This window comes from Streptomyces sp. NPDC088097, from assembly GCF_044741845.1.
Lineage (GTDB): Bacteria > Actinomycetota > Actinomycetes > Streptomycetales > Streptomycetaceae > Streptomyces.
In genome coordinates, this window is record NZ_JBIUTJ010000009.1 from 1 (window position 1) to 230,082 (window position 230,082).

Sequence of the window (230,082 nt, forward strand, 5' to 3'; positions counted from 1 at the left end):
CAGCGCCCGCGTGGTCACCGCCGTCGCCGCCCGACTCGGGCACACCCTCGACGCCGGGCAGGCGCGGGCCGCGATGGCCTGGGTGAAGCCCCGGGGCCGGGGCCCGGTCAGGCGATCGAGAAGGTCACGACCGACTGGTAGGTGTCGGCGAACATGAACGGCGGCAGCTGGAGCATCGCCGCGCCGCCCACGGCGAACTCGCCGCCGGTCAGCTCGTCACCGCCGGCCGCCTGCGAGGCGATCTTGAGCGGGGTGTCCGTGATCGCGCCCGGGGTGCCCGCGGAGCAGGTGCTCGGGCTGTCCGGGTTGGTGACGGTGCAGGTCGGCTGGATGCCGATCTGCGCCTTCGCCATCGAGTGGCCGGTCGTCTGGTTCAGGAACGGCGTACGGGTCGCCGTCACGTCCCAGCCGAGGCTGCCGCCGCGGAAGTCCTGGACGGTGGCCGCGTTGAAGGCGCCGAACACCGACTGGGACTTGCCGTTGATGGTCACCGCGCCGAAGCTGACGGCCGGCTGGCCGTCCTTCGGGCCGAGGGCCAGCGGGCCGGGCAGCACCTCGATGTCGACCGGGTTCTGGACGCCCGCCTGCTCCTCGACGAAGACGAAGGGCTTGGGCGGGAGCACCGAACCGTCGATCTTGATCGCGTCGGCCTTCTTGGTGACCGTGATGGCGCAGGTGGCGGCGCCCGACGCGTCCGCCGTGCCGGCACCGGTGTCACCGGTGGCGCCGCCCGCGAGGAGGGCGGAGCAGGTGACCGGGCCCGCCGGGAAGTTGGCGCCGGTGACGGTGACGGCGGTGCCCGCCTTGCCGCTGTTGGGCGTCAGCCTGGTGGTCGCCGGGTCCTTCGGCAGGGCCTCCACGGCGATCGAGCCGACGGAGGCGCTGGGGCGCGGCTCCGGCGTGCAGGTGGTCGTGTAGATCGTGCCGCCGAGGTCGGCGTCGGTGATCACCTGGTCGATGGTGATCTGGAGGGTGGTGCCCTCGGTGCCGTCGGGGATGGTGATGTTCCCGCTGAACGCCGGGGGGTTGGCCTTGACGTTGGCTTCCTGGTGGCTGGGGACGGCCGGGCTCGTGACCGTCTGGGCGACCCCGCCGACGAGCAGTTTCGCCTTGATCGTGTTCACCGTGTCGATGGTGAACATCGGGATGACCGGGGTCTCGCCCGGGTCGATGGTGATCGGCACGCTCTGGCCGGCCTTGGCGGTGTCCGGCACCGTGATCGTGAAGTCCTGGCTGCCGTTGGCGCCCGGCTGGGGCGCGGGGGCGACGCACTTCTCGAAGACCGCCGTGGTCTTGGTCGCGGCCTGAGCCGTCCCCGTCAGGGCCACCACGCCGCCCGTGAGGGCCAGGGAAAGGGCGCCCGCCCCGGCCAGAACTCTTCGTCGGAACGTTGTACTCACTGGGTCGCGACTCCTTCGTCAGACGAACCCCTCCCCCCACCCGCTGTGGGGAGGAGGTCGAGCCGGTGCGGATGGCCGTCATTGACGCGTCGCGGTCTTGAGATGTCAATGGATTGCTTTGGCGCGAAGCACACAGACATTGATGTCCCATCAGACCCGGTCTGATGGGACATCGGATACCGACCGGTCGGTGACTCGCGCGCGGGGTGACGGGTGGAGCCGGTGGGGTGTGAGGGGGGGTAGGCGACCTGCGGGCTTGCGGGCAGTGGGCCCGCAGGCCTGCGGCTCAGCGAGTCAGCGGTCGGTCGGGAGGTGCAGGAGCAGGTTCGGGGTTCCGGCCGGCAGTCCGGTGATCCGGTCCGACACGGCGGCGCGCACCAGGGCCTGGCCCACCTGGGCAGGGGTGCGGGCGGTCCCGGCCGCCAGGACCAGCGCGGCGGCGCCCGCCACGTGCGGGGCGGCCATGGAGGTGCCCGAGGCGCGGGCGAGTGCCGTCGGGGAGCCCTTCCAGGCCGAGGTGACGGCCACGCCGGGCGCCGAGATGTCCACGCAAGAGCCGTAGTTGGAGAACGAGGGGCGGCGGTCGGAGGCGTCGGTGGCGCCGACCGTGAGGGCCTGGGGGACGGCCGCGGGGGAGCCCGCGCAGGCGTTCCGGCCGTCGTTGCCGGCGGCCGCGGTGAAGGTGATCCCCGAGGCCACGGCGCGGATGACGGCGGCGTCCATGGCGTGGCTGCGGGTGCCGCCCATGCTCATGTTGGCCACGTACGGGCCCTTCGGGGTGATCGACGCCATGCCCTTGGTGGCGTCCTTCACCATCCAGTCCAGGCCCTTGAGGATGGCCGACAGGCTGCCGTCGCCCCGGCAGTCGGCCACCTTCACGGCCACCAGGGAGACCCCCTTCGCGACCCCGTACGTGGCGCCGCCGATGGTCGCGGCGACGTGCGTGCCGTGGCCGTTGCAGTCGTTCGCGCCCCCCATGAACACCGTGTTGACGCCGGAGCGGGCGCGTCCGCCGAACTCCTCGTGGGCGGTGTTGATGCCGGTGTCGACCACGTAGACGGTGACGCCTTCGGCCTTCGTGGCGTACGTGTAGGCGCCGTCGAGGGGGAGTTCGCGCTGGTCGATGCGGTCGAGGGGCCAGGGTGCGGTCGATTGGGTGGTCGTGACGGGAGTGGTGGGAGCGGTGGGCGCGGTGGGCGCGGTGACGGGGGCGGTCGGGGCGGCGGGTGTGGTGGGTGTGGCCGGGGCGGTCGTTCCGACCGGGGGCACGGGCGTCGGCGGGGTGTCGTCGGAGATCCGGAACCGCGTGTCCGCTTCCACCGAGGCCACCCGGGGATCGGCGGCGAGCGCGGCGGCGCGGGCCGACGTCGTGCGCACGGCGAAGCCGTTGAGGGCGGTGTCGTAGACCGGTCCGACCTGGTCGCCCGCTTCGGCGGCCTCGGCGGCGAGGGCGCGGGTCGGGGCGCGGCCGGTGGTGTCCTTGAGGACGACGACGTAGGGGGCGACGGAGGGGTCGCGCCCCTCGGCGGAGGCGGTCGCCGGGTGCGGGGGGAGGACGGTGGCGGCCGCCAGGAGGGCGGCAGCCGGGAGGAGTGCGGTCAGTGCGGTCATGCGGCCGATGCTCTGCCCGCCCGGGCGGCGGCGCGCGGAGGGTGCGCCGATCGGCCGCACGACACGCCGTCGCGGGAGTGTCAGGCCGGGTCGGCGCCGAGGTCCCAGCCGTGCATGGTGAAGACCCCTTCGTCCTCCGAGCCGGCCGCGCCGTAGGTGGCGAGCGCGGGTTCGTTGTCGGTGTCGACGCCCACCCACATGCCGTAGCAGCCGCGCGCCTTGGCCTCCTCCGCGAGGGCCCGGGTCAGGTCCCGTCCGATGCCGCGCCGCCGGTACCCCTCGTCGACGGACAGCTCGTACAGGCACATCTCGGTGCCCTTGTCGGGGTGGGTCATCTCGACGCCCGAGACCATGCCGGCGGGCACGCCGTCCACGTAGGCGATGAGCATCAGGTGGCCGGACGAGGCGAGGAAGCGCTCCGACCAATCGGGGCGGACCGGACCGTCGAAGAGCCCTTCGGCGGCGACGAGTTCGGCGGCGGTGCGAGCACGGCGGATCTCCATGCGGGCAGCGTAGGGGTGATCGTGTGACCATGCCGGGATGACGACACGTGAGGGTGGGTTCGAGGAGGCCTGGGAGGGCGCGCCGGAAGCCGTACGGCGAACCCTCGGGCTCGCCTACGAGTCCCTGACCGCCGGGGGCCTGGCGGTGGGGGCGGTGCTGACGGACCCGGCGGGAAGGGTGCTCGCCCAGGGTCGCAACGAGGCGTACGCCTCGTACGGGGCGTATGAGGCGTACGGGGCGCAGGGGGTGTCTGGGGCGTCTGGCGGCGGTCCGGGTACCGGCCCGCTCCGGGGCACCCCACTGGCGCACGCCGAGATGAACGCGCTCGGGGCCGCGCGCACGGGCTGGGTCCTCGGCTCCGCCACGCTGTGGAGCACGCAGGAGCCCTGCCCGATGTGCGCGGCGGCGGCCGCCTTCACGGGGGTGGGCGGGGTGCGGTACCTGGCGCCCGACCCGTGGGCGCTGAGCGAGGGCTCCGCCGGGACCTCGGGGGCGACCGCCGTGGAGGGCGGGGGCGGGGTCTGGCCGCTCGTGGCGAACCTGATGTTCCTGCGGAGCGTCGCGGTGGCGCACCGGGGGCCCGCCGAGCCCGCAGTACTGGCCCACCACCGCACCGTGGAACCGGAGACGGTCGCCCTGCACGAGGCGGTCCCGGCGGGCCTGCCGGATGCGGCGTCGGTGGCGGAGTGGCTGGCGGGAGTCTGGTCGCCGGTCACCGGGGCGGCGGCCACCCGGGCGGACCGGCTGGAGCGGCAAGCCCCGTATCCCGCCCGACCCGAGGCCCGACCCCGGCCCTGACTCTGACCTCGGCCCCGACTATGACCCCGACCCCGGCGCGGACCGAGACCGGGTCCGGCCGCCGCTCAGGTCGTGCGCAGGGCCAGCGCGGCGGCGTACCCGTCCGGGGCCGACAGGTCGGACAGGGACCAACCCGTGACCGGCGCGGGGGTGGCCGCCGAACCGACGTACGGCTCGGCCACGCCGAGCGCGAGGCCCGTACCGGTGGCCTTGAGGTAGGCCTCCTTGCGGCACCAGACCCGGGCCAGGGCAGCCTGACGCTCCTCCACCGCGAGCGCGGTGAGCTCCGCCGTCTCGGCGGGGTGCAGGGTGTGCAGGACGTCCGCCACCGCCTGGGGGCCGGGCAGGCCCTCCACGTCGACGCCGACGGGAACCCCGGCGAAGGCGAGGTACGCCACGTCCTCGCTGTGCGACAGCGAGAAGTGCACCGCGCCGCCGGCCACGGCGGGCCGACCGTGCGGCCCTCCGCAGCACGGACACTCCTCGCGGACGAGCGACACCTTCTCCGGGGGCAGCCCGAGGTATCCGCCGAGCAGGATCCGCAGCCCGAGGTGCGAGGCGAGGTAGCTGCGCCGGTCGTCTGCCCGCAACAGCCGCGCGGCCCGGTCCTGTTCGGTCGCGTCCAACAGCGCCCGCGCGCCGCCGACCTCGCGGCCGCCGATCACCTCGCGCGTGGTGTCCAACGACCACACCGCCACGGCCGCGCCCACGGGAAGCGGGCCGATCCGGGGCTCCTCACCGCCGAGGTGGTTCACGTACTCGATCACCTGATGAGAGTAGTCGAGCCCGTGACCGGAGCGGCTACCCTCGGCCGCTCCACACCCGGTTCGCATTCAGGGGGAACACACCGTGCACAGTGCTGTCGTGACATCGCGGGGCGATCGGATCCGCTGGGTCGAACTCCCCGGGGAGGCTCCGGCCCGCGTCTACCTCCACGGACTCGGCTCGACCTCGCCCGCCTACTTCACGGCGAGCGCGGTGCACCCGCTGCTGGCCGGCCGACGCTCCCTGTTGGTCGACCTGCTGGGCCACGGGCACAGCGACCGGCCCGAGGGGTTCGCCTACACGTTGGAGGCACACGCGGACGCCCTCGCGCAGGCCCTCGTGCAGGCCGGGATCGGCGGCGACGCCGACGGAGCCGACGCCGACGCCGACGCCGATGGAGCCGACGCCGCCGGCGGCGCCGAGGTGATCGCGCACAGCATGGGCGGCGCGGTGGCCATCGTGCTGGCCGCCCGCCACCCGCGGCTGGTCTCCCGCCTCGTCCTGGTCGACGCCAACCTGGACCCGCAGGTCTCCGTTCGCGGGGTGGCGGGCTCCTCCGGCATCGCCTCGTACACGGAGGAGGAGTTCCTCGCCGGCGGCTGGGCCGAGGTGCGCGACCGGGTCACCCCCCACTGGTGGTCGACGATGCGGCTGGCCGGCCGTACTGCCCTGCACCGCAGCGCCGTTCACCTCGCGGCGGGCACTACCCCCACGATGCGGGAACTGCTGCTGGAGCTGAAGATCCCGCGCGGGTTCCTCCACCCGGAGGCGGACGGAACGCTCTCCGGAGCCGAAGCCCTGGAAGCCGCCGGCGTTGCCGTCGTCGCCCTTCCGGACTGCGGGCACAACATCATGCTGGACAACCCGGAGGCCTTCGCCCGAGCCACAGCCGAGCTCCTCGCCTAGGCCGTCTCTTTCGGATCCTGCCGGGCCCGGCAGGATCCGAAAGTCAGCCGCGTACCGCCGTCGTCACCGAGGCGGGGGCGAGGGGCGCACCGCTGCCGCGCCGGCTCGCTCCCGGGGAGGGCGTGCCGTCGGTCCAGGCATAGACCTGCTTGCCGCGCACCGCGACCTGGTACTGGTAGGCGTCCCGGCACTCGGTCCGCTCGCCGGCGCGCAGGTCCCCCGGCCACCAACGGGCCCCCAACCGCGGCTCCCCGACCTTCTTCGGAGTGCCGGCCGTGCACTTCGGCCCGTCCAGGGGGGTCGTGCCGAGGGTGAACCGGATCAGCCGGGTGTGGCCGTCGGTGCGCGCCTTTATTCGGACGTTGGTGGCGTCCTTGGGTATCCAGCCGGGCAGGACGAACGCTCCGTCGCCGCGCGTGGGCGCGTCGGCGGCGGTGGCGAAACGTCGGCCCTTCTCGCCGAACATCTGGTTGTTGAGGCTGTCGGTGACCGGGTTGGGCGGCAGGTTGGGCAGGGCGAAGGCGGCCGTGGCGAGTGCTCCCACGATGGCGGCGGCGATGACGAGAGAACGGCGGCTCATACCCACAAGTGTTCGTGGGGCGAGCCTTTCGCGCGTCCCTCCCCGGTACGAACTTCTCCTCTGCCGGAAGTCGCACACGGCGTCATACCTGAGAGGGGCGCAAGCCCTTGGGACCGGGACCGTGGTACGGCCCGGTCCCACCCTCGCGCCCCGGACCGGGTCACCGGCGTAACCCCTCGCGCCCAAGGGAGTTGGCCGGGCGGCACACCCACCGCCGCCACCCCCGCCACCAGCCCCACCCACCCCCGCCACCAGCACCACCCCACCCCCGCCACCAGCACCACCCCACCCCCGCCACCAGCCCCGTCCCGCTCCAGCTCCGTCCCGGAGGACTGCCGTGCGCCCTCGTCGGCCCGCCCGCCTGCTCGCCCTCGCCGTGGTCACCGCCACCCTCGCCCTGGCCCCACCCGCGTCGGCGACGTCGGCGGCCGCGCTGGTCCCCGCCGACAAACCGCAGGTGCTGAGCCGCTGGACGCGCATCGACGCGGCCGGCTACGCGGAGTGGGCCGACGCCCGCGCGCACCGGGCCGACTGGGCCGCGTACGCGTTCGACTGGTCCACGGACTACTGCACGTCCTCCCCGGACAATCCGCTCGGATTCCCCTTCCGCATGGCCTGCGCGCGCCACGACTTCGGCTACCGCAACCACCGGGCCGCCGGGGCCTTCGCCGAGGCCAAGCCCAGGCTGGACGAGGCCTTCCACGCGGACCTACGGCGAGTCTGCGCCACTTACGCGGGCCTCCAGCGGACCTCGTGCGAGGCCACGGCCTGGACCTACTACCAGGCCGTCAGGACCCTCGGGGTGGCCCCGACCCCCGTTTCGAGCCCCACCACGTGAACGGAAACGGCCCGGCGTGCGCGTGCGCGCCCGGCGCCGACGCACCCGGGAGCGGCCGTGCTGCTCCGCCGCGGTGATCACCGCCGGCGTCCTCGGTCCGCCGGACCGCTGCCACCCCCGCGAGGGGTTTCCCAGGTGCTTACGCCGGCGCTACGGCGCCCTCGTTAATGTGCCGCTGACCTGCACAAAAGCCCTCCGCGAGGGAGGGCTTGAGGGTAGGACGGGAAAGTGCCCCCGGCAGGACTCGAACCTGCGGCCAAGTGCTTAGAAGGCACCTGCTCTATCCACTGAGCTACGGGGGCCGGAAGGTGGCCGTGGTGGGCCTGGAGCCCCGTGGTGCGGGTGGGACTGGGGTCCGTGCCGGGTCAAGGATAGGGCTCCGGTCGCCTTGTCCCGGTTGCTTCACCCGCGTGCCACGATGTGGAGGTTCGGTGAAGCGGTCCCGATAATCGCAGGCAGGTGCGATTCTCGCATCGCTTTTGCGCCGCGTCGCCCCGGGTGTTGTGCACTCGTTATGCCTGCGTCCCACTCGTCCGCGGTGTCCAGGATGTCCCTCCGAGGTCGCGCTCGGCGCGCAGGGGGCGTATAAGCTTCAAAAATGGTCCCAAATTGGGCATTCTTCACATGTGGTGACCTTGGATGTTCGGCCTCAGCTGCTCGATGCCCTGTCCGCCCTGCGCGACAGGGTCGCGTCCGTGCGTCTGCCGCTGCCCCTGCCCGGCGCCCCACGCGCCCGCCAAACCAGAGCCGAGCTGCTCGCGCAGCTCGACGACTACCTCGTACCCCGGCTGAAGGCGCCCGAGGCGCCGCTGCTCGCCGTCGTCGGCGGGTCCACCGGGGCCGGTAAGTCCACCCTCGTCAACTCCCTCGTCGGCCGCCAAGTGAGTGAAGCCGGGGTGCTCAGGCCGACGACACGGACCCCCGTGCTCGTCTGCCATCCGGATGATCATCACTGGTTCGCCGGGATGCGGATCCTGCCCGACCTGATGCGCCTCTGGGATCCCCAGGGGGAGGACGGCCTCCTCCCCGCCCCCAAGAAGACCCCCCTGCGCGGCCCAGGCCGCCACGACTCCTCCCGCGAGCTCCGCATCGAGACCGTCTCGACGATGCCGCGCGGCCTCGCCATCCTCGACGCCCCCGACATCGACTCCCTGGTGGTCGAGAACCGCACGCTCGCCGCCGAACTGATCTGCGCCGCGGACGTCTGGGTCATGGTCACCACCGCCTCGCGGTACGCCGACGCCGTCCCCTGGCACCTCCTGCGCACCGCCAAGCAGTACAAGGCCACCCTCGTCACCGTCCTCGACCGGGTCCCCCACCAAGTGCTCACCGAGGTCTCCCGGCAGTACGGGGCGCTCCTGACCCGGGCCGGGCTCGGCGACGTACCGCGCTTCACCGTGCCGGAGCTGCCCGAATCGGCCGGCGGGGGCGGGCTGCTGCCCGCCAGTGCCGTCGCGCCGCTCCTCGCGTGGCTCAGCCACCACGCCCACGACCCCGCCGCCCGTCAGTACGCCGTCGGACGGACCGCGCTGGGCGCGCTCGACTCCCTCGGGCGGCGGATGCCGGAGCTGGCCTCCGCCGTCGCCGCCCAGCACGCCGCCGCCGTACGGCTGACCTCGGCCGTCGAGGACGCGTACAAGCGGGAGGGCAAGCGGGTCCGTCACCGTCTGGACAAGGGGGCCGTACTCGCCGGCGACGCGTTGACGCGCTGGCGCGGCTACCCCCTCGACACCAGCGCCGACGAACTCCTCGACTCCCTCGCGGAATCCCTCGCCGCCCTCCTCCAGTGCGCCGTCGCAGCCGCCGACGAGCGGATCGCCGACGCCTGGCGGCGCGAACCCGCCGCCGGGGCGCTGGCCCTGCCCACGCCCGACCGAGAGGCGGCGGAACGTATCGGCATGGCCGTACGCCGCTGGCGGCGCGTTCTGGAGGAACTCGCCGAGGAGGAGGTCGCCCGGCTCGACAAGCAGCCCGCGCCCGACCCCGACAGCATCGCCGCCCTCCTCGTCGCCGCCCTCCTCGGAGGCAGGCGGGCCCGTCCGGCGGGCGAGAAGCTCGCCGAACGGATCGGCGTACAGGCGGCCGTGCGCCTGCGCGACCGGGGCGGGGAACTGGTCGGAGAACACCTCGATCAGGTGCTCCGCGCCGAACGGGACCGCCGGCTCGCCCCCCTGGAGGCGCTCGAAGTGACCCCGGAACCACAGGCCGAGCTGATCGCCGCGCTGTCCGTACTGCAGAAGGAGAGGTGACGCGGTGACCGCCCTGACCGACCGCGACCGCACCGACGACCGCTGGGACGACGGACTGATCGCGCGCTCGCGCCACCGGGCCACCCGAAAGGGGGTCCGGCGGGTCTTCGGAAGGGCCTCCGCCGAGGGAACCCCGAACGCGGAGGGAGCGGCGGAGGAGTTCGGCCCCGGCGACGGCGACGGCGACGGCCGGCGCGACGCCGGCGACGGGCCGACCGACGTCCTCGACGGCTCCGATGACCTCGGCGACCTCGACGACGAACTGAGCGAGGGCGACGAGGCCCTCGTACGGGCCGTCTCGGGCGCCGGCAACGACAGTGGCAAGCCCCCTCCGCCCCCGCTCAGCCCCGAGGCCCAGGCCCTGCGGACCCGACTCGACGCCCTGCGCCAACTCGTCGGACTGTCCCGCACCCGCCTCGACGGCAAGACCCTCGCCGAAGCGGGCCGGGTCCTCGACGAAGCCGCGGCGCGCCGGGGGCTGTCCACGCAGCACACCGTCGTGGCCATCGCCGGAGCCACCGGAAGCGGCAAGTCCACGCTCTTCAACTCACTCGCCGGAGTGCAGATCTCCGACACCGGACTGCGCCGCCCGACCACCGCCGCCCCCATCGCGTGCAGCTGGTCGGACGGGGCCGCGGGGCTGCTGGACCGACTGGAGATCCCGGGGAGGCTGCGCCGCCGTCCCCGCGAGACCTCCGAGGCCGAGGCGCTGCGCGGGATGGTCCTCGTCGACCTGCCCGACCTGGACTCGGCGCTGGTCGCGCACCGCGACCACGTGGACCGGGTGCTGGCGCTGGTCGATGCCGTGGTGTGGGTGGTGGACCCGGAGAAGTACGCCGACGCCGTCCTCCACGAGCGGTACCTGCGCCCCCTGGCCGGGCACGCGGAGGTGACGTTCGTCGTCCTGAACCAGGTGGACCGGCTGCCCGGAGAGGCCGCCGACCTGGTCATGGACGATCTGCGCCGACTGCTGGACGACGACGGGATCGCGCTCGGCGAGCACGGCGAGCCGGGCGCCACCGTCCTCGGCATCTCCGCCCTGACGGGTGAGGGCGTCGGGGAACTTCGCGAACTCCTCGGACAGTTCACCCAGGAACGGGGCGCGGCCACCCGACGGATCTCCGCCGATCTCGACCGGGCCGCCGCACGCCTGCGGCCCCTGTACGTCGCCGACGGGCACGCCGGGCCCGAGATCGGGGAGGCGGCCCGCGCCGAGTTCGAGGACCGGCTCGCCGAGGCCGTCGGGGCCTACGCGGCCGGACTCGCCGCCGAACGGGCCTGGCGCCGCAACGCCGGCAAGGCCTGCGGCACGCCCTGGCTGCGGCTGTGGCGCTGGTACGAGGGGCGGCGCGCCCCGCGCACCCTGGCCGGTCTCGCCGCCCTCGCGGCGATCGGCCGGAACTCCGCCGTGTCCGCCGAGGCCCCCGTCGAGCAGGAGGTGACGGCCCGCCAGCGCGTGGAACAGGCGGTGCGGACCGTCGCGGACGAGGCGGTCATCGGGCTGCCCGACCCGTGGGCCCAGGCCGTACGGGAGACGGCGGTGCGCGGCGCCGAACAGCTCCCGGAGGCGCTGGACGAACTGGCGGTCACCCTGGGGCCCGTCGTCGCCGCGCCGGGAGCGAAGCCCCCGAGACCCACGTGGTGGCCGGCGGCGGTGCTGGCGCAGGCCGCCATGACGCTGGTGCAGATCTTCGGCGGCCTGTGGTTGGTCGGGCAGATCGTCGGAGTCATGGAGCCGAAGCTGCTGCCGCCGGTGCTGTTCATGGTGGCGGGGATCATCGGCGGGCCGCTGGTCGAGTGGGCCTGCTCGATCGCGGCGCGCGGCCCCGCCCGCAGGTGCGGGCAGGACGCGGAGCGCAGGCTCCGGCAGGCCGCGGCCGGTTGCGGCCGGGCGAGGGTGCTGGAGCCGGTGGCCGCGGAGCTGCTGCGCTACCGGGAGGTGCGCGAGCAGTACGCCACGGTCGCCGCAGGGGGGACGAAGTTGTCCACAACCCGCCAGTAGTCCACAGGCCCGAGCGGGAAGCGCGGGACCACCCCAGCATGGTCGTACCTCGTGCGGACCGTCCGTGCGGGCGACGGACATGGGGGAGGGCGACCGGGATGAACGACACCCTGGTGACGCTGGTGGGGCACGTGGCCACGCAGATCGACTTCAAGGAGACGACCGCCGGGCCGTCGGCGAGGTTCCGCTTCGCCGTGACACCGAGGTACTTCGACCGGCGGAGCGACTCCTGGACGGACGGTGCCACCAGCTTCTACACCGTGTGGGCGCGGCGGGTGCTGGCGGTGAACCTGGCGAGTTCCGTCGCCGTGGGGGAGCCGCTGGTGGTCCACGGGCGGTTGCGGGTCCGGGAGGAGCCACCGGACGGCGACGGAGTGCGGTGGTTCTCGGCGGACATCGACGCGATCTCCATCGGGCACGACCTGAACCGCGGAACGGCGGCCTTCCGGCGGGTGGTCAAGACGGACACGCCACTGATGGGGCCTCAGAAGGCGGCGGTGGTCTGAGTGTTCGAGCCGGTTAGGATTCCCCGATACTCACGGGCACCTGGGCCTTCGGCCCGAAGGGGAAGACTGTGTCGATCGCTGTTCCCGCATCCTCCGCGTCCTCTCATCCCGCCGCGCCCGGAACGGGCGGTGGGCCGTCGGCCGACGCCGGTCCGGCCGCGCCGGCCGTTCCGCTTCCAGCCGCTGCCGCTCCTGCGGGGGTGGGCGCGGTCTCGGTGGTGGGCCGCCGTGCCCTCGCCGACGCGGCCACCCCGTCCACGACGGTGGTGGGGGCCGGGGACTTCGACACGGAGCCCGTCCTCCACCCCGGTCGGCTGCTTCCCGAGCCCCGTTCCGCTTCCGTCCCCGTCGTGGGGGCCGCCCCCGTCGCGGCCGCCGGCCTGGCCGGTGCGGAAGCCGCGACCGCCGCGCCGGGGCGGGGTTCCGTGCGCCGGCCCCTCGCCGTGGCCCTGCTGGCCGCGGCCCTCGCCGGGGCGCCCGGAGCGGCGGCCGCCGCCGACTCCGACCAGTCCTTCGGCCGGGCGGCCGAGGGCGCGAGCGCCGTGCTCGACGGGCTGAAGACGTACGGCCAGGCGGTCCTGCGCACCGGGGACGGCTCGGTCCGGCAGATCCCGGCCGGGCTGTACGAGATGCGGGTCGACGGCGGCGGCATGCTCCAGACGTACGGGGTCGGCAGCACGGGCTCCGCGCAACCCCAGGCCCGGTACACGGAAGGCGGCTGGGGCGGCAGCCCGCTCGCAGGGAACGCCGAGGCCGGACGGATCCGCTGGGTGCTGGAGCACTCCTATCCGCAGCGCAACGACCTGGCCGGGCTGGCGAAGGAGGCCGGCGCCGGAGCGCTGACCGCGGAGAGCGCCGCCGCCGGAACCCAGGTCGCGATCTGGCGGATCGCCGACGGAGCGACGGTGGAGGCCGCCGACCCGGCCGCGGAACTGCTGGCCGACTACCTCCAGAAGGCGGCCGCCCCGATGCCGGAGCCGCCGGCCTCGCTGGGGCTGGACCCCGGCCGGGTGTCCGGTCCGGTCGCCGGCCCCGTCGGCACCAGGATCGGTCCGGTCACCGTGCGGTCGGGCGCGCAGAGCGTGACCGTCACCCCCGACGCGGCCGCCCTGGCCATGGGGGTGCGGGTGGTGGACGAGGAGGGACGGCCGGTCGAAGCCGCGGGCAACGGCAGCCGCCTCTACTTCGAGGTCCCCGTCGGGACGCCGGACGGTTCCGCTTCCGTCACCGTGCAGGGTTCGACCAAGGTGCCGGTCGGGCGGGTCTTCACCAGCGGGATCCCCGCCGAGACGCAGATCGTGGCCGGCTCCAGCGAGTCCGCGACGGGCTCCTCCGCCACGGCCGTCTGGCCGGGGCGCGGCGACGACACCTCGGGGACCGTCGGCACCCTGGCCCGGACCGCCGAGGTGCCGACCGGCGGGGAGGATGCGGCGCGGGAGCCGACGGCCTCGCCGGAGGGGGAGCTGCTGGCCACCAGCGGCAGCTCCGCCGCCACCCCGGTGATCGCGGGGCTCGCGGTGGGCCTGGTGGTGCTGGGCGGGATGGTGGTCCTGCTGCTGCGCAAGCGGCCGCTGGACGAGGAGGACGGCGCCTGAGACCCGCGAGGGCGGCGCGAACGGGCGGGGGAGGAGTGAGGACCGGTTCCGGATCCGCGCCGCGGGGTAGGCGCTGGAAATGGCTGATCAGGAGTTGACCTGGCGGGGCGCGGTCGCACGGGCGGACCGGCGACTGTTCGACGAGGTGGCCCGGAGGCACTGGCCCGGGGCCGACCGGGTCCTGCCCCGGCTGGGCCGGGCCGCCAACCACGGGGTGCTGTGGGGCGGCACGGCGGCCGCGATCGCCGTCCTGGGCTCGACCCGTGCCCGCAAGGCGGCCCTGCGCGGCGCCGCCTCGCTGGCACTGGCCTCGGCGACGATCAACACCGTCGGGAAGTGGTCGGTCCGCAGGCCCCGGCCGCTGCTGGACGGGGTGCCGATGACGCGGCGGCCCACCGTGCCGCCGTGGACCACCTCGTTCCCGTCCGGGCACGCCGCCTCGGCCTTCGCCTTCACCGCCGGCGTGGCCCTCGAATCCCCCGGGTGGGGGCTCGCGGTGGCGCCCGTGGCGGCGTCGGTCGCCTTCTCCCGCGTGTACACCGGGGTGCACTACCCCTCCGACGTACTTACGGGCGCGGCGCTCGGGGTGGCCGCGGGGTTCGTCGTACGCCGCCTCGCGCGCGGCGCCGAGGTAGCGCGGGCCGTGGCGGGCGACGAGCGCCCGGCGGCCGGGGTGCCGGCGCTGCCCGAAGGAGAGGGCCTGACGGTGGTGGTGAACACCGGATCGGGCACGGTCGCCACGGTGGGGCTCGACCGGCTGCTGCGGCAGCTGCCGAAGGCGGAGGTCGTCGAGTGCACGGGCGAGGAGCTGGAGGAGGCCCTGGCGTCCGCCGCCTCCCGGTCCGCCGTGCTCGGCGTCTGCGGAGGCGACGGTACGGTCAACGCCGCCGCCACCGCCGCCCTGCGCGCCGGGGTACCCCTCGCGGTGTTCCCCGGGGGCACCCTGAACCACTTCGCGCTGGACCTCGGCCTCGCCGGGCCCGAGGACACCTGCCGCGCGGTCGCCGCGGGCGAGGCCGTCCGGGTCTCGGTGGGCCGCTTCACCCCGACCGACGGGACCGACGACGGGGCGGCCCGGTACTTCCTGAACAACTTCAGCATCGGCGCCTACCCCGAGCTGCTGCGCCACCGCCTGCACTGGTCCCCGCGAATCGGGAGCGGCCCCGCCGCGGTGCTCGCCGCCTTCCGGGTGCTGCGCGCGGAGCGGCCCGTACGGCTGACCCTGGCCGGGCGGCCCCGCAGCGTCTGGCTGCTCTTCGCGGGCAACGGCACCTACCACGGCACCGGCCCCACCCCCCGGCGCCGTGACAGCGTCGGCGAGGGCCTGCTCGACCTGCGCCTCGTCCACGGCGGGGGCCGGCCGGGCTCCCGCCTGCTGGCCGCCGCCTTCACCGGCCCCCTGAGCCGGTCCCCCGTCCACGCCGCGACCCGCCTGCGGAGCCTGCGCGTCGCGGACGTCCCCGCGGGCACCCCGCTCGCCTACGACGGTGAGTACGCCAAGGCCCCGGGCTCCCTCGTCCTCGAAGCCCTCCCCGACGCCCTCACCGTCTACCGCCCCCGCTGACCCGACCCCGACCCCGGCCGCCCGCCCCCGTCGCCGCCCCGCCTGCCCGACGGGGCGCAGGTCAGGGCGCCGGGGTCTTACGCGTTTCCCCCGACGTATGGACGCCTGGCAAGATGGGGTGTATCTGCCCACCATCGATCTGCCGGACGGTTTCTCTTGGCTGAGTTCATCTACACCATGCGCAAGACGCGCAAGGCGCACGGCGACAAGGTGATCCTTGATGACGTCACCTTGAACTTCCTGCCCGGCGCGAAGATCGGTGTGGTCGGCCCGAACGGCGCCGGTAAGTCCACCGTTCTGAAGATCATGGCGGGCCTGGAGCAGCCGTCCAACGGCGAGGCGTACCTGTCGCCCGGCTTCACCGTCGGCATCCTCATGCAGGAGCCCAAGCTCGACGAGTCGAAGACCGTCCTGGAGAACGTCCAGGACGGCGCCGCCGAGATCATGGGCAAGCTGAGGCGCTTCAACGAGGTCGCCGAGGAAATGGCGACCGACTACACCGACGCGCTCATGGACGAGATGGGCAAGCTCCAGGAGATCCTGGACCACGCCAACGCCTGGGACCTCGACGCCCAGCTGGAGCAGGCCATGGACGCCCTGGGCTGCCCGCCCGGCGACTGGCCGGTCACCAACCTCTCCGGTGGCGAGAAGCGCCGCGTCGCGCTCTGCAAGCTGCTGATCGAGGCCCCGGACCTGCTCCTCCTCGACGAGCCCACCAACCACCTCGACGCCGAGTCGGTGAACTGGCTGGAGCAGCACCTCTCGCAGTACGCGGGCGCCGTCGTGGCCGTCACCCACGACCGGTACTTCCTGAACAACGTCGCCGAGTGGATCCTCGAACTCGACCGCGGTCGCGCCCACCCGTACGAGGGCAACTACTCCACCTACCTGGAGAAGAAGGCCACGCGTCTCAAGGTCGAGGGCCGCAAGGACGAGAAGCGCCAGAAGCGCCTCAAGGAAGAACTCGAATGGGTGCGGTCCAACGCCAAGGGGCGTCAGACCAAGTCCAAGGCCCGCCTCGCCCGTTACGAGGAGATGGCCGCCGAAGCCGACAAGATGCGCAAGCTCGACTTCGAAGAGATCCAGATCCCGCCGGGCCCGCGCCTGGGCTCGATCGTGGTCGAGGTCAACAACCTCAACAAGGCGTTCGGCGACAAGGTCCTGGTCGACGACCTGTCCTTCACCCTGCCGCGCAACGGCATCGTCGGCATCATCGGCCCGAACGGCGCCGGCAAGACCACGCTCTTCAAAATGCTCCTGGGCCTGGAGGAGCCGGACTCCGGCTCCGTCAAGGTCGGCGACACCGTCAAGATCAGTTACGTCGACCAGAGTCGCGCCAACATCGACCCCAAGAAGTCCCTCTGGGCCGTCGTGTCGGACGAGCTGGACTACATCAACGTCGGCCAGGTCGAGATGCCGTCCCGCGCCTACGTCAGCGCCTTCGGCTTCAAGGGTCCGGACCAGCAGAAGGCCGCCGGCATCCTGTCCGGTGGTGAGCGCAACCGCCTGAACCTGGCGCTGACGCTCAAGGAGGGCGGCAACCTGCTGCTCCTCGACGAGCCCACCAACGACCTCGACGTCGAGACCCTCTCCTCGCTGGAGAACGCGCTCCTCGAATTCCCGGGTGCGGCCGTGGTCATCTCCCACGACCGTTGGTTCCTGGACCGGGTCGCCACGCACATCCTGGCGTACGAGGGCGACTCCAAGTGGTACTGGTTCGAGGGCAACTTCGAGTCGTACGAGAAGAACAAGATCGAGCGCCTCGGTGCGGACGCCACCCGCCCGCACCGCGCCACCTACAAGAAGCTCACCCGAGGCTAGGCCGAGACCATGGCCAGACATCACTACCGCTGCCCCCTGCGTTGGGCGGACATGGATGCCTTCGGGCACGTCAACAATGTCGTCTTCCTCCGTTACCTGGAGGAGGCGCGCATCGACTTCATGTTCCGCTTGGCGCCGGGGGAGGGCAGCGAGTCCTTCACGGGCGGATCCGTCGTGGCCCGTCACGAGATCGACTACAAGTTGCCGCTCGTGCACCGGCACGAGCCGGTGCTCATCGAGTCCTGGGTGACCCGGATAGGCGCCGCGTCCCTGACCATCCGCTACGAGGTCAAGGACGAGGCGACCGAGGACGCGCCCGAGACGGTCTACGTCCGGGCCGAGACGGTGGTCGTGCCCTACAACCTCGCCGAGGGGCGGCCCCGCCGCATCACGGCCGAGGAGCGGCAGTTCCTGAAGGAATACCTCGACGAGCCCGCGAAGACGTCCGAAGGGCGCCTCGCGGCATGAACGAGCAGCTGCGCTTCGCCGATTCCGGGGAGGCGGCGGACCTCGCCGCCTTCCTGGGCCGGCTGGTGCACTACGACCGCGCCGCCGCCGTCCGCCTGCAGGCGCGGGCGGGCGGCGGGGCGCTGGCCGTCTTCGGTCGGCCCCCGTCCTTCGACGTGCTCGCGGTGCGTGCCGTACGCCTGGCCGAGCCGCCCGCGACCCCGCTGGACGTGACCGTGTCCGCCGGGGAGCTGCTGGAGGCCGTCGACGAGAGCGGCGCCGGCGTCGTCGTACCCGGGCCGGTCACCGGCCCCCCGTGGGCCGGAGTGCTCCCGCCGCGCGGCGGCTGGCAGCCCGTCCCCGGACTTCCCGAGCCCCGGGCGATGGCCGCGGCCGTGGCCGGTGCCATCGCCGAGTTCCGGGCCCGTGACGAGGCCCTGCCCCCGCAGCACCGGACCCGTTCCGAGCGGGACCGCATCGGCCGCGAGATCTGGTCGCGCACCCTCGGCGACACCGAGCTGCCGCTGCGGGTCGTGCACGCCGCCCAGTCCCTGGGCTTCCTGCGGCCCGTACGGTCCACCGTGCCGCCCGCCCCGACCGACCCGGGCGCCCGCGCCGGGACCCCCGTCGCGCTGTTCGCCTCCGGCGGCTGGCTGCGGCTCAGCACCCCCTACGGGTCCGTGGCCACCCGGCGCCCCGGCCGCGTCGGCGGGCTCGGCGCCCTCCAGGTCCGACCGGTCTGAACGGCGGGCCCGACCGGTCCGAACCGGCCGGGCCCCGGCGCGTTCCCCGGGGTCAGGCCGTATTGATCATCGAGGCGGCCGCGTAGGTTAGGTACCGCCACAGCTGAGCCTCGTGCTCCGGCGCCAGACCCATCTCGTCCACCGCGACGCGCATGTGCCTCAGCCACGCGTCGTGCGCGGCCGCGTCCACCTGGAACGGCGCGTGCCGCATCCGCAGGCGCGGGTGGCCGCGGTTCTCGCTGTAGGTGGTCGGGCCGCCCCAGTACTGCATCAGGAACAGCGCGAAGCGCTCCTCGGCGGGCCCGAGGTCCTCCTCCGGGTACATCGGACGCAGCAGAGGGTCCCCCGCGACCCCTTGGTAGAAGCGGTGGACCAGACGGCGGAAGAAGTCCTCGCCGCCCACCAGCTCGTAGAAGGTCGTCTCCTGGACGGTGCTCTGCGGATCGTCATTCACCGGACCATCGTCTCAGACGCCCGGACGGGGGACGCCGGTCCCGGGTCGTCCCCCGGGGCGAGCGGGACGGGCGGGGCGAGCGGTCGCACGCCGGGGCCGTGCGCAGCACAGTGGAGACATGACGACGGGCGGTACGGAGAGGGACCTGCGCGCGATCGCGCACGCCGCCCAGGTACGGGAGCTGGAAACCGCCGGAGCACTCGACGACCCGGCCTGGCGCGCGGCCTTCACCGCGGTGCCCCGGCACGTGTTCGTGCCCTGGTTCTGGACCGGGCGCGGGGCCGGGCACGAGCGGCTGTGGGCCGAGGACCCCGACCCCGAACGGCGGGCCCGCTGGCTGCGCGGGGTGTACGCGGACGCCCCGCTCGCCACCCGGCTGCGCGACGGCGAGCTGGTCTCCTCCAGCAGCCAGCCCTCCCTGATGGCGAGGATGCTGGACGCCCTGGACGTGCGCGACGGGGACAACGTGCTGGAGATCGGCGCGGGGACCGGCTACAACGCGGCCCTGCTGTGCCACCGGCTCGGCGAGGACCTCGTCACGACCGTGGACCTCGACGAGGAGATCACCGAGTCGGCGCGGGCCCACCTGGCGCTGCTCGGCTACCGGCCGACCGTGGTCACCGGGGACGGGGCGCGCGGCTGCCCCGCCCGCGCCCCCTTCGACCGGATCCTGGTCACCTGCACCCTGCCGCTGATCCCGCCCCCCTGGCTCGGCCAGTGCCGGCCGGGGGCGCGGATCCTGGCCCCCCTGTCCACCGGGCTGATCGCCCTCACGGTCGAGGACGCCGAGCTGGCGGAGGGCCGCTTCCTGCACACCCCCGCCTACTTCGTCCCCCTGCGCGGGGCCACGGCCTCGCCGTACCCGGCGGGCAGGACCGGTCCGCTGCACGGGGTTCCGTACGACCTGGCGGAGAACGAGCGCTTCCAGTTCCTGCTGGTCCTGACCGCGGGCGTACTGCACCCCCGGGAGGCGCTGGACCTGTGGCGGCGCGAGGACCGGCCGCCGCGCGAGCGCTTCGGCGTCACCGTGACCCCGCGGGGCCAGTGGTCCTGGCTGGACGACCCCCAGGGACCCTACGTATGGCCCCTGGGGGAGCCGGACACGGCCTAGGACCGGCCCCGGCGGATGGTGATGGTGGTCCAGGCGCCCACGTGGACGCGGTCGCCGTCGCCGAGCGGGATGGGGACGTAGGGCTGGATCGGCTCCTCGCCCCCGTTGATCGTGGTGCCGTTGGTGGAGTTCTGGTCGACCACGGCCCAGCTCAGGTCGGGCTGCTGGACGAGCACCGCGTGCTGGTGGGAAACGCCCGGGTCCTCCGGGGGCACCGACAGGTCGACGTCGGGGGACTCGCCCGTGGAGGCACGGCGGCGGCCGATCGTGATCTGGCCGCCGGTGAGCGGAAGGTGTTGCTCCGGGGAGTACGCGGGCAGGTTGAGCGCCGCGGCCTCGGGGCCGCTGCGGTGCATCATCGCCATGAAGTACGAGCGGTCGGGGCCGATCGTCGCCGTCCAGGAGACCGGACCGTGCTGCTGCTGGTGAGGCTGCTGGGGCTGGTGCTGCTGGGGCTGTTCTTGGTGCTGAAGGTTCTGCGGCGCGTAGGACTGCTGCTGTTGCTGCTGCGGGTACTCCTGCTGGTAGTACTCCTGCTGGTGAGGCTGCTGGTACTCCTGCTGCACGGGCTGGGCCGGCTGCGCGTGCGACGGCGGGGGCAGCAGCCAGTCGTCCTCGCGCTGGAGCGGCTCGGCCGGGCGGTTGACGCGGGACGGCCGGGAGCCCTGGTAGTCGAAGTGGTCCTGTGAGTAGACGGGTTGCGCCGACGGCGGCGGCGGCGGAGTCCCCCCGGAACCGGTACCCGCGCCCGTGCCCGGGCCGTTCCCCGGGCCGCTGCCGGCGCCGCCACCGGGCGCCGGGTCCGGGGCGAGCGGCATGTACGAGGTCGCCGAGCGCGTCAGGAAGTTGTACCGGCACTCCTCGCAGAACGGCGCCATGGCCTCGCGCGGCGTCCGGCACTGCGGGCACAGTTCGGCCTGGGCCGTGGGCTCGCCGGCCGTGGGGGGATAGCCGTATCCGTAGGAGGGCGCCGCGGGGGCGCCCGTGGGGGCGGCCATGCGGTGACCGCAGACCTCGCACCAGTCGTCGGAGGCGGACTGGTGCCCGTTCGGGCAGGTCGGCATCGCGGCGCTTCCCCCTTCTCCCCGCCCCACTCGGCAGGAATCTCGTCTAGCTCTTCTTCACTCGCACGGTCTGCGTGGAACGCGTTTCAAGGGTCATCTCGTCGGCATCGGCGACCTTCGCTTTCAGCCGCACAGTACCCGCCGCCACATCGACGACGTCCACCACCTTCGCCAGCAGTTTGGCAGTGTCCTCGTTCCCGGAAGCCCCGGCCAGCTGTACTGCCCGCCCCAATTTGGCCGTGGCGCCATCGACATCGCCCATTTTGCGGGCTTCCAACCCCTGTTGGATAGCCTGCGCCAGCTCCGCCTGCCCCGTGTAGTGCGCCACCTGCGGACTGATCGCGGTCGAGGCGGCCAGATCGTCGGTCCACACCGCCCGCACCAGACCCTGGGCGAGCGCGGGCCGCGGCTCGCCCGCCGGCCCGGGCAGGACCAGCGAGACGCGGGCGGCCAGCATCTCCTGGCCGATGGACGCGCCCGGCACCCGTACGCAGACGTGGTACTCGCGGGACTCGTCGCCCCAGGAGCCGGTCGGGTAGTCGCCCGCGCGGGGGCCCGCCTCGGTGCGCCGGGCGGTGAGGTCGTGAACGGTCGGCGAGACCTGCTTGACGTACTGGATCTCCGCGCCGACCGGGGTCCACAGGCGCAGCGCGACGTCCGCGACCTCCTTGCCCATGACGTTCTCCATCATGCGCGTGAAGTCCCCGGCCAGGTGGGCCGGATCGGCGACGATGTCGGCGGAGCCGAGCAGCGCGCTCGCGATCCCCGTCACCTCCTTCACCTCCCAGTCGGTGCCCACCCCGCGGGCGTCGCAGGTGAATCGGCCCGCGCAGGCGTCGAGGGTGGCCCGCAGCACGGCCGGCTCCTCGTGCTCGTTGCGCCCGTCGGTGAGCAGGATGCCGTGCCGGATGCCCGCCGACGAGCGGCGCAGCAGGCCGTCCGCGAGCCGGAGCCAGGTGCCGATGGCGGTGCCGCCGCCGGAGCGCAGGCCCCGCAGGGCCTCCTTGGCCTGGGCGCGGGTGGTGGGGTCGGCGGTGGCGAGGACTCCCTGGCCGGGGTAGACCTCGCGGGCCTCGTGGGTGCCGGCGACCACGGCGAACGCGGTCCCGTCGCGCAGGGTGTCGATCGCGGCGGCGGTCGCCTCGCGGGCGCCGCGCATCTTCTCCGGCGGATATTCCATGGAGCCCGAGCAGTCGACCATGATCACGACGGCCGCGTCCCGGCCGAGGGTCCGGGTGGCGGTCGCGCCGCCGGTGGAGGTGACCGTCACGATGGCGTGCACGTCCCGGCCGCCCTCGGGCAGGAACTCGTTCTGGTACACCTCCGCGCTGAAGCGCGGGGCGCTCGGCTTGGCGAAGTTCGCCATCGACTGGACTCCTCGGGGCTGCCGGCGGTGGGCCTTCGGCGGTGGACAGGGAGAGGGACGGAGGGGGAGCGGGGCGGAGGGGCACCGGGCGGACCGGGAGGCGACCGGGTGTCTCAGGCCCCCGGGTGTGGTTCCGCTTCCGGTTCCGCCCCGGGGTGGGCCGCGGGTTCCGTTTCCACGGTCTCCGGTTCCTCCCGCAGTTCGGTGAAGGGGACCAGGGCCACGGTGATGTTGTCGTGGCCGCCCCCGTCGAGGGCGTGCCCCACCAGCACCTGCGCGCTGTGCAGGGGACGGACCGCGGCGTCCGGGGGCAGGATCCGGGCCATCTCCTGGGCGGATTCGGCGTAGTTCCAGAGCCCGTCGGTGCAGACGACGACCACCCCGGGGTGGTCCGGCCGGAAGCTGGCGGTGTGCGGTTCGAGGTCGTAAGCGTCGGCTCCGAGCCAGCCGGTGATGGCGTGCGCGCGGACGTCGGCATAGGCCTCGGCCTCGCCCATCAGGCCCGCCGCGACCATCTGCGCCGCCCAGGAGTCGTCCTCGGTCAGCCGGCGGGAGAGTGCGCCGCGGTCGTCCGGGACCCAGTAGGCCCGGCTGTCGCCGACCCAGCCGATGGTCAGGACCCCGCCGCTGACGACGGCGCCGACCAGGGTGCAGGCCGGGGCGTTCTGCGCGCCCGAGGTCTCCGGCGCGAGGGCGTTCACCGCGGAGGCCGCGGCGAGGATCGCCTCGTGCATGGCCTCCGAGGGGTGGGCGCCGCGCGGGAGGGCTTCGAGCAGGGCCTCGTTGGCGGCGGCGGCAGCGGCGGCCGAAGCCTCGTCGGGACGGCTCGCGGAGGAGACCCCGTCGCAGACGATGGCCACGGTGGCGGCGGAACCGTCGGGCAGGGCGGTGGCCGCCACCGCGAACGAATCCTCGTTGCGGTGGTGGCGCAGGCCCCGGTCGCTGACGGCGGCGACGCTGCCGAGCTCCTCCTCCAGGTGGTCCCGCTCGCGCGGCTGGGCGTGACCGCAGTGCTCGCAGTACCCGTCGGTGTCCACGTGCCCGGCGCGGCAGGCGACACAGGTCCTGCCACCGTCCCCCTGCGGGGCGGCGTACGGGTCCTCCTGCTCGGGCGTGCCCGGCGCGCTCCGGGCCGGCTCCTCGGGCGCGGCGCCGGGGTCGGGCTCACCGCCGCCGGGGAGGTCGTAGCGGGCGCCGGCCGGGCTCGGCGTCGGGCCCCGGCCGTACGGCTCCTCGTGCCGGGCGGGCTCCGGGGACCAGGGCGCGTCCGGGCCCGGCAGGTCGAAGTCCCCCCCGACCAGGGTCGGAGCGGGCTCGTCCGCACTGCCCCAGCCCGGAGCGGGCACCCCGGAGGCGTACCCGCCGTCCGGGGCCGGGCGCTCCTCCAGCGTCGGGGCGTACCCCCGCGCGGCCGGAGCCGGGGCGCCCGGGGCGTACCCGGGGGGCGGGGGCGGCGGGGTCAGCGGGAGGGTCGGGACGGGATCCGGCGGCGGGGGCGGGGCGGACAGGGAGTAGCCGCACACACCGCAGAAAAGGTCACCCTCTTCCAGGGGTTCCGCACAGCTGGGGCAGCCCGACGGCCGATGCATCGACATCAATCACACCCACGTCCGGGGACGGAAACGGTTTGCCCGCTCCACCAGTTCGATCCTCTCCTCGCCCCGCTGCGCCAGCCGCGCGAGGACGCGGTACGAGCGCTCCAGGCCGAAGCGCAGCCCCCGCTCGTCCAGTTGGCTGCCGAGCAGCGAGGTCCGACCGGGGTCCGCGCCCCGGCTACCCGACAGTACCCAGTCGAGGGCCGCGCCCAGAACCTCCGTCGACAACCGCTCCTGCCGTTCCGGGTCCAGCCCGAACCGCCGCAGTGCCTCCACCTGGTCGGAAGCCGCCGCGAGATCGGCCGGCAGGTCCTCGTGCGGGGCCCGGTCGCGCAGGCGTGCCCGTACCGCCGCCACCCGTGCGGCCGTGTAGTGGATCGAGGACTCCGGTACGGATTCCAGGGTGTCCACCGCACCGGAGCGGTCCCCGGCGGCCAACTGGACGCGGGCCAGGCCGAAGGCCGCGCTCACGAAGCCCGGGTCGGTGGCCCAGACGAGGCGGTAGTAGTCGGCGGCGTTGTCCAACTGCCCGAGGACCTCCGCGCACAGCCCGAGGGCCAGCTTCGGCGCGGGCTCGCCGGGGAAGGCGTCGTAGATGGCGTCGAAGGACAGGGCCGCTATCTCGTCGTCCCCGGTGGCCAGGGAGGCGATCCCGCGGGCCCACACCACCCGCCAGTCGTCCGGGTAGCGCGCCTCCAGCACCGCCAGGGCCTCGCCCGCCACGGATAGTTCGCCCAGTTCGAGCCGGGCGCGCAGTTCGCGCAGTCGCAGCTCGGCGGAGTCGGCGGGCGCCGCGGACAGGGCGGCCGCCAGGTCGGCCGGGGCCGAGGAGAGGAGCCCGGCCAGGAACCCGGCGTTGGGGTCGGTGGAGTCCACCAGCGGCACGGGGAGCGCCAGCGCGGTGTGCCGCGCGTCCAGCGGGGCCAGCCCCGCGGCCGCCGGGGTCACGGCCGGCGGGACGGCGGGCAGCGCGACGGCCGGCAGCGAGAGCGCCGGCGCGGCGGGGGCCACGGGCGGCCGGGGTCCGGGCACCGGAGCGCTCGTCACGTGCGTGGCGGTGGCGCCCAGCGCGGGGACGGCGCCGCCCGACGGCGTGCCCGGCTGCGCCGCGATCGGCGGGGTCCCGCCCCCGGAAGCACGCGGGGCCTCGAAGCCCGTGCCGGCGGGGAGGGCGCTCGGGACGGCGCGCTCCGAAGCCGCCGAGCGGCGTCGTCCCGGCCGCGGCCCCCGACGCGGTGCGGCCCGCGCCCCCAGTCGGGACACCTCCGAGCCGGGGTCGTCGGCGTAGAGCCGGGTGTCCGGGACCGTCGTCTCGGGCCCGAACAGGGTGGAGAGCTGCGGCCGGGGGCGCCCCGTCTGGAGGGCGACCACCTCGCGCAGCACGCCCGTCAGCTGGTCGGCCATCTCCTGGGCGGAGGCGAAGCGGCGCCCGGGATCCGGGTCGGTCGCCCGGACGAGGAGGCGGTAGAAGGACTCGTACCGGTGGAAGACCTCGATGTGCTCCGGGTCGGGCAGCGAGTCCACGAACACGTTCGTGTAGCCCTGGAAGTCGAAGGTCAGCACGGCCAGGGTGCGCGCGACCGTGTACAGGTCGGAGGCCACCGAGGGCCCCACCTCCGCCACCTCGGGCGCCTGGTAGCCCACCGTGCCGTAGATGGCCGACTCCTCGTCGTCCATCCGGCGGACCGCGCCCATGTCGATCAGCTTGAGCTGGTCCTGCTGCTGGATGGCGTTGTCGACCTTGAAGTCGCAGTACAGCAGGTTCCTGCTGTGCAGGTGACCGAGGGCCTCAAGCGCCTCGATCCCGTACGCGCACGCCTGCTCCACCGGCAGCGGGTCGCGCCGCCCGTCCGGCCGGCGCCGGTCGTTCGCGATCTCCTTGAGGGACTTGCCGCCCACGTACTCCATGACGATGTACCCGTCCAGCGAACCGGTCCGCTGGTCCAGGTGCTCCACGAAGTTGTAGATCCGCACGATGTTGGAGTGCTCGATCTCGGCGAGGAAGCGCCGCTCGGAGATCGCCGCCTCCATCGCGTCCTGGTCCCCGGTGTCGAGGAGGCCCTTGAGCACCACCCACCGGTCCGAGACCGCCCGGTCCACCGCCAGGTAGACCCAGCCCAGCCCGCCGTGCGCGAGGCAGCCCGCCACCTCGTACTGGCCGTGCACCACGTCCCCGGCGCGCAGCTTCGGCACGAAGGAGTACGGATGGCCGCACTTGGTGCAGAACCCCTCGGTACGGCCCGGCCGTTCGCCGCGCGCGCGGCCCACCGGGGCGCCGCAGTCCGAGCGCGAGCAGAACCGCTTGCGCTCGGGCACCTCCGGGTTCTCCAGCACCGCCGCCGAAGGATCCGGACGGGGTACTTCCGGGACGTTGACCAGCCCGGCGCCCAGCCTGCCGCGCCCCGAGGAACCGGTCGAGTTGCCCGAACTGCGCACGGAGACCAGCCGGGTGGAGGCCCGGCCCGACAGGGAGCGCGAGAGCCGTCCCGACACCGAACGGCGCGAGGAGGAGGAGCGCGAGGACCGCGAGGAGCGGGCCGAGGCGGAGGAACGGCCCGAACCGCGCGAGCCCGCCGAACCGGCGGAGCCCGCCGAGCCCCGCGCATCGCCGTGGCGGGCGGCGCTGGTCATCCCCGTCGGCGGGGAGACCAACTCCTCGGCGCCCGCGGCGATCGTGCCGACCGGAGCGAGCCCGCAGGTGTCGCAGTACAGCTCGCCGCCGCCCATGTCCTCGTACGTCCCCGGGCATCCGGGACGCACGCAGGGCGTTCCGTTCAGGCTCATGCGTCCTCCTTCCCCGGCACAGCGGGCCGGTGGTCTCGCGTCGGGGGCGGGTCCGCCGCCGGTGTCCGCTGCGCGGCCAGTGCCTCGGCCGTCGTGTGCTGGTAGCGCAGGACGGCCCCTTCGGCCGCCCTCAGATCGCAGGGCGCGCTCCACAGCATCCGCCGGGCGGTGTCGTACCGCTCGATCAGCAGCGGATCCTCCGCCAGGCCGTGCCGGGCCACCTTCGCCTTGTACGCGTCGAGCCGCCCCCGCAGTTCGGCCCGCACCGCGAGGGGCGCCGTCACCGCGGTCAACGATTCGCGGGCCCTGCGCAGTTCCTCGTCCGCCCGGTCCTCCAGGGCGTCCAACAGCGGGGAGAGCCGGTGCCACCGGGACTGGCGCCGGTATTCGGCCGCCGCCGCCACCTGCTCCTGGAGGGCCGTCGGTGGGCCGCTGACCGCCGGCACCTCCGAAGCGGCGATCTTCGCCAGCACCTCGACGCGCGCGGTCCGCGCCTCCGCCAGGGTCCGGTCGGCCCGTGAGAGCACGTCCCGCAGGGCGATCAGCCGCTGTTCGGCGTCCTGCCGCACGGTGAGCACCGCCTCGACCTCACGGCGTACGTCGTCCAGCGCGCGGGCGGCCCGGTCGTAGCGGCCGGTGTCCGGCCGGCCCCCGCCCGGGGCGGAGCTGCCCGTCACCGCCTCCCAGAAGGCCAGCGGGTCCGCGATGACCTCCTCCCGCAGCCGCGCCAGCTCGGCGGTGATCGCGGCCAGCTCGTCCCCCGAGGGGTGTTCGCCCGGCCGGACCCCCACCGAATGCGCCAGCGAGCGGGTCCGGTGCAGTTCCGCGGCGAGGAGGTCTATCCGCGCGGGCAGCGCCGACCACACCGAGTCGGCGGCGACCACCACGTCCAGCGAGCGCGCGTACAGCTGGTTCATCCGGGACACCAGCTCGGCCAGGGAGAACCGCTCGGTGAGCGCGACGCCCTCCACCGCCGCCCCGGCGATCATCACCCCGGGTCCGCGCAGCCGCTCGGTCAGCTCGGACAGCTCCTCGCGGCTCGGCCAGCGGCGCCGCTCACGGATCTCCCGGGCGGCCTTCAGCGCCCCGCTGTAGGCGTCGAAGTAGGTCCACAGGCGGGTGATCGCCGCGTCGGCGCCGACCCACCGCTCCCTGGTGACGCCGGTCAGCGCGGCGCCCTCCAGCAGCCGGCGCCCGGCATGGTCCTGGAGGGCGAGCAGGGAGGTCTCGACGGCCTCGTGCTCCGCGGCGAGGCGGGTCAGGGCGCGGTCGACGTCGTCCCGGTCCATCGGCGCCGGTCCCGCTCCGGGAAGGCTCACATAGGGCTCCGAATCCACCACCGGCCTCAGCCGTCCCGGTATTTGGGCGCGGGAGGCACGACGGCCTCGGGCAGCACGTGCTCGAAGTGCTTCTTGTACGAGGTCGACCACGGGCTCTGGTCACCGCCCGCGCGGTAGTTCTCCAGCACCTTGTTGACCCGGCGCACCAGGTCGGTGGCGTCCTTGTTCATCGCCACCCCGTAGAACTCGCGGGTGAAGGGCGCTCCGACCAGCCTCAGCGACTGGTCCTGCGCGGCCTGCCCGGCGGCGAGGGCGTTGTCGGTGATGATCCCGTCCACCTCGCCCAGTTGCAGCCGCACCAGGCAGTCCAACTGGTTCGGCACGGACACCGGGACCGCGCCGTACGACGTGGTCTTCAGGGCCGCCTCCGCCGTGGACCCGGCGGCGGTGCAGATCCGGCGGCCCTTCAGGGAGGAGTCGTACCCCTTGATCTCCGAACCGGTGGGGACGAGCACCTGCTGACCGGCCTCGAAGTAGGCGGTGGAGAAGGCCACGTCCTCCAGCCGCTTGCAGTTGATCGTCATGGTGCGCACGACGATGTCGACCCGACCCTCCTGGAGGGCCGGGATGCGCTGGTTGGTGGGGATCGCCCGGTAGATGACCTTGTCCTCGCTGCCCAGGATGTCCTTGGCGATGGCCCGGACCAGGTCGATGTCGAAGCCCGCGAGGGAGCCGTCCGCCTTGCGGTAGCCCCATTTGAAGCTGTTCTGGTCCACGCCCGCGACGAGTTTGCCCGCCTCGCGGATCCGCGCGATCGTCGGGCCGTCCAGACCGGACGGGCGCAGGCTCGCCTCCGGGTCCTGACAGGTGTCGGCGGGGGCCAGCGGGGCCGCTCCGACCGCGGCGGGCTCGTGGACCGCCCCGGTGCCGCGGTCGGCCGGCGAGCCTTGGGTCAGCGGGAGCAGGACGGCCGCGGCCGTCACCGCGCAGGCGGCGGCCATCGCGGTGACCCCGCCCCAACCGCGCAGCCGGTGCGCGGAACGCCGGATGCGACCGCCCGCTCCGCCCGTCGCGCCCTCGACGTCGGCCCCGTCCGGCGCCCCGGCGCTCGCGCCGCCCGGGCCCGTCGTCGGCTCCGTGGGTGTCCGTCGTATCCGCATCGAACTCACCTGTACTCCGAAAGCCTGCGGCCGATGCCGAGGAGGGCCGCCACCGCGCCGAGGACCGCCAGGGCCGCCGCGCCCGTCGTCAGACCGTCCAGCGCGCCGAGTCCGCCGCGGGCGGCCCGGGTGAACTCCTGCTGCTCATGGGCGACGGCCCGCTCCAGCGAGGCGTCCACCGTGTCGAAGGAGGCCCCGCTGCTGTCCTTGTGGTTCGCGTCCCCGATCACCTGGGGCAGCGCCTGCTCGTAGTCGCCGCGCATGTCGCTCTCCCGGGCGGCGGCGTGCCGCTGCTTCCACTGGGCCACGCCGTCCACGGCCCGGGTGACGGGATCCCGGCCGGCGTCGTCGTCGGCCAGCCGCAGGGCACGGGCCAGTCCCGCGTCGAGCTGCTTCATGTTGGTCGCGTAGTCCACGTCGTACTTGTCGGACTTCTTGTCCTCCGCCAGTACGGCGCCCCGCGAGATCAACGTCAGATTCTCCCCGGCCCGGGCCTGGAGCGAGGCGATGCGCGCGTCGTTGAGCACCTTCAGCGACTCCTGACCGTCGGTACGGGCCTCGCTCAGCTCCGACCGGGCGAGCGCGTGCCCCACCGTCAGCCACATCAGCACCACGAGCGCGGCGGCCGCGGCCGCCAGCAGGCCCTGGTTGAGGACGCGGTGGGTCCGCAGGTAGTCGCGCCGCTGGGCCCAGGCCAGCGCGGCGAGGGCCAACAGCCCGGCGCCCGTGGAGGCCAGCGGCCAGGACCGGGCCTCGTCGTAGTCGGCGTAGAGCCGGCCGGTCTCCGCCTCGTACAGCCGCTGGGCGGCGGGCAGCAGCACCGTGCTCATCTGCTCGTTGGCGTGCCGCAGGTAGGCGCCGCCGAGCGGCAGCCCCTGACGGTTGTTGGCGCGCGCCTGCTCGATCAGCCCGGTGTAGCGGGGCAGTTCCCGGCCGAGGAGGGTTATCTCCTTGCGGGACTCCCCGTCCGCCCCGGTGTTGGCCGCCGCGTTCACCAGCAGTTCGGAGGCGTTGGCGATGTCCTTCTCGTAGCGTTGGCGCACCTCGCGCGGCTCCTGGGCCCCGGCGAGGAACCCGCTGGAGGAAGCCGTGTCGGCGTCCGCGAGGGAGCGGTAGATGCTCGCCGCGTCCGCGCTCAGCGGCTGGCTGCGGCCCACCACGTCCTCGGCGGCCGTGACCCGGCCGGAGATCTCCCAGAGCGCCACCGCGCCGAACAGCAGGACCACGGCGGCCAGTACGGCGCCGATGATCCGCAGCCGGCCCGGCTCGGTGGTGGCGCCGGCGCGCAGCAGGTCCACGCCCTCCGCCCAGGCGGTACGCCCCGGTGGGGCGACCGGTCTCGCGTCCGGCCCGCCGGGCGGCGGCCCGGAGGCAGCACCGTCCCCGGGCGCGGACGCGCGTGTCGTGATGGCCACCGTGACCTCCCCCTCGGTCCTCTGTTCCGCAGAAGTATGGCCGTAGCGGCGGCCGGCCACATCACCGGTGCTCGATCTTGGGCAAACCCGCGCCCCGGCCGGCTCCCGCGCCGTCCCCCGGCCCCGCTGCCGTGCCTCCCGCTCGCGCCCGCCCCCCCCGTGTCGACCCTTCACCGTCAATACGCCCGGGCCGCCCCCACGGTTCCAGACGCGGGCGCCGGCCGCGCGGGTTCACCCGAAATGGGCACGGAGTTTCTCGTGGGCCTCAGGGGTCGCACCGAGCGCGTCCAGTCCCAGCAGTGCGGCGCCGAGCACCGGCGGGGCCGTCACCACCGAGACCCGGGCCCGCGGGGCCCGCTCCGCGAGCAACTCCTCGACACGGCCGTTGAGCTGCGGATGCCCGGCGGCGAGCACGCTGCCCCCCAGCACGACCGGAGCCTCCTCCTCCAACAGTCCGAGCCGGCTCAGCGCCACCGAGGCCATCGCCACCACCTCCGTGGCCTGCCGTTCCACGATCGCCGAGGCCACCGGATCGCCCGCGGCGGCCACCGCGAACAGCACCGGCACCAGTTCGTGGACGCGCCGCCGGTCCAGGGTGCCCAGGTGCAGGGCCTCGATCAGCTCGGCCATCGAAGCGAGGGCGAAGTGCCCCGGCAGGGCCGAGGCCAGCTCCGTCGGGCCGCCGCGCCCGTCCCAGGCGCGCGCCGCCCACCACAGGGCCTCCTCCGCGAGGCCGCCCCCGCCGCCCCAGTCGCCGGAGATCGACCCGAGCGCCGGGAAGCGGGCGGTGCGCCCGTCGGGGAGCATGCCCACGCAGTTGATGCCGGCCCCGCAGACCACCGCGACCCCGCGCGGCAGGCCCGTGCCGGCCAGGCCGGCCCGCAGGATCGCGAAGGTGTCGTTGCGCACCTCGGTGGCCGCGCCCCAGCCGCGCGCGCTGAGCGCGCCCGCGAGCCGGCGCTCCTCCACGGGCAGGTCGGCGTTGGCCAGGCAGGCCGAGACCCGGGCGGCGTACGGGGCCCCGGGCCGCAGCCCGGGCAGCCCGGCGGCCTCGGCGGCCTCCGCGACGGCCTGCCCGAGCACGTCCACGGCCGCCTCGACCCCGACCCGGGGAGGCTGGAAGCCCCCCGAGCGGCCGGTTCCGAGCACGGTTCCGTCCGCGCCGATCAGGGCCGCGTCCGTCTTGCTGTTCCCCGCGTCGACCGCGAGCACGGCGGCCCCGGCTACGCCCATGGCAGGTGCTCCTTGTTGTGCGCGAGCAGCCGGTCGGTCAGCCCCTCGGCGAGGTCGTACTGCCCGATCAGGGGGTGGGCGAGGAGGGCCTTGGAGACCCGCTCCCGCCCCCCGCGCAGGGCGGCGTCCAGCGCGAGGTCCTCGTACGCGCTCACGTGGGCGACCAACCCGGCGTACAGGGGGTCCAGCCGGGGCACGGCCAGCGGCACCGCTCCGGAGCGGTCGACCCGCGCCTGGACCTCGACGACCGCGTCGTCCGCGAGGAACGGCAGGGTCCCGTTGTTGAGGGTGTTGACCACCTGCACGGACGGCCCACCGTCGCCGAGCAGGGCCGCGGCCAGGTCCACGGCGGCTTCGGAGTAGAAGGCGCCGCCCCGCTTGGCCAGCAGCGCGGGCTTCTCGTCGAGCGCGGGATCTCCGTACAGCGCGAGGAGTTCCTTCTCCATCGCGGCGACCTCCGCGGCCCGGGAGGGCTTCGAGCCCAGCTCGCGGACCACCTCGTCGTGGGCGTAGAAGTAGCGCAGGTAGTACGAGGGCACGACCCCGAGCCGGTCCAGGACCGGGCGCGGCAGGCGCAGGTCGGCGGCGATGGCCTCGCCGTGTTCGGCCAGCAGCCCGGGGAGCACGTCGGTGCCGTCGGGGCCGCCGAGGCGTACGCCGGTCTCCCAGGTCAGGTGGTTGAGGCCGACGTGGTCGAGGTGGATCTCGGCCGGGGTCACGTCCAGCAGCGCCGCGAACTTCCGCTGGAGGCCGATGGCGACGTTGCACAGCCCGACCGCCTTGTGGCCGGCCGCGAGGAGGGCCCGGGTGACGATCCCGACGGGGTTGGTGAAGTCGATGATCCAGGCGTCGGGGGCGGACCGGCGCACCCGCTCGGCGATGTCCAGGACGACGGGCACGGTGCGCAGGGCCTTCGCCAGCCCGCCCGCGCCGGTGGTCTCCTGGCCGACGCAGCCGCACTCCAGCGGCCAGGTCTCGTCCTGGAGCCGGGCGGCCTGCCCGCCGATGCGCAGCTGGAGCAGCACCGCGTCGGCTCCGGCGACGCCCGCGTCCAGGTCGGAGGTGGTGGTGATCTTCCCGGGGTGTCCCTGGCGGGCGAAGATCCGCCGGGCCAGGCCGCCGATCAGCTCCAGCCGCTCGGCGGCCGGGTCGATCAGCGCCAGCTCGGAGACGGGAAGGGTGTCGCGCAGCCGCGCGAATCCGTCGATCAGCTCGGGGGTGTAGGTGGAACCGCCGCCCACCACTGCGAGTTTCATCAGGTCTAGCCTTTCACTCCGGTCAGGGTGACTCCCTCGACGAACGCCTTCTGGGCGAAGAAGAAGAGGACGATCACCGGGGCCATGACGAGCACGGTCGCCGCCATGGTCAGGTTCCAGTTGGTGTGGTGCGCGCCCTTGAAGGACTCCAGTCCGTAACTGAGGGTCCAGGCGGCGGGGTTGTCGGACGCGTAGATCTGCGGGCCGAAGTAGTCGTTCCAGGCGCAGAAGAACTGGAACAGGGCCACGGCGGCGATGCCGGGCTTGGCCATCGGCAGGACCACCCGCAGCAGGGTGCGCAGTTCGCCGCAGCCGTCGACCTTGGCCGCGTCGAGGTACTCGTCGGGGATGGTCAGCAGGAACTGGCGGAGCAGGAAGATGGAGAAGGCGTCCCCGAAGGCCATCGGGATGATCAGCGGCCACAGGGTGCCGGACAGATCGAGCTGCTTCGCCCAGAACAGGTACATGGGGATGACCACCACCTGCGGCGGCAGCATCATCATGGCGATCACGAGCAGCAGCGACAGCCGCCGGCCGCGGAAGCGGAACTTGGCGAGGGCGTAGGCGACGGGTACGGACGAGACCACGGTCAGCAGGGTGCCCAGGCCCGCGTACAGCAGGGTGTTGCGCCACCAGGTCAGGAAGCCGGGGGTGTTCCACACCTTCGCGTAGTTGCCCCACTCGAAGGTGCGGGGCCACAGGTCGCGGGTCAGCGCCTGCTGGTCGCTCATCACGGAGGTGAGGAAGAGGAACACGAACGGCAGGACGAAGAAGAGGGCCGCGGCCACGGCCAGGGAGTGCACGGCGACCCAGTGCAGCACCGCCCTGCGCCGGTGTTCCCGGGCCGGATCCGGTCCGGGCGTACGGCGGGGCGCGGTGGGGCGGGTACGAGGGGTGGTGCGGGTGTCGGCGCTCATTCACCGGCTCCGATCAGTCCGCCACGGCGGCGCATCAGGAGCGCGGTGAAGGCCATGGAGAGGGCGAACAGCACCAGGGCGACGACACAGGCGGTGCCGTAGTCGAAGCGCTGGAATCCGACGTTGTAGACGAGCTGGGGCAGGGTCAGCGTGGACTTGTCGGGGTAACCCGGCTCGAACTGCTGCCCGGAGCCGCCGATGATCCCGGCGGCGACCTTCCCGGCGACCAGGGGCTGCGTGTAGTACTGCATGGCCTGGATGACCCCGGTGACCACGGCGAACAGGATGATCGGGGAGATGTTCGGCAGGGTGATGTGCCGGAAGCGCGCCCAGGACCCGGCCCCGTCCAGCTCGGCGGCCTCGTACTGCTCCCTCGGCACGTCGAGCAGCGCGGCCATGAAGATGACCATCAGGTCCCCGACCCCCCACAGCGCGAGCGCGGTGAGCGCCGGCTTGGACCAGTCGGCGTCGGTGAACCAGCCGGGCGTGGGCAGCCCGACCGCGTCGAGGAGGGTGTTGACGGGTCCGGTGCCGGGGTTCAGGAGGAAGACGAACGCCAGGGTGGCGGCCACCGGCGGGGCCAGGTAGGGCAGGTAGAACAGGGTCCGGAAGAAGCCGGCCCCGGTCTTGACCTTCGTGATGAGCAGGCCGACGCCCAGGCCGAAGACGACCCGGCAGCTGACCATGACCACGACGAGCCACAGGGTGTTGCGCATCGCCGGCCAGAACAGCGGATAGTCCGTGAGGACGTAGTTCCAGTTGTCCAGGCCGTTGAAGACGGGGGGCCGGAAGCCGTCGTACTTGGTGAAGGAGAAGTAGACGGTGGACAGCAGCGGATAGGCGAAGAAGACGGCGAAGCCGATCAACCAGGGCGACATGAAGGCCGCGGTCCGCAGGGCGGACCGCCGGCGCTTCGCCCGCAGGGTGTGCGTGCTCATCGGGATCTACTGGGCCTTCGCGATGTCCGTGTCGATCTGCCGGTCGGTCTCGGCGAGACCGGTCGGCAGGTCCGCCACGTCGCCCTTCTCCGTCTTGTACGCGAAGTCCTGGAGGGTCAACTGGTAGGTGCCGCCGTCGGCCTGGGCCGGGGTGGTGTTCGACTTCGGGTGGCGGGCGATGTCGAGGAAGGTCTTGAACTCCGGGGTGACCTGGAGCGCGGGGGAGTCCAGCGCGGCCAGCGTGGACGGCACGTTGTGGATGGCGTTGGCGAAGGCCACCAGCGCCTCGGTGTCGGTGGTCATGTACTTCACCAGTTCCCAGGCGGCGTTCTGTCGGTGGCTCGCCGAGGCGATGCCCATGACGGTGCCGGAGACGTAGCCCTTGCCGTAGTCGTCGACCTGGTCGTCCGGGACGGGCAGCGGGGCGGTGCCGATCTCGAAGCCCACGCCGGCCTCCTTGGCCATCGCGGCCCGCCACTCGCCGTCCACCTGCATGGCGACCAGGCCCTTGTGGAAGGGGTGCTCGGCGCTCCACTCGTCACCGAAACCGGCGCGGAACCTCTCCAGCTTCTCGTAGCCGCCGAGCTTGGCGACCAGGTCCTTCTGCGCGGTCAGCATCTTCGCGAAGGCCGGGTCCTTCGCCAGGTTCGACTTGCCGTCGGCGCCGAAGTAGGTGGGGCTCCACTGTGCGGCGAGGCGCATCGGGGTGGTCTCGTAGCCGTGGAAGGTGGGCATCACCCCGAGCTGTTCGTAGGTGTCCCCGCTGGTCTTGGTCAGCGTCTGGGCGTCCGCGACGAACTGGCTCCAGGTCTTGGGGGGCTCGGTGATCCCGGCGGCGGCGAAGGCGGTCTTGTTGTAGACGAGGCCGTAGGCGTCGTTCAGCAGCGGGAGCGTGCACTGGTTGCCCTTGAACTGGGTGTACTCCAGCAGGGTCTTGGGGAAGACCTTCGTCTTGTCCACCCCGGACTTGGCCAGGAAGGGGTTCAGGTCGGCGAAGGCCCCGGAGTTGCAGAACTTGCCGACGCTGTCGGTGGTGAAGGAGGAGACCACGTCGGGGGCCTTGTCCCCGCCCGCGCGCAGCGCCTGGTTGATCTTGTCGTCGGTCATGTTGCCGGTGACCTTGACCTTGATGTTCGGGTGCGCCTTCTCGAACCGGGCGATGTTCTCCTCGATGGCCTTGACCTCGCCGGGCGCGGACCAGCCGTGCCAGAAGGTGAGGGTGACGTCCGCTTTCGGGTCGTCGTCGGCGGCCGCGCCCGCGCCGCCCGTGCAGGCGGTCGCGAGCAGGGATATGGCGGCCAGGGTGGTGGCGGCGGTGGTCAGGCGTCCGGTTCTGGGCATGGCGGTGCTCGCTCTCTGCGGGGGAGGAACTTCCGGTGAGGGGTGCCGTGGGTGGTGCGGGCCGGGGGCCGGGCGGTACAGCGGGTGGGGCGGCGGGGGCGGGGGCTAGCGGGAGGTGTCGAAGACTTCCTCGCGGGTGGCGGCCAGGGCGCTTTCGAGGGCGCCGCGCAGGACGGGCCGCTCCAGGACCTGACCGGTGACCAGCCGGGGCCGGGAGGGCGCCAGCTCGGCGAGTTCGGTCTCCAGGAGCGCGCGCAGCGGCTCGCCCCCCGCGGTGATCACCGCTCCGGACAGCACCACGATCTCCGGATCCAGTACGGAGACCAGTGAGGCCAGGCCGGTCGCCAGGAGGGTGGCGTACGACCGGAGGAAGCCGGGGTAGGGCCCGTCGGGCGCGGCGGCGGCCCGCTCCAGCAGGGCGACGGCCACGGCCACTTCCCCGCCGTCCGGACCGTCGGCCCCGCCCCCGGGGGTCTCGATGCCGTGCCCGGCGGCCAGGGCGGGCAGCACCTGCGCGCCGGCCAGCTCCTGGTAGCCCCCGCTGTTGGCCCGGGTGACCTGGCGGACCAGGGGGTGGCCGGGTACGGGCAGGAAGCCGACCTCGCCGGCGCCGCCGGTCCAGCCGCGGTGCAGTCGCCCGCCGAGCACGAGGGCGGCGCCGAGGCCGTCCTCGTTCCACAGCAGGACGAAGTCCTCGTGGCCGCGGGCCGCGCCGAGGCGCTGCTCGGCGACGGCGGCGAGGTTCACGTCGTTCTCGTACTCGACCGGCATGGGCAGGGCCGCCGCCAACTCGTCGAGCAGGGTCGGGGAGTGCCAGCCGGGCAGGTGGCTGGCGTAGCGCAGCCGGCCGGAGCGGGGGTCGAAGGCGCCGGGGGTGGCGATGACCAGCCGGTGCAGGTCGGCGGTGGTGAGCCCGGCGGCCTCGACGGCCCCGCCGAGGGCGGTGGTGACCTGTCCGACGGCGTCGGCGCCCTCGGTGTAGGGGAGCGCGAAGCTGCCGATGACGGTGCCCGTGAGGTCGGCGACGGCGGCCAGCACCCGTTCGGGGGTGACGTCGAGGCCGCCGACGTGGGCCGCGCGGGAGTTGAGCGTGTACAACTGGGCGCTGGGACCGGGGCGTCCGCCGTCCGTACCGGTGGCCACGACCAGCCCGGCCGCCTCCAGACGGGCCAGCAGTTGTGAGGCGGTGGGCTTCGACAGCCCGGTGAGGTGCCCGATCCTGGTCCGGGACAGGGGACCGTGCGTCAGCAGCAGCTCCAGGGCGGCGCGGTCGTTCATGGCGCGCAGCAGGCTGGGCGTTCCGGGCGTGGCGGCGGGCATGGTGCGCTCTTTCCCTCACCGAGATGAACTGTTAGGTAAGTTTCCTATCGCGCTCTGAGCTGTGTCAATGGCACTGCCCCGCCGGAAAGTACCGGCGGGGCAGCGACAGGGGACAGGGTGGGGCCAAGGGGACTACTTGGTGATCCTGGGGCTGCCGGACGAGGGCGCCGGGATCGGCGTGGTGGCCATGGACTGCGGGGACGTGGGGTTGTTCAGGGCCGAGGGCGCGGCCACCGAGGCCGACGGGTCCGGGGCCTCCTCTTCCGCCTCGGCGGGTGGCAGGCCACCGATGATCCGGATGCCCGCCGCGTCGAAGGCCTCCTTGAGCCGCCAGCGCAGCTCCCGCTCCACCGAGAACTGCTGGCCGGGCATGGTCTTCGCCGACACCCTCACCGTCATGGAGGCCAGCAGCACCTCGTCCAGACCCAGCACCTCCACCGGGCCCCACAGGCGCTCGTCCCACGGGGACTCCTTGGCGAGGGAGTTCGCGACCTCCTGGACCACCTCGCGGATGTGCGTCAGGTTCTCCGTCGGCCGGACCTGCACGTCCACCCCGGCGGTGGCCCAGCCCTGACTGAGGTTGCCGATGCGCTTGATCTCGCCGTTGCGGACGTACCAGATCTCGCCGTTGTCCCCGCGCAGTTTCGTCACGCGCAGACCGACCTCGATCACCTCACCGGAGGCCACGCCCGCGTCGATCTTGTCCCCGACGCCGTACTGGTCCTCCATGATCATGAACACGCCGGACAGGAAGTCCGTGACCAGGTTCCGGGCACCGAAACCGATCGCCACGCCCGCCACACCGGCACTCGCCAGCAGCGGGGCCAGATCGATCTTCAGCGCGCCCAGCACCATCAGCGCGGCCGTGCCGAGGATCACGAACGAGGCCACCGAACGCAGCACCGAACCGATCGCCTCGGAGCGCTGCCTGCGCCGCTCGGCATTGACCAGCAGCCCGCCGAGGGCGGTCCCCTCGACCGCCTCGGCGCTGCTGTTCATCCGGCCTATGAGCTTGGTCAGCGCCTTGCGGACCACCGAACGCAGCGCCGCCGCGATCACGATGATCAGCAGGATTCTCAGCCCGATCCCGAGCCAGGCGGCCCAGTTCTCCTCGATGAAGCTCGCGGCGTTGGTCACGCTTTCGGTGGCGTCTTCGGAGTTGGTCGCTGCCAGCGGGAGCAGGATGGCGGGCGAGGGCACGGCGGGATACCTCCAGGGCATTGCGTCCTGCCCGCGGGACGAGGGTGTGCGGGCAGACCAACCACACTAACGGGGTACGCCGCCGCACCCGTGGTCGTGTTCGAGGGAGAGACCGGACTCACCAGGGGATGAAGGGGGGTGTGGTTCAAAACACCCCGGACCCGTTACGAGCGCGTGGTGGCGCATCGACCAGCCGTAAGGGGAGACTGGAAAGCAGATCGTCCCGGCGCGAGCCACGCGCCGCCGGCGTACAAGGAGGCAGTCCGTGCCGCACGTCCTGGTCCTCAACGCGTCGTACGAGCCCCTCGGCGTCGTACCGCTCCGACGCGCGCTCGTCCTCGTCCTGGAGAACAAAGCGGTCTCCCTGGAAGAATCGGGCGCTTTCCTGCACAGCGCGACCAGAGCGGTCCCCGCGCCCAGCGTGGTCCGGCTCAAGCGCTTCGTGCGGGTCCCCTACCGGGGGCCCGTTCCACTCACCCGCCGCGCGCTCTTCGCCCGCGACGGCGGTCGCTGCATGTACTGCGGGGCCGTGGCCACCAGCGTGGACCACGTCATCCCGCGCAGCCGGGGCGGTCAGCACGCCTGGGACAACGTGGTCGCCGCCTGCCGGCGGTGCAACCACACCAAGGCCGACCGCCACCTGTTGGAACTGGGCTGGCGGCTGCGCCACCAGCCGGCGCCGCCGTCCGGCCTGGCCTGGCGGATCATCGGGACGGGCCACCGGGACCCCCGGTGGATGCCCTACCTCCAGCCGTACGGAGCCGAGGACGCGCTGGACCGCATCGGGGTCGCCGCGTCGTAGCGGTACGGGGAGGCCGCGTGGTCAGGGGGTGACGGCGAAGGCCGAGGCCGACCACAGGCTGCAGCCGAAGCGGGTGGCACGCCGCTCGCAGGTCACGCGCAGGAAACGGGTGTCGGGCGCGTCCAGGCGGACGGCGTCCGTCGTGGGCCCCGTGCCCCGCGAGACCACCTCCGCACCCGGGCGCCAGTTCACCCCGTCCGCGGAGGTCTCCACCCGGTAGCGCGAGGGGTACGCGTCCTGCCAGCGCAGGGTCACCAGACCCACCCGCGCCGGGGCCGCCAGCTCCGCCCGCCACCACGCGCCGTCCCGGGCCGGGGAGGACCACCGGGTCGCGGCGGAACCGTCCACCGCCGCCGAGGCGGGGAACTGCGGGGCCTCGTCGCCCGAGGAGTCGGCCCGCGCGGCCAGGAGCAGGTCCGGGCCGCCGGTACGCGGGACCACCCGGACGGTGAGCGTGCGGGAGAGGCCGTCGAAGCCGAGCGGGACCCGGTGTTCGCCGACCGGGGTGCCCGGCGCGACGGTCACCTCCACCGGGACGGACACCCGCGCGCCCCGGGCGACGAGCACCTCCCCGGGCAGCCGCACCGTGATCCCGGCCGGAGCCGACGCCGTCGGCGCGCCCCGCACCTCGCCCGCCCGCAGCGCCGACAGCTCGGCCGTCACCGTGACCGGGGCCCCGCCCGCCTCCACGTCCGCCCGCCCTCCGCCGCCCAGCTCGAAGCCGGTGCGGGGGCCGTCCGCGAACCACGGCACCACCGCGTGCACCGCCGGGGCGGGCCCCGCCCACGACAGCCGGACCGCGTCCGCGGACACCCCGGCGGCCTCGACCTGGGTCCAGCCGGACGCCGCCGCCTCGCCGATCCGGCGCCAGCCCCCGCCCGGCACGCGCACCTCCACCACGGCGCCCCGCGAATCGGAGCCCAGCGGGTCCGTCATGACCGCGACCGCCTCCAGCGGCCTGGCGGAGTCCAGCCGGACCGTCCAGGAGCCGGGCCCGTGCTCCACGGTCCCGGCCGGCCGGTCCGCGCCCGTCCACGCGTCCGCCTCCGCCGCCGCCTTCGTCAGGAACGGGTCGAGCACGGCGCCGTCCACCCGCACCCCGCCGCCCCGCTCCAGCCCGTCGCGCACCGAGGCCAGCTCCCGCGAGGCCCGCCAGGCCGCCGCCCCGTCGCCCCGCGCCTGGGCCCGCATCAGGTCCACCGCCAGCTCGCCCGCGGCCCCGTACCGCGAGAGCCGCTCCAACCACGGCCCGGCCTCCTGCACCACGTCCGCCGGGAGCCGCCCGGGGGCCTCCCGGAGCACCGTGAAGGCGGCCCGCAGCCCCCCGCCGGCCGCCTTGTCCCCGGCGGCGCGGCCGCGCCAGAACTCCTCCACCAGCGGCCTCAGGTAGGAGGACTCCTCCTGCCCCAGCCCGGAGGCGGCGGTGTTCCCGGCCAGGGCGGCCAGCGCCGCCCGGGTCCCCGGGTCGGCGCCCGCCAGGTCACGCACGGCCGCCGCCCAGGACTCCCCGGGCTGGTAGCCGCGCGGGTTCCAGGCGTAGTCCGCCGCCGTGAACACCGGGATCCGCGACAGGGTGCCCCGCGCCATCGCGTTCGTCAGCATCCCGGCCGAACCGCTCGCCACCGCCGGCTCGCGCCCGGCGTAGGGGCCGAGGAAGACGCGGCCCGGGTCCCAGTCGTTGACCGGGTAGTTGTCCATCGTGACCAGCGGGTGGTCGAGCACCGAGCGCGCCCCCGCCAACTCCTTGCCGGTGATGGTGCGCGGCACCACCCCCACGCCCGTCCAGGCCACCTCCACCCTCGGGTCCAGAGCGGCCGCGAGCGCCGTCCGGTAGGTGGTGGCGCCCTCCTGGAAGTACTCCGTCGGCATCAGCGACAAGGGCGCCGAACCGCCGTACCGGGCGGCCAGGTGCGCCGCCAGCTCGCCCGCGACCTCGGCGTGCGCCTTGGCGGCGGCGGCCGGCCCCGTCCCGTAGCGCACCCGGTCGGCCCGGCAGCCCCACTCCGTGTAGCTGACGTCCTGGAACTGGAGCTGGAACGCCCGCAGGCCCAGCGCCCACATCGCGTCCACCTTGCGCAGGAGCGCCGCCCGCTCCTCGGCCGAGGCCAGGCACATCGACTGGCCGGGAGCCACCGCCCAGCCCAGCACCACGTGGCCCGCGCGGGCCCGTTCGGCCAGCGCCCGGAACTCCTCGCGCCGCTCGACCGGGTACTCCTCGCGCCAGGCCGTCGTGCGGTACGGATCGTCGCCCGGGGCCAGCAGCAGCCGGTTCTGCTTGGTGCGGGCCATGAAGTCCAACTGCGCGAGGCGCTGCTCCCGGGTCCAGGGCTGCCCGTAGAACCCCTCGGTCACCCCGCGCACGGGCGCCGTCGGCCAGTCCCGCACCAGCATCCCGGGCACCTTCCCGGCCCCGGCGGCGAGGAGTTGGCGCAGCGTCTGGGCCGCGTGGAACAGGCCGTCGTCGCCCACCCCGGCCAGCGCCACGGTGTCCCGCCCGCCGGCGCGGCCCACCGCCAACCGGTAGCCGCCGCCGGGGAGGTCGCCCGGGGCGGCCGCGCCCAGCGCCGTCAGGGCGCTCTCGGCGTCCGCGCCCTGGAGCCTCACCACGAGGGCCCGTTCGGGCAGCTCCGCCCCCGGGGCCCGCTCGTGCAGGGTCCGTACGCCCGCGGCGCGCAGGGCCGCGCGCACGACCTCGACGGCGTACGGGTCCACCCCGCGCGGCGCCACCAGCACGGCCTCCGCCCCCACCGACAGCTCCCGCCCGGGATCCGCGACGGCCGACTGTGGCCGGGGCCACACGGCGGGTCCCTCGGAGGCGGGTCGAGGGGCCTCGGATCCCGGGTCGAGGACCGGTGGCGCGGAGGCGACCGATGCGGCGGCGGCCCCGGACGCCGCCGGGGTCCCGGGACGCGGGGCCGCCGAGGGGTCCGGCGCGGAGGACCCCGTCACGGAGACCGGAGCGTCCGCGGCGACGGCCCCGCCCAGCAGCGACCCGATGACGGCGATCGCCGCCGCGGTCGCCCGCTTCCTGCCCCTGAGCTGCACCAAGTCTCCTCGAACGGGCTGTCGGAGGCGGGGTTCCCCGCTCGTACGCGCGCGCCAGAGCCCACCACCCGTGCGACAGACGTGTCAATGCTCACGGGTGGTCTGACCGATATCGGGCAGGAATGCGGTGCCCCCGACTGGGTATGGCTGCGGTATTGCCCGGGGGTGTTGCATGGCCAGATCCGACGAACGCGTACGAAGGAGTGCTCCGATGAACGACCAGACCCCCGCCGCCCTTGTCCCCACCGTCCGCACCCCCGCCGCCCGTACTCCCACCGCCCGCGGCGCGAGCGCCCACCGGCGCCCGCGCGCCCCGCTCGCCCACCTGCCCACCCAGGCCGGTCCGGGCGAGGACGGCCCCCTGACCAGCGAGCCCCCGCTGGTCGGTTCCGCGTACGCACCGCTGACCAGTGAGCCCCCGCTCGTGGACGAGGCCCCTCTCACGAGCGAGCCGACCACCACTCCCGCCGCACCCGCAGCGGACCACTAGACAGGGAACCCCATGGACGACCTCGCCCGGATCGCGGCCCTGCACGGCGTCGCCTCGACCTACCGGCCGGCCGAGGACGTCACCGTCGAAGTCCCCGAGGAGACGGTCCGTGCCGTCCTGCGGCTGACCGGGGCCCTGCCGGCCGAGGACCCCGACGACCTCCGGAGCCTGGCCGACTCCGGCGAACGGCGACGGGCCGAGCGGCTGCTGCCGCCGACCCTGGTGCACTGGAGCGGGGAGCCCGCCCCGCCGGCCCTGGCCGCGCTGCCGCCCGGGACACGGCTGCGGGTGACCCCGGAGGGCGGCGCCGGCGAGGTGGACTGGGGGCCCGAGCCGGCCCACGGCGTGCACCGGCTCACCGCCACCGCCCCCGACGGACGCACCGCCGGGGCCACCCTGATCGTGGCCCCGGGCCGGGCCCCGGCGGCGCCCGAGCGCGCCCACGGTCTGCTCGTCCAGCTGTACTCGCTGCTCTCGGAGCGCTCCTGGGGCATGGGAGACCTGGCCGACCTGGCGGAGCTGGCCCGCTGGGCGGCCCGCACCCACGGCGCCGGTTTCGTCCAGGTCAACCCGCTGCACGCGGCCGTCCCCGGAGCCCCGACGGACCCCTCTCCGTACCGCCCCGCCTCCCGGCGCTTCCCGGACCCCGTGTACCTGCGCGTCGAGGACGTCCCCGAGCACGCCCACCACCCCGACCGGGAAGCCCTCGACGCCCTCGCCGCCCGGGGGGCGGAGCTGCGCCACGAGGTGCTGGAGAAGGGGGCCCTGATCGACCGGGACGCCGTTTGGGCGCTCAAGCGGGAGGCCTTGGAGCTGCTGTACGCCGTCCCGCGTGCCGCCGTACGGGACGCCGCCTACCGGGAGTTCCTCGCGGAGCAGGGTCCCGCGCTGGAGCTGCACGCCCTCTGGTGCGCGGGCGCGGCCGGGGAGGAGCCGGAGCGCGCCGACTTCCACGCCTGGCTGGTGTGGCTGACGGACGGCCAGCTGAGGTCCGCCCAGGAGGCCGCGCGGGAGGCCGGGATGTCGGTCGGCATCGTGCACGACCTCGCGGTCGGGGTGCACCCGGAGGGATCGGACGCCCGCCTGCCCGGCCTGTACGCCCGGAACATCTCGGTGGGCGCGCCGCCGGACGCCTTCAACGCGCGCGGTCAGGACTGGGGGCTGCCGCCCTGGCGGCCGGACGTCCTGGAGGGCCTGGCGTACGAACCCTTCCGGGCCCTGCTGCGCGGGGTGTTCCGGTATGCCGGCGCCCTGCGCATCGACCACGTCATGGGCCTGTTCCGGCTCTGGTGGATCCCGGAGGGGACCCCGCCCGCCGAGGGCGCGTACGTCTCCTACGACGGCGAGGCCATGCTGGCCGTCCTGGTGCTGGAGGCCCACCGGGCCGGGTCCGTGGTCGTCGGCGAGGACCTCGGCACGGTGGAGCCGGGGGTGCGCGACGCGCTGGCCCGGCGCGGGATCCTCGGCACCTCGGTGCTCTGGTTCGAGCGGGACTGGGCGGGCGACGGCGAGCCGTTGGCGTCCGGGGCCTGGCGGGAGGACTGCCTGGCCACCGCCACCACCCACGACCTGCCGCCCACCGCCGCCAAACTGGCCGGGTCCCACGTCGAACTGCGCGACCGGCTCGGCCTGCTGACCCGCCCGCTGGAGACGGAACGGGCCGAGGACGCCGCCGACACGGCACGTTGGCTGGAGGAGCTGGACCGCCTCGGCCTGGACACCAAGGGGGAGGAGGCCGCCGTGACGGCCCTGTACGCCTTCCTGCTGCGCACCCCCGCCCGGCTTGTCGGGGTGTGGCTGCCCGACGCGGTCGGCGACCGGCGTCCGCAGAACCTCCCGGGGACCTGGGACCAGTACCCCAACTGGCGGCTCCCGATCGCGGACGCGAGCGGTCGCCCGCTCACCCTGGAGGCCCTGACGGCCTCGCCCCGAGCGAACGCCCTGCTGAGCGCGGTGCGGGAGGGGGTGCAGACCCATACGGCACCCCCGAGCGCGCGGGCGCTTTAGGTGTTCGCTACTTTTGCACCGTGGACAAGAACAACGCTCTGCGCGCCGGCGCCGTCACGGCCGGAACCGCGCTGATGATGCTGCTGATGACGTCTCCCGCCCTCGCGGTGACCCGCGACGACGGTGACGACCCGGGTCCGGGCCTGAGCATCGGCGAGACGCTGGGCCTGTACGTGGCCGCGCCGATCGTCCTGTTCCTGGTCATCGCGGGCCTCGTGATGGTCCTCGACAAGTCGACGGACCGGAAGCCGAAGCCGCAGCGCGGCTGACCGGCCCGATCCTTCGGGGCCCCCGGGTCCCGATCCGGTCCGACGCGGCCCTTCGGGGCCGGTCCGACCGTGCTCTTCGACGTGTGCGACGTCCCTGACGTCATGGCGTTCCCGAACGTTCCGGGCGCCGGAGGTCCGCGGAACCGACACCGGTCGGTCCCGCCGCGACCTCCGGCGCTCCGTCGTGTCCGGACCCCGTACGCCGGCCCCGCGGCCCCGGTCCGCCGGCTCCGCGCCCGCTAGGACACGTGCGCCAGCAGCTTGCGGAGCAGGGAGGTCAGGACCTCCGCCTCCTCGGGCGACAGCCCGGCCAGGGCCTCGTGCTGCACCTCCAGGCCCGCCGTGACCGCCTCGTCGACGAGGGCGAGTCCCCGCTCGGTGATGGTCACCTGGAGCCCCCGCCGGTCGTGCGGATCGGGGCTGCGACCCAGCAGGCCGGCCTTCTCCAGCTTGTCCAGGCGCCCGGTCATCCCGCCCGTGGTGAGCATGAGCGTCGCCGAGAGCTGGCGCGGCGAGAGGGTGTAGGGGGCCCCGGAGCGGCGCAGCGTGGCGACGACGTCGAACTCCCCGAGGGAGATCCCGTAGCGGCCGTAGGTCCGCGCCATGACGTCGGCCATGGCGCGGGCGATCCGGTTGAGCCGGCCGAACACGGCCATGGGCCCGGTCTCCAGATCCGGTCGGACGGCGTACCACTGGGCGGTGATCGCGTCGACGGCGTCCCTGGGGGCCTTGATGTCCTCGGTCATGGACGCAGTATCCAAGTTCCGCTTCCTCGACCGCAAGAAAGTTGCTTGACGAAAAGTAGCTTAGCGATAAGCTACTTTCTAGCGATCGACTTTCCGCTCTTCCTCATCTGCCCGAGGAGCCACCGTGAACCGCCTCGTCACCATCGGCCTCACCGCCCTCGCCCCCCTCTCGTGGGGCTCCACGTACGCGGTCGCCACGGAACTCCTGCCGCCGGACCGGCCGCTGTTCACCTCGGCCATGCGGGCCCTGCCCGCCGGTCTGCTGCTCGTGGCGCTCTCCCGGACCCTGCCCAAGGGGGCCTGGTGGTGGAAGTCGGCGGTCCTCGGCACCCTCAACATCGGCGCGTTCTTCCCGCTGCTCTTCCTCGCCGCCTACCGGCTGCCGGGCGGGGTCGCCGCCGTGTTGGGCTCCGCCGGACCGCTGTTCGTGGTCGGACTCGCCGCCCTGCTGCTGGGCGAGCGGGCCAGGGCGCGCAACGTCCTCGCCGCCGTGGTCGCGGCGCTCGGGGTGAGCATGGTCGTACTGACCGGGGACGCCGGGCTCGATCCGGTCGGCGTCGTCGCGGGCGTGGTCTCCGCCGCCTCCATGGGGGCGGGCACCGTGCTGACCAAGCGCTGGGGTCGGCCCGAGGGGGTCGGCCTGTTGGCCGTGACGGGCTGGCAGCTCACCGCCGGCGGGCTGTTCATCGTCCCGATCGCCGCCCTGGTCGAAGGCGCGCCGCCCGCGCTCGACGGCAGGGCCTTCCTCGGCTACGGCTACATGATGCTGATCAACACGGGGGCCGCGTACTGGCTCTGGTTCCGCGGCATCGGCCGGTTGAGCGCCACCTCCGTCACCCTGCTCGGCCCGCTGTCCCCGCTCACCGCCGCCGTCATCGGCTGGGCCGCCCTCGGCCAGTCGCTCTCGCCCGTGCAGCTCGCCGGCATGGTCCTCGCCTTCGGGGCCACCGTCTTCGGTCAGGTGTCGGGTCGCCCCGAGGTGTCGGGCCGCCCCGGTCGCGCGACCCAAGAACCTTTCAGTTCTTCTGAAGAAACTGATCGAAATGTTTCGATGGACCTGGCGGATGGTCCGGTGCGACGGTAGTACCACGCCGAGGTTCCACACCTCGGCCCCGCACCGAAATCCGCATCCGATCCCGAGGGGGAAACACCCAGTGGCCGTCATGGACCCCGTCCGCACCGCTTCGCAGGACCGACAGCAGGGACGGAAGGGCTCCGTCGGAGTCGGCGTGCTCCTCGCGCTGCTCGCGACGGTCGTCTGGTCCGGCAGCTTCGTCGCCACCCGGGACATGGCCGAGACCGTGCCGCCCGTGCAGGCCGTCTTCTGGCGCTGGATCATCGCCACCGTCGCGGTCGCCCCCTTCGCGGCCCGCCAGGCCTGGCAACAGCGGGCCCTGCTGCGCCGGCACCTCGGCTACACGGCCCTGGCCACCCTCTTCGGCGTCACCCTCTACAACACCCTCGTCCACCAGGCGGGCCTCACCACCTCCGCCTCCAACATGGGCATGATCATGGCCGCCTCGCCGGTCATCATGGCCCTGTACGCCCGCCTCGGCGGAGAACGGCTCGGCGTCCGACGCACCCTCGGCATGCTGATCGCCGCCCTCGGCGTGCTGCTGCTCGTCGGCGACGGCTCGATCGGCTTCGACTTCAGCGCCGGCGACCTGTGGATGTTCGGGGCCGCCCTGTCCTTCGCCACCTACAGCGCGCTGCTCAAGCGCAAGCCCGCCGAGATCGGCGGACTGGCCTTCCTGATCACCACCTTCGTCCTCGGCACGCTGATGCTCGCCCCCGCCTACGCCGTGTCCCTCACGGTGCAGGGCGGCTTCGAGGTCACCCCCGGCACGGTCGGACCCCTCCTCTACGTCGGCGTCTTCTCCTCCGCCGTCGCCTTCTTCGCCTGGAACAAGGCCGTCTCCGTCATCGGCGCGGCCCGCGCGGGAGTCGTCTACTACCTCCAGCCGGTCTGCGTGGCCGGACTCGGCTACCTGCTGCTGGCCGAGGAGACCGGGCCGGCGCAACTCCTGTGCATGGCGCTGATCCTGGGCGGGGTGGGACTGGCGAGTGTCACCCGGCGGTAGGTTCAAGGCCGTGATCGAGTGGGACATCAAGAAACTGCGGATCCTGCGGACCCTGGCGGACCGGGGCACCGTGACCGCGACGGCCGAGGCGCTGCACATGACGCCCTCGGCCGTCTCGCAGCAGCTGACCAACCTCGCGAAGCAGTTGGGGGTCCCGCTCCTGGAGGCCCAGGGGCGGCGGGTCCGCCTGACCGACGCCGCCCACCTCGTACTGCGGCACACCGAGGCCGTCTTCGCGCAACTGGAGCGGGCCGACGCCGAACTCACCGGGTACCTGGCCGGGGAGGCCGGCGAGGTGCGGGTCGGGGCCTTCTCCACGGCGGTGCCCGTCCTGGTCGTCCCGGCCGTGGCCGCCTTGAGGCGCAGCCACCCGGGGGTGGAGGTACGGGTCCGCGAGACCGAGGCGGCCGAGTCCTACGAGCTGCTGTCCGCCGGGGCCGTCGACCTCGCGGTGTCGCTGGCCGCGCACGCCCCGGGCGCCCGTGACCCCCGCTTCACCCGGGTCACCCTGCTGGAAGACCCCCTGGACGTGGCCCTGCCGCCCGGGCACCCGCTCGCGGCGGCCCCGGCGCTGAGGCTCGCGGACCTGTCCGGGGAACGGTGGATCTACGGCGGCAGCGGGCCCTGGTCGGAGATCACCCGCACCGCGTGCGAGGCGGCCGGGTTCGTCCCGGAACAGGCGCACTCCGCCGCCGGGTGGACCGCGATCCTGGCCATGGTCGAGGCCGGGATGGGGGTCGCGCTGGTGCCCCGCATGGTCACCGGACGCGCGGCGGGCGTCGAGGTCAGGGTCCTGTCCCACGACCGCCCGGCCCGGCACGTCATCGCCGCCCTGCGCCGGGGCTCCGAATCGGCCCCGGCGGTCTCCCGCGTCCTGGAGGCCCTCACCGAAGCGGCGACCGCCCTGCGCTAGCGGGGCGGTCGGGTACGGGGCGGCCCCCGGGTGCCCCGGCGGTCCCGGGCCGTCCCCCCGGAGGGAGCGGCGGTGGGACCACCGGGGCGGGTGGGTCAGGCTCCGGCGGCGGCGTCCGCGGCCTGGGCCTTCAACGCGCGCTCGACGCCCGCGCGGGACTCCGAGACCAGGCGGCGCAGGCCCGCGTTCGGCTCGGCCGAGGCCAGCCACGCGTCCGTCGCGTCCAGGGTCTCCCGCGAGACCTGGAGCGAGGGGTACAGACCGACGGCCACCTGCTGCGCCAGCTCGTGGCTGCGGGTCTCCCAGACCTGCTTGACCGCCGCGAAGTACTTCGCGGCGTACGGCGCCAGCAGCTCGCGCTGGTCGATCTGCACGAAGCCGCCGATCACGGCCTCCTGCACCGCGTTCGGCAGGTCCCCGGACTCCACCACGGCCGCCCAGGTCTCCGCCTTGGCGGCGGCCGTCGGCCGCGCGGCCCGGGCCGTCGCCGCGTGGCGCTCGCCCGCGGCGGTCGCGTCCCGCTCCAGCTCGGCGGCGATCGCCGGCTCGTCCGCGACCCCGGTCGCCACCAGGCGCTCCAGGAACGCCCACCGCAGCTCGGTGTCCACGACCAGGCCCTCGACGGATTCGGAGCCGTCCAGGAGCGCCGCCAGGTGGGCGAGCTGCTCCTCGGTGCGGGCCGTCGCCGCGAAGGCGCGGGCCCACGCCAGCTGGTGGTCGCTGCCGGGCGCGGCCGCCCGCAGGTGCTCCAGCGTGGCCGCGCTCCAGACGGACAGGCCCTGCTCCCGCCACGCCGGGTCGGCGTACAGGTCCACGGCCAGCTTCACCTGGCGGTGCAGGGACTGCACGACGCCGATGTCGGACTCCTTGCCGATGCCCGACAGGACCAGCGCGAGGTAGTCGCGGGCGGCCAGCTCGCCGTCCCGCGTCATGTCCCAGGCCGAGGCCCAGCACAGCGCGCGCGGCAGGGACTCGGTGAAGTCGCCCAGGTGCGCGGTGACGTTGGCGAGGGACACCTCGTCGAGGCGGACCTTCGCGTACGACAGGTCGTCGTCGTTGAGCAGCACCACGGTCGGCTGGGTGCGGCCGACGAGCTCCGGCACCGCCGTCAGCGCGCCGTCGATGTCCAGCTCGATCCGCTCCGTGCGGACCAGCTTGCCCTCCCGCAGGTCGTACAGGCCGACCGCGATGCGGTGCGGGCGCAGCACGGGCTCGCCCTTGGCGCCGACCGGGAGCGCGGGGGCCTCCTGGCGGATCGCGAAGGAGGAGATGGTGCCGTCGGCGCCCTTGGTGATCTCCGGGCGCAGCACGTTGATGCCGGCCGTCTCCAGCCACGCCGTCGACCAGGCGGTCAGGTCGCGGCCGGAGGTCTCCTCCAGCGCGCCCAGCAGGTCCGACAGGCGGGTGTTCCCGAACGCGTGGGCCTTGAAGTAGGCCTGCACGCCCTTGAAGAAGGCGTCCTGGCCCACGTACGCGACGAGCTGCTTGAGCACCGACGCGCCCTTGGCGTAGGTGATCCCGTCGAAGTTGACGAGGACGTCGTCCAGGTCACGGATGTCCGCCATGATCGGGTGCGTGGACGGCAGCTGGTCCTGCCGGTACGCCCAGGTCTTCATCGAGTTGGCGAAGGTGGTCCACGCGTGCGGCCACTTCGAGCCCTCGGCGTAGGCCTGGCAGGCGATCGAGGTGTAGGTGGCGAAGGACTCGTTCAGCCAGAGGTCGTTCCACCACTCCATGGTGACGAGGTCGCCGAACCACATGTGGGCGAGCTCGTGCAGGATCGTCTCGGCGCGCACCTCGTACGCCGCGTCCGTCACCTTCGAGCGGAAGACGTACTGGTCGCGGATGGTGACCGCGCCCGCGTTCTCCATGGCGCCCGCGTTGAACTCCGGGACGAAGAGCTGGTCGTACTTGGCGAAGGGGTAGTCGTAGGCGAACTTCTCCTGGAACCAGTCGAAGCCCTGCCGGGTCACGTCGAAGATCGCGTCCGCGTCCAGGAACTCGGCGAGCGAGGGGCGGCAGTAGATGCCGAGCGGCACGGACTGCCCGTCCTTGCCCTCGTACGTGCTGTGCACCGCGTGATACGGACCCACGATCAGCGCGGTGATGTACGAGGAGATCCGCGGGGTCGGCTCGAAGGCCCAGACGTTGTCCTTGACGTCCGCGGGTTCGGGCGTCGGCGAGTTCGAGACGACCGTCCAACCCGCGGGGGCCGTCACGGTGAACCGGAACGTCGCCTTCAGGTCGGGCTGCTCGAAGCTGGCGAAGACCCGCCGGGCGTCCGGCACCTCGAACTGGGTGTACAGGTAGGCCTGCTGGTCGACGGGGTCGACGAAGCGGTGCAGGCCCTCGCCGGTGTTGGTGTAGGCGCAGTCCGCGACGACGCGCAGCTCGTTGGCACCGGCGACGAGGTGGTCCAGCGCGATCCGCGAGTCGCGGAAGACGGAGGCCACGTCGAGGGCCTTGCCGTTCAGGACGACCTCGTGGACGGCCGGCGCGACCAAGTCGATGAAGGTGCCGGCGCCGGCCTCGGCCGACTCGAAGCGCACGGTGGTCACGGACGGGAAGGTGCCGCCCTCCTGCGCGCCGCCGAGATCGAGTTCGACCTCGTACGAGTCGACGGTGAGCAGCTTCGCCCGCTGCTGAGCCTCTTCACGGGTGAGATTCGTGCCAGGCACGCGGTCATCTCCTTTGATGGTGACGTTGCCCGGCCATCCTTCCACGTGGCGCCGTGTCACCGCGTCGGAGTAATCCACGGGCGAACACGCGGCCCGATGTGCGCCCGATCCTCCCCCCGCCGCCCGCCTCGCCCGCGAGGTGCGCGGGTCCCGACATGCCGGTGGGCGGGCGCCCGTCAGGGGCGCCCGCCCACCGTGCGGGGTCCGGGGGTCAGCCCTGGTTCAGCTCGTCGGCGACCAGCTCGGCGATCTGCACGGCGTTCAGCGCCGCGCCCTTGCGCAGGTTGTCGTTCGACAGGAACAGCGCGAGGCCGTTGTCGACCGTCTCGTCCACGCGGATGCGGCCCACGTACGAGGCGTCCTGACCGGCGGCCTGGAGCGGGGTCGGGATCTCGGACAGCTCCACGCCCGGGGCGGCCTTCAGCAGCTCGTACGCGCGCTCGACGCTGATCGGACGCTCGAAGCGGACGTTGACCTGGAGCGAGTGGCCCGAGAAGACGGGGACGCGCACGCAGGTGCCCGAGACCTTGAGGGCCGGGATCTCCAGGATCTTGCGGGACTCGTTGCGGAGCTTCTGCTCCTCGTCGGTCTCGAAGGACCCGTCGTCGACCAGGTTGCCCGCGAGCGGGACCACGTTGTAGGCGATGGGGCGCTTGTAGACCTGGGGCTCCGGGAACTCCACGGCGCCACCGTCGAAGGTCAGCTGGTCGGCGTGCTCGGAGACGGCGCAGGCCTGACCCTTGAGCTCGGCCACGCCGGCCAGGCCCGAGCCGGACACGGCCTGGTAGGTGGTGGCGATCAGCGCGGTCAGACCGGCCTCGTCGTGCAGCGGACGCAGCACGGGCATCGCGGCCATGGTGGTGCAGTTCGGGTTCGCGATGATGCCCTTGGGGCGGTTCTTGATCGCGTGCGGGTTGACCTCGGAGACGACCAGCGGCACCTCGGGGTCGCCGCGCCACGCGGAGGAGTTGTCGATCACGACGGCGCCCTGGGAGGCGACCTTCTCGGCGAGGGCCCGGGAGGTGGCGCCGCCCGCGGAGAAGAGCACGATGTCCAGGCCGGAGTAGTCGGCGGTGGAGGCGTCCTCGACGGTGATCTCGCGACCCTCCCACTCCAGGACGGAGCCGGCCGAGCGGGCCGAGGCGAACAGCCGCAGCTCGGCCGCGGGGAACTTGCGCTCGGCGAGGATGCCGCGCATGACTGCGCCTACCTGTCCGGTGGCTCCGACGATTCCGACCCTCACGGTGACTCCTCTTGATCGCGTGTGCGCGGGCGCGCGTGAGGCCATCATGCGTTCGACCCCACGAGGCTTGTCCAATCCATTGTCCGAGGTGCGGACGGTGTCCCGGACGTGAACCCCCGTGGCAAGTCCGTGACGGGCATGTTGCGGGAGCCCCGAATGGGCGTTTCGGCTGGTCACGGCCGATTAGCGTCCGATCTGTCGTGACCGCTATCCGGACACGGCGTCCCAGTGACCGAACCGCCTACCTCGGGGAGCACCACGTGCGGGAGATCCGCCACCGCCGCCGGTCCATACCGGCCCTCGCCGCCCTCGCGGCCGCAGCCGTCGCCGCGCCCGTCCTGATCGCCGCCGGCCCGGCCGCCGCCCACGGCGTCGACCACCGCGAGCGGCGCGGGGCCGCGCTCGCCAAGGAGCTGGTCGAGGAGGTCACCGCGCGCGGGGCCTACCGCCACCTGGCGAAGTTCCAGCAGATAGCCGACGCCAACGGTGGCAACCGCGCCGCGGGCACCCCGGGCCACGCGGCCTCGGCGGCGTACGTCCACGACACCCTGAAGAAGGCCGGGTACGAGGTCTCGTACCAGGACTTCGACATCTACGAGGCGCACACGAAGACGGAGAAGACCACCGTCCTCGGCGAGGGCGGGCGCGAGCTCGCCACGGCCGCCTTCACCTTCACCCCGTCCACCCCGGCCGGCGGTCTCGTCGCCCCGCTCGCCCTCGCCCGGGTCGACGAGACCCCCGGCTGCACGGCCGACGACTACGCGAGCGGCACCTTCACCGGGAAGATCGCCCTGGTCAAGCGCGGCTCCTGCACCTTCGTCGAGAAGCAGCGGGCCGCCGCGGCGGCCGGCGCGCTCGGCGTCATCGTCTACAACCACAGCGGCGCCACCCCCGTCCGCGGCGGCTTCTCCTCACCGGCCGAGGGGATCATCCCCAGCGCCGGCATCACCCTGGCCGACGGCGAGGCGCTGACCGCCGCCGCGGCGAAGGGGGAGGTGAAGGTGCGCCTGGACCTGGACCAGGAGCACGTGAAGAAGACCACCCGCAACGTGATCGCCGAGACGAAGGGCGGCCGCGCCGACCGCGTGGTGGCCCTCGGCTCCCATCTGGACTCCGTCCCCGAGGGCCCCGGGATCAACGACAACGGTTCCGGCTCGGCCGGCCTGTTGGAGGTGGCCCTCAAGCTGGCCGACGAGGGGGCCAACAAGAAGGGCAAGGGAACCGCCAACAAGGTCCGCTTCGCCTGGTGGTCGGCGGAGGAGCTGGGCCTGCTGGGCTCGGAGCACTACGTGGCGCGGCTGTCGGAGAAGCAGAAGAAGGACATCGCGCTCTACCTGAACTTCGACATGATCGCCTCGCCGAACCCGGTGCAGTTCGTCTACGACGGCGACGACTCGGACAAGGCCGGCGAGGGCGCGGGCCCGGCCGGCTCGGACCGGATCGAGGCGCTGATCAACGGCTTCCTCGACAAGCGGCGCGCGCCGCACGAGGGCAGTGACTTCGACGGCCGCTCCGACTACGGCCCCTTCATCGCCAACGGCATCCCGGCGGGCGGCACCTTCACCGGCGCCGAGGGCATCAAGACCCCCGAGCAGGCGAAGCGCTACGGCGGCACGGCGGGCGCCCCGTACGACCCGAACTACCACGGGGCCGGGGACACCCTGAAGAACCTCGACCTCAAGGCCTTCGACACCAACCTGGACGTCATCGCGCACGCGGTGGGCACCTACGCGCAGGACCTGAGCTCGCTCGGCAAGTGACGTAGGGGAGCGGGGGCGAGGGAGGGGACGGGGGGACGACGAAGGGGCGGGCGCCGGGGAGAACCCCGGGCACCCGCCCCTCCGTCATGCGATCACACCGTCACCGGATTACCGGAGTACCGGAGTTACGGCAGGACCTTCTCGATCTGCACGCTGCCGGTGCCGGCGGCGCTGCCGCGGGCGTTGAGCAGCTGGACCTGGCCGAAGAACTGACGGCCCTCGGGGGCCGCGCTGGTGACCAGGACGTTCGCCGAGACCTGCGCCGAGGCGCCGGTGGCGAGGTTGACCGCGGCGGCCTCGTCGACCTGGACGGAGCCCAGGGCGGCGGAGAAGAACACGTCGCGGTAGTCGTACGTGGTGGTGCCGGCCGGGATGGCGTAGCCGATCACCTTGATCGTGTAGGTGCCGGCGGCCGGGTTGACCAGGCTGACGGCCTCCTCGGAGTCGCCGTCGGCGGAGGAGCCGACCTTGACCCCGTCCTTGTAGACCTCCAGGTCGAGGTCGGCGGCGGTGTCGGAGACCTTGCCGATCGCGATGTCGAGGCGGGAGACGCCCTCGCCGATCGTGACCTCGCTGGTCTGGGTCTCACCGGCGGCGATGGTCGGCTTGGCGACCTTCGCGGAGCCGAGCGGGCCGCCCTTGAGCTTGCCGGCGCTGATGGCCGCGGCGTCGTTCTTGATGGTCCACTGGACCGGCGCCGGGGTGCCCTGCTTGACCTCGGGGAGGACCTTCACGGCCGGGTCGAAGTTCGCGCCGAGGAGCGAGACGTCCAGCTTGAAGGGGTTGTCGAGGAGCGGCGACGTACGGCGCGACTCGACCTCGATCTCCCAGACGCCCGGCTGCGGGTCCGCGTAGGAACGCAGGTCGGGGCGGCAGGTGTTGGCCGGGTTGTCGTAGTTCGGGTAGCACTGGGTCGTCGCGCTGTCCTCGACGCCCACACCGTACGGGTGGATCGAGATGAAGCGCGTCTGGCTGCCCGCCGCGAGACCGCCGAGGGCGACCTCCAGGTTCTTCGCGCCCGCCGGGACGGTCACGAAGTACGACTTGTGGCTGTTGCGCTGCACGGACGACTTGTCCGAGAAGGTGAACGACGGCTTGGCCAGCGGGGCCGAGGCGACGACCGTGGCGAGGATCTGCTTGTCGACGCCCTCGGTGTTCGGGTCGTCGAGCTGCAGGATGCCGCTGTGGACGCCGGCCGACTTGATGGTGGCCTCGACCTTGATGGTGACGGGCTTGTTCAGCGGCAGGGTGACGTAGTCGTAGCCGCCGACCACCTTGAAGGTGCCGTCGTTGTTGCGCCAGCTCAGGTCGTGCCGGGTGCCGTACTTGACGCCCGTGGTGCGGGTGACGACGACGTCGTAGACCTTCTTCTGGCCGACCTTGAGGCCGCCCTCGCGGTCGTAGAGGCCGGTGCCGAAGCCGGGGGTCTTCAGGAACTGGTCGATCGCGGTGTCGACCGGCGCCTTGACGGTGAACTCCTCGGCCTTCGCGCCGCGCTGGATGGAGTCCCAGGCCTTGACGATGTCGATGAGGCCGGCGCCCTGGGCGTGGGCCGGGACGTCGTCGATCTTCTTGGCGGTGCTGGTGAGCGCGATGCGCAGGGCCTGCGGGGTCAGCGCGACCTTCTGCTGCTTCGCCGCCGAGATCAGCAGGGCACTGGCGCCCGCCGCCTGCGGCGAGGACATCGAGGTGCCCTGGAGCATCGAGTAGCCGGCCGGCAGGTTGTAGCCCGCCTCCTTGACCGGAGCGCCGGGCAGCCAGGTCTGGGTGGTGTTGATCGCCGCGCCGGGCGCGGTGATGGTCGGCGTGAAGCCGCCGTCCTCACGCGGACCGCGCGAGGAGAAGGGGAACATGTTGTACTTCTTGGTCACGCCGGAGCCGTAGTTGGCGGCCCAGGTGTCCTTGGAGACCGCCGCGCCCACCGAGAGCACCTTGTCCGCGAGACCCGGGTCACCGATGGTGTTGAGCCCGGGACCCTCGTTGCCCGCCGAGATGACGAGCTGGACGCCGTAGGTGTCGATGAGGTTCTTGTAGAGCTCGGAGCGCGCGTTGTTGCCGTCGTTCAGCGCGGGCAGGCCGCCGATCGACATGTTGACGATGTCGACCCCGCGGTTGACGACGAGGTCGATCATGCCCTCGGTCAGCGCGATGTTCGTGCAGCCGCCGGACCAGGAGCAGGCGCGCGAGGAGACGATCTTCGCGCCGGGCGCCTCGCCGTTCATCTTGCCGCCGAAGAGGCTGTTGGCGGCGGTGATGCCGGCGACGTGCGTGCCGTGCTCGGACTCGATGATGCCGATGTTGACGAAGTCGGCCTTCTTGCCGACCCAGTCCCCGCCGAACGGGTCCATCGGGACGTCCTTGCGGATCTGGATCACGAAGGGGATCCGCTCGGCGACCTCGGTCGCCGGGTTGTCCGTGCCGAAGTAGCCGACCTGGTAGCCGTCCTTGTACGGCTTCATCGGCTCGTTGTTGGTGAAGTCGCCGTCCTGGTCGGTGTCGACGCGGACGGTGCCGGCCACCGGGTCGTACAGCATGCCGAACCGGTCGGTGGTGTCGCCGTCGCGGTTGACGTCGCCCTTCATGTCCCCGGTCGCGGTGATCGACTCGCTGAACCGGCTCCACTGGAAGGTGCCTTCGGGGGCCTTCCAGCTCTGGCCGCCCGCGGTGAAGGCGCCGCCGCTCGCGGTGACCGGGGTGACCTGGGGGCGCCAGGTGGCGTCGTTGTCCAGGATCGGGTCGGTCGCGGTGACCCAGTCGACGATCTTGCGCTCGCCGGTGGTGGTCTTCTGGAGCGCCGGGTGACCGAGGTCGACGCCGGAGTCCAGGATGCCGATGGTGACCCCGCGGCCGTCGGCCTGCGGGTTCTGCTTGACGAAGTCCACCGCGCCGGTCTCGAAGGACGGGTTGTACGGGTTCTTCGCCGGGGTGTTCTTGTCCGGGCCGGGGTAGGTCTCGGTGGCGGTCTTCTTCGCCGAACCGTTGTCCTTGCCCGAGTCCGGACGGGGGTCCGGGAGCTGGATCTCCTGGCGCAGGTCGATCCCGTGCACCGAGTCGAGCTTGCCGGCCGCCTTCAGCGCGGCCTCGGCCTTGCCGGTGGGCAGGGTGGCGCGCACGTAGCCGAGCTTGTCGTAGGTCTGGCCGACCGAGGCGCCCTGTACGGCGTCGAGCTGGTCGGCGACCTGCTTGGTCTGACCGGGCGCGGTCGCGACCATCACCGTGACGGTGGCGTCGCCCTTGGCCTTGGCCTGCTGGAGGAGCTCGGCGTCTGCCGAACCGAGCTTCTGGTCGGCCGACTTGACCGTCGGGGTGGTGCCGGGCGTGTCGGCGCCGGCCGCCGCGAAGGCGGGTACGGCTCCGGTGGCGCAGAGTGCGGCCACCAGGCCCGCGGCCGCCGCGACGCGGGCCGCGCGCCGCGTGCCGGGTATGGCCCCGGTGGAGCTGGGGGATTCGAGGGTCATCAGCATCCCTGGCTAAGTGAAAGATACGGTCCGGATTTCGGTGCCGGATGACCGGTCAGCTTTGCGCAAGTGACAGCTGTTTGGGGAGTGTTGTCATTGACCGAGACCTGTCATGGCGGACTCCCGCCACTGCGGACCGACCGCCGGCGCGGACACGGCGGGGCAAGCCGGGGCAACTCGCGGCGGTCCACGAGTTGATTTGTCGATGGTTCGACCTCAAGCCCCCGGGCGGGCGGGGCTCCGTCTCACATCGGGTGTGACGGATTCGGAGCGTTCAGCGCTCGCGCGTGCGCGCGTAGTGCCGCGAGGCCTTGGCGCGGTTGCCGCACGCGGCCATCGAGCACCAACGCCGGGTGCCGTTGCGCGAGATGTCGTGGAAGTGCAGGACGCAGGTCTCGGAGGCGCACTTGCGGATCCGGTCGGGGTCCGCGCGCAGCAGGTCGAGGTAGTCCCGGGCGGCGGTCCAGGCCGGCCCCCAGGAGGGGTCGGCGAATTCGGTGCGCTCGCCCGGGCCCTCGGCGGTGAGCGTGGCCCGGATGCGGCCGTGTTCCAGGACGGCGTCGATCAGTGCGCGGGCGCTGTCGTCGGTCGGGTCCGCCACGGCGCGGGCCAGCGCCTCGCGGGCGGTCATCAGGTGGACGAGGGTCGCGGCGTCGGCGCGGAAGCGGTCGGCGAGGCCGACGCTCTCCAGCCAGACGGCGAGCCCTTCCACCCGGGTCAGCCCGAATGCCCCCGCGAACAGGTCGGCGGGCGCCCCGTCCTGGACCCAGCGCGTGTTCAGCAGGTCCAGGGCGACGGGCTCCCCGGTCAGGGGGCGCCGGTCCGTCGTGGGTGCCGTGTGCTCCGTCATGGTTCCGCTCCCCTCGCGCCTGCTAACCCCTCAAGAGTACGTGACCGGTTGACGAGCGTCGGGCTAACCCTTAATCTCAACTTAGAAGGTTAGAACTGTCGAGTCTCCCGGGGGTAGACCTCCCGGGGAAGGGATCCCGCCATGACCACCGTCATCAGCAAGCTCCGCACCGGACACGTGGGTCTGAACGTCACCGACCTGGACCGGTCGCTCGCCTTCTACCGCGGCGCCCTCGGCTTCGAGACGCTCGGCGAGGGCGCGGCGGAGGGCCGCCGCCACGCCTTCCTCGGACGGGACGGCGAGCTCGTGCTGACCCTCTGGGAGCAGGCCGCGGACCGGTATTCGCCGGCTGCGGCCGGACTGCACCACCTCGCGCTCACGGCGGGAGGGATCGAGGAGGTCAGGGCGTACGAGGAGCGGCTGCGGGACCTGGGCGTCGACTTCGCCCACGAGGGGATCGTCGCCCACGGCGAGGGCGCCACTTCCGGCGGGATCTTCTTCCACGACCCCGACGGCATCCGCCTGGAGATCTCCGTACCCACCGGGGCGCAGGGCGCGCCCGTCCCGACGGAATCCGCCCCGACCTGCGGGTTCTTCTAAACGATCAGAGAGCGGGTGCGGTCATGGAGCGTTACCACCGGGGATCGATCGCCGTGCAGCGACGGGTGGGGGTACGAGAGGAGGCCGAGCACGTGGGCCGCGCCATCGGCGCCGACATCCGCGAGGTCGCGGCCGCCTTCCTCGCGCAGCAGCCGCACCTGGTCGTCGGCGCGGCCGACGGCGCCGGACGGCTGTGGGCCTCGCTGCTCACCGGCCCGCCCGGTTTCGTACGGGCCGACGGGCGCGAGCGGATCACGGTCACGGGCGGACTCGCGGACGGGGACCCGCTGGCCGGCGCGCTCTCCACGGAGGGCACCCGGGTCGGCACCATCGCCCTCGATCCGCGCACCCGCCGCCGGATGCGTCTGAACGGGACCCTGTCCGTGAGGCCGGGCGGTTTCGCGGTGCGGGCCGAGGAGGTCTTCGCCAACTGCCCGAAGTACCTCCAGAAGCGGCAGCCACTGGAGGTGGTGGCCGCGGGGACCGGAGTGGTGTGCCGGGGGGAGGTGCTCACCCCCGGGCAACAGCGGGCCGTCCGCGCCGCCGACACCTTCTTCGTGGCGACCGTGGCGACCGTGCCCGAGGAGGGCGGGGTCGAGGGCGGCGGGGTCGAGGGAGGTGGGGCCGGGGGCGGCGGGGTCTCCGGCGCCGTCGACGCCAGCCACCGGGGCGGGATGCCCGGCTTCGTGGAGACGCCCTCGCCGACCGAGCTGCTGTGGCCGGACTACGCGGGCAACGCGATGTTCCTGACCCTGGGCAACCTCGCCACCGACGGGCGGGCCGGGCTGTTGTTCCCCGTCTGGGAGAGCGGGGCCGTGCTCCAGCTGAGCGGGCGGGCCCGGACCGAGTTCGGGGACGGCGGGGAGCGGTGGGTGCGCTTCCGGGTGGAAGAGGTGGTGGAGAGCCTGCATCCGGGGCGGCTGCGGTGGAGCGCCCCGGAGTACTCCCCGGCCAACCCCCCTCACGCGGGGAGCACGACCAGGTAGGCGGCGGGCTCGCGGTCGTCGGACGCCGTCAGCGCGGTCCGGACCACCGCGGCCTGCTGCTCGGGCCAGTCACGCAGCTTGCGCGGCGTCAGGTACAGGACGGTCACCCCGAGGCGCTCCAGGGTCTCCCGCTTGCGGACGGCCTCCGCCCAGTCCTCGTCCTCGCCCTGGCGGGGCGCGCGGGTGTCGATCTCGATGGCGACGGCCTGCTCGGGCCAGTACGCGTCGACCCCGCCGAGGTGCGGGCCGCCGGGCAGGCGCAGGTCCACGTTCCAGAGGGGCTCGGGGAGTTCGTAGCCGCGCACCAGTTGATACAGCCGGTCCTCGGCGATGGCCCGGCCCTCGGCGAGGAGGGACTCGACGGCGTCCACCACGTGCGGCCGGTTCAGCAACCGGGCCACCGTCAGCTCCCGCACGATGGCGGCCGGTTCGCAGTGTCCGCCCCGGACGGCCTCGCTGAGCAGGCGGCGCACGGTGCCCGCGTCGGAGAGCTGGGCGACGGCGTCGGCGACGGCCCGCGCCACCGGGGCCACGGGCAGCCCGGTGACCTCCACGGGGCGGGGCGGGGTGTGGGTGCGCACGACCCGGACGTCGCCGGTGGAGCGCAGTCGGCGGGTGTTCGGCACGAGCACGTCGATGTGCGGGAGCGCGAGCAGGGCGGGGGCGGCGGAGAACCGGTGGAGGGCGAGGGCGGCCAACCCCGTGATCATGGCCTCGCCGTTGCCGCGTCGCCCGGCGTACAGCAGGGCCGCGTGCAGCCGCTCCTCGCTGGTCGCCACCCCGGCGTGCAGCAGGAACACCCCGGGCAGCACCTGCTGCCAGGGCCGGCCCGCGGCCTCGGCCGCGCTGATGCCGTGCTCGCGGAGCTGGGCGAGGCTCAGCACACGGGGCCGGCTGGCGGCGAGGTGGGCGAGGGGGAGGGGTGCGTTCTGGTTCATGACGCGGTGATTCCCTCAGGCCATGGCCTCGCTAACGCCTGTTACACGTTCGTCGACAAACCGGGACAACACGGAGCTAAAGTACGGGCGTTCGACTGCCGATGAGGGCGTTCCCATTGCGCGCGAAACCCCAGGCCAGAGCCCTGCGCACCGTATGCCGACGGCCGGGCGCGGGCCCGGCCGTCATTATCATGCTCCGCTGACTGATTTCACCCCCGGCCGACGGTCCGGGAGGCGCCGTACGCACCCCCCGAACCCGGCCGGCGACAGGCCCTAGGCCCGGCCCGCGTCGCAGGCCTGGGCGCGCAGGGCGCGGGCCAGGTCGTCGCGGGACTCCAGCACCAGGCGGCGCAGTGCGGGCGCGGCGTCCGCGTGGGCGGTCAGCCAGGCGTCGGTGGCCTCCAGCGTGGCGGGGGAGTCCTGGAGCGTCGGGTACAGCCCGCGGACCACGTCGATGCCGATCTGGATCGAGCGCTCGGCCCAGATCCGCTCGATCACCTCGAAGTAGCGCCCGGCGTACCCGGCCAACAGGGCCCGCTGCGAGGGCTGCTGCATCCCGGAGATGGTCGCCTCGACCAGCGCGTTCGACAGGGCGTCCGACTCGACGACCGCCGCCCACGCCTGGTCCTTGACCGCCGCGGAGGGCCGGGCCGCCAGGCACCGCACCTGGTGCCGCTTGCCCGAAGCCGTGTCGTCGCGGGCCAGTTCGGCCTCGATGACGGCCTCGCCGACCGCGCCGTGCGCCGCCAGCGGCAGCAGGAAGTCCCAGCGCAGCTCCTGGTCGACGTCCAGCCCGTCGATCCTGGCCGAGCCGTCGAGCAGCCCGAGCAGCAACTGGAAGTCGCCCTCCGTCGCCGAGCCCGCCGCGAAGAAGCGGGCCCAGGTCAGTTGGTGCTCCGAGCCCGGCTCGGCGAGCCGCAGTTCGTGCAGGGCGCCGGCCGCCAGCTCCCGGCCGCCCTGCTCGCGCCAGGACGGGGCCGCGTAGTGGGCGACCGCGCTCAGCGCCTGGGCGTGGAGCTGCTGGAGCACGCCGACCTCGCTCTCGCGGCCGGCGTGCGCCAGGACCAGCGAGGCGAAGTCGCGGGCCGGCATCAACCCGTCGCGCGTGAGGTTCCACAGCGCCGACCAGCACAGGGCGCGGGCGAGGGGGTCGCCGATGGAGCCCAGGTGGCCGCGCAGCACCGCGAGCGAGCCCTCGTCGAAACGGATCTTGCAGTAGGTGAGGTCCTCGTCGTTGACCAGGACCAGGTCGGGCCGCTCCAGCCCGGCGGCCTCGGCGATCACCGTGCGCGCCCCGGCGACGTCCGTCTCGGACCGGGCGTAGCGGACCAGGGCCCCGTCGGCCTCCAGCCGGTACAGGCCCACCGCGACCCGGTGCGGGCGGAGTTCGTCGCCCTCCTGGAGCACCGCCAGCTCCGTCATCCGGCCGTCCGCGCCGCAGGTCACCACGGGCGTGAGTGCGTTCACCCCGGCGGTCTGGAGCCAGGCCCGCGACCAGCCGGCCATGTCCCGCCCGGAGACCTCCCCGAGCACCGACAGCAGGTCGTCCAGGGTGGTGTTCCCGTAGGCGTGGGCCTTGAAGTAGCGCCGCGCGCCCTCCAGGAAGGCCTCCCGCCCGACGTAGGCGACGAGCTGCTTGAGGACGGACGCGCCCTTGGCGTAGGTGATCCCGTCGAAGTTGAGCTTGGCCGCCTCCAGGTCCGGGATGTCGGCCGTGATCGGGTGGGTGGAGGGCAGCTGGTCGGCCCGGTACGCCCACGCCTTGCGGTTGTTGGCGAAGGTCACCCATGCCTGGTCGAAGCGGGTGGCCTCGACGAGTCCGAAGGAGCCCATGAAGTCCGCGAAGGACTCCTTGAGCCACAGGTCGTCCCACCACTTCATGGTCACGAGGTCGCCGAACCACATGTGCGCCATCTCGTGCAGGATGACGTTCGCGCGCCGCTCGTAGGAGGCCTGCGTGACCTTCCCGCGGTAGATGTACTCCTCGCGGAAGGTCACCATCCCCGGGTTCTCCATCGCGCCCAGGTTGTACTCGGGGACGAAGGCCTGGTCGTACTTCCCGAAGGGGTAGGGGTAGTCAAAGATCTCGTGGAAGAGGTCGAAGCCCTGCTTGGTGACCAGGAAGACGTCGTCCGCGTCGAAGTGCTTCGCCAGCCCCTTGCGGCACATGGCGCCCAGCGGGATGGTCAGGTCGCCGCGGGTGTAGGTGTCCGTGACGTAGTGGTAGGGCCCCGCCACCACACAGGTGATGTACGTGGAAATGGGCGCGGTCTCGGCGAAGCGCCGGGTCGGGCCCTCGCGGGACTCCTCGACGCCGTTGCTCCAGACCTGCCAGCCCTCCGGCGCGGAGACCTCGAAGCGGTAGGGGGCCTTCAGGTCGGGCTGCTCGAAGTTCGCGTACACCCGCCGGGCGTCGGCCGGCTCGTACTGGGTGTAGAGGTAGACCTCGCCGTCCTCGGGGTCCACGAAGCGGTGCATGCCCTCGCCGGTGCGGCTGTACGCGCAGTTCGCGTCCACGACGAGCACGTTCTCGGAGGCCAGCCCGGCCAGCGCGATCCGCGACCCGTCGAAGACCTCGGCCGGGTCCAGGGCGGCGCCGTTGAGGGTGACGGAGTTCACGGACGGCGCGATCAGGTCGGCGAAGGTCGCGGAGCCGGGGGAGGCGGCCCGGAAGCGGACGGTGGTCACCGAGCGGAAGGTCCGGGGGCCCGCGGCCGGCTCGGCCTCGTCCACCGCGGACCTCAGGTCGAGGACCACCTCGTACCCGTCGACGGACAGCAGCTCGGCCCGCTCGCGGGCCTCGTCACGGGACAGATTCTCTCCGGGCACGTGCACTCCTTCGTGCGTGATCGTGTTCTTCGGTTCGAATCCTCCCACGGGGGAATGCGGCCGCCCCCCGACCGGTTGGCGAGGGGGATGTCGTAGAACACCCCATGGCCCGAGGAGAGACATGCCCGACGCACAGGTGCGCGAGAAGACCCCCGTCGACTTCTGGTTCGACCCGCTCTGCCCGTGGGCCTGGATGACCTCGCGCTGGATCCTGGAGGTGGAGAAGGTGCGCGACATCGAGGTCCGCTGGCACGTGATGAGCCTGGGCGTCCTCAACGAGGACAAGCTCGACGAGCTGCCCGAGGCCTACCGCGAGCTGCTGGGCCCCGCGGCCTGGATCCCCGTCCGCGTGGTGACCGCCGCCGAGCAGAAGTACGGCAAGGAGATCACCGGCCGGCTCTACACCGCGCTCGGCACCCGCATCCACAACGAGGGTCGGGGCAACGTCCCCGAGGTGATCACCGAGGCGCTGGCCGAGGTGGGCCTGCCGGTGGAGCTGGCCAAGTACGGGATCTCCGACACCTTCGACGCCGAGCTGCGCGCCTCGCACAACGACGGCATCGAGCGGGTCGGCCAAGAGGTCGGCACCCCCGTGATCTCGGTGCCGGGCGCCGACGGCGAGGACGTCGCCTTCTTCGGCCCCGTCGTCACCCCGGCCCCGCGCGGCGAGGCCGCCGCCCGGCTGTGGGACGGCACCCTGCTCGTCGCCTCCACCCCGGGCTTCTTCGAGCTGAAGCGGACCCGCGACAAGGGCCCGAGCTTCGAGTAGTCCGCCGGTCCGGGGGGCGTCGGGGAGGCGGCGAATCGTTTCCTCCCTTGGCGTCCCGACGGACACGGCCGGCGTCCCGGACGCAGGAGGCCCCCGCGAGTCATGTCCTCGCGGGGGCCTTCTGGTGGACACGCCCGCGAGTGAAGGTTGAGAAGACGATCACGAGGCGGACGGGCTGATGGTGCCGATCAGCCCTTGGCGGGGATCAGCAGCGGGGTGTTGGCCTTGGCGTCGGCGTAACGCTTGGAGACGTCCTGCCAGTTGACGACGTTCCACATCGCCTCGATGAAGTCCACCTTCTGGTTCTTGTACTGAAGGTAGAAGGCGTGCTCCCAGGCGTCGAAGACCAGGACCGGGGTGCTGGCGATGCCGACGTTGCCCTGGTGGTCGTAGACCTGCTCGACGACCAGACGGCCGCTGACGGGCTCGTACGCGAGCACGCCCCAGCCGGAGCCCTGGGTCGCGGAGGCCGCGAAGGTCAGCTGCTTCTTGAACTTCGCGAAGGAGCCGAAGGACTCGGTGATCGCGTCGGTCAGGTCGCCCAGGCCGTCCGCGGCGGTGGGCTCGCCGCCGCCCTCGCCGGTCTTCGGGCTGGCCATGTTGTGCCAGTAGATGCTGTGCAGGATGTGGCCGGAGAGGTGGAAGGCCAGGTTCTTCTCCAGGCCGTTGAGAACGCCCCAGTTCTCCTTGTCGCGGGCCTCCGCCAGCTGCTCCAGCGTGTTGTTCGCGCCGGTGACGTAGGCCGCGTGGTGCTTGTCGTGGTGAAGCTCGATGATCTGCGGATTGATCACCGGCTCCAGCGCCGCGTAGTCGTACGGAAGCTCAGGAAGCGTGTAGATGGCCATGCGTGTTATCCGGTCCCCTCAGCGTGCCAATCCCTTACTGCAATCAATGCGCAACTGCACGCTAGCAGTATCTAATCCGCCTTTCGAGTAAGGGTGACCTCTCTTGAACGGACCTCCGGAACGCCGAAGGCCGGGCTCATGCGATCGCATGAGCCCGGCCTCTGACGTGCCGTTCGGTGCGGGGTGTTACACCGGACGGAAGTCTCGCTCCGCTTCCCGGGCCGCGCTCGCGGCCCGACGCTGGAGGACGTACCCGGTCACCGCGAGGGCCGCCGTCAGCCCGCCGGTGAAGGTCACCTGCACCCGCGTGTCCGCGTCCAGGGCCATCAGCACCAGGACCCCGGCGACGCCCGCCAGCGCCACCCAGGTCAGGTACGGGAAGCACCACATCCTCACGACCAGCTTCTCGGGGGCCTCCCGCTCCGTCCGCCGGCGCAGCACGAACTGGGAGACGGCGATGAAGCCCCAGACGACGAGGATGACCCCGCCGACCATGTTCAGCAGCCAGGCGAACAGGGTGTCCGGGTACCAGTACGAGAGCAGGACGGTGACGAAGCCGAAGCCCGAGGAGGCGAGCACCGCGCGGCGGGGGACCCGACCGGAGACCTTGCCCAGCGCCTTGGGGCCCTGTCCCCGGGAGACCAGGGAGTAGGCCATGCGCGAGGAGCCGTAGATGTTGGCGTTCATCGCGGACAGCAGGGCGATCAGGATGACCACGTTCATGATCTGGCCGGCGCCCGGGATGCCCAGGTGGTCGAGGGTGGCCGCGTACGGCCCGGTCCCGGTGACGGCCGGGTCGTTCCAGGGCAGCAGGGTGACGATGACCAGCATCGAGCCGACGTAGACGATCGCGATCCGCCACATGGTGGTCCGCACGGCCTTGGCCACGCCCCTGACCGGATCCCGCGATTCGGCGGCGGCGATGGTGACCGTCTCCAGACCGCCGTACGCGACCACCGAGGCGAGCAGACCGACCAGCAGGCCGTCCACCCCGTTGGGCAGGAACCCGCCGTCGTGCAGCAGGTTCGCGGAGCCGGGGGAGGAGGTGCCGGGCAGCAGGCCGAGGACCGCGAGGACGCCCAGGCCCAGGAAGAGGGCGATGGCGCCGATCTTGAGGGCGGCGAACCAGAACTCGAACTCGCCGAAGTGGGAGACGGCGCCCAGGTTGCTGCCGCAGAACAGCGCCATGAAGACCAGCACCCACATCCACGAGGGGGTGCCGGGGAACCAGCCGGTCATGATGTGCGCCGCGCCGATCGCCTCGATGGCCACGCCCACGCACAGCAGCGTCCAGAACATCCAGCCCGCCGTGAATCCGGCCCAGGGGCCGATGGCCCGGTCGGCGTGGACGGAGAAGGAGCCGGAGGCCGGGTTGGCGGCGGACATCTCGCCGAGCATCCGCATCACGAACATCACCAGCAGCCCGGAGGCGGCGTACGCGAGCACGATGGACGGACCGGCGGCCGCGATGCCCGCGCCCGAGCCGACGAAGAGCCCCGCGCCGATGACCCCGCCGAGGGCGATCATCGAAAGGTGGCGCGGCTTGAGGCCGTTGCCGAGGGGGGATCCGGCGGCCGTCGCCTGTGGCTGTTCGGGGGGCGCGAGGGTGCTGTGCTGGCTCATGGGGGTGTGCCTGTCCGGTGTGCGGGGGAGGGTGGTGCGAGGCCCCAGTCTGCCGAGCGTCCGCTCAGCGGACGTTTGGTGTCCGATATTCGGACAGTGGTTTCACGGATCGTGATCACCTCCGTACGCTCGCCGCGTCGGCGCGGGCGTGGAGACGGCGCGGACAACCGACCGAGAGGGGCCACCGCGATGGACCGGACCACGACCACACCGACCACGACCACACCGACCACGGCAACCGTGACGCCGATGCGCGCCACCGGCCGGGGCGTGCTCGTCACCGGCGCCTCCCGGGGCATCGGCCGAGCCGTCGCCACCGCCTTCGCCGCCCGGGGCGACCGCGTCGTCGTGCACTGCTCCGCCCGCCGGGCCGACGCCGAGGAGACCCTCGCCGCGCTGGCGGGGGACGGGCACGCGCTGATCGCCGCCGACCTCGCCGACCCGGACGGGGTCGAAGACCTGGCGGCAGCGGCGGAGGCGGCGGTCGGCGGGGTGGACGTCCTGGTCAACAACGCCGCCCTGATGGTCGCCCACCCGCTCGCCGAGACCTCGTACGCGGACTGGCGGGAGGCCTGGCGGCGGACCGTCGACGTCAACCTCCTCGGCCCCGCCCACCTGAGCCACCGCGTCGCCCGCCGCATGATCGAGGCGGGCCGGGAGGGCCGCATCGTCAACGTCGGCTCGCGCGGGGCCTTCCGGGGCGAACCCGACCACCCCGCCTACGGCGCCACCAAGGCCGCGCTGCACGCGCTCGGCCAGTCCCTCGCGGTCTCCCTCGCCCCCCACGGCATCGCGGTCGCCTCCGTGGCCCCCGGATTCGTCGCCACCGAACGGGTCGCGGGCCGGCTGGAGGGGCCCGAAGGGGAGGCCATCAGGGCCCAGAGCCCCTTCGGGCGCGTCGCGGACCCGGCGGAGATCGCCGCCGCCGTCCTCTACCTGGCCTCACCCGAGGCCGTCTGGAGCTCCGGCACCGTCCTCGACGTCAACGGCGCCTCCTACTTGCGGACCTGACCGGTGCGGACCCGACCCGCCGCCGCCCGCCGGGCGCGCAGCTCCCGCGCCCACGCCACCAGCAGGACGAGCGCCGCCGCGCCCGAGGACCACAGCAACTGCGGCCGGGCGGCGTCGTCGAACAGCATCAGCACCAGCACCGCCGCCATCCCGAACAGCGCCGCCCACGTCAGGTACGGGAACAGCCACATCCGCAGCGTCAGGCGCTCCGGCATCTCCCGCTCCAGCTTCCCGCGCAGCCTCAACTGCGAGACCGCGATCAGCGCCCACACGAACAGCAGCACCGCGCCGACCGCGTTGAGCATGTAGAGGAACACCGTGTCCGGCCACAGCAGGTTCAGCACCACCGACACGAACCCGAAGGTCACCGAGGCGAACACGGCCCGCCGGGGCACCCCGCCACCCGAGACCCGCAGCAGGCCCTTCGGCGCCTCGCCCCGCTCGGCCAGCGAGAACACCATGCGCGAGGAGCCGTACAGGTTGGCGTTCAGCGCGGACAGCAGCGCCACGAACACCACGATGTTCATGACCTGCCCCGCCGCCGGAATGCCGATCGAGTCGAGGACGGCCACGTACGGGCTCTGCCCCGGGGTGAGCGAGTCCCACGGCAGCAGGGTCACGATGACCACGATCGAGCCCACGTAGAAGAAGAGGATGCGCCACACCGCGCTGCGCACCGCGCGGGCCACCGAGCGGGCCGGGTCGTCCGACTCGGCGGCGGCGATGGTGACGACCTCCAGGCCGCCGAAGGCGAAGACCACCGCCAGCAGACCCGCGATCACCCCGCCGATCCCGGCCGGGAAGAAGCCGCCGTGGCCGGTCAGGTTGGCCATGCCCACCGGATCGGTGTCCGGGAGCAGGCCGAAGATCGCCAGGGTGCCCAGGATCAGGAACAGCACGATCGCGCCGACCTTGAGCGCGGCGAACCAGAACTCGAACTCGCCGAAGTTCCGCACCGCGGCCAGGTTGCTGACGGTGAACACCACCATGAAGATCAGAACCCACACCCACTGGGCGACCGAGGGCACCCAGCCGTTCGCGATGGTCGCGGCGCCCGTCGCCTCCACGGCCAGCACCACGACCAGCAGGAACCAGTACAGCCACCCCGCCGAGAAGCCGGCCCAACGACCCAGGGCCTTCTCCGCGTACACCGAGAACGAGCCCGAGGCGGGCATCGCGGCCGACATCTCGCCGAGCATCCGCATCACCAGCATCGCGAGCAGGCCCGCGAGCACGTACGAGCAGATGATCGCGGGGCCGGCGATGCCGATGCCGGCGCCGGAGCCGACGAAGAGCCCCGCGCCGATCACCCCGCCGAGGCCCAGCATGGTCAGGTGGCGCTGCTTGAGTCCGTGGCTCAGTGGCTCGGAGGGCAGGTCGCCCAGGGAGGGAGACGGTTCGGGCAGGTCGTCGCGCATGAGGGGGTGCTCGTACTCTCGGTCGGCCAAGCGGCGTTGGGGGGCCGTACAAGGGATTGGCGGGAACCTACAGTCTGGCCGGAGGGCACCCGATGGAGCAAAAAGGGCGTGCGGTCAGATGTCGGCCGTGACGCGGATCACTGCGCCGCGCCCGCGGGTCGGGACCTTTGTCCGATCCCCACCAAACGGGGGAGCCGGCCTTTGTCCCGGCCGACGGTGGGGCGCGCGCCCGCTCCGCACTAGCCTCACGGTGTCCTGTCGATCACCACCTCGCGGAGCCCCCCGATGAGCACTGCTTCCGTCTCCTTCCGACCCGGCGCCGTCCTCGCCGACCTGCTGCCCGCGAGCCGGGTCCGCGACATCGCCCTCGTCGTCGGCGGGGCCGCGCTCACCGGCGTGGCCGCGCAGCTGTCCGTACCCGTCCCCGGCTCGCCCGTCCCGGTCACCGGCCAGACCTTCGCGGCGCTCCTCGTCGGCACCGCCCTCGGCACCCGGCGCGGCTTCCTCGCCCTCGGCCTGTACGCCCTCGTCGGCATGGCCGGCGTCCCGTGGTTCGCGGGCGGCACCTCCGGCGCGGGCGGCGCCTCCTTCGGCTACGTGCTCGGCATGCTGCTCGCCGCCACCCTCGTCGGCGCCCTCGCGCGGCGCGGCGCCGACCGGTCGGTGGCGCGTACGGCGGGCACGATGGTGCTCGGCTCCGCGGTGATCTACGCGGTGGGCGTGCCGTACCTGATGGGCGCCACCGGGATGTCCCTGAGCGCGGCCGTCGCGGCGGGCCTGACCCCGTTCCTGCTGGGCGACGCCCTCAAGGCGGCCCTGGCCATGGGCGTCCTGCCGACGGCCTGGAAGCTGGCGGGCCGCCGGGGCTGACGCCCCGCCGAACGAGAACAGCGGCCCCGGACCACGACGGAGTGGTCCGGGGCCGCTGTCGTACCGGGAGGGCGTTACGCCTCGACGGCCTTGCGCCGGACGGCGTTGCGGACCACGCCGATCACGATCACCACGGCGGCGACCAGCAGCGAGAGCAGCACGACCTGACGGTTGTCCTCGTCGTAGACCATGTAGCCCAGGACGAAGGTGATCATCGCGGCGGTGGCCCAGGTCAGGTACGGGAAGAACCACATCTTCACGGTGACCTTCTCCGGCGCCTCGCGCATCAGGATCCCGCGCATCCGCAGCTGGGTCAGGCAGATGACCAGCCAGACGAACAGCGCGATGGCGCCCGAGGAGTTCAGGAGGAAGTCGAAGATGGTGTCGGGGTAGGCGTAGTTGAAGTAGACGGCGGCGAAACCGAAGACCACGGAGCCGAGGATCGCCATCGTGGGCACGCCGCGCTTGCTCACCTTCGCGAACGCCTTCGGGGCGTCCCCGCGCTCACCGAGCGAGAAGGCCATGCGCGAGGCCGTGTACAGGCCCGAGTTGAGGCAGGACAGCACGGCGGTCAGGACGATGACCTCCATGATCGTGCCCGCGTGCGGGATGCCGATCGAGTCCAGGGCGGCGACGTACGAGCCCTTCTCGGTGATCGACGGGTCGTTCCACGGCAGCAGCGTCAGGACGATGAAGATCGAACCCAGGTAGAAGATGCCGATGCGCCAGATCACCGAGTTGGTGGCCTTGGTGACGGCGCGGCGCGGGTCCTCGGACTCGCCCGCCGCCAGGGTGACGATCTCGCTGCCCATGAAGGAGAAGACGACCATCAGCACGCCGGTGAGGATCGAGCCCGCGCCGTTGGGCATGAAGCCGCCGGCGTCCGTCAGGTGGGCGAGGCCGGCGCCCGGGTTGTCCGAGCCGGGCAGCAGACCGAAGACGGCCAGCATGCCGACGATCACGAAGGCGCCGATCGCGACGACCTTGATGCCCGCGAACCAGAACTCGAACTCGCCGTACGAGGCGACGGAGCCGAGGTTGGTGACGGTCAGCACCGCCATCACGATGAGGGCCCAGCCCCACTGCGGGACGGCCGGGATCCAGCCCTCCAGGATGGAAGCGCCGGCGGTGGCCTCCACGGCCAGCACGACGACCCAGAAGAACCAGTACAGCCAGCCGATGGAGAAGCCGGCCCAGCGGCCCAGGGCCCGGTCGGCGTAGGCCGAGAAGGAGCCCGAGTTCGGGCTGGCGGCGGCCATCTCGCCGAGCATCCGCATCACGAAGACGACCATGGCGCCGACGAGTGCGTACGAGATCAGGATGGCCGGACCGGTCTTGGCGATGCCGCCGCCGGAGCCTACGAAGAGGCCGGCGCCGATGACGCCGCCGATGGCGATCATGGACAGGTGGCGGTTCTTGAGGCCGGCCTTCAGACCGTCGGAGGGGGCGGAACCGGGTTCTCCGGTCGGGTCGCCTGCCTTCTGGAGAGTCGTCGTGGAGCTCATGGACGGTGTCCTTAGGGTTCTCGGGTTGCGAGCCCCGGCATTCAAACCTGAGACACGGGCAGGACGGAAGACCCTGTTCCGGAAGTTGCCCAAGGCTCTGATTTCGGGACCAAGGTCCCGAGCCCACCCCGTATGGGTCCTTTGGGTTTACTTGAGGTTGGGACGTGATTTACACGACACCCTCTGCGGGGCGCCGGGCGGCCGCGTGCCACACTCGACCCATGCGCGTGTATCTCGGATCCGACCATGCCGGCTTTGAGCTCAAGAACCACCTGGTGGACTGGCTCAAGAACAACGGCCACGAGCCCGTCGACTGCGGGCCCCACATCTACGACGCGGTGGACGACTACCCGCCGTTCTGCCTGCGGGCCGCGGTGAAGACCGCCGCCGACCCCGACAGCCTCGGCATCGTGATCGGCGGCTCCGGCAACGGCGAGCAGATCGCCGCCAACAAGGTCGAGGGCATCCGCGCCATCCTCGCCTGGAGCGTCCAGACCGCGGAGCTCGGCCGCGAGCACAACAACGCCAACGTCATCTCCGTCGGCGGTCGGATGCACACCGAGGACGAGGTCGTCTCCTTCGTCGACGCCTTCCTCAAGACGCCGTACTCCGGCGAGGAGCGCCACACGCGCCGCATCGACATGCTGACCGCGTACGAGCGGACCGGCGAACTGCCCCCGATCCCGGCCCACCACCCGCAGGACCAGTAGGACCCCGCCCGGCCCGCGGCAGGACCGGCCGGGCCGGTAGGACCCCGCGTGCCGCCGGACCCCGTGTCCGGCGGCACGCGCACGTCCCGCCGGAGCAGGAGAAGAACCAGAGCAGGAGAACAAGCAGTGCCCGAAGGGCATACGATCCACCGCCTCGCCCAGGACCACACCGAGCGCTTCGCCGGCCGGACCGTCCGGGTGAGCAGCCCTCAGGGCCGCTTCGCCGAGAGCGCCGTTCTCCTCGACGGTCGCGTCCTGGAGAGCGCCGAGGCCCACGGGAAGCACCTCTTCCTCGAACTCGGCGACGCCTGGATCCACATCCACCTCGGCCTCTTCGGCAAGCTCGGCTTCGGCCCCGCCCCGGCCCCGCCCGCCGCGGACACGGTCCGGCTGCGCCTGCTCAACGAGCAACACCACGCCGACCTGCGCGGCCCCACCGCCTGCGCCCTGCTCGGCGAGGGCGAGAAGAAGGCGATACACGACCGGCTCGGGCCCGACCCGTTGCGCCCGGACGACGACCCCGACCGCGCCTGGGCCCGGATCTCCCGCTCCCGGACCACCGTCGCCGCCCTGCTCATGAACCAGAAGATCGTCGCGGGCGTCGGCAACGTCTACCGCGCCGAGGTCCTCTTCCGACACGGCATCGACCCCTACCGGCTCGGCAGGGACCTCACCCGCGCCGAATGGGACGCCATGTGGGCCGACCTCGTCGTGCTGATGCGCGAGGGCGTCCGGAACAACCGCATCGACACCGTCCGCGACGAGCACCTCCCCGAGGCCATGGGGCGCCCGCCCCGGGTGGACGACCACGGCGGCGAGGTGTACGTCTACCGCCGGGCCAACATGCCCTGCCACATCTGCGGGGACGGCATCCGCACCGCCGACCTCGCCGCCCGCAACCTCTTCTGGTGCCCCGGCTGCCAACGCCGCTGAACGGCCCCCGGGGCCGGCGGCTCCGACCGGAGCCGCTGCGCCTGGAGCCCCGCACCCGGGAGCCCTCGCCCGGGAGCCCTGCGCCCGGAGCCCCGCACCAGGGGCCCCTGCGCCGGGAGCCCCGTGCCCGGGGCCGCCGTGCCTAGAACCCGTGCGACAGCCAGGGCGCCACGTCCCCGGCGAAGGCCCGCGAGGCCTCCCGCAGCGCGCCCGGGCGCAGCTCACGGACCCGGCCCGCCGCCGCCAGCGAGGTCAGACCGATCCCGCCCAGGTACGCCGAGGCCAGTTCCCGCACCGACAGCTCCAGCTCCGCCGGGTCCTCCGTCCGTACGCACCGGGCCGCCCCGTCCGCGCCGACGGTCAACCGCCACCGGCCCGCGTTCCACGGGCAGAACGCGTCCTCGACCTCCAGGGTCACGTCCAGCGCGGCCCCGTACGTCCGCGCCCGAAGCGCCGCCGGGAGGTCCACCAGCCGCAGGTGCAGCGCGTCCCGCTGCCGCGCCCCGATCCGCCGGACGTCGCTGACCAGGTGCAGCAGCGGATCGTCCGCCGGGCGCCCGGACGCCCGTACGCGCCAGGTCAGGTCGATCTCGCAGAGGTAGCGCCACAGCGCCGCGTACACCGCCGGATCCGGCGCGTCCACGTCGTCCACCCGCACCGTGCCGTCCGAGCCGCTCTGCTCCCAGTCCGGCGAGACCCGGTAGCGGGCGTAGCCCACGACCTGCCCGTCCGGCGTCTCGGCCACCACGCACTTCAGCGGCGAGGCGCCCGCCCGGCGGGCCTCCGGATCGAGCAGCGCCTGTCGCTCCCAGCCCGGCTGTCGGGCCGGCATCCCCGGCCGGGTCGCCACCAGGGCCGCGTAGACCCGCTCGCAGTCCGCGAGCGCCTCCCGCGGGTCGACCAGGCGCAGCCGCACCGCGTCCGTCCCCGGGGGCACGTTCAGCCGGACGCGCGTGGTGTCGACGTCCACGGCCAGGGAGTACGTGGCGGTGCCGTAGCCGAAGCGGCCGTAGATCTGTGGCTCGGAGGCCGTCAGCACGGCGATCGGCTCGCCACCGGCGCGGACGTCGTCCAACTGGCGGCGCATCATCGAGGTCAGCACCCCGCGCCTGCGGTGGGTCGGCGCGACCCCCACCATCGTGACGCCGGCGGCCGGGACCAGGGCGCCGCCCGGCACCGACAGGCGGAAGCTGAACGCCCCGGCCGTGCCCACGCAGGCCTCTCCGTCCCAGACGCCCAGGGAACGCTCCGGCTCCGTCAGGGAGCGGTAGAGTTCCCGCTCTTCGGTGGGCTCGGGCACTCCACCGAACGCCAGTTCCAGCAGTTCGTACCAGACATTCCACTCATCGGACCGCAGCACGCGCATTTCAAGGGCCATAGGGCCATCCCTACCAGGACATTCCGCCCCGGTCGAAACCTTTTCGAGCGTCAACGGGCCACCCGTCGAACCCCAGGTCCGGGGGTACCCCTGCGCGCACACAGCGAGGATGGATAGGGTCCCGAATCAATGGCCGGAGCACGTGTCGAGACGCTCAGGGCCCGCATGCGCATGATGTCGCACCGGGCCCGCACCGCCCTGCGCAAATCCGCCGTCGACTACTTCCGCGGCGACGGCTCCGACTGGCTCGCCTTCGCCGGGCTCTTCCTGACCGTACCCGCCATAGCCTGCGGCACCCTGATGATGCCCGTCTGGTTCTCCCCGTCGGCGCTGGTCCTGCCCATCGTCGCGGGCGGCCTCCTGCTGCGGCCCGCCAGCCTCCTCGGCCTCTACGCCGCCTCCGCGGCCGCCCTGATCGTCGAGGCCCTCGTCCTGGGCCCGTACACCGAAGGGCCGGCCAGAGTCACCCCCGGCACGGTGCTCACCGTGGCCGCCTGCGGGTTCTTCGGCCTGGTCATCGCCCAGTTCCGCAGCCGCGTCGGCGTGCCCTGGAGACGCGGCGGCACCATGCTCTTCGACCTGCGCGAACGCATCCGCGTCCAGAGCAAGCTGCCCGCCCTGCCGCGCGGATGGCACCAGGAGATGGCCCTGCGCCCGGCCGGGGGCCAGTCCTTCTCCGGGGACTTCGTCGTCGCAGCCCGCACCCACGGCGGTCGCACCCTGGAGATCGTCCTGACCGACGTCTCCGGCAAGGGCATGGAAGCCGGCTCCCGCGCCCTGCTGCTCTCCGGCGCCTTCGGCGGCCTGCTGGGCGCCCTGCCCCCGCACGGGTTCCTGCCCGCCGCCAACGGCTACCTGCTCCGCCAGGACTGGGACGAGGGGTTCGCCACCTCCATCCACCTCGTCCTGGACTTGGAGAGCGGGGACTACGAGCTGCTCTCCGCCGGCCACCTCCCCGCCCTCCAGCTCTCCGCCGGCACCGGCCGCTGGCAGGAGGTCACCGGAGAGGGCCCGCTCCTCGGCGTCTACGACGGCGCCGAGTTCCTCCCCGCCCGCGGCAACCTGCGTCGAGGCGACGTCCTCATGCTCTTCACCGACGGCCTCGTCGAGACCGCCGAACGCGAGATCAGCGAGGGCATCGACCGCCTCACCGGCGAGGCCGACCGCTACGTCGCCGCCGGCTGGGAGGGCGCGGCCTGGCACCTCATCGAGAAGGTCGCCAAGGACGTCAACGACGACCGCGCCCTCCTCCTCATCCGCCGCTCCCCGTAAGCCGCTCCCTGTAGGCCGTTCCGCCGCTGGTCCGATTCATCCAGGCCGCTACCGACCGTCCACGGACCTCCACGGGTCGAGCCCCATCCGGCCCGTGTTGCCGAGGTCCACCGGGTGCTCCAGCTCCAGCGTCAGCCGGGGCGCCCCCGGCTTCGGGACGACCTCCAGGACCCGGCCCTCGACGACCGGTCCGGCCCCGTCCGTCACCAGGTTGCGCCAGAGCAGCCCCGTCGAGGCCGCCTGTCCCGGGCGCAGCACCACCTTCCGCGCGGGCGCGCCGTCGCCGCCGTCGCCCGCCGGCATGACGCCGTTCCTCCCCGGCGCCACCGACACCTCCACCGGCTTCCGCGCCCCGTCCAGCAGCCGGACCTCCGGATAGCCCTCCAGCTCGTACGCCCCCGTACCGCAGTTGAGGAGCTGGACGTCCGCCACCCGCAGCCCCATCGCCGCGTTCCCCGCACCCTCCAGCAGCCGCACCCCGCCCGCGGGGCACGGCACCGGCTCCGCCGACGGAGGCGTCTCCCCGAGTTCCTCGAAGAGGGCGCCGCACCCCGTCAGCACCCCCAGCAGGGCCAAAGCCCCCACCACCGCGCCGACTTGCCTTCCCCACCCGTGTTGACCCATCCGGCGACCCTACGTCGCCCCGCCGGGCCACTCCCGGCCGATTGGCCGGCCCGCCCCGCGCCCCGGAGCCCTACGGTGCCGCCATGGACCGCACCCTCGCCGCCGACCTGGCCCGCCTCCCCGAGCTCCTCGACACCACCCGCCGCGCCGCCGTCGAGGCCCTCGCGGCCCTGGACGCGCGCCCCGTCGTACCGGCCCCGCAGCCGCCGCCCGCACCCGGGCCGCTCCCCGAGGACGGTTCGGGCGCCGCCGAGGCCCTCGCCGAGTTCCGGGCCCGCTGGGAGCCCCGCCTTTCCGCCTCCGCGGGCCCCCGCTACCTGGGCTTCGTCACCGGCGGGGCCACCCCCGCCGCCCTCGCCGGGGACTGGCTCACCGCCGTCCACGACCAGAACTCCAACTCCGCCTTCGACGGGGCGGGCCAGCACCTCGAACGCGAGACCGTCTCCTGGCTCCGCGAGCTGTTCCACCTGAGCCCCGCCCACACCGGCACGTTCGTCAGCGGCGCCACCGTCTCCAACACCGTCGGACTGGCGATCGCCCGCGAGTGGCTCGGCGAACGCCTCGGGGTGTCGGTGTCCGAGGACGGCGCCGCCGCCCTCGGTCGGGTCCGCGTCCTGTCCGGGGCCCCGCACTCCTCCATCGCCAAGGCCCTCTCCGTCCTGGGCCTCGGCCGTTCCTCCCTCGTCACCGTCCCCACCCTCCCCGGTCGGGAGGCCGTCGACCCCGCCGCCCTGGAGCGGGCCCTGGCCGACGGGAGCGGCCCCGCCGTGGTCGTGGCCAACGCGGGCACCGTCAACACCGTCGACTTCGACGACCTGGGCGCCCTCGCCGCCCTCAGGGAACGCCACGACTTCTGGCTGCACACCGACGCCGCCTTCGGGGCCTTCGCCACCCTCTCCCCGTCGCACGCCCACCTGACCGCCGGCCTCGACGCCTCCGACTCCGTCTGCGTCGACCTGCACAAGTGGCTCAACGTCCCCTATGACAGCGCCGTCCAGTTCACCCGCCGCCGCGACCTCCAGGTTCGGGTCTTCCAGAACGCCGCCGCCTACCTCGGCCCCCTCGGCGCGGACCCCGACCTGGTCCACCTCACCCCCGAGAACTCCCACCGGCTGCGCGCCCTGGCCGCCTGGTTCACCCTGCGCGCCTATGGCCGCGCCGGCCACAGGGAGATCGTCGAGCGGGACATCGACTGCGCGCGCGCCCTCGGAGCGGAGATCGACCGGGACCCGGCCCTGCGCCTGCTGGCCCCGGTCCGCCTCAACGTCGTCTGCTTCACCCTCGCCGCCGACCCCACCCCCGAGCGCCTGGCCGCCCTGCGCGAAGCCGCCGGCCCCGAGGTCTTCGTCACCCCCACCGTCTACGGTGGGACCCCCGCCCTGCGCGCCGCCTTCTCCAACTGGCGCACCACGCGGGCGGACGCGCACCGGGCCGCCGAGGCGCTCCGTACGGCAGCGAAGGAGCTCGCATGACCCGGCCGCCCGTCACCCTCACCCTCACCGAGGTCGAGGCCCTCGCCCGCGCGGCGCACGAGGGCCAGACCGACAAGGCGGGCCGCCCCTACGCCGAGCACCTGGCGGCGGTCGCCGAGGGGGTCCGCCTGCGCGGCGGCACCGTGGAACAGCAGGCCGCGGCCTGGCTCCACGACTCCGTGGAGGACGAAGCCCTCAGCCCCGCCCGGTTCGCCGCACTCGCCCTCCCCGACACGGTCAGGGCGATGGTCCTGGCCCTCACCAAACGCCCCGGCGAACCCCTGGAGGCGTACGCCGACCGCGTCCTGACCACCCCCGGCGCCCTCCTGGTGAAGGAGGCGGACATCGCCCACAACGCCGACCCCGTCCGCCTCTCCGTCCTGGACACCCCCACCCGGGACCGTTTGTCCGCGAAGTACGCCTATGTCCGTTCCCTCCTCGGTATCACCACCTGAAACATGCCCGGCGCATGACCGTGCGACGGGAAAGAACCCATGGCGATTCGTCACGAGGCGGATAGCCGGGGCCGGTTGGTGGGAGGATGGAAGGCAAGGGGGTGTGCGCGGCCGTGCGCCCCGGGCCGACCAGGGGACGACCGAAGGTGTGATCAGAAGTGGCCATTTCGCTGTCAGTGGTGGTTCTGTTGGCGATCATTTTGGTGATCCTGATCCGCGGCAAGCACATGAAGGGCGGCCCGGCGATCATCGCCGTCCTCTTCGGTTTCTTCCTGGCGTCGAGCTCCATCGCCCCGGACGTGAACCGGTTCCTGAACTCCCTCGCGGACACCATCGCCGGCATCAAGCTCTGAGCGAGGACCCCGACAACGACGAAGGGCCAGGTCGAGGGAACATCCTCTGACCTGGCCCTTCGTACTTCTGAGCGGGTGACGGGAATCGAACCCGCGTAGCTAGTTTGGAAGACTAGTGCTCTACCATTGAGCTACACCCGCAACGCACGCGCCGCAGGTCCGGGGACCGCGGCTACGGACAGCATCCTAGCGGGTCGTCACGGGGGAGCGCACACCCCTTTGCTCTTGCGTCGGCGACCACTCGTCGCGGGCGTACGTGCGATCCGGGAAGGCCGTGCGTCCTCGGAGACTCCGGAGCGGCTCCGGGCATGTACCCTACGTGTCGCACCGACGGGGTGTGGCGCAGCTTGGTAGCGCGTCCGCTTTGGGAGCGGAAGGTCGTCGGTTCGAATCCGGCCACCCCGACCATCCAGTACGGCCACACGGAGATCGCGCGGAGAGTCGCGCGGGAAGATCGCGTTGTGGGCTGATTGCCGCTTGCGGTTACTATGCAAGCTGCGTGCCCGTGTGTCTGATGTACCGGGCCGAATCCGCCGAGATCACTGAGTCCCAGTGTTCCGGCAGAACCCCCAGCAGTCAGCCACAAGGAGACCGAACCGTGAAGAGCGCCGTGGAGACCCTGAACCCGACTCGGGTTCGGTTCACTGTTGAGGTGCCCTTCGAGGAGCTCAAGGACAGCCTCGACGCGGCCTACAAGAAGATCAACCAGCAGGTCACGGTGAAGGGCTTCCGCAAGGGCAAGGTCCCGGCCCGTGTCATCGACCAGAAGTTCGGTCGTGGTGCTGTGCTCGAAGAGGCCGTCAACGACGCCCTTCCGAAGTTCTACACCGAGGCGGTCAACGAGGCCGACCTCAACCCGCTGGGCCAGCCCGAGGTCGACATCACGGAGCTGAAGGACGGCGAGGTGCTCACCTTCACCGCCGAGGTCGACATCCGCCCCGAGATCGAGATCCCGGACTACTCCGGCATCGAGGTCGAGGTCGACGCCATCGAGGTCTCGGACGAGGACGTCGAGAAGGCGGTCGAGCAGCTGCGCGGCCGCTTCGCGTCCACGAACGACGTCGAGCGCGCCGCCCAGGACGGCGACGTCGTCACGATCGACCTGGAGGCCAAGGTCGACGGAGAGGTGCTGGAGGACGGTGTCGCGAGCGACGTCTCCTACACCATCGGTTCGGGCGAGCTGCTCGAAGGCATCGACGAGGCCGTCAAGGGCCTGGAGGCCGGTGGCGAGGCCACCTTCACCTCCCAGCTGAAGGGCGGCTCCGCCGAGGGCCAGGACGCCGAGGTCACCGTCAAGGTCACCAAGGTCTCCGCCCGTGAGCTGCCGGAGCTGGACGACGAGTTCGCGCAGATGGCGAGCGAGTTCGACACGCTGGAGGAGCTGAAGGCGGACAGCCGCAAGCGCCTGGAGAGCACCAAGCAGTTCGACCAGGCCACCCAGGCCCAGGAGCGCGTGCTGGAGAAGTTCCTGGAGCTCGCGGAGATCCCGGTCCCCGAGAAGCTGCTCGCGGACGAGGTCCAGACCCGCAAGCACAACCTGGAGCACCACCAGCTCGGCCAGATGGGCATGGACCTCCAGAAGTTCCTGGAGATCCAGGGCAAGACGGTCGAGGAGTTCGACGCCGAGACCTCCGAGCAGGCCGTCAAGGGCATCAAGACCCAGTTCCTGCTGGACGCCCTGGTCAACAAGGAGAAGCTGGGCGTCAACCAGGAGGAGCTCACCGAGCACCTCATGCGCCGCGCGCAGTCCTCGGGCATGTCCCCGGACCAGTTCGCCCAGGCGGTCGTCGAGGGTGGCCAGGTCCCGATGCTCGTCGGTGAGGTCGCCCGCGGCAAGGCCCTCGCGGTCGTCGTCGAGGCCGCCAAGGTCGTCGACACCAACGGCGAGGTCGTCGACCTCTCCGACGACGAGGACGAGACCGAGGCCGTCGAGGCCGCGGCCGACGCCGATGTCGAGGCCGACACCGAGGTCGAGGCCGACGAAGCCAAGTAACACCCCGGGCGCAGCCCGTTGAGCAGCGCCCCGAAGGGCCCGGACGCGGTCGTGTCCGGGCCCTTCGACGTGCCGGTCCGGAAGCCGCGGGAGGCCCTCGCAGGCCTTCCCTAGCTTGCGCTCCGAGCGAACAGTTCGGGAAGCGGGATGGCGTTGTCCTACCTGCGCGTTAGGGTCCATGAATACGAGGGCACGGGAGTACCCGAAGCCGGAGGGCATCGCCCCGCCGGTAGGTCCGCGCCCCAGAACGAGACGCTGAGACGGCATGTGGCCGTCGGAGACGAGCAGGTGGATACGTGACGAATCTGAAGCCTTACGCCGCGGGTGAGCCGTCCATCGGTGGCGGCCTCGGCGACCATGTCTACAACCGGCTGCTCGGCGAGCGCATCATCTTCCTCGGCCAGCAGGTCGACGACGACATCGCGAACAAGATCACCGCACAGCTCCTCCTCCTGGCTGCCGAGCCGGAGAAGGACATCTTCCTGTACATCAACAGCCCCGGCGGCTCGGTGACGGCAGGCATGGCGGTCTACGACACCATGCAGTACATCCCGAACGACGTCGTCACCATCGGCATGGGAATGGCGGCCTCCATGGGCCAGTTCCTGCTCACCGGTGGCGCCAAGGGCAAGCGCTTCGCCCTGCCGAACACCGACATCCTGATGCACCAGGGTTCCGCCGGCATCGGTGGCACCGCGTCCGACATCAAGATCCAGGCCCAGTACCTGCTCCGGACGAAGCAGCGCATGGCCGAGATCACGGCGCACCACTCGGGCCAGACTGTCGAGGCGATCATCCGCGACGGTGACCGCGACCGCTGGTTCACCTCCGAGGAGGCCAAGGAGTACGGCCTCATCGACGAGATCATCTCGGCCGCGTCCAACGTTCCGGGCGGCGGCGGCACCGGGGCGTGATCCCCGGCACCACCCGTCAGTACCCGGCAACCGACAGCCCGCAGAACGCCACCAGGACGGTGAACACCTCGATGTACATGAACAACCTCTCTCCCGCGAGCGGCCTCCACACCGGCCCGCAGGTGGACAACCGCTACGTCATCCCGCGCTTCGTCGAGCGCACCTCGCAGGGCGTGCGCGAGTACGACCCGTACGCGAAGCTCTTCGAGGAGCGCATCATCTTCCTCGGCGTGCAGATCGACGACGCCTCCGCCAACGACGTTATGGCGCAGCTGCTGTGCCTGGAGTCGATGGACCCGGACCGCGACATCTCGATCTACATCAACAGCCCCGGTGGCTCGTTCACCGCGCTGACGGCGATCTACGACACGATGCAGTTCGTGAAGCCGGACGTCTCGACGGTCTGCATGGGCCAGGCGGCCTCCGCCGCCGCGGTCCTGCTCGCCGCCGGTACCCCCGGCAAGCGTCTGGCCCTGCCGAACGCCCGCGTGCTGATCCACCAGCCGTCCGGCGGCACCGGCCGCGAGCAGCTCTCCGACCTGGAGATCGCGGCCAACGAGATCCTGCGCATGCGTGACCAGCTGGAGAACATGCTGGCCAAGCACTCGACGACGCCGATCGAGAAGATCCGCGACGACATCGAGCGCGACAAGATCCTCACTGCCGAGGACGCGCTCGCGTACGGCCTGATCGACCAGGTCGTCTCCACCCGAAAGATGAACGCGGTCTGATCCTTGCCGCCAGTTGACGTGGGGCCGTCGCCGCAATGGGCGATGTGAACCACGTCAGGGGGCCCCGCACGGGGCCCCCGGCAAGGTACCGTCGGATATGAGGCACCAGGAGTCGCTGAACCAGGCGTCTCCCAGGCGAAGGGGAAGCACCTCGTGGCACGCATCGGTGACGGCGGCGACCTGCTCAAGTGCTCGTTCTGCGGAAAGAGCCAGAAGCAGGTGAAGAAGCTCATCGCAGGACCCGGTGTGTACATCTGCGACGAGTGCATCGACCTCTGCAACGAGATCATCGAAGAGGAACTCGCGGAGACCTCCGAGGTCCGGTGGGAGGAACTCCCCAAGCCCCGTGAGATCTACGAGTTCCTGGAGAGCTACGTCGTCGGCCAGGAGCCGGCCAAGAAGGCGCTCTCCGTGGCGGTCTACAACCACTACAAGCGGGTCCAGGCCGGTGAGAACGGCGGCGCGCAGGGCCGCGACGACGCGATCGAACTCGCGAAGTCCAACATCCTGCTGCTCGGTCCGACCGGCTCCGGCAAGACCCTGCTCGCGCAGACCCTCGCCCGCATGCTGAACGTCCCGTTCGCCATCGCCGACGCGACGGCGCTGACGGAGGCCGGGTACGTCGGCGAGGACGTCGAGAACATCCTGCTGAAGCTGATCCAGGCGGCGGACTACGACGTCAAGAAGGCCGAGACCGGGATCATCTACATCGACGAGATCGACAAGGTCGCCCGCAAGAGCGAGAACCCGTCGATCACGCGCGACGTCAGCGGCGAGGGCGTGCAGCAGGCCCTGCTGAAGATCCTGGAAGGCACGACGGCCTCGGTGCCGCCGCAGGGTGGACGCAAGCACCCGCACCAGGAGTTCATCCAGATCGACACGACGAACGTGCTCTTCATCGTGGGCGGTGCCTTCTCCGGCCTGGAGAAGATCATCGAGGCGCGCGCGGGTGCCAAGGGCATCGGCTTCGCCGCCACGATCCGCTCGAAGCGGGAGATCGAGGAGAGCAACCAGTTCCAGGAGGTCATGCCGGAGGACCTGGTGAAGTTCGGGATGATCCCCGAGTTCATCGGTCGCCTCCCCGTCCTGACCTCCGTGCACAACCTGGACCGCGAGGCCCTGCTCCAGATCCTGATCGAGCCGCGCAACGCTCTGGTGAAGCAGTACCAGCGCCTCTTCGAACTCGACGGTGTGGAGCTGGACTTCGAGCGCGAGGCCCTCGAAGCCATCGCCGACCAGGCGATCCTCCGCCAGACCGGCGCGCGCGGGCTGCGCGCCATCATGGAAGAGGTCCTGATGTCGGTGATGTACGAGGTCCCGTCCCGCAAGGACGTGGCGCGCGTGGTCATCACCTCGGACGTGGTCCGCTCCAACGTCAACCCGACGCTGGTTCCCCGGATCGTCCCGAAGGACCAGGGCCCGCACGAGAAGTCGGCGTAGCCGCAGGGAAGTACACGCGAAGGGGGCGCCCCGGCCGACCGGCCGGGGCGCCCCCTTCGCGTGTGCGCGGACCGCGCGGCTACTTCTTGACGCGGGCGGTCTTGTAGAGCTTCGCGGCCAGATCGGCGGTCTGCTCCAGGGTGTAGCCGGGCTTCCCGGAGAGCAGGGAGGCCACGTCCGTGGCGGAGACCAAGCTCACGGTGCTGTAGTCGCCCCAGACGCAGATCGGGACGGTCGCCTCCTTGGGGCCCTTGGCGCTCGGGTCCTTCGCGACGGCCTTGATCTCCTGGCACTTGAGCACGGCGCCCTCGAAGCCGGCCGGGCTCATCTCCTTGGGACTGCCGACGAGGTCGACCTGCGTCTTGGGGTCCTTGGCGATGTTGGCCTTGGCGGCGGCGAATTGGGCGTCCACCGACTTCTCCGGGTCCGCGACCTCGCCGTACAGCCCGTCGAACTTGAGGCCCTTGGTCGACAGCGGGTTGCTCGGGTCGCCGGCGAGGTAGTCCATCCCGACCTCGGTGGCGTTCTTGACGCCGCCGGCCGTCGCCTTCGCGCGGGCCTCGGCGGTCATCTCCGTCACCTTGTACTTCGGGTCCTTCTTGAACTCGCCGACCGTCTCCGGGGCGACCAGCTTGTAGCCCTTGGTGGCGTCGGCGATCGAGCCGGAGGAGCCGCCGAGGAAGTACCAGCCGGCGCCGCCGAGTACGGCCACCGCGACGATCGCGCCGATGATCGGGACGGCCTTGGACTTCTTCGGGGGCTGCTGAGGAGGCATGCCGCCGGAGTACGCGGGCTGCGGCTGCTGCTGCGGGTAGCCGTACGCGGGCTGCTGCTGCGTGGGCTGGGCGTAGCCCGGCTGCGGCTGCTGCGGGTACCCGGGCTGCTGCGGGGGCTGCGCGGGGTACCCGGGCTGCTGCTGCGGGTAGCCCGGCTGCGGGGGCTGCTGCTGCGGGTAGCCGTAGCCCGGCTGAGGCGCGGGCTGTCCGTAGGGCCCCGGCTGCGGCGGCTGCTGCCCGTAGGGTCCCGGCTGCTGCGGCTGCTGCCCGTACGGGCCTGGCTGGTTGTGACTCATCCCGCGTCCCCCTGTGAGGTGTGCTTATCTGCTCCTCACATCCTGGCGGAAGGCGAGCCCGGTCGGGGCATCGGGGTCCCAGGCGTTACCGAACCACGACGCCGTCGCGACCGGGGGCGGCGGGACGGAGCCCGTGCGGGAACGGATTCGTGGCGGGGGCGGCGCCCCCCGTATCCTGTGCCCCGTGACCGAGAACACGCAGACACCCAGCGTCCCCACCTCCGAACTGCCGACCCAGTACGCGCCGGCCGAGGTAGAGGGGAAGCTCTACGAGCGCTGGGTAGAGCGCGGTTACTTCGAGGCCGACGCGAAGAGCGACAAGCCCGCGTACACCGTCGTCATTCCGCCGCCGAACGTCACGGGCAGCCTGCACCTGGGCCACGCCTTCGAGCACACGCTGATCGACGCCCTCACGCGCCGCAAGCGCATGCAGGGCCACGAGACCCTCTGGCAGCCGGGCATGGACCACGCCGGCATCGCGACGCAGAACGTCGTCGAGCGCGAGCTGGCCAAGGAGGGCAAGTCCCGTCACGACCTGGGCCGTGAGGCGTTCGTCGAGCGCGTCTGGCAGTGGAAGGACGAGTCAGGCGGCCAGATCTCCGGCCAGATGCGCCGCCTCGGCGACGGCGTCGACTGGTCGCGCGAGCGGTTCACCATGGACGAGGGCCTGTCCGAGGCCGTCCAGACCATCTTCAAGAAGCTCTTCGACGACGAGCTGATCTACCGCGCCGAGCGCATCATCAACTGGTGCCCGCGCTGTCTGACCGCGATCTCCGACATCGAGGTCGAGTACCAGGACGACGACGGCGAACTGGTCTCCATCCGTTACGGCGAGGGTGACGCCTCCATCGTCGTCGCGACGACCCGCGCCGAGACGATGCTCGGCGACACGGCCGTCGCCGTCCACCCCGAGGACGAGCGCTACAAGCACCTCGTCGGCACCGAGATCGAGCTGCCGCTGACCGGCCGCCGCATCCCGGTCGTCGCCGACGAGCACGTCGACCCCGCCTTCGGCACCGGCGCCGTCAAGGTGACGCCGGCGCACGACCCGAACGACTTCGAGATCGGCCGCCGCCACGGCCTGGCCAACCTCGCGGTCATGGACGAGCACGCCGTCATCACCGTCCACGGCCCCTTCCAGGGTCTGGACCGGCTGGAGGCCCGCTCGGCGATCGTCGGCGCGCTGCGCGCCGAGGGACGCATCGTCGCCGAGAAGCGTCCGTACTCCCACTCCGTGGGCCACTGCTCGCGCTGCAAGACCACCGTCGAGCCGCGTCTGTCGATGCAGTGGTGGGTCAAGGTCGGTCCGCTCGCGCAGGCCGCCGGTGACGCGGTCCGCGACGGCCGGGTCAAGATCCACCCGCAGGAGATGGAGAAGCGCTACTTCGACTGGGTCGACAACCTCCACGACTGGTGCATCTCGCGCCAGCTGTGGTGGGGCCACCGCATCCCGGTCTGGTACGGCCCCGAGGGCGAGATCGTCTGCGTCGGTCCGGACGAGCAGCCGCCGACGGGCGAGGGCTGGACCCAGGACACGGACGTCCTGGACACCTGGTTCTCCTCGGGCCTGTGGCCCTTCTCCACCCTCGGCTGGCCGCGGCAGACCGAGAGCCTGGCGAAGTTCTACCCGAACTCCGTCCTCGTCACGGGCTACGACATCCTGTTCTTCTGGGTCGCCCGGATGATGATGTTCGGCCTGTACGCGATGGACGGCACCCCGCCGTTCGGCACCATCGCCCTGCACGGCATGGTCCGCGACGAGCGCGGCAAGAAGATGTCGAAGTCCTTCGGCAACGCGGTCAACCCGCTGGACTGGATGGACAAGTACGGCTCCGACGCCGTCCGTTTCACCCTGGCCCGCGGCGCCAACCCGGGCATCGACGTCCCCATCGGCGAGGACTGGGTCCAGGCCTCCAGCAAGTTCGCCAACAAGATCTGGAACGCCACGCGCTTCGCGCTGATGAACGGCGCCACGATCGAGGGCGACCTGCCGCCGGTCGAGGAGCTGTCGGCGACCGACCGCTGGATCCTCTCGCGCCTCAACAAGACCGTGGCCGAGGTCGACGCGTACTACGAGGACTACCAGTTCTCGAAGCTGTCGGACTCCCTCTACCACTTCGCGTGGGACGAGGTCTTCGACTGGTACGTCGAGCTGTCGAAGACGACCTTCTTCGCGGGCGGCGCGCCGGCCAAGGCCTCCGCCCGGGTCCTGGGCGAGGTCCTCGACGTGATGCTGCGGCTGCTGCACCCGGTGGTTCCCTTCGTCACCGAGACCCTGTGGACCACGCTCACCGGTGGCGAGTCCCTCGTGATCGCCGACTGGCCGAAGGACAGCGGCTTCCGCGACGCGGCCGCCGAGGCCGAGATCGAGGGCGTCCAGACCCTGGTCCGGGAGGTCCGCCGGTTCCGCAAGGAGCAGGGCCTCGACGACAAGCAGAAGGTTCCGGCCCGCCTGGACCTGTCCGCGACCACGCTGGCCGCGCACGAGGCCGCCATCCGACAGGTGCTGCGGCTCCAGCCGGAGGCGGAGGACTTCAGCGCCACCGCGACCCTCCCGGTCGGCGGAGGCACCGTCGCGCTCGACCTGTCGGGCACCATCGACATCCCGGCGGAGCGCAAGCGGCTGAGCAAGGACCTGGCGGCCGCCGAGAAGGAGAAGCAGCAGGCCGAGGCGAAGCTCGGGAACGAGGCCTTCCTGGCCAAGGCGCCCGACAACGTCGTGGACAAGATCAAGGCGCGGCTGAGCAAGGCCGAGGCCGACATCACCCGGATCCAGGCCCAGCTGGACGAGCTGCCCGCCGCGTAGCCCCCACGCGGGTCCGTTCGCGCAAAGGCCCCCCACCGCCGTCGGGCGGTGGGGGGCCTTTGCGCGTGCTCAGAACAGCCGGGCGCCGAACCGCTGCAGGACCAGTACGGCCACCGTCGCGTACAGGGTCACCGGCACCAGCCAGTGCGGCAGGTCCCGCAGCGGGGAACCCGGGCGCGACAGGTGGCGGGTGACGTACCAGAACAGCGGGATCATCACCGCCCAGACGGCCGTGCACCACGGGCACAGGGCGCCGATCACGTACAGGCACTGGATGATCAGCCACACCGTGAAGGCGAAGCCCGCCGCGAGCCCCGCCCACAGCGCCTGCCACAGCCGGCGCGGGAACACCGCTCCGCAGACCAGCGCGAGGCCGAGGGCGGTGAGGGCGCCGAAGCCGGCGAGGCCGAGCAGCATGTTGGGGAAGCCCAGGAGGTTGCCCTGCCAGGTGGTCATGACGTCGCCGCAGCTCAGTACCGCGTTGATGTCGCAGCCCGGTGTGAAGAGGGGGTCCTCCAGGGTCCGGAGGCGGTCGTAGGTGAGGACACCGGAGGCGAGGGTGCCGATCGCCCCGCCGACGAGGAGGAGCAGCCCGGTGCGGTACCCGGCGGGCCGGCCTTGCCCCGTGCGGTGGTTCTCGGTGGTCATTTCCCCGACGCTACGGGGGGCAGCGCGGGCGCCGGCAGGGTGGAAGGTCGCGGTCACACAGGGCCGTTCGGCCCTTTCGGGAGTATCCGTAGTGCCGTATATCACTTCATATGTCCTGTCGGCTGAACCGATCCCGAGTGCCGACGACGGATGATGGAGGGCATGCACGTCAAGCCCGCCCTCTCGGCGTACCACCGGGCCGTGGCCGCCTGTCGGCGCCTCACCGAGAGTTGGGCCGCCTCGCCCCGGGCACTGGACGTCCTCACGGCGTTGAGCTGCCTGGCCCTGATGGCCCTGGACCTGCCGGGCCTGGCCGCCGAGGACAACTCCCTGAACGGGCTGTCGGCCGCCGCCGTGCTCACCGCCGGCTGCTCCACCCTGCTGGTCCGGCGCCGGATGCCCTGGGTCGCTTACCTGACGGCCCTGCTGTTCATCGGGTGGCTGCACGAGCTGACGCTGATCCAGTTCGCCCTGTACTCCGTCGGCCGCTACCGGGGGCGGCGGGCCGGGATCCTGGCCACCCTCGGCTACGTCGCCTTCGCGCTCGGCGTGTTCAGCGTCCCCGGCTGGCCCGAGCCGAGGGTCGAGACGCTCAGCTCGTTCCTGAGCCTGGTGGTTCCCATCGGGGTGTTGGCCTCGGGGGTCGGGATCGCCGCCTACCGGCACGACCTGGTGCGCGAGCTGGAGGCCCGACGGGCGGAGTCGGCGGTCCAGGGCGCCGTCCAGGAGGAGCGCACCTCCGTCGCCCGTGACGTCCACGACTTCGTCGGGCGGGAGCTGACCCTGCTCACGGTGCGCTCCGAGGTGCTGTCGATGCGGGCGCGCGAGACGGCGTACGCGAAGGACTTCGAGGAACTGGCCGACACCGCGCGCCGGGCCCACCTGGTGCTCAACGAGATCATCGTGCAGCGCGGGGAGCGGACCCCGACCCCGGGGGTGGAGGGCCTCTCGACGCTGGCCGAGGAGAGCGGTCGGGCCGGTTCGCCCGTCCGGTTGGTCATGGACCCCGAGGCGCGGGACCTGTCGCCGCTGCGGCAGGCAGCCGTCTACCGGGTGGTCCAGGAGTGCCTGACGAACGCCGCCAAGCACGCGCCCGGTACGGCCATCGACGTGTCCGTCGCCGCCGTGGGGCCCCAGCTGCGGATCGCCGTCAGCAACTGCCTCCCCGACCGGGTCCTGGACCGGGCCCCCGTCTCGGCGGGCTCGGGCACGGCGAGCATGGCGGAACGGGTCCGCAGCCTGGGGGGCACGCTGAGGGCCACCCGGACCGAGGACGCGTACGTGGTCATCGCGAAGCTGCCGCGTTCGTAGGGACCCGGTGGGCCGCCCGGCCCCGGGGGTCAGGCCTTGGCGGCGGCCAAGAGGCTGTTGAGGGTGTCGAGGTCCTCGACGCAGCGGCCCGAGCCGAGGGCCACGCAGTCCAGGGGGGCGTCCGCGACGAACACCGGGATGCCGGTGGCCGAGGCCATGCGCAGGTCCAGGCCGGGCAGGAGGGCGCCGCCGCCGGTCAGGACGATGCCGTGTTCCATGACGTCGCCGGACAGCTCGGGCGGGCACTCCTCCAGGGTGGTGCGGACGGCGGCGATGATCGCCTCGATCGGCTCGTCGAGGGCGGCCCGGACGTCCAGGGCCGTCAGCTCCAGGGTCTTGGGCATGCCGCCGACCTTCTCGCGCCCGCGCACGGTGAAGGTGCGGGTCTCCAGCTCCGGCCGCTCCGGGACGGGCCAGGCCGAGCCGATGCCGACCTTGACGTCCTCGGCGGTGCGTTCGCCGATGAGCAGGGCGTGCTCCTTGCGCACGTAGTCCGTGATCGCGCCGTCGAGCCGGTCGCCGCCGACCCGCAGGGACTGCGAGGTGACGATCCCGCCGAGGGAGATGACGGCGACCTCCGAGGTGCCGCCGCCGATGTCGACGACCATCGAGCCGCGCGCCTCGGCCACCGGGAGGCCGGCGCCGATCGCGGCCGCCATCGGCTCCTCGATCAGGTGCACGCTCTTGGCGCCGGCCCGGGTGGAGGCCTGGACGATGGCCCGCCGCTCGACCGGAGTCACCCCGGAGGGAACGCAGATGACCATGCGGGCGCGGGGTCGGCGCCCCGGTACGGCCTTGCGGACGAAGTGCCGGATCATCTCCTCGGCGGCCTCGTAGTCGCAGATCACCCCGCCCTTGAGGGGACGGATCGCGGTGATGGAGCCGGGGGTGCGGCCGATGGTCTCCTTCGCCTCGGTGCCGACGGCGAGGGCGGTGGTGGTGCCGGCCTTGACGGCGACCACGGACGGCTCATTGAGGACGATTCCGTGGCCCCGGGCGTACACGAGGGTGTTGGCGGTCCCCAGGTCCATTGCTATGTCGCGGCTGGAAGCTGTCTTGTTGGCGCTGGCCTGCGGCATTTGTTCCCCAATCTCTGTCCGCAAGGCTTGCATAACGATCCGGTCGCTTTCGTCGCCGAAGGTCCCGAAACGGCCGGGCCGAAAGTCCTCCGGGTCCTCGTCCGTAGACTGGGGGCGTGAGTGAGCAGCAGCCCGAGGGCCCCGACCGCGACCGCGACGCCACCGTCGACGAGTTCGACCAGATCGTGGCGGAACAAACCGACCGCGACCCCGACCTGGCGGTGATCGAGGCCGGCAGTCGGACCCTGCGCGCGCAGGCCGGAGCGCCCGCCGGTGACCCGGTGCCCACCCGCCCCGAGGATCCGGAGGTGGCCAAGGCCCTGCTGGAGGTGGAGCAGGAGCTCGCCGGCCGTTGGGGCGAGACCAAGCTGGAGCCGTCCGTCAGCCGGATCGCCGCGCTGATGGACGTACTGGGCGAGCCGCAGCGCGCCTACCCGACGATCCACATCACCGGCACCAACGGCAAGACCAGCACGGCCCGGATGATCGAGGCCCTGCTGAACGCCTTCGACCTGCGCACCGGCCGCTACACGAGCCCGCACGTGCAGTCGGTGACCGAGCGGATCAGCCTGGACGGGGCGCCGATCAGCGCCGAGCGCTTCGTCGAGGCGTACCACGACATCAAGCCGTACGTGGAGATGGTCGACGCCTCCGAGGAGTACCGGCTGTCCTTCTTCGAGGTGCTGACGGGCATGGCGTACGCGGCCTTCGCGGACGCGCCCGTCGACGCGGCGGTGATCGAGGTCGGCATGGGCGGCACCTGGGACGCCACCAACGTGATCGACGCCTCCGTCGCGGTGATCACCCCCATCAGCCTGGACCACACCGACCGGCTCGGCTCCACGCCCGGTGAGATCGCCCAGGAGAAGGGCGGCATCGTCAAGCAGGGCGCCACCGTCATCCTGGCGCAGCAGCCGGTGGACGCGGCGCAGGTGCTGCTGAAGAAGGCCGTCGAGGTCGACGCGACCGTGGCCCGCGAGGGCATGGAGTTCGGCGTCGTCTCCCGCGAAGTGGCGGTCGGCGGCCAGATGCTGACCCTGCGCGGGGTGGGCGGCGAGTACGACGGCATCTTCCTGCCGCTGTACGGGGCCCACATGGCGAACAACGCGGCCGTGGCGCTGGCCGCGGTCGAGGCCTTCTTCGGCGTGGGCGCGGAGCACGCGCGGGAGCTGGACTCGGAGACGGTGCGCCGGGCCTTCGCCTCGGTGACCTCGCCGGGCCGCATGGAGGTCGTGCGCCGCAGCCCGACGGTGGTCCTGGACGCCGCGCACAATCCCGCCGGGGCCCGGGTCACGGCGGAGGCGGTCACCGAGGCCTTCGGCTTCAGTCGGCTGATCGGCGTGGTGGCGGCGAGCGAGGGCAAGGACGTCAGGGGGGTGCTGGAGGCCTTCGAGCCGATCTTCGCGGAGGTCGTCGTCACGGAGAACACCAGCCACCGGGCGCTCGGCGCCGACGACCTGGCGGCCGTGGCGGTCGAGGTCTTCGGCAGCGAGCGGGTTCAAGTTGAGCCGCGGCTGGACGACGCCCTGGAGGCGGCGATCACCCTGGCGGAGGAAGAGGCCGAATACGGAGGGGCCGGGGTCCTGGTGACCGGTTCCGTGATCACGGTGGGCGAGGCCCGCCTGCTGTTCAAGAGGGGCTGAGGGATCGATGCGCACGCTCTGCGCGAGCACGCTGATCGGTGAATTCTTCATCGTCGGCTTCGCGGGCCTGGTGGCCATGAAGGACCCGGACCTGACCCAGGCCCAGGTGTGGACCGTCTGCGGCGTCACCATGCTGCTGTCGGTGCTGTTGTGCGGGATGTTGTCGCGCCCCGGCGCGGTGCAGCTCGGCTGGGCGCTCCAGGTCGGTCTGATCGCGAGCGGTTTCGTGGTTCCGACGATGTTCTTCCTGGGCGCGGTCTTCGCCGGCCTGTGGTGGTGCTCGGTGCACTACGGCCGCAGGATCGACACCATCAAGGCGCGCTGGGCCGAGCAGAACGAGGCGCCCGCTCCTGACGCTGCGTGACGGGTCACCGTAACGGCCCTGTAGATTCGCCCTACCGCACCCGTATGCCGCAAGGAGTTTTCACATGACCCAGCGCACGCTCGTCCTGCTGAAGCCGGACGCCGTCAGGCGGGGCCTGATCGGTGAGATCATCGGCCGCATCGAGCGGAAGGCCGGCTGGACCGTTTCCGCGCTGGAACTGCGCACGCTGGACCAGGAAACCCTGGAGGCGCACTACGGCGAGCACAAGGGCAAGCCCTTCTACGAGCCCCTCGTGGGCTTCATGTCGAGCGGTCCGATCGTCGCCCTGGTCGTCGAAGGGGAACGCGTGATCGAGGGTGTCCGCCAGTTGGCCGGACCCACCGACCCGATCGCCGCGGCGCCCGGTTCCATCCGCGGGGACTTCGGGACGATCACCCGGGAGAACCTGATCCACGCCTCGGATTCCGAGGAGTCGGCGGAGCGCGAACTGAAGCTGTTCTTCCCCGCGCTCTGACCTCGTCCGGCTCACGCCGATCACTCCTTACTGACGAGACATCAGCCAAATAGCGCTCATGACCTGGGGCGACCGAAGTAATTTCGGTCGCCCTTCGGTATTTCCGGCGCCGGCCGGGAACGCATGGCCAGGACTCGACGTCACCACTCAAGGGGGCGGGTATCCGTTCCGGCGGATTGCCGGAGTCCCGTCGCGCGGTGTTCGTACTTGCGGCACTACGATGGGGCCTCCACCCACACACCCACCTCGCCGACCTGACAGCAGCCGCTATCAACTGGAAGGCCAGACGCTCCTCATGGGGAACAAGGGGAACAACATGTCGTTCATCGGCCGTGACATGGCGATCGACCTCGGGACCGCCAACACGCTGGTGTACGTGAGGGGCCGGGGAATCGTCCTGAACGAGCCGTCCGTGGTCGCCATCAACACGAACACCGGTGGCATCCTGGCGGTCGGCTCCGAGGCGAAGAAGATGATCGGCCGGACGCCGGGCAACATCGTCGCCGTCAGGCCCCTCAAGGACGGCGTGATCGCCGACTTCGAGATCACCGAGCGTATGCTCCGGTACTTCATCCTCAAGATCCACAAGCGCCGGTACCTGGCCCGTCCGCGCGTCGTCGTCTGCGTGCCCTCCGGCATCACCGGGGTCGAGCGACGCGCCGTCATCGAGGCGTCCACGCAGGCCGGCGCCCGCCAGGTGCACATCATCGAGGAGCCCATGGCCGCCGCCATCGGCGCGGGCCTGCCCGTCCACGAGGCCACCGGCAACATGGTCGTGGACATCGGCGGCGGCACCACCGAGGTTGCCGTCATCTCGCTCGGCGGAATCGTCACGGCACAGTCCATCAGGGTCGCCGGCGACGAGTTGGACAACGCGATCATCCAGCACATCAAGAAGGAGTACTCGCTCCTCCTCGGTGAGCGGACCGCCGAACAGATCAAGATCACCATCGGGTCGGCGTACGACCTCGACAAGGACGAGCACACCGAGATCCGCGGTCGCGACCTGGTCTCGGGCCTGCCCAAGACCGTGGTCATCTCCGCCGCCGAGGTGCGCAAGGCCATCGAGGAGCCGGTCAACGCCATCGTCGACGCCGTCAAGACCACCCTCGACAAGTGCCCGCCGGAGCTCTCCGGCGACATCATGGACCGCGGGATCGTCCTCACCGGCGGCGGCGCCCTGCTGCGCGGCCTGGACGAGCGGCTGCGCCGGGAGACCGGCATGCCGATCCACATCGCCGAGGACCCCCTCGACTCCGTGGCCCTCGGTTCCGGCAAGTGCGTCGAGGAGTTCGAGGCCCTCCAGCAGGTGCTGGACGCGCAGCCCCGGCGGTGAGCGGAACCCGGTGACGGGCCAAGCGGAACACAAGGATCCGCCGTACGGGTGCTACCGCGCCGGTGCGGCGGATCGTTGATATACAGGCACAGTCCGGTTCGGAACCCCGGCTCCTTCGGAGCGGCTCCGACCGCACGAGCTTCTACGAGGAAGGCACGCCGCCGCACGTGAGGGACACACGAGAGAGCCGGCTGCTCCTGGTGCTGCTGATCGCCATCGCGTTCGCATTGATCACGGTGGACATCAGAGCCGGCGAGGAGTCACCGGTCGACGGCGCTCGACAGGCCGCCGCAGCGGTCTTCGGCCCGGTCGAGGAGGGCATGGCGACCGCGGTGGACCCGGTCGCCAACGCCATAGGGGCCGTACGCGACTCCGGTGAGCGCCACAACCGGATCGCGACGCTGGAGCGCGAGAACACCGCGCTCAAGGCCAAGCTGGGCAGCGACGACCAGACCCGCAGCCGGATCCGCGAGCTGGACGACATGCTCAAGCGCGCCGGAGCCGGCCAGTACGGGATCAAGGGCGCCGAGGTCATCGCCATAGGAGCGGCCCAGGGCTTCTCCTGGACCGTCACCATCGACGCGGGCAGCAAGGACGGCATCCAGCGGGACATGACCGTCCTCAACGGGGACGGACTCGTCGGCCGGGTCGCCACCGTCGGCCCCGACACCGCCACCGTGGTCCTCGCCAACGACCCCGACTTCACGGTCGGCACCCGCCTGGAGAAGACCGGCGAACTGGGCTTCGCCACCGGCCAGGGCGACCGCGCCCTCTCCGTCCAGATGCTCAACGGCAAGGCCAAGATCAACCCGGGCGACCGGCTCGTGACCTTCGGCTCCCGCGGCAACAAGCCCTTCGTGCCGGGCGTCCCCATCGGCGAGGTGGTCAAGGTCGACCCCTCGCGCGGCGACCTGACCCGCACCGTGTGGGTCCGCCCGTTCGTCGGCTTCTCCCGCCTGGACATCGTCGGCGTCGTGGTCATGCCCCCGCGCGAGGACCCCCGCGACGCCGTACTGCCGCCCAAGCCCGAGGGCCCCAAGCCCATCCCGACGGTCACGGTCACGGTCACCCCGTCCGCGTCCGCCGGTGTTCCGGTCAAGCCGGCCGACGAGTAGGAGCCGACCACCATGCGCTTCAACCGGATCCTGCTCGCGGGCACCCTCGTCGTGGTCGCCCTCGTCGTCCAGGTCACCGTCCTCGGCCGGCTCCAGCTGCCGGGGGCCGTCCCCGACCTGGTGCTGCTGACCGTCGTCGCCCTGGCCCTGGTCTACGGGCACGTCAGCGGAGCCCTCATCGGCTTCGCCGCCGGACTGCTCACCGACCTGGCCCCGCCCGCCGACCACGCCGCCGGGCGCTACGCGCTCGTGCTGTGCCTGATCGGCTATCTGGTGGGCCTCGTCCGCCCCGACAACGGCCGCTTCCGCTCCGCCTGGGGCCCGATGCTCACCGTCGTCGCCGCCGCGATCGGCTCCACCCTGCTCTACGCCGGCGTGGGCGCCCTGGTCGGGGACACCGCCGCACGGCACGTCGGACTGGTCGGGCTGGTGTTCACCGCCACCCTCTACGACCTGCTGTTGGCCCCCTTCACGGTGCCGTTCATCATGGCCCTGGCCCGGCGCGCCGAGAACGACCCGATGGCCGTCGAAGCCGGCGGCGGTCCGCCCCAGGGCACCGACGTGTCCTCCGGCTGGCTGGCCGGCGGCACGGGACTGCGCATCGGCAGCCAGCGCGGGGGTCTGCGGCTGAAGACGGCGCGCGGCCGCGCCAACCGGGCCGGGCGCATAAAGGGCGTCAAGGGCGTGAAGAGCGTCAAGAAGCTGTGACGGGGGAGCGGTAGTGACCAACATTCCGGAGACCGGCCGCACCCCTCGGGTGCAGATCCGGCTCGTCATCCTCCAGGTACTGGTGTTCTCCCTGCTGCTCACCCTGGGCGGCAGGCTCTGGTACCTGCAGATCCGCAACGGCCAGGAGTACGCGGACGAGGCCAAGAACAACCACGTCCAACAGGTCGTCCAACCCGCCGTGCGCGGCTCCGTCCTGGACGCGCGCGGGGTGCCGCTCGCCGACAACGAGACCCGTCTGGTCGTCTCCGCCAGCCGCACCGAGCTGATGAAGATAAAGGACAAGGGCAAAGGCGTACTGACCCGGCTCGCCGAGGTCCTCGACCTGAAGCCGCAGGACGTCATGGACAAGGTCCGTCTCTGCGACTCCAAGACCCCGCAGCCCTGCTGGAACGGTTCCCCCTACCAGCCGATCCCGGTGACCCTGGAGGCCACCACCCAGCAGGCCCTCCAGATCCGCGAACGCCCCGAGGACTTCCCCGGCATCACCGCCGAACCCACCGCCGTACGCCGCTACCCGGCCCCCGGCGGCGCCAACACCGGCCAGGTCCTCGGCTACCTCTCGCCCGTCACCGACGACGAGATCGTCAAGGCCAAGAACACCAACTCGCCGTTCCTGCGCTCCGACCAGGTCGGCCGCTTCGGCCTGGAGCGCACCTACGACAAGGAACTGCGCGGCAAGTCCGGTGTCACCCGCTACGAGGTGGACAACCTCGGCCGGGTCATCGGCGAGGCCGCCAACGACCCCGCGATCCCCGGCGCCAACCTCGTCACCAGCATCGACGCCCGCGTCCAGGCCGTCACCGAGTACGAGCTGAACGCCGCCATGGTCGAGGCGCGCAAGCAGAACGACCGCAACACCGGCGTCAACTACAAGGCCGACGCCGGCGCCGTGGTCGTCCTGGAGTCCAAGACCGGCCGCGTCGTCGCCATGGCCTCCAACCCGAGCTACGACCCCAACGTGTGGGTCGGCGGGATCTCCGGCAAGGACTACGCCAAGCTCACCGCCAAGGATTCCAACGTCCCGCTGATGAACCGGGCCATCCAGGGCCAGGCCGCCCCGGGCTCCATCTTCAAGGTCATCCCGACCACCGCCGCCGTCAACGCCGGGTACAAGTTCGACGGGGACTACGCCTGCCCCAGCTCGTACTCCATCGGCGGCCAGGTCTTCAAGAACTTCGAGTCCCAGGGCCACGGCAACATCACCCTCGGCCAGGCGCTGGAGGTCTCCTGCGACACCGTCTTCTACGCCCTGGCCCACCAGCAGTGGCAGAAGGACGGCGCCCTCAAGCCCATCACGCACCCCGCGGACATCTTCTACAAGACCGCCCACGAGTTCGGCCTCGGCGCCGAGACCCAGGTGGACCTCCCGGGCGAGGAGAAGGGCCGCGTCCCCGACCGCCAGTGGAAGCAGCGGTTCTGGGCGGCCAACAAGGACCAGTGGTGCAAGACCGGCAAGAAGGGCGGCACCTACATCGAGCTGCTGTCCTACGAGAACTGCCTCGAAGGCAACCTCATGCGCGCCGGTGACTCCGTCAACTACTCCATCGGCCAGGGCGACACGCTCGTCACCCCCATCCAGATGGCCACCATCTACGCCGCCATCGCCAACGGCGGCACGATGTGGAACCCGACCATCGGCAAGGCGATCATCAGCGCCGACGGCAAGAAGGTCGAGGAGATCAAGCCGCAGGCCCACGGCAAGCTGCCCATGACCTCCAAGACCCGCGATCAGATCGACGGGGCGCTGGAGGGCGTCGCCACCCGGGGCACCGCCGCCTGGCGCTTCGGCGGATGGCCGCAGAAGGAGATCCCGATGCACGCCAAGACCGGCACCGCCGAGGTCTACGGCAAGCAGACGACCTCCTGGTTCGCCACGTACACCGAGGACTACACGATCGTGATGACGATCTCCCAGGGCGGCACCGGCTCCGGGGCCTCCGGTCCCGCCGTCCGCAACATCTACAACGCCATCTACGGGCTCGACATGGCCGGCAAGCAGGACCCCAAGAAGGCACTCCTGCTCAAGCCCGAGGCCAAGCTGCCGACCGTCCAGCCCGACGGCTCCATCGACTCCCCGGAGATCCGGCCCTACGTGCCGCCGTCCCCCGAGGACTCGACCCCGCCCGCCCTCGCCGGACCCCCGGCCCCGCCCGCCACCCGGCAGGACTGAGGCCCCGATGCAGACCGCGAACAAGTTCTCCGTCCCCCGCTACGCGCCCGAGCAGCGCGGCGCCGTCGCCAGGCTCACCGCGCGGGACTCCGTCCTGCGCCGGCTCGACTGGCCGATACTGCTGTCCGCCCTGGCGCTGTCCTTCATCGGCTCGCTCCTGGTGTGGTCGGCCACCCGCAACCGCACCACCCTGAACAACGGGGACCCGTACTACTTCCTCTTCCGGCACGCCATGAACACCGGCATCGGCCTCGTGCTGATGATCGGCACGATCTGGCTCGGCCACCGCACCCTGCGCGGAGCCGTACCGGTCCTCTACGGGCTCTCGCTCGTCCTGATCCTCGCCGTCCTCACCCCGCTCGGCGCCACCATCAACGGCGCCCACGCGTGGATCGTGATCGGCGGCGGGTTCTCCCTCCAGCCCTCCGAGTTCGTGAAGATCACGATCATCCTGGGCATGGCCATGCTGCTCTCCGCCCGGGTGGACGCGGGCGACCTCGCCCACCCCGACCACCGCACCGTCGTCAAGGCCCTGTGCCTGGCCGCCGCCCCCATGGGCATCGTCATGCTGATGCCCGACCTCGGCTCCGTCATGGTCATGGTCATCATCGTGCTCGGCATCCTGCTGGCGTCCGGCGCCTCCAACCGCTGGGTCGTCGGCCTGCTCGGCTCCGGAGCCGCCGGCGCCATCCTGATCTGGCAGCTCGGCGTCCTCGACGAGTACCAGATCAACCGCTTCGCGGCCTTCGCCAACCCGGAACTCGACCCCGCCGGCGTCGGCTACAACACCAACCAGGCACGCATTGCCATCGGCTCCGGCGGACTCACCGGCGAGGGCCTCTTCAAGGGCTCCCAGACCACCGGCCAGTTCGTCCCCGAACAGCAGACCGACTTCGTCTTCACCGTCGCGGGCGAGGAGCTCGGCTTCCTGGGCGCCGGACTGATCCTCGTCCTCCTCGGCATCATCCTCTGGCGGGCCTGCGTCATCGCCCGCGAGACCACCGAGCTGTACGGCACCGTCGTGTGCGCCGGGATCATCGCCTGGTTCGCCTTCCAGGCCTTCGAGAACATCGGCATGACCCTCGGCATCATGCCCGTGGCCGGACTGCCCCTGCCCTTCGTCTCCTACGGAGGGTCCTCGATGTTCGCCGTCTGGGTGGCCGTCGGGCTGCTCCAGTCCATCCGCGTGCAACGACCCCTGTCGGCCTGACCGGGGCGGGGGCGGCTTCGCGCCGGTCACCGGCGGGTGACCTCCCACCGCCCGGACTTCGGGGCTAGATTCGGTTCATGGCGGACACCAAGCGCGAGATCGAGCGGAAATTCGAGTTCACGCCGTCCCGGGGGAAGCGCGCGCTTCCCGAGGGCGAGGGTGGGAGCGAGAGCAGCCGGAGCGAGGGCAAGGGCAAGGGCAAGGCCGGGGGCAAGGCCGCCCGGCGGCGCCCACGACTGCCCGACCTGACCGGGACGGCGGAGATCGCCGCCGTCCGCGACGAGGGCACCATCCTGCTCGACGCCGTCTACTACGACACGCCCGACCGGCGACTCGCCGCCGACGGGCTCACCCTGCGCCGCCGCACCGGCGGCGAGGACGCCGGCTGGCACCTCAAACTGCCCGTCTCACCCGGCGTCCGGGACGAGGTCCACGCCCCCCTCTCCGACACCGTGCCCGAGGAACTGGCCGCCCTGCTGCGCTCCCGCGTCCGGGACGAGCCGCTCCGGCCCCAGGTCCGGCTGCTCTCCTCCCGCGAGCTGGTCCACCTGCTCGACGCCGACGGCTCGCTCCTCGCCGAGCTGTCCACCGACACCGTCCTCGCCGAGCGTGGAGCCGAGAGCGCCGACTGGACCGAAGTGGAGGTCGAACTGGCGGACGGGACGGACCCCGCCCTGTTGGACGCCGTCGAGGACACGTTCGGCAAGGCCGGACTCCGGGTCTCCGACGCCCCGTCGAAGCTGGCGCGGGCCCTCGCCGAGACCGGCGCCGCGCCTCCCGCTCCGGCCGACCCGGAGCCGGCCGACGGGTCGGCGGGCGCGCACGTCCTCGCGTACCTGCGCGCCCAGTACGACGCCCTCGTCGCCCACGACCCGGCCGTCCGCCGCGACCTGCCGGACGCCGTCCACCAGATGCGGGTGGCCACCCGGCGGTTGCGGAGCGCCTTCAAGAGCCACCGCAAGGTCTTGGACCGCGAGGTCACCGACCCGCTCGGCGACGGGTTGCGCCGACTGGCGGCCGAACTCGGCGTCGACCGCGATCAGGAGGTGCTCGCCGAACGGCTGCGCGCGAGCCTCGGCGAGGTCCCCGCCACCCTGCGGCTCGGCCCGGTCGCCGACCGGCTGCTGATCTGGGACACCGAGCGCCGCCACGCCAGCCGGCTCCAGGCCCTGGCCGCGCTCGACAGCGACTGGTACGCGGGACTCCTGGACGGCATCGCGGCCGTGCTGGCTGACCCGCCGCTGCGCAAGGCCGCCGCCCGGCCCGCCGAGAGCGTCCTGCCCCACACGGTCCTGCACGACTTCGAGCGGCTCGCGGGCCGCGTCGAGACGGCCCTGGCCATGGACCCCGGCCCGGAACGGGACCGCGCCCTGCACGGCGCCCGCAAGGCCGCCAAGCGCGCCCGCTACACGGCCGAGGCCGCCCGGCCGGCCCTCGGCAGGGCGGCGAAGCGACTGTCCAAGGCCGCCAAGTCCGTACAGAGCCCGCTCGGCGACCACCAGGACAGCGTGGTCGCCCGCGAGGCACTGTTCGGCCTCGCCGTCCAGGCCGGCGGCGCGGGCGAGGCGACCTTCACCTGGGGCCTCCTGTACGCCCGGGAGGAGGCCTTCGCCGAGCGCGTCGAACGAGACCTCCCGGCCGTGTGGGCCAAGGCCTGCGACCCGCGATGGCGAGACGCCCTCAAGTGATCGTGTGGGCAGGGGCGAGCGGGCCCGGGGGTACGCTTGAGAGTCGTCCCCTGCCCGCTTCACGAAAGTCGCGTGATGTCCGAGTCGGTCTTCCCACAGCTCGAAGCTCTGCTCCCGCATGTGCAGAAGCCCATCCAGTACGTCGGTGGTGAGCTCAACTCCACCGTGAAGCCGTGGGAGAGCGCGGACGTCCGTTGGGCGCTCATGTACCCGGACGCCTACGAGGTCGGACTGCCCAACCAGGGCGTCATGATCCTCTACGAGGTGCTGAACGAGCGCGAGGGAGTCCTCGCCGAGCGCACCTACTCGGTCTGGCCCGACCTCGAAGAACTGATGCGCGAGCACAAGGTGCCGCAGTTCACGGTCGACAGCCACCGCCCCGTGGGCGACTTCGACGTGTTCGGCCTGTCCTTCTCCACGGAGCTGGGCTACACCAACATGCTCACGGCGCTGGATCTCGCGGGCATCCCGCTGGAGGCCCGCAACCGTACGGTCGACCACCCCATCGTCCTCGCGGGCGGCCACGCGGCCTTCAACCCCGAGCCGATCGCCGAGTTCATCGACTGCGCCGTCATCGGCGACGGCGAGCAGGCCGTCCTCGACATGACCGAGATCATCCGCGCCTGGAAGGCCGAAGGCCGACCGGGCGGACGCGAAGAGGTCCTGCTGCGCCTGGCCAAGACCGGCGGGGTCTACGTACCGGGCTTCTACGACGTCGAGTACCTGGAGGACGGCCGCATCGGCCGCGTCGTCCCCAACCGTTCGGGCGTGCCGTGGCGGGTGTCCAAGCACACCGTCATGGACCTCGACGAGTGGCCCTACCCGAAGCAGCCCCTGGTCCCGCTCGCCGAGACGGTCCACGAGCGCATGTCCGTGGAGATCTTCCGCGGCTGTACCCGCGGCTGCCGCTTCTGCCAGGCCGGCATGATCACGCGCCCCGTACGGGAGCGAAGCATCACCGGCATCGGCGAGATGGTGGAGAAGGGCCTCAAGGCGACGGGCTTCGAGGAGGTCGGCCTCCTCTCGCTGTCCTCCGCCGACCACTCCGAGATCGCGGACATCGCCAAGGGCCTCGCGGACCGCTACGCGGACGACAAGGTGGGCCTGTCCCTGCCCTCGACCCGCGTGGACGCCTTCAACGTGGACCTGGCCAACGAGCTGACCCGCAACGGTCGCCGCTCCGGCCTGACCTTCGCCCCCGAGGGCGGCTCCGAGCGCATGCGCAAGGTCATCAACAAGATGGTCTCGGAAGAGGACCTGATCCGCACGGTCTCCACGGCGTACGGCAACGGCTGGCGCCAGGTGAAGCTGTACTTCATGGTCGGCCTGCCGACCGAGACCGACGAGGACGTCCTCCAGATCGGCGACATGGCGGTCAACGTCATCGCCAAGGGCCGCGAGGTCTCCGGCCAGAACGACATCCGCTGCACGGTGTCGATCGGCGGGTTCGTACCCAAGCCCCACACCCCCTTCCAGTGGGCGCCGCAGCTGTCGGCCGAGGAGACGGACGCCCGCCTCGGCAAGCTCCGCGACAAGCTCCGCGGGGACAAGAAGTACGGCCGCTCCATCGGCTTCCGCTACCACGACGGCAAGCCGGGCGTCGTGGAGGGCCTGCTCTCGCGCGGCGACCGCCGCGTCGGCGACGTCATCCGCGCCGTCTACGAGTCGGGCGGTCGCTTCGACGGCTGGCGCGAGCACTTCTCGTACGACCGCTGGATGCGGGCGGCGGAGAAGGCCCTGCCCGCGCACGGCGTGGACGTGGCCTGGTACACCACCCGCGAGCGCACCTACGAGGAGGTCCTGCCCTGGGACCACCTCGACTCGGGCCTCGACAAGGACTGGCTGTGGGAGGACTGGCAGGACGCCCTCGACGAGACCGAGGTCGAGGACTGCCGCTGGACCCCCTGCTTCGACTGCGGCGTGTGCCCCCAGATGGACACGAGCATCCAGATCGGACCGACGGGCCAGAAGCTGCTGCCGCTGTCCGTCGTGAAGTGACCCGCGGAGCGACCCGTGGAGGGACGCGCGCGGTGAGCGTCGGCCCGACGAGGTAACACCTGGGCATCGAAGGGGCCCCCGCCGCAACGGCGGGGGCCCCTTCGCGTGTCCTCGGGGGCATGGAACTGGAGAAGACGCCCCCGCCCCGGGGCGAAGGATGCCTGGTCGGGTTCGTCCGGATCCCCGTCAAGATCGTCGCGGTGCTCGTGGTGCTGCCCGTACGGGTGCTCTGGGACCTGCTCGTCGCCTTCGGCAGGACGCTGCACCGGCGGATCCTCGGGCCGGTCGGGCAGGGCCTGCGGTGGTTCCACGCGCGCGCCGTCCGGCCGGTGTCGCGCGGGCTCGGCCTCGTGGTGGTGGTCCTGCTGAAGCTGGTCTTCGTCTGGCCCTGGATCGGCTTGTGGCGCTGCGCCCTCGCCCCGATCGGGCAGGGCCTGGCGTGGCTGGGTCGCGCCACGCTCTCCCACGTGCTCGCCCCGCTCGGCCGGGGGCTCGCCCGGCTGGGGCGCGCCGGCGTCACGCACCTCTGGGACCCGCTGGTCAGGAGCCTCCTCCTGGTCGGCCGGCCGCTGGTCACGGCTCTGGTCGTGTGGCCGTCGGTCGCGCTGTGGCGGTACGTGCTGGTGCCCGTCGCGCACGGGCTCGCCCTGGCCGGACGGGGTCTCGCGGTCGCGATCGGGTGGCTGTGCAAGGCCCTGTTCGTGTGGCCCTGGGTCGCGCTGTGGCGGTACGTCCTCGTGCCGCTCGCGACGGCCGGCCACCGGTACCTCCTGAGGCCCCTCGGTCGGGCCGTCGTCAAGGCCGCTCGCGGGCTCCACGCCCACCTGCTCACCCCGCTCGGCCACCTCCTCGTCGGCGCCTGGCACCTGGCGGGCCGCGTCAGCCGGGCCCTCGGGCGCGGCGTGCGGTGGTGGTGGCGCGGATGCGTCGCCCGGCCCGCCGCCTGGGCGTACCGCAGGGTGGCCACTCCGGTCGGACACGCCGTGCGCGAGGTGTGGCGTACGGCCCGGGCCACGGCCCGCGAGGTGGGGGCCGCCACCCGCACCGCCGTCCGCGAGGCGCGGGTCGAGGTGTGGCGGGCGCTGTTCGGGGAACCTGAAGGGGAACCGGCGAGGTCACGGGCGCGTACTCTGGGTAGTACGACAGCCGCAGGCAACACGCCCGCCCCCGCCGTGCCGACGAGCCCCCCGCGCGAGACGCGGGGGTGAGCCGGAGGGCAGGCGTGGCCCGCCGGCCCACAGACCTCAGGGCGACGCGCGAGCGCGGAGCCCCGCACAAGGAGAAGAACCACTGGGCAAGCGACAGCCCGAAGGCCCGCCTCCCGCACCGGTGGTGCAGCGCATTCGATTGCGCTACACCAAGCGCGGCCGCCTCCGGTTCACCAGTCACCGGGACTTCCAGCGCGCCTTCGAGCGCGCCCTGCGCCGCGCCGAGGTGCCCATGGCGTACTCGGCCGGCTTCACCCCGCACCCCCGGGTCTCGTACGCGAACGCCGCGCCCACCGGCACCGGCAGCGAGGCCGAGTACCTGGAGATCGCCCTCGCGGCCTCCCGTGATCCGGAGAAGCTGCGCCTGCTGCTCGACGAGTCGATGCCGACCGGCCTCGACATCATCGACGCGGTGGAGGCCCGCACCTCCGGCCTCGCCGAGCGCCTGACCGCCTCCGTCTGGGAGCTGCGCCTGGAGGGCGTGGAGCCCGCCGACGCCGCGCGCGCCGTGGAGACCTTCCTCGCCGCCGAGACCGTCGAGGTGCAGCGCCGTACCAAGAACGGCGTGCGGACCTTCGACACCCGGGGCGCCGTGGTCAGTCTCGAGTCGGTTTCCGTCCAGGCTGATAGGCCCCTGGACAATGCTTGTGCGATACTGCGGCTGGTTGTTCGGCATCTGACACCTGCCGTGCGACCCGACGACGTCCTGTCCGGTCTCCACGCTGTGGCCGACCTCGCGCCGCCGGTCCCCGCAGCGGTGACCAGGCTGGCGCAGGGGCTCTTCGACGAGGAGTCCGGCACGGTGACCGACCCGCTCGCGCCCGACCGCGAGGCTGTCACGGCCGCCCCACCCACGGCCGCCGTAGCAGCCGACGCGAAGGCGCCGGAAGGTCCCGCCGCGTAAGGAACGTCGTTGTCGCGCCGCCCTGGCACTCGGGAGCCACCTGGGTCGGGCAGCGCACTGACCTGAAGACTTCCGCCAGGCCGTACGGACAACACGTACGGAACCGGCGGCCACGAACCAGAGCTCCCGTGTGGCGAACGCGCCCCGGAGGCCGGTTCCGCGCTCATTACGCGGGGCCGAGCCGGACCGGACGTCAGCCGCGGCGCCCGGGAGCGTGACGGGAGAACCCCGCATGCTCAACACCGAAAACGAAAACACCTCCGCCGCCGAGAACGGCAGCCCCAGCGACAACCTGCCTCCACGCAGGCGTCGCCGGGCCGCATCCCGGCCGGCCGGCCCGCCTGGTGGCGTCGCCGCAGCTCAGGAGGCTCCCGCAGCCGCCGCTGAGCCCGTCGCGCCCGTCGTGGAAGAGGCTCCGGCCGCTCCCGCTCCGCGTGCCCGTCGTCGCGCCACCCGCGCCGTCGCCGCTCCGACCGCTCCGGTCGAGGCCGCCGCCGAGGCGCCCGCCGTCGTGGAGGCCGCTCCCGCACCCGTGGCGGAAGAGGCTCCGGCCGCTCCGGCCCCGCGTGCCCGTCGTCGTGCCACCCGCGCCGTCGCCGCCCCGGTCGAGGCCGTGGAATCCCCGGCCGCTCCGGTCGAGGCCGCCGCCGAGCCCGTCGCGCCCGCCGTGGAGGAGGAGGCTCCGGCCGCTCCCGCTCCGCGTGCCCGTCGTCGTGCCACCCGCGCCGTCGCCGCCCCGGCCGCTCCGGTCGAGGCCGTCGCCGAGGCGCCCGCCGTCGTGGAGGCCGCCCCCGCGCCCGCCGTGGAGGAGGAGGCTCCGGCCGCTCCCGCTCCGCGTGCCCGTCGCCGTGCCACCCGCGCCGTCGCCGCCCCGGCCGCTCCGGTCGAGGCCGTCGCCGAGGCGCCCGTGGCCGCCGAGCCCGTCGCGCCCGTCGAGGACGAGGCCCCGGCCGCCCGTACCCCGCGCGTCGCCACCCGCTCCGTGACCGTCGCCGACGCCGTCGACTCCCCGAAGCGCGGCGGTCGCCGCCGCGCCACCCGTTCCACCTCCGCCGCGGCCCCCGCCGCTCCCGCGCAGAGCGCCGCGTCGGCCCCCGCCGAGGCGCCCGCCGCCCCGGGCCGCGCAGGCCGCCGCGCCGCGCGTCCCTCCGTGGCCGTCTTCCAGGCCCCGGTCTTCGCCGAGCCGATGTTCCAGACGCCGGAGACCGCGGCCATGGCCGCCGCCGCTGCCGCCGTCCGCGAAGAGCCCTCCGAGGAGGAGGACGAGGAGTTCGAGGTCGTCGCCGAGGCGCAGGCCCCGGCCCCCGTCGCCCAGCCGGCCGGCCGTCGCCGTCGCCGCCGCGGCGCCCCCGAGCCCACCGCCTCCGCCGCCCCCGTCGTGGAGTCCGGCCCCGTCTCGCTGGCCGACGTGGAGCTGGCCGGTGAGGAAGCCGAGGCCGACTCCGCCGACCTCGACGAGGACGAGAACGACGAGTCGGGCGAGCGCCCCTCGCGCCGTCGCCGTCGTGGTGGTCGTCGCCGTCGCCGCGGTGAGTCCTCCGACCTGGACGAGTCCGCCGACGAGTCCTCCGAGGAGGACGAGCCGACCGACGCCGTGGAGGAAGCCGACGAGGAAGAGGACGAGGACGCCGAAGAGGCGCTCGGTTCCACCTCCAGCCGTCGTCGCCGGCGCCGTCGTCGCCGCAGCGGTGACGGTGGCACGGACGCCGACGCGGCCGACGAGGACGGCGTGCGCACCGTCGTCAAGGTCCGCGAGCCGCGCCCGGCGCGCGAGCGCGCCGAGGCCACGTCCACCTCCTCCGACGAGGTGCAGTCCATCAAGGGCTCCACCCGCCTGGAGGCCAAGAAGCAGCGCCGCCGCGAAGGCCGCGAGCAGGGCCGCCGCCGCGTCCCGATCATCACCGAGGCCGAGTTCCTGGCCCGCCGCGAGGCGGTCGAGCGCGTGATGGTCGTCCGCCAGGCAGGCGAGCGCACCCAGATCGGCGTCCTTGAGGACAACGTGCTCGTCGAGCACTACGTCAACAAGGAAGAGGCCACCTCATACGTCGGCAACGTCTACCTGGGCAAGGTCCAGAACGTGCTGCCGTCGATGGAGGCCGCCTTCATCGACATCGGCAAGGGCCGCAACGCGGTCCTCTACGCCGGTGAGGTCAACTTCGAGGCGCTCGGCATGGCCAACGGGCCGCGCCGCATCGAGTCCGCCCTCAAGTCCGGCCAGTCGGTCCTGGTGCAGGTCACCAAGGACCCGATCGGCCACAAGGGCGCCCGCCTGACCAGCCAGGTCTCGCTGCCCGGCCGCTACCTGGTCTACGTGCCCGAGGGCTCGATGACCGGCATCAGCCGCAAGCTGCCCGACACCGAGCGCGCGCGTCTGAAGACCATCCTCAAGAAGATCGTCCCCGAGGACGCGGGCGTCATCGTGCGCACCGCCGCCGAGGGTGCGAGCGAGGACGAGCTGCGCCGCGACGTCGAGCGCCTCCAGGAGCAGTGGGAGGACATCCAGAAGAAGTCGAAGCAGATCTCGACCTCTTCGCCGAGCCTCCTGTACGGCGAGCCGGACATGACCGTCCGCGTCGTGCGCGACATCTTCAACGAGGACTTCTCGAAGGTCATCGTCAGCGGTGACACCGCCTGGGAGACCATCCACGGCTACGTGAACCACGTGGCCCCGGACCTGGCCGACCGGCTGTCGCGCTGGACCTCCGAGGTCGATGTCTTCGCGACGTACCGGATCGACGAGCAGCTCGCCAAGGCGCTCGACCGCAAGGTGTGGCTGCCCTCGGGCGGCTCCCTCGTGATCGACAAGACCGAGGCGATGATCGTCATCGACGTCAACACCGGCAAGTTCACCGGTCAGGGCGGCAACCTCGAAGAGACCGTCACCAGGAACAACCTGGAGGCGGCCGAGGAGATCGTGCGCCAGCTGCGGCTGCGCGACCTGGGCGGCATCGTCGTCATCGACTTCATCGACATGGTCCTGGAGTCCAACCGCGACCTGGTCCTGCGGCGCATGCTGGAGTGCCTGGGCCGTGACCGCACCAAGCACCAGGTGGCCGAGGTCACCTCGCTGGGTCTGGTCCAGATGACCCGCAAGCGGGTCGGCCAGGGCCTGCTGGAGTCCTTCTCCGAGACCTGCGTCCACTGCAACGGTCGCGGCGTCATCGTGCACATGGAGACCCCGACCGTGGTCGGCGGCGGTGGCAACGGCAAGCGCTCCAAGCGCCGCGCCGGTCGCGCCTCCGAGCACGAGCACGACCACGAGAACGACGCGCTCGACACGGTCGAGGGTGACGAGTACGAGGTCGAGACCGAGGCCGAGGTGGCCGCCGAGGCCGCCGCGCCGCGCGCGCTCCCGGAGCCGGAGTTCGTGGTCGACGAGGAGCTGTACGGCAGCCCGGCCGAGGCCGAGGCCGCCGCGGGTCTGAGCGGTCGCCGCAACCGTCGCCGCGCCACCCGCAAGGCGACCGCCCCGGCGGGCGCCCCGCGCGGTGCCGAGCGGTCCGCCGCCCCGGCGGACGTGGCCCCGCAGGCCCCGGTCGTCGAGCCGGAGCCGGTCGTCGTCGCGGAGGTGGAGGCGCCCGTGGAGGTCGTCGTCGCCGAAGCGGTGGAGGCCCCCGTCGAGGAGACCGCGCCCAAGGGCCGTACGCGTCGTCGTGCGACCCGCAAGGCCACGGCCCCGGAGCCGGTCGCCGAGACCGTCGTGGAGCCCGTGGTCGAGCCCGAGCCGGTCGTGGAGGCCGAGGTCGAGCCCGTCGTGGCCGAGCCCGTCGCCGAGCCGGTGGCGGACGCCGCTCCGGCCCGTCCGCGCCGCCGTGCCACCCGCAAGGCCACCTCGCCCGCCGGTTCCCCGGCCGGGTCGGCCGAGGCGGCCGTGGTGGTCGTCGAGGCGCCGGCCGTCGAGCCGGAGCCGGTCGCGCCGGCCGAACCGGCCGAGGAGCCCGCGGCTCCGGTCAAGAAGGCCCGGAAGGCTCCGGCCAAGAAGGCGGCCACGACGGCCACCGCCGCGAAGAAGGCCCCGGCCAAGAAGGCGGCGGTCGCCAAGAAGACGGCGGCCAAGAAGACCACGGCCACGGCCACGGCCAAGAAGACCGTGGCGAAGCGGGCGACGAAGAAGACCGCGGCGGCCGAGCAGCAGACGCTGCCGTCCGTCTCGGCTCCGACCGAAGCCTGATCCGCTCCCTGACGGTGGGCCCCGCCTGACGGCGGGGCCCACCGCCGTGCGGGGGCCGGTTTGACCCTCCGGAACCAGGCCCGTAACCTAGACCGTCGGCGTGTCTCGAACGATTACCCGTTCAGATTGCGTCGCGCTCCTGAGCACCTTCCTCCCGTACCGACCGCGCAAGCGGACGGCGCACGGGAGAGGCCGCTCGTCCAATTCCGGATCACCGTGGGCCCCGGCCCGCGTGAGTGGCTGGCTTCAGGAGCATCCGTCCCGAGTGAGAGAGAGATCCGCGTGTACGCCATCGTGCGCAGCGGTGGTCGCCAGCACAAGGTTGCTGTCGGCGACATCGTTGAAGTTGACAAGATTTCCACTGCCAAGGTTGGCGACACGGTCGAGCTCTCGACCCTGCTCGTTGTCGACGGCGAAGCCGTGACCAGCGACCCGTGGGTTCTGGCCGGAATCAAGGTCACGGCCGAGATTGTGGACCACCACAAGGGCGCCAAGATCGACATCCTGCGCTACAAGAACAAGACCGGATACCGCCGTCGCCAGGGTCACCGCCAGCAGTACACGGCGATCAAGGTCACCGGTATTCCCGCGGCTGCGAAGTAAGAGGGACTGAGACATGGCACACAAGAAGGGCGCATCGTCCACTCGGAACGGGCGCGACTCCAATGCCCAGCGGCTCGGCGTGAAGCGCTTCGGCGGTCAGGTCGTCTCCGCTGGTGAGATCCTCGTTCGCCAGCGCGGCACCCACTTCCACCCGGGTGCGGGTGTCGGTCGTGGTGGCGACGACACGCTGTTCGCGCTGCAGGCCGGTGCCGTCGAGTTCGGCACCCACCGTGGCCGCAAGGTCGTCAACATCGTTCCGGCCGCCTGATCCAGCTCCGGCTGATCACGGCGTACTGAACTTCCCGAGGGCGGATCTCAACTCTTCCCGGCTCACGCCGGGAAGAGAGGTCCGCCCTCGGCGCGTTGTCACATAGACACGTTTAATGGGCAGCAAGGCCTGCCCGGGACATTCCCGCATGTATCTGGAGGAACACCCATGACCACCTTCGTAGACCGCGTCGAGCTGCATGTCGCCGCGGGTAACGGGGGCCACGGCTGCGCCTCCGTTCACCGGGAGAAGTTCAAGCCGCTCGGCGGCCCCGACGGCGGCAACGGCGGCCGTGGCGGCGACGTCATCCTCGTGGTGGAGCAGGCGATCACCACCCTGCTCGACTACCACCACAGCCCCCACCGCAAGGCGACCAACGGGCAGCCCGGCGCCGGCGACAACCGCTCCGGCAAGGACGGCCAGGACATGATCCTGCCCGTGCCGGACGGCACCGTCGTCCTCGACAAGGAGGGCAACGTCCTCGCCGACCTCGTCGGCCAGGGCACCACCTTCGTGGCGGCCGAAGGCGGCCGCGGCGGCCTCGGCAACGCCGCGCTGTCCTCCGCGCGCCGCAAGGCGCCCGGCTTCGCGCTCCTCGGCGTCCCCGGCACCGGCGGCGACGTCGTCCTGGAGCTCAAGACCGTCGCCGACGTGGCGCTGGTCGGCTTCCCGAGCGCGGGCAAGTCCTCGCTGATCTCGGTGCTCTCCGCCGCCAAGCCGAAGATCGCGGACTACCCCTTCACCACCCTCGTCCCGAACCTGGGCGTCGTCACCGCCGGCTCGACCGTCTACACCATCGCCGACGTCCCGGGCCTGATCCCGGGCGCCAGCCAGGGCAAGGGCCTCGGCCTGGAGTTCCTGCGCCACGTCGAGCGCTGCTCGATCCTCGTGCACGTCCTGGACACCGCCACCCTGGAGTCCGACCGCGACCCGCTGGCCGACCTCGACGCCATCGAGAACGAGCTGAAGCTCTACGGCGGCGGCCTGGAGAAGCGCCCGCGCCTCGTCGTCCTCAACAAGGTCGACATCCCGGACGGCCAGGACCTCGCCGACATGGTGCGCCCCGACCTGGAGGCCCGCGGCTACAAGGTCTTCGAGGTCTCCGCGGTCGCCCGTACCGGCCTGAAGGAACTGTCCTACTTCCTCGCCGAGGTCGTGGCCAAGGCCCGCGCCCGCAAGCCGAAGGAGGAGGCGACCCGCATCGTCATCCGTCCGAAGGCCGTCGACGACTCCGGCTTCACCGTCACCTACGACGAGGTCGAGGACGTCTACCAGGTGCGCGGCGAGAAGCCCGAGCGCTGGGTCCGCCAGACCGACTTCAACAACGACGAGGCCGTCGGCTACCTCGCGGACCGGCTCAACCGCCTCGGTGTCGAGGACGCGCTGCGCAAGGCCGGCGCCCGCGCCGGTGACGGCGTGGCCATCGGTTCCGACGAGAACGCGGTCGTCTTCGACTGGGAGCCGACCGTCATGGCCGGCGCCGAGATGCTGGGCCGCCGCGGTGAGGACCACCGCCTCGACGCCCCGCGTCCGGCCACCACCCGCCGCCGGGACAAGGAAGCCGAGCGCGGCGACTCCGTGCAGAAGGAGTACGACGAGTTCCGTCCGTTCTAAGACGGATCCACGTCGGACGGCCCGAGGCACTGGCGCGGGGCCGGGTTTATCCCGGCCTCATGCCGGTCGCCTAGGATCCTGCGGGTGAGCAGCAGCAATTCCCGCAGTGAATCCGGCGCCACCCCCACCGCGGACGCCAAGGTGTCCGTGGTGGTGATCGCGTACGACGACGCCGGGCTCGTGGGCGAGGCCGTCGCCTCGGCCCTCGCCCAGGGCCCGGTCGTCGCCGAGGTCATCGCCGTCGACGACGCCTCCTGCGACGGGACCGGGCGGGTGCTCGACGAGCTGGCCGCCGCCCACCCCCGGCTGCGGGTCGTGCACCGCACCGAGAACAGCGGCGGCTGCGGCACCCCGCGCAACGACGGCATCGCCGCCGCGACGTCCCCGTACGTCCTCTTCCTGGACAGCGACGACGTCCTGGCGCCGGGGGCCGCCGAGGCCCTCGTACGGGCCGCCGAGGAGCACAGGGCCCCCGTCACGGTCGGCTCGTGCGTGCGCCGGGAGCTGCCCGAGGGACGCGACGTGCCCTGGATGCCCGGTCTGCACGTCCCCGGCGAGGTCATCGAGCGGCCCGCCGACCGGCCGGAGCTGGTCCGCGACACCCTCTGCGTCAACAAGCTCTACGAGCGGGCCTTCCTGGAGAAGCACGCCATCCGCTTCCCCGACGGCCGCTTCGTCTACGAGGACTTCGTCTTCACCGCCCGGGTGCTGGCCGCCGCCCCCCGGATCGCCGTCATCGGCGACCTCGTCTACGTGTGGCACGTGCGCCGCCGCGCCGCCCGGGTGTCCATCTCCCTGGACCGGGCCGACGTCGGCAACTGGCGCTCCCGCGTCGAGGCACACACGATCGCCGCGCGGGTCCTCGCCGAGGCCTCCCCGGAGCTGGGCCGTGCCTGCCGGGTCAAGTTCCTCGACTACGACCTGCGCATGTACCTGCGCGAGATCGGCACCGACCCGCTGTACCAGGCCGCCTGGTGGGACCTGACCCGCGCCTACGTCGCCGGCTTCGACCCCGCCGACCTCGACGCCGCCCCCGCCCGCGCCCGCTGGACCGCGCGGGTCCTGCTCGCGGCCGAAACGCCGCCCGCCGACCTGGAGCGGCTGACCCGGCTCGCCGCCGAACCGGCCCGGCTGCCGCCCCCGTACGCCACCGGCCCTGCCGGGGAGCCCGTGTGGAGCGAGGCGCTGCCGGTCCCGCTGGACGGGCTCGACGCCCTGCCCACCGCGGAACTGCCCCTCGCCGTCGACGCCGAGCCCGCCGGGCGCGGGGTCGTCCGGATCCGGGTGCGCGACCTGTACGGGCGACTCGCCGCCGCGGGGCCGCGGACCGTCGAGCTGAGCTTCCCGCCCCGGGCGGGCGGCGATCCCGTCCGGGTGCGCCCGGTGGAGCTGGTGCCCGCCGCGGACGGGGACGGCTGGAGCGCCGAGGTGCCCTTCCGGCTCGCCGCGTTGGCCGCCGAGGGACGCCGCCGGGGGCTGCGCGGCCTCCAGGCCTGGGACGTCCGGGTGGGCGTGCGCTGCGCCGACGGGAGCTGCCCGCTCACCTCCCTGCGCCCCCTCGGAGGTCTGCTCCGTCGACGGGCCCTGCCCAGCAGCCGGTACGGTGTTCTGCTGGCGCAGCCGTACCGGACGGCGGCCGGCGCGCTGGCGCTGCGCCTCGCACCGGGCGCCGGCGGCGCCCTGACCTTCGTACGCAACCGCCTCGACCGCGCCCGCACGCGCAGGTCACGCTAGAGCTCGGGAGATACGCATGACCTTTCTGATCACCGGTGGGGCCGGCTACATCGGCTCGCACGTCGTTCGCGCCATGCTGCGGGCCGGAGAGGAGGTGGTCGTCCTGGACGACCTCTCCACGGGCAAGGAGAGCAGGGTCCCGGAGGGCGTACCGCTGGTGGTCGGCTCGGTCCTGGACCGCCAGGTCCTCGACGAGGCCCTCCGGGAGCACCACATCACGGGCGTGGTCCACCTGGCGGGCAAGAAGCAGGTCGGCGAGTCCGTCGAGCGGCCGATGTACTACTACCACGAGAACGTGGGCGGCCTCACGGTGCTGCTCCAGGCCGTGGCCGCAGCCGGGATCCGCAACTTCCTCTTCTCCTCCTCGGCCTCCGTGTACGGGATGCCCGATGTGGACTCCGTCACGGAGGAGACCCCCTGCCTCCCGCTGAGCCCCTACGGCGAGACCAAGCTCGCCGGCGAGTGGCTCGTCCGGGCCGCCGGCAAGGCGCACGGCATCTCCACGGCCTGCCTGCGCTACTTCAACGTCGCGGGCGCGGCCACCCCCGAGCTGGCCGACACCGGCGTCTTCAACCTGGTCCCGATGGTCTTCGAGCGCTACGACGCCGGCGAGGGCGCCCGCATCTTCGGCGATGACTACCCGACCCCGGACGGCACCTGCATCCGCGACTACATCCACGTCGAGGACCTGGCGGAGGCCCACGTCGTCGCCGCCCGCCGGCTCGCCGAGTGGGGCGCGGCCGGGGACCACAAGGACCTCACCGTGAACATCGGCCGCGGCGAGGGCGTCTCCGTCAAGGAGATGGTCGAGCTGTTGAACGAGCACACCGGCCACACCCACGCCCCGGTCGTCACCCCGCGCCGCCCCGGCGACCCGGCGAAGGTGGTGGCCTCCGCCGACCTGATCGCCGCCGAGCTGGGCTGGAAGGCGCGCCACGACGTCCGCGAGATGATCACCTCGGCCTGGGCCGGCTGGGAGGCCAACCGCCGGGCGTGAGGTCCCGTACGCGAAACCGCCCGCCCCGGAGTCGATCCGGGGCGGGCGGTTTCATGTGCGGGGGAGCGGGGCGGTTCAGCGCTCCAGGAAGCGGAACAGCTCTTCCCAGCGGTCGGTGATCTCGGCGCTGGAGAAGCGCCGCACGCTCCGGAAGCCCGTGTCGCCGAGCCGGTCGCGCAGCTCGCGCTCCGTCATCAGGGCGTCGAGGTGTCCGGCCAGCTCCATCGTGTTGCCGAGGCGGGCCAGCAGCCCGTCCTCACCGTGCCGCACGATCTCCCGTACGCCGGGCGCGCAGTCGAAGGCGGCCACGGGCAGACCCGCCGCCATCGCCTCCAACAGGGTGATCGGGAAGCCCTCGGCGCGGGAGGCCTGGGCGAAGACGGAGGCCCCGCGCAGGGCGCCCAGCACATCGTCGGTGCTGCCCATCCACTCCACGGAGTCGTCCAGCCCGAGCGAGGCGCAGTGGGCGCGCAGGGCCGGCTCCTCGATGCCCGCCCCGTAGATGCGCAGCGTCCAGTCGGGGTGGTGCGGGACGGCGTCGGCCCAGGCGTCGAGCAGCAGGTCCATGCCCTTCTCGAAGGCGAGCCGGCCGATGCTGGCGACCACCTTCGAGGTGCGCGGGGCGGCCGTCTCGGGCATGAAGGGCAGCGGGTTCGGCATGCTGTCGACGTTCTGCATGCCGGCCCGGATCCAGTGGTCGGCGTCCTCGGGGGTGAGCACCAGCATCCGGTCGGCTTCCGCGTAGTGGCGGCGGACCCGCGCACCCCGCGTCGACTTGTTGCTGGCCTCGAAGGACTCGTGGCTCATGCCGATGACCGAGAGCCCCTTGGTGTCGGCGAGGGCCACCCACTCCATCGCCCAGACCTGGGTGACGATCACGACCGCCCCCGGTCCGGCCGCCCGGAACATGGCGCTCAGCCGGTCCGCCTGGGTGCGCATCGCGGCCCGTCGGGCCGACTGGCGGCGCCGTTCGGGAGCGTTGAGACGGCCCTTGAGACCCGCCAGCCGGCGGGCGCCGGGCGGACGGGTCGCGTAGAGCGTGGTCGTCTCGTAGGGGAGCGAGGCGGGCAGCTTCTGCCGGATCGCCTCCTCGACGGGCGCGATGCCGACGATGTGCACCCGGTGCCCGCGGTCGCTGAACAGGCGGGCCATCTGGTGCGACCAGGTGGTCACCCCGCCGAGCTCGTCCACGCTGTTGGAGACGAGGAAGACGTCACGGCCGCCCTCGCCGGCGGTCTCCTGGCTCACTTGCCGCTCCTGGTGAAGAACTTCTCGACGATCTGGCGGGCGGCGTCGCCGCGGTCGTACTCGCCGAACTCGGTGAGGAAGCGCTGACGGGCCTCGGCGTACTTGGCATCGGCCTCGTCGAAGGCGGAGACGGCCTGGATCAGCTCGTCGGCCGTGGCCACGACGGGCCCCGGCGCCTTCTCCTTGAGGTCGAAGTAGGTACCGCGGATGTCCGTGGCGTACTTCTCGTAGTCGTACGCGAAGAACAGCATCGGCCGGTCCAGCACCGCGTAGTCGAACATCACGGAGGAGTAGTCCGTGATCAGTCCGTCGGCCAGGGCCAGCAGCGGGGTGATGTCGTGGTGGCGGGACACGTCAAGGACGCGGCCCGCGACCGACGGCGGCAGGGAGACGCTGTTGAGGTAGTGCGTGCGCACCAGCAGGGTGAAGCGGTCCCCGAGGCGGTCGGCGAACTCCTCCACGTCGAAGGGGAACTCGAAGCCCTCCACGGTGCCGTCCGCGTTCGCCCGGAAGGTCGGCGCGTACAGCAGCACCTTCTTGCCCGGGTCGATGCCCAGTTCGGCGGCGAGCGGTCCGCGCACCCGCTCCCCGCTCTGCGTCTCGGCGCGGTGCGCCTCCACGAGGGCGTCGTTGCGCGGGTAGCCGGTGCGCAGCAGGACCTCGTCGCGCAGCCGGAAGCCCTTGGCGAGGGTGCGGGCGTCGTGCTCGGAGCGGATCAGGAAGTGGTCGAAGCGGTTCACGGCCGCCTGGAAGCGGTCCTGCCCGGCCTTGCCCTGCGACTTGGTACGGGGCTCGTGGAAGCCCATCCGCTTGAGCGCGGAGCCGTGCCAGGTCTGGATGTACGTGGTTCCCGGGCGCTTGGCCAGCGCCAGCGGGAAGCCCTGGTTGTCGACCCAGTACTCGGCCTGGGCGAGCGCCCGCAGGTAGGGCCAGCTCCAGCGGCGCACCAGGGTGGCCTCCTTGGGGAAGCCGGTGGGCTTGCCGCCCGCGTAGGACCAGATGGCCTCGAAGGGCGCGCCTTGGCGGACCAGCTCCTCGTAGATGGCCTTCGGGCTGTCGCTGTACTGCTTGCCCATGTGGCTCTCGAAGACGACCGTGCCCTTCTTGACCGGCAGCTTCGAGAACAGCTCGTGGTAGAGCTTCACCTTCTGCTCGCCCGAGCCGAGGTTGCGGCGGGCCTTCAGGGCCCGGCGCAGGCTGCGCTTGACCACGCCGGCCGCCTTGCCGTGCATGGCGTTGCCCAGCAGGTTCTGGGTGCGGACGGCGGCAGGTCCCTCGGCGGTCAGGACGTAGGAGAGGTTGCCCTTCTTGGTCATCTCCGGCTCGAAGCGGTCGGAGATGAGCCGGGTCAGGCGCGGGCGCACCCGCAGTCGGGACGCCGACTCCATGTTGACCCCGCCCACGGAGACGCGCGTGGTCATCCGGTCGGCGCCCGCCGTGAGCTTCACGCGGACGTCCCAGACGGCGTCGATGATGCCGAGCGGGCGGATCGTGCCGAGGACGTCGGCGGTGGCGGTCCACTCGATCGTGTCACCGGCGTGGCGCACGGTCGTCGCCGGGAAGGAGAAGGAGCGCACCCCGATCTGGCGGCGGGCGCGGAACTCCAGGACGGCCTTGAGGGGGGCCTCGGCCTTGATCCGGCCCAGGGGGTTCACGATCCGGCCCGACAGGGTCACGATGCCGCGCCCGTCGTCCTCGTAGGAGGTCAGCCGGTTGCCCAGGGCCAGGGAGGAGAGCGGGGCCGTGTGGTAGCCCTGGTCGGTGACGTCCAGTATCCGGCGGCCCTCGGCCTCGTCGAGGTGCTCGGCGCACCAGTAGACGCGGCCGTCGCGTTCGGCGAGGGAGGAGCAGAGCCTGCCCCGGTTGGTCATCGCGTCGGCGGCCGGGAGGAGGTTGTCCCAGTCCTCCTTGCCCAGCAGGTAGGCGCAGATGGCCTGGAGGTGGGTGACGTTCTCGTACGCGGCCGGGTCGATGCCGGCCAGGTAGCCGTTGGCGAGCCGGGCGAACTCCTGGCGGTAGGCGTCACCGAGCAGCGGCAGGTCGCGCAGGTGCAGCACCAGGTCGTGCTTGAGGAACTTGGCGTCCTTGGCCGACTTGATGGCGGAGTGCCCCTTGGCGGCGAGCAGGTCGTCGACACGGCGGTGGATCTCCATCCGGTGGACGAAGTTCTCGATCTCGTGGCGCCGGTTGCTGATCGAAAGGGCGGCGGCCTTCTCGACCACGTTCCAGAAGTAGACGTGGTTCGGGATCAGCGTGATGCGCCGGGCGGCCACGTAGGCCTGCGCCGAGAACAGCAGGTCCTCGTAGTGGATCCCGACCGGGAACTCCAGGCCCTGCTCCAGCAGGAACGCGCGCCGGTAGCACTTGTTCGTGGAGAGGGTGTCGTAGACCAGCAGGTCCGGGTACTCGGTGATCGACTCCAGCGTGCGGGTGCGGGAGTAGATCCACGGGTACCACTCGGTGTTCTTGTTGCCGCGCTTGTCCAGGTGTACGCGTACGCACATGCCGGACACCAGGTCGGAGCCCGTGCGCTCGGCCGCCGCCAGCATGTTGCGGCAGGCGTCGCGCTCCAGGACGTCGTCACTGTCGAGGAACATGACGTAGGCACCGGTGGCCTGCTGGATGCCGTGGTTGCGCGGGGCGCCGCACCCACCGCTGTTCTCGGGCAGCCGGAAGGCGCGCACCCGCCCCGGATGAGCCGCCTCCAGCTCCTGGGCGACCGCGTACGACCGGTCCTTGCTGCAGTCGTCCACGATCACGACTTCGACCCCGCGCAGGGTCTGGTCCAAAACCGATCGGACGGCTGTCTGCAGACGCTCTGCGTCGTTGTAGACGATGACGACCACGGAGACGTCAGGCACGTGCACCTCGATCCCTTCGTTCCATTCCGCTTATCCAGTCAAAGCTACCGTGTGCCGCACGCGACTCGGGCAGGCCGGCCACCGGCGTGCATACTTCTAAGGAAGAGGTGAGTGGCGGGTCCGGTCGCCGACAATCACCCGTTCGGACCCAGCAGGAAGTGCTCATGACCAAGCTGTCGGTAGTTGTCCCTTGTTACAACGAAGAAGACGTCATCGACAGCTTCGATGCCGAGATCCGAAGGGTTCTGGACACCCTGCCGGTCGAGTACGAGGTCTGCTACGTCGACGACGGCAGCCGCGACGGCACCCTCGGCAAGCTCCGCCGGATCGCCGCGGAGTACGGCGACCAGACCCGGTACGTCTCCTTCAGCCGAAACTTCGGCAAGGAGGCGGGCATGCTCGCCGGGCTCAAGGAAACCACCGGCGACGCCGTCGTGATCATGGACGCGGACCTCCAGCACCCGCCGGAGCTGATCGCCACCATGCTGGAGCACCACCGCCAGGGCCACGACCAGGTCATCGCCCGCCGCACCCGCGAAGGCGACAAGAAGGTCCGCTCGGCCCTCAGCCGCCTCTACTACCGCGGCGTGAACCGCTGGGTCGACGTGGAACTCACCGACGGGGTCGGCGACTTCCGCCTCCTGTCGCGACCGGCCGTGGACGCCCTGCTCGCGCTCCCCGAGTACAACCGCTTCTCCAAGGGCCTCTTCTCCTGGATCGGCTTCGACACCGTCCACTTCGACTACCAGAACGCCCAGCGCGAGGCGGGCGAGACGAAGTGGAAGTTCGGCGCCCTGCTGAACTACGGCATGGACGGCCTGATCTCCTTCAACAACCGCCCGCTGCGCATCGGCATCTGGCTCGGCGTGTCGCTGGTGGGCCTGACCGGCCTGTACGCCCTGTGGGTCACCGTCGCGGCGATGACCGGCGGCATCGACTCGCCCGGTTACGTGACCCTTGTCGCACTGATCACGGGCATCGGCGGTGTCCAGATGGTCATGCTGGGGCTGATCGGCGAGTACATCGGCCGCATCTACTACGAGACCAAGCGCCGTCCCCACTTCCTCGTCAAGGAAGCCCACGGCGTCGCCTCCGACCGCATGCCCGAGGTCTCCGAAGCCGTCATCGCCGAACGCAGCCACCGATGAGGAACCTCCTGAGCGGCCGCCGCGAGCAACTCGGCCAGATCTTCCGCTTCGCCCTGGTGGGCGGGGTCAACACCGGCACCTTCTTCGCCATCTACCTGCTCCTGCACCCGTTGATGCCGTACTTCGCCGCGTACACCCTCGCCTTCGCGCTGTCGATGATCGGGTCGTTCTTCATGAACACCTACTTCACCTACCGCACCCGCCCCACCTGGAAGAAGTTCCTGCTCTTCCCGCTGACGAACATCACGAACTACGTGATCCAGTCGGTCGGCCTCTACGCCCTGGTGACCTGGGGCGGCCTCGACACCCGGATCGCGCCGCTCGTGGCCGCCGTCGTGGCCATCCCGTTCACCTTCCTGCTGTCCCGCAAGATCCTCATTCCGGGTACGGAACCGGAGCCCGTGCAGCCCGCCGCCGGCCGGCCCACGTCCACGGTCTGAAACCGGCGGGCGGCTCCGGCGCGCCACCCCGTAGATTGAGCCGGTCGGATGGTCGGTCGGGTCGGAGGAGAGACGTGTCAGCGGCTAGGCAGGGTGTCTCTGACGCCCGCAGGATCGTGGTCAAGGTCGGTTCCTCCTCGCTCACCACCGCGGCGGGCGGACTCGACGCCGACCGCGTCGACGCGCTGGTCGACGTACTGGCCAAGGCCCGCAGCGGCGGCGAGAAGGAGATCGTCCTGGTCTCCTCCGGCGCCATCGCCGCCGGACTCTCCCCGCTCGGCCTCGCCCGCCGCCCCAAGGACCTCGCCCGGCAGCAGGCCGCCGCCAGCGTCGGACAGGGCCTCCTCGTCGCCCGGTACACCGCCTCCTTCGCCCGCTACGGCATCCGCGTCGGCCAGGTGCTGCTCACCACCGACGACACCAGCCGGCGGGCCCACTACCGCAACGCCTACCGCACCCTGGACCAGCTGCTGGCCATGGGCGCCCTGCCCGTCGTCAACGAGAACGACACCGTCGCCACCGACGAGATCCGCTTCGGCGACAACGACCGGCTCGCCGCCCTCGTGGCCCACCTCGTCCGCGCCGACCTGCTCGTGCTCCTCTCCGACGTCGACGGGCTCTACGACGGGAACCCGTCCCTGCCCGGCACCACCCGCATCGACGAGGTCCGCGGCCCCGGGGACATCGCCCACGTCTCCATCGGCAGCGCGGGCAAGGCGGGCGTCGGCACCGGCGGCATGGTCACCAAGGTCGAGGCCGCCCGCATCGCCGCCGCCGCGGGCATCCCCGTCGTCCTCACCTCCGCCAGCCAGGCCGCCGACGCCCTGGCCGGCCGCCCGACCGGTACGCACTTCCACGCCACCGGGCGCCGCTCCACCGACCGGCTGCTCTGGCTCCAACACGCCTCCACCCCTCAAGGACACCTCGTCCTGGACGACGGGGCCGTCCGCGCCGTCACCGAGCGCGGCAGCTCGCTGCTGGCCGCGGGCATCGCCGGAGTCGAGGGCGACTTCGTCGCGGGCGACCCCGTGGAGCTGCGCGCCACCGACGGGCGCGCCGTCGCCCGGGGCCTGGTCAACTTCGACGCCAAGGAAATCCCGCAGCTCCTCGGACGCTCCACCCGCGAGCTTGCGCGGGAGCTCGGACCCGCGTACGAGCGCGAGGTCGTCCACCGCGACGATCTGGTGCTGCTGCAGGGCTGAGGTTCTGCAAAACCGCAGCGCGGGGGACCGGGGACTGGTCAACTGTGAAGGGCGGACACGCGTGGCGCAGACAGGAGGCGGCTGGTGAGACGAGCGCTGACCAGCGTCGGCACCGGGGACGGTGGCGGCGGTGAGGAGCCGGAGCAGGCCTCGCGCCTCTGGCACATCACCCTCAGCGTCTCCGGCAAACCGGCGCCGCTGTCCGAGGTGCGACGCGGACTGGAACAACTGGCCCACGACCACCCGTTCCTGCTGACCAGCCGGTACGCCGACGACCACGCGGAGATCCGCTACTGGGAGGAGGCCCGCGACCTCCACGACGCGGCCGCCGTCGCCCTGCGGCTCTGGGGCGAGCACCGCTCGTCGGCGAAGCTGCCGCCGTGGGAGATCGTCGGCCTGGAGGTCATCGACCGCGCGACCTACCACCAGAGGGTGGCGGAGGGCTACGGCCCGCCCCCGGCCCACCCGGTGGGCGTCCACCCCTACTGACGCCGCCGGCCGCCGCTGCCTACCGCCGCCGACCCTGCCGACGCCCCGCAGGCGGCCTCGCCGGCTCCGGCCGGCGCGCGCCGGCCGGGTGGACCCGCGGGGCCTCGTCTCGCGGGGTGGAACCCCCTCGGGCGGGCCCCGGCCGGGGACTACCCTGGCCGCATGACCTCGCTCGACGACGCCACCGCCGCCAGCTCGCCCGTCCTCGCCACCGCGCGCGCCGCCCGCACCGCGGCCGCGGCCATCGCCCCACTCCCGCGGTCCGCCAAGGACGCGGCCCTGCTGGCCATCGCGGACGCGCTGGAGGCCCGTACGGCCGAGATCGTGGCCGCCAACGCCGTCGACACCGCCAAGGCGGCCGCAGCCGGCACCAGTGAGACGGTCATCGACCGGCTCACCCTCACCCCCGAGCGGGTCGCCGCCATCGCCTCCGACGTCCGCGACGTCGTCGCCCTGCCCGACCCCGTCGGCGAGGTCGTCCGGGGCAACACCCTCCCCAACGGCATCGACATCCGTCAGATCCGGGTCCCGCTCGGCGTGGTCGGCATCATCTACGAGGCCCGCCCCAACGTCACCGTCGACGCCGCCGCCCTCTGCCTCAAGTCCGGCAACGCGGTCCTCCTGCGCGGCAGCTCCTCCGCCTACGCCTCCAACACCGCCCTCGTCGGCATCCTCCGCGACGCCGTCGTGAGCGCCGGTCTGCCCGCCGACGCGATCCAGCTCGTACCCGGCGAGTCCCGCGACTCCGTCCGCGAGCTGATGCGGGCCCGCGGCCTCGTCGACGTCCTCATCCCGCGCGGCGGCGCCTCCCTCATCAAGACCGTCGTCGAGGAGTCCACCGTCCCGGTCATCGAGACCGGTACCGGCAACTGCCACGTCTACGTGGACGCCCAGGCCGACCTCGGCATGGCCGTGGACATCCTCGTCAACTCCAAGGCCCAGCGGCCCTCCGTCTGCAACTCCGCCGAGACCCTCCTCGTGCACCGGGACATCGCCGCGGCCTTCCTCCCCCTCGCGCTGGACGCCCTCGCGGACGCCGGGGTGACCGTGCACGGGGACCCGGAGGTGCTCTCGTACGCCGAGGACTCCAAGGTCACCGCGCTGGCCGCCACCGACGAGGACTGGGCCGCCGAGTACCTGTCCTACGACATCGCGGCCGGCGTCGTGGACTCCCTCGACGACGCGGTCGCCCACATCCGGCGCTGGACCTCCGGCCACACCGAGGCGATCGTCACCACCTCGCAGGCCGCCGCCCGCCGCTTCACCCAGCTGGTCGACTCCACCACGGTCGCCGTGAACGCCTCCACCCGGTTCACGGACGGTGGCCAGTTCGGCTTCGGCGCCGAGATCGGCATCTCCACCCAGAAGCTGCACGCCCGGGGCCCCATGGGCCTTCCCGAGCTGACCTCGACCAAGTACATCGTCACCGGCGACGGTCACGTTCGGTAGTCAGCCCCCGAACACGGTGTGGCCGAATTCGGGCGTACACCCTGCCCAAAGCAGCCCCCCAGGTCTACGCTGGTCTCGTGCCGGACGACGTGGGGGGCAAGCCGTTCCCGGACGACGGGGAGCCCGACGACGACCGCGGAGGCGCGGATCAGTACTTCGCCTCCGTGGTGTTCGACGAGGCCTTCGTCCGGAACGCGGAGATCCATGAACCGAGCGCGGCCGAGCGCCGACGCGCCGCGGACCGCGCGCGCGCCGAGGCCGAGGCCGCCCGCGTCGCCGGGGGCTGGGCCTCCGACGACGACTACAACCATCCGGACGGGTACGGCCTCGACGACCCCGGCTGGGAGTCCGGCCAGTACGGCTACGGCTACGGGTACGCCGAAGGCCCGTACGGGGTCTACGGCGGAAGCCTGCGCCCCTACCGGGGCCGCTCTCCGTGGCTCCGCCCGGTCGCCTGGGTGCTCGCCGTGGTCATGGGGCTCGGCATGGTCGCGCTGGCCTTCAGCGCCGTCTACCGCAGCGCCGCCGGCGAGGCGGACCCCGCGCCGGCGCCCGCCAGTACTCCGCTCGGGGAAGTCACGGGCGTCGGTGCGTTTACGTACCCCGTCGGCCGCCAACCCTGAAGGTACGACCCCACTCGCACAGCCGGAGCTGGGGGCTTCTCTGTAGCGGGGACAGCGGGGAGAAGCGATGGCCGTTCCAGGAGACCCACCCAACGGCACCCCCGAGGGCATCGGCGGGGACGACGACGAGTTGCGCCCGGACGAGTACCGCTCGGTCGTCTTCGACGAGGACTTCGTCCGTGCTGCCCGGCTCCAGGAGTACTCCGCCCGGGAACGCATGGGCGAGCACGCCCGCGCCGTCCGCAGCCGGTCCATCTGGTCGAGCGGCGCCGCCGGCCACGCCACCGGAGTCCCCGGCCGAGGGGCGCGCCGCGGCATGCTGCTGGCGCTGCTCATCGCGACCGCGTTCGCGATGGCCGTCTACCTGGGCATGCGCAACCCCTACGTCCCCCCGGCCGGCGGCGGTGCCGGGCTGCTGATCAGCACCGTCGTCCCGCTCGCGCCGACCACCCCGGTCCCCGGGGGGCGACCGGGTGACCTGTACGCGCAGAGCCCGGCCGCCGACTACCGGGTCGGCGCGGCCGGGATCACCTTCCCGGCGGCACGCCGCACCCGCCACTTCACCGAGAGCCAGGTCGTCGCCGCGCTGGCCATCGCCAAGGACTACCTGGTGCAGTCCTCGCTCGATCCGGACGTGCTCTCCGGGACGGCCTCCCGACCCGTCCGGGTCCTGCTCGATCCCGGGCAGCTGGCGCAGTTCGACGAGAGCGTGACCGCACCGTCCGGGGACGGCCGGCACGCCGCCACCGGCTGGCTGGTCCGCTTCGACCCGCGCACCACCGTCATGGCCGACTCCAGGGTCCGGGTCAGCGGCACCCTGGCCGTCGAGGAGCGCGGCACGGACGTGCTGGAGGTGACCACCGACCACACCTTCGTGTACGCGGTGCGCCCGGCCGGCGCCGGACCGACCGCGGCGGACGCTGCCTCGCTCTTCACCGTCCGGCGCGAGCTGCGACTGCGCTTCGACCGGGACGACCTCGCGGCCCGGCGGGCGGAGCTGGTCTCGGCCTACGTGGTGGCGGGCCCGCAGGACTGCGCCACGGACCCCGCGGAGGGCTTCCGGCCCCTCTTCGCGGGCGCCGGTCCCACCACCGTGGGGCCGCCCGCCAACGACCCGTACGCGAGCGGCCACCCGCGCCTCGCCGCCGGGCTGTGCGGCGTGCTGGCCTCCGGGGCGGCCCGTACGGCCCCGCCGTCCCCGCCGGCGCCACCGCCCGTGGTCCGCGCTCCCGCGCAGCCGGACGCCGACACCGGCGCGACCCCCGTCAGCCCTGGTCCGTAGCGCCCTTGCCCGGAGCGTCCCTGCCCGTGCCCCCGGCGCCCCCGGGGTCCTTGCCCGTGTCCCCGGGCGCCGCCGTGCCGCTCGCCCCGGTGAACCGGTCGCGCAACTTGCCGCCCAGGTCTCCCGCACCACCGGCTATGCCCCCGACCAGCTTCATCAGCGGGTCCTTGCTCGTACGCACCGAGTCGGCGTAGTGCGAGGCGGACTGGCGGAAGGAGTCGGACACGGAGGTGTCCTTGTCCTCCTCCCGGCGCGGGTAGTGGCCGTCCATGATCCGCTGGAAGTCGCGGTTCTCGGACCACTTCTTCAGCTCGGCGGCCCGGACCGTGGTGAAGGGGTGCGTCCGCGGCAGCACATTGAGGATCTTGAGCACGGAGTCCCGCAGGTCCCCGGCCGCCTCGTACTCCTCGGCCTGCGCCAGGAAGGCGTCCACGTTCATCTCGTGGAGGTGGTTGCCGCCGGCGATCTTCATCAGCCCCCGCATGGAGGCGTTCACGTCCTGCCCCACCAGCAGCCCGGCCCGGTCCGCCGACAGCTCGGACTTGCGGAACCACTCGCGCAGCCCCGTCACCAGCGCCGTGATGGCCACCGTCCCCAGCGGGATCCACGCCACCTTGAGGGCCAGGTTCGTCAGGAACAGCAGGATCGTGCGGTAGACGGAGTGGCCGGACAGCGCGTGGCCCACCTCGTGGCCCACCACCGCCCGCATCTCCTCCTCGTCGAGCAGTTCCACCAGCGCCGTCGTCACCACGATGATCGGCTCGTCCAGCCCGATGCACATCGCGTTCGGCGTCGGATCCTGGCGGACGTACATCTGGGGGACCTTCTCCAGGTCCAGGATGTAACAGGCGTCGCGCAGCATCCCGTGCAGGTGGGGGAACTGCGTCTCGCCCACGCGCACCGAGTCCGACAGGAACAACAGCCGCAGGCTGCGCTCCGGCAGTAGCCCGCTGAGCGCCTTGAACACGGTGTCGAAGCCGGTCAGCTTGCGCAGCGCGACCAGCGCCGAACGATCCGCCGGATGCTCGTACGCCCGCGAGGAAATACCGGGGAACCTCCTGCGGTTCCGCGCCGGTGTCTTCTCGAATCCGGTGCCCGACATGGCGCCCTCCCCCTTGATCGGCCTGTGTGGCCCTGCGTCCATCCTCTCCAACGCATGAGTCGGCGTGAGCGTGCCCCGGGGCCCCGCATACGATGTGAGCGAAGTCTCCGCTCGCCCCCGACTCGATAGGTACCTGCCTGATGAGCCTCCCCACCACCGCCCACAACCTGGTCCTTCTCGCCTCCGAGGGCGCGGAGCACGGCGGCAACCACAACAGCCTGAGCCCCTACCTGACCGGTGGCGCCGCCCTCGGCATCCTGCTGCTGATGCTCTGGGTGACCACCCGCCTCAACCGCGACCGCTAGGCCGTCACCTCCTTTACGGTCCGGCCCACCGTGGACGTGCCGCCGGGCCAGTAGGCTCTGCGCTCATGGGAGAGCAGGAAGTGCCTACGGGCCCGGTCAAGCGCCGGCTCGGCGTGATGGGCGGGACGTTCGACCCGATCCACCACGGACACCTGGTGGCCGCCAGTGAGGTGGCCGCCCTTTTCCACCTCGACGAGGTGGTGTTCGTACCGACCGGTGAGCCGTGGCAGAAGTCCCAGCGGGCCGTGTCGCCCGCCGAGGACCGCTACCTCATGACGGTCATCGCGACGGCCTCGAACCCCCAGTTCTCCGTCAGCCGCATCGACATCGACCGCGGCGGGCCGACGTACACGATCGACACCCTGCGGGACCTCAGCGCGCTCAACGACGACGCCGACCTGTTCTTCATCACCGGCGCCGACGCCCTCGCGCAGATCCTGACCTGGCGCAACGCCGACGAACTCTTCTCCCTCGCCCATTTCATCGGGGTGACGCGGCCCGGTCACGTCCTCACCGACGACGGACTGCCCGAGGGCGGCGTCTCGCTGGTCGAGGTGCCCGCTCTGGCGATCTCCTCCACCGACTGCCGCGCACGCGTCGCCAAGGGGGATCCCGTCTGGTACCTGGTGCCGGACGGCGTGGTGCGCTACATCGACAAGCGTGAGCTGTACCGGGGCGCCTGAGCTTCCGGAGAGAGGGGCCCGCGGTGAACGACCCACAGGAGCCGTACGACCCGTACGCCGCCCAGGAGCGACAGCTCATCGGCTACGACCCGTACGGCAGACCGGTCTACGGGCCGGCGCCCGCGCGGCCCGTTCCCCAGCAGCCCCAGCAGCCCCGGCAGCAGTACGACCAGTACGAACAGCAGCAGTACGCGCCGTCCTACGAGCAGCCCTACGAGCAGTCCTACGGACAGCAGCCGTACCCGTACGACCACCAGCAGGCGCAGCAGTACCCACCTCAGCAGCAGTACCAGCCACAGCCCCAGCAGCAGGAGTACCCGCAGCAGCAGGAGTACCTCCAGCCGGCCCCGCCCCAGCAGGTGCGGGCCCAGCAGTGGATCCCGCAGCAGGCCGCCCCCGGTGCCCAGGAGCAGGACGCGGCCGCGGCCCCGGCGGCGTCGCCGGAGCGGGCGCCGTCCGGGGTGCAGGTTCCCGAGCCGCGCCGGGCCGACGGTGAGCAGACCCCCGACTACCGCACCGATCAGTTCGCCTTCATCGACCAGCCGGACGAGGACTCCGAGGACGTCATCGACTGGCTCGCCTTCACCGAGAGCCGCACCGAGCGCCGCGAGGAGGCCCGTCGGCGCGGGCGCAACCGGGTGGTGGCCCTGATCGTCGCCCTGGCCCTGTTCGTCGTCGGCGGCGTCGGCTACCTCTGGTACGCCGACAAGCTGCCCTTCCTCGACGGCCCCGGCGCGAAGAAGGGCGCCACGGCCGCCGGCGGCAGCCAGAAGCGGGACATGATCGTCGTCCACCTCCGCAACACCAAGCGCGGCGGCAGCTCCACCGCCCTCCTCGTGGACAACGTCACCACCGAGCAGGGCGCCACCGTCCTGCTGCCCAACACCCTCAACGTCGCCCAACAGGACGGGACCGGCACCGCCCTCGGCAAGGCCGTCGACGACGGCGGCATCGGCACCCGCGACGCGCTCGACACCGTCCTCGGCACCCACATCGGCGGCACCTGGCGGCTGGACACCCCCTTCCTGGAGCGGCTCGTCGAGCTGGTCGGCGGCATCGAGGTCGACACCGACACGGCCGTCCCGGCCGACGAGCAGGCCAAGACCCCCGCCGTGGGACAGGGCCCCAAGCAGAGCCTGACCGGCGCGATGGCCGTGGCCTACGCCACCCAGCGGGCCCAGGGCGAGCCCGAGACCAAACAACTGGAGCGCACCGGAAAGGTGCTCCTCGCGGTGCTCCGCAAGATCCCGAGCGACCCGAAGGCGGCGGCCACGACCGTCGAGAGCCTGGGCCAGATCCTGGACCCCGGCCTGGACGCGCAGAGCCTCGGCGCCCTGCTGTCGCGGATCGGCGAGCACGCCAAGGTGGGCGCGTACCGCACCGACGTCCTCGGCGTGAAGCCGGACGGCGGCCTCACCGACGAGGCGAACAAGAAGGTCGTCAAGGAGGTCCTCGGCGGTTCCTTCAGCGCGGCGCAGCCCGGAGGCGCGCTCCGGGTGGGCCTCAAGGACGCCACCGCGGACGACAAGACGCAGGCCGCGGCGAAGGCGGCGCTGCTCAACGGCGGCTACGGCTTCGTGGACGGCGGCAAGGCCGACCGTACGGCCGCGACCTCCCAGATCACCTACCAGGACGACGCCCAACGCGACCGGGCGATCGACGTGGCAAAGACCCTGGGCCTGCCGGAAACGGCCGTGAAGAAGGCGGAGAACGTGGTCAACGCGGACGTCGTGGTGACGCTCGGCAAGGACTACAAGCCCTCCTGAGCCACCCCCGGGCGCCGGACAGAGCCCTCTTGACCTGTGGTTTCGCCCGTGCAGGACGTTCTGCGCGGGCGACGAGGGCGGTACATGAGACCCTTGTAAGGATCTGCCCGCCAACCCGAAAGCATGGCCAGTGACCGCCACGGACCGCTCCATCGAGCTCATCACCGCCGCCGCCCAGGCCGCGGCCGACCGGCTCGCGCACGACATCATCGCGTACGACGTCAGCGATGTGCTGTCGATCACCGACGCCTTCCTGCTCGCCTCCGCGCCCAACGACCGCCAGGTCAAGTCGATCGTGGACGAGATCGAAGAGCAGCTGCTCAAGCAGCTCGGCGCCAAGCCGGTGCGCCGCGAGGGCGACCGCGACGCCCGCTGGATCCTGCTCGACTACGTCGACATCGTCGTCCACGTCCAGCACAGCGAAGAGCGCGTCTTCTACGCGCTGGAGCGCCTGTGGAAGGACTGCCCCGAGATCGAGCTGCCCCACGACGCCAAGCTCACCATCGGCAAGGCCGAGGAGCACGCCAAGCTGCGCGAGGCGCAGGGCGACGAGGACCCGGACGGTGATCTGTTCTGAGCACGGCGAACTCGGGCAAGTCCGCACGGAAGATCGTCCTCTGGCGACACGGTCAGACCTCGTGGAACCTGGAGCGACGCTTCCAGGGCTCCACGGACATCGAGCTGACCGAGACCGGTGTGGCGCAGGCGCGCCGCGCCGCCCGGCTGCTCGCCTCTCTGGGGCCTGACGCCATCGTGGCCTCCGACCTGCGGCGGGCCTCCGCCACGGCCGCCGAACTGGCCGCCGTCACGGGCCTGCCCGTGGAGCACGACGAGGCGCTCCGGGAGACGTACGCCGGCGAGTGGCAGGGCCTCACCCACGACGAGATCCTCCACAAGTACGGCGAGCAGTACGCGGCGTGGAAGCGCGGCGAGGCCGTGCGCCGCGGCGGCGGCGAGCTGGAGACCGAGGTCGCCGACCGGGCCGCCCCGGTCGTGCTGCGCCACGCCGACGCGCTGCCGGAGGGCGGCACGCTCGTCGTCGTCAGCCACGGCGGCACCATCCGTACGACGATCGGGCGCCTGCTGGGCCTGGACTCGTACTACTGGGAAGGCCTCGGCGGCCTCTCCAACTGCTGCTGGTCCGTCCTCGGCGAGGGCGCGCGGGGCTGGCGCCTCATGGAGCACAACGCCGGCACACTGCCGGAACCGGTGCTCGGCGACGACGACTGATCCGCCGGTCCGACCCCCGCGTCGGTCCTGCCGGGCCGCCCGCGAGAGTGCCGCGGGGCGGCTCGGACCCGGATTTCACTTTCCGGCTGGTCGCAGGCTAGAGTTCTTCTTGTTCGCAGCGAAGAACACCGGAAACGGAAGACGCGCCGCGGAGAGCGGGGCTATAGCTCAGTTGGTAGAGCGCCTGCATGGCATGCAGGAGGTCTGGAGTTCAATTCTCCATAGCTCCACAATCAGGATCCCGTCCCCAACAGGGGGCGGGATCTTTGCGTTTGCTCTCTTTTGCCTGCTGACCCGCCCCGTACCGGCATGGCAGAATCGGACCGCCGGAGGGGGACACGACGGCCCGACGCGGGAGGGAGTCGCTGACGGATGGGTGCACACCGGCGGCGGTGCGACTGGTGCAACAACGGCACGCCGATCGTGCGGGACATGGACCCGATCCATTCCGACTACCAGTACTGGTGCGAGGAATGCGCGAGGGCGCTGATCATAAAGGGCGACCCCATCGAGACGTACCGGGAGCTGGAAGGGGAGCCGATCTACGGCCGGCTGCTCGACGAGCACTGCACGCTCAAGCGGTTCTACCAGTTCGCCAGGGCCTGACGGGGCGACAGGAGCCGTGATCGAACCAGCCCGAAACGGACATGGCTCGGGCCCTGCGGAAACCGATTTTTGGACCAGGGCCATGACCGTGTAATGTTTGGGACGTCGCCAAGGAGAGCCCGCGAGGGAAGCCGGAACGGCGAGCGGGACCAGCAAGACCAGCAGTACGAGGGGCTATAGCTCAGTTGGTAGAGCGCCTGCATGGCATGCAGGAGGTCTGGAGTTCAATTCTCCATAGCTCCACAGTGAAGAAGCGGGCCACCCGGATCGGGTGGCCCGCTTCTCGTCGTGCCCCGCTTCCGTGCGTCCTCGGGCGCTCCGTGCGTGCGTCCTTGCGTGCCTCGGGGTGAGTGCGCCCTCTGTACGGAACGGCCGGGCGGGTGTAGGGGTCGCTGCGGTACCCTGACGCCATGCGTGCCGTACGCCTTCTGCTTACCGAGCCGCGCTGACCGGTACCGACCCTCAGACGGTCGGCATCAGCGCGGCGCCCCCTCCTGTGCGAGGGGTTTTTTCGTTTGGGCAGGCAGAGACGGCAGAGACGATCGATGGAGCTTCAGAAATCATGAGCGAGACGAACACCCCGGCCCCCGAGGCGGCCGAGGGGCACCGTTACACGGCTGCCATGGCCGCCGACATCGAGGCACGCTGGCAGGACGTCTGGGACGCGGAGGGCACCTACGAGGCCCCGAACCCCACCGGTGACCTGGCCGGCGACCCCGCGGTCGCCGCACGGCCCAAGAAGTTCATCATGGACATGTTCCCGTACCCCTCGGGTGCGGGCCTGCACGTCGGCCACCCGCTCGGGTACATCGCCACCGACGTCTACGCCCGCCACCAGCGGATGTCGGGCCACAACGTCCTGCACACCCTGGGCTTCGACGCCTTCGGGCTGCCGGCCGAGCAGTACGCCGTGCAGACCGGCACGCACCCGCGCGTGTCCACCGAGGCCAACATGGAGAACATGAAGGTCCAGCTGCGCCGGCTGGGCCTGGGCCACGACAAGCGCCGCTCGTTCGCGACGATCGACCCGGACTACTACAAGTGGACCCAGTGGATCTTCCTGCAGATCTACAACTCCTTCTACGACGCCGACGCGCAGAAGGCCCGCCCCATCTCCGAGCTGGTCGCCGCCTTCGAGGACGGCTCCCGTGAGGTCCCCGGCCGCCGCGCCTGGGCCGAGCTGACCGCCGGCGAGCGGGCCGACGTACTGAACGGCTTCCGGCTGGCCTACGCCTCCGACGCGCCGGTCAACTGGTGCCCCGGGCTGGGCACCGTACTGGCCAACGAGGAGGTCACCGCGGACGGCCGTTCCGAGCGCGGCAACTTCCCGGTCTTCAAGGCCAAGCTGAGCCAGTGGAACATGCGGATCACCGCGTACGCCGACCGACTGCTGGACGACCTGGACCCGCTGGACTGGCCCGAGGCCATCAAGCTGCAGCAGCGCAACTGGATCGGCCGCAGCGAGGGCGCGCGCGTCGACTTCGCCGTCGGCGGGGCCGGTGCGATCACCGTCTTCACCACGCGTCCCGACACCCTGTTCGGTGCCACCTACATGGTGCTGGCGCCCGAGCACGAGCTGGTCGCCTCCATCGTCCCGGCCACCTGGCCCGAGGGCACCCACTCCGTGTGGACCGGCGGCTACGCCACCCCGGCCGAGGCCGTCGACGCGTACCGCAAGCAGGCCGCCTCGAAGTCGGACGTCGAGCGGCAGGCCGAGGCCAAGGACAAGACCGGTGTCTTCACCGGCGCGTACGCGACCAACCCGGTCAGCGGCGAGCAGGTCCCCGTCTTCATCGCCGACTACGTGCTGATGGGCTACGGCACCGGCGCGATCATGGCCGTGCCCGCGCACGACGCCCGCGACTTCGAGTTCGCCCGCGCCTTCGAACTGCCGATGCGCTGCGTCGTGCAGCCGTCCGACGACCGCGGCACCGACCCCGCGACGTGGGCGGACGCGTTCGTCTCGTACGACGCGGAGCTGGTGAACTCCACCGGCGAAGGCATCGCGCTGGACGGGCTGGACGTGGTCACGGCCAAGGCCACCATCACCGACTGGCTGGCCGAGCGCGGCATCGGTGAGGGCACCGTCAACTTCCGGCTGCGCGACTGGCTGTTCAGCCGCCAGCGGTACTGGGGCGAGCCCTTCCCGATCGTCTACGACGAGGACGGCGTCGCGCACGCGCTGCCCGCGTCGATGCTGCCCCTGGAGCTGCCGGAGGTCGAGGACTACTCGCCGCGCACCTTCGAGCCCGACGACGCCGGCTCCAAGCCCGAGACCCCGCTGTCCCGCAACGAGGACTGGGTGAACGTCGAGCTGGACCTGGGCGACGGGGCGGGCGTCAAGCGCTACCGCCGCGAGACCAACACCATGCCGAACTGGGCCGGCTCCTGCTGGTACGAGCTGCGCTACCTGGACCCGAACAACGCCTCGGCGCTGGTGGACCCGGAGATCGAGCAGTACTGGATGGGCCCGCGCGAGGGCGCGCCGCTCGGCGGCGTCGACCTGTACGTGGGCGGCGCCGAGCACGCGGTGCTGCACCTGCTGTACGCCCGCTTCTGGTCGAAGGTGCTGTTCGACCTGGGCCACGTCTCGTCGGCCGAGCCGTTCCACAAGCTGTTCAACCAGGGCATGATCCAGGCGTACGCGTACACCGACGCGCGCGGTGTGTACGTCCCGGCGGCCGAGGTCGAGGAGCGCGACGGCCGCTACTTCTACCGTGACGAGCCCGTCAAGCGCGAGCACGGCAAGATGGGCAAGTCCCTGAAGAACGCCGTCACCCCGGACGAGATCTGCGAGGAATACGGCGCCGACACCCTGCGCCTGTACGAGATGGCGATGGGCCCGCTGGACGTCTCGCGTCCGTGGGACACCCGCGCCGTGGTCGGCCAGTACCGCCTGCTGCAGCGCCTGTGGCGCAACGTGGTGGACGAGGAGACCGGCGAGGTCACCGTCGTGGACGGGGAGCCGGACGAGGCCACCCTGCGCGTGCTGCACAAGGCGATCGACGGAGCCGGCGCGGACCTGGCGGGCCTGCGGTTCAACACCGCCATCGCCAAGATCACCGAGCTGAACAACGCCCTGACGAAGGCCGGCCGTCCGCTGGAGCGCTCGGTCGCGGAGCGGCTGGTCCTGCTGGTGGCCCCGCTGGCCCCGCACATCGCGGAGGAGCTGTGGCGCCGCCTGGGTCACACCGACTCGGTCGTCCACCAGGACTTCCCGGTCGCCGACCCGGCGTACGTCGTGGACGAGACGGTGACCTGTGTCGTCCAGGTCAAGGGCAAGGTCAAGGCCCGTCTGGAGGTCTCGCCGACCATCTCCGACGCTGAGCTGGAGCAGCTGGCGGTCACCGACGAGGGCGTGGTCGCGGCTCTGGGCGGCGCGGAGATCCGCAAGGTGATCGTGCGCGCGCCGAAGCTGGTGAACATCGTCATCTGAGGTGATCTGAGGTCGGCCGAGGTCGGCTGAGGTCATCTGGCGTTGGCTGACGTCATCTGGCGTCGGCTGACGTCGGCCGACTCGGCGCAGGGGTGTGGAGGGGCGTTTCCAGTCCTCTGTAGGGGAGATCCCGTACGGGCAGGTTGGGGGTTCGATTGGAACCCCCGGCCTGCCTTTGGCGTTTACGGTGGAAGGGACGCACTGACGAGGACGCACCGACAAGGGCGCGGTGGCAGCGGCGCGGCGGCGAAAGGGAACCTCATGGAGGCGGGCGCTTTGATCATTTTTGCCCTGATGATGCTGTTCGCCTTCTTGGGGTTGGGTGCGTGGGTCACGGTGAAGGCGGTCGGCGCGGCGAAGCGCGGCGTGGACCGGACGATCACGCAGGCCCGCCGGACCGTGGAGGACACCACCCTGAAGGCGAAGAGCTTCGGGCAGGTCGGGGTCACGGGGGCGCTGGCCCAGCTGAGGCTGGACCTGCGGACCTCGATGCGGTCCACGCAGCAGGCGCTGTACCAAGGGGTGCAGACGGACGCCTCGCTCCAGGAGTCCATCGCGCTCTTCGAGCGGCTGAGCGCGCACGGTCACGAGCTGGACGACCAACTCAAGCGACTGGAGCAGGAGCCGGACCGCAAGCGCATCGCGGAGAACCTGCCGGACCTCCGCGAACGCGCCAAGAAGATCATCGAGTCCGCGGACTCGCTGCGCTGGGCCGCCCGCGACCGTGCGCGACGGTTCGCCGAGGACGACCTGACCGACCTCTCCGCGCAGATCGAGGTCGAATCGGGCGCGCTGCGGGACTGGTCCCGCGCATCGGTCGACGACCTCACGGCCGCGGCGGCGGACTGGGACGAGCGGGAGGCCGCGGCAGGCGGGGCGGGGACGGCGGGGACGGCGGGGGCTTCGACGCCGCGCGCCGAGGAGCCCCGACCGGCCGCGCTGAACCCCTCCGCACCGCCTACCGCCTACGCGTGGCAAAAGACCCGCAGGCCGGAAGCCACCACCTGAGGGGAAGCCGGCCGGGCTGTTTCCGCGCCGCGTCCACCGGGTGCGGTGGGCCCTGAGGGGCGGCCGCGGGTACGCCGGGCCGGGGCCGAGCTGCCGGACCCGCCTCGCGGACGGTAACCTCCGGCTCATGTCCCGCCATGTCGCGATCGTCACCGATTCCACGGCCTACCTGCCCCCACCGGCGATGGCGCGCCACGGAATCACCTCCGTACCCCTGACCGTGGTCCTGGGGGACGAGGCCCTCGAAGAGGGGACGGAGATCTCGGCCCGCAGCCTCGCGATCGCCCTGCAGAAGCGCCGTTCGGTCACCACCTCCCGCCCCGGCCCCGAGGAGTTCGTACGGGCCTACCGGGCAGCCGCCGAGGCGGGCGCACCCGGCATCGTCAGCCTCCACCTGTCCGCCGAGTTCTCCGGCACCTACGACGCCGCCGTGGTCGCCGCCAAGACGGCCCCCGTGCCGGTCCGGGTGGTCGACACCGGGATGGTCGCGATGGCGTTGGGCTTCTGCGCCCTCGCCGCCGCGGAGACCGCCGAGGCCGGTGGGTCCATCGAGGAGATCGTGGCCGCCGCCGAGAAGCGGGCGGCCGACATGTCGGCGTACTTCTACGTGGACACCCTCGACTACCTCCGCCGCGGAGGGCGGATCGGGGCGGCGCAGGCGCTGCTCGGCTCGGCGCTGGCGGTCAAGCCGCTGCTGACGCTGGAGGGCGGGCGGATCGAGATGCTGGAGAAGGTGCGCACCGCCTCCAAGGCCATCGCGCGGCTGGAGGAACTCGCCGTCGAGCGGGCGGGCACCGGAAGCGTCGATGTCGCCGTTCACCACCTGGCGGCCCCGGAGCGCGCGGAGAAGTTGGCCCAGCGGCTGCGCGAGCGGATCCCGGGCCTGGTGGAACTGCACGTCAGCGAGGTCGGTGCGGTGATCGGCGCACACACCGGTCCGGGGTTGTTGGCGGCCGTCGTATCGCCACGCTGATCACCCGGAAGGGTGGCCCGGTTGTCCACAACGGGGCCCCCATCCACCGGAATTGAAGGTTCCGAGCGGGGTTCGGGCGGCGGGCCTAGCGTCGGGACATGACTCTACGAATGCCAACGCCGACTCCGACTCCGACTCCGACTCCGACTCCGACTCCTGCTCCCATGCGAACGACAACGTCGGCGCCGACGCGTGCTGGGCACTTCTCGGGATTTCCCGGTGCCGGTGCCGGTGCCGGTGCCGGTGCCAGTGTGGGTGTGGGTGTGGGTGCGGGTGTCGGGGTTCGGTCTCGTGCCGGTGGCCGGCGTCGCGTCCGCTCCCGATACGGCTCCCGCTCCCGTGCCCGGACCGGTCCGGATCCGGAACTCGTGCGCAGGCGGGCCGAGGCGCTGCTTTCGGGGACGGCTCCGCCCGGCTCGGAGCCGGGATTGCCGGCGCCGTCGGGGGGTGCGGGGCGCAGGCCCGAGGGGGAGCCCGGGCCCGAGGTGTGGGTCGACGCCGAGGCCGAGCCAGAGGCCGAGTTCGATGGCGAGCCCGATGCCGCGCTTGCTGCGGGGGCTTCTTCGGGGGCCGGTCCCGGCGTGGTGGCGGCACCCCCGCAGGGTGGGGGTGTGCGGTGGCCGGCCGTGCGGGAGCGGATCCCGGTGTGGTTGCAGGCCCGCTGTGGGGTGGAGCCGAGGGCGGTGGCCGCCGTCGCGGTGGTCCTGGTCGCGGCGGTCGGGTTCGCCGCCCAGCAGTACTGGTCGGCCCGGCCGGAACCGGTGACGGCTCCCGCGGTGGTCACCCCCGCCCCGGCCCCCGGACCCCCGCCCCTGGCCGGAGCCGGGCCGACGGCTTCGGGGGCCCGGATCGTGGTGGACGTCGGCGGCAAGGTCCGCAGCCCCGGTGTGCGCAGGCTCCCCGGCGGTTCGCGGGTCGAGGACGCCCTCTCCGCCGCCGGGGGAGTGAGGCCGGGCGCCGACACCACCGGGCTCAACCGGGCCCGGATCCTCGTCGACGGCGAACAGGTGCTGGTGGGCGTACCGGCGCAGCCGCCGCCGGTAGGGGGCTTACAGCAGCCCGGAGGCGCCGGTGCGGGGCCGCTGAGCCTCGCCGGAGCGACCGTCGAGCAGCTGGACGCGCTGCCCGGGGTCGGCCCGGTGCTCGCGCGGCACATCGTCGAGTTCCGTACCGCCCGGGGCGGCTTCCGGGCCGTGGAGGAACTCCGGCAGGTCACCGGGATCGGGGAGCGCAGGTTCGCCGACCTGCGTGGGCTGGTGCGGCTGTGAGCGGGCCGGAGGTCGCCGCCCGCGCGTCCGGGCACGCGGAGGACGGGCCGGTCGACCTGCGGCTGGCGGGGCCCGCGGTGGCGGCCTGGGGAGCGACCGCCCTGGCCCTCGGGGCGCCCGTCGGGTGGACCGCCGCCGGAGCGGGCCTCGCGGTGGTCGCGGCCGGGACGGCGCTCGTGGTCGGCCGGCGCCGGACGCGACCGGCGTGGCGGGCCGGCGCGGCCGTGGCCGCCGTCCTGCTCTGCGCGGGAGCCGGGGCGGCGGTGGCCGGGCTGGAGCGGGCCGAGGCGCGGGCGGGGCCCGTGGTGGGGCTGGCCGGGAAGCACGCCCGGGTCCTCGCGGAGCTGACCGTGGGCTCGGACCCCCGCAGGGCCGGGGGTGGGGGCGGGCCGCCGGTGGTGGTGCTGGACGCGGTCGTGACCCGGGTGACGGGCCCCGACGGGGCGCGGACCCGGGTGGAGACGCCCGTGCGGGTCCTGGCCGGGCACCCGGGATGGGCCCGGCTCCAGCCCTCGACCCGGGTCGAGGTGGTCGCGGCGCTGGCCCCGGCCCGGGGCAACGAGCGGGCCGTGGCCCTGCTCCGGCCCGGCGCGGACACCCCGCCCCGGGTGACCGGCGGCCCGACCGCCGTCCAGCGGATCGCCGGGCACCTGCGCGCCGGGCTGCGGGAGGCCACCGACGGGCTCCCGGCCGACGCCAGGGCCCTGCTGCCGGGGCTGGTGGTCGGGGACACCTCCAGGGTTCCGGACGACCTCCACGCGGCCTTCAAGGCCACCGACCTGCTGCACCTGTTGGCCGTCTCCGGATCCAACCTCACCGTGGTGCTGATGCTGCTCATCGGGCCGCCGGGCAGCGCGCAGCACGTCGAGCGGAGGGGGCTCGCGCCCCGTCTGGGGCTCTCCCTGCGGGCCACGGCACTGGGCGGGGCCGCGCTGACGCTGGCCTTCGTCGTGGTCTGCCGGCCCGAGCCGAGCGTGCTGCGCGCCGCCGCCTGCGGGGCCGTGACCCTCCTGGCACTCGCCACCGGGCGCCGCAGGGCCCTGATCCCCGCCCTGGCCGCCGCCGTCCTGCTGCTGGTCCTGTACGACCCCTGGCTGGCCCGCGGCTACGGCTTCCTGCTCTCGGTGCTGGCCACTGGGGCCCTGCTGACCCTGGGACCCCGGTGGAGCGGGGCGCTGCGGCGGCGTGGGGTGCGCCCGCGCCTGGCCGAGGCGCTCGGGGCCGCCGCCGCAGCGCAGGCCGTGTGTGCCCCGGTGGTGGTCGTGCTCTCCGCCCGGGTGAGCCTGGTCGCGGTGCCCTGCAACCTGCTGGCGGAACTCGCGGCCGGGCCGGCCACGGTGCTCGGCTTCGCGGCACTGGCCGTGGCCCCCCTGTACATGCCGGCGGCGGAGCTGCTCGCCTGGTGCGCGGGGGTCCCGGCCGGGTGGATCGCCGGCGTGGCCCGGGCCGGGGCGCGGCTGCCGGGGGCGGAGCTGCCGTGGCCGGGCGGGCTCGCGGGCGGGTTGCTGCTCGGCGCCGTCACGCTGCTCCTGGTGGTGCTGGGGGCCAGGTTCGGGAGGCGGCGCGGGGTGTGCGTGACCCTGGTCGTGCTGCTGCTCGTCGTGGTGCTGAGGCCGCCGCAGTTGACCCGTACGCTCTCCGGCTGGCCGCCGCCGGACTGGCGCTACGTCCAGTGCGCGGTCGGTCAGGGGGACGCCGCGGTCCTCGCCGCCGGACCCGGCAGCGCCGTCGTGGTGGACGCCGGGCCCGAGCCGGGCGCGGTGGACGCCTGCCTGCGGGCCCTGGAGGTCCGGCGGGTCCCGCTGCTCCTGCTCACGCACTTCCACGCCGACCACGTGGGAGGGCTCGCGGGGGTGTTGCGGGGGCGGTCCGTGGGTGTGATTCAGACCACCACGCTGGAGGAGCCGCCCGGGCAGGCGGCCTTGGTCCGGCGGGCCGCGGCGGCGGCCCGGGTGCCCGTGGTGGCGGCCGTCGCGGGGGAGCGGCGAAGGGTCGGGCCGCTGGAGTGGCAGGTGCTGTGGCCGGCGCCGGCGGGGCCGCGGCCGGAGGGCGCCAACGACGCGAGCGTCGCGTTGCTGGTGCGCACCGGAGGCCTGACGATCCTGTTGCTGGGCGACCTCGAACCCCCTTCCCAGGAAGCCCTCTTGAGGCAATACCCCGAGCTGGGGCCGGTGGACGTGCTGAAGGTGGCGCACCACGGTTCGGCCCACCAGGACCCCGGACTGCAGGACCGGATCCGGCCACGGCTCGCAGTCGTCCCGGTCGGTGAGGGCAACCGGTACGGGCATCCCGCGCCGGACACCCTCGCACGGCTCCGGGCCAGGGGATCGACGGTCCTGCGCACCGATACGGACGGCTCGGTGGCGGTGTCCGGGAGCGGTCCGGACCTACGTGCGTTTCCAGCCGGACGGCGAAGGGGGCGGCGCGGGCATACCGGGCGCGACCATTCTGTTTGCCCCCAACCCGACAGCATGATCGAATGCCTCTTCGCCAGAGCGGTCCAAGTCCACACAGCACGGGGGTGCATCAGCCATGTTCAGTCGCCGACGGGGGATGGATACGGTCGGAGGTGCCGGTTCGCAGTCAACCGCGACGCTCACACTGCCGCACACGGCGAAGCTGTTGAGTTGTCGGGTGCTCGATACCGTCCACCAACCGGTCCGCCAGGCGAAGTTCGAGGTGACCGATCCGATCGGGCGCCGCGTCGTCAGCGGAGAGACCGATCCGTACGGGGGATTCACCGCGGCCGTGCCGGAGGGCGAGTACCGGCTCTCCGTCACCGCCGAGGGCTACGCGCCCTTCCACGGGGCGACGCTCGTGGGGGATCCGGCACAGCCCGGCACCGCGGAGATCATCCTGGACTCGGTGGAGCCGCCGCTGCTGCCGCAGCCCGGGCACTGGGAGCTCGATCCGACGCACTCCTCGATCGGCTTCACCGCACGGCACATCGGCTTCGCGCGGATCCACGGCCGCTTCGGCACCTTCGCGGGGGCGGTGCGGATAGCGGAGCGCATGGAGGACTCCTCCATGCACGTGATCATCGACGCGGCGAGCATCGACACCGGACTGAGGATGCGCGACGACCACCTCAGGTCGGCGGACTTCCTGGACGCGGCCCGCTTCCCGACGGTGGAGTTCTACAGCGAGCGGTTCATCCACCGGGGCGGGAGCCGCTGGACGGTCGCGGGCGCGCTCACCCTGCACGGCGTCAGCCGCACCGTCACCCTGGACACCCAGTACCTGGGCAACGGGACCGGCCTGGAGGGCGAACCCCGCGCGGCCTGCCGGGCCACCGCGGAACTGCAGCGCGAGGACTTCACGCTGAACTGGCAGTCGATCCTGGCGCACGGCATCGCGGCGATCGGTTCGCGCGTGGAAGTGACGCTGGACGTGCAGATCGTGCACAAGGCGTAGGCGTAGGCGTAGGGGTAGACCGCGGCGGCGGAGGCCGCCCGGGGTCGCGGGGGCCTAGGGGGCTTCGAGCCAGCCCTCGTACTCGGCGGCGAGGTCGTCCAGGGCGGTGGGGTCGAGGCGCTCCTCGGGGTCCTCCAGGACCACCAACCACTGGGCGTCCTCGGCGTCGTCCTCGCCGGCGAGGGCGTCGCGCACCAGGCGGGGTTCTTCCGGGGGGCCGAAGCGGTCCACGGCTTCCCGGGCCACCTCCTCGGCGGCGTCGCGGTCGGGCAGGACCAGTACATGTCGCACGTTCACGGGACCATTCTCGGGTACCGGCGGAGGGGGACTGTCGGTGCGGCGTGGGATGCTGGAGCCGATGGCCACCAGGAAGAACTCCACCGACGACCTGCTCGCCCCGCTCACCCTCGCGGTGGGGCAGGAGGACCTGCTGCTCGACCGTGCCGTGCGGGAGATCGTGACGGCGGCCCGGGCGACCGACGCCGACACGGACGTGCGGGACCTGAACTCCGATCAGCTCCAGCCGGGCACGCTCGCGGAGCTGACCAGCCCCTCCCTGTTCTCCGAGCGCAAGGTCCTCGTCGTGCGCAACGCGCAGGACCTCGGCGCGGACACGGTCAAGGAGGTCAAGGCGTACCTCGCCGCCCCCTACGAGGAGATCTCCCTCGTGCTCCTGCACGCGGGCGGGGTCAAGGGCAAGGGACTGCTGGACGCGGCCCGCAAGGCGGGTGCCCGGGAGGTCGCCTGCCCGAAGATGACCAAGCCGGCGGACCGACTGTCTTTCGTTCGGGGGGAGTTCAGGACGCTGGGACGTTCGGCCACCCCGGAGGCCTGCCAGACCCTGGTCGACGCCATCGGCAGTGACCTGCGGGAGCTGGCGAGCGCGGCGGCGCAGCTGTGCGCGGACGTCGAGGGCACCATCGACGAGGCCGTGGTGGGCCGGTACTACACCGGCCGGGCCGAGGCCTCCAGCTTCACGGTCGCCGACCGGGCGGTCGAGGGCCGGGCGGCGGAGGCCCTGGAAGCCCTGCGCTGGTCCCTGTCCACCGGGGTGGCCCCGGTGCTGATCACCAGCGCCCTGGCCCAAGCGGTGCGGGCGATCGGAAAGCTGGCCTCCGCCCCGCGCGGGGCCCGGCCGGGCGACCTCGCACGGGACCTCGGCATGCCGCCCTGGAAGATCGACCGGGTCCGCCAGCAGATGCGCGGCTGGTCGGCGGACGCCGTCTCGGACGCGCTGCGCGCGGTGGCCGTGGCCGACGCGGGGGTGAAGGGCGGGGGCTCCGACCCCGAGTACGCCTTGGAGAAGGCCGTGGTCGCCGTGGCCCGTGCGGCCCGCCCCCAGCGCCAGTAGGTCGTCGGGCCGTCCCTTTCGGATCCGGCCCGCCCGCGGCGCGCGGTGGGCCCAAGTCCGCGCCTCGACCCGTCGCAGCCGCCGCCCCACCGCCCCCGGACCCACCGCCCCCCGGACTCCCTGCCCCCGGGCAGCACGAAGGCCCCGGCCGCCGCCCTGGGGAAGGGTGGTGGTCGGGGCCTTCGTCGACTGCTTGGTTGCGCCGCACCCGCGTGGCGAACGCAGGCCGCGTGCGGCGCGGAGTGCCGGTCCGGAGCGGGAGAGAGGGCCCGCTGGGTCCTTACCGGCGTTTCACATCAGGAGCTCAGCCCTGCAGGGAGGCAACCTTGGTGGCCAGCGCCGACTTCTTGTTGGCGGCGGCGTTCTTGTGGATGACACCCTTCGAGACAGCCTTGTCGAGCGCACGCGAGGCGTCGCGAGAAGCCACGGTGGCCTTCTCGACGTCACCGGCGACGACGGCCTCGCGGGCCTTGCGGATCGCGGTCTTGAGCGAGGACTTGACGGCCTTGTTGCGCAGGCGCGCCTTCTCGTTCGTCTTGTTCCGCTTGATCTGGGACTTGATGTTCGCCACGAAAGAGCCTTTTCAGGTTCAGAGTTTGATCTTCGGAGTGCGTCCCGACAGCCGTGAGGCCATACGAGACACAGCTGCCCAGGCTACCAGCCACCCTCCGACCGGCCCAAACCGAGCGCACTGCCCCGTCCATGGGACCATGGGAGCCTGCGTACAGATCCGACATCGCGCGCCGACGAGGGCGACGAGATTCGAACCTTCGCTCAGACTTCGTTCCGACCGCGACCCGAGAATCAGGACACTGCGTGCCCGCCATCCCCAGCCACGTGCCCGAGCCGAGCCGTACCGACCCGGCGCTGATCCGCAACTTCTGCATCATCGCGCACATCGACCACGGCAAGTCGACCCTCGCCGACCGGATGCTCCAGCTCACCGGTGTGGTGGACTCGCGGCAGATGCGCGCCCAGTACCTCGACCGCATGGACATCGAGCGTGAGCGCGGCATCACGATCAAGTCGCAGGCGGTCCGTCTGCCCTGGGCGCCCACGGTGGGCGACGGCAAGGGCGACACGCACATCCTGAACATGATCGACACGCCGGGCCACGTCGACTTCACCTACGAGGTCTCCCGCTCGCTGGCCGCCTGCGAGGGCACGGTCCTCCTGGTGGACGCCGCGCAGGGCATCGAGGCGCAGACCCTCGCCAACCTGTACCTGGCGATGGAGAAGGACCTCGCGATCGTTCCGGTCCTGAACAAGATCGACCTGCCGGCCGCCCAGCCGGAGAAGTTCGCCGAGGAGCTCGCGAACCTGGTCGGCTGCCAGCCGGAGGACGTGCTGCGCGTCTCCGCGAAGACCGGTGTCGGCGTGGACGCCCTGCTCGACAAGATCGTCGCCACCGTGCCGGCCCCGGTCGGAGCCAAGGCCGCCCCCGCCCGCGCGATGATCTTCGACTCGGTCTACGACTCGTACCGCGGTGTCGTGACGTACGTCCGTGTCGTCGACGGTCAGCTCAACAAGCGTGAGCGCATCCGGATGATGTCCACCGGCGCCACCCATGAGCTGCTGGAGATCGGTGTCTCCTCCCCGGAGATGACCCCGTCCGACGGCATCGGCGTCGGCGAGGTGGGCTACATCATCACCGGCGTGAAGGACGTCCGTCAGTCCAAGGTCGGTGACACCATCACCAGCCTGCACAACGGCGCGACCGAGGCCCTCGGCGGCTACAAGGACCCGCGCCCGATGGTCTTCTCGGGCCTCTACCCGCTCGACGGTTCGGACTACCCGGACCTGCGCGAGGCCCTGGACAAGCTTCAGCTCAACGACGCCGCGCTCGTCTACGAGCCGGAGACCTCGGCCGCGCTGGGCTTCGGCTTCCGCGTCGGTTTCCTCGGCCTGCTGCACCTGGACGTGGTCCGCGAGCGCCTGGAGCGCGAGTTCGGCCTCGACCTGATCGCCACCGCGCCGAACGTGGTCTACCGGGTCGTCCTGGAGGACGGCAAGGAAGTCACCGTCACCAACCCGAGCGAGTTCCCCGAGGGCAAGATCTCGGACGTGTTCGAGCCGGTCGTCCGGGCCACCCTGCTCGCGCCCTCCGAGTTCATCGGCGCGATCATGGAGCTGTGCCAGCAGCGCCGCGGCACCCTCCTGGGCATGGACTACCTCTCCGAGGACCGGGTCGAGATCCGCTACACCCTCCCGCTCGCCGAGATCGTCTTCGACTTCTTCGACCAGCTGAAGTCCAAGACGCGCGGTTACGCCTCCCTCGACTACGAGCCCACCGGCGAGCAGGCCTCCGGACTGGTCAAGGTCGACATCCTGCTGCACGGCGACAAGGTCGACGCCTTCTCCGCCGTCACGCACAAGGACGCCGCCTACGCCTACGGCGTGCGCCTCGTCGCCAAGCTGCGCGAGCTCATCCCGCGGCAGGCCTTCGAGATCCCGATCCAGGCGGCCATCGGCTCCCGCGTCATCGCCCGCGAGACCATCCGCGCCATCCGCAAGGACGTCCTCGCCAAGTGCTACGGCGGTGACATCTCCCGTAAGCGGAAGCTGCTGGAGAAGCAGAAGGAAGGCAAGAAGCGGATGAAGATGGTCGGCTCCGTGGAGGTCCCGCAGGAGGCCTTCATCGCCGTCCTCTCCAGCGACGAGTCCGGCGGCAAGAAGAAGTGACCGGCCGGTAACCAACGGCGAGCACCTCGGGTGTTCGCCAAGGGCGGGTAAAGAAGTACCCTCGCCCCATGTCGTGCGAAAAGGGCCCCCATGCGGACGCATGGGGGCCCTTTTCGTTATGAAGCGGCGGCTCGGAGGCACTTACGCGCCGGGCGCGCGGCCTTTACCCTGATCACTGCTCGATGGTTACTCGCCAGTTTAAAAACTAGCCGGCCACACACCCGGTGGCCGCACCGCCAGTCCCATGCGCCCCACGCCCACGCCCTGCCGCGTGGACCCGGTCCGGAGGATGTCGTGAGCGACACACACACCTTGATCGAGAACCGTCCGCCCTCCGTGGCGGCCCTCTTCCTTGACCGCGTCGCCGCCACGCCGAACGCGGAGGCGTACCGCTTCCCCGTCCCCGCGGCCGGCCCCGGGGCGGGCCCCGACGACTGGAAGTCGATGAGCTGGGGGCAGGCGGCCGAGCGGGTCTTCGCCATCGCCGCCGGGCTGATCTCCCTCGGCATCGAGTCCGAGCAGCGGGTCGCGCTCGCCTCCAACACCCGGGTCGAGTGGATCCTCGCCGACCTCGGCGTGATGTGCGCGGGCGGCGCCGTCACCACGATCTACCCCAGCACCAACGCCGACGAGTGCGCCTTCATCCTCTCGGACTCCGAGAGCCGCGTACTGATCGCCGAGGACGCCGCCCAGCTGGCCAAGGCCCGCGAACGCCGCGCCGACCTGCCGGAGCTGGCCCACGTGGTCGTCCTGGACGCGGCCGACGCCCTCGCCGCCGAGGGGGACCCGGACGGCTGGGTGCTCTCCCTGGCCGAGCTGGAGGCACGCGGCAAGGAGCACCTCGCCAAGCACCCCGAGGTGGTCAGGGAGCGGATCGCGGCCATCACCGCCGACCAGCTCGCCACCCTGATCTACACCTCCGGCACCACCGGCCGCCCCAAGGGCGTCCGACTGCCGCACGACAACTGGTCGTACATGGCCAAGGCCACCGTGGCCACCGGCCTGATCACCAAGGACGACGTCCAATACCTGTGGCTGCCGCTGGCGCACGTCTTCGGCAAGGTGCTGACCTCCGGCCAGATCGAGGTCGGCCACGTCACCGCCGTGGACGGCCGCATCGACAAGATCATCGAGAACCTGCCGATCGTGCAGCCGACCTACATGGCGGCCGTCCCGCGCATCTTCGAGAAGGTCTACAACGGGGTCGCCGCGAAGGCCCGCGCCGGCGGCGGCGCCAAGTACAAGATCTTCCAGTGGTCGGTCGGAGTGGCCCGCGAGTACGCCAAGGTCACCCAGGACAACTTCCGCCGCACCGGTCTCGCGAGCGCCCCCTTCGCGCTGAACACCAAGCACAAGATCGCCGACGCGCTCGTCTACTCCAAGCTCCGCGAGGCCTTCGGCGGCAACCTCCGCGCCGCCGTCTCCGGGGCCTCCGCCCTCGCCCCGGACATCGGCTACTTCTTCTCCGGCGCCGGCATCCACATCCTGGAGGGCTACGGCCTGACCGAGTCCAGCGCGGCCTCCTTCGTCAACCCCGGCGAGGCCTACCGCACCGGCACCGTCGGCAAGCCGCTGCCCGGCACCGAGGTCCGGATCGCCGACGACGGCGAGGTCCTGCTGCGCGGCCCCGGCATCATGCAGGGCTACCACCGTCAGCCCGAGAAGACCGCCGAGGTCCTGGAGAGCGACGGCTGGCTGCACACCGGCGACATCGGCGAACTCTCGCCCGACGGGTACCTGCGCATCACCGACCGCAAGAAGGACCTGATCAAGACCTCCGGCGGCAAGTACGTCGCCCCGGCGGAGATCGAGGGCCGCTTCAAGGCGATCTGCCCCTACGTCTCCACCATCGTGGTCCACGGCGCCGACCGGAACTTCTGCTCGGCCCTGATCGCCCTCGACGAACCGTCCCTGCTGGTCTGGGCCGCCGACAACGGCCTGGAGGGCAAGACCTACGGCGAGGTCCTCGCGGCCCCCGAGACCAACCGGCTGATCGAGACCTACGTCCAGACCCTCAACGAGGACCTCCAACGCTGGCAGACGGTCAAGAAGTTCCGCATCCTGCCCCGCGACCTCGACGTCGAACACGGCGACCTGACCCCCAGCCTCAAGCTGAAGCGCCCGGTCGTCGAGAAGGAGTTCAAGCACCTCATCGACGAGATGTACGCGGGCTCCCGCGAGGCCTGAGCCCGACCCCGCCGCCCCCGGCCGGCGCCGCCCCCGGTCCGCACCGGGCCGGGAGCGGCGCCGAGTGCGGGACAATGGGGGCATGCCTTCCGCACTGCCCGACGGTGAACCCATGCCCGAAGACGGCTCCCTGCCGTCGCACGCCCTGGCGGGTGCCGGGGACCGGCCGCTCGGGTTCTACCTGCACGTGCCCTACTGCGCCACGCGCTGCGGGTACTGCGACTTCAACACCTACACGGCCACCGAGCTGCGGGGCACCGGCGGCGTGCTCGCCTCCCGTGACAACTACGCCGACACCCTGATCGACGAGGTCCGCCTCGCCCGCAAGGTGCTCGGCGACGACCCCCGGGCCGTACGGACCGTCTTCGTCGGCGGCGGCACGCCCACCCTGCTGCCGGCGGCCGACCTGGTACGCATGCTCGGGGCCATCCGGGACGAGTTCGGGCTGGCCGAGGACGCCGAGATCACCACCGAGGCCAACCCCGATTCCGTGGACCCGGCGTACCTGGCCGAGCTGCGCGCGGGCGGCTTCAACCGGATCTCCTTCGGCATGCAGAGCGCCAAGCAGCACGTCCTGAAGGTCCTCGACCGCACCCACACCCCCGGGCGTCCCGAGGCGTGCGTGGCCGAGGCCCGCGCGGCCGGGTTCGAGCACGTCAACCTGGACCTGATCTACGGCACGCCGGGGGAGTCGGACCAGGACTGGCGCGACACCCTGGCCGCCGCCATCGGAGCCGGGCCCGACCACGTCTCGGCGTACGCCCTGATCGTCGAGGAGGGCACCCAGCTGGCCCGCCGGATCCGCCGCGGCGAGGTCCCGATGACCGACGACGACGTGCACGCCGACCGGTACCTGATCGCCGACTCCGTGATGGCCGAGGCCGGCTACCACTGGTACGAGGTGTCGAACTGGGCCACCACCGAGGCCGGCCGCTGCCTGCACAACGAGCTGTACTGGCGCGGCGCCGACTGGTGGGGCGCCGGACCGGGCGCCCACTCGCACGTCGGCGGGGTCCGCTGGTGGAACGTGAAGCACCCCGGCGCCTACGCGGCGGCCCTGGCCGAGGGGCGCTCCCCCGGCGCCGGCCGCGAGCTGCTCCCGGCCGAGGACCGGCGCGTGGAGCGGATCCTGCTGGAGCTGCGCCTGGTCGACGGCGTACCGCTGTCGCTGCTGGCCCCCGCCGGGCTCGCCGCGGCCGGGCGGGCGCTCGCGGACGGGCTGCTGGAGCCGGGTCCGTACGGGGCCGGGAGGGCGGTGCTGACCCTGCGCGGGCGGCTGCTCGCCGACGCCGTGGTGCGGGACCTGGTCGACTGACGGGGACCCGACCGGCGCGGCGCCCCGCTCAGGGGGCCGCGCCGAAGCTCAGGGGGCCGTGACGAAGTCGATCAGCTCCTCGACCCGGCCCAGCAGGGTCGGCTCCAGGTCCCGGTACGAGGTCACCCGCGACAGGATGTGCTGCCAGGCGGCCCCGGTGTTCTCCGGCCAGCCCAGGGCGCGGCAGACGCCCGTCTTCCAGTCCTGCCCGCGCGGCACCACCGGCCACGCCGGGATGCCGAGGGCGGAGGGCTTCACGGCCTGCCAGACGTCCACGTACGGGTGGCCCACCACCAGCACGTCCGGAGAGGTCACGGCCGCCGCCAGCCGGGACTCCTTCGAGCCGGCCACCAGGTGGTCCACCAGCACGCCCAGCCGGGCGTCGGGGGCCGGCGCGAACTCGGCCACCACCGCCGGGAGGTCGTCGATGCCCTCCAGGTACTCCACGACGACGCCCTCGACGCGCAGGTCGTCACCCCAGACCCGCTCCACCAGCTCGGCGTCGTGGCGGCCCTCCACGTAGATCCGCCCGGCCCGCGCGACCCGCGCCCGGGCCCCCGGCACCGCGAGCGAGCCGGAAGCCGTACGGGCGGGCGCGGCGGGCGCCCGTGCGGGGCGGACCAGGGTGACCACGGCGCCGTCCAGCAGGAAGCCGGCCGGCTCCATCGGGAACACCCGCCGCTTGCCGAAGCGGTCCTCCAGGGTCACCGTGCCCGCCTCGCAGCCCACGACCGCCCCGCAGAAGTCGCCGCCCGCCACCTCGACCACCAGGTCGGGATCGGCCGGCACCTCGGGCACCGCCTTGGGGCGCTTCCACTGCGGGGTCAGGTCGGGTGAGTACTCGCGCATCCGGCCGACGATAGGAGAGCGGCCCCGCTCACGCCTCCGACACGCCGAACCGGGCCGCCAGTGTGGCGCGTTGCTCACGCACGAAGCCGGCGTCGACCACCGCTCCGTGACCCGGCACGTACAGGGCGTCCTCGCCGCCGAGCGACAGCAGGCGGTCGAGGGCGGCCGGCCAACGGCTCGACACCGCGTCGGAGCCGGCCTGAGGTTCCCCGGACTCCTCCACCAGGTCCCCGCAGAAGACCGTCTCCCGTTCGCCGGGCACGAAGACGGCGAGGTCGTGGCGGGTGTGCCCGGGCCCCACGTTCGCGAGGAGCACCTGCACCCCGCCCAGGTCCAGGGTCCACTCGCCCGAGACGGCGTGCCGCGGGAGCACCAGCCGCTCGACGGCCTCGGCCGCCTCGGCGGCGTCCACGCCCTGTGCGACGGAACTCTCCAGCAGGCCCGCGCGGTCCCCGTCGAGCTCCGATGCCAGCCCGACCGCCCCGTACACCTCGGCCCCGGGGAACGCCGAAGCCCCCAGGACGTGGTCGAAATGTCCGTGCGTGAATGCGATATGGGTCACGCTCCGGCCCGTCAGGGACTCCGCCTCGGCACGCAGCCGGGCCCCCTCCCGCACGTGTGCGCCGGGGTCGATCAGGAGCACCGAGTCGTCCCCGACCACAAGCCCCGCCGTGCAGTCCCAGACCGGAAGCCGGACGCGTCCGACCCTTCCGGTCAGCCGTTCCCACCCTGCCTCTTCCCAACCCGTCTCCATGGGGCGACGCTACCCTGGCGGGCCGCCCTTGCCCCCGGCGTACCACCCGGCCGTACACTGACCGGGGGTTCTCTGGCACTCGGACGGACAGAGTGCCAATGAAGCCCGCGGGCCGATCCGCAGGGGCCCGACAGACGACCGCCGTCCGACCACGACCGACCCGCATCCGGAGGTGTGCGCGATGCTCAGTGAACGCAGGCTCGAAGTGCTCCGCGCCATCGTCCAGGACTACGTCGGGACGGAGGAACCGGTCGGCTCCAAGGCCCTCACCGAACGCCACCGGCTCGGTGTCTCGCCCGCCACCGTCCGCAACGACATGGCCGTGCTGGAGGAGGAGGGCTACATCGCCCAACCCCACACCAGCGCCGGCCGGATCCCGACGGACAAGGGCTACCGGCTCTTCGTCGACAAGCTGGCGGGGGTCAAACCCCTGTCCACGCCCGAACGACGGGCCATCCAGAACTTCCTCGACGGGGCCGTGGACCTCGACGACGTCGTCGGCCGCACCGTACGGCTGCTCGCGCAGCTCACCCGGCAGGTCGCCGTCGTCCAGTACCCCTCGCTGACCCGCTCCACCGTCCGCCACGTCGAGCTGCTCTCCCTGGCCCCGGCCCGGCTGATGCTCGTGGTGATCACGGACACCGGACGGGTCGAGCAGCGTCTCGTCGACACCCAGGCGCCCTTCGGCGAGGTCTCCCTCGCCGACCTGCGGGCGCGGCTCAACGCACGGGTCGTCGGCCGTCGTTTCACCGACGTGCCGCAGCTCGTGCAGGACCTTCCCGAATCCTTCGAGGTCGAGGACGACCGGGCGACCGTCAAGGCCGTCCTCGCGACCCTCCTCGAAACGCTGGAGGAGGAGGCGGAGGAGCGGCTGGTGATCGGCGGCACCGCCAACCTCACCCGCTTCGGACACGATTTCCCCCTGACGATCAGGCCGGTGCTCGAAGCACTCGAGGAGCACGTCGTGCTCCTCAAGCTGCTGGGCGAGGCCGGAGAGTCGGGGATGGCCGTACGCATCGGTCATGAGAACGCCTACGAGGGACTCAACTCCACGTCTGTCGTCTCGGTCGGCTACGGTTCGGGCGGCGAAGCAGTCGCCAAACTCGGCGTGGTCGGACCGACCCGCATGGACTACCCCGGAACGATGGGAGCGGTACGCGCAGTGGCACGTTACGTCGGACAGATCCTGGCGGAGTCGTAAGTGGCCACGGACTACTACGCCGTACTCGGCGTGCGCCGCGACGCTTCCCAGGATGAGATCAAGAAGGCCTTCCGGAGGCTCGCCCGCGAGCTCCACCCGGACGTGAACCCCGATCCCAAGACGCAAGAGCGCTTCAAGGAGATCAACGCGGCCTACGAGGTCCTCTCGGACCCGCAGAAGAAGCAGGTCCACGACCTCGGCGGAGACCCGCTGTCCTCCTCGGGCGGTGGCGGCGCCGGCGGCTTCGGGGCGGGCGGCTTCGGCAACTTCTCCGACATCATGGACGCCTTCTTCGGCCAGAGTCAGCAGCGCGGACCGCGCTCGCGGACCCGCCGCGGCCAGGACGCCATGATCCGCCTCGACCTGGAACTGGACGAGGCGGCCTTCGGGACCACCAAGGACATCCAGGTCGACACGGCCGTCGTCTGCACCACCTGCTCCGGAGAGGGTGCCGCCCCCGGCACCTCCGCGCAGACGTGTGACATGTGCCGCGGTCGCGGTGAGGTCTCGCAGGTCACCCGGTCCTTCCTGGGCCAGGTCATGACCTCGCGGCCCTGCCCGCAGTGCCAGGGCTTCGGCACCGTGGTCCCGACCCCGTGCCCCGAGTGCGCGGGCGACGGCCGGGTCCGCTCCCGCCGCAGCCTGACGGTCAAGATCCCCGCCGGCGTCGAGAACGGCACCCGGATCCAGCTCGCGGGAGAGGGCGAGGTCGGCCCCGGCGGCGGCCCCGCCGGCGACCTCTACGTGGAGATCCACGAGCTGCCGCACTCGACCTTCCAGCGGCGCGGGGACGACCTGCACTGCACGGTCACCATCCCCATGACGGCGGCCTCCCTCGGCACCAAGTGCCCGCTGGAGACCCTCGACGGCCTGGAGGAGATCGACATCCGGCCCGGCACCCAGTCCGGCCAGGCGATCCCGCTGCACGGGCGCGGAGTCACCCACCTGCGCGGCGGAGGCCGCGGCGACCTCATCGTCCACGTCGAGGTCACCACGCCGAGCAAGCTCGACGCCCCGCAGGAGGAGCTGCTGCGCCAGCTCGCCAAGCTGCGCGGCGAGGAGCGCCCGACGGGCCAGTTCGCGCCGGGCCAGCAGGGCCTCTTCAGTCGCCTGAAGGACGCCTTCAACGGCCGCTGATCCGCCCGCGGACACCGCGAGCGAACCTGTGTGAAGCCCGGTCCGGGGTCGCCCCGGACCGGGCTTCGCGCATGCCCGGCGACCTCCGGAACCCGCCCCTGTTTCCGCCCCAAGTTCCGCCCCGAGTCCAGCCTCGAACCCGCCCCGGAACTTCCCTCACGACCGGAGGGAAGGGGACTATGCCAGGCGAATTGCCGCGATTCGGTCCCATGAGCGGGACATGGCACGATGCAGTCCATGTCCTCCGCACCGAACGGTCTCTTCCAGTACCCGATCGTGCAGGCTCCCATGGCGGGCGGCGGTTCGTGCCCGCCGCTGGCCGCCGCCGTGTGCGAGGCGGGTGGGCTGGGCTTCCTGGCCGGCGGCTACAAGACCGCCGACGGCATGTACCAGGAGATCAAGCAGACCCGCGGACTCACCCGCCGCCCCTTCGGCGTGAACCTCTTCATGCCGCAGACCGGCTACGTGGAACCCGCCGCCGTGGAGGCCTACCGGGGACAGCTCGCCGGGGAGGCCGGCTGGTACGAGGTCTCGCTCGCCGAGGAGGACATCATCGGCACCAGCGACGACGGGTACGACGCCAAGCTGGCGATCCTCCTGGAGGACCCCGTCAGAGTGGTCTCCTTCACCTTCGGCTGCCCCGGACCCGCCGTGTTCGACCGGCTGAGACAGGTCGGCACGTACACGATCGTCACGGTGACCTCGGTCGACGAGGCCCGCACCGCACAGCTCTCGGGCGCCGACGCCGTCTGCGTACAAGGCGTCGAGGCGGGCGGCCACCAGGGCACCCATCGGGACGACCCCGAGACCGACGGCACGGCGGGCGTCGGCCTGCTCGTACTGGTCGCGCAGGTGCGCGAGGCCGTCTCGCTGCCCATCGTCGCGGCCGGCGGCCTGATGCGCGGCGCGCAGATCGCGGCGCTGCTCGCGGCGGGAGCGGAGGCGGCCCAGCTCGGCACGGCCTTCCTCCCGTGTCCCGAGTCCGGCGCGCACCCGCTGCACAAGAAGGCGCTGACCGACCCGTTGTTCCCGCACACGGAACTCACCCGGGCCTTCTCGGGGCGTCCCGCGCGCGGACTCGTCAACCGGTTCATGCGCGAGCACGGACCGTACGCCCCCGCCGCCTACCCCCAGGTCCACCACCTGACCTCGGGCCTGCGCAAGGCGGCCGCGGCGGCCGGCGACCCGCAGGGCATGGCCCTGTGGGCCGGCCAGGGGCACCGGCTGGCGCGGGTCCTGCCCGCCGGGGAACTGGTGGAGGTGCTGGCGGCCGAACTGGCCCAGGCACAGAGCGCGTTGAAGGTGTTGCAGATGAGGAGAGCGTCATGACGGCCCCCGTGTTCGTGGTCGAAGAGGTCCCCGCGGGGCCCGAGTTCACACTGGACGGCTCCGAAGGCCGGCACGCGGTGTCGGTCAAGCGGCTCGCGCCCGGCGAGGCCGTCGTCCTCACCGACGGCCGGGGCGGCTGGGCCGAGGCCGTGGTCACGGCGACCGAGGGCAAGGACCGCCTGGCCCTCACCGTCTCCGCGACCGGGCGGGAGCCCGAGCCCGCCGTACGGATCACCGTCGTGCAGGCGCTGCCCAAGGGGGACCGGGGCGAGGTCGCCGTCGAGACGATGACGGAGACCGGCGTCGACGCCATCGTGCCCTGGCAGGCCTCCCGCTGCATCACCCAGTGGCGCGGCGAGCGCGGCGCCAAGGCGCTGGCCAAGTGGCGGGCCACCGCCCGGGAGTCGGGCAAGCAGTCGCGCCGGGTCAGCTTCCCGGAGGTGGCCGAGGCGCTCTCCACGAAGCAGGTGGCCGCGCTGCTGGCGGCGGCCGATCTGGCGATGGTGCTCCACGAGGACCGGGACGCCGCCTCGGAGGCCCTGGCGACGGCGAAGCTGCCGGAGGAGGGCTCCGTCGTCCTGGTCGTGGGCCCGGAGGGCGGGGTCTCGCCGGAGGAGCTGAAGGCCTTCGCGGAGGCCGGGGCCCACCCGTACCGGCTGGGGCGCTCGGTGCTGCGAACCTCGACGGCGGGCACGGCGGCGGCGGCGGTCCTCCTCGCCCGGACCGGGCGCTGGTCCTGACCCCGCCGGCCGCCCGGACGGGCGGTTACGATGCCCCGAACGATCAACGTCACGGGAGGCGCAGCAATGACCGGGGAACCGCAGTCGGACTGCCTGTTCTGCAAGATCGTCTCGGGAGCCATCCCGGCGACGGTGGTCCGCGAGACCGAAACGACCGTCGCCTTCCGGGACATCAACCCGCAGGCGCCGACGCACGTCCTCGTCATCCCCAAGGTCCACTACCCCGACGGGGCCTCGCTGGCCGTCGCCGAGCCGGGCATCGCCGCCGACGTCCTGCGCGAGGCGGGGCAGATCGCGGCCGACGAGAAGATCGAGGAGTACGGCTACCGGATCGTGTTCAACACGGGCGCCGGGGCGGGCCAGACCGTCTTCCACGCGCACGCGCACGTCCTCGGGGGCCGCGGCCTCCAGTGGCCCCCCGGATAAGTCGTGTCGGTACGGGAGTTCGTGGTCCTGGGCACCGCCAGTCAGGTGCCCACCCGGCTGCGCAACCACAACGGGTACCTGCTGCGCTGGGACGGCGAGGGCATCCTCTTCGACCCGGGCGAGGGTACCCAGCGGCAGATGCTGCGGGCCGGGGTCGCCGCGCACGACATCAACCGGATCTGCATCACCCACTTCCACGGTGACCACAGCCTCGGGCTGGCCGGGGTGATCCAGCGGATCAACCTCGACCAGGTCCCGCACCCCGTGACGGCGCACTACCCGGCCTCGGGGCAGAAGTTCTTCGAGCGGCTCCGCTACGCGACGGCCTACCGGGAGACCGTGTCCCTGGCGGAGCGACCGGTCGAGCGGGACGGGACGCTGGCCCGCGGGCCCTCGTACGTCCTGGACGCGCGGCTGCTCTCGCACCCGGTGGAGTCCTTCGGGTACCGGATCACGGAGCCGGACGGCCGGCGGATGGTGCCGGAGCTGCTCGCGCGGCACGGGATCAAGGGGCCGGACGTGGGCCGGCTCCAGCGGGAGGGCCACCTCGGCGGGGTTTCGCTGGAGGAGGTCAGCGAGCACCGGGCGGGGCAGCGGTTCGCCTTCGTCATGGACACCCGGCTGTGCTCCGGGGTGACCGAGCTGGCCGAGGGCTGCGACATGCTGGTGATCGAGTCGACGTTCCTGGACGAGGACGTCCGGCTGGCCGAGGACCACGGGCACCTGACGGCCGGCCAGGCGGCGACGGTCGCGCGGGACGCGGGCGTACGACACCTGGTGCTGACGCACTTCTCGCAGCGGTACGGGGACCCGTCGGAGTTCGAACGACAGGCCCGGACGGCGGGCTTCGCGGGCGAACTGACGATCGCGGCGGACCTGCAACGGGTCGCCCTGCCGAAGCGGTAGCCCCGGCCGGGCGCGGGCGGCTGCCCCGGGGGGCGGGGGCCGGTGCGGGACGGCGTCACCGCAGGTGAAGTGGGTTGCGAGGAGACGGCGGCGGGTGGCGCGGGGCTGCCGGGGTGCACGGGTGTTCCCGGCGGGGCTCCAGGGGGAGGGGAGGCGCCGTACAGGCGCGGGAGCCCTGTTCGCCGAGCGACCGGAAGGGGCGGGAAGGGCGCGGGGGCGGTGAGGTGCGTCACACTGGGTTTTGGCTCGGCCCGGCGCGGGCAGGGCTGGCAGCTTTCCACCGAAATCCCGCAAGCAGAAACGACACTTCAACGGGGAGCCCCACGTGACCGATCGGGACAGCCACGACGACCGCCCGGAGAAGCTGGATCCGCTGGGGCCGGTGCGCGATCCCCACGAACCGGGCTGCGACGTCTTCCTGACCGGAACGGTCTTCCTCGACATCATCTTCACCGGCCTGGACTCCGCACCCGTGCGCGGTACGGAGTCCTGGGCGCGCGGCATGGGCTCCAGCCCCGGCGGCGTCGCCAACATGGCCACCGCCTTGGCCCGCCTCGGCCTGCGCACCTCGCTGGCCGCCGCCTTCGGCGACGACCACTACGGCGAGTACTGCTGGGACGCGCTCGAACAGGGCGAGGGCATCGACCTGACGATGTCGCGGACCGTCCCCGGCTGGCACAGCCCCGTCACGGTCTCGATGGCCTACGAGGGTGAGCGCACGATGGTCTCCCACGGCCACGAGGCGCCCCCTCCGGCGGGCCCCGGCCCCTTCCCGTGGTGCCCGCCGAAGGCGCGCGCGGCGGTGGCCTCCCTGGGCACCGGACGGCGCGCGGACTGGATCGGGGAGGCGGCCCGGCGGGGCTCGCGGATCTTCGGAGACGTGGGCTGGGACGAGACCGGCCGCTGGGACCTCGGTGCGCTGGTCGACCTGGAGCACTGCGAGGCCTTCCTGCCCAACGCGGGCGAGGCGATGCGCTACACCCGGACCGACTGTCCGCGCGCGGCCGCCCGGGCGCTCGCGGAGAAGGTCCCGGTCGCCGTGGTGACGATGGGCGCGGAGGGCGCGTACGCGGTGGACAGCCGGACGGGGGAGACGGCGGAGGTGCCCGCCATCGCCGTGGACGCCCTGGACCCGACCGGCGCCGGGGACGTGTTCGTGGCCGGGTTCGTCACGGGCAGCCTGGCGGGCTGGCCGCTCGCCGACCGGCTGGCCTTCGCGGGACTGACCGCCGCCCTGTCCGTCCAGGAGTTCGGCGGCTCCCTCTCCGCCCCGGGCCGGTCGGAGGTGGCCCACTGGTGGCGCGACGCCCCCGAGACCCTGCGCGAGCGCTACGCCTTCCTGGACGCCCTCGTCCCGCACGGCGGGGCCCCCTCGCCGCGCCGCCGGGCGGTCCCCACCATCGGATTCCGCCACCCGGTGTAGGGACCCGGTGCGGTGCGCGGTGGGGGAACCCGATCGAGAACCGCCCGACCGGGCCGGAAAACCCCTCGGGGATGGGGCGGGGTGGACGTACGCTTGGTAGTCCGGAGGCCGACGATCGGCGCGGCCCCTCAGTGGGAGGTATGCGCAGGCCACAGTGCCGGCCCATGACTCAGACACCGACAGCCAAGACTCCTGCGCCGGGCCAGGCGCGAGCCCACTTCACCGTCCCGGCGACGCACCCGATGGTGACGGTGCTCGGGTCGGGCGACGCCCTGTTGCGCGTGATCGAGAAGGCCTTCCCGAAGGCCGACATCCATGTGCGGGGCAATCAGGTCAGCGCGGTCGGGGAAGCGACGGAAGTCGCCCTGGTCCAGCGCCTGTTCGACGAAATGATGCTGGTGCTCCGCACCGGGCAGCCGATGACGGAGGACGCGGTGGAACGTTCGATCGCCATGCTCAAGGCGAACGGCAGCGGGGGCGGTTCCGAAGAGACCCCGGCCGAGGTGCTCACCCAGAACATCCTCTCCAGCCGCGGCCGTACCATCCGCCCCAAGACCCTGAACCAGAAGCGGTACGTCGACGCGATCGACAAGAACACGATCGTCTTCGGCATCGGTCCGGCCGGTACCGGCAAGACCTACCTGGCCATGGCCAAGGCGGTCCAAGCCCTCCAGTCCAAGCAGGTCAGCCGCATCATCCTGACCCGCCCGGCGGTCGAGGCGGGCGAGCGCCTGGGCTTCCTGCCCGGCACCCTCTTCGACAAGATCGACCCGTACCTGCGGCCGCTCTACGACGCCCTGCACGACATGATCGACCCGGACTCGATCCCGCGCCTGATGGCGGCGGGCACCATCGAGGTGGCCCCGCTGGCGTACATGAGGGGTCGGGCGCAACCGATCTTCACCAAGGTGCTCACCCCGGATGGCTGGCGCCCCATCGGCGAGCTCCGGGTGGGCGACCTGGTGGTCGGGTCCAACGGCGAGCCGACCCCGGTTCTCGGGGTCTTCCCGCAGGGCGAGAAGGACATCTACCGGGTCTCGGCACAGGACGGATCCTGGACCCTGGCCTGCGGAGAACATCTCTGGACCGTGCGAACGCGGGACGACAAGCGCCGTGACAAGCCGTGGCGGGTCCTGGAGACCCGGGAGATGATCGGCAACCTCCGCGCGGCGCATGCCCGACGCTACGAACTGCCGATGCTCACCGCTCCCGTCGCCTTCCCGGAGCGCGAGGTCCCCATGGACCCCTACGCCCTCGGTCTGCTGCTGGGCGACGGGTGCATCACGGGCTCCACCACGCCCTCCTTCGCCACGGAGGACGAGGAGTTGGCGCGTTCGCTGGAGTCCGCGCTCCCGGGCGTGACGGTTCGTCACAGGGGCGGACCGGACTACGTCCTGAACCGGACCAGGTCGCCGGGTGACGTGATCACGCTGGCGAACCCGGTCACCCGGGTGATGCGCGAACTGGACCTGCTCGGCAGCCGTTCGCATTCCAAGCACGTGCCGCAGGACTACCTGCAGAACACGGCGGAGGTTCGCCTCGCCGTGCTCCAGGGCCTGCTCGACTCAGACGGCGGACCCGTCACCCAGCGGGACCGCACCTGCCGGATCCACTACTCGACCACCTCGATCGTCCTGCGGGACGACGTGATCGCCCTGGTCCAGTCCCTCGGAGGCGTGGCCTACACCCGACGTCGGGCGGCAGCGGATCGCAAGCGCGGGAACGCGCTCGCCGCCCACCGGTACGACGCGCACGTCGTCGACATCCGCCTCCCCGAGGACATCGAGCCCTTCCGCCTCACCCGCAAGCGGGACGCCTACCACGCGGCCGGCGGTGGCGGGCGGCCGATGCGCTTCATCGACTCCATCGAGCCCGCGGGCCGCGAGGAAGCGGTGTGCATCCAGGTGGCGGCCGAGGACTCGCTGTACGTCACGCAGGACTACCTGCTGACGCACAACACCCTCAACGAGGCCTTCGTCGTGCTCGACGAGGCTCAGAACACCACCACCGAACAGATGAAGATGTTCCTGACCCGCCTCGGCTTCGACTCGAAGATCGTCGTCACCGGCGACGTGACGCAGGTCGACCTTCCGGGCGGGGCCAAGAGCGGTCTGCGTCAGGTGCAGGACATCCTGGAAGGGCTGCCGGACATCCACTTCGCGCGGCTCACGTCCGAGGATGTCGTCCGCCACAAGCTGGTCGGCCGTATCGTCGACGCGTACGAGAAGTACGACGAAGCCCATCCGGCCCAGAACGGCCACCAGCGGAAGTAGAAGTCAGCGCACCATGTCGATCGACGTCAACAACGAGTCCGGAACCGAGGTCGACGAGCAGGCGATCCTCGACATCGCCCGCTACGCGCTCGCCCGGATGCGGATCCACCCCCTGTCCGAGCTCTCCGTCATCGTCATCGACGAGGACGCGATGGAGCAGCTCCACATCCAGTGGATGGACCTGCCCGGACCGACCGACGTCATGTCCTTCCCGATGGACGAACTGCGTCCGCCGACGAAGGACGACGAGGAGCCCCCGCAGGGGCTCCTCGGTGACATCGTGCTCTGCCCCGAGGTCGCCAAGAAGCAGGGCGAGGAAGCGCCGACGCAGCACTCCATGGACGAGGAGCTCCAGCTCCTGACCGTCCACGGGGTGCTGCACCTGCTGGGGTACGACCACGAGGAGCCGGACGAGAAGGTCGAGATGTTCGGCCTCCAGGCGGCCATCGTCGACGGCTGGCGCGGTGAGCGCGGCATCACCGGCGCTTCGCCGGCTCCCACCGTCTCGTGACCGCCCCGCAGCTGATCGCCGGAGCGGTACTGCTCGTCGTGGTGGCCTGGTTCGCCGCCTGCGCCGAATCCGGGATCGCCCGCGTCTCCAGCTTCCGCGCCGAACAGGCCGTCCGCGAGAACCGGCGCGGCAGCGCCAAGCTCGCCCAGGTCACCGCTGACCCGACCCGCTACGTGAACGTCGCGCTGCTGGTCCGGGTCACCTGCGAGATGGCGGCGGGGGTGCTGGTCACCTACGTCTGCCTCGACGAGTTCGGCGACAACTGGACCGCGCTGCTCGTGGCCATCGCCGTGATGGTGCTGGTCTCCTACGTGGCGGTGGGCGTGTCCCCCCGTACGATCGGCCGCCAGCACCCGCTGAACACCGCCACGGCGGCCTCGTACGTCCTCGTGCCGCTAGCCCGCGTGATGGGGCCGATCCCGCAGCTCCTCATCCTCATCGGCAACGCGCTCACCCCCGGGAAGGGCTTCCGCAAGGGGCCGTTCGCCTCGGAGGCGGAGCTGCGCGCGATGGTGGACCTGGCGGAGAAGGAATCGCTGATCGAGGACGACGAGCGCCGGATGGTGCACCAGGTCTTCGAGCTGGGCGACACGCTCGTGCGCGAGGTGATGGTGCCGCGCACCGACCTGGTCTGCATAGAGCGGTACAAGACGGTCCGTCAGGCGACCACGCTCGCACTGCGGTCCGGGTTCTCGCGGATCCCCGTCACCGGGGAGAACGAGGACGACATCGTCGGCATCGTGTACCTCAAGGACCTCGTCCGCCGCACGCACATCAGCCGCGAGGCGGAGGTCGACCTGGTCTCGACGGTGATGCGGCCGGCCGTGTTCGTGCCCGACACGAAGAACGCCGGCGACCTGCTCCGAGAGATGCAGTCGGTGCGCAACCACGTGGCCGTCGTCATCGACGAGTACGGCGGCACGGCGGGCATCGTCACGATCGAGGACATCCTGGAGGAGATCGTCGGTGAGATCACCGACGAGTACGACCGGGAGATCGCGCCGGTCGAGGACCTGGGCGACGACCGCTACCGGGTCACGTCGCGACTCGACATCACCGACCTCGGCGAGCTGTTCGGCGTCGAGGCCTTCGACGACGAGGACGTGGAGACGGTCGGCGGGCTGCTGGCGAAGGCCCTGGGGCGGGTGCCGATCGCGGGCGCCTCGGCGGTGGTGGAACTGCCCGACGGGAGGGTGCTGCGGATGACGGCCGAGTCCACCGCGGGCCGACGCAACAAGATCGTGACGGTGCTCGTGGAGCCGGTGACGGCCGCGGGCGACGGCGAGGACGAGGAGACGTCGTGAACCGGCGGCAACTGCACGCGCTGTGCCTGGGCTTCAACGCGGCGGTGGAGGAGTTCCCCTTCACACCGGAGACCTCGGTGTTCAAGGTGTTGGGGAAGGTGTTCGCGTTGTCGGCGTTGGACGCCGAGCCGTTGAAGGTCAACCTCAAGTGCGAACCGGAGACGGCGGTGCGGCTGCGCGCGGAGCACGCGGCGATCGTGCCGGGCTGGCACATGAACAAGCGGCACTGGAACACGGTGAGCGTCTCGGAGCTGCCGGACGCGCTGGTGCGGGAGCTGGTGGAGGACTCGTACGACCTGGTCGTGGCCGGGCTCCCGAAGGCGGAGCGGCTGCGCCTCGACCGGCCGTAGCCGTGGTCGGCGCGGCTGCGCCTCGACCGGCCGTAGCCGTGGTCGGCGCGGTGGCCGAAACGGTGGTCAAGACGGCCGTGGTCGGGGCCCGGGCGGGCGTCCCGGCGGGGTCGTCGCACGGGCCGCGGCGCCGCTCCCTAAGCTTGCGCCCATGAGCGAGAGCACCGTGGACACCGCGATCGACCCCGAGGACACCAAGATCATCACCCTGGCGCGCAGCGCCCGGGCCCGCAACGGGGTCCCGGAGGGGGCCGCCGTGCGCGACGAGACGGGCCGGACCTACGTGGCCGGCACGGTGGACCTGGACTCCCTGAAGCTGAGCGCCCTCCAGACGGCCGTCGCCATGGCCGTGGCCAGCGGCGCCCGCTCCCTGGAGGCGGCCGCCGTGGTGAGCGCGGCCGACGCCCCGGCCGCCGCCGACCGCGCCGCCGTACGGGACCTCGGCGGCCCCGCCACCCCGGTCCTCCTCGCCGCCCCCGACGGCACCCTGAAGTCCACCACCCCCGCCGGTTCCTGAACCCCCGTCACCGGCCGCCGCCCGCGCGCCCCGCTCACGGGGCCCCGACGGCGGCCGGGGTCCGGGCCTTGCCCGGGCGGCGGATCACCATCGACATCAGGGCCGCCGTCGCGCACAGCGCCCCGGCCGCGTACCAGACGAGGTCGTAGGAGCCGAAGGCGTCGCGGGCCACTCCGCTCAGGAAGGCCACCAGGGCCGCTCCGACCTGGTGCGAGGCCAGGACCCAGCCGAAGACGATGGCGCCGTCCTGCCCGTAGTGCTCACGGCACAGGGCGATGGTCGGCGGGACCGTCGCGACCCAGTCCAGGCCGTAGAAGACGATGAAGAAGACCATCGGCGGGTGCACGGACGGCTCCAGCAGCATCGGCAGGAACAGCAGGGAGATCCCGCGCAGGGCGTAGTAGACCGCCAGCAGGCGGCGGGCCTCGAAGCGGTCTGTGAACCAGCCGGAGGCGATGGTCCCCACCACGTCGAAGACGCCGATCACCGCGAGGAGCCCGGCGGCCGTGGTCACCGGCATGCCGTGGTCGTGGGACGCGGGCACGAAGTGGGTCCTGACCAGGCCGTTCGTGGTGGCCCCGCAGATCGCGAAGGTGCCCGCGAGTAGCCAGAACGGCCCGGTGCGGGTGGCGCGCAGCAGCACCCCGACCGTCCGTCGGGCCGCGCCCGGCACCGGCTCGGGCTTGGGGGCGTAGACGCCGCCGTACGGGGCGAGGCCCACGTCCGCCGGATGGTCGCGCAGCAGCAGCCACACGAAGGGGACCACCGCCAGCGCGGTGAGGGAGACGGTGACGGACGCCGGACGCCAGCCGTGGTGCTCCACCAGCCAGGACAGCAGCGGCAGGAAGACCAGCTGTCCGGAGGCGCCGGCGGCGGTCAGGATGCCGGTGACCAGGCCACGCCGGGCGGTGAACCAGCGGTTGGTCACGGTCGCGGCGAAGGCCAGCGCCATGGAGCCGCTGCCCAGGCCCACCAGGACGCCCCAGAACAGCACCAGCTGCCAGGAGGCGGTCATCCACACGGTGGCCAGCGAACCGCCGGCTATGACGGTCAGGGCCACCGCCACCACCTTGCGGATGCCGAAGCGGTCCATCAGGGCGGCGGCGAAGGGCGCGGTGAGCCCGTAGAGCGCGAGGTTGACGGAGACGGCGAAGCCGATGGTGCCGCGGGACCAGTCGAACTCCGCGTGCAGCGGCTCGATGAGCAGTCCGGGCAGGGAGGCGAAGCCGGCGGCTCCGATGATCGTCACGAAGCCGACGGCCGCCGCGAACCAGGCGCGGTGGACGCGTCCGGGGCGGCGGGGGGCCTGCGGGGAGGCCGTGGAGGTGGGTGCTGTCTGCGTCACGCCGACAGCATCCGGCGCCCGACCGGCTCCACGACAGTGGCCTGACTGTCAGTGTTCGCTACGATCGGGCCATGGAGTCGCCCGCCCGCCCCGCCCACCGCGTCGTCGTCCTGGCCCTCGCCGGGCTGCTCCCCTTCGAGCTGGGCATCCCGCACCGCATCTTCGGCTACGCCAAGGACCCGTCGGGGCGCCGCTTCTACGAGACCCTCACCTGCGCCCTCGCGCCCGGTCCGGTGCCCACCGACGCCGACTTCGCCGTCCACGTCGAGCACGGCCCGCAGCTGCTGGCCACGGCGGACACGGTGGTGGTGCCCGCCTCGTACGAGCTGGGGCCCGTCCACGCCGAGGGCCGGCTGACCCCCGAGCTGGCGGCGGCCCTCGCCCACATCCGGCCCGGCACCCGGCTCGTGTCCATCTGCACCGGCGGTTACGTCCTCGCCGCCGCCGGGTACCTCGACGGCCGCCCCGCCACCACCCACTGGGCCTCGGCCGACCACTTCCAGCGGCTCTTCCCGAAGGTGCGGGTCGACCCCGGTGTGCTCTACACCGACGACGGGGACGTGCTCACCTCCGCCGGGGTCGCCGCCGGCATCGACCTCTGCCTCCACATCGTGCGCCGCGACCACGGCGCGGCCGTCGCCAACGAGACGGCCCGGCGCACCGTGGTGCCCCCGCACCGGGAGGGCGGACAGGCCCAGTTCACCGTCCGGCCGATGCCCGCGCCGCAGCAGGCCGGCACCTCGGCGGCCCGCGCCTGGCTGCTGGAGCGGCTGCACGAGCCGTTGCGGCTGAGCGACCTGGCCCGCCAGGAGGCCATGTCCGTACGGACCTTCACGCGCCGCTTCCGCGAGGAGTCCGGGGTCAGCCCGGGGGAGTGGATCACCGGGCAGCGGGTGGAGCGGGCCCGGCAGCTCCTGGAGCGGACGGACCTGCCGGTCGAGGCGGTCGCGCGGCGGACGGGCTTCGGCACGGCCCAGTCCCTGCGCAAGCACGTCCAAGCGGCGCTCGGGGTGACCCCGACCGCCTACCGGCGCACCTTCCGCATCGCGGCGGGGCGGGGGCCGGAGTCGGAGGCGGTGCCGCAGCCGGAGCCGGCGGACGGGCCCGTCTGACGCGCGGATCGCAGGGGTCGGCGTGGGGGATCGCGGGGGTCGGCGTGAGGGGCGGCGGGGTCTGACGTGGGGGATCGCGCCATCTCCTGATGGGCCATCAGATGCTGCCGGGTCCGTGCATTGACTTCTGGGGCCGCCCGCTCGTGAATGGCCCCCCGGTCGGGCGACGCAACGCGGGGGGCGGGCAGTGCGAACAGGCGCGCGCAGCAGGAGATGGCCGGCGGCCTTCGGGGTGGCGGCCCTCGTGGCCGCCGGCGGGGCCGGAGCGTTGGGTACACCGGCGGCCTCCGCCGACGGGGAAACTCCCCCCGGGCAGGTGGAGTTCCCCACCCACTGCCTCCCGCCCCGGGAAGCCGGCCTGCCGCCCGCCGACGGGCCGACCACCGCCCGGATCACGGTCGACGACCCGGCACCCCGCGTCGGGGACACCGTCACCGTCACCTACCAGGTGACCGCCGGCCCCGCGCCGAACCCCTCGGGCGACGAACTCCCCGCCGACGTGCTGACCCCCACCGGACGCGTCCGGCTCGGGGGCGCGCAGAGCGGCGAGGTCACGGTGGTCGGCGCCAAGCGCAACGGGCCCGTGGCAGCCGGCGCCCCGCTGCCCCCCGTCACCATGACCGGCACCTTCACCGTCACCGCCCCCGGAGAGACCACCCTGACCCCGGGCGCCTACACCCTGCACACCGGCCACCTCGTCGACCTGGACACCGTGTGCGCGGCCGACTCCGCACCGGTCTCCGGCCGGCTCACCGCCACCCCGCTGCCCACCGCGAACCTGCGCGGCCTCACCCTCGCCACCGCTTACGGGAAGCCCGGCGACCGCGTCGAGGTCAGCGGGTTCGGCTTCGTCCCGGGCGCCGCCGTCACCGTGGCCGGCCGCGCGGGCGCCGCCGGCACCACCGACCGCGTCGCCGCCACCGCCGACCGCAACGGCGAACTCCGGGCGCGGCTCCCCGTCACCGACCGGGCCACCACGGCGGTCGTGGCGTACGAGGGCGCCGCCTGGAGCGCGACGGGGGGCTCCGGCCCGGCGGCCTACACCGTCGTGGAACCGGCCGCGCCGCCCGCGCCCGCCGCGCCGCCCGCGCCCGCCACGCTGGAGGTGACGGCCTCCGTGGAGCCCGGCGCCCTCGGCATGACCCAGACCGGGCGGTCGATCACCCTCGGCGCGGTCCCGTACGGGGACGGCGGCGCGGCTCCGGGCCGGATCGGCACCATCACCGTCAAGGACGCCCGGGGAGGCCCGGCGGGCTGGTCGCTGATCGGCAAGGTCAGCGAGTTCACCGGCCCCGGCGGCGTGCGCATCCCCGGCGCCGCGCTGTCCTGGAGCCCGTCCTGCACGAGCGCGCCGGGCAGCCCGAGCACCTGTGCGGCCGGCAGCGCGGGCACCGTCGGACCGGACGGCGCGGTGTTGGCCTCCACCGGCGACGCCCCGCTCGTCGGGGGCACCTTCACCATCGACGCCACGGTCACCCTCCGGGTCCCGCCCTACACCCCGCCAGGGGCCTACACGGCGGTCCTGACCCTGACCCTGTCGTGAAGCGGCCCCGGCGGGTCCGGGCCGGCCTCGCGGCGCGGGCCGCGGCGCCGCTGTTCCTCGTGGTCGCCCTCGCGCTCGCGCCCGCCGTGCCCGCCTCGGCGGCTCCGGCCCCGGCGGTCTCGACGGCTCCCGCCCCGGCGGTCCCGGCGGTCCCGGCGGCGGACAGCGGCCCGTGGTCGGTGCTGCCCGCCGCCACCGCCCTCGGACAGCGCCCGTACTTCTACCTCGCCGCCGCGCCCGGCGGAACCGTCCGCGACACCGTCAGCCTCACCAACCGCTCCGACCGCGACCGCACCTTCCGCCTCTACGCCGCCGACGCCTACAACACCGCCCGCGACGGCGGCTTCGCCCTGCGCGGCCCCGACGAGCCGCGCCGCGCCACCGCCGCCTGGACCCGGCTCGACCGCGACCGGGTCACCGTCCCGGGCCGCGCGACGGTCGACATCGGCTTCACCCTCACCGTCCCCGACCGGGCCGAGCCCGGGGACCACCCCGGAGCCGTCGTCGCCCTGGAAGAGGCCCCCGCCGCCGGCGGTCCCGGCATCGGGGTGCGGCAAGCCGTCGCCGCCCGCGTCTACCTGAGGGTGACCGGGCCCACCGCTCCCGCCCTCGCGGTGCGGGACGTCCGGGCGGCCCGCGCCGCGGACGGCCGGGGCACGGAGATCTCGTACGTCCTCCACAACCTCGGCAACGTCACCCTGCGCCCCCGCGTCACCCTGATCGCCACCGGAGCCTTCGGCCGGCCCCTGACGCGCCGCGGGCCGATCGGGCCGCCCGTCGAGCTGCTCCCCGGCCGGGAAGTCCGGCTGAGCACCCGATGGGAGGGCCCGCCGGCCCTGGAGTGGACCCGGCTCACCATCCGCGCGGAAGCCGCCGCGACCAGCGCCGGAGCGGGGATCGACCACGCCGCGCACCCGCTGCTGACGCCCGTCCTGGCACTCGCTCTGACCCTGGTCGCGGTGGCCTGGTCGGCGCTGGGAGCCGCATCGGGGAGAATGGCCCGTATGAGCGATCGTTCCCCCGAGCCCACCGCCCCGCACCGCGCGGGCTTCGCATGCTTCGTCGGCCGTCCCAATGCGGGCAAGTCGACCCTGACCAACGCGCTCGTGGGCACCAAGGTCGCGATCACCTCCAACCGGCCGCAGACCACCCGCCACACGGTCCGCGGCATCGTGCACCGCCCCGATGCCCAGCTCGTGCTGGTCGACACGCCCGGGCTGCACAAGCCGCGCACCCTGCTGGGCGAGCGGCTCAACGACGTGGTGCGCGCCACCTGGTCCGAGGTCGACGTCATCGGCTTCTGCCTGCCCGCCGACCAGAAGCTCGGCCCCGGCGACAAGTTCATCGCCAAGGAGCTCGCGGGGATCAAGAAGACCCCCAAGATGGCCATCATCACCAAGACCGACCTCGTCGAGTCCAAGGCGTTGGCCGAGCAGCTCATCGCCGTCCACCAGCTCGCACAGGAGCTGGGCTTCGAGTGGGCCGAGATCGTCCCCGTCTCGGCGGTCGGCGACAGCCAGGTCCAGCTGCTGGCCGACCTGATCGCGCCGCTGCTCCCGGAGAGCCCCCCGCTGTACCCGGAGGGCGACCTCACCGACGAGCCCGAGATGGTGATGGTCGCGGAGCTGATCCGCGAGGCCGCCCTCGAAGGCGTGCGCGACGAGCTGCCGCACTCGATCGCCGTCGTGGTCGAGGAGATGATCCCCCGCGAGAACCGCCCCGCCGACCGGCCGCTGCTCGACATCCACGCCAACGTCTACATCGAGCGGCCGAGCCAGAAGGGCATCATCATCGGCCCGAAGGGCTCCCGCCTGAAGGAGGTCGGCATGAAGTCGCGCAAGCACATCGAGGCGCTGCTCGGCACCCCCGTCTTCCTCGACCTGCACGTGAAGGTCGCGAAGGACTGGCAGCGCGACCCCAAGCAGCTGCGCAAGCTCGGCTTCTGATCCTCCGGGCGGCCACCCGTCAGGGGAGCCGCCGCACCTTCAACGCGTTGTCCGTACGGGTCCCGGGCGTGCCGTCAGGCATGTTCTGGACCCGTTCGTGTTCCTCCGCGAGCAGCACCTCCCAGGTGCCCTCGGGCAGCTCCAACTGCGCGAGGACCTCGTCGGGGGTCGGGAAGTGCGCCTGCGGCCTGTCTTCCTGCCAGGGCGCCCAGCCTCCGTGGCCGACCACCAGCAGTACCCCGCCGGGGGCCACTGCGGAGGCCGCCGTCCGCAGGATCCGGTCGCGGGGGAAGTCCCCGTACGAGTGCAGGAAGCAGGCCGACACCAGGTCGAACTCCCCCCGGGGGAAGGTCGCGGTCAGGTCGTGGTGCTCGCACTCCACCAGATCGCCGACCCCCGCGCCGGCGGCGTGCTCGGCCGTCCGCTCCAAGGCCACCTCGGAGATGTCGGTGGCCGTGACCCGCCAGCCGCGCCGGGCCAGCCAGACGGAGTCGCCGCCCTCGCCGCAGCCGAGGTCCAGGGCCCGACCGGGCTCCAGGTCGGAGGCCTCCCGGACCAGGGCCGCGTTGGCCTCGCCGCTCCAGATGCGGTCGCTCTCGCGGTAGCGGCCGTCCCAGAACTCCTGGCCGACCTCGCCGGTGGGCGCGCTGCCGTGGTCGTGCTGCTGGTGCTGGTCGTGCTGCTGCGTGTGGGCGTGCTCGGGCACGTCGGCCTCCTCGGCGCTGGCGGTACGGACGCCCCCGATGCTCCGCCCGCCCCGACGCCGGGGCAAACATCCTTGCCGTTCCGGCAAAATGCGCCGCCCACGTGCTCCCCGGGGCCCACCGCCGCGTACGGCTACCCCTGCGCGGGCGGCTCCGCGATCAGGGCCGTTCCCGCTCGGCGGAAACCGGCCCGGGCGTATATCCGGGCCACGTCCTCGTCCCCCGCCGACAGGAACACCGTCCCGGCGCCGGCCGCGAGGGCGTGCGCGACCAGCGCCGCCGTCACCCCGAGGGCCAGCCCCTGGCGCCGGGCGGCCGGCAGGGTGGCGACCGCCACGACCTCGGCGACCCCGCCGACCGGGTTGTACTGGCCGGAGCAGAGCACGACCCCGTCGCGGACGGCCGCCGCCATGCCCGTGAGGTTCCGCGCGAGCATGTCCGACACCCGGTCCCGGCGGGCCGGCGCGGACGGATCCTCCTGTGCCCGCGCCAGTTCCGCCGGGCCCGCCTCGCCCAGGGCGGTGCCCGGAGCGGCGAAGCCCAGCGCCGGCACCGTCACGGCGGCCAGCAGCAGGGGGTCGGCCGGGCCGAGGAGGCGTACGTCGGGGTGCGGGGGGAGGGGTTGCGCGTCGGGGTCCAGGACCATGAGCGGGTGCTCGTGGACCTCCAGCCCGGCCGCTTCCACCGGGGCCCGCAGGGAGGGGCTGGTTTCGGCCACCCACTCGAAGGCCTCCGGGAGCTTCAACTCCCGCTGCCGCTCCAGCACCCGCCGTACGTCGGCCGCGGTGGCGGGCCCGGCCCCGGGGGTGGGCCGCGCGTAGTAGGGCCAGCCCTGCCCCTCCTGTACGAACAGGGTCAGCGGCCCGAAGTCCTCGCCCCGCGCACCGCCCCGGCGGGGGACGGTGTCGTAGTACTGCTCCAGCGTGTCCAAGATCGTTGTGGTCATGCGGTCATCCAAGCAAAACCCGGCCGACCGGGGCATCCCATATTGGGCAGCCGGGGACGGCCTACGCACCCTCCTTGAGCACCCGTGTGATCAGGCTCCGCTGGGCGTCCGAGAGGTGCGGGTCCCGGCAGGACACCGTCCGGCCGTCCACGGTGATCCGGTACGAGAACCCGTCCCGGACCCCGCCCGGGCCCGGCGCCCGCTCCGGGTCGGGCCGCAGGGCGAGCAGGGCCAGCGCCCGCCACTCGTCCTCGTCGGGGCGGCCCGAGGTGTCCACCTCGGCCCGGCGCTCGATCCCGGCGAAGCCGCCCGTCCGCACCACTTCGATCCGCATGAGGGGGGTCCTACCCCAGGCCCACGGTCGCCCACGCCTTCTGCAGGGCCCGGTGCTCGGCGCCGCCGTCCCCGTACCGGGTCACGGCCGCCGCCGTGGACAGCCGGGCGAATTCCGCGAAGTCCGCCCTGGAGCCCAGCTCGCCGCCGGTCAGGGTGTCGTACCAGAGCTGCCCGGCCCGCTCCCAGGCCTTTCCGCCCAGTTCCGTCGCCGCCAGGTAGAAGGCGTGGTTGGGGATGCCGGAGTTGATGTGGACCCCGCCGTTGTCGCGCGAGGTGGTGACGTAGCCGTCCATCGTGGCGGGCTGCGGGTCCCTGCCCAGCTCGTCGTCGTCGTACGCGGTCCCGGGCGCCTTCATCGACCGCAGCGCGACGCCGGTGACGTTCGGGCCGAGCAGCCCGGCGCCGATCAGCCAGTCCGCTTGGTCGGCGCTCTGGCCGAGCGCGTACTGCTTGATGAGCGAGCCGAAGACGTCGGACATCGACTCGTTGAGCGCCCCGGACTGTCCGTGGTAGTCGAGGTTCGCCGTGTACTGGGTGACCCCGTGGGTCAGCTCGTGCCCGATGACGTCGACCGACACGGTGAAGTCGAGGAACAGGTCCCCGTCCCCGTCGCCGAAGACCATCTGCTGCCCGTCCCAGAAGGCGTTGTTGTAGTCCTCGCCGTAGTGCACGCTGGCGTCCAGCGGCAGCCCCGAACCGTCGATCGAGCGCCGCCCGAAGCCCTTGAGGAACAGCTCGTACGTGGCCCCGAGCCCGGCGTAGGCGCGGTTGACGGTGGCGTCGGCGCTCGGCTCGGAGCCCTCCGCGCGGACCTTCGTCCCGGGCAGTCGGGTGCGGTGCCCGGCGTCGTACACGGTCCGCAGCGGATGGTCCGGGACCGGCTCGTCCGCCGTGGGGACGACGACCCCGCGGACGGTGCTGATCCGGCGCCGGGTCCGCAGGAAGGCGTCCTGTTCGAGCGTCCGCTGAGCGGCGTCGGCCCGGGCGGCGTCATCGGACCGGGCGGCCTTGTCGAGCAGGTGCGGGGGCACGACGGTGCAGAAGACGGGATGACGGGCGGGGTGACCAGGAGAAAGGGAGACGTCCATGCCCGGCAATGTGGCAGTGCGTCACGGCTGTGTCACTAGCCGCGACCATGATTCATTCGACTGTCTGAAAGCGGCCGCGCCGCGTTGACGGATCGACCTGACCTCCACCGGACCTCCAGCTACCAAAAGAGGCTTAGTTCACAAAGGGTGTAAATCGGACCTCGGGGTCTTGCATACTGAAACAGGTCCTCGCGTCACCGCGCGGCTCGGCTAGGCTCGGCCCATCATGCGTTTCGGGCTGCTTCTCCTTAGCTGCCGCGGCGAGGGTCTGTAGTCGTAGGCCGACCCCCTCCCCGCGGAGTTTGGTGTTGCGGTTCTTCGACCGCCGTCGGCCGTTCCAGCGAACTACACGCGGACACGCGAGGAGCCCAACGCCATGAGCCAGCAGCCTTTTGTCGGTCGCCCCACGCCCATCACGAACGCGACCCACTCCCAGCAGCCCTCCGGGATGCCGATCCACAAGTACGGCTCCTACGAGCAGGTGGACATCCCGGACCGCACCTGGCCGGACGCCCGCGTCACCAAGGCCCCCCGCTGGCTGTCCACGGACCTGCGGGACGGCAACCAGTCGCTGATCGACCCGATGACCCCCGCCCGCAAGCGCGAGATGTTCGACCTGCTGGTGCGCATGGGCTACAAGGAGATCGAGGTCGGCTTCCCGTCCTCCGGCGAGACCGACTTCAACTTCGTGCGCTCCATCATCGAAGAGGGCGCGATTCCGGACGACGTCACCATCTCCGTACTGACCCAGGCCCGCGAGGACCTGATCGAGCGGACCGTGGAGTCGCTGATCGGCGCCCACCGGGCCACCGTGCACCTGTACAACGCGACCGCCCCGACCTTCCGCCGCGTGGTCTTCCGCGGCTCGAAGGAGCAGATCAAGCAGATCGCCGTCGACGGCACCCGGCTGGTCATGGAGTACGCCGACAAGCTGCTGGGACCGGAGACCATCTTCGGCTACCAGTACAGCCCGGAGATCTTCACCGACACCGAGCTGGACTTCGCCCTGGATGTCTGCGAGGCCGTCTGTGACGTCTGGCAGCCGGCCGAGGGCCGCGAGATCATCCTGAACCTGCCCGCCACCGTGGAGCGCTCCACGCCCTCCACCCACGCGGACCGCTTCGAGTGGATGGGTCGCAACCTGACCCGCCGCGCGCACATCTGCATCTCGGTGCACCCGCACAACGACCGCGGCACGGCCGTCGCCGCCGCCGAGCTGGCCCTGATGGCCGGCGCCGACCGCATCGAGGGCTGCCTGTTCGGGCAGGGCGAGCGCACCGGCAACGTGGACCTGATCACCCTGGGCATGAACCTGTTCTCGCAGGGCATCGACCCGCAGATCGACTTCTCGCAGATCGACGAGATCCGTCGCACGAGCGAGTACTGCAACCAGATGGAGGTCCACCCGCGCCACCCCTACGCGGGCGACCTGGTCTACACCGCCTTCTCCGGCTCCCACCAGGACGCCATCAAGAAGGGCTTCGACGCCATGGAGGCCGACGCGGCCGCCGCCGGCAAGACCGTCGACGACATCGAGTGGGCGGTCCCTTACCTGCCGATCGACCCGAAGGACGTCGGCCGCTCCTACGAGGCGGTCATCCGGGTCAACTCGCAGTCCGGCAAGGGCGGCATCGCGTACGTCCTGAAGAACGACCACAAGCTGGACCTGCCGCGCCGCATGCAGATCGAGTTCTCGCGGATCATCCAGGCCAAGACCGACGCCGAGGGCGGCGAGGTCACGCCGCAGGCGATCTGGAACGTCTTCCAGGACGAGTACCTGCCCAACCCGCAGAACCCGTGGGGCCGCATCCAGCTGCGCTCCGGCTCGACCGCCACCGACAAGGACGGCACGGACACGCTGACCGTCGAGGCGGTCGTGGACGGCGTGGACTCGGTCCTGAACGGCACCGGCAACGGTCCGATCTCGGCCTTCTTCGACGCGCTGGCCGGCATCGGCATCGACGCCCGCCTGCTGGACTACACCGAGCACACCATGAGCGAGGGCGCCTCGGCCGTGGCCGCCTCGTACATCGAGTGCGCGATCGACGGCCGCGTCCTGTGGGGCATCGGCACCGACGCCAACACCACCCGCGCCTCCCTGAAGGCGGTCATCTCGGCCGTCAACCGCGCGGGCCGCTGATCCCGTACGCATGAGAGCCCCGCTCCTCCTTCACGGAGGGGCGGGGCCGCGTCGTTCCCGGGCCCCGGAGGCCTGCGCGGGGGGCGTGAACGGGGGGCGCGGATCGGCCAACTACGGGTCCCCGGACGAGGTTGTCCTGTCACACGCCTGACACATCCGCATCGATGTGGCTAACATCACGCCAACCCGGCGATGTTGCCGTGGGGGTCCCTCCCGTCGTCCCAAGGGCGACGGGGGCGTTACGGAGGTGTGACGTGCTGCCAGTTCGGGGTCGGGACGGCCGGAAGGCCTGGGGCATCCGTACCACCTGGAGCACCGTGGGCGACGGGGAGTTCTTCTGCCCGGGCTGCGGTGGTGACCGCAACTACCGACGGCGCACCGGGCGGCGCCGGCTCACCGTGCTCGGAGTGCCCGTGCTGCCGCGCGGGGAGGCCGAGCCCGTCATCGAATGCCAGGCCTGCCGCGAGCGCTTCGGCACCGAGGTGCTCGACCACCTCACGACCACCCGCTTCTCCTCGCTGCTGCGGGACGCCGTGCACACGGTGACCCTGGCCGTCCTGGCGGCCGGCGGCACCACCTCGCACAGCGCCCTGGAGGCGGCCGTGTCGGCCGTACGGGGCGCCGGCTTCCAGGACTGCACCGAGGAGCAGCTGGAGTCCCTCGTGGAGGCGCTGGCGACCGACGAGGGCCGGCTGGGCCTCTACGACGGGCCCGAGTGCTGCGGGGCCTCGCTGGCGATCGAGCTGCACGAGGCGTTGGAACCGTTGGCCCCGCACCTGGCGGGCCCGGGGCGGGAGTCGATCCTGCTCCAGGGCGCCCGCGTGGCCCTGGCCGACGGCCCCTACATCCCGGCCGAGCGCGAGGTGCTGGCCACCGTCGGGGCGGCGCTGCGGATGGGCTCGGACGAGGTCGCCGGCCTGCTCTCGGCGGTCCGCGCGCCGTAGGCCCCGTACGCGAAGGCGGGTTTCCGGGCCCGGTGGGGGACTCCCCGCCGGGCCCGTTCGCGTGCCCGGCGGGGGTCCGTCTCACGCAGTGGGACCCCACCCGCCCCTTCCGCATCCGAAACCGGCCGAAAGAGCCGCGCCAGAGGTAACGATCCGGCCTCACAGGCGTGAAACAGAGCCCCTGACGACCCGCCCCGGCGGGTGGAGCACATCCTTCCGTCGGGAACCATCCACGCCTTGGACGGCCGGAACCATGCGCTCGCCCGTGCGCGGCCGACGGCGTGCGAACGCCGTCCGGGCCTGTCAGGGCGGGTGCGGTGCGCGTCGGCGCGGCGAAAGGCGGGGACGTTTCGCTCCGGCGCCCATACCCCCCGCCCCGGGGTCCGCGCCATGGGAGGAACCTCCAGATCGGATGTCCCGGAACGTCAACACTTTGTCGAAGTCGACGATATGTGTGAGCCCACCCACAGGCGTTCAATTCCGGTCACACGACGAGACACCGCCGGAAACACAGCGGCGCTTCGATCGGCGTGTTCCCACTGACGACCTCGGCGGACCAACGGGTTGACGACCCACTCCGGCCGAGGGACCACCAGATTCCTCTCACTCACCTACCTCTTTGAAGGGCAAGGCAGAGATGGCACGTGTCGCCGCCCGGCTCTCCGACAACGGAGAGCAGAGCACGCACCCGGTCGACGAGGTGCTCCCCCTCCCCAAGCTCGCGCTGTACGGCTTCCAGCACGTACTCGCGTTCTACGCCGGCGCGGTGATCGTTCCGATCATCGTGGGCAGCGCGCTCAAGCTGAGCCCTGAACAGCTCGTCTACCTGATCAACGCGGACCTCTTCACCTGCGGCATCGCCTCGATCATCCAGGCCTGGGGCATCGGGAGGGTCGGCGCCCGGCTGCCGATCATCCAGGGCGTGACCTTCACGGCCGTCTCCCCGATGATCGCCATCGGTCTGGGCGCCGGCGGGGGAACGGCGGCCCTCCTGGTCATCTACGGCGCCGTCATCACGGCGGGCCTCGCCACCTTCGCCTTCGCCTGGCTGCCCGCCAAGGCCTTCCGCGCGGTGATGTCGATCTTCCCGCCGGTGGTCACCGGCACCGTCATCACCATCCTCGGCATCGTGCTCCTCCCGGTGGCCCTCAAGGACACCGTCGGCGGAGCCCCGCTGGTCGGCGACGGCGGCGACCCGGGCCAGCTCGCCTACGCGGCCGGCACCATGCTCTTCGTCCTGCTGGTGATGCGCCTGGGCGGCAAGTTCCTGGCCAGCATCGCGGTCCTGCTCGGCCTGGTCGGCGGCACGCTGCTCGCCTTCGTCCTGGGCGACGCGAAGTTCGACGCGGTCAGCGCCTCCCACTGGGTCGGCGTCACCACGCCCTTCCACTTCGGCGCCCCGAAGTTCGAATGGTTCCCGATCTTCCTCATGCTGATCGTCATGCTGATCACCATGGTCGAGACCACCGGTGACACCTACGCCGTCGGCGAGATCGTCGGCAAGGACATCGACAGCGAGACCGTGGCCCGCGCCCTGCGCGCCGACGGCGCCGCGACGGCCATCGGCGGTCTGCTGAACTCCTTCCCGTACGTGGCCTTCGCCGAGAACGTCGGACTGGTCCGGGTCACCAAGGTCAAGAGCCGCTTCGTGGTCGTGGCCGCCGGTGTCTTCATGATCATCCTGGGCATGCTGCCGAAGGCCGCCGCGATCGTCGCCGCGATCCCGCCCGGTGTGCTCGGCGGCGCCGCCACCGTGATGTTCGGCATGGTCGCCCTCGCCGGCATCCAGACCCTCGGCAAGGTGGACCTGAAGGAGGAGAAGAACGCCCTCATCGTCGGCGTCTCCCTCGCCTTCGCCCTCTTCCCGGCCACCGTCCCGGCCTTCTTCGAGAAGCACATGAGCGCGGACCTCTCCTCCCTGCTCAACAGCGGTGTGACCCTCGGTGCCACCGCCGCGATCGTCATGAACCTCCTCTTCAACGGCCTGACCAAGGGCGACGCCCACAACGTCCCGCAGGGCGCCGTGCCCGCCCAGGCCGCCGAGCCCCCGGTCGTGGCCCCCGCCTCGGCGGCGTCACCGCTCACCGCACCGGCCCCGGTGGCCACGGCCACGGCTCCCGCCCCGGCCCCGGCTTCGGCCCCGGCTTCGGTGAAGACGGCCGAGCAGGCGGACGGAGCGGGAGCCCCCGCCTCCTGATCCACCTCCCCAGAACCTCCCAAGGGGTGCCGCCCCCGTCCGGATCCGTCCGGGCGGGGGCCGGCGCTGTCCCCGGAGGGGGGCTCGAACAGGTGACAATGGGCGCATGAGTCTGTTCCGCGACGACGGCATCGTGCTGCGCACCCAGAAGCTGGGCGAGGCGGACCGCATCATCACGCTGCTCACCCGGGGCCACGGCCGCGTGCGCGCCGTCGCGCGCGGAGTGCGTCGCACGAAGTCCAAGTTCGGCGCCCGGCTGGAACCTTTCTCCCACGCCGACGTGCAGTTCTTCGCCCGGGGCAGCGAGCTGATCGGCCGCAGCCTCCCCCTGTGCACCCAGACCGAGATCATCGCCCCGTACGGCAACGGCATCGTCACCGACTACGCCCGCTACACCGCCGGCACCGCGATGCTGGAGACCGCCGAACGCTTCACCGAGAACGAGGGCGAGCCTTCCGTACAGCAGTACCTGCTGCTCGTCGGCGCCCTGCGCACCCTCTCGCGCGGCGAACACGAGCCGCACCTCATCCTCGACGCCTTCCTGCTGCGCTCCCTCGCCGTCAACGGCTACGCGCCCAGCTTCGAGGACTGCGCGAAGTGCGGGATCCACGGACCCAACCGGCACTTCTCCGTCGCCGCGGGCGGGGTCATATGCGGAGACTGCCGCGTCCCCGGCTCCGTCGTACCCTCGTCGGAGGCCGTCGCACTGCTCAGCGCGCTGCTGACGGGCGACTGGAAGCACGCCGACGCCTGCGAGGCGCGCCACGTGCGGGAGGGCAGCGGGCTGGTCTCGGCCTATTTGCACTGGCATCTGGAGCGCGGGCTACGCTCCCTGCGATACGTCGAGAAATAGGAGCTGGGCACATGGCACGACGCGGGATTCTGGGACGTTCTCGCCGCGAGTACAAGGTTCCCGAGCCGCACCCGTCCGGTGCGCGCCCGCCGAAGATCCCCGGCGAGCTGGTCCCGAACCACGTGGCCATCGTCATGGACGGCAACGGGCGCTGGGCCAAGGAGCGCGGCCTGCCGCGCACCGAGGGCCACAAGGTCGGCGAGGGAGTCGTCCTCGACGTGCTCAAGGGCTGCCTGGAGATGGGCGTCAAGAACCTCTCCCTGTACGCCTTCTCGACCGAGAACTGGAAGCGCTCGCCCGACGAGGTCCGCTTCCTCATGAACTTCAACCGGGACGTCATCCGCCGCCGCCGCGACGAGATGAACGAGCTGGGCATCCGGATCCGCTGGGTCGGCCGCATGCCGAAGATGTGGAAGTCGGTCGTCCAGGAGCTCCAGGTGGCCCAGGAGCAGACCGTCGACAACGACGCCATGACGCTCTACTTCTGCGTGAACTACGGCGGCCGCGCCGAGATCGCGGACGCGGCGCAGGCCATCGCCCGGGACGTGGCGGCGGGCCGGCTGGACCCGTCCAAGGTCAACGAGAAGACCCTCGCGAAGTACATGTACTACCCGGACATGCCGGACGTGGACCTGTTCCTGCGGCCGTCCGGTGAGCAGCGCACCTCCAACTACCTGCTGTGGCAGAGCGCGTACGCCGAGATGGTCTTCCAGGACGTGCTGTGGCCGGACTTCGACCGCCGCAACCTCTGGGCGGCCTGCCTGGAGTACGCCCAGCGCGACCGCCGCTTCGGTGGAGCCGTCCCGAACCAGTCCGAGGGCTCGACGGGCTGATCCGCCGGGCCGTCTCCGGACGGCCCAGCGGTATTGACCTAGCCCGCGGCCGCGCAGTCCGCGCAGGTGCCGAAGATCTCGACGGTGTGGGCCACGTTCACGTAGCCGTGCTCGGCCGCGATGGACTCGGCCCACTTCTCCACTGCCGGGCCCTCCACCTCCACCGCCTTGCCGCACTTGCGGCAGACCAGGTGGTGGTGGTGGTCCCCGGTGGAGCAGCGCCGGTAGACGGACTCGCCGTCACTGGTGCGCAGCACGTCGACCTCGCCGGCGTCGGCGAGGGACTGGAGGGTCCGGTAGACCGTGGTCAGGCCCACGGAGTCACCGCGGTGCTTGAGCATGTCGTGCAGTTCCTGGGCGCTGCGGAACTCGTCCACCTCGTCCAGCGCCGCCGCGACGGCGGCCCGCTGCCGGGTGGACCGTCCTCGTACTGGCGCGGTATTCGTCTCGCCAGGCGCAGTCGCCACCGGTTCCTCCTCGTTTCGGCCTCGGCTCATTGTGCCAGGCGGCCGCCCTCCTCAGACCTTCACGTCGCCATGGGTGCAGACTTCCTCGGCGGCGCGCGCCGCGTTCGCCCGGCGTCGGGCCAGGGGCGCGGACAGTCCCGTCAGCACGATGAACACGGCGATGGCGAGCAGCACGATCGTGGCGCCGGAGGGCGCGTCCACGTAGTACGTGACGGTCGTGCCGGCCAGGGAGACGCCGAGGCTGATCGCGATGGCCAGGCCCAGGGTCGCGGCGAAACCGCGGGTGAGCCGCTGGGCGGCGGCGACGGGGATCACCATCATGGCGCTGACCAGCAGCAGGCCCACGATGCGCATGGCGACGGTGACGGTGACGGCGGCGGTGATCGCGATCAGCAGGTTCAGGGCGCGCACGGGCAGGCCGGTGACCTTGGCGAACTCCTCGTCCTGGCAGACGGCGAAGAGCTGACGGCGCAGACCGATGGTGACGGCGAGGACGAAGGCGGTCAGGATCGCCATCGCGACGACGTCCTCGGCCTGGACCAGGGTGATCGAGCCGAACATCGGGCCGAGGAGCTTGGCGGTGGAGCCGCCGCCGACGTTGATGATCATCACGCCGCCCGCCAGGCCGCCGTAGAACAGCAGGGACAGGGCGACGTCCCCGCTGGTCCGGCCGCGGGAGCGGATCACTTCCATGCCGACCGCGCCGACGACCGCCACGAGGGTGGCCATCCACACCGGGCTGGTGTTCATGACGAGGCCGAGCGCCACACCGGTCATCGCGACGTGACCGAGGCCGTCGCCCATGATCGCCTGACGGCGCTGGACCAGGTACGTGCCGATCGCGGGCGCGGTCACGCCGACCAGCGCGGCGGCGATCAGCGCGCGCACCATGAAGGGGTCGTTGAGGAGGCCCATCAGCTCAGCAGTCCCGTCCGCAGGGGTTCGGCGCCGTGCGCCGAGTGGGGGTGTACGTGGTCGTGGCCCGGCAGGGCGTGCTGCCCGAGGGCCTCGGGGGGCGGGCCGTCGTGCGTGACGCAGCCGTCGCGCAGGACGACGGCCCGGTCGATCAGGGGCTCCAGGGGGCCCAGCTCGTGCAGGACGAGCAGGACGGTGGTTCCGACGGCCACCTGGCGGCGCACGGCGCTCGCCAGCACCTCCTGGTTGATCAGGTCCACGCCCGCCATCGGCTCGTCCATGATCAGGAGTTCGGGTTCGGCGGCGAGCGCCCGGGCTATGAGCACGCGCTGGTGCTGACCGCCGGAGAGGGCGTTGACCGAGGCGTCGGCGTGGTCCTCCATGTCCACCTGGGACAGGGCGTGCTCGACGGCGGCCCGGTCGGCCTTGCGCAGCAGGCCGAAGCGGGAGCGGGCCAGCCGGCCGGAGGAGACGACCTCGCGGACGGTGGCGGGCACGCCGCCGGCCGAGGTGGTGCGCTGGGGGACGTAACCGATCCGCGACCACTGCCGGAAGCGCTTGAAGTCGGTGCCGAAGAGGGACAGTTCGCCGTCGGTCAGCGGGACCTGCCCGACCACGGCGCGCACGGCCGTGGACTTGCCCGAGCCGTTGGCGCCGAGCAGCGCGACGACCTCACCGCGCCGGACGGTGAGGTCGACCCCGCGCAGCACGGGGCGCGAGCCGAGCGAGGCCGTCGCCCCGCGCAGGGATATGACGGTGTCGTCCGGGGCCTGTTGCGGCGTGGACTGCATGGCGCGCGCCTCCGTTACTGCCATTACTTGCTCCCGAGTGCCTTCTGGAGGTTCTTCAGGTTGGACCGCATGACCTCGAAGTAGTCAGCGCCCTGGGACGTGTCGGTGATTCCCTCGAGCGGGTCGAGGACGTCGGTCTTCAGACCGGTGTCCTTCGCGAGGGACTTGGCGGTCTTGTCGCTGGCCAGCGCCTCGAAGAAGACGGTGGTCACGTGGTCGGTCTTGGCGACGGCCTGGAGTTCCTTCATCCGGGCCGGGCTGGGCTCGGCCTCGGGGTCGACGCCGGAGATGCCCTGCTGCTCCAGGCCGTAGCGCTCGGCGAGGTAGCCGAAGGCGGCGTGCGTGGTGATGAAGGTCCGGGAGGCCGTGTTCTTCAGGCCGTCCTTGAACTCGGTGTCCAGGGCGCCCAGCTCGGCGACCACCCCGTCGGTGTTCTTCTTGTAGTCGGCGGCGTGGTCCGGGTCGGCCTTCTCCAGGGCCGCGCCCACGCCCTTGGCGATCTCCGCGTACTTGGTCGGGTCGAGCCAGACGTGCGGGTCGGTGCCGGCCTCGCCGTGGTCGTGCCCGTCGCCCTCGGCCGCGTGGCCGTGGCCGTCGTGACCGGCGGTGGAGGAGTGGGTCTCCAGGGTGGTGAGGGCGGCGGCGTCGACGACGTTCTTCACGCCGGACTGCTCGACCGCCTTGTCCACGGCGGGCTGGAGGCTCTTGAGGTAGACCACCACGTCGGACGCGGCGAGCCGCGAGGTCTGTCGCGGGGTGATCTCCAGGTCGTGCGGTTCGACGCCCGGCTTGGTCAGGGAGTCGACCTTCACGTGGTCCTTGCCGATCCGCTCCACGAGGAACTGCATCGGATAGAACGACGCCGTCACGGCCAACCTGCCGTCCGCGTCCTTGCCGCCACCGGCGGCGCCGGAGCAGGCGGTGAGGGCCGTGGCGCCGAGGGCGACGGCTCCGGCGAGGGCGGCGGCGGGTATGAGGCGGCGTACGTTCATGACATCCATTTTCATCAAAGATGGAAACGATTGTCAAAAAGCCAGGTGAGCGGACTGCCGGGGTCCGTTGAAGGGTCCCCCGATTTGATAGGGGGGGTGAGGGCGCCGGTAACCTGGAGTCTTCGCCGTTCGTCCTCGTAATGAAGAGAGCACCGTGGCCGCCGACAAGATCGAAACCATCGTCAGCCTGAGCAAGCGCCGTGGCTTCGTTTTCCCGTGCAGTGAGATCTACGGCGGCTCCAAGGCCGCCTGGGACTACGGCCCGCTCGGTGTCGAGCTGAAGGAGAACATCAAGCGTCAGTGGTGGAAGGCCATGGTCACCGGGCGTGAGGACATCGTCGGCATCGACTCCTCCGTCATCCTGGCCCCGGAGGTCTGGGTGGCCTCCGGCCACGTGGCGACCTTCTCGGACCCGCTGACCGAGTGCACCTCCTGTCACAAGCGTCACCGCGCCGACCACCTGGAAGAGGCGTACGAGGCCAAGCACGGCCGCGCGGCCGCCAACGGTCTTGCCGACATCAACTGCCCCAACTGCGGTGTGAAGGGCCAGTTCACCGAGCCCAAGCAGTTCTCCGGCATGCTGGAGACCCACCTCGGCCCGACCCAGGACACCGGCTCGAAGGCCTACCTGCGTCCGGAGACCGCCCAGGGCATCTTCACCAACTTCGCCCAGGTGCAGACGACTTCCCGCAAGAAGCCGCCCTTCGGCATCGCGCAGATGGGCAAGTCCTTCCGCAACGAGATCACGCCCGGCAACTTCATCTTCCGCACCCGCGAGTTCGAGCAGATGGAGATGGAGTTCTTCGTCAAGCCGGGCGAGGACGAGCAGTGGCAGGAGTACTGGATGCAGGAGCGGTGGAACTGGTACCGCGACCTCGGCATCCGTGAGGAGAACATCCGCTGGTACGACCACCCGAAGGAGAAGCTCTCCCACTACTCGAAGCGCACCGCCGACATCGAGTACCGCTTCAACTTCGGTGGCAACGAGTTCTCCGAGCTCGAAGGCGTCGCCAACCGCACCGACTTCGACCTCAAGGCGCACTCGGCGGCCTCGGGCCAGGACCTCACCTACTTCGACCAGGAGGCCGGTGAGCGCTACACCCCGTACGTCATCGAGCCCGCGGCCGGTGTGAACCGCGCGATGCTCGCCTTCATGCTCGACGCGTTCAACGAGGACGAGGCCCCGAACGCCAAGGGCGTCATGGAGAAGCGCACCGTGATGCGCTTCGACCCGCGCCTGGCCCCGATCAAGGTCGCCGTGCTGCCGCTGTCGCGCAACGCGCAGCTGTCGCCGAAGGCCAAGGGTCTCGCCGCCGACCTGCGCAAGAACTGGAACATCGAGTTCGACGACGCGGGCGCCATCGGCCGCCGCTACCGTCGTCAGGACGAGATCGGTACGCCGTTCTGCGTCACCGTCGACTTCGACACCCTCGACGACAACGCGGTGACCGTGCGCGAGCGCGACACCATGAAGCAGGAGCGCGTCTCCCTGGACCAGATCCAGTCCTACCTGGCCAGCCGCCTGCTCGGCTGCTAGTCCTGTCGGACTGTCGGACCGCTTCGCTTGAACGACCGGTGGCCCGGTGCGCGATCAGCGCACCGGGCCACCGGCGTGTCCGGGGGCCGCGCGACCGCGGCCCCGTCGTCACGCGGGCGCCGCGCCGGCCCCGGAGGCCTCCGCCAGGGCGGCCGCCGCCCGGGCCTCGCCCTCGGCCTGGGTCCGCTTCGAGTAGCGGACGGTCCACACGATCAGGCCGCCGAGGAACCCGTAGATGAGGAACGGGCTCAGGGTGACCATCGTGGCCGTGGGCAGTACGAAGGCGAGCACCACGCGCAGCGTGGCCTCGATGAGGTAGGCCACGCCCCAGACGGTGCTCATCCGCCGCATCGCCCTGCGGAAATCGGGGTACCGCCACAGGCTGTTGAAGTAGGCCACGCCCTCTTTGGTGCCGTCCGTGCCGAACTTGCGGCCGAAGTAGAACATCAACGGCCGCGGGGTCAGCAGGGTGGCGAGGCAGAGCGCGCCGAACAGCCCGGTCACCGCCGAGTCCTTGATCAGCAGGGTCCGGGCCGTGTGGGCGCCGACGAGCGTCACGAACGCCGTGATCACCAGGAAGACCAGGGTCACGATGGCGAACTCGTCGAGCTTGCGGCGCCAGGCCACGTGGACGACGCTGTCGAGGACCGGCCAGATACCGCTGAGGAGCAGGGCCGAGAAATCGCTCCAGCCGTGGTCCTGGGTGAGCGTGTTGAAGGTGAGGATCGGCGCGACCACGTTGAGGCCGATCGTCAGAATCCAGCCGATCGCCGTGGCCACCCCCGAACGCGCGGGTTGCGTGGGTGTTGCTGCCTGAGATTCGTGCGCTGACAAGGTTCCCCCTGGGACGTGCCCGATGATGTGCGGTAGGGGGAACGTAAAGAGGCGACAGGGACAGGACAAGGGCATCCCGTCCAAAATGATCTCCAAGCTGTCCGGACGGGCCAGTTCCGGACAGGCCGGCTCCGTCAGGCCCGTCCCGGACGGGTGGAATCCCTCAGGCGCGCAGACCCCGCACGATGAGTGCGGTGACCGCCTCGAACTCGGTGATGATCGTGGGCGAGAGCCAGTCGGCGGCGTACTGCGGATCGTGGAAGCGCCCGGTGGCGTCGAAGACGGCGCGGGCGGCGGCCGGGACGTCGGGTGCGGCCAGCGTGCCGGCGGCGACGCCTTCCCCGATGATCCGGACCAACTGGTCGATCAGCTCGCTCAAGTGGGCGTCGACCACGCCGCTGTTCTCGGCGAGCAGCACCGTGTACGTGGCGAACAGCTCCGGATCGGCCCCGGCCTTCTTCCGCTTGGCCTCGAAGAGGGCCTCCAGCCACGCCTCCAGCTTGGAGGGGGCCGTCTCGGCCGGAGCGGAGGCGATCGTTTCGAGCACGATCACGCTCTTGGCGAGCCAGCGGTCCGTCACGGCCTCGCGCAGCGCCGACTTCGACGGGAAGTGCCGGTAGACGCTGCCGTGGCTGACGCCCAGGGCCCGGGCCACGTCCACCACGGTGGCCTTGGTGGGGCCGAAGCGGCGCAGCACCTCCTCGGTGGTTTCGAGGATGCGCTCGGGGGTCAGGGGCTCGGCAGCGGCGGGGGGCATGGGACGACCGTACCGTCCGCTCAGTGCTCGCTGTCGAGGTGGGCCATCTGGGCGGCCGGGTAGCGCTCGCCGGCCGCGGACCCGGCCGGGACCGCCTCCTCGATGGCGGCCAGGTCGGCCGCGCTCAGCTCCACCCGGAGGGATCCCAGGGCCTCCGTCAGCCGGTCACGGCGCCGAGCGCCGACCAGCGGCACGATGTCCACACCGTGGCGCGGGCCCTGTGCGAGCACCCAGGCGATGGCGGTCTGGGCGACGCTCACACCCTTGTCCCCGGCCACCTTGCGCAGCGCCTCGACCAGGTCGAGGTTGCGGTCCAGGTTCTCGCCCTGGAAGCGGGGGCTCATCCCGCGGAAGTCTCCCGGGGCCAGGGCGCGGTCCCGGGCGAAGTGCCCGCTGATCAGGCCCCGGGACAGCACCCCGTACGCCGTGATGCCGATGCCCAGCTCGCGGGCGGTCGGGAGGATCTCCTCCTCGATGCCGCGCGAGAGCAGGGAGTACTCGATCTGCAGGTCCGAGATCGGGGCCACGGCGGCGGCCCGGCGCAGGGTGTCGGCGCCCACCTCGGACAGGCCGATGTGGCGGACGTGCCCGGCCTGGACGGCCTCGGCGATGGCGCCCACCGTCTCCTCGATCGGCACGTCCGGGTCCACCCGGGCGATCCGGTAGACGTCGATGTGGTCCCGGCCGAGCCGCTGGAGGGAGTAGGCCAGGAAGTTCTTGACGGCGGCGGGCCGACCGTCGTACCCGGTGAAGCCGCCCTCGACCGTGCGCAGCGCGCCGAACTTGACGCTGGTCAGCGCGAGCTCACGGGCGGCGGTGGGGGCGGTGCGCAGCGCCTCGTTGATGAGCAGCTCGTTGTGGCCCATCCCGTAGAAGTCGCCCGTGTCGAGGAGGGTGTGCATGCCCTCCGGGGCGGCTTCCAGGTAGGCGTGGACGGTGGCGAGGGACTCGGCCCGGTCGGTCTCCCCGTAGAGGGCGGACATGCCCATGCAGCCGAGTCCCAGGGGGAAGACGGCCGGGCCGGTGGACCCGAGGGTGCGAGGGGCGGGTGCGGCGGGGGTGGCGCCGGCGGAGGTGTTCTCGTTCGTGGTCATGGATCGAGAATGACATGACGAGTGACAGATTTCAATATCTGTCACTCGCCAGTGTCCTGCACCTTCGCGTCCCCGCGCCCTCAGGTCTTCGCGTCCTCACGCCGTCGGGTCAGGCGGCGATCCGCAGGATCAGCGCCGCCGCCGCGAGGAGGGTCAATACGGCCGCCGGGGCGAGTTCGTAGTGCTTCACGCGCAGGTGGGTGACGACCGCGCCGATGAAGTAGAGGGTCACGCCGGCGGCGGCGGCCACGCCGATCGGGGCTATCCAGAGCCCGACGACCAGGCCCACCGCGCCCGCGGCCTTGAGTGCGGCCAGGCGTGGCAGCCAGGCCTCCGGGACCTCGACCGCGCGCATGTTCGCCATCACGGGCTCCGAGCGTCGCAGCGTGAGGGTGGCGGAGGCGGTGAGGACGAGCGCGAGCAGCACGCCGACGACGGCGTAGGCGATGAACATGATGGTCTCCAACGATCGAGAATGTCAGATCATTGAATACCATCAATGATTAATAGATCGCAATCATTTCGCGACTGCTACGGTTGGAACATGACGGCAGCACAGGAAGCCCGGCACCCACGACAGCGGCTGGGCATGCTGCTGGCCTGGCACGGAGCGGCGACCCAGACGCGGATGCGCAAGGCGCTCGACACCACGGGGCTCACCCCTCGCCACGCCATGACCCTGATGCAGCTGGAAGACGGCCCCATCGGCCAGCGGGTGCTCGCCGAGCGGCTGGAGGTGGACCCGAGCGTGTTGGTCGGGATCCTCAACGACCTGGAGCGCGACGGCCTCGTCGAGCGCCGCCGCGACCCGGCCGACCGGCGCCGCCACAACGTGGCCATCACCGAAGCCGGCGCCGCCGGGCTCGGGCGCACCAACGCCGCCCTCGACGCCGTCGAGTCGGGGCTGTTCTCCGGACTCTCGCAGGAGGAGCGGAACCTCTTGGCCGGCCTCTTGGCCCGCATCGACACGCAGCCGGACGAGTTCGACTGCCAAGAGGGTTAGACCCGCAAGCCCGCAAGCCCGCCGGCCCGGACCCCGCCCGGAGGCCGGCTCGTCGTGAGCAGGCCCCCGGACGGGACGTCAGACGCGCGGGGGCGCTCCCGCCGGTTCGGGTTCCGGGGCCGGCTCCAGCTCGCGGGCTGTGCGCCGGGCCGTAGCGTCGGCCCAAGGCCCGGTCGTGGCGGCGCCCACCAGCAGGACGAGCACGCCGCACCCGGTGATGATCCACCAGGCCGGCCGGGTCGCCGTCGTGAAGTCCGCGCCGCCCGCCGTCCCGGCCGCCAGCACCGCGCCGATCACCGCGACGCCCAAGGCCCCGCCCGTCTGGCGACTGGTGGAGGCGACGGCCGCGGCGACCCCCGCCTGGGCGCGGGGCATCCCGGAGACCGCCGTATTGGTGATCGGGGCGTTGACCAGGCCGAAGCCGATGCCGAAGAGCACGTACCCGACGAACATCAGCGTGGTGGAGCTCTCGGCCGAGAACGCCGCGAACAGCAGCCCGCTCGCCCCCATCGTCACGCCCGCGACCAGCAACGGCAGACGCGGCCCACGGGTCGCGACCAGCCGCCCGGACAGGGGCGCGCACAGGAAGGCGAGGGTGGCCATCGGCAGCATGTAGAGCCCGGCGTCCAGGGCGTCCAGTCCGCGTACGTCCTGGAGGTAAAGGGTGTTCAGGAAGAGGAAGCCGGACAGGGCGGCGAACGCGCTCACCGCTATCACCGTCGCACCGCTGAACGGGGCGCTCCGGAAGAACCGGGGATCGATCAGCGGGTCCTTCCGGCGCGGCTCGTAGACCAGCAGCGCGACCAGCGAGGCGACGGCGGCGAGGCCGCAGCCGACGATCACCGGGGAGGTCCAGCCCTTCGCCGGGGCCTCGATGATCCCGTACGTCACCGAGCCGAGCAGGGTCATGATCAGCAGCTGGCCCACCGGGTCGGGCCGGCGCGGACGCTCGGAGCGCGACTCGGGGATGTAGCGCAGGGTCAGGACGAGGGCGGCGAGTCCGACGGGGAGGTTGACCCAGAAGATGGACCGCCAGCCGACGGTGTCCACCAGCAGCCCGCCGATCAGCGGGCCCGCGGCCATGGAGATGCCCACCACCGCGCCCCAGACGCCGATGGCGCGGGCGCGTTCCTTCGGGTCGGTGAAGGTGTTGACGATGATCGACATGGCGACCGGGTTCAGCATCGAGCCGCCCACGGCCTGCACCGCCCGGAAGCCGACCAGCCAGCCCAGACTGGGCGCGATCGAGCAGAGCAGCGAGCCCAGCGTGAAGACGACGAGGCCGGCGGCGAACACCTTGCGGCGCCCGATCCGGTCCCCGGTGGACCCGGCCAGTATCAGCAGCGAGGCCAGGACCAGCGTGTAGGCGTCGATGGTCCACTGCATCCCCGAGACCGAGGCGTGCAGCTCCTGCCGCATCGAGGGCAGCGCGACGTTCAGGATGGTGTTGTCGAGGCTGACGATGAGCAGGCTCATACAGCAGATCGCCAGTACGAGCATGCGCCGCCGGTGGCTCATGTGACCCATGGCGCCGATAGTACGTCTAACTAACGAACGAGGCATGCGCGACAATGGGGGGATGACCACGCTCCCCCCGCCCCTCGCGATCGGCCCGCACACCGTGCAGCCCCCGGTGGTGCTCGCGCCCATGGCCGGGATCACCAATGCCCCCTTCCGTACGCTCTGCCGCGAGTTCTCGGGCGGCAAGGGGCTGTTCGTGAGCGAGATGATCACGACGCGCGCCCTGGTCGAGCGCAACGAGAAGACCATGCAGCTGATCCACTTCGACGCGACGGAGAAGCCCCGCTCGATCCAGCTGTACGGGGTGGACCCGGCGACGGTCGGCAAGGCCGTCCGGATGATCGTCGAGGAGGACCGCGCCGATCACATCGACCTCAACTTCGGTTGCCCCGTCCCCAAGGTCACGCGCAAGGGCGGCGGCTCGGCCCTGCCCTACAAGCGCCACCTGCTGCGCGCGATCCTGCGCGAGGCCGTCGCGGGCGCCGGGGACCTGCCGGTGACCATGAAGATGCGCAAGGGCATCAACGACGAGCACCTCACCTACCTCGACGCCGGCCGGATCGCCGTCGAGGAGGGGGTCACCGCCATCGCCCTGCACGGCCGCACCACCGCCCAGCACTACGGCGGCACCGCTGACTGGGAGGCCATCGCGCGCCTCAAGGAGCACGTGCCCGAGATCCCGGTGCTCGGCAACGGCGACATCTGGTGCGCCGAGGACGCGCTGCGCATGGTCCGCGAGACCGGCTGCGACGGCGTGGTCGTGGGGCGCGGCTGCCTGGGGCGGCCGTGGCTGTTCAACGACCTCGTGGCGGCCTTCGAGGGCCGCCCGGAGGACTTCCACAAGCCCACCCTGCGCGAGGTCGCCGCCACCATGCACCGGCACGCGCAGCTGCTGGGGGAGTGGATCGGCGACGAGGCGCGCGGGGTGATCGACTTCCGTAAGCACGTGGCCTGGTACCTCAAGGGCTTCGCGGTGGGTTCCGAGATGCGGGGGAAGCTGGCGGTCACCTCCTCCCTGGCCGAACTCGACGCTCATCTGAGCGAGCTGGATCTGGATCAGCCCTGGCCCGACAGTGCGGACGGTCCGCGCGGCCGGACGTCCGGAAACAACCGGGTTGTCCTGCCCGAAGGCTGGTTGAAGGATCCCTACGACTGCGCCGGGGTGGGCGAGGACGCCGAGCTGGACACCTCCGGAGGCTGACAAATCGCCCTCGGAGCGGCGTGATATACGCCACGCATGATCAATGTTTCGCTCAGATGAGCACAGAAGTCACGGGTAAGACTTTCAAAGGGTGGCACTGGGTGCCACCCTTTGAGCGTTCAAGACTTGAACGCAAATGTATCGATGATCGCTCATCCGAGCGTGATCAAGCCTCGGTTGGCCCCTCTCCCTTCGGGTTGTGAAGGCTCTCAAGGGGTTTCCCTTACCCACTGGTTACTTTCGATCCGGTGGCGCACGAGTGGTTACGGCCATATGACGGCCAAGTGGACGTACCCAGAAGCCTTCGATCTGGGTATGTTCCTGGCCGTCAGGGCAGCCAGCCGAGTCCTCGAGGAGTCGAGACCCGTGTCGGAAAACAAAGATCAGAAGTTCGTCTACGACTTCACCGAGGGCAACCGGGACCTCAAGGACCTTCTCGGCGGCAAGGGGGCCAACCTCGCCGAGATGACCAACTTGGGCCTTCCGGTCCCTCCCGGCTTCACCATCACCACCGAGGCCTGCAAGGTCTACCTGGAGAGCGGTACGGCTCCGGCCGCGCTGCGCGAAGAGGTCGGCACGCACCTCGCGGCCCTTGAGGCCAAGGTGGGCAAGAAGCTCGGCCAGTCGGACGACCCGCTGCTGGTCTCCGTGCGCTCCGGCGCCAAGTTCTCGATGCCGGGCATGATGGACACGGTCCTCAACATCGGCCTCTCCGACGAGTCCGTGGTCGGACTCGCCACCCAGTCCGGCGACGAGCGCTTCGCGTGGGACTCCTACCGCCGCCTCATCCAGATGTTCGGCAAGACCGTCCTGGACGTGGACGGCGAGCTCTTCGAGGACGCCCTCGAAGGGGCCAAGGTCGCCAAGAAGGTCACGGTCGACACCGACCTCGACGCCGCCGACCTGAAGAAGCTGGTCAAGGCCTTCAAGAAGATCGTCGCGAAGGAGGCCGGCCGCGAGTTCCCGCAGGACGCCCGCGAGCAGATGGACCTCGCCGTCGAGGCGGTCTTCAACTCCTGGAACACCGACCGCGCCAAGCTCTACCGCCGCCAGGAGCGCATCCCCGGCGACCTGGGCACCGCGGTCAACATCTGCTCCATGGTCTTCGGCAACCTCGGCCCCGACTCCGGCACCGGCGTCGCCTTCACCCGCGACCCCGCCAGCGGCCACCAGGGCGTCTACGGCGACTACCTGCAGAACGCCCAGGGCGAGGACGTCGTCGCGGGCATCCGCAACACCGTCCCGCTGGCCGATCTGGAGCAGATCGACAAGGCCTCGTACGACCAGCTCATGACGATCATGGAGACGCTGGAGACCCACTACAAGGACCTCTGCGACATCGAGTTCACGATCGAGCGCGGTCAGCTGTGGATGCTCCAGACCCGGGTCGGCAAGCGCACCGCCGGCGCCGCCTTCCGCATCGCCACGCAGCTCGTGGACCAGGGCCTGATCGACGAGGCCGAGGCCCTCCAGCGGGTCACCGGCCACCAGCTCGCGCAGCTGATGTTCCCGCGCTTCGACGACGAGGCCAAGACCACGCTGCTGGGCCGCGGCATCGCCGCCTCCCCGGGCGCGGCGGTCGGCAAGGCCGTCTTCGACTCGTACACGGCCGTCAAGTGGTCGCGCTCCGGCGAGAAGGTCATCCTGATCCGCCGCGAGACCAACCCCGACGACCTCGACGGCATGATCGCCTCCGAGGGCATCCTGACCTCGCGCGGCGGCAAGACCTCGCACGCCGCCGTCGTCGCCCGCGGCATGGGCAAGACCTGTGTCTGCGGAGCCGAGGAGCTCGACGTCGACACCAAGCGCCGTCGCATGACGGTCGGCGAGACGGTCATCGAAGAGGGCGACGTCGTCTCCATCGACGGCTCCACCGGCAAGGTCTACCTCGGTGAGGTACCCGTCGTACCGTCCCCGGTCGTCGAGTACTTCGAGGGCCGGATGCACGCCGGCGCCGACGACGCCGACGAACTGGTCGCCGCCGTGCACCGGATCATGGCGTACGCGGACCGGGTCCGCCGCCTGCGGGTGCGCGCCAACGCCGACAACGCGGAGGACGCCCTGCGCGCCCGCCGCTTCGGCGCCCAGGGCATCGGCCTGTGCCGCACCGAGCACATGTTCCTCGGCGCGCGACGTGAACTGGTGGAGCGACTGATCCTCGCGGACACCGACAGCGAGCGCGACGAGGCACTGAGTGCCCTGCTGCCGCTGCAGAAGAAGGACTTCGTCGAGCTGTTCGAGGCGATGGACGGCCTGCCCGTCACCGTCCGTCTCCTGGACCCGCCGCTGCACGAGTTCCTGCCCGACATCACCGAACTGTCCGTCCGCGTCGCCCTCGCCGAGTCCCGCAAGGACGCCAACGAGAACGACCTGCGCCTCCTGCAGGCCGTGCACAAGCTGCACGAGCAGAACCCGATGCTGGGCCTGCGCGGCGTCCGCCTCGGCCTGGTCATCCCGGGCCTGTTCAAGATGCAGGTCCGCGCCATCGCGGAGGCCGCCGCCGAGCGCAAGAACGCCAAGGGCGACCCGCGCGCCGAGATCATGGTCCCGCTCGTCGGCACCGTGCAGGAGCTGGAGATCGTCCGCGAGGAGGCCGACCAGGTCATCGCCGAGGTCGAGGCCGCCACCGGCACCAGCCTCAAGCTGTCCATCGGCACGATGATCGAGCTGCCGCGCGCCGCGCTGACGGCCGGACAGATCGCCGAGGCCGCGCAGTTCTTCTCCTTCGGTACGAACGACCTGACCCAGACGGTGTGGGGCTTCTCCCGCGACGACGTCGAGGCCAGCTTCTTCACCGCGTACCTGGAGAAGGGCATCTTCGGGGTCTCGCCCTTCGAGACCATCGACAAGGACGGCGTCGGCACGCTGGTCCGCAGCGCGGTCGAGGCCGGCCGGGCGACCCGTCCCGACCTCAAGCTCGGCGTCTGCGGCGAGCACGGCGGCGACCCGGAGTCGGTGCACTTCTTCCACGAGGTCGGCCTCGACTACGTCTCCTGCTCGCCCTTCCGGATCCCGGTGGCGCGCCTGGAGGCCGGACGGGCCGCGGCCGCGTCGAAGGGCTCCGACAGCCGCTGATCCGAGCCGGCACCCGCCGGCCCCCTCGGCCCCCCGACGCGGACCTCACGAAAGCCGCGTCGGGCGCGCCCGTCTCCGGTCCCTGACCTTCCGGAGGCGGGCGCTCCTTCATTTCGAAGGCCGGGGTATGCGCGAGGTACGAGCGGTATTCAACGAAGTCTTTACGGCACCAGGCGGTGGACGGATCCCCACCCGTCCACCGCCTGACGCCTATCGCCGGGCACGTCGGCGCTTCCCTGTGCGACCGACCGCCAGGCCCCGCAAAGCCCCCCACGGCCTTCACGGAGCGTTTCGGTCGCGCTGGAGTGTGCCCGGCGGAGTACAGGCTTTCGCTTGTCACGCTCCTGCCGAAAGGGGTTTCAACTGTGGCCGAAAGGGCGTGGTGACCACGTGTGACGGCATGCATACTCATGGGGCGGGGGGATTGCGGTTGCACAGCTGGGGGTTCGGTGCTTCGTATCCATTTCACTGGAGTGGACCTGGCACGCGTACGGATGGCAGGACGTCCCGATGCGTTGTGGGAAACGATTTTGAGTTTTCACCGTTTAAGGGACCGGCGAGACGCCCGGCTGTTCGGTGAATGGCGAACGGAAACCCGGAGCCGGTTGAATAGTGAAACAAGGCTGCTGGGGGCGCTGATACCCAGCCGCGGGTATTTCCCGGATTTCCTGACCCCGACCGAGGGGCAGTACGGGTGGGACGTGGGCCTCGACGCGCTGCGCGGGCTGCGCCCGGAGCGGCTGCGGCGCGAGCTGTCCATGGTCGGCTCGGGCACCGGCGAGGGAAGCGGCTTCGGCGCGGCCTTCGGGACGCCGCCGCCGGTTCGGTTGCGGGAGTTCATGGAGGGCGGCACCAAGCACCTGCCCCGGCTCCTCGGCGAGCTGCGCGGCTACCACCGCGCGGCCGTGGAGCCCTACTGGACCCACATACAGGCCCAGATAGAGGCCGAGCGGGCCGCCCGAGGCCGGGCGCTGCTCGACGGCGGGGCGGACGAGCTGCTGGCCTCGCTGCCGCCGATGCTGCGCTGGCGGGCGCCGGTCCTGGAATGTGAGTACCCGGTGGACCGTGACGTACGGCTGCGCGGGCGCGGGCTGCTGCTCCAGCCGTCCTTCTTCTGCCGGCGCACCGCCGTGACCCTCCACGACCCCGAGCTGCCGCCGGTGTTGGTCTACCCGGCCGCCGCCCAGCTGGCGTCCGCGGCGTCCGGCGGCGAGACCGCACGGCCGGAGGAGCGCCGCCAGCGCACCCTGGGCAAGCTGGTCGGGCACACCCGCTCCGTGGTGCTGCGGGCCATCGGGGACGGGGCCACCACGAGCGAGCTGGCCCGCCGGGCCGGGGTCTCCCTGGCCTCCGCGAGCCAGCACGCCTGCGTGATGCGGGAGGCGGGCCTGGTGACCACCCTGCGCCACGGGAGCGCCGTCCTGCACACGGTCACCCCGCTGGGGGCGGCCCTCCTCAAGGGCGGCGCCGTGGTGTCCTGAGCCGCCGAGGAATCGATACGCCTCCCCGGCCGCGCGGTGCCGGCGGCCGGGGGTGCGTGCGGTGCGGTGCGGGCGCGGCATGTGGTGTGCCGGGACCGCGGTGCGCCGGGCCGATGGTGCTACCGGCGGAACGGGCCGGTCACCTCGTAGGTGATGCCGCCGGTGGAGCTGCCCGTGGTGCCGCGCTGGCTGCTGAAGTAGAGCCGGTTGCCCGCCGGGGAGAAGGCGGGCCCGGTGATCTCCGAGGAGGACTGGCCGGTGACCCGCAGGAAGGGCGCCACCACGTCGTCCGGGGTGATCACGCAGATCTCCATGCTGCCGCCGTCCTCGGCGACGTACAGGTCCCCGTACGAGGACCCCGTGACGTTGTCCACGCCCGTCAGCGGGGCCGCGCCGCCGGGGACCAGGGAGTCGTCGTAGGCCAACTCGTACGTGCCCGCGAGGAGGTTCAGCTGCCAGACCCGGTTGTCGCCCTTGGTGGTGAACCAGACGGTGTCGTTCGCGTAGTGGCAGCCCTCGCCCCCGTTGAACTTCTTGGACCCGGACACCTGGCTGCGGGTGGGCGTCGGGGAACCGTCCGGGTCGGACACGTCGGCCCAGGTGAAGGAGCCGGAGGAGGCGGCGCCGGCCTTGAGGACCTGGAGGGTGCCGGACGAGAGGTTGCCCCAGGTGGTGGGGACGAAGCGGTAGAAGCAGCCGTTCGTCTCGTCCTCGGTCAGGTAGACCACCTTGCGCACCTCGACCTCCTCGCAGGACAGCCAGGTGTTCCACGGGGTACGTCGTTCCACGGTCACTCCCGGTGAAGGAAGGGTCCCGTGTCCTCCCCGGTCACGGGACCTTGTGCCCTGGAGGAGACCCGCCCGTACGAGGAAGGTGGAGGGATGGAGACCTGCGCGGCGGACGCCGACATCTCGGGCCGGGCCGACCTCGACGTCGTGCTGCGCCGCTTCTACACCGCCGCCTTCGCCGACCCGCGGATCGGCCCCTTCTTCACCGAGATGGCCGGCACCGACCTCGACATCCACCTGCCCCGGATCACCGACTTCTGGGAGCGGGCCCTCTTCCGCAGCGCCGAGTACCGGCGCGACGCCTTCGCCCCGCACGCCGCGCTCAACTCGTCGCGCCCGATGACCGCCGCCGACTTCGGCCGCTGGGTGCAGCTGTGGCGGGCCACCGTCGACGGACTGCACCGCGGGCCGAACGCGGAGCGGGCCAAGGCCCAGGGCGAGCGGATCGCCCTGTCCCTGCACAAGCGGCTCGCCGGACCCGGGGCCTCCTTGGCCGGCGAGGGCCCGGGCTTCGTCCCGCTGGCCGCGCTGGAACTGCGCTCACGGCCCTGACCTGCTGTTTCCGGTCGCCGCAGGGTCCGGGAAGAAAACCTCGAAGAAATCTCCCGGCGAGCGATGAGTTTCCCCGGGGCCCCCGGTCTACCCCTTCGAAAGCGCCCGGCACCGCCGGGAGCGCCGAGAGAAGAGGGACGGCATGACCGCCACCATGATCTTCGTCAACCTGCCCGTCAAGGACCTGGAGGCCACCAAGGCGTTCTGGGGCAAGCAGGGCTACTCCTTCAACGCCCAGTTCTCCGACGAGAACTGCGCCGCCATGCCGATCAGCGACACCATCGTGGCGATGTTCCTCACCGAGGCCCGCTACAAGGACTTCACACACAAGACCATCGCCGACGCCACCACCACCTCCGAGGTGCTGATCTGTCTGAGCGCCGAGAGCCGCGTCAAGGTGGACGAGTGGGTCGACGGCGCCGTGGCCGCCGGGGCCACCGAGCCCCGTGCGGCACAGGACCACGGCGTCATGTACGGCAGGGCCTTCGACGACCTCGACGGCCACACCTGGGAGATCATGTGGATGGACCCGGCGATGGTCCAGGGCTGACCCTCAGGCGGTGGCGGAGGTCCGCACCGGGTAGGTGCGGACCACCACCTCCTCGTCGTCCAGGCAGCGCCCCGACTCCAGGTCGAAGCGCTGCTTCAACAGCGGCGAGGCCACGAACGGCCGGCCCTGCGCCCGCCCCAGGAGTCCCCGCGAGAGCACCTGGGCGCCGGTGAAGGGGTCCCTGTTGGAGATGGCGTACGGGGATCCCGCGCGGTCGAGGAACAGCGCGGCCTGGCTCCCGTCGGGGAGCAGGGCGGCGACCCCCCGCCCCGGGACCAGCGACGACAGCTCGCACACCGTCAGCCAGCCGTCTCCCACACGCAGTTCGATCGTCATCGGGGACCTCCGATCGTCAGGACGGCCAGGTCGGGCTTGATCTGGCCGCGTTCGGGCACGAAGCGCACGGTCGGGTCGGGCGAGCCGGGCGCGTTCACGAAGGAGACGAACCGGCCCAGCCGCTCCGGGTCCTCCAGGGTCTGGGCCCACTCGTCGCGGTAGTGCGCCACGTGCTGCGCCATCAGCGAATCCAGCTCGGCGCACAGCCCCAGCGAGTCGTGCACCACCACGTCCCGCAGGTGGTCGAGGCCGCCCTCCAGCCGCTCCAACCAGGTGGAGGTCCGCTCCAACCGGTCGGCGGTGCGGATGTAGAACATCAGGAACCGGTCGATGAGGCGTACCAGTTCGGCGTCCGAGAGGTCCTGGGCGAGCAGGTCCGCGTGGCGCGGGACGGCGCCGCCGTTCCCGCCGACGTAGAGGTTCCAGCCGTTGGCCGTGGCGATCACCCCGAAGTCCTTGCTCTGCGCCTCCGCGCACTCGCGCGCGCAGCCGGAGACCGCCGACTTCAGTTTGTGCGGGGCGCGCAGGCCCCGGTAGCGCAGCTCCAGGTCGATGGCCATGCGGACGCTGTCCTGCACCCCGTAGCGGCACCAGGTCTGCCCCACGCAGGACTTCACCGTCCGCAGGGCCTTGCCGTAGGCGTGTCCGGACTCGAAACCGGCGTCGACCAGACGGGCCCAGATCCGCGGGAGCTGGTCGACGCTCGCGCCGAACAGGTCGATGCGCTGGCCCCCGGTGATCTTCGTGTAGAGCCCGAAGTCGCGGGCCACCTCGCCGATCACGATCAGCTTCTCGGGGGTGATCTCGCCGCCCGGGATGCGCGGGACCACCGAGTAGGAGCCGTTGCGCTGGAGGTTGGCGAGGAAGTGGTCGTTGGTGTCCTGGAGGGCGGCCTGCTCCCCGTCCAGGACGTAGCCGCTCGCGCCGAGCACGGGGGCGAGCGAGGCGATGATCGAACCGACGGTCGGCTTGCAGACCTCGCAGCCGTCGCCGCCGCGCGCCGCCTCGCGGCCGTGCGCGTCCAGCAGCTCGCGGTACGAGGCGGGCCGGCGGGTGCGGACGATCTCGTACAGCTCGGCGCGGGTGTACGGGAAGCAGCCGCAGAGCCCCTTGTCGCCGTCGGCCGGCAGCAGTTGCCCGATCACCTTCAGGCAGCCGCCGCAGCCGGTGCCGGCCTTGGTGCACTTCTTGACCTCGGTCAGGGTGGCGCAGGCGGTGACGGCCTTCTTGGTGACGTTGTGGCAGGAGCAGATCACCGCGGTGTCGGGGAGCGCGGCCGGGCCAAGCGGGGCGGCGGCGCCGAGTCCGGCGGGCAGTACCAGCTGTTCGGGGGAGACCGGCGGGACGCTGCCGGTGAGCGGGCGCAGCAGCCCGTAGGAGTCCGCGTCGCCGACGAGGACCCCGCCGAGCAGGACCCCGTCGGGGGAGACCACCAGCTTCTTGTAGACCCCGGAGCGGGAGTCGGACCAGGTCACGTCGAGGCTGCCGGGGGCGGTTCCGTGCGCGTCGCCGAAGGAGGCCACGTCCACGCCGAGCAGCTTGAGCTTGGTGGAGAGGTCCGCCCCGGTGAACTCCCGCTCCCGGCCCAGGAGGTCGTCGGCGGCCGTCTCGGCCATCTCGTAGCCGGGCGCGACCAGGCCGTAGACCCGGCCGTCGACGGCGAGCGCGCACTCGCCGACGGCGTAGACGTACGGGTCGGAGGTGCGGCAGCGGGAGTCGACCGCGATCCCGCCGCGTTCGCCGACCTCCAGGCCGCAGTCCCGGGCCAGTTGGTCGCGGGGGCGGATCCCGGCGGAGAAGACCACCAGATCGGTGGCGACGTCGGTGCCGTCCGAGAGGCGCATCCCGCTGACGGAGCCGTCCTCGCGGGTCAGCACCGCCTGGGTGCCGACGCCGGTGTGCACGGTCAGGCCCATCGACTCGATGGTGCGCAGCAGGGCCGCGCCGCCGCCCTCGTCGACCTGGACGGGCATCAGTCGGGGCGCGAACTCCACGACCCTGGTGTCGAGTCCGAGCCCCTTGAGGGCGCCGGCCGCCTCCAGCCCGAGCAGCCCGCCGCCGACGACGGCGCCGCTCGCGCGGGTCTTCGCGTACGCCTCGATCGCGAGGAGGTCCTCGATGGTGCGGTAGACGAAGCAGCCCGACGCGTCCCTGCCGGGGACCGGGGGCACGAAGGGGGAGCTGCCCGTGGCCAGGACCAGCACGTCGTACGGGACCACCCGCCCGGACCGGGTGGTCACGGTACGGGCGCCCCGGTCGATGCGCTCGGCGGGGTCGTCGAGGCGCAGGTCGATCCCGTGCTCGGCCATGAAGCCGGGCGGGGCGAGGGCGAGGTCCTCGGGGGCGGCGCCGGAGAAGTACGAGGTCAGGTGCACGCGGTCGTAGGCGGGGCGGGGTTCCTCGGCGAGCACGGTGATCCGGTGCGTGGCGGTGGCCCCGCGCTCGGCGAGGGCTTCCAGGAAACGCTGGCCGACCATGCCGTGCCCGATGAGCACGAGGGTGGGCGAGGGGTCGGTCATGTCGGGGCCTCCGTCGTCGGTGAGCGGGTGGAAGGGGGCGCGCGGGGTGGACGCGGACCGCGTCCCGGGCCGCCGGGCGGGACCGGCCGGGTCGGCGCCGTCCACCGCTCGCCGCCACCCGTCGCCCGAGGCCGTGGCACGAGCCTGCGCGGCCGCTGTTTCCCCTCCGCACCGCCGCTGTTACCCCGACGGAACGCCCACCTCAGCGCTCGGATTAAGGGTCGGTGAGGCCTTCCTCAAGGCGGCCTTAAGGACCGCCGAGGGGGCTTCCGGGCCGCTTAGCGTGGGCGCCATGCGAGATGCGGTGGGGCGGGTCAGGGGCGGGACGCTGGGCGGCGCGGGACTGGTGGTCCTGCTCTGGGCGGCGCAGGTGCGGCCCTCGGCCCGACTCGACGCCCTCTTCGCCACCGCCGCCCACCTGACCGGCCTGCTCGCCGGCTACGGGGTCCTCGTCCTGCTCTTCCTCATGGCCCGGGTGCCCGCCGTGGAGCACGGGGTCGGCGCCGACCGCCTCGCCCGCTGGCACGCGTCGGGCGGCCGACACGTGCTCCTCCTCTGCTTCGGGCACGGCCTCCTGGCCCTGCTCGGATACGCCGTGCACGAGGGGGTCGATGTCCTCTCCGCCGTCCGGGAGCTGCTCGCCTACCCCGCGCTCGGCGCCGCCGCGGCCGGGACCGTCCTCCTGGCCGCGGTCGGCGTGACCTCCGCCCGGGCCGTACGCCGCCGGGTCCCGCACGAAACCTGGCGCGGGGTGCACCTCTTCGTCTACCTCGCCGCCGCGCTGGCCTTCGGCCACCAGCTCGCCGGGCCGGACCTGGCGGTCGCCGCCTGGTTCTGGGCCCTCGCCCACGCCGTCGTCGCCGTCCTGCTCGTCTGGTACCGGGCCGTGGTCCCCGTACGCCAGGCCCTGCGGCACGGGCTGCGGGTCGCGGAGGTGCGGGCGGAGGGTCCGGGGGTGGTCTCCGTCGTCATCCACGGGGAGCACCTGGCGGAACTGCGCGCCGAACCGGGCCAGTTCCTGCGCTGGCGCTTCCTCCAGCGCCGCCTGTGGCACACCGCCCTGCCCTTCTCCCTCTCCGCGCCCGTGAGCGGCGGCCGGCTCCGGATCACCGTCAAGGCGCTCGGCGGGCACTCCCGCCGGATCCGCCGGCTGCGCCCGGGCACGCGGGTCATCGCCACCGGGCCCTTCCGGGCGCTCACCGCCGCCCGGCGGACCCGGCCCAAGGTGTTGCTGATCGCCGGCGGGGTCGGGATCACCCCGATGCGGGCGCTGTTCGAGACCCTGCCGGGCGGGCCCGGGGACATCACCCTCCTCTACCGGGCCGGCGCCGAGGAGCACCTGGTGCTGCGCTCCGAGCTGGAGGCCATCGCCGCCGGACGGCAGGCCGGGCTGCACTACCTCCTCGGGCCCTCCGACGCCGCCTACGATCCGCTCGCCCCGAGGGCGCTGACCGCGCTGGTGCCCGACCTGGTGGAGCACGACGTCTACCTGTGCGGGCCGCCCGGGATGTCGGAGGCGACCCGGGCCGCGCTGCTGAGGGCGGGGGTGCCGGGGGAGCGGATCCACGCCGAGTGCTTCAGCCTCTGAGCCCGCCCGGCTGCCGACTCCCGACTCCCGGGCCCGCCCCGCGGCAACCCGCCCCCGCGATAACCCCGCCCCGCTGCAACCCGCTCCGCCCCGCCGAGAGGTAACGCGCCGTGCGCCACCCGCTCCACATCGCCGTGCCCGTGTCCGCGCCCCGGATCCCGCCCGCCGCCCCCGCCCGGCACCGCAAGCCGCGTCCGGTCTCCGTCCTGCACGCCTCCGTCCTGCGGGCCTGGTCGGCCGTGCCGGCCCGCGTACCGCCCGCCCGACGGCTCGCGGCGGGGCTGGGGTTGGCCAGCGTGGTCGCGGCGACGGCGCTGACGGCGGTGGTGGACCCGGCGTCCCCGGTGGCCCCGGACCGGGCGCCCGCCCGGCAAAGCTCAACCTTTGCGCAAGTTTCCGGGGATTGATGGTCGCTGCACCGAACCGCTCCCTAGTGTCTGACCTGTGCCTGACATATCAACGACGATGATCGTTCTCTTGTGCGTGGCCGCCGCCGCGGCCGGTTGGATCGACGCGGTGGTGGGCGGCGGCGGCCTGATCCTGCTGCCGGTCCTGCTGCTCGGCCTGCCCGGCGCCGCGAGCACCACCGTCCTCGGAACGAACAAGGCGGTGGCCATCGTCGGCACCACCGGAGCGGCCGTTACCTTCGCCCGTCGGGCCCCGGTGAACGTGGCGCTCGCCGTCCGGATCGGTCTGGCCGCCCTCCTCGGGTCCATGGGCGGGGCCGCCCTCGCGGGAGGGATCAGCCGGGACGTCCTGCGCCCGCTGATCATGGTCGTCCTGGTGCTGGTCGGCGCGGTGATGATCTTCCGCCCCGGCTTCGGCGCCGCGCCCTCCGCCTCGCCCGTCTCCCGGCAGCGGGTCCTGCTCACCATCGCCCTCGCCGGCCTGGGCATCGGCTTCTACGACGGCCTCTTCGGCCCCGGCACCGGGACCTTCCTGGTCCTGGCCCTGACCGCGCTGCTCCACCTCGACCTGGTCACGGCCTCCGCCACCGCCAAGATCGTCAACGTGTGCACCAACGCCGGAGCCCTCGCGATGTTCGCCTACCAGGGCACCGTCCTGTGGCAACTGGCCGGGCTGATGGCGATCTTCAACCTGGCCGGCGCCATGATCGGGGCCCGGATGGCGCTCAAGAAGGGCAGCGGCTTCGTCCGGGTCGTCCTGCTCACGGTGGTCGGCTCCCTGGTGGTCAAGCTCGGTTTCGACCAGTGGGGATGAGCGGCGCCTCAGTAGGTGCCCGTGAGGTGCGCGAAGACGACCACGTTGCCCTGGTAGCCGGTGCGCGGGGAGAAGCCGCCGCCGCAGGTGATCACCCGTAGCTCCGCGCGCGGGGACGGGCCGTAGACGCGGGCGTCCGGGAAGGCCGTGGAGTCGTAGACCTCCACCGCGTGGACGGTGAACACGGCCGTGCTCCCGTCCGCGCGCGCCACCTCGATCGCGGCCCCGCGCCGCAGCGCGCCCAGGTGGTAGAAGACGGCCGGGCCGCTGGCGTCGTCCACGTGGCCCGCGACCACCGCCGTGCCGGTGGCCCCCGGAGTGGTCCCCTCGCGGTACCAGCCCGCGAGGTCGCGGCGGGTGGGCGGGGGCACCTGGAGGCTGCCGTCGGGCTCCAGGCCGAGCCCGGTGAGCCGGGCGTCCACCCGGATCGAGGGAATCCGGATCCGGGTGGGAGGGGAGCCGGGGAGCGGGGCGATGCTCCCGGGGTAGAGGGCCTGCGCGCTCAGCGCCTCGGCGGGGGAGGGGAGCGGAGGCCCGACGGTCTCGCCGGAGCCGCTGACGACGAGCCAGACGCCGACGCAGGCGGCGACGGCCACCAGCCCGCCGCGCCCGCGCGCGGGGGTACCCATGTCAGCCCCCTCGTCGTGCCGTTCGTAGGACTGGCCGTCGCCCGGCCCCGCGAACGGGGGGGGACCTCGCGGGGCGGGCGACGGGGGGCGGTACCGGTCGGACCGCGGCCACAGCCGCGGTGCGCGCCCGTCAGCTCCGCGTGCCGCTCGCCCGGCGACGCAGGAGCCAGGTACCGCCTACGGCGGCCGCGGCCAGTACGGCCGCCCCCGCCGCGATCTGGGCGGGGTCGGTGGTGGTGGTCGTGCCACCGCCCACCCCGGAGTGGACGTGACCCTGCGGGCCGCGTTCGGCGACGACCAGGTCGCCGGTGGCGAACTTGCCGTTCGCGCAGGTGGCGCCGATGCCGTAGGTGCCCGGTCGGAGATCGCGGGAGACCTGGAACTGCCCCGCGACCACCTCCTTGTGGGTGCCCGGGACCAGCTTGAAGCGACCGCCGCCCACGGTGCTCGCGTCGCCCTCGGCGCGGCTGCCCGGCCCGCAGGCCGTGGTGTTCACGGTGACGGTGGTGCCCGGAGCGGCCGCTTTCGGCCAGACCTCCAGCACGGAGAAGTCCCCGGCGGCGAACCCGGCCATGCCGAGCTCCGCGGCGGCGACCGCTCCGGCGACCGGGCCGGTGAAGGCGGCGGCGGTCAGCACGGTGGCGGTGAGCACGTGGGCGGTGCTGCGGCGCATGAGAACTCCCGGAGGCACGAGGTCGTGTCTTGAGATAAACCGGCCGCCTCGCCCGCCGCCTGCTGACGTCGCGTCAGATCGCTGCCCCGTCCCCCGCCCACCCGTGATCCGCGCAGGTCAGAGCCCCCGTAGGGGCATACGGGTACCCCCTCGCCGTCCGGGTGACGCGGACGGCGAGGGGGCGGCCCGAAACGGCCGGGGACGGCGCTGGACGGCCGGCGGAGCACCCGGACCGCTCAGGCCGCCGGCAGGGTCACCGTGGCCGCCGCGCCCCCCGCCGCCGGGTTCGCGAGGAGCACCTCGGCGCCGATCACCTGGGCCTGCCCGAAGGCGATGGTCAGCCCGAGCCCGGTCCCCTGGCCCCGCTCCGCCGCGCCCGTCATGAACCGCCGGGGCCCGTCCCGCAGCAGCCGCTCGGGGAAGCCCGGACCGTGGTCCCGTACCGTCACCGAGGTTCCGGACACCGTCGCCGACACCGACCCGCCACCGTGCCGGCCCGCGTTGACCAGCAGGTTCGTCAGGATCCGTTCCAGGCGCCGGGCATCGGTACGCACCCACGCGCCGTCATCGCCGTCGCCGCCGCCGTCGCCGCCGTCAACGCCCTCCGGGCCGTGGATGACGGCCGCCACCCCCGAGCGCCGCACCGCCGAGGCCACCAGGGGCCCCAGTCGGTGCGCCTCCAGCCGGGGCTCCTCCCGGTTCGCGTCGAGCCGGGCCACCTCCAAGAGGTCCTCCGTCAGCGTCCGCAGCGCCGACACGCGGTCGCGCACCAGCTCCGTCGGGCGCCCGGGCGGCAGCAGCTCCGCCGCGGTGTGCAGCCCGGTCAGCGGGGTCCGCAACTCGTGCGCCACGTCCGCGGTGAAGCGCTGCTCCGCCTCCAGCCGGTACTGGAGGCTGGCCGCCATCGTGTCGACCGCCGAGGACAGCTCGGCCACCTCGTTGCGGGTCCCGGGGACCCCGGAGGGCCCGATCCGGGCGTCCAGGTCGCCCGCGCTGATCCGTCGGGCCGTCTCCGCCGCCGTGCGCAGGTCCTTACTCAGCCGGCTGGCCATCAGGGCGCCGCCGATCGCCGCGAGGGCGACGACCCCGGTGCCGTAGGCGATCAGCCGACCGTCCAGCTCGGCCAACTCGGCCCGCTCGTCGTCCAGCGGCTGCCGTACGGACAGCACGTGCGCGGAGCCGACCGGGCGCGCCGCCCACACCGCCGGATGCGGCCCGGTGAGGTCGAGGTAGGTGGTGCGCTGCCCGGCCAGCGCCGCCGCGCGCAGCGCCGGGGGCACCGCGGAGCAGTCGACGCGGCCCTCCGCCTCGCCGACCTTGTCGTAGGCCAGACGGCCGGTCAGCTCGTAGACCTGGCGTACGCGGACCAACTCCTCGACGGCGCTCTTGCGGGCCGCGTCCGACACCTGCCGCACGCGCGCCTCGTGGATCAGGACACCGATGGCGAGCGCGACCAGCGCGCAGCCCACCGCCAGCAGGATCGCGATCTTCCAGCGCAGGCCGAGGGCCCCGACCAGGTGCCGTCCTCGGGTCGCGAGGTGCCTCACGGGGCGACCGTCGCGGCGGGACCGGGGCTCTGCGCCGGCGCGGAGGGCCGGGTGTCGGGGCCGGGGCCGGGGCCGGGGAGCGAACGGTTCCAGCGCCGTTCGCTGCTGACCGCCGTCATCCGCCAACCGTCCCAGTGGAAGCGGACGGCCTCCTCGGCGCCCTCGTCGACGGCCGTCCGGATCAACAGGTCCTGGTCGAGCGCCTCCGCGGCCATGCGCCGGCCGAGCAGGTACAGCACGGGCACGATCCCGTCGTCCCGCACGGTGTAGACGCTCAGCGCGGTGCGACCGCTCTCGGTGTCGGCGGCGACGATCAGGTCCTTCTTCCCGTCGCCGGTCACGTCCAGGTACACGGCCGGGCGGATCCCGGCCCCGCCCGGGGCGCTGATCCGGCCCTTGGCCACGTACTGCCTCATCCGCTTGTCCGCCCGTACGACGTCCAGGTAGTTCACCGCCGTCAGTCCGCCCCGCCCCACCGCCGGCGCGCCCTCCAGCCGCGTCGGCGGCGCCTGTCGGGTCCCGGTCGCCGCACCCGGCGCCTGCGGGGAACCGCCGACCCAGGCCGGCCAGAGGGCCTCGGGGTGCGGCTGGGCGGACATCGGGGCGGCCGGCTCCCCCTGGGAGAGCCCGCCGGGCGCGGCGCAGCCGCCGACCGCGGTGAGGGCGCAGAGCAGCGGGACGAGGACGAGGGTGAGGAGGCGGGGCGAAGGCGTCATGGGGAGCGGGAACCGTGGGGTCGGGGGCGGGACGGAGGCCGACCGTAGTCGGCCCGGGTCACGGGGGCCGGGAGGTCGTGTAACAGCGGTGCGTACGGTGGGGCGGCGCGGGGAAGAGGGGCCGTTGGGCCCACCCGCGCACCGTCCAGTAGTAGTCGAGGGAGGGCCCTGTGGCATCGGTCGAACGGCCAGATCCGGGCGGCGTGCTGCCGTTCTTCGTCTACGGGACCCTGCGGCCCGGCGAGGTCAACCACGACCTGTTCCTGCGCGGACGCACCGCCGCCGAGGAACCGGCCCTGCTGGCGGACACGGCCCTCTACGAGGGGCCCGGCTACCCGTACGCCGTCGAGCGCCCGGGCTCCGTGATCGTCGGGGAGCTGGTCCACCCCGCGCCCGAGGCCTACGGGGATCTGCTCGTCGCCCTGGACCGGCTGGAGGAGTACGTGGGCCCGGGCAGCCCGCGCAACGTCTACGACCGCGTCGCCCGCGAGACCCTCCGCCCCGACGGCAGCTGGGTCCGCGCCTGGGTCTACCTGGCCGCGCCCCCGCTGGCCCGCCGCCTCACGGAGTCGGGCCGTCCGATACCGGGCGGGGACTGGCTCGGGCGCCCGGGCGGGGCCAGGTGGGGTGCCAGGCGCCGCGGGGCCCGCCAAGATCCGAAAGAGACGGCCTAGTCGGGGCTACAGACCCTCGGCGCCCCGGTTGCGCAGGCGCCGGCCGTACTGCTGGAGGACCCACAGCTCCTCCTGGACCGCCGCCTGTTGTTCGGGCGGGGTCTGGGGTCCCAGGCGGGCCATCGTGCCCTGGATCTCGTGGACTCGGCGGTCCACCGCGCGCAGGCGGACCTGCACCAGCTGGACGCCCGCGTAGACCTCGTCCACCGTCTTGGCGTGGATGGCCTCCACCGTCAGCTCCGTCACGAGCGCCCGGACGGTGTCGTTCGGGGCGGCCTCGCGGACCCGGACCACGTAGTCGTCGCTGTCCTGCGAGGCGCCGCCCGCGTCCTGGATGGCCTGGCGGACCGCCGCGTAGGGCGGGGCGGTGAACTCGTCCAACCCGTACGCGTCGAACGCGGGGGAGACCAGCGCCGGCCGCTGGAGCGCCAGCTTGAGCAGCTCCCGCTCGGTGCGGTGGGCGGGGCTGCGCAGGTTCAGCGCGGGCCCCGCGCCCGGCGGGGTCGGCGTGGCGGGGGCCGCCTCCGGGGAGCGGCCCCGGCCCTGCTGCTGCGGCGGCTGGTTGCCGCGCTCGCGCGCCCACCGCGCGAGCTGGGCCACTCGCTTGACCACGAACTGTTCGTCGCGGATCCCGAGCATCCCCGCCAGCTGGACCGCCGACTCGTGCTGGATCGCGATGTTCTTGATGTTGGCGACGACGGGCGCCGCCTCGTCCAGCGCAGCCGCCCGCCCCGCGGGGTTCTCCAGGTTGTGCCGGGACACGATGTGCCGCAGGGCGAACTCGAACAGCGGGGTGCGGGCCTCCACCAGTCCGGACACCGCCGCGTCGCCCTGCGCCAGGCGCAGGTCGCAGGGGTCCATCCCACCGGGGGCGACGGTGATGGAGGTCTCGGCGGCGAACTTCTGGTCGTCCTCGAAGGCCCGCAGCGCCGCCTTCTGGCCCGCCGCGTCGCCATCGAAGGTGAAGATCACCTCGGCGGTCGCGTTGTCCATGAGCAGCCGGCGCAGGATCTTGATGTGGTCCCCGCCGAAGGCCGTTCCGCAGGTGGCGATGGCGGTGGTGACCCCGGCCACGTGGCAGGCCATCACATCGGTGTAGCCCTCGACCACGACGGCCCGGGAGGTCTTCGCGATCTCCTTCTTGGCCAGGTCGATGCCGTACAGCACCTGGGACTTCTTGTAGATCGCCGTCTCGGGGGTGTTCAGGTACTTCGGGCCGTTGTCATCGTCGCGCAGCTTGCGCGCGCCGAAGCCGACGACCTCGCCGCTGATGTCGCGGATGGGCCACATCAGCCGGCCGCGGAAGCGGTCGATGGGCTTGCCGCTGCGGCTGTCCTGGGCGAGCCCGGAGGTGGTCAGCTCCTTGTCGCTGAACCCCTTGCCGCGCAGGAAACGGGTCAGGTGGTCCCAGCCGGCCGGGCTGTAGCCGACACCGAAGTGCTCGGCCGCCGCTTGGTCGAAGCCGCGCTCCGCCAGGAACTTGCGGCCGATCTCGGCCTCGGCGCCGCCCAGCTGCTCGGCGTAGAAGAGGGCGGCCGCCTTGTGGGCCTCGACCAGGCGGATCCGCTCGCCGCGGCCGCTGGTGCCGGCGGTGTAGCCGCCCTCCTCGTACCGCAGGGTGATGCCGGCCTGGCCGGCCAGCCGCTCGACCGCCTCCGAGAAGGAGAGGTGGTCGATCTTCATGATGAAGTCGAGGGTGTCCCCGCCCGCCTGGCAGCCGAAGCAGTGGTAGAAGCCCTTGCTGGGGCTGACCTGGAAGGACGGGGACTTCTCGTCGTGGAAGGGGCACAGGCCCTTGAGGTTGCCGCCGCCGGCGTTGCGGAGCTGGAGGTACTCGGAGACCACGGCGTCGATCGGGACCGCGTCCCGTACCGCCTTCACGTCGTCGTCGTTGATCCGTCCAGCCACCCGTGAAGTCTACGGCCGGGCGCCGGCAATCCCGTCAGGCACCCTCCGCCGGCACCAGCGCCGAGAGCGGAACCGACGGGTCCGCCAGTTTTTCGCGGTCCACCGGGGCCTTCGACCTGATCAGGGCCTGGATGTCCTCGGTGACGTCCCACACGTTCACGTTCATCCCGGCCAGCACCCGGCCTTCGGACAGCCAGAACGCGATGAACTCCCGCTTGCCCGCGTCCCCGCGGATCAGCACCTGGTCGTAGCCGCCCGCCGGGGCGTACCCCGAGTACTCCAGGCCCACGTCGTACTGGTCGGAGAAGAAGTACGGCACCCGGTCGTAGGAGACCTCCTGCCCGAGCATCGCCCGCGCGGCGGCCGGACCCCCGTTGAGGGCGTTGGCCCAGTGCTCCACCCGCAGCCGGGTGCCCAGCGTCGGGTGGTGGGCGGCGGCCACGTCCCCGACGGCGAACACGTCCGGGTCGGAGGTCCGCAGCGAGGCGTCCACGGCGATCCCGCCACCGTGCTCCCGGTCGACCAGGGCCAGCCCGGAGGTCTCCGCGAGCGCGGTCCGCGGCGCGGCGCCGATCGCCGAGAGCACCGCGTGCGCCGGGTGCTCCTCGCCGTCGTCGGTCCGGGCCGCCAGGACCATGCCGTCCTGGCCGACGATCTCCGTCAGGCGCGCCCCGAAGTGGAAGCGGACCCCGTGCTCGGTGTGCAGGTCGGCGAAGAGCCTTCCGATCTCCGGGCCCAGCACCGAGTGCAGCGGGGTGGCCTCCGGTTCGACCACGGTGACCTCGGCGCCGTAGCCCCGGGCCGCTGCCGCCACCTCCAGGCCGATCCAGCCGGCGCCCGCGATCAGCAGGTGACCGTTGTCCCGGCCCAGCGAGGCCAGGGCCTGGCGCAGCAGCTCGGCGTGGGCGAGCCGGCGCAGGTGGTGCACCCCGGCCAGACCGGTGCCCGGGATGTCCAGGCGGCGCGGTTCGGCCCCGGTCGCCAGCAGCAGCTTGTCGTAGTGCAGCAGGGTGCCGTCGCCCAGCCGCACGGTCTTGGCCTCGCGGTCCAGGTGGACGGCGGGCTGGCCGAGGTGCAGTTCCACGTCGGCGCTCGCGTACCAGGACGGCTTGTGCACGAAGACGCTCTCGCGCTCCTCCTTCCCGACCAGGTAGCCCTTGGAGAGCGGGGGGCGTTCGTACGGATGGTCGCGCTCGTCCCCGATCAGGATCACCCGGCCCGTGAACCCCTCGGACCGCAGCGCTTCCGCCGCCTTCGCCCCGGCCAGTCCCGCGCCGACGATGATGAACGTCTGGTGTGCGTCGACCACCTGATGCCTCCTCATAACCTCTCCGCCACATGCGACCACATGCGAGCGTCCCGCACCGAGCCTGCCGCGTGAAGGGGGGATGGCCCGATCGGCTCACCCTTCGGCGCGTCGTCCGCGTCTGCTGAGGCGGGCGTGCAGGGAGCGCGCCGCCGCGTCCGTGAGCGAGGCGATCTGGTCGACGACCGCGCGTTTGCGTGCCTTGTCGTCCGGCGCCGCGTCGAAGATCGCCCGGAACTGCGGGTCCAGACCCTCCGGGGCGCGGGCGCTGAGGGCGTCGGCCAGTTCGGCCAGGACGACGCGCTGGTCGGCCCGCAGCCGCTCCTGCTCGTCGCGCTGCATCACGTACAGGTCGGCGACCGCCTTGAGGACGGCGCACTCGTTGCGCGCCTCGCGCGGGACCACCAGCGAGGCGGTGTAGCGGGTCAGTCGGCCGGAACCGTACGCCGCCCGGGTGGCGCCCTCCGCCGCCAGGCAGAACCGGCCGATCAGCTGGCTCGTGGCGTCCTTCAGCCGGGCCTGGGCCACCGCCGAGCCGTCGTAGCCGTGGGGCCACCACTCCTGCTCCATCAAACGGTCGAGCGCCTCGCGCAGTTCCTCCGGGGAGGTGTCGGCCGGTACGTACCGGCCGATCGCGACCTGCCAGATGGCGGCGCGCTCGGGCTCGGCGAAGAGCAGGTTGGGGTCGAGGTGCCCGGCGTGCAGGCCGTCCTCGAAGTCGTGCACGGAGTACGCGACGTCGTCCGCCCAGTCCATGACCTGGGCCTCGAAGCACTTGCGGTCGGCGGGCGCGCCGCGCCGCAGCCAGGCGAAGACGGGCAGGTCGTCCTCGTAGGCGCCGAACTTCACCGAACCGGGGTCGGTGGGGTGGTCGCCGCGCGCCCACGGGTACTTGGTGGCGGCGTCCAGGCAGGCCCGGGTGAGGTTGAGGCCGACGCTGACGAGGGTGCCGGTCGCGGGGTCGGTGACGAACCGCTTGGGCTCCAGACGGGTCAGCAGGCGCAGCGACTGGGCGTTGCCCTCGAAGCCGCCGCAGTCCTTGGCGAACTCGTTGAGCGCCTCCTCGCCGTTGTGCCCGAACGGCGGATGGCCCATGTCGTGGGAGAGGCAGGCCGCCTCGACGAGGTCGGGATCGCAGCCGAGGGCGGCGCCGAGCTCGCGACCGACCTGCGCGCACTCCAGCGAGTGCGTCAGACGGGTGCGGGGGCTCGCGTCCCAGTCGTAGGAACGGGTGCCCGGGGTGACCACCTGGGTCTTGCCGGCGAGGCGGCGCAGCGCGCCGGAGTGCAGCACGCGGGCGCGGTCGCGTTGGAAGGCGGTGCGGCCGGGTCGCTTGTCGGGCTCGGGGGCCCATCGCTCGGTGGCGGCGGGGTCGTAGGACTCGTAGGCGGGGGCGTGCGCGGTGCCTTCCATCCTCAGACGTTAACCGCAGTGGCCGACAATCCGAGCAATCCGAACCTACGCGGCCTTTACGCGGTGGCCAGTTCCCGGTGGTCCACGCGGTGGGCCAGCGCCTCGTCGTAGCGGTGGAGGACGAGGCGGGCCAGCGCCGGGTGGGCCCCGATCGGGGCGGAGGCCGGGCCGGGGGAGGCGGCCGCGCTCGCGGCGGCGAAGCGGCCGGGGGCGGCGAAGTAGGAGGCGACCGCGATCCGGTGGTGGCCCCGGGCGGCGAGGGACCGTACGGCCTCGGGCACCGTCGGCCCGGCGCCGGAGGCGTGGCCGGGGGCCACGGGGATCCCGTCGAGGCGCTCGGACAGCAGGGCCGCGGCCTCGCGGGTGTCGGCGGCGGAGTCCGGGTCGCGGGACCCGGCGGCGGCGAGCACCACGGCGGTGCCCGGGGTCCAGCCGGCCTCCACGAGCCGCTCGACCAGGGCCTCCACCAGCAGGGGGTGCGGTCCGAGGGGGGCGGCGACCCGGATCCGCAGGTGCCCGGCGCGGGCGGCGGCGGCCGGGAGGTCCCGCTTGACGTGGGTGCCGCGGCCGAGCAGCAGCGGTACGAGCACGGCCCCGGTCGCGTCGGGCAGCGCGCGCAGGGTGTCGCCGAGCAGGGGGGCGTTCAGCTCGATGTGACCGAGCCGTACGTCGAGGCGGGGGCGGAGCTCGCGGACCTGTTCCAGGAGCGCGAGGACGGTGGGGAGGGCGCCGGGGTCGCGGCTGCCGTGGGCCACGGCGACGAGGGTGGGCTGCATGGGCGGTCTCCGTGGTACCGGGCGCGGGGCGGGCGCAGACCGCCGAGCTGGGCGCCGAGCTGGTCGGTGATCCGGGTCAGCAGCTCGGTCGCGCTGCCGAAGGGGAGGGTGGAGGGGAGGGGAGGGCTTTCGGGAGGGTGCACCGGCTCCGTCATGAACCGATCCTGCGGGGCCGAGGTTGCGAGGGCGTTGCGCCGGGGTGACGGGTCGTTTCCGCCCGCTCACTCGCTCATTCGTACGGGTGAAAGGTGGTGCGGGTGGAACTGGGGGGCCCGGGCGGTTCGTCAATCCGTGCGAACGACGTGTGGAACGAGGGGGGATCGGTCATGGACGAGCGGAAGAGGTCGAAGGCTTCGCGGTGGGGGTGGCCGGGCTCGGTACGGGCGCGGCGCAGGGCCGTCCAGGCGGTGATGGGGCTGTGCGTGCTGACGCTGCTGCCCTCGGCGTGGACCCACGCGGCGGCCGCCGACCGGGTCGGGACGACGGCCGGGGCGCCCGAGGCCGGGGTGGCGGTGGTGTTCGGGGCGGGCCTGTGGAACGGCCGCCCGACCCCGTACCTGGCCGACCGGCTCGACGCGGCGGTCGAGCTGTACCGCACGGGCAAGGTGAAGGTGGTCCTGGTCACGGGGGACAACAGCCGTGACGCGTACGACGAGCCGGGTGCGATGCGGACCTACCTCAAGGGGCACGGCGTACGGGAGGACCGGATCGTCAGCGACTACGCGGGATTCGACACCTGGGACTCCTGCGTCCGGGTCCGGGAGATCTTCGGGGTGCACCGCGCGGTGCTGGTCAGCCAGGGGTTCCACATACGCCGGGCGGTGGCCCTGTGCCAGGCGGCGGGCGTGGACTCCTACGGGGTCGGGGTCCAGGACGTGCACGACGCCACCTGGTACTACGGCGGGGTCCGCGAGGTCTTCGCGGCGGGCAAGGCGGCCCTCGACGCCACCTTCGAACCGGAGCCCAGGTTCCTCGGGCCGAAGGAGCAGGGGGTGTCGCGGGCGCTGGGTGCTCTGGCAGACTGACGACGCGATCGGCTATTCCGATTAGTCATATACCGATGTGTCTGTCTGGGGTGTGGAACCGTGGCTGTAGTGGATCTGAGCGGCAAGGTCGTCGTCGTCACCGGTGGAGCCCGGGGCCTGGGCGCGGCGACCGCGCAGGCGGTCGTCGACGGCGGTGGCAGGGTGCTCCTCACCGACGTGCTGGAGGCCGAGGGCGCCGAGACCGCGGCCAAGCTCGGGGACGCGGCCCGCTTCTTGCGGCACGACGTGACCAGCGAGGACGACTGGCGGGCGGCCCTGGAGTACGCCGTGGCCGAGTTCGGCCGGATCGACGGGCTCGTCAACAACGCCGGCATCTCCACGGGCCAGTTCCTGGAGCACGAGAGCGTCGAGCACTTCCGCCGGGTCGTCGAGATCAACCTGGTCGGTGTGTTCATCGGCATCAAGGCCGCGATCCCGCTGCTGCGGGCGAGCGGGGGCGGCTCCATCGTCAACATCTCCTCGGCGGCGGGCCTCACCGGCCTCGCCCTCACCGCCGGATACGGCGCCTCGAAGTGGGCCGTGCGCGGGCTGTCGAAGATCGGTGCGGTCGAACTCGCCGAGGCGGGGATCCGCGTCAACTCCGTGCACCCGGGGATGACACTGACCCCGATGACCGCCCCGATCGGCATCGAGGCCGGCGAGGGCAACTACCCCGGCGCCCCGCTGGGCCGGGTCGGGGTCCCCGAGGAGATAGCCGCCGCCGTCGCCTTCCTGCTCTCGGACGCCGCCGGTTACATGACGGGCGCCGAACTGGCGGTGGACGGCGGCTGGACGGCCGGCCTGACCGTGAAGTACCTGACGGGCCAGTGATCGCGCGGGCCCCGCGCCCGTGACACCGCCGAGGCGCCCGACGCCGGATGCCCGAGGCCGGGTGCCGGACGCCCGACGCGCCGGACGCCCGACGTCGAACGGCCGACGCCCGACGCGCCGGACGTAACGGGATGCCCAAGAGGCCGAGACCATCTCTTGCCGGAGTCTTGGGCACCGCTTTGGAGAGGCCCCCGGAGGTGCCAACTAGCGTTCCCCGCATGGTGTTTCGACCTGCTCAGCCCCCGGCCGCGCAGGCCGTGCGGGTGCTTCCGTACCGCAAGCCGACCCGGGGCCGCGACTACTGGGTCCTGGACGACGTACTGCCCGACCCGGACGCCGTGCGGGCCCGGTGCCTGGCCAAGGAGGACTGGGTCCAGGGCGCCCCGCTCAAGCCCGAACCCTGGCCGGGGCTGCGGGCCATGCCGGCCCTGGAGCCCGCCGAACTGGCCCTCGTGGAACGGCTGGTGCGCAAGACCACCGGGGCGCCGCGGATCTGGCCCGAGAAGCCGGCGGGCGCCGGGACCTTCAACCACAACTGCGTGCAGGTGGTGGGCGAGGGCGAGTGCGAGGCCCGCCCCCACACCGACTCCCGGAGCCTGTGCCGGTACGCCGCCGTGCTCTACCTCGGCCGGGACGTCCCCAAGGACCGCGGCACCAGCTTCTACCGCCAGAGCCTCCCCGGCGGGACCCTCGGCGGCAACCAGGTCCTGGCCCCGCACAACAACCTGGTCGACGCCCTCGGCACCCGCTTCGTCCCGGAGGACTCCTTCACCGAGGACGTCCGCGTCCCGCACCGCTACAACCGCCTGCTGCTCTACTCCGCCAACCTGATCCACAGCGCCACCGGCTACTGGGGCACCACCCTGGAGGACAAACGGATGACGGCCGTCTTCTTCTGGATGGCCTGACCGGCGCCCGGACGAACCCGCCGCCCCGGCACCCGCCGCCCCCGCCTAGCGCCCCCGGAACGTGGGTTCCAGGGCTGTCAGAAGCCGCGCGGCCCAGTGTTCCTCGGAGCCGGCGAGCCCCGGGTACTCGGCCGCGAAGTGGCGCCACTCGTGGCCGACGCTCCCGTAGGCGGCGATGTCCGCCAGGGAGACCTCGGGGTTCGGCAGCGGGCGCTCCGGGGCCGACCGGAACACCTCCTCCAGCAGCGGGTACGGCAGCGCGTACCGCTCCGCGAGCAGGACGGCGTCGTACAGGTCCTTGCCCTGCGGGTGCATGTCGCTCACCAGCCACAGCAGCTTCCACGCCAGCGACAGGGCCGGTGAGGCCGCCCGCACCGCGGCCCCGCCGGGCAGTTCCACCGGCTCGGGGGGAGCCGGCAGCCGCTCGTTGAAGACGAAGTCGAGCTGCACCTGCCCGGCCGGGAGCCCCGGCACCTCCCAGGGCAGCACCATCCGCAGTCCGGGCACCCGGTCGTAGGTCCAGATGCCCTCGCGGACGGCCCCCGAGGCCCGGAGACCGGCCCGCCCGTCCGCGGCGGCGGCGATGCCCTCCAACATCTCACCCGTGCGCCCGTCGTCGACCGCCCAGGTGTGCGGCACGACCACGAAGTCCAGATCGCCGGGCTCCCGCGCGGCCTCCCCGCACCACCGGGCCAGCAGGACGCTGCCGCGCAGGACCAGCGCGTCCACCCAGGGGGACCGCGCGACGCCCTCCAGCACGGCGTCCATCGCCGCCCTCCGCGCCACCGCCCAGGCCCTCGTCCGCGCCGGGTCGTCGAACACCGGGTCGGCGCCCCGGTAGGCCCGGGCCAAGTGCTTCAGCGCGGGGTCGAACACCGCCCGCTGCCGTACGTCGTCCCCCGCGACCGGCCGCAGGGTGCGGGGGAGTGCGAGCCCGGCCCGGGTCTCCTCCTCCAGCGGCTCCCGGGGGAGCACCTCGGACCTCCAGCCGAACTCCTGCCAACTCATCCGCCCGCCTCCTCCTCGATCCATCCGTCGTCCACCGACAGGTCGCTGTCGTACAGCACGAACTCCCGCTCCTCGGAGCGGATCTCGTACCCCGCCTCCACCAGCTCCGCGATCAGCCGGTCGCACGCCGCCGTCGCCCGTGAGGCCGTACCCCGCACGCGCTGGCTGACGAAACGTTCGTGCAGTCCGCTCGGGCCGGGCAGCAGGCGGCGGGCGTTCCAGGACACGTGCGCCGCGTGCGGGACCACCAACGCCTCCAGCGCCCGCTGGTCGTAGCCGGTCGGCAGCAGCAGCTTCAGGTGGTGCTCGTAGTAGCCCCCGCCCGGCCCCGGGGCCTCCGTGCTCCAGGGAACCGTCTCGACCTTGACGCGGACCGGGTCGAAGCCGGCCGCCCGCAACTGGGGCACCAACCGCTCGTGCCCCGTGCGGTCCGGGAGCGTCAGCATCGGCTGCGAGACCGTCAGGCCCCGGGCCAGCACGATGTGCGTGACCTTCAACTCCCGCGCTGCCGCCCAGGATTCGAGCCGCGCGAGTTCCGCCGCGTCCGGGCAGCGGACCGTCACGTGGGTTTCGTAGGTTCCGTGCGAAGACATGGCGTCGATCATCTCGGACATGCGTCCGATCCGCATCGGGGTTCTCGTCGGGGGGTAACCATCCGGTCACGCACCGGTCTCAGAAAGTGCCCGCACGCCCCTCGTGGCCGCGATGTGTCGTACCCCACACTGAGGTGCGGTCCCCCGTCCTCGGAGCCCTGGAGGTCGCCCCCGTGCAGACCCGGACCCTGACCGCGAACGTGAGCCACGCCGACCGCGGCGCAGTCGTCGCAGCCGGTGCCGTCACCATCCCCGAGGCCGAACCGGTGGACGAGGCCGTGGACGAAGCCCCAGAACCGGAAGAAGCCGCAGAACCGGAAGCCCCGGAAGCGGAAGAAGCCGCGGAGACGGACGAGGTGGACCCCGCCGGGTCCGACGAGGAACCCGAGGTGGCGGAGCTCATGGAGCCGGCCCCCGCGCCCCGCCCACGCCCTCGGGACACCGACGGCTCGGCCGGGCCCTCCGCCGACCTCTTCCGCCAGTACCTGCGCGAGATAGGCAGGATCCCGCTGCTCACCGCCGCCGAGGAGGTCGACCTCGCCCGCCGGGTGGAAGCGGGACTCTTCGCCGAGGAGAAGCTCACCGGCTCCGCCGACCTCGACTCCCGGCTGGCCTTCGACCTCGACCGGCTCGTCGTCATGGGCCGGATGGCCAAGCGCCGCCTCATCGAGTCGAACCTGCGCCTCGTCGTCTCCGTCGCCAAGCGCTACGTCGGCCGCGGGCTCACCATGCTCGACCTGGTCCAGGAGGGCAACCTCGGATTGATCCGGGCCGTCGAGAAGTTCGACTACGCGCGGGGCTACAAGTTCTCCACCTACGCCACCTGGTGGATCCGGCAGGCGATGTCCCGGGCCCTCGCCGACCAGGCCCGGACCATCCGCGTTCCCGTCCACGTCGTCGAACTGATCAACCGCGTCATCCGGGTCCAGCGCCGCATGCTCCAGGAACGCGGCTACGAGCCCACCGCCGAAGAGGTCGCCGTCCACCTGGAGCTGACCCCGGAACGGGTGCTGGAGGTGCTCCGCCTCGCCCAGGAGCCCGTCTCCCTGCACGCCCCCGTCGGCGAGGAGGACGATGTCGCCCTCGGAGACCTCATCGAGGACGGAGACGCCGCCTCGCCCATGGAGTCCGCCGCCTTCTTCCTGCTGCGCGAACACCTGGAAGCGGTGCTGTCCACCCTCGGCGAGCGCGAACGCAAGGTGGTCCAGCTGCGCTACGGACTGGCCGACGGCCGCCCCCGCACGCTGGAGGAGATCGGCCGGATCTTCGGCGTGACCCGCGAGCGGATCCGCCAGATCGAGTCCAAGACCCTCGCCAAGCTGCGCGACCACGCCTTCGCCGACCAGCTCCGCGGCTACCTCGACTGACCGTCCCGCCCACGGGGAAGGGGCGCCCCGAAGGACGCCCCCACCCGTGCGGTCGCGCCGGCGACCCGGTCGACCTCAGTCGACCTCGGCCACCGCCTGCGCGAACTGCGCCGCGTACAGCCGGGCGTACGCGCCGTCCGAGGACAGCAGTTCCTCGTGCGAACCCTGCTCCACGATCGAACCGTTCTCCATCACCAGGATCACGTCGGCGTCGCGGATCGTCGACAGCCGGTGCGCGATCACGAAGGACGTCCGGCCGTGCGCCAGGCGCGCCATCGCCTTCTGGATCAGGACCTCGGTACGGGTGTCCACCGAGCTGGTCGCCTCGTCGAGGACCAGGATCACCGGGTCCGACAGGAAGGCCCGGGCAATGGTGATCAGCTGCTTCTCACCGGCGCTGACCCCGGCGCCCTCGTCGTCGAGCACCGTGTCGTAGCCGTCGGGCAGGGTACGGACGAAGCGGTCCGCGTGGGCCGCCCGCGCGGCCTCCTCGATCTCCTCGCGCGTGACCTCGCGCGAGGCGCCGTAGGCGATGTTCTGCGCGATGGTGCCGCCGAACAGCCAGGTGTCCTGGAGGACCATGCCGATGCCGCCGCGCAGTTCCTCGCGGGTCATCTTCGCGATGTCCACGCCGTCGAGCGCGATCTCCCCGCCCGTGACCTCGTAGAACCGCATCAACAGGTTGACCAGCGTGGTCTTGCCGGCGCCCGTCGGGCCGACGATCGCCACGGTCTGGCCCGGCTCCACGCTCAGCGACAGGTTCTCGATCAGCGGCTTGTCGGGCTCGTAGCGGAAGGCCACCTTGTCCAGGGTGACCTGGCCGCGCAGGGTCTCGGGACGCTCCGGAACCACCGCGTCCGGCTCCTGCTCCTCCGCGTCCAGCAGCTCGTACACCCGCTCCGCCGAGGCAACGCCCGACTGGACCAGGTTCGCCATGGACGCCACCTGCGTCAGCGGCATCGAGAACTGGCGCGAGTACTGGATGAAGGCCTGCACGTCACCGATGGACAGGGTGCCCGAGGCCACCCGCAGACCACCGACGACCGCGATCAGCACGTAGTTGATGTTCGATATGAAGAACATCACCGGCTGCATGATCCCGCTGACCAACTGCGCCTTGAACGAAGCCCGGTACAGCTCCTCGTTCTGCTCGGCGAAGAGCGCCGCCGACTCCTTCTGCCGACCGAAGACCTTCACCAGCGTGTGGCCGGAGTACATCTCCTCGACGTGGGCGTTCAGCGCGCCGGTGGTCTTCCACTGCGCGACGAACTGGGGCTGCGACCGCTTGCCGATCTTGGCCGCGACCAGCACCGACACCGGCACGGTCACCAGCGCGACCAGCGCCAGCAGCGGCGAGATCCAGAACATCATCACCAGCACGCCGACGATCGTCAGCAGCGAGTTCAGCAGCTGCCCCATCGTCTGCTGGAGCGTCTGACCGATGTTGTCGATGTCGTTCGTCGCCCGGCTGAGCACCTCGCCGCGCTTCTGCTGGTCGAAGTACGACAGCGGAAGCCGCGACAGCTTCGCCTGGAGCTCCTCGCGCATCCGGTAGACGGTGCCGTTCATCACGTGGTTCGACAGCCGGGTCGCGACCAGCATCATCAGGCCCGCCAGCGTGAACACCACCAGCGCCCAGATCGCCACGACGCCCACGGCGCCGAAGTCGATGCCCTGGCCCGGGGTGAAGTCGGTGCCGGACAGCATGTCCGCCATCCCGCCCTGACCCTTGGCCCGCAGCCCCTCCAGGGCCTGCTCCTTGGTGAGGCCCGCGGGCATCTGCCGGCCGACGATCCCCGCGAAGACCAGGTCGGTCGCCTCGCCGAGGATCTTCGGTCCGACGACCGCGCAGCCCACGCTGGCGACCACGGCCGCGATCATGCCCCACAGCTTCTTGCGGTCCTGCGCCAACTGGCCCAGGAGCCGCTTGCCCGATCCCTTGAAGTCCATGGACCTCTGGACCGGGCCCGTCATCATCCGTCCTCCGGGCCCGCTCATGCGGCCTCCGCCTCCGTCAGCTGGGAGAGCACGATCTCCCGGTAGGTCTCGTTGTCGGCCATCAACTCGTGATGGCGTCCCTCGCCCACGACCTGTCCCTCGTCCAGGACGATGATCCGGTCGGCGTCACGGATCGTGGAGACCCGCTGGGCGACGATGACCACCGTCGCCTCCTCGGTCTCGCGGGCGAGCGCCGCGCGCAGCGCCGCGTCCGTCGCGTAGTCCAGGGCGGAGAAGGAGTCGTCGAAGAGGTAGATCTCCGGCCGCTGCACCAGGGTGCGGGCGATGGCCAGGCGCTGGCGCTGGCCGCCGGAGACGTTCGTGCCGCCCTGAGAGATGGGCGCGTCCAGCCCGCCCTCCAGCTCGGAGACGAAGCCCTTGGCCTGAGCGACCTCCAGGGCCTGCCACAGTTCCTCGTCGGAGGCGTCGGGGCGCCCGTAGCGCAGGTTCGTGGCGACGGTCCCGGAGAACAGGTACGGCTTCTGCGGGACCATGCCGACCGTCCTGGCCAGCAGCTCCGGATCGAGCCGGCGTACGTCGACCCCGTCGACCAGCACGTCGCCGCCGGTCGCGTCGAACAGCCGCGGGACCAGGCCGAGCAGGGTGGACTTGCCGCTGCCGGTCGAGCCGATCACGGCGGTGATCTCGCCGGGGCGGGCCACCAGGTCCACCCCGCGCAGCACCGGCGCCTCGGCGCCCGGGTAGCGGAAGTCGGCGGCGCGCAGCTCAAGCTGCCCGCTGCGGGACAGCTCGCGCACCGGCTCGGCCGGCGGGACCACGCTGGAGTCGGTGTCGAGGACCTCCTGGATGCGCTCGGCGCAGACCTCGGCGCGGGGCACCATCATGAACATGAAGGTGGCCATCATCACGGACATGACGATCTGCATCAGATAGGCGAGGAACGCCGTCAGCTGCCCGATCTCCATGCCGCCGCTGTCCACGCGCATCGCGCCGAACCAGATCACGGCCACGCTGGAGATGTTCACGACCACGATCACCGTGGGGAACATCAGCGCGAGCAGCTTGCCCGAGGCGAGCGAGACGGCCGTCAGGTCGGCGTTCGCCTGCCGGAAGCGCTCCTCCTCGTAGCCGTCGCGGACGAAGGCGCGGATCACCCGGTTGCCGGTGATCTGCTCGCGCAGCACCCGGTTCACGGTGTCCAGGCGTACCTGCATCTGTCGGAACAGCGGGCGCGTCCTGAAGACGATCGCACCGACCGACAGACCGAGCACGGGCACCACGGCCAGCAGGACGCCCGACAGCTTCACGTCGAGGGAGAGCGCCATCACGATGCCGCCGACGCACATGATCGGAGCCGAGACCATCAGGGTGAAGGTCATCAGGACCAGCATCTGCACCTGCTGGACGTCGTTCGTCGTCCGGGTGATCAGCGACGGTGCGCCGAACTGCCCGAGCTCGCGGGCGGAGAAGCTCTGCACCCGGTCGAAGACGGCGGCGCGCACGTCACGGCCGACGGCGGCCGCGGTGCGGGCGCCGTAGTACACGGCCCCGACGTTGCAGACGAGCTGGACGAGCGAGACGCCGAGCATCAGCGCGCCGAAGCGCAGGATGTAACCCGTGTCACCGCTGACGACACCGTTGTCGATGATGTCGGCGTTGAGGGTGGGCAGGTAGAGGCTCGCACTGGTCTGGAGGAGCTGTAGCAGCACCAGAAGGGCGATCGGTTTGCGGTACGGACCCAGATGGGTCCGCAAAAGTCGTATGAGCACGCGCAGGCTCCGGTCGGCATGATCGAGGGGGTTCGGTCCATCTTCTGCCAACCGGCGGCTTGATCCCCACCGGTTTTCGCAAAGCCCGGTCAAAAGGATGAGGTCCACGGGACCGCGGTCCCGGGCCGCCGCCGTACGGGTCCCGACGCGCCCCCGGAGCACGCCGGGTACGCCCCCTGGAGCGCGCCCCCTAGAACGCGTCCGGGAACGCCCCGGGGTGCAGCTGCTCCCGCGTCGTCACGTACTGCTGGCGCACCGCCTGCCAGGCCGGCAACTCCTCGCCCGGCTCGAACACCTGGGCCGCGGGGGCCGGCCACACCGGCGGGGTGTGCGGGGCCAGGGTCCCCTGGTGCGCCCCGAGCGCCCACGCCGCTTGGCGGGCGGCGCCCAGAGCGGCGTAGTCGGCGGGGGCGGGGACGACCACCTGCGTCCCGAACAGCCCGGGAGCGGCGGCCTGTACGGCGGGCAGCTCGGCTGCCGCGCCCAGCAGGAACACCCGCCGGATCGGCACGCCGCGTCGGCGCAGCACGTCGAGGGCGTCGACGAGCCCGCACAGCATGCCCTCGAAGGCGGCCCGCGCCAGGTGCTCGGGCTTCATCGAGTCCCGGCGCAGCCCGGACAGGGTCCCGGCGGTGTGCGGCAGGTTCGGGGTCCGCTCGCCCTCCAGGTACGGCAGGAGCACGAGGCCGTGGGCGCCCGGGGTCGACTTCAGCGCGAGCGCGCTCAGGCCCTCCAGGTCGGTGCCGAGCAGTTCGGCGGTGCCGCGCAGGGCGCGCACGGCGTTGGAGGTGTTCACCACGGGCAGGTGCATGCCGCCCGCGTCGGCCATCGAGGTGACGAGGCCACCGGGCTCGTAGACCGCCTCGTGGTGCACGGCCATCACCGAACCGGAGGCGCCGAGCGAGACCACCGCGTCCCCCGGCCCGAGCCCCAGCCCGAGCGCGGCGGCCATGGTCTCCCCGGTGCCGGCGGATATGAGCAGCCCCTCGGGGGTCATCCCGGCGGCGTCGCTCGGGCCGAGCACCTCGGGCAGCAGCGCCCGGTGCCCGAGCGCCAGCTCGACCAGGTCGGGGCGGTAGGAACCGGTGGCCGCCGACCAGTAGCCGGTCCCGGAGGCGCCGGCCCGGTCGGTGGTGCGGCGGGCGGGCCGGCCGAGCAACTGCCAGACGAGCCAGTCGTGCGGGGACATCACCACGGCCACCCGGCGCGCGGCCTCCGGCTCGTTGCGGGCCAACCAGGCCAGCTTCGCGACGGGCTGCGCGGAGTGCGGCACCGAACCCACCGCGGCGACCCACGCCTCGCGACCGCCGAGGGCCTCGATCAGCTCGGCTGCGGCGACCTGCCCGCGCTTGTCGTTGCCGACGAGGGCGGGCCGCACCAGGGCGCCCTGCGCGTCCAGCGGCAGCACACCGTGCTGCTGGGCGCAGACCCCGATGGCCTGGACGCCCTCCAGCAGCCCTCCGCCCGCGGCTTCCCCGAGGGAGAGCAGCCAGGCCTGTGGATCGGTCTCGTGGGGAACGGGCTCGCCGGTGGGCTGCGGATGGGGCGCGTAGCCCTGGCGCAGCACGGCGCCCGTGTCCGTGTCACAGACGACGATGCGAGTGAAGGTGGAAGAGCTGTCCAGCCCGGCGACTATCCCCATGTGGAGAATTCTGCCGCACGCCGGGCCGGACTCGCCCCGTCCGGTACTGGGCCCATCCGGTACGGGCCCCCTCGCGGTGACCTCAGGTGTTGGTGGTGCCCCACTCGTCCTCGGCGCCGCCGGAGCCGGATCGGCCGCGCAGCGTCCGTACCCGCTGGGCCAGGGAGTCCGGCACCGCGTCGCCCACCTTGTCGCCCACGACGGCGAACGCCTTGCCCGCGAACTGGCGCCCGCTCTGCCCGGCCGTCTCGGCGGCGTTGCGCACCACCGGGTGCTGCGCGATCTCCCGCGCGGACTTCTTCAGCTGCTCGTAGCGCTCGCGCCCCGCCCGGGTCCCGAGCACGTATCCGAGGGCCAGTCCGCCCACGAAAGCGACCTTGTACCGCATGCCTGTCACCCTTCGTCGTGTGGTGCCCGACCGGCCGCAGATACCGATTGGCGGAGCACCCCCCTGCTTGCGCTAATCTATGACTCGCAGCGAGCGCTCGCCCCCCGGCAAGGCCGGAGGTGGGCCGTTCGATGCACCGCTTCAATCCCCTGTAGCTCAATTGGCAGAGCAGCCGACTGTTAATCGGCAGGTTACTGGTTCGAGTCCAGTCGGGGGAGCGCGGTCCCCTGTAGCTCAATTGGCAGAGCAGCCGACTGTTAATCGGCAGGTTACTGGTTCGAGTCCAGTCGGGGGAGCAAAGAGAAGAGGACCCCGCGCGGGTCCTCTTTCTTTTTTGCCCGGATCCCGGAACCGGGCAGCCGTCAGCGAAGTCTCTCTGAACAGGCGAAGCCGATCATGCGACGCATCCGAGGCAGGAGATCGTATGAGCGGCTATGCTGCGGCAGACGGCGCGCACACATGTACGCGCCACGCCGTAAAGGGGCGGTAGCTCAGCCGGTTAGAGCAGCGGACTCATAATCCGTCGGCCGTGGGTTCGAGTCCCACCCGCCCCACTGCGAGCCGCAGGTGAAGAAACGATCTCACCTGCGGCTTTGGCGTTTCCGGAGTCTGTCGTGCCATCAGGGCCTGTCGTGCCATCAGGAGAGCCGACCTCAAGGCTTTGGCGGGTCGCGCAGGTGTGTGCGGCCGGGGCGCGGCACGAGGTGGTCGTCGATGTGGTGCCGGTACGAGACCGGTACGAGCGGAGCGTCGTCGGGCGTCGGCCCGCCCGCTCCAGGACCAGTGGATCGTCACGCACTCCCTCCTCGTCGGCCCGTGGCCGACCGGGCGGGGCATGTGCGATCCGGTCACCTGACCCGGCCACGAGGCGGGGGCCGGCGCGGACCGGTCCCGCGCCGACCGGCCCCGTACCGCCCGGACATGCGCCGCCCTCGGATGGATGCTGGAATGGATCTGGAGGGTCCCGCGCCGCCGTGCGTCGTTCACCCCGGCACCTCGGACGGGCTGGGCCGCGACGGCTCGGAAGGAGTGACCATGAGCGACGAAACGGCTGAGATGGGCCCCGTCGACTACCTGATCGTTGAGTTCCCGGGCAGCCGGATGACAGGCGAAGGTCTGCCCCTGCTCGTCGACCTCGTCGATCGCGGCGTGATCCGCATCCTCGACCTGGTCTTCATCCGGAAGGACTTGGACGGCGCGGTTGCCGTGGTCGAACTCGTGGAGTCCGGCGACCAGGCCGACCTGTCCGTCTTCGTGGGCGCGACGTCCGGCCTGCTGGACCAGGGCGACGTCGAGGAGGCGGGTGCCGCTCTGGAGCCCGGCAACTCCGCCGCCGTACTTGTGTACGAGAACGTCTGGGCCGCCCCCTTGGCCGGTGCCTTGCGGCGCGGCGGCGCCCAGTTGGTGGCCAGTGGCCGCATCCCCGTCGACGCCCTGCTGGCTTCGGCCGAAGCCATCGAGCCGGGCGGGCCGGCGGCTGCCTAGCCGCCTGGCTGCCCGGCAGCCTGAAGGTCCACGGTGCGAACCGGCCGCGACAATCCGTCCCCTTCCTCTGGGAGATGAACGATCATGCCCGGACTCCTTCGTGGTGTCGCCCGTACAGCCGTGGTCGCCGGAACGGCGACCGCGGTGTCCAACCGTGTCTCGCGCCGCCAGGCGGGCCGTTGGGCCCAGCAGGGGGAACCGCAACAGCAGCAACAGGCGGCCCCGCCGGAGCCCGTGGCGGCGACTCCCGCTGCCCCCGTCGACGACATGAGCACCAAGATCGAACAGCTCAAACAACTCGGCGACCTGAGAGACGGAGGCGTTCTGAGCGAGGAGGAGTTCGCCGCGCAGAAGGCCAAGCTGCTTGCCTAAGGGCTGTCCCGCCCTTAGGGCGAAGGCGCAAGACCGAACGCGCGGGACTCGCGAACGCCCACGCAGTCCGGCGAGGCCGGCGAGACCGGCGACGGCATGGTCGGCAGAAGCGCAGGTCTAGCCGTTTGACCTGCGACTTCCTGCTCAGGGCGGCCGAATCCCGTGCACTGCCGGGCCCGCTCCCGCCCGCGTGGCGATCACCGGGGGAAGGGCAGACGATGAGACTGCCGGTGGGTCCGGCGGGATTCGCCCTCGGCTCTGGCCGGGGAACGGTCGTCGGACCCTGCTGGACAACGAGGAACGGTGATCATTCATGTGCCGATGGCTCGCTTACTCGGGGACGCCTCTCCTGCTCGACACCATCCTGTACAAGCCGGCGCACTCGCTGATCGACCAGAGCCTGCACTCCAAACTCGGTGTGGAGACGACCAACGGCGACGGGTTCGGCGTCGGGTGGTACACGGAGAACGGCGGCACACCGGCGGTCCTGCGGGACGTAGGGCCCGCCTGGAACAACCGCAACCTGCGGGAGATCGCGGACCACGTCCAATCCCCGCTGTTCTTCGCCCACATCCGGGCGTCGACCGGAACGGCGGTGCAGCAGACGAACTGCCATCCCTTCCGGCACGGCCGTTGGCTGTGGATGCACAACGGCTCCATCGCCGGTTTCCACCTCATGCGCCGCGAACTCTGCCTGCTCGTCGACCCCGCGCTGTTCAACGACATCGAGGGAACGACGGACTCCGAGGTGATGTTCTACCTCGCGGTCACCTTCGGCCTGGACCAGGACCCGCCCGGCGCCGTGGCGCGGATGGCGGGGGTCGTGGAACGCATCGGGCGCGAGCAGGGTGTGGAGTTCCCGCTCCAGATGACCGTCGCCGTGACCGACGGCGAGCGCGTCTGGGCCTTCCGCTACTCCAGCAAGGGTGAATCCAGGTCGCTGTTCTACAGCAGCCTCGTGGACACCCTGCGCAGGTTGCACCCTGACGTGGCGTTCTTGCGGGACGTGTCCGACGAGACCCGCCTCATCGTGTCCGAGCCCCTCGGTGACCTGCCCGGTGCGTGGAACGAGGTGCCGGAGAGCAGCTACGGCGTCGTACAGCCGGGAAGGGACGAGCTGCTCCCCTTCGCCCCCCAAGCGGCCTGACGCCGCGATCGATGTCTGTGCACACAGTCAACACGGAGGCGCCCCATGAACGAGTCGATGCTGAACCTGGCGGTGGACTACCCGCTCCTGAACATGTTCTGGACCATGATGATGATCTTCCTGTGGGTCCTCTGGTTCATGCTGCTCTTCCGGATCATCGGCGACATCTTCCGCGACGATGACCTGGGCGGCTGGGGCAAGGCGGGGTGGACCATCTTCGTCATCATCCTGCCGTTCCTCGGGGTGTTCGTGTACCTGATCGCCCGCGGTCGCGGGATGGGCGAACGCGAGCTGGCACGGATGCAGCGCAGCGAGCAGGAGTTCCGCTCCTACGTACAGCAGACCGCCGGCGGCGCCACCGGTCAGGCGGAGGAGCTCGCCCGTCTCGCCGAGCTCAAGAACAAGGGCGACATCACGGCCGCCGAGTTCGAGCAGGCCAAGGCCAAGGTCCTCGCGGCATAAGCCGGAAACGTTGCCATGGTGCTCGACCTGCTCACCATCGGCCTGGTCATCACGCTCTACCCGTTGCCGATCGCGGCGTTCGTCGTGGTCGTGTCGGCGCCCCGCGGGGTGCGGAAGGGGCTGGCGTTCATCCTCGCCTGGCTCGCGTGCCTGGTAGCCGTGATCGCCATCGTGCTGCTCCTCACCGACGGGGAGCCGCCCCCGCCGCGCTCCCCTCCCTCCACCGCCGTACTCGTGGTCAAGCTGGTCCTCGGGCTCGGACTGATCGTGTACAGCGAGCGCAAGCGGCGTCGACGACGTACGTCCGCCGCCCCCGACGGCACGACGGATGAGAAGCCGGTGGCGTCCCAAGGCCCGAAGAGCCCGAAGAGCCCGAAGACCTCCAGGGTGGACGAGGTCACGGTGTGGTCCGCGGCCTCGCTCGCCGTCCTCCTCCAGCCCTGGGGGATGGTCGGCGTCGCCGCGACCACGGTCGTGGAGGCCGACCTCTCCCACGGGGAGTCGTACCTGGCGCTCCTGGCCTTCTGCGTCCTGGCGACGTCCACCCTGCTGACCATGGAGCTGTACATGGTGTTCGCGCCACAGCGCGCCCAGCATGCCCTGACGGGGCTGCGCCTATGGCTGGACCAGCACAAGGAACAGGCGATCGTCGTCACCTGCCTCGTCCTCGGCCTGTGGACCGTGGGCAGGAGCCTCTACGAGCTCACCGCCTGAGTTCCGGGCGGTCAGGGGCAGGCGGTGGCCGGGTCGTCGTGGACGAGCGCGCAGATCATCTGTGCGCCGCGCCGGTGATCGGGGTACGCCGTGAGCAGCTCGGCCTTGAAGTCGTTCCACTGGCGGGTGACCTCGGCGGTGGCCCCGGCCGTCGCGCGGCGGAAGTTGTCGCCGGTCTTCGAGCGGGCGGATGCGGGGGTGTCCTTGTTCAGGGCGCGGTTGTGGGAGACGCGGCCGTCGCAGTCGGCGGGCTTGACGCCGGTGGAATCGAAGTCGGTGTAGCAGCCGGTGGCGAGATCGGCGGGGATGCGCTCCCTCGCGTCCCGGGTCCAGTCGGCGTCCTTCATGGCGCTGTAGCGGCGGATGTCGAGGAACGGCGCGAGGTCCGTACGCTCCAGGCCGGGCGGGTTGTCGAGGCCGATCGGCCCGGGAGCGGCCCGGTCGCTCCAGTTGGAGTGGGAGTAGAAGTCCTCGATCTGGTGCCAGCCGCGGCCGAGCTGTTCGAGGACGGCGCATTTGGGTCGCCCGGCGGCCTTCTCGTCCCACGTGCAGGGGGAGGAGAGGTCGATCCGGTCGGCGCGCACCGCTCCGTCGGCGTCGACGAGGCCGTCGGCGGCCCGGACCGCGTCGCGGAAGCGGGCCACGGAGGTACGGATGCAGGCAAGCAGCTCGGTCGTGGCCTCGTCCCGGGTGCGTGGGTAGCCGGGGGCGTAGCGGGGGTCGAGATAGTCGGCGTTGTCGCAGTGCAAGGGGCCGACGTCGAAGTAGGGGCGGTGGTCGTTGGCATTGACCGCCCCGTCGCGGGCGTCGGCCATCGCGTTCAGTGTGACGGGCTCCCAGGGCAGTGCGGCCCGGGTGATGTCCTCGTGGTTGACGCCGGTGAAGGCATGGGCGGGGCCGCCCGACACGGCGCTCAAGGCAGCTGCCAGCAGGGCTGCGACAGCCGCGGAGCGGGTCCGTGCCGAGGGGACGACAGCCATGTCTCCATGCTGCGCGCCCGGACCTGCCCCCGCACGGCGCGCGCGGGCAGCGGTCATGGCTCCGTCGAGCGCGGCTGGGCCGACGGGATCCGCTGGGTGAAGAAGAGGGCGAGCAGAGCGGCGAGGGCCAGGATGGCGAGCGCCGCCCGAAGGCCGTCGAGCCTGGCGCCGGCGTTCGCCTCCAGCACGGCCTCGGACACCTCGGCGCTCGTGCCGGCCTTGTCGAGGGCGGTCTTGAGCTGGGCGTCGGACAGGAAGGGTGCGCCGCTCTGGAGCTGGACGGTCGCGTGGCTCGTCACGCTGTCGGGGACCGCCGGATTCGCCTCGACGCTGGTCAGGAAGGAAGTGGCGAGGGCGGCGATCATGACCGATCCGGCCAGTGCCGTACCGATCGAGGCGCCGAGGTTGGTGACGGCGTTCTGTACGCCGCCGACTTCCGCGCTCTGGGCCTGCGGCACCGCGGACACGGTGACCGACCCGAGCTGGGACGCGAGCGCGCCCATGCCGAGCCCGATCAGCAGGAGGGGGACGGTGACGACCTCCGCGCCGGCGTCCGCGTCGAGCGCGGCCATCAGGACCACCGCTCCCGCGAGCAGCGCGAGGATCCCGAGCCGCACCACCCGCCGGGGCGAGGCGTCCGGGAGGTAGCGCGGGATCAGGGTCGCGGCCGCCAGCAGGCTCACCGAGAGCGGCAGGAGGCGGGCGCCGGTCTGCAGTGCCGACAGGCCCAGGGCGACGGACAGGTAGAGCGGGACGACGAAGAACACGCCCATCTGTACGAGGTACTGGAAGAAGAACATCGTCAGGCCGCCGCTGAGCTGCCTGTTCCGCAGCATGCCGGGATCGATCAGGGGATCCCGGCCCCGCTCGACGACC

General features: G+C 72.2%; 193 protein-coding genes, 8 tRNA genes and 2 pseudogenes (1 of these 203 only partly in view). 124 read left to right on the plus strand and 79 right to left on the minus strand.

Annotated elements, in window-relative coordinates:
* Window positions 1–107: 107 nt before the first annotated feature.
* From ACIOD1_RS23625 to ACIOD1_RS23635, 3 genes are all read right to left on the minus strand, one after another.
* Window positions 108–1,400, minus strand: a complete 1,293-nt coding sequence (locus ACIOD1_RS23625; protein WP_365614909.1) for a hypothetical protein — start codon at window positions 1,398–1,400, stop codon at window positions 108–110.
* Between the two features lie 294 nt (window positions 1,401–1,694).
* The gene (locus ACIOD1_RS23630; RefSeq protein ID WP_401904445.1) at window positions 1,695–3,011 is read right to left on the minus strand and encodes a S8 family peptidase; all 1,317 of its coding nucleotides are present in this window, start codon (window positions 3,009–3,011) and stop codon (window positions 1,695–1,697) included.
* A gap of 80 nt (window positions 3,012–3,091) precedes the next feature.
* Window positions 3,092–3,514, minus strand: a complete 423-nt coding sequence (locus ACIOD1_RS23635) for a GNAT family N-acetyltransferase (RefSeq protein WP_365614903.1) — start codon at window positions 3,512–3,514, stop codon at window positions 3,092–3,094.
* 37 nt (window positions 3,515–3,551) lie between these two features.
* On the opposite strand from ACIOD1_RS23635, the gene ACIOD1_RS23640 reads away from it, so the two are divergent.
* On the plus strand, window positions 3,552–4,313 hold the full coding sequence (locus ACIOD1_RS23640; protein WP_365614900.1) for a nucleoside deaminase: 762 nt from the start codon (window positions 3,552–3,554) through the stop codon (window positions 4,311–4,313).
* A 65-nt stretch (window positions 4,314–4,378) separates the two neighbouring features.
* Here ACIOD1_RS23640 and ACIOD1_RS23645 read toward each other — a convergent pair whose 3' ends face one another.
* Window positions 4,379–5,080, minus strand: a complete 702-nt coding sequence (locus tag ACIOD1_RS23645) for a 4'-phosphopantetheinyl transferase superfamily protein (RefSeq protein ID WP_365614897.1) — start codon at window positions 5,078–5,080, stop codon at window positions 4,379–4,381.
* An 82-nt stretch (window positions 5,081–5,162) separates the two neighbouring features.
* On the opposite strand from ACIOD1_RS23645, the gene ACIOD1_RS23650 reads away from it, so the two are divergent.
* On the plus strand, window positions 5,163–5,984 hold the full coding sequence (locus ACIOD1_RS23650; protein ID WP_401904448.1) for an alpha/beta fold hydrolase: 822 nt from the start codon (window positions 5,163–5,165) through the stop codon (window positions 5,982–5,984).
* A gap of 43 nt (window positions 5,985–6,027) precedes the next feature.
* Here ACIOD1_RS23650 and ACIOD1_RS23655 read toward each other — a convergent pair whose 3' ends face one another.
* The gene (locus ACIOD1_RS23655) at window positions 6,028–6,564 is read right to left on the minus strand and encodes a hypothetical protein (RefSeq protein WP_401904450.1); all 537 of its coding nucleotides are present in this window, start codon (window positions 6,562–6,564) and stop codon (window positions 6,028–6,030) included.
* 337 nt (window positions 6,565–6,901) lie between these two features.
* Between ACIOD1_RS23655 and ACIOD1_RS23660 the strand changes: the two genes are divergently transcribed.
* Window positions 6,902–7,402: a phospholipase gene (locus ACIOD1_RS23660; RefSeq protein WP_401904452.1), complete on the plus strand. Its 501-nt coding sequence runs from the start codon at window positions 6,902–6,904 to the stop codon at window positions 7,400–7,402.
* Window positions 7,403–7,631: 229 nt separating this feature from the next.
* On the opposite strand, the gene ACIOD1_RS23665 is transcribed toward ACIOD1_RS23660, so the two are convergent.
* Window positions 7,632–7,704 (minus strand) — tRNA-Arg (locus ACIOD1_RS23665).
* Window positions 7,705–8,037: 333 nt separating this feature from the next.
* Between ACIOD1_RS23665 and ACIOD1_RS23670 the strand changes: the two genes are divergently transcribed.
* From ACIOD1_RS23670 to ACIOD1_RS23705, 8 genes are all read left to right on the plus strand, one after another.
* A complete protein-coding gene (locus tag ACIOD1_RS23670; RefSeq protein WP_365614888.1) occupies window positions 8,038–9,651 on the plus strand; it encodes a dynamin family protein in 1,614 nt (537 codons plus the stop codon).
* A gap of 4 nt (window positions 9,652–9,655) precedes the next feature.
* Window positions 9,656–11,653, plus strand: coding sequence for a GTPase (locus ACIOD1_RS23675; protein WP_401904455.1), 1,998 nt, complete (start codon window positions 9,656–9,658; stop codon window positions 11,651–11,653).
* A gap of 98 nt (window positions 11,654–11,751) precedes the next feature.
* Window positions 11,752–12,159, plus strand: coding sequence for a single-stranded DNA-binding protein (locus tag ACIOD1_RS23680; RefSeq protein ID WP_365614882.1), 408 nt, complete (start codon window positions 11,752–11,754; stop codon window positions 12,157–12,159).
* A 380-nt stretch (window positions 12,160–12,539) separates the two neighbouring features.
* Window positions 12,540–13,754: a TQXA domain-containing protein gene (locus tag ACIOD1_RS23685; protein ID WP_401904645.1), complete on the plus strand. Its 1,215-nt coding sequence runs from the start codon at window positions 12,540–12,542 to the stop codon at window positions 13,752–13,754.
* A gap of 79 nt (window positions 13,755–13,833) precedes the next feature.
* Window positions 13,834–15,318, plus strand: coding sequence for a phosphatase PAP2 family protein (locus tag ACIOD1_RS23690; RefSeq protein WP_365614874.1), 1,485 nt, complete (start codon window positions 13,834–13,836; stop codon window positions 15,316–15,318).
* A 156-nt stretch (window positions 15,319–15,474) separates the two neighbouring features.
* Window positions 15,475–17,139: an energy-dependent translational throttle protein EttA gene (ettA, locus tag ACIOD1_RS23695; protein ID WP_365614870.1), complete on the plus strand. Its 1,665-nt coding sequence runs from the start codon at window positions 15,475–15,477 to the stop codon at window positions 17,137–17,139.
* Between the two features lie 9 nt (window positions 17,140–17,148).
* Window positions 17,149–17,607: a thioesterase family protein gene (locus ACIOD1_RS23700; RefSeq protein WP_365614867.1), complete on the plus strand. Its 459-nt coding sequence runs from the start codon at window positions 17,149–17,151 to the stop codon at window positions 17,605–17,607.
* Entirely contained in the window at window positions 17,604–18,329 is a 726-nt protein-coding gene (locus tag ACIOD1_RS23705) for a hypothetical protein (RefSeq protein ID WP_401904458.1), read from the plus strand. Before ACIOD1_RS23700 ends, ACIOD1_RS23705 begins: the two co-directional genes overlap by 4 nt.
* Before the next feature lie 52 nt (window positions 18,330–18,381).
* Here the strand turns inward: ACIOD1_RS23705 and ACIOD1_RS23710 are convergent, their stop codons facing one another.
* Window positions 18,382–18,783 carry a globin gene (locus ACIOD1_RS23710; protein ID WP_365614861.1) on the minus strand — a complete coding sequence of 134 codons (402 nt, stop codon included), beginning with the start codon at window positions 18,781–18,783 and terminating at the stop codon, window positions 18,382–18,384.
* Between the two features lie 118 nt (window positions 18,784–18,901).
* Here ACIOD1_RS23710 and ACIOD1_RS23715 point away from each other — a divergent pair, with 118 nt between their 5' ends.
* Window positions 18,902–19,894, plus strand: a complete 993-nt coding sequence (locus tag ACIOD1_RS23715; protein ID WP_365614858.1) for a methyltransferase domain-containing protein — start codon at window positions 18,902–18,904, stop codon at window positions 19,892–19,894.
* On the opposite strand, the gene ACIOD1_RS23720 is transcribed toward ACIOD1_RS23715, so the two are convergent.
* The 14 genes from ACIOD1_RS23720 to ACIOD1_RS23785 form a co-directional block, all read right to left on the minus strand.
* Complete coding sequence (locus tag ACIOD1_RS23720; RefSeq protein ID WP_401904461.1) at window positions 19,891–20,958, minus strand: FHA domain-containing protein; 1,068 nt, start codon at window positions 20,956–20,958, stop codon at window positions 19,891–19,893. The genes ACIOD1_RS23715 and ACIOD1_RS23720 overlap by 4 nt on opposite strands.
* Before the next feature lie 46 nt (window positions 20,959–21,004).
* Complete coding sequence (locus ACIOD1_RS23725) at window positions 21,005–22,324, minus strand: VWA domain-containing protein (RefSeq protein WP_401904463.1); 1,320 nt, start codon at window positions 22,322–22,324, stop codon at window positions 21,005–21,007.
* A 113-nt stretch (window positions 22,325–22,437) separates the two neighbouring features.
* Window positions 22,438–23,919, minus strand: coding sequence for a protein phosphatase 2C domain-containing protein (locus ACIOD1_RS23730; RefSeq protein WP_401904466.1), 1,482 nt, complete (start codon window positions 23,917–23,919; stop codon window positions 22,438–22,440).
* Between the two features lie 3 nt (window positions 23,920–23,922).
* Entirely contained in the window at window positions 23,923–26,703 is a 2,781-nt protein-coding gene (locus ACIOD1_RS23735; protein WP_401904467.1) for a tetratricopeptide repeat protein, read from the minus strand.
* Window positions 26,700–27,992 (minus strand): hypothetical protein, encoded by a 1,293-nt coding sequence (locus tag ACIOD1_RS23740; RefSeq protein WP_365615072.1) that lies wholly within the window; start codon window positions 27,990–27,992, stop codon window positions 26,700–26,702. Before ACIOD1_RS23740 ends, ACIOD1_RS23735 begins: the two co-directional genes overlap by 4 nt.
* A 56-nt stretch (window positions 27,993–28,048) precedes the next feature.
* On the minus strand, window positions 28,049–28,984 hold the full coding sequence (locus ACIOD1_RS23745) for a glutamate ABC transporter substrate-binding protein (RefSeq protein WP_401904647.1): 936 nt from the start codon (window positions 28,982–28,984) through the stop codon (window positions 28,049–28,051).
* A gap of 164 nt (window positions 28,985–29,148) precedes the next feature.
* Window positions 29,149–30,558 (minus strand): hypothetical protein, encoded by a 1,410-nt coding sequence (locus ACIOD1_RS23750; RefSeq protein ID WP_401904470.1) that lies wholly within the window; start codon window positions 30,556–30,558, stop codon window positions 29,149–29,151.
* 231 nt (window positions 30,559–30,789) lie between these two features.
* Window positions 30,790–31,791: an N-acetylglucosamine kinase gene (locus ACIOD1_RS23755; protein WP_401904472.1), complete on the minus strand. Its 1,002-nt coding sequence runs from the start codon at window positions 31,789–31,791 to the stop codon at window positions 30,790–30,792.
* Window positions 31,782–33,047: a 6-phospho-beta-glucosidase gene (locus ACIOD1_RS23760; protein ID WP_401904473.1), complete on the minus strand. Its 1,266-nt coding sequence runs from the start codon at window positions 33,045–33,047 to the stop codon at window positions 31,782–31,784. Before ACIOD1_RS23760 ends, ACIOD1_RS23755 begins: the two co-directional genes overlap by 10 nt.
* Before the next feature lie 5 nt (window positions 33,048–33,052).
* Window positions 33,053–33,964, minus strand: coding sequence for a carbohydrate ABC transporter permease (locus ACIOD1_RS23765; protein WP_365614840.1), 912 nt, complete (start codon window positions 33,962–33,964; stop codon window positions 33,053–33,055).
* Entirely contained in the window at window positions 33,961–34,902 is a 942-nt protein-coding gene (locus tag ACIOD1_RS23770; RefSeq protein ID WP_365614836.1) for a sugar ABC transporter permease, read from the minus strand. The genes ACIOD1_RS23765 and ACIOD1_RS23770 overlap by 4 nt, the downstream gene beginning before the upstream one ends.
* Window positions 34,903–34,908: 6 nt before the next feature.
* Window positions 34,909–36,243 carry an ABC transporter substrate-binding protein gene (locus tag ACIOD1_RS23775; protein ID WP_401904475.1) on the minus strand — a complete coding sequence of 445 codons (1,335 nt, stop codon included), beginning with the start codon at window positions 36,241–36,243 and terminating at the stop codon, window positions 34,909–34,911.
* A 105-nt stretch (window positions 36,244–36,348) separates the two neighbouring features.
* Window positions 36,349–37,563: an ROK family protein gene (locus tag ACIOD1_RS23780; protein ID WP_401904477.1), complete on the minus strand. Its 1,215-nt coding sequence runs from the start codon at window positions 37,561–37,563 to the stop codon at window positions 36,349–36,351.
* A 132-nt stretch (window positions 37,564–37,695) separates the two neighbouring features.
* A complete protein-coding gene (locus ACIOD1_RS23785; RefSeq protein WP_401904479.1) occupies window positions 37,696–38,784 on the minus strand; it encodes a mechanosensitive ion channel family protein in 1,089 nt (362 codons plus the stop codon).
* A gap of 244 nt (window positions 38,785–39,028) precedes the next feature.
* On the opposite strand from ACIOD1_RS23785, the gene ACIOD1_RS23790 reads away from it, so the two are divergent.
* Window positions 39,029–39,565: an HNH endonuclease gene (locus ACIOD1_RS23790; RefSeq protein ID WP_365614827.1), complete on the plus strand. Its 537-nt coding sequence runs from the start codon at window positions 39,029–39,031 to the stop codon at window positions 39,563–39,565.
* A gap of 21 nt (window positions 39,566–39,586) precedes the next feature.
* Here ACIOD1_RS23790 and ACIOD1_RS23795 read toward each other — a convergent pair whose 3' ends face one another.
* Window positions 39,587–42,610 (minus strand): beta-N-acetylglucosaminidase domain-containing protein, encoded by a 3,024-nt coding sequence (locus ACIOD1_RS23795; RefSeq protein ID WP_401904649.1) that lies wholly within the window; start codon window positions 42,608–42,610, stop codon window positions 39,587–39,589.
* 211 nt (window positions 42,611–42,821) lie between these two features.
* On the opposite strand from ACIOD1_RS23795, the gene ACIOD1_RS23800 reads away from it, so the two are divergent.
* From ACIOD1_RS23800 to ACIOD1_RS23810, 3 genes are read left to right on the plus strand one after another with little or no spacing between them, the layout of a single operon-like run.
* Window positions 42,822–43,100, plus strand: a complete 279-nt coding sequence (locus ACIOD1_RS23800) for a hypothetical protein (protein ID WP_365614824.1) — start codon at window positions 42,822–42,824, stop codon at window positions 43,098–43,100.
* A 12-nt stretch (window positions 43,101–43,112) separates the two neighbouring features.
* Window positions 43,113–45,107 (plus strand): 4-alpha-glucanotransferase, encoded by a 1,995-nt coding sequence (locus ACIOD1_RS23805; RefSeq protein WP_401904480.1) that lies wholly within the window; start codon window positions 43,113–43,115, stop codon window positions 45,105–45,107.
* A 20-nt stretch (window positions 45,108–45,127) separates the two neighbouring features.
* Window positions 45,128–45,376: a hypothetical protein gene (locus tag ACIOD1_RS23810; RefSeq protein ID WP_365614818.1), complete on the plus strand. Its 249-nt coding sequence runs from the start codon at window positions 45,128–45,130 to the stop codon at window positions 45,374–45,376.
* A 239-nt stretch (window positions 45,377–45,615) separates the two neighbouring features.
* On the opposite strand, the gene ACIOD1_RS23815 is transcribed toward ACIOD1_RS23810, so the two are convergent.
* On the minus strand, window positions 45,616–46,122 hold the full coding sequence (locus ACIOD1_RS23815) for a MarR family transcriptional regulator (protein WP_365614815.1): 507 nt from the start codon (window positions 46,120–46,122) through the stop codon (window positions 45,616–45,618).
* 124 nt (window positions 46,123–46,246) lie between these two features.
* Between ACIOD1_RS23815 and ACIOD1_RS23820 the strand changes: the two genes are divergently transcribed.
* The 3 genes from ACIOD1_RS23820 (at window position 46,247) to ACIOD1_RS23830 (ending at window position 49,116) form a co-directional block, all read left to right on the plus strand.
* Entirely contained in the window at window positions 46,247–47,206 is a 960-nt protein-coding gene (locus tag ACIOD1_RS23820) for an EamA family transporter (RefSeq protein ID WP_401904483.1), read from the plus strand.
* A 79-nt stretch (window positions 47,207–47,285) separates the two neighbouring features.
* Entirely contained in the window at window positions 47,286–48,203 is a 918-nt protein-coding gene (locus tag ACIOD1_RS23825; protein WP_401904651.1) for a DMT family transporter, read from the plus strand.
* 10 nt (window positions 48,204–48,213) lie between these two features.
* Window positions 48,214–49,116, plus strand: coding sequence for a LysR family transcriptional regulator (locus ACIOD1_RS23830; RefSeq protein WP_401904485.1), 903 nt, complete (start codon window positions 48,214–48,216; stop codon window positions 49,114–49,116).
* Window positions 49,117–49,211: 95 nt separating this feature from the next.
* On the opposite strand, the gene pepN (ACIOD1_RS23835) is transcribed toward ACIOD1_RS23830, so the two are convergent.
* Together pepN (ACIOD1_RS23835) and ACIOD1_RS23840 are read right to left on the minus strand one after the other, a co-directional pair.
* Window positions 49,212–51,794 carry an aminopeptidase N gene (gene pepN / locus ACIOD1_RS23835; protein WP_401904487.1) on the minus strand — a complete coding sequence of 861 codons (2,583 nt, stop codon included), beginning with the start codon at window positions 51,792–51,794 and terminating at the stop codon, window positions 49,212–49,214.
* Window positions 51,795–52,005: 211 nt separating this feature from the next.
* Complete coding sequence (locus ACIOD1_RS23840) at window positions 52,006–53,037, minus strand: aspartate-semialdehyde dehydrogenase (protein ID WP_365614803.1); 1,032 nt, start codon at window positions 53,035–53,037, stop codon at window positions 52,006–52,008.
* Window positions 53,038–53,297: 260 nt separating this feature from the next.
* Between ACIOD1_RS23840 and ACIOD1_RS23845 the strand changes: the two genes are divergently transcribed.
* Entirely contained in the window at window positions 53,298–54,797 is a 1,500-nt protein-coding gene (locus ACIOD1_RS23845) for a M28 family metallopeptidase (protein WP_365614800.1), read from the plus strand.
* A gap of 125 nt (window positions 54,798–54,922) precedes the next feature.
* On the opposite strand, the gene ACIOD1_RS23850 is transcribed toward ACIOD1_RS23845, so the two are convergent.
* Window positions 54,923–58,255 carry a S8 family serine peptidase gene (locus ACIOD1_RS23850; RefSeq protein ID WP_365614797.1) on the minus strand — a complete coding sequence of 1,111 codons (3,333 nt, stop codon included), beginning with the start codon at window positions 58,253–58,255 and terminating at the stop codon, window positions 54,923–54,925.
* 274 nt (window positions 58,256–58,529) lie between these two features.
* Window positions 58,530–59,105, minus strand: coding sequence for a CGNR zinc finger domain-containing protein (locus ACIOD1_RS23855; protein WP_401904490.1), 576 nt, complete (start codon window positions 59,103–59,105; stop codon window positions 58,530–58,532).
* Between the two features lie 141 nt (window positions 59,106–59,246).
* Here ACIOD1_RS23855 and ACIOD1_RS23860 point away from each other — a divergent pair, with 141 nt between their 5' ends.
* Window positions 59,247–59,705 (plus strand): VOC family protein, encoded by a 459-nt coding sequence (locus tag ACIOD1_RS23860; protein ID WP_401904491.1) that lies wholly within the window; start codon window positions 59,247–59,249, stop codon window positions 59,703–59,705.
* Window positions 59,706–59,728: 23 nt separating this feature from the next.
* A complete protein-coding gene (locus ACIOD1_RS23865) occupies window positions 59,729–60,691 on the plus strand; it encodes a pyridoxamine 5'-phosphate oxidase family protein (protein ID WP_365614789.1) in 963 nt (320 codons plus the stop codon).
* On the opposite strand, the gene ACIOD1_RS23870 is transcribed toward ACIOD1_RS23865, so the two are convergent.
* Both ACIOD1_RS23870 and pepN (ACIOD1_RS23875) read right to left on the minus strand, forming a co-directional pair.
* Window positions 60,667–61,629, minus strand: coding sequence for a hypothetical protein (locus tag ACIOD1_RS23870; protein ID WP_401904493.1), 963 nt, complete (start codon window positions 61,627–61,629; stop codon window positions 60,667–60,669). The two genes, ACIOD1_RS23865 and ACIOD1_RS23870, sit on opposite strands and share 25 nt — an antisense overlap.
* Before the next feature lie 273 nt (window positions 61,630–61,902).
* On the minus strand, window positions 61,903–64,458 hold the full coding sequence (pepN, locus tag ACIOD1_RS23875) for an aminopeptidase N (RefSeq protein ID WP_401904495.1): 2,556 nt from the start codon (window positions 64,456–64,458) through the stop codon (window positions 61,903–61,905).
* A gap of 121 nt (window positions 64,459–64,579) precedes the next feature.
* On the opposite strand from pepN (ACIOD1_RS23875), the gene ACIOD1_RS23880 reads away from it, so the two are divergent.
* Entirely contained in the window at window positions 64,580–65,227 is a 648-nt protein-coding gene (locus tag ACIOD1_RS23880) for a DsbA family protein (RefSeq protein WP_365614783.1), read from the plus strand.
* A gap of 188 nt (window positions 65,228–65,415) precedes the next feature.
* Here ACIOD1_RS23880 and ACIOD1_RS23885 read toward each other — a convergent pair whose 3' ends face one another.
* Entirely contained in the window at window positions 65,416–66,072 is a 657-nt protein-coding gene (locus tag ACIOD1_RS23885) for a superoxide dismutase (RefSeq protein ID WP_365614781.1), read from the minus strand.
* Between the two features lie 186 nt (window positions 66,073–66,258).
* On the minus strand, window positions 66,259–67,695 hold the full coding sequence (locus ACIOD1_RS23890) for an amino acid permease (protein WP_365614778.1): 1,437 nt from the start codon (window positions 67,693–67,695) through the stop codon (window positions 66,259–66,261).
* Between the two features lie 249 nt (window positions 67,696–67,944).
* Between ACIOD1_RS23890 and ACIOD1_RS23895 the strand changes: the two genes are divergently transcribed.
* Complete coding sequence (locus ACIOD1_RS23895; RefSeq protein WP_365615057.1) at window positions 67,945–68,706, plus strand: SDR family oxidoreductase; 762 nt, start codon at window positions 67,945–67,947, stop codon at window positions 68,704–68,706.
* Here the strand turns inward: ACIOD1_RS23895 and ACIOD1_RS23900 are convergent.
* A complete protein-coding gene (locus ACIOD1_RS23900) occupies window positions 68,691–70,124 on the minus strand; it encodes an amino acid permease (protein WP_365615053.1) in 1,434 nt (477 codons plus the stop codon). The two genes, ACIOD1_RS23895 and ACIOD1_RS23900, sit on opposite strands and share 16 nt — an antisense overlap.
* 285 nt (window positions 70,125–70,409) lie before the next feature.
* Here ACIOD1_RS23900 and ACIOD1_RS23905 point away from each other — a divergent pair, with 285 nt between their 5' ends.
* Window positions 70,410–70,994: a biotin transporter BioY gene (locus tag ACIOD1_RS23905; RefSeq protein ID WP_401904497.1), complete on the plus strand. Its 585-nt coding sequence runs from the start codon at window positions 70,410–70,412 to the stop codon at window positions 70,992–70,994.
* A gap of 74 nt (window positions 70,995–71,068) precedes the next feature.
* Here ACIOD1_RS23905 and ACIOD1_RS23910 read toward each other — a convergent pair whose 3' ends face one another.
* The gene (locus ACIOD1_RS23910; protein ID WP_365614773.1) at window positions 71,069–72,499 is read right to left on the minus strand and encodes an amino acid permease; all 1,431 of its coding nucleotides are present in this window, start codon (window positions 72,497–72,499) and stop codon (window positions 71,069–71,071) included.
* 221 nt (window positions 72,500–72,720) lie between these two features.
* Here ACIOD1_RS23910 and ACIOD1_RS23915 point away from each other — a divergent pair, with 221 nt between their 5' ends.
* Complete coding sequence (locus tag ACIOD1_RS23915) at window positions 72,721–73,209, plus strand: ribose-5-phosphate isomerase (protein WP_365614770.1); 489 nt, start codon at window positions 72,721–72,723, stop codon at window positions 73,207–73,209.
* A gap of 126 nt (window positions 73,210–73,335) precedes the next feature.
* Window positions 73,336–74,142, plus strand: coding sequence for an Fpg/Nei family DNA glycosylase (locus ACIOD1_RS23920; RefSeq protein ID WP_401904498.1), 807 nt, complete (start codon window positions 73,336–73,338; stop codon window positions 74,140–74,142).
* A 142-nt stretch (window positions 74,143–74,284) separates the two neighbouring features.
* On the opposite strand, the gene ACIOD1_RS23925 is transcribed toward ACIOD1_RS23920, so the two are convergent.
* On the minus strand, window positions 74,285–75,520 hold the full coding sequence (locus ACIOD1_RS23925) for a GNAT family N-acetyltransferase (RefSeq protein WP_401904500.1): 1,236 nt from the start codon (window positions 75,518–75,520) through the stop codon (window positions 74,285–74,287).
* 129 nt (window positions 75,521–75,649) lie between these two features.
* Here ACIOD1_RS23925 and ACIOD1_RS23930 point away from each other — a divergent pair, with 129 nt between their 5' ends.
* A complete protein-coding gene (locus ACIOD1_RS23930; RefSeq protein WP_401904501.1) occupies window positions 75,650–76,792 on the plus strand; it encodes a PP2C family protein-serine/threonine phosphatase in 1,143 nt (380 codons plus the stop codon).
* A gap of 48 nt (window positions 76,793–76,840) precedes the next feature.
* Here ACIOD1_RS23930 and ACIOD1_RS23935 read toward each other — a convergent pair whose 3' ends face one another.
* A complete protein-coding gene (locus ACIOD1_RS23935) occupies window positions 76,841–77,416 on the minus strand; it encodes a DUF4232 domain-containing protein (RefSeq protein ID WP_365614758.1) in 576 nt (191 codons plus the stop codon).
* Between the two features lie 83 nt (window positions 77,417–77,499).
* Here ACIOD1_RS23935 and ACIOD1_RS23940 point away from each other — a divergent pair, with 83 nt between their 5' ends.
* The 3 genes from ACIOD1_RS23940 (at window position 77,500) to ACIOD1_RS23950 (ending at window position 79,696) form a co-directional block, all read left to right on the plus strand.
* Window positions 77,500–78,888, plus strand: a complete 1,389-nt coding sequence (locus ACIOD1_RS23940) for a pyridoxal phosphate-dependent decarboxylase family protein (RefSeq protein ID WP_401904503.1) — start codon at window positions 77,500–77,502, stop codon at window positions 78,886–78,888.
* Window positions 78,885–79,343, plus strand: a complete 459-nt coding sequence (locus ACIOD1_RS23945; RefSeq protein WP_365614752.1) for an HD domain-containing protein — start codon at window positions 78,885–78,887, stop codon at window positions 79,341–79,343. Before ACIOD1_RS23940 ends, ACIOD1_RS23945 begins: the two co-directional genes overlap by 4 nt.
* A 158-nt stretch (window positions 79,344–79,501) precedes the next feature.
* Window positions 79,502–79,696, plus strand: coding sequence for a hypothetical protein (locus ACIOD1_RS23950; RefSeq protein WP_365614749.1), 195 nt, complete (start codon window positions 79,502–79,504; stop codon window positions 79,694–79,696).
* Window positions 79,697–79,766: 70 nt separating this feature from the next.
* Here ACIOD1_RS23950 and ACIOD1_RS23955 read toward each other — a convergent pair.
* Window positions 79,767–79,837 (minus strand) — tRNA-Gly (locus ACIOD1_RS23955).
* 190 nt (window positions 79,838–80,027) lie between these two features.
* Here ACIOD1_RS23955 and ACIOD1_RS23960 point away from each other — a divergent pair.
* The 5 genes from ACIOD1_RS23960 to clpX all read left to right on the plus strand — a co-directional run bounded on the left by ACIOD1_RS23960 (window position 80,028) and on the right by clpX (window position 84,774).
* Window positions 80,028–80,104 (plus strand) — tRNA-Pro (locus ACIOD1_RS23960).
* A 190-nt stretch (window positions 80,105–80,294) separates the two neighbouring features.
* The gene (tig, locus tag ACIOD1_RS23965; protein WP_365614746.1) at window positions 80,295–81,689 is read left to right on the plus strand and encodes a trigger factor; all 1,395 of its coding nucleotides are present in this window, start codon (window positions 80,295–80,297) and stop codon (window positions 81,687–81,689) included.
* 296 nt (window positions 81,690–81,985) lie between these two features.
* Window positions 81,986–82,603, plus strand: coding sequence for an ATP-dependent Clp protease proteolytic subunit (locus ACIOD1_RS23970; RefSeq protein ID WP_365614743.1), 618 nt, complete (start codon window positions 81,986–81,988; stop codon window positions 82,601–82,603).
* Between the two features lie 77 nt (window positions 82,604–82,680).
* Window positions 82,681–83,334 carry an ATP-dependent Clp protease proteolytic subunit gene (locus ACIOD1_RS23975; protein ID WP_365615050.1) on the plus strand — a complete coding sequence of 218 codons (654 nt, stop codon included), beginning with the start codon at window positions 82,681–82,683 and terminating at the stop codon, window positions 83,332–83,334.
* 153 nt (window positions 83,335–83,487) lie between these two features.
* Window positions 83,488–84,774 (plus strand): ATP-dependent Clp protease ATP-binding subunit ClpX, encoded by a 1,287-nt coding sequence (gene clpX / locus ACIOD1_RS23980; protein WP_365614740.1) that lies wholly within the window; start codon window positions 83,488–83,490, stop codon window positions 84,772–84,774.
* Between the two features lie 79 nt (window positions 84,775–84,853).
* Here clpX and ACIOD1_RS23985 read toward each other — a convergent pair whose 3' ends face one another.
* Window positions 84,854–85,846 (minus strand): hypothetical protein, encoded by a 993-nt coding sequence (locus ACIOD1_RS23985; protein ID WP_401904507.1) that lies wholly within the window; start codon window positions 85,844–85,846, stop codon window positions 84,854–84,856.
* A 184-nt stretch (window positions 85,847–86,030) separates the two neighbouring features.
* Here ACIOD1_RS23985 and ACIOD1_RS23990 point away from each other — a divergent pair, with 184 nt between their 5' ends.
* Window positions 86,031–88,652, plus strand: coding sequence for a valine--tRNA ligase (locus ACIOD1_RS23990; RefSeq protein ID WP_401904509.1), 2,622 nt, complete (start codon window positions 86,031–86,033; stop codon window positions 88,650–88,652).
* A 69-nt stretch (window positions 88,653–88,721) separates the two neighbouring features.
* On the opposite strand, the gene ACIOD1_RS23995 is transcribed toward ACIOD1_RS23990, so the two are convergent.
* Entirely contained in the window at window positions 88,722–89,300 is a 579-nt protein-coding gene (locus ACIOD1_RS23995; RefSeq protein WP_401904512.1) for a vitamin K epoxide reductase family protein, read from the minus strand.
* Window positions 89,301–89,462: 162 nt separating this feature from the next.
* Here ACIOD1_RS23995 and ACIOD1_RS24000 point away from each other — a divergent pair, with 162 nt between their 5' ends.
* Window positions 89,463–90,611, plus strand: a complete 1,149-nt coding sequence (locus ACIOD1_RS24000) for a histidine kinase (protein ID WP_365614728.1) — start codon at window positions 89,463–89,465, stop codon at window positions 90,609–90,611.
* A 29-nt stretch (window positions 90,612–90,640) separates the two neighbouring features.
* On the opposite strand, the gene ACIOD1_RS24005 is transcribed toward ACIOD1_RS24000, so the two are convergent.
* Window positions 90,641–91,690 carry a rod shape-determining protein gene (locus tag ACIOD1_RS24005; protein ID WP_365614725.1) on the minus strand — a complete coding sequence of 350 codons (1,050 nt, stop codon included), beginning with the start codon at window positions 91,688–91,690 and terminating at the stop codon, window positions 90,641–90,643.
* Window positions 91,691–91,806: 116 nt separating this feature from the next.
* On the opposite strand from ACIOD1_RS24005, the gene ACIOD1_RS24010 reads away from it, so the two are divergent.
* From ACIOD1_RS24010 to galE, 18 genes are all read left to right on the plus strand, one after another.
* On the plus strand, window positions 91,807–93,333 hold the full coding sequence (locus ACIOD1_RS24010) for a folylpolyglutamate synthase/dihydrofolate synthase family protein (RefSeq protein ID WP_365614722.1): 1,527 nt from the start codon (window positions 91,807–91,809) through the stop codon (window positions 93,331–93,333).
* Between the two features lie 7 nt (window positions 93,334–93,340).
* Window positions 93,341–93,697, plus strand: a complete 357-nt coding sequence (locus ACIOD1_RS24015) for a DUF4233 domain-containing protein (protein ID WP_365614719.1) — start codon at window positions 93,341–93,343, stop codon at window positions 93,695–93,697.
* A gap of 64 nt (window positions 93,698–93,761) precedes the next feature.
* Window positions 93,762–94,172 (plus strand): nucleoside-diphosphate kinase, encoded by a 411-nt coding sequence (ndk, locus tag ACIOD1_RS24020; protein ID WP_365614716.1) that lies wholly within the window; start codon window positions 93,762–93,764, stop codon window positions 94,170–94,172.
* A 316-nt stretch (window positions 94,173–94,488) separates the two neighbouring features.
* Window positions 94,489–95,508 (plus strand): rod shape-determining protein, encoded by a 1,020-nt coding sequence (locus ACIOD1_RS24025; protein WP_069923827.1) that lies wholly within the window; start codon window positions 94,489–94,491, stop codon window positions 95,506–95,508.
* Between the two features lie 167 nt (window positions 95,509–95,675).
* The gene (mreC, locus tag ACIOD1_RS24030; RefSeq protein WP_365614712.1) at window positions 95,676–96,623 is read left to right on the plus strand and encodes a rod shape-determining protein MreC; all 948 of its coding nucleotides are present in this window, start codon (window positions 95,676–95,678) and stop codon (window positions 96,621–96,623) included.
* Between the two features lie 12 nt (window positions 96,624–96,635).
* On the plus strand, window positions 96,636–97,331 hold the full coding sequence (mreD, locus tag ACIOD1_RS24035) for a rod shape-determining protein MreD (RefSeq protein WP_401904518.1): 696 nt from the start codon (window positions 96,636–96,638) through the stop codon (window positions 97,329–97,331).
* Between the two features lie 13 nt (window positions 97,332–97,344).
* Window positions 97,345–99,522: a penicillin-binding protein 2 gene (gene mrdA / locus ACIOD1_RS24040; RefSeq protein WP_401904520.1), complete on the plus strand. Its 2,178-nt coding sequence runs from the start codon at window positions 97,345–97,347 to the stop codon at window positions 99,520–99,522.
* 7 nt (window positions 99,523–99,529) lie between these two features.
* Window positions 99,530–100,732 (plus strand): rod shape-determining protein RodA, encoded by a 1,203-nt coding sequence (gene rodA, locus ACIOD1_RS24045; RefSeq protein WP_365614703.1) that lies wholly within the window; start codon window positions 99,530–99,532, stop codon window positions 100,730–100,732.
* A gap of 77 nt (window positions 100,733–100,809) precedes the next feature.
* Window positions 100,810–102,420, plus strand: a complete 1,611-nt coding sequence (locus ACIOD1_RS24050) for a CYTH and CHAD domain-containing protein (RefSeq protein ID WP_365614701.1) — start codon at window positions 100,810–100,812, stop codon at window positions 102,418–102,420.
* Between the two features lie 72 nt (window positions 102,421–102,492).
* Entirely contained in the window at window positions 102,493–104,418 is a 1,926-nt protein-coding gene (locus ACIOD1_RS24055; protein WP_365614698.1) for a TIGR03960 family B12-binding radical SAM protein, read from the plus strand.
* A gap of 119 nt (window positions 104,419–104,537) precedes the next feature.
* Window positions 104,538–105,626, plus strand: coding sequence for a hypothetical protein (locus tag ACIOD1_RS24060; protein WP_401904522.1), 1,089 nt, complete (start codon window positions 104,538–104,540; stop codon window positions 105,624–105,626).
* Between the two features lie 124 nt (window positions 105,627–105,750).
* On the plus strand, window positions 105,751–106,530 hold the full coding sequence (locus ACIOD1_RS24065) for a TIGR03936 family radical SAM-associated protein (protein ID WP_365615047.1): 780 nt from the start codon (window positions 105,751–105,753) through the stop codon (window positions 106,528–106,530).
* Window positions 106,531–106,762: 232 nt separating this feature from the next.
* Window positions 106,763–110,701, plus strand: a complete 3,939-nt coding sequence (locus ACIOD1_RS24070; protein WP_401904525.1) for a ribonuclease E/G — start codon at window positions 106,763–106,765, stop codon at window positions 110,699–110,701.
* Between the two features lie 282 nt (window positions 110,702–110,983).
* A complete protein-coding gene (rplU, locus tag ACIOD1_RS24075; protein WP_030384677.1) occupies window positions 110,984–111,304 on the plus strand; it encodes a 50S ribosomal protein L21 in 321 nt (106 codons plus the stop codon).
* A 13-nt stretch (window positions 111,305–111,317) separates the two neighbouring features.
* Complete coding sequence (gene rpmA / locus ACIOD1_RS24080) at window positions 111,318–111,572, plus strand: 50S ribosomal protein L27 (RefSeq protein WP_069920265.1); 255 nt, start codon at window positions 111,318–111,320, stop codon at window positions 111,570–111,572.
* A 168-nt stretch (window positions 111,573–111,740) separates the two neighbouring features.
* The gene (obgE, locus tag ACIOD1_RS24085; protein ID WP_365614687.1) at window positions 111,741–113,186 is read left to right on the plus strand and encodes a GTPase ObgE; all 1,446 of its coding nucleotides are present in this window, start codon (window positions 111,741–111,743) and stop codon (window positions 113,184–113,186) included.
* Between the two features lie 84 nt (window positions 113,187–113,270).
* Window positions 113,271–114,920 (plus strand): glycosyltransferase, encoded by a 1,650-nt coding sequence (locus tag ACIOD1_RS24090; protein WP_401904527.1) that lies wholly within the window; start codon window positions 113,271–113,273, stop codon window positions 114,918–114,920.
* 16 nt (window positions 114,921–114,936) lie between these two features.
* Window positions 114,937–115,917, plus strand: a complete 981-nt coding sequence (galE, locus tag ACIOD1_RS24095; RefSeq protein ID WP_401904529.1) for a UDP-glucose 4-epimerase GalE — start codon at window positions 114,937–114,939, stop codon at window positions 115,915–115,917.
* A gap of 75 nt (window positions 115,918–115,992) precedes the next feature.
* Here the strand turns inward: galE and ACIOD1_RS24100 are convergent, their stop codons facing one another.
* Window positions 115,993–117,165, minus strand: a complete 1,173-nt coding sequence (locus tag ACIOD1_RS24100; protein ID WP_365614678.1) for a glycosyltransferase — start codon at window positions 117,163–117,165, stop codon at window positions 115,993–115,995.
* Window positions 117,162–120,032 carry a bifunctional glycosyltransferase family 2 protein/CDP-glycerol:glycerophosphate glycerophosphotransferase gene (locus ACIOD1_RS24105; RefSeq protein ID WP_365614675.1) on the minus strand — a complete coding sequence of 957 codons (2,871 nt, stop codon included), beginning with the start codon at window positions 120,030–120,032 and terminating at the stop codon, window positions 117,162–117,164. Before ACIOD1_RS24105 ends, ACIOD1_RS24100 begins: the two co-directional genes overlap by 4 nt.
* 158 nt (window positions 120,033–120,190) lie before the next feature.
* Between ACIOD1_RS24105 and ACIOD1_RS24110 the strand changes: the two genes are divergently transcribed.
* The 7 genes from ACIOD1_RS24110 (at window position 120,191) to ACIOD1_RS24140 (ending at window position 126,659) form a co-directional block, all read left to right on the plus strand.
* Window positions 120,191–121,174 carry a glycosyltransferase family 2 protein gene (locus tag ACIOD1_RS24110; RefSeq protein ID WP_365614672.1) on the plus strand — a complete coding sequence of 328 codons (984 nt, stop codon included), beginning with the start codon at window positions 120,191–120,193 and terminating at the stop codon, window positions 121,172–121,174.
* A complete protein-coding gene (locus ACIOD1_RS24115) occupies window positions 121,171–121,614 on the plus strand; it encodes a GtrA family protein (protein ID WP_365614669.1) in 444 nt (147 codons plus the stop codon). Before ACIOD1_RS24110 ends, ACIOD1_RS24115 begins: the two co-directional genes overlap by 4 nt.
* Before the next feature lie 74 nt (window positions 121,615–121,688).
* Window positions 121,689–122,816, plus strand: coding sequence for a glutamate 5-kinase (gene proB / locus ACIOD1_RS24120; protein WP_365614667.1), 1,128 nt, complete (start codon window positions 121,689–121,691; stop codon window positions 122,814–122,816).
* Between the two features lie 81 nt (window positions 122,817–122,897).
* Window positions 122,898–123,305: a hypothetical protein gene (locus ACIOD1_RS24125; protein WP_401904655.1), complete on the plus strand. Its 408-nt coding sequence runs from the start codon at window positions 122,898–122,900 to the stop codon at window positions 123,303–123,305.
* 162 nt (window positions 123,306–123,467) lie between these two features.
* Window positions 123,468–124,754 (plus strand): glutamate-5-semialdehyde dehydrogenase, encoded by a 1,287-nt coding sequence (locus ACIOD1_RS24130; RefSeq protein ID WP_401904533.1) that lies wholly within the window; start codon window positions 123,468–123,470, stop codon window positions 124,752–124,754.
* Window positions 124,755–124,831: 77 nt separating this feature from the next.
* Window positions 124,832–125,377, plus strand: a complete 546-nt coding sequence (locus ACIOD1_RS24135; protein ID WP_365614658.1) for a hypothetical protein — start codon at window positions 124,832–124,834, stop codon at window positions 125,375–125,377.
* Window positions 125,378–125,444: 67 nt separating this feature from the next.
* The gene (locus tag ACIOD1_RS24140; RefSeq protein ID WP_401904536.1) at window positions 125,445–126,659 is read left to right on the plus strand and encodes a hypothetical protein; all 1,215 of its coding nucleotides are present in this window, start codon (window positions 125,445–125,447) and stop codon (window positions 126,657–126,659) included.
* Here the strand turns inward: ACIOD1_RS24140 and ACIOD1_RS24145 are convergent.
* Entirely contained in the window at window positions 126,643–127,761 is a 1,119-nt protein-coding gene (locus ACIOD1_RS24145; protein WP_365614653.1) for a M48 family metallopeptidase, read from the minus strand. The genes ACIOD1_RS24140 and ACIOD1_RS24145 overlap by 17 nt on opposite strands.
* 140 nt (window positions 127,762–127,901) lie before the next feature.
* On the opposite strand from ACIOD1_RS24145, the gene ACIOD1_RS24150 reads away from it, so the two are divergent.
* The 14 genes and pseudogenes from ACIOD1_RS24150 to ACIOD1_RS24215 all read left to right on the plus strand — a co-directional run bounded on the left by ACIOD1_RS24150 (window position 127,902) and on the right by ACIOD1_RS24215 (window position 142,450).
* The gene (locus ACIOD1_RS24150; RefSeq protein ID WP_365614650.1) at window positions 127,902–128,066 is read left to right on the plus strand and encodes a hypothetical protein; all 165 of its coding nucleotides are present in this window, start codon (window positions 127,902–127,904) and stop codon (window positions 128,064–128,066) included.
* Window positions 128,067–128,131: 65 nt separating this feature from the next.
* Window positions 128,132–128,749 (plus strand): nicotinate-nucleotide adenylyltransferase, encoded by a 618-nt coding sequence (nadD, locus tag ACIOD1_RS24155; protein ID WP_365614648.1) that lies wholly within the window; start codon window positions 128,132–128,134, stop codon window positions 128,747–128,749.
* Between the two features lie 23 nt (window positions 128,750–128,772).
* On the plus strand, window positions 128,773–130,515 hold the full coding sequence (locus ACIOD1_RS24160; protein WP_401904540.1) for an LCP family protein: 1,743 nt from the start codon (window positions 128,773–128,775) through the stop codon (window positions 130,513–130,515).
* Between the two features lie 130 nt (window positions 130,516–130,645).
* Window positions 130,646–131,092 carry a ribosome silencing factor gene (gene rsfS, locus ACIOD1_RS24165; RefSeq protein WP_365614642.1) on the plus strand — a complete coding sequence of 149 codons (447 nt, stop codon included), beginning with the start codon at window positions 130,646–130,648 and terminating at the stop codon, window positions 131,090–131,092.
* Complete coding sequence (locus tag ACIOD1_RS24170; protein WP_365615044.1) at window positions 131,089–131,745, plus strand: histidine phosphatase family protein; 657 nt, start codon at window positions 131,089–131,091, stop codon at window positions 131,743–131,745. Before rsfS ends, ACIOD1_RS24170 begins: the two co-directional genes overlap by 4 nt.
* A gap of 157 nt (window positions 131,746–131,902) precedes the next feature.
* A tRNA-Ala gene (locus ACIOD1_RS24175) sits at window positions 131,903–131,975 on the plus strand.
* Between the two features lie 142 nt (window positions 131,976–132,117).
* On the plus strand, window positions 132,118–132,351 hold the full coding sequence (locus tag ACIOD1_RS24180; RefSeq protein WP_365614640.1) for a hypothetical protein: 234 nt from the start codon (window positions 132,118–132,120) through the stop codon (window positions 132,349–132,351).
* 170 nt (window positions 132,352–132,521) lie between these two features.
* Window positions 132,522–132,594, plus strand: a tRNA-Ala gene (locus ACIOD1_RS24185).
* A 319-nt stretch (window positions 132,595–132,913) separates the two neighbouring features.
* The gene (gene leuS / locus ACIOD1_RS24190) at window positions 132,914–135,787 is read left to right on the plus strand and encodes a leucine--tRNA ligase (RefSeq protein ID WP_365614637.1); all 2,874 of its coding nucleotides are present in this window, start codon (window positions 132,914–132,916) and stop codon (window positions 135,785–135,787) included.
* A gap of 261 nt (window positions 135,788–136,048) precedes the next feature.
* Complete coding sequence (locus ACIOD1_RS24195) at window positions 136,049–136,795, plus strand: hypothetical protein (protein ID WP_365614634.1); 747 nt, start codon at window positions 136,049–136,051, stop codon at window positions 136,793–136,795.
* Window positions 136,796–136,922: 127 nt separating this feature from the next.
* Window positions 136,923–137,768, plus strand: a complete 846-nt coding sequence (locus ACIOD1_RS24200; protein ID WP_365614632.1) for a DegV family protein — start codon at window positions 136,923–136,925, stop codon at window positions 137,766–137,768.
* 611 nt (window positions 137,769–138,379) lie between these two features.
* The gene (locus ACIOD1_RS24205) at window positions 138,380–139,036 is read left to right on the plus strand and encodes a helix-hairpin-helix domain-containing protein (RefSeq protein ID WP_401904545.1); all 657 of its coding nucleotides are present in this window, start codon (window positions 138,380–138,382) and stop codon (window positions 139,034–139,036) included.
* Window positions 139,033–141,432: pseudogene (locus ACIOD1_RS24210) on the plus strand (ComEC/Rec2 family competence protein); the annotation flags it as partial. The gene ACIOD1_RS24205 and the pseudogene ACIOD1_RS24210, both read left to right, overlap by 4 nt.
* A 136-nt stretch (window positions 141,433–141,568) precedes the next feature.
* Window positions 141,569–142,450 carry a YceI family protein gene (locus tag ACIOD1_RS24215; RefSeq protein WP_401904548.1) on the plus strand — a complete coding sequence of 294 codons (882 nt, stop codon included), beginning with the start codon at window positions 141,569–141,571 and terminating at the stop codon, window positions 142,448–142,450.
* Between the two features lie 54 nt (window positions 142,451–142,504).
* On the opposite strand, the gene ACIOD1_RS24220 is transcribed toward ACIOD1_RS24215, so the two are convergent.
* Window positions 142,505–142,747, minus strand: coding sequence for a hypothetical protein (locus ACIOD1_RS24220; RefSeq protein ID WP_365614625.1), 243 nt, complete (start codon window positions 142,745–142,747; stop codon window positions 142,505–142,507).
* A gap of 61 nt (window positions 142,748–142,808) precedes the next feature.
* Between ACIOD1_RS24220 and holA the strand changes: the two genes are divergently transcribed.
* On the plus strand, window positions 142,809–143,801 hold the full coding sequence (gene holA / locus ACIOD1_RS24225) for a DNA polymerase III subunit delta (protein ID WP_401904551.1): 993 nt from the start codon (window positions 142,809–142,811) through the stop codon (window positions 143,799–143,801).
* A 304-nt stretch (window positions 143,802–144,105) separates the two neighbouring features.
* Here holA and rpsT read toward each other — a convergent pair whose 3' ends face one another.
* On the minus strand, window positions 144,106–144,372 hold the full coding sequence (gene rpsT / locus ACIOD1_RS24230) for a 30S ribosomal protein S20 (RefSeq protein ID WP_365614618.1): 267 nt from the start codon (window positions 144,370–144,372) through the stop codon (window positions 144,106–144,108).
* A gap of 245 nt (window positions 144,373–144,617) precedes the next feature.
* On the opposite strand from rpsT, the gene lepA reads away from it, so the two are divergent.
* The 3 genes from lepA (at window position 144,618) to hemW (ending at window position 149,985) form a co-directional block, all read left to right on the plus strand.
* Window positions 144,618–146,483, plus strand: coding sequence for a translation elongation factor 4 (lepA, locus tag ACIOD1_RS24235; RefSeq protein ID WP_365614615.1), 1,866 nt, complete (start codon window positions 144,618–144,620; stop codon window positions 146,481–146,483).
* A gap of 294 nt (window positions 146,484–146,777) precedes the next feature.
* Window positions 146,778–148,670, plus strand: a complete 1,893-nt coding sequence (locus tag ACIOD1_RS24240) for an AMP-dependent synthetase/ligase (RefSeq protein ID WP_365614612.1) — start codon at window positions 146,778–146,780, stop codon at window positions 148,668–148,670.
* 82 nt (window positions 148,671–148,752) lie between these two features.
* A complete protein-coding gene (gene hemW, locus ACIOD1_RS24245) occupies window positions 148,753–149,985 on the plus strand; it encodes a radical SAM family heme chaperone HemW (RefSeq protein ID WP_365614609.1) in 1,233 nt (410 codons plus the stop codon).
* Between the two features lie 48 nt (window positions 149,986–150,033).
* Here hemW and ACIOD1_RS24250 read toward each other — a convergent pair whose 3' ends face one another.
* Window positions 150,034–150,834 (minus strand): DUF3097 domain-containing protein, encoded by an 801-nt coding sequence (locus ACIOD1_RS24250; RefSeq protein WP_401904556.1) that lies wholly within the window; start codon window positions 150,832–150,834, stop codon window positions 150,034–150,036.
* Between the two features lie 28 nt (window positions 150,835–150,862).
* Entirely contained in the window at window positions 150,863–151,588 is a 726-nt protein-coding gene (locus ACIOD1_RS24255) for an MBL fold metallo-hydrolase (RefSeq protein WP_365614603.1), read from the minus strand.
* A 181-nt stretch (window positions 151,589–151,769) separates the two neighbouring features.
* Here ACIOD1_RS24255 and hrcA point away from each other — a divergent pair, with 181 nt between their 5' ends.
* From hrcA to ACIOD1_RS24315, 12 genes are all read left to right on the plus strand, one after another.
* Window positions 151,770–152,789: a heat-inducible transcriptional repressor HrcA gene (gene hrcA, locus ACIOD1_RS24260; protein WP_365614600.1), complete on the plus strand. Its 1,020-nt coding sequence runs from the start codon at window positions 151,770–151,772 to the stop codon at window positions 152,787–152,789.
* Window positions 152,790–153,926, plus strand: coding sequence for a molecular chaperone DnaJ (dnaJ, locus tag ACIOD1_RS24265; protein WP_365614597.1), 1,137 nt, complete (start codon window positions 152,790–152,792; stop codon window positions 153,924–153,926).
* A gap of 237 nt (window positions 153,927–154,163) precedes the next feature.
* Entirely contained in the window at window positions 154,164–155,255 is a 1,092-nt protein-coding gene (locus ACIOD1_RS24270) for a nitronate monooxygenase (RefSeq protein WP_365614594.1), read from the plus strand.
* Entirely contained in the window at window positions 155,252–155,995 is a 744-nt protein-coding gene (locus tag ACIOD1_RS24275; RefSeq protein WP_365614591.1) for a 16S rRNA (uracil(1498)-N(3))-methyltransferase, read from the plus strand. The genes ACIOD1_RS24270 and ACIOD1_RS24275 overlap by 4 nt, the downstream gene beginning before the upstream one ends.
* 66 nt (window positions 155,996–156,061) lie before the next feature.
* Window positions 156,062–156,421, plus strand: a complete 360-nt coding sequence (locus ACIOD1_RS24280) for a histidine triad nucleotide-binding protein (RefSeq protein WP_401904561.1) — start codon at window positions 156,062–156,064, stop codon at window positions 156,419–156,421.
* A gap of 3 nt (window positions 156,422–156,424) precedes the next feature.
* Window positions 156,425–157,327 (plus strand): ribonuclease Z, encoded by a 903-nt coding sequence (locus tag ACIOD1_RS24285; protein ID WP_365614585.1) that lies wholly within the window; start codon window positions 156,425–156,427, stop codon window positions 157,325–157,327.
* Window positions 157,328–157,652: 325 nt separating this feature from the next.
* Window positions 157,653–158,750: a PfkB family carbohydrate kinase gene (locus tag ACIOD1_RS24290; protein ID WP_365614582.1), complete on the plus strand. Its 1,098-nt coding sequence runs from the start codon at window positions 157,653–157,655 to the stop codon at window positions 158,748–158,750.
* A 164-nt stretch (window positions 158,751–158,914) separates the two neighbouring features.
* The gene (locus ACIOD1_RS24295) at window positions 158,915–161,023 is read left to right on the plus strand and encodes a PhoH family protein (protein WP_365614579.1); all 2,109 of its coding nucleotides are present in this window, start codon (window positions 158,915–158,917) and stop codon (window positions 161,021–161,023) included.
* Between the two features lie 13 nt (window positions 161,024–161,036).
* The gene (ybeY, locus tag ACIOD1_RS24300) at window positions 161,037–161,534 is read left to right on the plus strand and encodes an rRNA maturation RNase YbeY (RefSeq protein ID WP_365614576.1); all 498 of its coding nucleotides are present in this window, start codon (window positions 161,037–161,039) and stop codon (window positions 161,532–161,534) included.
* On the plus strand, window positions 161,531–162,838 hold the full coding sequence (locus tag ACIOD1_RS24305; protein WP_365614573.1) for a hemolysin family protein: 1,308 nt from the start codon (window positions 161,531–161,533) through the stop codon (window positions 162,836–162,838). The genes ybeY and ACIOD1_RS24305 overlap by 4 nt, the downstream gene beginning before the upstream one ends.
* The gene (locus ACIOD1_RS24310) at window positions 162,835–163,188 is read left to right on the plus strand and encodes an MmcQ/YjbR family DNA-binding protein (protein WP_365614570.1); all 354 of its coding nucleotides are present in this window, start codon (window positions 162,835–162,837) and stop codon (window positions 163,186–163,188) included. The genes ACIOD1_RS24305 and ACIOD1_RS24310 overlap by 4 nt, the downstream gene beginning before the upstream one ends.
* A 151-nt stretch (window positions 163,189–163,339) precedes the next feature.
* Entirely contained in the window at window positions 163,340–163,705 is a 366-nt protein-coding gene (locus ACIOD1_RS24315) for a cytidine deaminase (RefSeq protein WP_365614567.1), read from the plus strand.
* A 34-nt stretch (window positions 163,706–163,739) separates the two neighbouring features.
* Here ACIOD1_RS24315 and ACIOD1_RS24320 read toward each other — a convergent pair whose 3' ends face one another.
* Entirely contained in the window at window positions 163,740–165,050 is a 1,311-nt protein-coding gene (locus tag ACIOD1_RS24320) for an MFS transporter (RefSeq protein ID WP_401904566.1), read from the minus strand.
* A 71-nt stretch (window positions 165,051–165,121) separates the two neighbouring features.
* Here ACIOD1_RS24320 and ACIOD1_RS24325 point away from each other — a divergent pair, with 71 nt between their 5' ends.
* The 3 genes from ACIOD1_RS24325 to era all read left to right on the plus strand — a co-directional run bounded on the left by ACIOD1_RS24325 (window position 165,122) and on the right by era (window position 169,651).
* Window positions 165,122–166,162 carry a helix-turn-helix domain-containing protein gene (locus ACIOD1_RS24325; protein WP_365614561.1) on the plus strand — a complete coding sequence of 347 codons (1,041 nt, stop codon included), beginning with the start codon at window positions 165,122–165,124 and terminating at the stop codon, window positions 166,160–166,162.
* Between the two features lie 232 nt (window positions 166,163–166,394).
* Complete coding sequence (locus tag ACIOD1_RS24330) at window positions 166,395–167,705, plus strand: beta-xylosidase (RefSeq protein WP_401904657.1); 1,311 nt, start codon at window positions 166,395–166,397, stop codon at window positions 167,703–167,705.
* A gap of 995 nt (window positions 167,706–168,700) precedes the next feature.
* Complete coding sequence (era, locus tag ACIOD1_RS24335; RefSeq protein WP_401904659.1) at window positions 168,701–169,651, plus strand: GTPase Era; 951 nt, start codon at window positions 168,701–168,703, stop codon at window positions 169,649–169,651.
* 19 nt (window positions 169,652–169,670) lie between these two features.
* On the opposite strand, the gene ACIOD1_RS24340 is transcribed toward era, so the two are convergent.
* The 4 genes from ACIOD1_RS24340 to ACIOD1_RS24355 form a co-directional block, all read right to left on the minus strand.
* On the minus strand, window positions 169,671–170,357 hold the full coding sequence (locus ACIOD1_RS24340) for an SAM-dependent methyltransferase (RefSeq protein WP_401904569.1): 687 nt from the start codon (window positions 170,355–170,357) through the stop codon (window positions 169,671–169,673).
* 131 nt (window positions 170,358–170,488) lie between these two features.
* Entirely contained in the window at window positions 170,489–171,301 is an 813-nt protein-coding gene (locus tag ACIOD1_RS24345; protein WP_365614552.1) for a GNAT family N-acetyltransferase, read from the minus strand.
* 61 nt (window positions 171,302–171,362) lie between these two features.
* On the minus strand, window positions 171,363–171,635 hold the full coding sequence (locus ACIOD1_RS24350) for a protealysin inhibitor emfourin (protein ID WP_365614549.1): 273 nt from the start codon (window positions 171,633–171,635) through the stop codon (window positions 171,363–171,365).
* 10 nt (window positions 171,636–171,645) lie between these two features.
* Window positions 171,646–172,725, minus strand: a complete 1,080-nt coding sequence (locus ACIOD1_RS24355) for a M4 family metallopeptidase (protein ID WP_401904571.1) — start codon at window positions 172,723–172,725, stop codon at window positions 171,646–171,648.
* A 376-nt stretch (window positions 172,726–173,101) separates the two neighbouring features.
* Here ACIOD1_RS24355 and leuA point away from each other — a divergent pair, with 376 nt between their 5' ends.
* The 5 genes from leuA to ACIOD1_RS24380 all read left to right on the plus strand — a co-directional run bounded on the left by leuA (window position 173,102) and on the right by ACIOD1_RS24380 (window position 179,692).
* A complete protein-coding gene (leuA, locus tag ACIOD1_RS24360) occupies window positions 173,102–174,865 on the plus strand; it encodes a 2-isopropylmalate synthase (RefSeq protein ID WP_401904573.1) in 1,764 nt (587 codons plus the stop codon).
* Window positions 174,866–175,119: 254 nt separating this feature from the next.
* Window positions 175,120–175,809, plus strand: a complete 690-nt coding sequence (locus ACIOD1_RS24365; protein WP_365614540.1) for a TerB family tellurite resistance protein — start codon at window positions 175,120–175,122, stop codon at window positions 175,807–175,809.
* A 637-nt stretch (window positions 175,810–176,446) separates the two neighbouring features.
* Entirely contained in the window at window positions 176,447–178,006 is a 1,560-nt protein-coding gene (locus ACIOD1_RS24370; RefSeq protein ID WP_365614537.1) for a nucleobase:cation symporter-2 family protein, read from the plus strand.
* Between the two features lie 106 nt (window positions 178,007–178,112).
* Complete coding sequence (recO, locus tag ACIOD1_RS24375) at window positions 178,113–178,859, plus strand: DNA repair protein RecO (protein ID WP_365614534.1); 747 nt, start codon at window positions 178,113–178,115, stop codon at window positions 178,857–178,859.
* Between the two features lie 11 nt (window positions 178,860–178,870).
* The gene (locus ACIOD1_RS24380; protein WP_365614531.1) at window positions 178,871–179,692 is read left to right on the plus strand and encodes an isoprenyl transferase; all 822 of its coding nucleotides are present in this window, start codon (window positions 178,871–178,873) and stop codon (window positions 179,690–179,692) included.
* A 38-nt stretch (window positions 179,693–179,730) separates the two neighbouring features.
* Here the strand turns inward: ACIOD1_RS24380 and ACIOD1_RS24385 are convergent, their stop codons facing one another.
* From ACIOD1_RS24385 to ACIOD1_RS24400, 4 genes are read right to left on the minus strand one after another with little or no spacing between them, the layout of a single operon-like run.
* A complete protein-coding gene (locus tag ACIOD1_RS24385) occupies window positions 179,731–180,159 on the minus strand; it encodes a Fur family transcriptional regulator (protein ID WP_150519707.1) in 429 nt (142 codons plus the stop codon).
* 51 nt (window positions 180,160–180,210) lie between these two features.
* Window positions 180,211–181,074, minus strand: a complete 864-nt coding sequence (locus ACIOD1_RS24390) for a metal ABC transporter permease (RefSeq protein WP_365614528.1) — start codon at window positions 181,072–181,074, stop codon at window positions 180,211–180,213.
* Entirely contained in the window at window positions 181,074–181,889 is an 816-nt protein-coding gene (locus ACIOD1_RS24395) for a metal ABC transporter ATP-binding protein (RefSeq protein ID WP_365614525.1), read from the minus strand. The genes ACIOD1_RS24390 and ACIOD1_RS24395 overlap by 1 nt, the downstream gene beginning before the upstream one ends.
* Entirely contained in the window at window positions 181,889–182,857 is a 969-nt protein-coding gene (locus ACIOD1_RS24400; protein WP_365614522.1) for a metal ABC transporter substrate-binding protein, read from the minus strand. The genes ACIOD1_RS24395 and ACIOD1_RS24400 overlap by 1 nt, the downstream gene beginning before the upstream one ends.
* A gap of 154 nt (window positions 182,858–183,011) precedes the next feature.
* Between ACIOD1_RS24400 and ACIOD1_RS24405 the strand changes: the two genes are divergently transcribed.
* Entirely contained in the window at window positions 183,012–184,394 is a 1,383-nt protein-coding gene (locus ACIOD1_RS24405; protein ID WP_365614519.1) for a glycine--tRNA ligase, read from the plus strand.
* A 108-nt stretch (window positions 184,395–184,502) separates the two neighbouring features.
* Here ACIOD1_RS24405 and ACIOD1_RS24410 read toward each other — a convergent pair whose 3' ends face one another.
* From ACIOD1_RS24410 to ACIOD1_RS24425, 4 genes are all read right to left on the minus strand, one after another.
* On the minus strand, window positions 184,503–185,174 hold the full coding sequence (locus ACIOD1_RS24410) for a VC0807 family protein (protein ID WP_365614516.1): 672 nt from the start codon (window positions 185,172–185,174) through the stop codon (window positions 184,503–184,505).
* A gap of 217 nt (window positions 185,175–185,391) precedes the next feature.
* Entirely contained in the window at window positions 185,392–185,985 is a 594-nt protein-coding gene (locus ACIOD1_RS24415; RefSeq protein ID WP_365614513.1) for a TetR family transcriptional regulator, read from the minus strand.
* A gap of 20 nt (window positions 185,986–186,005) precedes the next feature.
* Window positions 186,006–187,079 (minus strand): aldo/keto reductase, encoded by a 1,074-nt coding sequence (locus ACIOD1_RS24420; protein ID WP_365614510.1) that lies wholly within the window; start codon window positions 187,077–187,079, stop codon window positions 186,006–186,008.
* Window positions 187,080–187,188: 109 nt separating this feature from the next.
* Window positions 187,189–187,545, minus strand: a complete 357-nt coding sequence (locus ACIOD1_RS24425) for a DoxX family protein (protein WP_365614507.1) — start codon at window positions 187,543–187,545, stop codon at window positions 187,189–187,191.
* 78 nt (window positions 187,546–187,623) lie between these two features.
* Between ACIOD1_RS24425 and ACIOD1_RS24430 the strand changes: the two genes are divergently transcribed.
* Window positions 187,624–188,082, plus strand: coding sequence for a MarR family winged helix-turn-helix transcriptional regulator (locus ACIOD1_RS24430; protein WP_365614504.1), 459 nt, complete (start codon window positions 187,624–187,626; stop codon window positions 188,080–188,082).
* Between the two features lie 78 nt (window positions 188,083–188,160).
* Here the strand turns inward: ACIOD1_RS24430 and ACIOD1_RS24435 are convergent, their stop codons facing one another.
* Window positions 188,161–189,609 (minus strand): MFS transporter, encoded by a 1,449-nt coding sequence (locus tag ACIOD1_RS24435; protein ID WP_365614501.1) that lies wholly within the window; start codon window positions 189,607–189,609, stop codon window positions 188,161–188,163.
* 34 nt (window positions 189,610–189,643) lie between these two features.
* On the opposite strand from ACIOD1_RS24435, the gene dusB reads away from it, so the two are divergent.
* From dusB to ACIOD1_RS24450, 3 genes are all read left to right on the plus strand, one after another.
* Entirely contained in the window at window positions 189,644–190,804 is a 1,161-nt protein-coding gene (gene dusB / locus ACIOD1_RS24440; RefSeq protein ID WP_365614498.1) for a tRNA dihydrouridine synthase DusB, read from the plus strand.
* A 366-nt stretch (window positions 190,805–191,170) separates the two neighbouring features.
* Window positions 191,171–193,879, plus strand: coding sequence for a pyruvate, phosphate dikinase (gene ppdK, locus ACIOD1_RS24445; RefSeq protein WP_365614495.1), 2,709 nt, complete (start codon window positions 191,171–191,173; stop codon window positions 193,877–193,879).
* 449 nt (window positions 193,880–194,328) lie between these two features.
* Window positions 194,329–195,360, plus strand: a complete 1,032-nt coding sequence (locus ACIOD1_RS24450; protein WP_365614492.1) for a helix-turn-helix domain-containing protein — start codon at window positions 194,329–194,331, stop codon at window positions 195,358–195,360.
* Window positions 195,361–195,479: 119 nt separating this feature from the next.
* Here ACIOD1_RS24450 and ACIOD1_RS24455 read toward each other — a convergent pair.
* A pseudogene (locus ACIOD1_RS24455) lies at window positions 195,480–196,214 on the minus strand (alkaline phosphatase PhoX); the annotation flags it as partial.
* Window positions 196,215–196,241: 27 nt separating this feature from the next.
* Here ACIOD1_RS24455 and ACIOD1_RS24460 point away from each other — a divergent pair.
* Window positions 196,242–196,700: a group III truncated hemoglobin gene (locus ACIOD1_RS24460; RefSeq protein WP_401904581.1), complete on the plus strand. Its 459-nt coding sequence runs from the start codon at window positions 196,242–196,244 to the stop codon at window positions 196,698–196,700.
* Between the two features lie 142 nt (window positions 196,701–196,842).
* A complete protein-coding gene (locus ACIOD1_RS24465; RefSeq protein WP_365614483.1) occupies window positions 196,843–197,250 on the plus strand; it encodes a VOC family protein in 408 nt (135 codons plus the stop codon).
* 3 nt (window positions 197,251–197,253) lie between these two features.
* Here ACIOD1_RS24465 and nirD read toward each other — a convergent pair whose 3' ends face one another.
* Window positions 197,254–197,586 carry a nitrite reductase small subunit NirD gene (gene nirD, locus ACIOD1_RS24470; protein WP_365614480.1) on the minus strand — a complete coding sequence of 111 codons (333 nt, stop codon included), beginning with the start codon at window positions 197,584–197,586 and terminating at the stop codon, window positions 197,254–197,256.
* A complete protein-coding gene (gene nirB / locus ACIOD1_RS24475; protein WP_401904585.1) occupies window positions 197,583–200,105 on the minus strand; it encodes a nitrite reductase large subunit NirB in 2,523 nt (840 codons plus the stop codon). The genes nirD and nirB overlap by 4 nt, the downstream gene beginning before the upstream one ends.
* Before the next feature lie 292 nt (window positions 200,106–200,397).
* Between nirB and ACIOD1_RS24480 the strand changes: the two genes are divergently transcribed.
* The 3 genes from ACIOD1_RS24480 (at window position 200,398) to ACIOD1_RS24490 (ending at window position 202,914) form a co-directional block, all read left to right on the plus strand.
* Entirely contained in the window at window positions 200,398–201,693 is a 1,296-nt protein-coding gene (locus ACIOD1_RS24480; protein ID WP_401904587.1) for a ferric reductase-like transmembrane domain-containing protein, read from the plus strand.
* Window positions 201,694–201,803: 110 nt separating this feature from the next.
* Window positions 201,804–202,100, plus strand: coding sequence for a hypothetical protein (locus ACIOD1_RS24485; protein WP_365614471.1), 297 nt, complete (start codon window positions 201,804–201,806; stop codon window positions 202,098–202,100).
* Between the two features lie 37 nt (window positions 202,101–202,137).
* Complete coding sequence (locus ACIOD1_RS24490; RefSeq protein ID WP_365614468.1) at window positions 202,138–202,914, plus strand: TSUP family transporter; 777 nt, start codon at window positions 202,138–202,140, stop codon at window positions 202,912–202,914.
* A gap of 8 nt (window positions 202,915–202,922) precedes the next feature.
* On the opposite strand, the gene ACIOD1_RS24495 is transcribed toward ACIOD1_RS24490, so the two are convergent.
* The 4 genes from ACIOD1_RS24495 to ACIOD1_RS24510 all read right to left on the minus strand — a co-directional run bounded on the left by ACIOD1_RS24495 (window position 202,923) and on the right by ACIOD1_RS24510 (window position 206,479).
* A complete protein-coding gene (locus tag ACIOD1_RS24495) occupies window positions 202,923–203,543 on the minus strand; it encodes a class F sortase (RefSeq protein ID WP_365614465.1) in 621 nt (206 codons plus the stop codon).
* A 130-nt stretch (window positions 203,544–203,673) separates the two neighbouring features.
* Window positions 203,674–204,216: a hypothetical protein gene (locus tag ACIOD1_RS24500; protein WP_365614462.1), complete on the minus strand. Its 543-nt coding sequence runs from the start codon at window positions 204,214–204,216 to the stop codon at window positions 203,674–203,676.
* 236 nt (window positions 204,217–204,452) lie between these two features.
* The gene (locus ACIOD1_RS24505) at window positions 204,453–205,763 is read right to left on the minus strand and encodes an ATP-binding protein (RefSeq protein WP_401904591.1); all 1,311 of its coding nucleotides are present in this window, start codon (window positions 205,761–205,763) and stop codon (window positions 204,453–204,455) included.
* Window positions 205,760–206,479, minus strand: a complete 720-nt coding sequence (locus ACIOD1_RS24510; protein ID WP_365614456.1) for a hypothetical protein — start codon at window positions 206,477–206,479, stop codon at window positions 205,760–205,762. The genes ACIOD1_RS24505 and ACIOD1_RS24510 overlap by 4 nt, the downstream gene beginning before the upstream one ends.
* Before the next feature lie 170 nt (window positions 206,480–206,649).
* On the opposite strand from ACIOD1_RS24510, the gene ACIOD1_RS24515 reads away from it, so the two are divergent.
* Complete coding sequence (locus ACIOD1_RS24515) at window positions 206,650–207,153, plus strand: gamma-glutamylcyclotransferase family protein (RefSeq protein ID WP_401904594.1); 504 nt, start codon at window positions 206,650–206,652, stop codon at window positions 207,151–207,153.
* Window positions 207,154–207,159: 6 nt separating this feature from the next.
* Here the strand turns inward: ACIOD1_RS24515 and dnaG are convergent, their stop codons facing one another.
* From dnaG to ACIOD1_RS24535, 4 genes are all read right to left on the minus strand, one after another.
* Window positions 207,160–209,061: a DNA primase gene (gene dnaG / locus ACIOD1_RS24520; RefSeq protein WP_401904595.1), complete on the minus strand. Its 1,902-nt coding sequence runs from the start codon at window positions 209,059–209,061 to the stop codon at window positions 207,160–207,162.
* A gap of 34 nt (window positions 209,062–209,095) precedes the next feature.
* Window positions 209,096–210,370 carry an NAD(P)/FAD-dependent oxidoreductase gene (locus tag ACIOD1_RS24525; RefSeq protein ID WP_401904598.1) on the minus strand — a complete coding sequence of 425 codons (1,275 nt, stop codon included), beginning with the start codon at window positions 210,368–210,370 and terminating at the stop codon, window positions 209,096–209,098.
* A 93-nt stretch (window positions 210,371–210,463) separates the two neighbouring features.
* On the minus strand, window positions 210,464–211,780 hold the full coding sequence (locus ACIOD1_RS24530) for a deoxyguanosinetriphosphate triphosphohydrolase (RefSeq protein ID WP_401904600.1): 1,317 nt from the start codon (window positions 211,778–211,780) through the stop codon (window positions 210,464–210,466).
* 56 nt (window positions 211,781–211,836) lie between these two features.
* A complete protein-coding gene (locus ACIOD1_RS24535; protein WP_365614441.1) occupies window positions 211,837–212,556 on the minus strand; it encodes a sirohydrochlorin chelatase in 720 nt (239 codons plus the stop codon).
* Between the two features lie 326 nt (window positions 212,557–212,882).
* Here ACIOD1_RS24535 and ACIOD1_RS24540 point away from each other — a divergent pair, with 326 nt between their 5' ends.
* From ACIOD1_RS24540 to ACIOD1_RS24550, 3 genes are all read left to right on the plus strand, one after another.
* On the plus strand, window positions 212,883–213,581 hold the full coding sequence (locus tag ACIOD1_RS24540; protein WP_401904602.1) for a vancomycin high temperature exclusion protein: 699 nt from the start codon (window positions 212,883–212,885) through the stop codon (window positions 213,579–213,581).
* 60 nt (window positions 213,582–213,641) lie between these two features.
* Entirely contained in the window at window positions 213,642–214,412 is a 771-nt protein-coding gene (locus tag ACIOD1_RS24545) for a glucose 1-dehydrogenase (RefSeq protein ID WP_401904604.1), read from the plus strand.
* A 218-nt stretch (window positions 214,413–214,630) separates the two neighbouring features.
* Entirely contained in the window at window positions 214,631–215,320 is a 690-nt protein-coding gene (locus ACIOD1_RS24550) for a DUF6445 family protein (RefSeq protein ID WP_401904606.1), read from the plus strand.
* A 45-nt stretch (window positions 215,321–215,365) separates the two neighbouring features.
* Here ACIOD1_RS24550 and ACIOD1_RS24555 read toward each other — a convergent pair whose 3' ends face one another.
* Window positions 215,366–216,328, minus strand: coding sequence for a nucleotidyl transferase AbiEii/AbiGii toxin family protein (locus ACIOD1_RS24555; RefSeq protein WP_401904608.1), 963 nt, complete (start codon window positions 216,326–216,328; stop codon window positions 215,366–215,368).
* Entirely contained in the window at window positions 216,325–216,921 is a 597-nt protein-coding gene (locus ACIOD1_RS24560; protein WP_401904609.1) for a hypothetical protein, read from the minus strand. The genes ACIOD1_RS24555 and ACIOD1_RS24560 overlap by 4 nt, the downstream gene beginning before the upstream one ends.
* Window positions 216,922–217,055: 134 nt before the next feature.
* Between ACIOD1_RS24560 and ACIOD1_RS24565 the strand changes: the two genes are divergently transcribed.
* A complete protein-coding gene (locus ACIOD1_RS24565) occupies window positions 217,056–218,288 on the plus strand; it encodes an RNA polymerase sigma factor (RefSeq protein ID WP_365614423.1) in 1,233 nt (410 codons plus the stop codon).
* 75 nt (window positions 218,289–218,363) lie between these two features.
* On the opposite strand, the gene ACIOD1_RS24570 is transcribed toward ACIOD1_RS24565, so the two are convergent.
* The 4 genes from ACIOD1_RS24570 to ACIOD1_RS24585 form a co-directional block, all read right to left on the minus strand.
* Window positions 218,364–220,286: an ABC transporter ATP-binding protein gene (locus ACIOD1_RS24570; RefSeq protein ID WP_365614420.1), complete on the minus strand. Its 1,923-nt coding sequence runs from the start codon at window positions 220,284–220,286 to the stop codon at window positions 218,364–218,366.
* Entirely contained in the window at window positions 220,283–222,016 is a 1,734-nt protein-coding gene (locus ACIOD1_RS24575) for an ABC transporter ATP-binding protein (RefSeq protein ID WP_365614418.1), read from the minus strand. Before ACIOD1_RS24575 ends, ACIOD1_RS24570 begins: the two co-directional genes overlap by 4 nt.
* Window positions 222,017–222,206: 190 nt before the next feature.
* Entirely contained in the window at window positions 222,207–223,658 is a 1,452-nt protein-coding gene (locus tag ACIOD1_RS24580) for an FGGY family carbohydrate kinase (RefSeq protein WP_365614416.1), read from the minus strand.
* An 82-nt stretch (window positions 223,659–223,740) separates the two neighbouring features.
* Window positions 223,741–224,046 (minus strand): YtxH domain-containing protein, encoded by a 306-nt coding sequence (locus ACIOD1_RS24585; RefSeq protein ID WP_365614413.1) that lies wholly within the window; start codon window positions 224,044–224,046, stop codon window positions 223,741–223,743.
* Between the two features lie 145 nt (window positions 224,047–224,191).
* Between ACIOD1_RS24585 and ACIOD1_RS24590 the strand changes: the two genes are divergently transcribed.
* The 8 genes from ACIOD1_RS24590 to ACIOD1_RS24625 all read left to right on the plus strand — a co-directional run bounded on the left by ACIOD1_RS24590 (window position 224,192) and on the right by ACIOD1_RS24625 (window position 228,226).
* Window positions 224,192–224,264 (plus strand) — tRNA-Asn (locus ACIOD1_RS24590).
* Between the two features lie 5 nt (window positions 224,265–224,269).
* Window positions 224,270–224,342, plus strand: a tRNA-Asn gene (locus ACIOD1_RS24595).
* Between the two features lie 184 nt (window positions 224,343–224,526).
* Window positions 224,527–224,600, plus strand: a tRNA-Ile gene (locus tag ACIOD1_RS24600).
* A gap of 481 nt (window positions 224,601–225,081) precedes the next feature.
* Window positions 225,082–225,531: a DUF6325 family protein gene (locus tag ACIOD1_RS24605; RefSeq protein ID WP_365614410.1), complete on the plus strand. Its 450-nt coding sequence runs from the start codon at window positions 225,082–225,084 to the stop codon at window positions 225,529–225,531.
* Window positions 225,532–225,615: 84 nt separating this feature from the next.
* Complete coding sequence (locus ACIOD1_RS24610; RefSeq protein WP_401904614.1) at window positions 225,616–225,903, plus strand: SHOCT domain-containing protein; 288 nt, start codon at window positions 225,616–225,618, stop codon at window positions 225,901–225,903.
* A gap of 313 nt (window positions 225,904–226,216) precedes the next feature.
* Window positions 226,217–227,050 (plus strand): class II glutamine amidotransferase, encoded by an 834-nt coding sequence (locus tag ACIOD1_RS24615; protein ID WP_365614404.1) that lies wholly within the window; start codon window positions 226,217–226,219, stop codon window positions 227,048–227,050.
* A gap of 45 nt (window positions 227,051–227,095) precedes the next feature.
* Entirely contained in the window at window positions 227,096–227,512 is a 417-nt protein-coding gene (locus ACIOD1_RS24620) for an SHOCT domain-containing protein (RefSeq protein WP_365614401.1), read from the plus strand.
* Window positions 227,513–227,527: 15 nt separating this feature from the next.
* Complete coding sequence (locus ACIOD1_RS24625) at window positions 227,528–228,226, plus strand: GAP family protein (RefSeq protein ID WP_401904617.1); 699 nt, start codon at window positions 227,528–227,530, stop codon at window positions 228,224–228,226.
* Window positions 228,227–228,237: 11 nt separating this feature from the next.
* On the opposite strand, the gene ACIOD1_RS24630 is transcribed toward ACIOD1_RS24625, so the two are convergent.
* Together ACIOD1_RS24630 and ACIOD1_RS24635 are read right to left on the minus strand one after the other, a co-directional pair.
* Window positions 228,238–229,206, minus strand: coding sequence for a hypothetical protein (locus ACIOD1_RS24630; protein ID WP_365614395.1), 969 nt, complete (start codon window positions 229,204–229,206; stop codon window positions 228,238–228,240).
* 53 nt (window positions 229,207–229,259) lie between these two features.
* Window positions 229,260–230,082: the 3' portion of an MFS transporter gene (locus ACIOD1_RS24635; RefSeq protein ID WP_365614392.1), read on the minus strand. The gene runs 794 nt beyond the window's last position; 823 of the gene's 1,617 nt are visible here — the last part of the coding sequence; the start codon falls outside the window, past its right edge; the stop codon is at window positions 229,260–229,262.

Excerpts from the sequence above, each read along its gene's own strand:
- ACIOD1_RS24280 (WP_401904561.1), top strand. The coding sequence starts at position 156,062 with ATGACCGGGGAACCGCAGTCGGACTGCCTGTTCTGCAAGATCGTCTCG.
- ACIOD1_RS24015 (WP_365614719.1), top strand. The coding sequence starts at position 93,341 with ATGCGCACGCTCTGCGCGAGCACGCTGATCGGTGAATTCTTCATCGTC.
- ACIOD1_RS24480 (WP_401904587.1), top strand. The coding sequence starts at position 200,398 with ATGCGAGATGCGGTGGGGCGGGTCAGGGGCGGGACGCTGGGCGGCGCG.
- ACIOD1_RS24250 (WP_401904556.1), bottom strand. The coding sequence starts at position 150,834 with ATGCGCGAGTACTCACCCGACCTGACCCCGCAGTGGAAGCGCCCCAAG.
- ACIOD1_RS24325 (WP_365614561.1), top strand. The coding sequence starts at position 165,122 with ATGGAGTCGCCCGCCCGCCCCGCCCACCGCGTCGTCGTCCTGGCCCTC.
- ACIOD1_RS23985 (WP_401904507.1), bottom strand. The coding sequence starts at position 85,846 with ATGAGTCACAACCAGCCAGGCCCGTACGGGCAGCAGCCGCAGCAGCCG.
- ACIOD1_RS24060 (WP_401904522.1), top strand. The coding sequence starts at position 104,538 with ATGGAACTGGAGAAGACGCCCCCGCCCCGGGGCGAAGGATGCCTGGTC.
- ACIOD1_RS24630 (WP_365614395.1), bottom strand. The coding sequence starts at position 229,206 with ATGGCTGTCGTCCCCTCGGCACGGACCCGCTCCGCGGCTGTCGCAGCC.
- leuA (WP_401904573.1), top strand. The coding sequence starts at position 173,102 with ATGAGCCAGCAGCCTTTTGTCGGTCGCCCCACGCCCATCACGAACGCG.
- mreD (WP_401904518.1), top strand. The coding sequence starts at position 96,636 with ATGCGCTTCAACCGGATCCTGCTCGCGGGCACCCTCGTCGTGGTCGCC.
- ybeY (WP_365614576.1), top strand. The coding sequence starts at position 161,037 with ATGTCGATCGACGTCAACAACGAGTCCGGAACCGAGGTCGACGAGCAG.
- ACIOD1_RS24395 (WP_365614525.1), bottom strand. The coding sequence starts at position 181,889 with ATGGCAGTAACGGAGGCGCGCGCCATGCAGTCCACGCCGCAACAGGCC.
- ACIOD1_RS24110 (WP_365614672.1), top strand. The coding sequence starts at position 120,191 with ATGACCAAGCTGTCGGTAGTTGTCCCTTGTTACAACGAAGAAGACGTC.
- ACIOD1_RS23905 (WP_401904497.1), top strand. The coding sequence starts at position 70,410 with ATGAGCACTGCTTCCGTCTCCTTCCGACCCGGCGCCGTCCTCGCCGAC.
- ACIOD1_RS23935 (WP_365614758.1), bottom strand. The coding sequence starts at position 77,416 with ATGGGTCAACACGGGTGGGGAAGGCAAGTCGGCGCGGTGGTGGGGGCT.
- ACIOD1_RS24295 (WP_365614579.1), top strand. The coding sequence starts at position 158,915 with ATGACTCAGACACCGACAGCCAAGACTCCTGCGCCGGGCCAGGCGCGA.
- galE (WP_401904529.1), top strand. The coding sequence starts at position 114,937 with ATGACCTTTCTGATCACCGGTGGGGCCGGCTACATCGGCTCGCACGTC.
- ACIOD1_RS24380 (WP_365614531.1), top strand. The coding sequence starts at position 178,871 with ATGGCACGACGCGGGATTCTGGGACGTTCTCGCCGCGAGTACAAGGTT.
- ACIOD1_RS24370 (WP_365614537.1), top strand. The coding sequence starts at position 176,447 with ATGGCACGTGTCGCCGCCCGGCTCTCCGACAACGGAGAGCAGAGCACG.
- hrcA (WP_365614600.1), top strand. The coding sequence starts at position 151,770 with ATGCTCAGTGAACGCAGGCTCGAAGTGCTCCGCGCCATCGTCCAGGAC.
- ACIOD1_RS23860 (WP_401904491.1), top strand. The coding sequence starts at position 59,247 with ATGACCACCGTCATCAGCAAGCTCCGCACCGGACACGTGGGTCTGAAC.
- ACIOD1_RS23765 (WP_365614840.1), bottom strand. The coding sequence starts at position 33,964 with ATGAGCGCCGACACCCGCACCACCCCTCGTACCCGCCCCACCGCGCCC.
- ACIOD1_RS23805 (WP_401904480.1), top strand. The coding sequence starts at position 43,113 with ATGGACGACCTCGCCCGGATCGCGGCCCTGCACGGCGTCGCCTCGACC.
- ACIOD1_RS23735 (WP_401904467.1), bottom strand. The coding sequence starts at position 26,703 with ATGAGCCTGAACGGAACGCCCTGCGTGCGTCCCGGATGCCCGGGGACG.
- ACIOD1_RS23900 (WP_365615053.1), bottom strand. The coding sequence starts at position 70,124 with ATGCGCGACGACCTGCCCGAACCGTCTCCCTCCCTGGGCGACCTGCCC.
- nirB (WP_401904585.1), bottom strand. The coding sequence starts at position 200,105 with ATGACCGACCCCTCGCCCACCCTCGTGCTCATCGGGCACGGCATGGTC.
- ACIOD1_RS24610 (WP_401904614.1), top strand. The coding sequence starts at position 225,616 with ATGCCCGGACTCCTTCGTGGTGTCGCCCGTACAGCCGTGGTCGCCGGA.
- ACIOD1_RS23760 (WP_401904473.1), bottom strand. The coding sequence starts at position 33,047 with ATGAAACTCGCAGTGGTGGGCGGCGGTTCCACCTACACCCCCGAGCTG.
- ACIOD1_RS23895 (WP_365615057.1), top strand. The coding sequence starts at position 67,945 with ATGCGCGCCACCGGCCGGGGCGTGCTCGTCACCGGCGCCTCCCGGGGC.
- ACIOD1_RS23725 (WP_401904463.1), bottom strand. The coding sequence starts at position 22,324 with ATGGCGAACTTCGCCAAGCCGAGCGCCCCGCGCTTCAGCGCGGAGGTG.
- ACIOD1_RS24415 (WP_365614513.1), bottom strand. The coding sequence starts at position 185,985 with ATGCCCCCCGCCGCTGCCGAGCCCCTGACCCCCGAGCGCATCCTCGAA.
- ACIOD1_RS23705 (WP_401904458.1), top strand. The coding sequence starts at position 17,604 with ATGAACGAGCAGCTGCGCTTCGCCGATTCCGGGGAGGCGGCGGACCTC.
- ACIOD1_RS24435 (WP_365614501.1), bottom strand. The coding sequence starts at position 189,609 with ATGGGTCACATGAGCCACCGGCGGCGCATGCTCGTACTGGCGATCTGC.
- ACIOD1_RS23925 (WP_401904500.1), bottom strand. The coding sequence starts at position 75,520 with ATGGCCCTTGAAATGCGCGTGCTGCGGTCCGATGAGTGGAATGTCTGG.
- ACIOD1_RS24605 (WP_365614410.1), top strand. The coding sequence starts at position 225,082 with ATGAGCGACGAAACGGCTGAGATGGGCCCCGTCGACTACCTGATCGTT.
- ACIOD1_RS23630 (WP_401904445.1), bottom strand. The coding sequence starts at position 3,011 with ATGACCGCACTGACCGCACTCCTCCCGGCTGCCGCCCTCCTGGCGGCC.
- ACIOD1_RS23745 (WP_401904647.1), bottom strand. The coding sequence starts at position 28,984 with ATGGCCGCCGCCTGCGCGGTGACGGCCGCGGCCGTCCTGCTCCCGCTG.
- ACIOD1_RS24070 (WP_401904525.1), top strand. The coding sequence starts at position 106,763 with ATGCTCAACACCGAAAACGAAAACACCTCCGCCGCCGAGAACGGCAGC.
- ACIOD1_RS24200 (WP_365614632.1), top strand. The coding sequence starts at position 136,923 with ATGTCCCGCCATGTCGCGATCGTCACCGATTCCACGGCCTACCTGCCC.
- ACIOD1_RS23655 (WP_401904450.1), bottom strand. The coding sequence starts at position 6,564 with ATGAGCCGCCGTTCTCTCGTCATCGCCGCCGCCATCGTGGGAGCACTC.
- rodA (WP_365614703.1), top strand. The coding sequence starts at position 99,530 with ATGCAGACCGCGAACAAGTTCTCCGTCCCCCGCTACGCGCCCGAGCAG.
- ACIOD1_RS24625 (WP_401904617.1), top strand. The coding sequence starts at position 227,528 with ATGGTGCTCGACCTGCTCACCATCGGCCTGGTCATCACGCTCTACCCG.
- ACIOD1_RS23780 (WP_401904477.1), bottom strand. The coding sequence starts at position 37,563 with ATGCCCGCCGCCACGCCCGGAACGCCCAGCCTGCTGCGCGCCATGAAC.
- ACIOD1_RS24270 (WP_365614594.1), top strand. The coding sequence starts at position 154,164 with ATGTCCTCCGCACCGAACGGTCTCTTCCAGTACCCGATCGTGCAGGCT.
- ndk (WP_365614716.1), top strand. The coding sequence starts at position 93,762 with ATGACCCAGCGCACGCTCGTCCTGCTGAAGCCGGACGCCGTCAGGCGG.
- ACIOD1_RS23730 (WP_401904466.1), bottom strand. The coding sequence starts at position 23,919 with ATGTCGATGCATCGGCCGTCGGGCTGCCCCAGCTGTGCGGAACCCCTG.
- ACIOD1_RS24585 (WP_365614413.1), bottom strand. The coding sequence starts at position 224,046 with ATGCGGTACAAGGTCGCTTTCGTGGGCGGACTGGCCCTCGGATACGTG.
- ACIOD1_RS24460 (WP_401904581.1), top strand. The coding sequence starts at position 196,242 with ATGGAGACCTGCGCGGCGGACGCCGACATCTCGGGCCGGGCCGACCTC.
- ACIOD1_RS23825 (WP_401904651.1), top strand. The coding sequence starts at position 47,286 with ATGGACCCCGTCCGCACCGCTTCGCAGGACCGACAGCAGGGACGGAAG.
- ACIOD1_RS24535 (WP_365614441.1), bottom strand. The coding sequence starts at position 212,556 with ATGCAGCCCACCCTCGTCGCCGTGGCCCACGGCAGCCGCGACCCCGGC.
- ACIOD1_RS23930 (WP_401904501.1), top strand. The coding sequence starts at position 75,650 with ATGGCCGGAGCACGTGTCGAGACGCTCAGGGCCCGCATGCGCATGATG.
- ACIOD1_RS24530 (WP_401904600.1), bottom strand. The coding sequence starts at position 211,780 with ATGGAAGGCACCGCGCACGCCCCCGCCTACGAGTCCTACGACCCCGCC.
- ACIOD1_RS24350 (WP_365614549.1), bottom strand. The coding sequence starts at position 171,635 with ATGCGGATCGAAGTGGTGCGGACGGGCGGCTTCGCCGGGATCGAGCGC.
- dusB (WP_365614498.1), top strand. The coding sequence starts at position 189,644 with ATGCGCGACAATGGGGGGATGACCACGCTCCCCCCGCCCCTCGCGATC.
- holA (WP_401904551.1), top strand. The coding sequence starts at position 142,809 with ATGGCCACCAGGAAGAACTCCACCGACGACCTGCTCGCCCCGCTCACC.
- ACIOD1_RS24000 (WP_365614728.1), top strand. The coding sequence starts at position 89,463 with ATGCACGTCAAGCCCGCCCTCTCGGCGTACCACCGGGCCGTGGCCGCC.
- nadD (WP_365614648.1), top strand. The coding sequence starts at position 128,132 with ATGGGAGAGCAGGAAGTGCCTACGGGCCCGGTCAAGCGCCGGCTCGGC.
- ACIOD1_RS23945 (WP_365614752.1), top strand. The coding sequence starts at position 78,885 with ATGACCCGGCCGCCCGTCACCCTCACCCTCACCGAGGTCGAGGCCCTC.
- leuS (WP_365614637.1), top strand. The coding sequence starts at position 132,914 with ATGAGCGAGACGAACACCCCGGCCCCCGAGGCGGCCGAGGGGCACCGT.
- ACIOD1_RS24275 (WP_365614591.1), top strand. The coding sequence starts at position 155,252 with ATGACGGCCCCCGTGTTCGTGGTCGAAGAGGTCCCCGCGGGGCCCGAG.
- nirD (WP_365614480.1), bottom strand. The coding sequence starts at position 197,586 with ATGACGATCGAACTGCGTGTGGGAGACGGCTGGCTGACGGTGTGCGAG.
- ACIOD1_RS23880 (WP_365614783.1), top strand. The coding sequence starts at position 64,580 with ATGCCCGACGCACAGGTGCGCGAGAAGACCCCCGTCGACTTCTGGTTC.
- ACIOD1_RS23800 (WP_365614824.1), top strand. The coding sequence starts at position 42,822 with ATGAACGACCAGACCCCCGCCGCCCTTGTCCCCACCGTCCGCACCCCC.
- ACIOD1_RS24150 (WP_365614650.1), top strand. The coding sequence starts at position 127,902 with ATGAGCCTCCCCACCACCGCCCACAACCTGGTCCTTCTCGCCTCCGAG.
- ACIOD1_RS23910 (WP_365614773.1), bottom strand. The coding sequence starts at position 72,499 with ATGAGCTCCACGACGACTCTCCAGAAGGCAGGCGACCCGACCGGAGAA.
- ACIOD1_RS24140 (WP_401904536.1), top strand. The coding sequence starts at position 125,445 with ATGGCCGTTCCAGGAGACCCACCCAACGGCACCCCCGAGGGCATCGGC.
- ACIOD1_RS23940 (WP_401904503.1), top strand. The coding sequence starts at position 77,500 with ATGGACCGCACCCTCGCCGCCGACCTGGCCCGCCTCCCCGAGCTCCTC.
- ACIOD1_RS24495 (WP_365614465.1), bottom strand. The coding sequence starts at position 203,543 with ATGGGTACCCCCGCGCGCGGGCGCGGCGGGCTGGTGGCCGTCGCCGCC.
- ACIOD1_RS23915 (WP_365614770.1), top strand. The coding sequence starts at position 72,721 with ATGCGCGTGTATCTCGGATCCGACCATGCCGGCTTTGAGCTCAAGAAC.
- ACIOD1_RS23770 (WP_365614836.1), bottom strand. The coding sequence starts at position 34,902 with ATGAGCACGCACACCCTGCGGGCGAAGCGCCGGCGGTCCGCCCTGCGG.
- ACIOD1_RS24315 (WP_365614567.1), top strand. The coding sequence starts at position 163,340 with ATGAGCGAGAGCACCGTGGACACCGCGATCGACCCCGAGGACACCAAG.
- ACIOD1_RS24345 (WP_365614552.1), bottom strand. The coding sequence starts at position 171,301 with ATGACCACAACGATCTTGGACACGCTGGAGCAGTACTACGACACCGTC.
- ACIOD1_RS23850 (WP_365614797.1), bottom strand. The coding sequence starts at position 58,255 with ATGACCCTCGAATCCCCCAGCTCCACCGGGGCCATACCCGGCACGCGG.
- ACIOD1_RS23690 (WP_365614874.1), top strand. The coding sequence starts at position 13,834 with ATGGCTGATCAGGAGTTGACCTGGCGGGGCGCGGTCGCACGGGCGGAC.
- ACIOD1_RS23995 (WP_401904512.1), bottom strand. The coding sequence starts at position 89,300 with ATGACCACCGAGAACCACCGCACGGGGCAAGGCCGGCCCGCCGGGTAC.
- ACIOD1_RS24195 (WP_365614634.1), top strand. The coding sequence starts at position 136,049 with ATGGAGGCGGGCGCTTTGATCATTTTTGCCCTGATGATGCTGTTCGCC.
- ACIOD1_RS24540 (WP_401904602.1), top strand. The coding sequence starts at position 212,883 with ATGGACGAGCGGAAGAGGTCGAAGGCTTCGCGGTGGGGGTGGCCGGGC.
- ACIOD1_RS24115 (WP_365614669.1), top strand. The coding sequence starts at position 121,171 with ATGAGGAACCTCCTGAGCGGCCGCCGCGAGCAACTCGGCCAGATCTTC.
- ACIOD1_RS24510 (WP_365614456.1), bottom strand. The coding sequence starts at position 206,479 with ATGACGCCTTCGCCCCGCCTCCTCACCCTCGTCCTCGTCCCGCTGCTC.
- ACIOD1_RS23640 (WP_365614900.1), top strand. The coding sequence starts at position 3,552 with ATGACGACACGTGAGGGTGGGTTCGAGGAGGCCTGGGAGGGCGCGCCG.
- ACIOD1_RS24555 (WP_401904608.1), bottom strand. The coding sequence starts at position 216,328 with ATGAGTTGGCAGGAGTTCGGCTGGAGGTCCGAGGTGCTCCCCCGGGAG.
- ACIOD1_RS23700 (WP_365614867.1), top strand. The coding sequence starts at position 17,149 with ATGGCCAGACATCACTACCGCTGCCCCCTGCGTTGGGCGGACATGGAT.
- ACIOD1_RS23680 (WP_365614882.1), top strand. The coding sequence starts at position 11,752 with ATGAACGACACCCTGGTGACGCTGGTGGGGCACGTGGCCACGCAGATC.
- ACIOD1_RS24355 (WP_401904571.1), bottom strand. The coding sequence starts at position 172,725 with ATGGACGTCTCCCTTTCTCCTGGTCACCCCGCCCGTCATCCCGTCTTC.
- ACIOD1_RS23720 (WP_401904461.1), bottom strand. The coding sequence starts at position 20,958 with ATGCCGACCTGCCCGAACGGGCACCAGTCCGCCTCCGACGACTGGTGC.
- ACIOD1_RS23865 (WP_365614789.1), top strand. The coding sequence starts at position 59,729 with ATGGAGCGTTACCACCGGGGATCGATCGCCGTGCAGCGACGGGTGGGG.
- ACIOD1_RS23715 (WP_365614858.1), top strand. The coding sequence starts at position 18,902 with ATGACGACGGGCGGTACGGAGAGGGACCTGCGCGCGATCGCGCACGCC.
- rpmA (WP_069920265.1), top strand. The coding sequence starts at position 111,318 with ATGGCACACAAGAAGGGCGCATCGTCCACTCGGAACGGGCGCGACTCC.
- ACIOD1_RS23890 (WP_365614778.1), bottom strand. The coding sequence starts at position 67,695 with ATGAGCCAGCACAGCACCCTCGCGCCCCCCGAACAGCCACAGGCGACG.
- ACIOD1_RS24620 (WP_365614401.1), top strand. The coding sequence starts at position 227,096 with ATGAACGAGTCGATGCTGAACCTGGCGGTGGACTACCCGCTCCTGAAC.
- ACIOD1_RS24430 (WP_365614504.1), top strand. The coding sequence starts at position 187,624 with ATGACGGCAGCACAGGAAGCCCGGCACCCACGACAGCGGCTGGGCATG.
- ACIOD1_RS23740 (WP_365615072.1), bottom strand. The coding sequence starts at position 27,992 with ATGGACCGGGACGACGTCGACCGCGCCCTGACCCGCCTCGCCGCGGAG.
- ACIOD1_RS24570 (WP_365614420.1), bottom strand. The coding sequence starts at position 220,286 with ATGAGCGGGCCCGGAGGACGGATGATGACGGGCCCGGTCCAGAGGTCC.
- ACIOD1_RS24560 (WP_401904609.1), bottom strand. The coding sequence starts at position 216,921 with ATGTCTTCGCACGGAACCTACGAAACCCACGTGACGGTCCGCTGCCCG.
- ACIOD1_RS24400 (WP_365614522.1), bottom strand. The coding sequence starts at position 182,857 with ATGAACGTACGCCGCCTCATACCCGCCGCCGCCCTCGCCGGAGCCGTC.
- ACIOD1_RS23815 (WP_365614815.1), bottom strand. The coding sequence starts at position 46,122 with ATGACCGAGGACATCAAGGCCCCCAGGGACGCCGTCGACGCGATCACC.
- ACIOD1_RS23885 (WP_365614781.1), bottom strand. The coding sequence starts at position 66,072 with ATGGCCATCTACACGCTTCCTGAGCTTCCGTACGACTACGCGGCGCTG.
- ACIOD1_RS23775 (WP_401904475.1), bottom strand. The coding sequence starts at position 36,243 with ATGCCCAGAACCGGACGCCTGACCACCGCCGCCACCACCCTGGCCGCC.
- recO (WP_365614534.1), top strand. The coding sequence starts at position 178,113 with ATGAGTCTGTTCCGCGACGACGGCATCGTGCTGCGCACCCAGAAGCTG.
- ACIOD1_RS24180 (WP_365614640.1), top strand. The coding sequence starts at position 132,118 with ATGGGTGCACACCGGCGGCGGTGCGACTGGTGCAACAACGGCACGCCG.
- ACIOD1_RS24005 (WP_365614725.1), bottom strand. The coding sequence starts at position 91,690 with ATGCCGCAGGCCAGCGCCAACAAGACAGCTTCCAGCCGCGACATAGCA.
- ACIOD1_RS24255 (WP_365614603.1), bottom strand. The coding sequence starts at position 151,588 with ATGGAGACGGGTTGGGAAGAGGCAGGGTGGGAACGGCTGACCGGAAGG.
- ACIOD1_RS24580 (WP_365614416.1), bottom strand. The coding sequence starts at position 223,658 with ATGGGGATAGTCGCCGGGCTGGACAGCTCTTCCACCTTCACTCGCATC.
- ACIOD1_RS23785 (WP_401904479.1), bottom strand. The coding sequence starts at position 38,784 with ATGCCCTGGAGGTATCCCGCCGTGCCCTCGCCCGCCATCCTGCTCCCG.
- ACIOD1_RS24500 (WP_365614462.1), bottom strand. The coding sequence starts at position 204,216 with ATGCGCCGCAGCACCGCCCACGTGCTCACCGCCACCGTGCTGACCGCC.
- ACIOD1_RS24025 (WP_069923827.1), top strand. The coding sequence starts at position 94,489 with ATGTCGTTCATCGGCCGTGACATGGCGATCGACCTCGGGACCGCCAAC.
- ACIOD1_RS23870 (WP_401904493.1), bottom strand. The coding sequence starts at position 61,629 with ATGAACCAGAACGCACCCCTCCCCCTCGCCCACCTCGCCGCCAGCCGG.
- ACIOD1_RS24215 (WP_401904548.1), top strand. The coding sequence starts at position 141,569 with ATGTTCAGTCGCCGACGGGGGATGGATACGGTCGGAGGTGCCGGTTCG.
- ACIOD1_RS23755 (WP_401904472.1), bottom strand. The coding sequence starts at position 31,791 with ATGGGCGTAGCCGGGGCCGCCGTGCTCGCGGTCGACGCGGGGAACAGC.
- ACIOD1_RS24390 (WP_365614528.1), bottom strand. The coding sequence starts at position 181,074 with ATGGGCCTCCTCAACGACCCCTTCATGGTGCGCGCGCTGATCGCCGCC.
- hemW (WP_365614609.1), top strand. The coding sequence starts at position 148,753 with ATGCCTTCCGCACTGCCCGACGGTGAACCCATGCCCGAAGACGGCTCC.
- ACIOD1_RS24130 (WP_401904533.1), top strand. The coding sequence starts at position 123,468 with ATGACCTCGCTCGACGACGCCACCGCCGCCAGCTCGCCCGTCCTCGCC.
- ACIOD1_RS24145 (WP_365614653.1), bottom strand. The coding sequence starts at position 127,761 with ATGTCGGGCACCGGATTCGAGAAGACACCGGCGCGGAACCGCAGGAGG.
- era (WP_401904659.1), top strand. The coding sequence starts at position 168,701 with ATGGCCCGTATGAGCGATCGTTCCCCCGAGCCCACCGCCCCGCACCGC.
- ACIOD1_RS24615 (WP_365614404.1), top strand. The coding sequence starts at position 226,217 with ATGTGCCGATGGCTCGCTTACTCGGGGACGCCTCTCCTGCTCGACACC.
- ACIOD1_RS24550 (WP_401904606.1), top strand. The coding sequence starts at position 214,631 with ATGGTGTTTCGACCTGCTCAGCCCCCGGCCGCGCAGGCCGTGCGGGTG.
- ACIOD1_RS23855 (WP_401904490.1), bottom strand. The coding sequence starts at position 59,105 with ATGACGGAGCACACGGCACCCACGACGGACCGGCGCCCCCTGACCGGG.
- ACIOD1_RS24465 (WP_365614483.1), top strand. The coding sequence starts at position 196,843 with ATGACCGCCACCATGATCTTCGTCAACCTGCCCGTCAAGGACCTGGAG.
- ACIOD1_RS24420 (WP_365614510.1), bottom strand. The coding sequence starts at position 187,079 with ATGACCACGAACGAGAACACCTCCGCCGGCGCCACCCCCGCCGCACCC.
- ACIOD1_RS23975 (WP_365615050.1), top strand. The coding sequence starts at position 82,681 with ATGAACAACCTCTCTCCCGCGAGCGGCCTCCACACCGGCCCGCAGGTG.
- ACIOD1_RS24050 (WP_365614701.1), top strand. The coding sequence starts at position 100,810 with ATGGCGGACACCAAGCGCGAGATCGAGCGGAAATTCGAGTTCACGCCG.
- obgE (WP_365614687.1), top strand. The coding sequence starts at position 111,741 with ATGACCACCTTCGTAGACCGCGTCGAGCTGCATGTCGCCGCGGGTAAC.
- ACIOD1_RS23635 (WP_365614903.1), bottom strand. The coding sequence starts at position 3,514 with ATGGAGATCCGCCGTGCTCGCACCGCCGCCGAACTCGTCGCCGCCGAA.